The 213,164-nt window shown below is 69.8% G+C and carries 202 protein-coding genes, 1 tRNA gene and 3 pseudogenes (1 of these 206 cut by a window edge); 140 read left to right on the top strand and 66 right to left on the bottom strand.

From position 1 onward, the window contains the following. Positions 1 to 245 precede the first annotated feature (245 nt). From dapE to ASH02_RS25400, 4 genes are read left to right on the top strand one after another with little or no spacing between them, the layout of a single operon-like run. Entirely contained in the window at positions 246 to 1,310 is a 1,065-nt protein-coding gene (gene dapE / locus ASH02_RS25415; RefSeq protein WP_156409877.1) for a succinyl-diaminopimelate desuccinylase, read from the top strand. Continuing rightward, positions 1,307 to 2,080, top strand: a complete 774-nt coding sequence (locus ASH02_RS25410) for a TIGR00730 family Rossman fold protein (RefSeq protein WP_057295733.1) — start codon at positions 1,307 to 1,309, stop codon at positions 2,078 to 2,080. The genes dapE and ASH02_RS25410 overlap by 4 nt, the downstream gene beginning before the upstream one ends. Before the next feature lie 7 nt (positions 2,081 to 2,087). Next, positions 2,088 to 2,378 (top strand): DivIVA domain-containing protein, encoded by a 291-nt coding sequence (locus ASH02_RS25405; protein ID WP_056681345.1) that lies wholly within the window; start codon positions 2,088 to 2,090, stop codon positions 2,376 to 2,378. A 14-nt stretch (positions 2,379 to 2,392) separates the two neighbouring features. After that, a complete protein-coding gene (locus ASH02_RS25400; protein WP_056681343.1) occupies positions 2,393 to 2,818 on the top strand; it encodes a hypothetical protein in 426 nt (141 codons plus the stop codon). 100 nt (positions 2,819 to 2,918) lie between these two features. Here the strand turns inward: ASH02_RS25400 and ASH02_RS25395 are convergent, their stop codons facing one another. Continuing rightward, positions 2,919 to 3,713, bottom strand: coding sequence for an enoyl-CoA hydratase-related protein (locus tag ASH02_RS25395; RefSeq protein WP_056681341.1), 795 nt, complete (start codon positions 3,711 to 3,713; stop codon positions 2,919 to 2,921). A gap of 25 nt (positions 3,714 to 3,738) precedes the next feature. Further along, positions 3,739 to 4,515, bottom strand: coding sequence for a PaaX family transcriptional regulator (locus ASH02_RS25390; protein WP_056681339.1), 777 nt, complete (start codon positions 4,513 to 4,515; stop codon positions 3,739 to 3,741). Positions 4,516 to 4,635: 120 nt separating this feature from the next. Here ASH02_RS25390 and ASH02_RS25840 point away from each other — a divergent pair, with 120 nt between their 5' ends. From ASH02_RS25840 to ASH02_RS25380, 3 genes are read left to right on the top strand one after another with little or no spacing between them, the layout of a single operon-like run. Next, complete coding sequence (locus ASH02_RS25840) at positions 4,636 to 4,803, top strand: DUF3117 domain-containing protein (protein ID WP_082748240.1); 168 nt, start codon at positions 4,636 to 4,638, stop codon at positions 4,801 to 4,803. A gap of 3 nt (positions 4,804 to 4,806) precedes the next feature. Next, the gene (locus ASH02_RS25385) at positions 4,807 to 6,363 is read left to right on the top strand and encodes a leucyl aminopeptidase family protein (protein ID WP_057295732.1); all 1,557 of its coding nucleotides are present in this window, start codon (positions 4,807 to 4,809) and stop codon (positions 6,361 to 6,363) included. After that, entirely contained in the window at positions 6,360 to 6,695 is a 336-nt protein-coding gene (locus ASH02_RS25380) for a hypothetical protein (protein ID WP_057295731.1), read from the top strand. Before ASH02_RS25385 ends, ASH02_RS25380 begins: the two co-directional genes overlap by 4 nt. Positions 6,696 to 6,729: 34 nt before the next feature. Here the strand turns inward: ASH02_RS25380 and ASH02_RS25375 are convergent, their stop codons facing one another. Next, a complete protein-coding gene (locus ASH02_RS25375; protein ID WP_414858565.1) occupies positions 6,730 to 7,365 on the bottom strand; it encodes an O-methyltransferase in 636 nt (211 codons plus the stop codon). A gap of 233 nt (positions 7,366 to 7,598) precedes the next feature. On the opposite strand from ASH02_RS25375, the gene sigE reads away from it, so the two are divergent. Genes sigE through ASH02_RS25360 form a run of 3 tightly spaced genes read left to right on the top strand, consistent with a single transcriptional unit; the run spans position 7,599 to position 10,206 of the window. Further along, entirely contained in the window at positions 7,599 to 8,180 is a 582-nt protein-coding gene (sigE, locus tag ASH02_RS25370; protein WP_056681333.1) for an RNA polymerase sigma factor SigE, read from the top strand. After that, positions 8,177 to 8,689 (top strand): hypothetical protein, encoded by a 513-nt coding sequence (locus tag ASH02_RS25365; RefSeq protein ID WP_056681331.1) that lies wholly within the window; start codon positions 8,177 to 8,179, stop codon positions 8,687 to 8,689. Before sigE ends, ASH02_RS25365 begins: the two co-directional genes overlap by 4 nt. Continuing rightward, complete coding sequence (locus tag ASH02_RS25360) at positions 8,686 to 10,206, top strand: trypsin-like peptidase domain-containing protein (protein ID WP_056681329.1); 1,521 nt, start codon at positions 8,686 to 8,688, stop codon at positions 10,204 to 10,206. Before ASH02_RS25365 ends, ASH02_RS25360 begins: the two co-directional genes overlap by 4 nt. 94 nt (positions 10,207 to 10,300) lie before the next feature. Here the strand turns inward: ASH02_RS25360 and ASH02_RS25355 are convergent, their stop codons facing one another. Beyond that, positions 10,301 to 10,762, bottom strand: a complete 462-nt coding sequence (locus ASH02_RS25355; protein WP_056681327.1) for a metallopeptidase family protein — start codon at positions 10,760 to 10,762, stop codon at positions 10,301 to 10,303. Between the two features lie 49 nt (positions 10,763 to 10,811). Here ASH02_RS25355 and ASH02_RS25350 point away from each other — a divergent pair, with 49 nt between their 5' ends. The 19 genes from ASH02_RS25350 to secA all read left to right on the top strand — a co-directional run bounded on the left by ASH02_RS25350 (position 10,812) and on the right by secA (position 31,019). Then, positions 10,812 to 11,177 (top strand): DUF3499 domain-containing protein, encoded by a 366-nt coding sequence (locus ASH02_RS25350; RefSeq protein ID WP_056681325.1) that lies wholly within the window; start codon positions 10,812 to 10,814, stop codon positions 11,175 to 11,177. 27 nt (positions 11,178 to 11,204) lie between these two features. Then, entirely contained in the window at positions 11,205 to 12,590 is a 1,386-nt protein-coding gene (locus ASH02_RS25345; RefSeq protein ID WP_056681323.1) for a phosphomannomutase/phosphoglucomutase, read from the top strand. Next, the gene (locus ASH02_RS25835) at positions 12,587 to 12,751 is read left to right on the top strand and encodes a Trm112 family protein (protein WP_082563761.1); all 165 of its coding nucleotides are present in this window, start codon (positions 12,587 to 12,589) and stop codon (positions 12,749 to 12,751) included. The genes ASH02_RS25345 and ASH02_RS25835 overlap by 4 nt, the downstream gene beginning before the upstream one ends. 5 nt (positions 12,752 to 12,756) lie before the next feature. Next, positions 12,757 to 13,779 carry an SIS domain-containing protein gene (locus tag ASH02_RS25340; RefSeq protein ID WP_056681321.1) on the top strand — a complete coding sequence of 341 codons (1,023 nt, stop codon included), beginning with the start codon at positions 12,757 to 12,759 and terminating at the stop codon, positions 13,777 to 13,779. A gap of 215 nt (positions 13,780 to 13,994) precedes the next feature. Next, complete coding sequence (locus ASH02_RS25335; protein ID WP_056681320.1) at positions 13,995 to 14,945, top strand: DUF808 domain-containing protein; 951 nt, start codon at positions 13,995 to 13,997, stop codon at positions 14,943 to 14,945. A gap of 142 nt (positions 14,946 to 15,087) precedes the next feature. Continuing rightward, positions 15,088 to 16,527, top strand: a complete 1,440-nt coding sequence (gene ahcY / locus ASH02_RS25330) for an adenosylhomocysteinase (RefSeq protein WP_056681318.1) — start codon at positions 15,088 to 15,090, stop codon at positions 16,525 to 16,527. A 16-nt stretch (positions 16,528 to 16,543) separates the two neighbouring features. Next, complete coding sequence (gene mtrA, locus ASH02_RS25325) at positions 16,544 to 17,245, top strand: MtrAB system response regulator MtrA (RefSeq protein WP_056681316.1); 702 nt, start codon at positions 16,544 to 16,546, stop codon at positions 17,243 to 17,245. A gap of 6 nt (positions 17,246 to 17,251) precedes the next feature. Continuing rightward, positions 17,252 to 18,850 (top strand): MtrAB system histidine kinase MtrB, encoded by a 1,599-nt coding sequence (gene mtrB / locus ASH02_RS25320; protein WP_056681314.1) that lies wholly within the window; start codon positions 17,252 to 17,254, stop codon positions 18,848 to 18,850. Next, complete coding sequence (locus tag ASH02_RS25315; protein ID WP_057295730.1) at positions 18,850 to 20,589, top strand: LpqB family beta-propeller domain-containing protein; 1,740 nt, start codon at positions 18,850 to 18,852, stop codon at positions 20,587 to 20,589. Before mtrB ends, ASH02_RS25315 begins: the two co-directional genes overlap by 1 nt. A gap of 79 nt (positions 20,590 to 20,668) precedes the next feature. Continuing rightward, entirely contained in the window at positions 20,669 to 21,382 is a 714-nt protein-coding gene (locus ASH02_RS25310; protein ID WP_082621030.1) for a ComF family protein, read from the top strand. Positions 21,383 to 21,806: 424 nt separating this feature from the next. Further along, complete coding sequence (gene hpf / locus ASH02_RS25305; protein ID WP_056681308.1) at positions 21,807 to 22,430, top strand: ribosome hibernation-promoting factor, HPF/YfiA family; 624 nt, start codon at positions 21,807 to 21,809, stop codon at positions 22,428 to 22,430. A 79-nt stretch (positions 22,431 to 22,509) separates the two neighbouring features. After that, entirely contained in the window at positions 22,510 to 23,184 is a 675-nt protein-coding gene (locus tag ASH02_RS25300; RefSeq protein ID WP_056681306.1) for a response regulator, read from the top strand. Positions 23,185 to 23,186: 2 nt separating this feature from the next. Next, complete coding sequence (locus tag ASH02_RS25295; protein WP_057295728.1) at positions 23,187 to 24,443, top strand: winged helix-turn-helix domain-containing protein; 1,257 nt, start codon at positions 23,187 to 23,189, stop codon at positions 24,441 to 24,443. Positions 24,444 to 24,462: 19 nt separating this feature from the next. After that, complete coding sequence (locus tag ASH02_RS25290) at positions 24,463 to 25,065, top strand: DUF4178 domain-containing protein (RefSeq protein ID WP_056889818.1); 603 nt, start codon at positions 24,463 to 24,465, stop codon at positions 25,063 to 25,065. Between the two features lies 1 nt (position 25,066). After that, positions 25,067 to 25,591, top strand: coding sequence for a DUF2617 family protein (locus ASH02_RS25285; RefSeq protein ID WP_057295727.1), 525 nt, complete (start codon positions 25,067 to 25,069; stop codon positions 25,589 to 25,591). Continuing rightward, positions 25,578 to 26,057, top strand: a complete 480-nt coding sequence (locus ASH02_RS25280; protein ID WP_056681296.1) for a DUF4247 domain-containing protein — start codon at positions 25,578 to 25,580, stop codon at positions 26,055 to 26,057. Before ASH02_RS25285 ends, ASH02_RS25280 begins: the two co-directional genes overlap by 14 nt. A 9-nt stretch (positions 26,058 to 26,066) precedes the next feature. After that, positions 26,067 to 26,489, top strand: coding sequence for a DUF350 domain-containing protein (locus tag ASH02_RS25275; RefSeq protein WP_056681293.1), 423 nt, complete (start codon positions 26,067 to 26,069; stop codon positions 26,487 to 26,489). A 2-nt stretch (positions 26,490 to 26,491) separates the two neighbouring features. Further along, the gene (locus ASH02_RS25270; protein WP_235539120.1) at positions 26,492 to 28,081 is read left to right on the top strand and encodes a polyamine aminopropyltransferase; all 1,590 of its coding nucleotides are present in this window, start codon (positions 26,492 to 26,494) and stop codon (positions 28,079 to 28,081) included. Positions 28,082 to 28,202: 121 nt separating this feature from the next. Then, complete coding sequence (secA, locus tag ASH02_RS25265) at positions 28,203 to 31,019, top strand: preprotein translocase subunit SecA (RefSeq protein ID WP_056681288.1); 2,817 nt, start codon at positions 28,203 to 28,205, stop codon at positions 31,017 to 31,019. Between the two features lie 267 nt (positions 31,020 to 31,286). Here secA and ASH02_RS26310 read toward each other — a convergent pair whose 3' ends face one another. Together ASH02_RS26310 and ASH02_RS25255 are read right to left on the bottom strand one after the other, a co-directional pair. Further along, complete coding sequence (locus tag ASH02_RS26310; protein WP_056681285.1) at positions 31,287 to 31,817, bottom strand: Rv3235 family protein; 531 nt, start codon at positions 31,815 to 31,817, stop codon at positions 31,287 to 31,289. Next, positions 31,817 to 32,557: a LysM peptidoglycan-binding domain-containing protein gene (locus ASH02_RS25255; protein WP_057295726.1), complete on the bottom strand. Its 741-nt coding sequence runs from the start codon at positions 32,555 to 32,557 to the stop codon at positions 31,817 to 31,819. The genes ASH02_RS26310 and ASH02_RS25255 overlap by 1 nt, the downstream gene beginning before the upstream one ends. A 121-nt stretch (positions 32,558 to 32,678) precedes the next feature. Between ASH02_RS25255 and ASH02_RS25250 the strand changes: the two genes are divergently transcribed. Then, entirely contained in the window at positions 32,679 to 33,215 is a 537-nt protein-coding gene (locus ASH02_RS25250) for a hypothetical protein (protein WP_057295725.1), read from the top strand. Positions 33,216 to 33,226: 11 nt separating this feature from the next. Here ASH02_RS25250 and ASH02_RS25245 read toward each other — a convergent pair whose 3' ends face one another. Genes ASH02_RS25245 through ASH02_RS25225 form a run of 5 tightly spaced genes read right to left on the bottom strand, consistent with a single transcriptional unit; the run spans position 33,227 to position 38,432 of the window. Then, positions 33,227 to 33,553 carry a sec-independent translocase gene (locus ASH02_RS25245; RefSeq protein ID WP_056681275.1) on the bottom strand — a complete coding sequence of 109 codons (327 nt, stop codon included), beginning with the start codon at positions 33,551 to 33,553 and terminating at the stop codon, positions 33,227 to 33,229. A gap of 3 nt (positions 33,554 to 33,556) precedes the next feature. Next, positions 33,557 to 34,723 (bottom strand): Mrp/NBP35 family ATP-binding protein, encoded by a 1,167-nt coding sequence (locus ASH02_RS25240; RefSeq protein WP_056684791.1) that lies wholly within the window; start codon positions 34,721 to 34,723, stop codon positions 33,557 to 33,559. A gap of 11 nt (positions 34,724 to 34,734) precedes the next feature. Then, the gene (locus tag ASH02_RS25235) at positions 34,735 to 35,277 is read right to left on the bottom strand and encodes a DUF1003 domain-containing protein (RefSeq protein WP_056889814.1); all 543 of its coding nucleotides are present in this window, start codon (positions 35,275 to 35,277) and stop codon (positions 34,735 to 34,737) included. Continuing rightward, positions 35,270 to 36,529: a magnesium transporter MgtE N-terminal domain-containing protein gene (locus tag ASH02_RS25230; RefSeq protein WP_056681269.1), complete on the bottom strand. Its 1,260-nt coding sequence runs from the start codon at positions 36,527 to 36,529 to the stop codon at positions 35,270 to 35,272. Before ASH02_RS25230 ends, ASH02_RS25235 begins: the two co-directional genes overlap by 8 nt. A gap of 37 nt (positions 36,530 to 36,566) precedes the next feature. Next, a complete protein-coding gene (locus tag ASH02_RS25225; protein WP_057295724.1) occupies positions 36,567 to 38,432 on the bottom strand; it encodes an alkaline phosphatase family protein in 1,866 nt (621 codons plus the stop codon). A gap of 269 nt (positions 38,433 to 38,701) precedes the next feature. On the opposite strand from ASH02_RS25225, the gene ASH02_RS25220 reads away from it, so the two are divergent. The 6 genes from ASH02_RS25220 (at position 38,702) to ASH02_RS25195 (ending at position 45,346) form a co-directional block, all read left to right on the top strand. Next, a complete protein-coding gene (locus ASH02_RS25220; protein WP_156393620.1) occupies positions 38,702 to 39,790 on the top strand; it encodes a hypothetical protein in 1,089 nt (362 codons plus the stop codon). A gap of 45 nt (positions 39,791 to 39,835) precedes the next feature. Beyond that, positions 39,836 to 41,416, top strand: a complete 1,581-nt coding sequence (locus ASH02_RS25215; protein ID WP_056681258.1) for a class I SAM-dependent methyltransferase — start codon at positions 39,836 to 39,838, stop codon at positions 41,414 to 41,416. Further along, the gene (locus tag ASH02_RS25210) at positions 41,404 to 41,634 is read left to right on the top strand and encodes a DUF6752 domain-containing protein (protein ID WP_056681254.1); all 231 of its coding nucleotides are present in this window, start codon (positions 41,404 to 41,406) and stop codon (positions 41,632 to 41,634) included. The genes ASH02_RS25215 and ASH02_RS25210 overlap by 13 nt, the downstream gene beginning before the upstream one ends. Further along, positions 41,631 to 42,740 carry a hypothetical protein gene (locus tag ASH02_RS25205; protein WP_056681252.1) on the top strand — a complete coding sequence of 370 codons (1,110 nt, stop codon included), beginning with the start codon at positions 41,631 to 41,633 and terminating at the stop codon, positions 42,738 to 42,740. The genes ASH02_RS25210 and ASH02_RS25205 overlap by 4 nt, the downstream gene beginning before the upstream one ends. 182 nt (positions 42,741 to 42,922) lie before the next feature. Further along, on the top strand, positions 42,923 to 44,062 hold the full coding sequence (locus tag ASH02_RS25200) for a phospholipase D-like domain-containing protein (protein ID WP_057295723.1): 1,140 nt from the start codon (positions 42,923 to 42,925) through the stop codon (positions 44,060 to 44,062). 84 nt (positions 44,063 to 44,146) lie between these two features. Then, positions 44,147 to 45,346 carry an acyl-CoA dehydrogenase family protein gene (locus tag ASH02_RS25195; RefSeq protein ID WP_056681245.1) on the top strand — a complete coding sequence of 400 codons (1,200 nt, stop codon included), beginning with the start codon at positions 44,147 to 44,149 and terminating at the stop codon, positions 45,344 to 45,346. A 68-nt stretch (positions 45,347 to 45,414) separates the two neighbouring features. Here the strand turns inward: ASH02_RS25195 and ASH02_RS25190 are convergent, their stop codons facing one another. Next, a complete protein-coding gene (locus ASH02_RS25190; protein ID WP_057295722.1) occupies positions 45,415 to 46,071 on the bottom strand; it encodes a hypothetical protein in 657 nt (218 codons plus the stop codon). Between the two features lie 24 nt (positions 46,072 to 46,095). After that, positions 46,096 to 46,761 carry a hypothetical protein gene (locus ASH02_RS25185; protein WP_057295721.1) on the bottom strand — a complete coding sequence of 222 codons (666 nt, stop codon included), beginning with the start codon at positions 46,759 to 46,761 and terminating at the stop codon, positions 46,096 to 46,098. A 95-nt stretch (positions 46,762 to 46,856) separates the two neighbouring features. On the opposite strand from ASH02_RS25185, the gene ASH02_RS25180 reads away from it, so the two are divergent. Further along, complete coding sequence (locus ASH02_RS25180; protein ID WP_056681237.1) at positions 46,857 to 47,048, top strand: DUF5302 domain-containing protein; 192 nt, start codon at positions 46,857 to 46,859, stop codon at positions 47,046 to 47,048. Between the two features lie 83 nt (positions 47,049 to 47,131). Continuing rightward, positions 47,132 to 48,166, top strand: a complete 1,035-nt coding sequence (locus tag ASH02_RS25175) for a MaoC family dehydratase (RefSeq protein WP_056681234.1) — start codon at positions 47,132 to 47,134, stop codon at positions 48,164 to 48,166. Between the two features lie 42 nt (positions 48,167 to 48,208). Here ASH02_RS25175 and ASH02_RS25170 read toward each other — a convergent pair whose 3' ends face one another. Then, the gene (locus ASH02_RS25170) at positions 48,209 to 49,342 is read right to left on the bottom strand and encodes an MFS transporter (RefSeq protein ID WP_057295751.1); all 1,134 of its coding nucleotides are present in this window, start codon (positions 49,340 to 49,342) and stop codon (positions 48,209 to 48,211) included. A gap of 79 nt (positions 49,343 to 49,421) precedes the next feature. Here ASH02_RS25170 and ASH02_RS25165 point away from each other — a divergent pair, with 79 nt between their 5' ends. The 4 genes from ASH02_RS25165 to ASH02_RS25150 all read left to right on the top strand — a co-directional run bounded on the left by ASH02_RS25165 (position 49,422) and on the right by ASH02_RS25150 (position 52,297). Next, positions 49,422 to 50,006 (top strand): histidine phosphatase family protein, encoded by a 585-nt coding sequence (locus ASH02_RS25165; protein ID WP_057295720.1) that lies wholly within the window; start codon positions 49,422 to 49,424, stop codon positions 50,004 to 50,006. 45 nt (positions 50,007 to 50,051) lie between these two features. Then, positions 50,052 to 50,684: a DUF6758 family protein gene (locus ASH02_RS25160; protein WP_057295719.1), complete on the top strand. Its 633-nt coding sequence runs from the start codon at positions 50,052 to 50,054 to the stop codon at positions 50,682 to 50,684. Positions 50,685 to 50,882: 198 nt separating this feature from the next. Then, positions 50,883 to 51,761, top strand: a complete 879-nt coding sequence (locus ASH02_RS25155) for a PHP domain-containing protein (protein WP_056681227.1) — start codon at positions 50,883 to 50,885, stop codon at positions 51,759 to 51,761. Then, positions 51,758 to 52,297, top strand: a complete 540-nt coding sequence (locus ASH02_RS25150; RefSeq protein ID WP_082563755.1) for a MarC family protein — start codon at positions 51,758 to 51,760, stop codon at positions 52,295 to 52,297. Before ASH02_RS25155 ends, ASH02_RS25150 begins: the two co-directional genes overlap by 4 nt. Here the strand turns inward: ASH02_RS25150 and ASH02_RS25145 are convergent, their stop codons facing one another. From ASH02_RS25145 to ASH02_RS27630, 6 genes are all read right to left on the bottom strand, one after another. Continuing rightward, positions 52,298 to 53,287: a tyrosine-type recombinase/integrase gene (locus ASH02_RS25145; protein WP_056681223.1), complete on the bottom strand. Its 990-nt coding sequence runs from the start codon at positions 53,285 to 53,287 to the stop codon at positions 52,298 to 52,300. Beyond that, positions 53,284 to 54,291 (bottom strand): tyrosine-type recombinase/integrase, encoded by a 1,008-nt coding sequence (locus ASH02_RS25140; protein WP_162250947.1) that lies wholly within the window; start codon positions 54,289 to 54,291, stop codon positions 53,284 to 53,286. Before ASH02_RS25140 ends, ASH02_RS25145 begins: the two co-directional genes overlap by 4 nt. Next, positions 54,288 to 55,526 (bottom strand): tyrosine-type recombinase/integrase, encoded by a 1,239-nt coding sequence (locus tag ASH02_RS25135; protein ID WP_056681217.1) that lies wholly within the window; start codon positions 55,524 to 55,526, stop codon positions 54,288 to 54,290. Before ASH02_RS25135 ends, ASH02_RS25140 begins: the two co-directional genes overlap by 4 nt. Before the next feature lie 180 nt (positions 55,527 to 55,706). Beyond that, positions 55,707 to 56,045, bottom strand: a complete 339-nt coding sequence (locus ASH02_RS25130; protein ID WP_056681214.1) for an STAS domain-containing protein — start codon at positions 56,043 to 56,045, stop codon at positions 55,707 to 55,709. A gap of 4 nt (positions 56,046 to 56,049) precedes the next feature. Then, entirely contained in the window at positions 56,050 to 56,388 is a 339-nt protein-coding gene (locus ASH02_RS25125; RefSeq protein ID WP_235529922.1) for a MerR family transcriptional regulator, read from the bottom strand. Next, positions 56,378 to 56,815, bottom strand: a complete 438-nt coding sequence (locus ASH02_RS27630; RefSeq protein ID WP_082563753.1) for a J domain-containing protein — start codon at positions 56,813 to 56,815, stop codon at positions 56,378 to 56,380. Before ASH02_RS27630 ends, ASH02_RS25125 begins: the two co-directional genes overlap by 11 nt. 159 nt (positions 56,816 to 56,974) lie before the next feature. Here ASH02_RS27630 and ASH02_RS25120 point away from each other — a divergent pair, with 159 nt between their 5' ends. From ASH02_RS25120 to ASH02_RS25105, 4 genes are all read left to right on the top strand, one after another. Further along, positions 56,975 to 57,394, top strand: a complete 420-nt coding sequence (locus ASH02_RS25120) for an Hsp20/alpha crystallin family protein (RefSeq protein WP_056681207.1) — start codon at positions 56,975 to 56,977, stop codon at positions 57,392 to 57,394. A gap of 877 nt (positions 57,395 to 58,271) precedes the next feature. Beyond that, entirely contained in the window at positions 58,272 to 58,415 is a 144-nt protein-coding gene (locus tag ASH02_RS25825) for a MarC family protein (protein WP_082563752.1), read from the top strand. Between the two features lie 136 nt (positions 58,416 to 58,551). Further along, on the top strand, positions 58,552 to 59,331 hold the full coding sequence (locus tag ASH02_RS25110; RefSeq protein WP_056681201.1) for a ParA family protein: 780 nt from the start codon (positions 58,552 to 58,554) through the stop codon (positions 59,329 to 59,331). 7 nt (positions 59,332 to 59,338) lie between these two features. Then, positions 59,339 to 60,061 carry a L,D-transpeptidase gene (locus ASH02_RS25105; RefSeq protein WP_056681196.1) on the top strand — a complete coding sequence of 241 codons (723 nt, stop codon included), beginning with the start codon at positions 59,339 to 59,341 and terminating at the stop codon, positions 60,059 to 60,061. 169 nt (positions 60,062 to 60,230) lie between these two features. On the opposite strand, the gene ASH02_RS25100 is transcribed toward ASH02_RS25105, so the two are convergent. Next, complete coding sequence (locus tag ASH02_RS25100; protein WP_056681194.1) at positions 60,231 to 61,631, bottom strand: DEAD/DEAH box helicase; 1,401 nt, start codon at positions 61,629 to 61,631, stop codon at positions 60,231 to 60,233. Positions 61,632 to 61,820: 189 nt separating this feature from the next. Between ASH02_RS25100 and ASH02_RS25095 the strand changes: the two genes are divergently transcribed. The 3 genes from ASH02_RS25095 (at position 61,821) to ASH02_RS25085 (ending at position 64,736) form a co-directional block, all read left to right on the top strand. Next, on the top strand, positions 61,821 to 62,522 hold the full coding sequence (locus tag ASH02_RS25095) for a ferritin-like fold-containing protein (RefSeq protein WP_056681191.1): 702 nt from the start codon (positions 61,821 to 61,823) through the stop codon (positions 62,520 to 62,522). Positions 62,523 to 62,637: 115 nt separating this feature from the next. Continuing rightward, positions 62,638 to 63,174 carry a MarR family winged helix-turn-helix transcriptional regulator gene (locus tag ASH02_RS25090; protein ID WP_056681189.1) on the top strand — a complete coding sequence of 179 codons (537 nt, stop codon included), beginning with the start codon at positions 62,638 to 62,640 and terminating at the stop codon, positions 63,172 to 63,174. Further along, on the top strand, positions 63,171 to 64,736 hold the full coding sequence (locus ASH02_RS25085; RefSeq protein ID WP_082563750.1) for an MDR family MFS transporter: 1,566 nt from the start codon (positions 63,171 to 63,173) through the stop codon (positions 64,734 to 64,736). Before ASH02_RS25090 ends, ASH02_RS25085 begins: the two co-directional genes overlap by 4 nt. 98 nt (positions 64,737 to 64,834) lie before the next feature. On the opposite strand, the gene ASH02_RS25080 is transcribed toward ASH02_RS25085, so the two are convergent. The 4 genes from ASH02_RS25080 to ASH02_RS25065 all read right to left on the bottom strand — a co-directional run bounded on the left by ASH02_RS25080 (position 64,835) and on the right by ASH02_RS25065 (position 68,445). Beyond that, positions 64,835 to 65,104, bottom strand: coding sequence for a GlsB/YeaQ/YmgE family stress response membrane protein (locus ASH02_RS25080; RefSeq protein ID WP_056681186.1), 270 nt, complete (start codon positions 65,102 to 65,104; stop codon positions 64,835 to 64,837). A 28-nt stretch (positions 65,105 to 65,132) separates the two neighbouring features. Beyond that, positions 65,133 to 65,354, bottom strand: a complete 222-nt coding sequence (locus ASH02_RS25075; protein WP_056681182.1) for a DUF3107 domain-containing protein — start codon at positions 65,352 to 65,354, stop codon at positions 65,133 to 65,135. A 63-nt stretch (positions 65,355 to 65,417) separates the two neighbouring features. After that, positions 65,418 to 65,999, bottom strand: coding sequence for a TetR/AcrR family transcriptional regulator (locus tag ASH02_RS25070; protein ID WP_056681179.1), 582 nt, complete (start codon positions 65,997 to 65,999; stop codon positions 65,418 to 65,420). A gap of 181 nt (positions 66,000 to 66,180) precedes the next feature. Further along, positions 66,181 to 68,445: an immune inhibitor A domain-containing protein gene (locus ASH02_RS25065; protein WP_200951138.1), complete on the bottom strand. Its 2,265-nt coding sequence runs from the start codon at positions 68,443 to 68,445 to the stop codon at positions 66,181 to 66,183. Positions 68,446 to 68,689: 244 nt separating this feature from the next. Here ASH02_RS25065 and moeZ point away from each other — a divergent pair, with 244 nt between their 5' ends. The 4 genes from moeZ to ASH02_RS25045 all read left to right on the top strand — a co-directional run bounded on the left by moeZ (position 68,690) and on the right by ASH02_RS25045 (position 72,757). Further along, positions 68,690 to 69,907 (top strand): adenylyltransferase/sulfurtransferase MoeZ, encoded by a 1,218-nt coding sequence (gene moeZ / locus ASH02_RS25060; RefSeq protein WP_056681172.1) that lies wholly within the window; start codon positions 68,690 to 68,692, stop codon positions 69,905 to 69,907. Positions 69,908 to 70,018: 111 nt separating this feature from the next. Continuing rightward, on the top strand, positions 70,019 to 70,915 hold the full coding sequence (locus ASH02_RS25055; protein WP_235532564.1) for a hypothetical protein: 897 nt from the start codon (positions 70,019 to 70,021) through the stop codon (positions 70,913 to 70,915). A gap of 101 nt (positions 70,916 to 71,016) precedes the next feature. After that, the gene (locus ASH02_RS25050; RefSeq protein ID WP_156409871.1) at positions 71,017 to 72,423 is read left to right on the top strand and encodes a hypothetical protein; all 1,407 of its coding nucleotides are present in this window, start codon (positions 71,017 to 71,019) and stop codon (positions 72,421 to 72,423) included. 28 nt (positions 72,424 to 72,451) lie between these two features. Beyond that, positions 72,452 to 72,757 carry an MGMT family protein gene (locus ASH02_RS25045; RefSeq protein WP_056687381.1) on the top strand — a complete coding sequence of 102 codons (306 nt, stop codon included), beginning with the start codon at positions 72,452 to 72,454 and terminating at the stop codon, positions 72,755 to 72,757. Between the two features lie 64 nt (positions 72,758 to 72,821). Here the strand turns inward: ASH02_RS25045 and ASH02_RS25040 are convergent, their stop codons facing one another. Genes ASH02_RS25040 through ASH02_RS25820 form a run of 3 tightly spaced genes read right to left on the bottom strand, consistent with a single transcriptional unit; the run spans position 72,822 to position 76,518 of the window. Beyond that, complete coding sequence (locus ASH02_RS25040) at positions 72,822 to 74,219, bottom strand: DUF1116 domain-containing protein (protein ID WP_056687380.1); 1,398 nt, start codon at positions 74,217 to 74,219, stop codon at positions 72,822 to 72,824. Beyond that, the gene (locus ASH02_RS25035; protein WP_056687378.1) at positions 74,216 to 75,685 is read right to left on the bottom strand and encodes an FdrA family protein; all 1,470 of its coding nucleotides are present in this window, start codon (positions 75,683 to 75,685) and stop codon (positions 74,216 to 74,218) included. The genes ASH02_RS25040 and ASH02_RS25035 overlap by 4 nt, the downstream gene beginning before the upstream one ends. After that, the gene (locus ASH02_RS25820; RefSeq protein WP_200951221.1) at positions 75,682 to 76,518 is read right to left on the bottom strand and encodes an oxamate carbamoyltransferase subunit AllH family protein; all 837 of its coding nucleotides are present in this window, start codon (positions 76,516 to 76,518) and stop codon (positions 75,682 to 75,684) included. Before ASH02_RS25820 ends, ASH02_RS25035 begins: the two co-directional genes overlap by 4 nt. A gap of 85 nt (positions 76,519 to 76,603) precedes the next feature. Here ASH02_RS25820 and ASH02_RS25025 point away from each other — a divergent pair, with 85 nt between their 5' ends. The 11 genes from ASH02_RS25025 (at position 76,604) to ASH02_RS24975 (ending at position 92,090) form a co-directional block, all read left to right on the top strand. Next, positions 76,604 to 77,881, top strand: coding sequence for a PucR family transcriptional regulator (locus tag ASH02_RS25025; RefSeq protein WP_056687374.1), 1,278 nt, complete (start codon positions 76,604 to 76,606; stop codon positions 77,879 to 77,881). A 175-nt stretch (positions 77,882 to 78,056) separates the two neighbouring features. After that, positions 78,057 to 79,526, top strand: coding sequence for a uracil-xanthine permease family protein (locus tag ASH02_RS25020; RefSeq protein ID WP_057295717.1), 1,470 nt, complete (start codon positions 78,057 to 78,059; stop codon positions 79,524 to 79,526). Between the two features lie 164 nt (positions 79,527 to 79,690). Continuing rightward, complete coding sequence (locus ASH02_RS25015; protein ID WP_057295716.1) at positions 79,691 to 80,569, top strand: FAD binding domain-containing protein; 879 nt, start codon at positions 79,691 to 79,693, stop codon at positions 80,567 to 80,569. After that, entirely contained in the window at positions 80,566 to 81,063 is a 498-nt protein-coding gene (locus tag ASH02_RS25010; RefSeq protein WP_057295715.1) for a (2Fe-2S)-binding protein, read from the top strand. Before ASH02_RS25015 ends, ASH02_RS25010 begins: the two co-directional genes overlap by 4 nt. Beyond that, positions 81,060 to 83,522 carry an aerobic carbon-monoxide dehydrogenase large subunit gene (gene cutA / locus ASH02_RS25005; protein WP_057295714.1) on the top strand — a complete coding sequence of 821 codons (2,463 nt, stop codon included), beginning with the start codon at positions 81,060 to 81,062 and terminating at the stop codon, positions 83,520 to 83,522. Before ASH02_RS25010 ends, cutA begins: the two co-directional genes overlap by 4 nt. Continuing rightward, positions 83,519 to 84,187, top strand: a complete 669-nt coding sequence (locus tag ASH02_RS25000) for an SRPBCC family protein (protein WP_057295713.1) — start codon at positions 83,519 to 83,521, stop codon at positions 84,185 to 84,187. The genes cutA and ASH02_RS25000 overlap by 4 nt, the downstream gene beginning before the upstream one ends. Then, positions 84,184 to 85,578, top strand: coding sequence for an amidase (locus ASH02_RS24995; protein ID WP_057295712.1), 1,395 nt, complete (start codon positions 84,184 to 84,186; stop codon positions 85,576 to 85,578). The genes ASH02_RS25000 and ASH02_RS24995 overlap by 4 nt, the downstream gene beginning before the upstream one ends. Positions 85,579 to 85,850: 272 nt before the next feature. After that, on the top strand, positions 85,851 to 88,067 hold the full coding sequence (locus ASH02_RS24990; RefSeq protein ID WP_057295711.1) for a hydantoinase/oxoprolinase family protein: 2,217 nt from the start codon (positions 85,851 to 85,853) through the stop codon (positions 88,065 to 88,067). Next, complete coding sequence (locus ASH02_RS24985; RefSeq protein ID WP_057295710.1) at positions 88,067 to 90,010, top strand: hydantoinase B/oxoprolinase family protein; 1,944 nt, start codon at positions 88,067 to 88,069, stop codon at positions 90,008 to 90,010. Before ASH02_RS24990 ends, ASH02_RS24985 begins: the two co-directional genes overlap by 1 nt. Then, positions 90,007 to 90,960, top strand: coding sequence for a carbamate kinase (locus ASH02_RS24980; protein ID WP_057295709.1), 954 nt, complete (start codon positions 90,007 to 90,009; stop codon positions 90,958 to 90,960). Before ASH02_RS24985 ends, ASH02_RS24980 begins: the two co-directional genes overlap by 4 nt. Positions 90,961 to 90,989: 29 nt before the next feature. Then, positions 90,990 to 92,090, top strand: coding sequence for a ring-opening amidohydrolase (locus ASH02_RS24975; protein ID WP_057295708.1), 1,101 nt, complete (start codon positions 90,990 to 90,992; stop codon positions 92,088 to 92,090). A gap of 12 nt (positions 92,091 to 92,102) precedes the next feature. Here the strand turns inward: ASH02_RS24975 and ASH02_RS24970 are convergent, their stop codons facing one another. From ASH02_RS24970 to ASH02_RS24960, 3 genes are read right to left on the bottom strand one after another with little or no spacing between them, the layout of a single operon-like run. Then, positions 92,103 to 92,417, bottom strand: coding sequence for an AtuA-related protein (locus ASH02_RS24970; RefSeq protein ID WP_056889789.1), 315 nt, complete (start codon positions 92,415 to 92,417; stop codon positions 92,103 to 92,105). Beyond that, a complete protein-coding gene (locus ASH02_RS24965) occupies positions 92,417 to 93,739 on the bottom strand; it encodes an acyclic terpene utilization AtuA family protein (protein WP_057295707.1) in 1,323 nt (440 codons plus the stop codon). The genes ASH02_RS24970 and ASH02_RS24965 overlap by 1 nt, the downstream gene beginning before the upstream one ends. Then, on the bottom strand, positions 93,736 to 95,109 hold the full coding sequence (locus tag ASH02_RS24960; protein ID WP_056890527.1) for a CitMHS family transporter: 1,374 nt from the start codon (positions 95,107 to 95,109) through the stop codon (positions 93,736 to 93,738). The genes ASH02_RS24965 and ASH02_RS24960 overlap by 4 nt, the downstream gene beginning before the upstream one ends. A gap of 99 nt (positions 95,110 to 95,208) precedes the next feature. Between ASH02_RS24960 and ASH02_RS24955 the strand changes: the two genes are divergently transcribed. From ASH02_RS24955 to ASH02_RS24930, 6 genes are all read left to right on the top strand, one after another. Beyond that, a complete protein-coding gene (locus ASH02_RS24955) occupies positions 95,209 to 96,153 on the top strand; it encodes a LysR family transcriptional regulator (RefSeq protein WP_082621025.1) in 945 nt (314 codons plus the stop codon). Positions 96,154 to 96,226: 73 nt separating this feature from the next. Further along, on the top strand, positions 96,227 to 99,511 hold the full coding sequence (locus ASH02_RS24950; protein WP_082621024.1) for an ATP-dependent helicase: 3,285 nt from the start codon (positions 96,227 to 96,229) through the stop codon (positions 99,509 to 99,511). Then, positions 99,508 to 102,690 carry an ATP-dependent helicase gene (locus ASH02_RS24945; RefSeq protein WP_057295705.1) on the top strand — a complete coding sequence of 1,061 codons (3,183 nt, stop codon included), beginning with the start codon at positions 99,508 to 99,510 and terminating at the stop codon, positions 102,688 to 102,690. Before ASH02_RS24950 ends, ASH02_RS24945 begins: the two co-directional genes overlap by 4 nt. Before the next feature lie 9 nt (positions 102,691 to 102,699). After that, positions 102,700 to 103,641, top strand: a complete 942-nt coding sequence (locus ASH02_RS24940; protein WP_057295704.1) for a helix-turn-helix domain-containing protein — start codon at positions 102,700 to 102,702, stop codon at positions 103,639 to 103,641. A 166-nt stretch (positions 103,642 to 103,807) separates the two neighbouring features. Continuing rightward, entirely contained in the window at positions 103,808 to 104,176 is a 369-nt protein-coding gene (locus ASH02_RS24935; protein WP_057295703.1) for a hypothetical protein, read from the top strand. 4 nt (positions 104,177 to 104,180) lie between these two features. After that, the gene (locus ASH02_RS24930) at positions 104,181 to 105,428 is read left to right on the top strand and encodes an APC family permease (protein WP_057295702.1); all 1,248 of its coding nucleotides are present in this window, start codon (positions 104,181 to 104,183) and stop codon (positions 105,426 to 105,428) included. Between the two features lie 53 nt (positions 105,429 to 105,481). Here ASH02_RS24930 and deoD read toward each other — a convergent pair whose 3' ends face one another. Then, the gene (gene deoD / locus ASH02_RS24925; protein WP_056687337.1) at positions 105,482 to 106,189 is read right to left on the bottom strand and encodes a purine-nucleoside phosphorylase; all 708 of its coding nucleotides are present in this window, start codon (positions 106,187 to 106,189) and stop codon (positions 105,482 to 105,484) included. Positions 106,190 to 106,233: 44 nt separating this feature from the next. On the opposite strand from deoD, the gene ASH02_RS24920 reads away from it, so the two are divergent. After that, complete coding sequence (locus ASH02_RS24920; RefSeq protein WP_056889783.1) at positions 106,234 to 108,165, top strand: M3 family metallopeptidase; 1,932 nt, start codon at positions 106,234 to 106,236, stop codon at positions 108,163 to 108,165. Further along, entirely contained in the window at positions 108,162 to 109,073 is a 912-nt protein-coding gene (nudC, locus tag ASH02_RS24915; protein ID WP_057295701.1) for an NAD(+) diphosphatase, read from the top strand. Before ASH02_RS24920 ends, nudC begins: the two co-directional genes overlap by 4 nt. Before the next feature lie 145 nt (positions 109,074 to 109,218). Here nudC and ASH02_RS24910 read toward each other — a convergent pair whose 3' ends face one another. Next, the gene (locus tag ASH02_RS24910) at positions 109,219 to 109,464 is read right to left on the bottom strand and encodes a mycoredoxin (protein WP_321163484.1); all 246 of its coding nucleotides are present in this window, start codon (positions 109,462 to 109,464) and stop codon (positions 109,219 to 109,221) included. A gap of 75 nt (positions 109,465 to 109,539) precedes the next feature. Between ASH02_RS24910 and ASH02_RS24905 the strand changes: the two genes are divergently transcribed. The 4 genes from ASH02_RS24905 (at position 109,540) to ASH02_RS24895 (ending at position 112,881) form a co-directional block, all read left to right on the top strand. Continuing rightward, a complete protein-coding gene (locus ASH02_RS24905; RefSeq protein ID WP_056889781.1) occupies positions 109,540 to 111,576 on the top strand; it encodes an ATP-dependent DNA helicase UvrD2 in 2,037 nt (678 codons plus the stop codon). Positions 111,577 to 112,039: 463 nt separating this feature from the next. Next, complete coding sequence (locus ASH02_RS24900) at positions 112,040 to 112,351, top strand: WhiB family transcriptional regulator (protein WP_056687327.1); 312 nt, start codon at positions 112,040 to 112,042, stop codon at positions 112,349 to 112,351. A gap of 71 nt (positions 112,352 to 112,422) precedes the next feature. After that, entirely contained in the window at positions 112,423 to 112,575 is a 153-nt protein-coding gene (locus ASH02_RS25815; RefSeq protein WP_235532657.1) for a hypothetical protein, read from the top strand. A 144-nt stretch (positions 112,576 to 112,719) separates the two neighbouring features. After that, positions 112,720 to 112,881, top strand: coding sequence for a hypothetical protein (locus ASH02_RS24895; RefSeq protein WP_200959247.1), 162 nt, complete (start codon positions 112,720 to 112,722; stop codon positions 112,879 to 112,881). A 10-nt stretch (positions 112,882 to 112,891) separates the two neighbouring features. On the opposite strand, the gene ASH02_RS24890 is transcribed toward ASH02_RS24895, so the two are convergent. Continuing rightward, positions 112,892 to 113,824, bottom strand: a complete 933-nt coding sequence (locus tag ASH02_RS24890) for a hypothetical protein (RefSeq protein ID WP_056889780.1) — start codon at positions 113,822 to 113,824, stop codon at positions 112,892 to 112,894. A gap of 156 nt (positions 113,825 to 113,980) precedes the next feature. Continuing rightward, positions 113,981 to 114,139, bottom strand: coding sequence for a DUF5679 domain-containing protein (locus ASH02_RS26765; protein WP_168618186.1), 159 nt, complete (start codon positions 114,137 to 114,139; stop codon positions 113,981 to 113,983). A 190-nt stretch (positions 114,140 to 114,329) separates the two neighbouring features. Between ASH02_RS26765 and ASH02_RS24885 the strand changes: the two genes are divergently transcribed. The 3 genes from ASH02_RS24885 (at position 114,330) to ASH02_RS24875 (ending at position 117,055) form a co-directional block, all read left to right on the top strand. Then, positions 114,330 to 115,133 carry an enoyl-CoA hydratase/isomerase family protein gene (locus ASH02_RS24885; RefSeq protein ID WP_057295699.1) on the top strand — a complete coding sequence of 268 codons (804 nt, stop codon included), beginning with the start codon at positions 114,330 to 114,332 and terminating at the stop codon, positions 115,131 to 115,133. A gap of 343 nt (positions 115,134 to 115,476) precedes the next feature. Next, positions 115,477 to 116,511 carry a PHP domain-containing protein gene (locus ASH02_RS24880; RefSeq protein ID WP_082621022.1) on the top strand — a complete coding sequence of 345 codons (1,035 nt, stop codon included), beginning with the start codon at positions 115,477 to 115,479 and terminating at the stop codon, positions 116,509 to 116,511. Positions 116,512 to 116,521: 10 nt separating this feature from the next. Continuing rightward, complete coding sequence (locus ASH02_RS24875; protein WP_057295748.1) at positions 116,522 to 117,055, top strand: M48 metallopeptidase family protein; 534 nt, start codon at positions 116,522 to 116,524, stop codon at positions 117,053 to 117,055. An 18-nt stretch (positions 117,056 to 117,073) separates the two neighbouring features. Here ASH02_RS24875 and ASH02_RS24870 read toward each other — a convergent pair whose 3' ends face one another. After that, positions 117,074 to 117,625: an NUDIX hydrolase gene (locus tag ASH02_RS24870; protein ID WP_057295697.1), complete on the bottom strand. Its 552-nt coding sequence runs from the start codon at positions 117,623 to 117,625 to the stop codon at positions 117,074 to 117,076. Next, entirely contained in the window at positions 117,622 to 118,941 is a 1,320-nt protein-coding gene (locus ASH02_RS24865; protein ID WP_056687310.1) for a zinc-dependent metalloprotease, read from the bottom strand. The genes ASH02_RS24870 and ASH02_RS24865 overlap by 4 nt, the downstream gene beginning before the upstream one ends. A 55-nt stretch (positions 118,942 to 118,996) precedes the next feature. On the opposite strand from ASH02_RS24865, the gene ASH02_RS24860 reads away from it, so the two are divergent. The 6 genes from ASH02_RS24860 to ASH02_RS24835 all read left to right on the top strand — a co-directional run bounded on the left by ASH02_RS24860 (position 118,997) and on the right by ASH02_RS24835 (position 124,662). Further along, complete coding sequence (locus ASH02_RS24860) at positions 118,997 to 119,434, top strand: molybdenum cofactor biosynthesis protein MoaE (RefSeq protein ID WP_056687308.1); 438 nt, start codon at positions 118,997 to 118,999, stop codon at positions 119,432 to 119,434. 61 nt (positions 119,435 to 119,495) lie between these two features. Then, on the top strand, positions 119,496 to 119,747 hold the full coding sequence (locus ASH02_RS24855; RefSeq protein ID WP_056687305.1) for a hypothetical protein: 252 nt from the start codon (positions 119,496 to 119,498) through the stop codon (positions 119,745 to 119,747). 233 nt (positions 119,748 to 119,980) lie between these two features. After that, positions 119,981 to 121,033 carry a YlbL family protein gene (locus ASH02_RS24850; RefSeq protein WP_057295696.1) on the top strand — a complete coding sequence of 351 codons (1,053 nt, stop codon included), beginning with the start codon at positions 119,981 to 119,983 and terminating at the stop codon, positions 121,031 to 121,033. After that, positions 121,030 to 121,593 (top strand): PPA1309 family protein, encoded by a 564-nt coding sequence (locus tag ASH02_RS24845; RefSeq protein ID WP_235539118.1) that lies wholly within the window; start codon positions 121,030 to 121,032, stop codon positions 121,591 to 121,593. The genes ASH02_RS24850 and ASH02_RS24845 overlap by 4 nt, the downstream gene beginning before the upstream one ends. Continuing rightward, positions 121,590 to 124,541, top strand: coding sequence for a UPF0182 family membrane protein (locus ASH02_RS24840; RefSeq protein ID WP_057295695.1), 2,952 nt, complete (start codon positions 121,590 to 121,592; stop codon positions 124,539 to 124,541). Before ASH02_RS24845 ends, ASH02_RS24840 begins: the two co-directional genes overlap by 4 nt. Before the next feature lie 47 nt (positions 124,542 to 124,588). Next, positions 124,589 to 124,662, top strand: a tRNA-Met gene (locus ASH02_RS24835). Positions 124,663 to 124,739: 77 nt separating this feature from the next. On the opposite strand, the gene ASH02_RS24830 is transcribed toward ASH02_RS24835, so the two are convergent. From ASH02_RS24830 to ASH02_RS24815, 4 genes are all read right to left on the bottom strand, one after another. After that, positions 124,740 to 125,117: a site-specific integrase gene (locus ASH02_RS24830; RefSeq protein ID WP_056687296.1), complete on the bottom strand. Its 378-nt coding sequence runs from the start codon at positions 125,115 to 125,117 to the stop codon at positions 124,740 to 124,742. Positions 125,118 to 125,150: 33 nt separating this feature from the next. Next, complete coding sequence (locus ASH02_RS24825) at positions 125,151 to 125,888, bottom strand: hypothetical protein (protein ID WP_056687293.1); 738 nt, start codon at positions 125,886 to 125,888, stop codon at positions 125,151 to 125,153. A gap of 552 nt (positions 125,889 to 126,440) precedes the next feature. Beyond that, positions 126,441 to 126,602 (bottom strand): hypothetical protein, encoded by a 162-nt coding sequence (locus tag ASH02_RS26760; protein ID WP_200951218.1) that lies wholly within the window; start codon positions 126,600 to 126,602, stop codon positions 126,441 to 126,443. A gap of 17 nt (positions 126,603 to 126,619) precedes the next feature. Next, positions 126,620 to 127,285, bottom strand: a complete 666-nt coding sequence (locus tag ASH02_RS24815; protein ID WP_056687290.1) for a TetR/AcrR family transcriptional regulator — start codon at positions 127,283 to 127,285, stop codon at positions 126,620 to 126,622. 119 nt (positions 127,286 to 127,404) lie between these two features. On the opposite strand from ASH02_RS24815, the gene ASH02_RS24810 reads away from it, so the two are divergent. After that, positions 127,405 to 128,844, top strand: a complete 1,440-nt coding sequence (locus ASH02_RS24810) for an MFS transporter (protein WP_082564087.1) — start codon at positions 127,405 to 127,407, stop codon at positions 128,842 to 128,844. 48 nt (positions 128,845 to 128,892) lie between these two features. Here the strand turns inward: ASH02_RS24810 and ASH02_RS24805 are convergent, their stop codons facing one another. Together ASH02_RS24805 and ASH02_RS24800 are read right to left on the bottom strand one after the other, a co-directional pair. Then, a complete protein-coding gene (locus tag ASH02_RS24805; protein ID WP_056687284.1) occupies positions 128,893 to 129,669 on the bottom strand; it encodes an SDR family NAD(P)-dependent oxidoreductase in 777 nt (258 codons plus the stop codon). 68 nt (positions 129,670 to 129,737) lie between these two features. Continuing rightward, entirely contained in the window at positions 129,738 to 130,805 is a 1,068-nt protein-coding gene (locus ASH02_RS24800; protein WP_056687281.1) for a DUF1214 domain-containing protein, read from the bottom strand. Positions 130,806 to 130,990: 185 nt separating this feature from the next. Between ASH02_RS24800 and ASH02_RS24795 the strand changes: the two genes are divergently transcribed. The 5 genes from ASH02_RS24795 to ASH02_RS24775 are packed head-to-tail and all read left to right on the top strand — an operon-like array spanning position 130,991 to position 139,534. Then, positions 130,991 to 132,664, top strand: coding sequence for a flavin-containing monooxygenase (locus ASH02_RS24795; protein WP_056687279.1), 1,674 nt, complete (start codon positions 130,991 to 130,993; stop codon positions 132,662 to 132,664). Beyond that, complete coding sequence (locus tag ASH02_RS24790; RefSeq protein ID WP_056687276.1) at positions 132,661 to 133,431, top strand: SDR family NAD(P)-dependent oxidoreductase; 771 nt, start codon at positions 132,661 to 132,663, stop codon at positions 133,429 to 133,431. Before ASH02_RS24795 ends, ASH02_RS24790 begins: the two co-directional genes overlap by 4 nt. Beyond that, positions 133,428 to 135,632 (top strand): arylsulfatase, encoded by a 2,205-nt coding sequence (locus ASH02_RS24785; protein WP_057295694.1) that lies wholly within the window; start codon positions 133,428 to 133,430, stop codon positions 135,630 to 135,632. The genes ASH02_RS24790 and ASH02_RS24785 overlap by 4 nt, the downstream gene beginning before the upstream one ends. After that, positions 135,629 to 137,341 (top strand): thiamine pyrophosphate-requiring protein, encoded by a 1,713-nt coding sequence (locus ASH02_RS24780; protein WP_082621021.1) that lies wholly within the window; start codon positions 135,629 to 135,631, stop codon positions 137,339 to 137,341. The genes ASH02_RS24785 and ASH02_RS24780 overlap by 4 nt, the downstream gene beginning before the upstream one ends. A gap of 15 nt (positions 137,342 to 137,356) precedes the next feature. Beyond that, the gene (locus tag ASH02_RS24775; RefSeq protein WP_057295692.1) at positions 137,357 to 139,534 is read left to right on the top strand and encodes an arylsulfatase; all 2,178 of its coding nucleotides are present in this window, start codon (positions 137,357 to 137,359) and stop codon (positions 139,532 to 139,534) included. 41 nt (positions 139,535 to 139,575) lie between these two features. Here the strand turns inward: ASH02_RS24775 and ASH02_RS24770 are convergent, their stop codons facing one another. The 3 genes from ASH02_RS24770 to ASH02_RS24760 are packed head-to-tail and all read right to left on the bottom strand — an operon-like array spanning position 139,576 to position 143,104. Beyond that, positions 139,576 to 140,202, bottom strand: coding sequence for a TetR/AcrR family transcriptional regulator (locus ASH02_RS24770; RefSeq protein ID WP_082621020.1), 627 nt, complete (start codon positions 140,200 to 140,202; stop codon positions 139,576 to 139,578). Positions 140,203 to 140,235: 33 nt separating this feature from the next. Continuing rightward, entirely contained in the window at positions 140,236 to 141,321 is a 1,086-nt protein-coding gene (locus ASH02_RS24765; RefSeq protein WP_057295690.1) for a TauD/TfdA family dioxygenase, read from the bottom strand. Positions 141,322 to 141,364: 43 nt separating this feature from the next. Beyond that, positions 141,365 to 143,104: an N-acyl-D-amino-acid deacylase family protein gene (locus ASH02_RS24760; RefSeq protein WP_057295689.1), complete on the bottom strand. Its 1,740-nt coding sequence runs from the start codon at positions 143,102 to 143,104 to the stop codon at positions 141,365 to 141,367. 220 nt (positions 143,105 to 143,324) lie between these two features. Here ASH02_RS24760 and ASH02_RS24755 point away from each other — a divergent pair, with 220 nt between their 5' ends. Next, positions 143,325 to 144,914 carry an ABC transporter substrate-binding protein gene (locus ASH02_RS24755; RefSeq protein ID WP_056889758.1) on the top strand — a complete coding sequence of 530 codons (1,590 nt, stop codon included), beginning with the start codon at positions 143,325 to 143,327 and terminating at the stop codon, positions 144,912 to 144,914. Here ASH02_RS24755 and ASH02_RS26505 read toward each other — a convergent pair. Next, entirely contained in the window at positions 144,904 to 145,560 is a 657-nt protein-coding gene (locus tag ASH02_RS26505; protein ID WP_056889757.1) for a TetR/AcrR family transcriptional regulator, read from the bottom strand. The two genes, ASH02_RS24755 and ASH02_RS26505, sit on opposite strands and share 11 nt — an antisense overlap. 52 nt (positions 145,561 to 145,612) lie before the next feature. Here ASH02_RS26505 and ASH02_RS24745 point away from each other — a divergent pair, with 52 nt between their 5' ends. Continuing rightward, a complete protein-coding gene (locus ASH02_RS24745) occupies positions 145,613 to 146,428 on the top strand; it encodes a TauD/TfdA dioxygenase family protein (protein WP_200949818.1) in 816 nt (271 codons plus the stop codon). 51 nt (positions 146,429 to 146,479) lie between these two features. On the opposite strand, the gene ASH02_RS24740 is transcribed toward ASH02_RS24745, so the two are convergent. Both ASH02_RS24740 and ASH02_RS24735 read right to left on the bottom strand, forming a co-directional pair. Beyond that, entirely contained in the window at positions 146,480 to 147,346 is an 867-nt protein-coding gene (locus tag ASH02_RS24740) for an SDR family NAD(P)-dependent oxidoreductase (RefSeq protein ID WP_156388484.1), read from the bottom strand. Then, positions 147,339 to 147,785 (bottom strand): nuclear transport factor 2 family protein, encoded by a 447-nt coding sequence (locus ASH02_RS24735; protein WP_057295688.1) that lies wholly within the window; start codon positions 147,783 to 147,785, stop codon positions 147,339 to 147,341. The genes ASH02_RS24740 and ASH02_RS24735 overlap by 8 nt, the downstream gene beginning before the upstream one ends. Before the next feature lie 141 nt (positions 147,786 to 147,926). On the opposite strand from ASH02_RS24735, the gene ASH02_RS24730 reads away from it, so the two are divergent. From ASH02_RS24730 to ASH02_RS24720, 3 genes are all read left to right on the top strand, one after another. Further along, positions 147,927 to 148,796, top strand: a complete 870-nt coding sequence (locus ASH02_RS24730) for an alpha/beta fold hydrolase (protein WP_057295687.1) — start codon at positions 147,927 to 147,929, stop codon at positions 148,794 to 148,796. Between the two features lie 116 nt (positions 148,797 to 148,912). After that, a complete protein-coding gene (locus ASH02_RS24725) occupies positions 148,913 to 150,466 on the top strand; it encodes an ABC transporter substrate-binding protein (RefSeq protein ID WP_235539117.1) in 1,554 nt (517 codons plus the stop codon). A gap of 199 nt (positions 150,467 to 150,665) precedes the next feature. After that, a complete protein-coding gene (locus ASH02_RS24720) occupies positions 150,666 to 152,189 on the top strand; it encodes an ABC transporter substrate-binding protein (protein WP_156409869.1) in 1,524 nt (507 codons plus the stop codon). A gap of 78 nt (positions 152,190 to 152,267) precedes the next feature. On the opposite strand, the gene ASH02_RS24715 is transcribed toward ASH02_RS24720, so the two are convergent. The 4 genes from ASH02_RS24715 to ASH02_RS24700 form a co-directional block, all read right to left on the bottom strand. Beyond that, a complete protein-coding gene (locus ASH02_RS24715; protein WP_057295684.1) occupies positions 152,268 to 152,693 on the bottom strand; it encodes a universal stress protein in 426 nt (141 codons plus the stop codon). A 104-nt stretch (positions 152,694 to 152,797) separates the two neighbouring features. After that, on the bottom strand, positions 152,798 to 153,178 hold the full coding sequence (locus tag ASH02_RS24710) for an EthD domain-containing protein (RefSeq protein WP_057295683.1): 381 nt from the start codon (positions 153,176 to 153,178) through the stop codon (positions 152,798 to 152,800). 2 nt (positions 153,179 to 153,180) lie between these two features. Then, the gene (locus tag ASH02_RS24705) at positions 153,181 to 154,488 is read right to left on the bottom strand and encodes an alkyl sulfatase dimerization domain-containing protein (protein WP_162262625.1); all 1,308 of its coding nucleotides are present in this window, start codon (positions 154,486 to 154,488) and stop codon (positions 153,181 to 153,183) included. 5 nt (positions 154,489 to 154,493) lie between these two features. After that, complete coding sequence (locus ASH02_RS24700; protein WP_057295681.1) at positions 154,494 to 155,228, bottom strand: SDR family NAD(P)-dependent oxidoreductase; 735 nt, start codon at positions 155,226 to 155,228, stop codon at positions 154,494 to 154,496. Between the two features lie 103 nt (positions 155,229 to 155,331). Here ASH02_RS24700 and ASH02_RS24695 point away from each other — a divergent pair, with 103 nt between their 5' ends. The 4 genes from ASH02_RS24695 to ASH02_RS24680 are packed head-to-tail and all read left to right on the top strand — an operon-like array spanning position 155,332 to position 158,126. Beyond that, complete coding sequence (locus tag ASH02_RS24695; RefSeq protein ID WP_162262624.1) at positions 155,332 to 155,940, top strand: TetR/AcrR family transcriptional regulator; 609 nt, start codon at positions 155,332 to 155,334, stop codon at positions 155,938 to 155,940. Position 155,941: 1 nt separating this feature from the next. Next, positions 155,942 to 156,370: a nuclear transport factor 2 family protein gene (locus tag ASH02_RS24690; RefSeq protein WP_057295679.1), complete on the top strand. Its 429-nt coding sequence runs from the start codon at positions 155,942 to 155,944 to the stop codon at positions 156,368 to 156,370. Further along, positions 156,367 to 157,617: a sulfotransferase family protein gene (locus ASH02_RS24685; protein ID WP_057295678.1), complete on the top strand. Its 1,251-nt coding sequence runs from the start codon at positions 156,367 to 156,369 to the stop codon at positions 157,615 to 157,617. The genes ASH02_RS24690 and ASH02_RS24685 overlap by 4 nt, the downstream gene beginning before the upstream one ends. Before the next feature lie 44 nt (positions 157,618 to 157,661). Beyond that, complete coding sequence (locus ASH02_RS24680; RefSeq protein WP_057295677.1) at positions 157,662 to 158,126, top strand: nuclear transport factor 2 family protein; 465 nt, start codon at positions 157,662 to 157,664, stop codon at positions 158,124 to 158,126. 19 nt (positions 158,127 to 158,145) lie between these two features. On the opposite strand, the gene ASH02_RS24675 is transcribed toward ASH02_RS24680, so the two are convergent. The 3 genes from ASH02_RS24675 to ASH02_RS24665 form a co-directional block, all read right to left on the bottom strand. Then, positions 158,146 to 158,895: an SDR family NAD(P)-dependent oxidoreductase gene (locus ASH02_RS24675; protein WP_057295676.1), complete on the bottom strand. Its 750-nt coding sequence runs from the start codon at positions 158,893 to 158,895 to the stop codon at positions 158,146 to 158,148. After that, positions 158,892 to 159,932 carry an LLM class flavin-dependent oxidoreductase gene (locus tag ASH02_RS24670; protein ID WP_057295675.1) on the bottom strand — a complete coding sequence of 347 codons (1,041 nt, stop codon included), beginning with the start codon at positions 159,930 to 159,932 and terminating at the stop codon, positions 158,892 to 158,894. The genes ASH02_RS24675 and ASH02_RS24670 overlap by 4 nt, the downstream gene beginning before the upstream one ends. A gap of 89 nt (positions 159,933 to 160,021) precedes the next feature. Then, on the bottom strand, positions 160,022 to 160,996 hold the full coding sequence (locus ASH02_RS24665) for an alpha/beta fold hydrolase (RefSeq protein ID WP_057295674.1): 975 nt from the start codon (positions 160,994 to 160,996) through the stop codon (positions 160,022 to 160,024). A gap of 176 nt (positions 160,997 to 161,172) precedes the next feature. Here ASH02_RS24665 and ASH02_RS24660 point away from each other — a divergent pair, with 176 nt between their 5' ends. The 9 genes from ASH02_RS24660 to ASH02_RS24620 all read left to right on the top strand — a co-directional run bounded on the left by ASH02_RS24660 (position 161,173) and on the right by ASH02_RS24620 (position 172,747). Next, entirely contained in the window at positions 161,173 to 161,544 is a 372-nt protein-coding gene (locus ASH02_RS24660) for a nuclear transport factor 2 family protein (RefSeq protein ID WP_162262623.1), read from the top strand. Continuing rightward, the gene (locus tag ASH02_RS24655) at positions 161,544 to 162,467 is read left to right on the top strand and encodes a carboxymuconolactone decarboxylase family protein (RefSeq protein WP_057295672.1); all 924 of its coding nucleotides are present in this window, start codon (positions 161,544 to 161,546) and stop codon (positions 162,465 to 162,467) included. The genes ASH02_RS24660 and ASH02_RS24655 overlap by 1 nt, the downstream gene beginning before the upstream one ends. Next, on the top strand, positions 162,464 to 164,821 hold the full coding sequence (locus tag ASH02_RS24650) for an arylsulfatase (protein WP_057295671.1): 2,358 nt from the start codon (positions 162,464 to 162,466) through the stop codon (positions 164,819 to 164,821). Before ASH02_RS24655 ends, ASH02_RS24650 begins: the two co-directional genes overlap by 4 nt. 5 nt (positions 164,822 to 164,826) lie before the next feature. Next, positions 164,827 to 166,383, top strand: a complete 1,557-nt coding sequence (locus ASH02_RS24645) for an FAD-binding protein (protein WP_200959240.1) — start codon at positions 164,827 to 164,829, stop codon at positions 166,381 to 166,383. Then, on the top strand, positions 166,380 to 168,755 hold the full coding sequence (locus ASH02_RS24640; protein WP_200959239.1) for an arylsulfatase: 2,376 nt from the start codon (positions 166,380 to 166,382) through the stop codon (positions 168,753 to 168,755). The genes ASH02_RS24645 and ASH02_RS24640 overlap by 4 nt, the downstream gene beginning before the upstream one ends. A 121-nt stretch (positions 168,756 to 168,876) precedes the next feature. Beyond that, the gene (locus ASH02_RS24635; protein ID WP_057295669.1) at positions 168,877 to 170,133 is read left to right on the top strand and encodes a sulfotransferase family protein; all 1,257 of its coding nucleotides are present in this window, start codon (positions 168,877 to 168,879) and stop codon (positions 170,131 to 170,133) included. Then, positions 170,130 to 170,945, top strand: a complete 816-nt coding sequence (locus ASH02_RS24630) for an SDR family oxidoreductase (RefSeq protein WP_057295668.1) — start codon at positions 170,130 to 170,132, stop codon at positions 170,943 to 170,945. The genes ASH02_RS24635 and ASH02_RS24630 overlap by 4 nt, the downstream gene beginning before the upstream one ends. Before the next feature lie 46 nt (positions 170,946 to 170,991). Continuing rightward, positions 170,992 to 172,158 carry a sulfotransferase family protein gene (locus tag ASH02_RS24625; RefSeq protein ID WP_235539116.1) on the top strand — a complete coding sequence of 389 codons (1,167 nt, stop codon included), beginning with the start codon at positions 170,992 to 170,994 and terminating at the stop codon, positions 172,156 to 172,158. 67 nt (positions 172,159 to 172,225) lie between these two features. Next, on the top strand, positions 172,226 to 172,747 hold the full coding sequence (locus ASH02_RS24620; RefSeq protein ID WP_057295666.1) for a nuclear transport factor 2 family protein: 522 nt from the start codon (positions 172,226 to 172,228) through the stop codon (positions 172,745 to 172,747). A 55-nt stretch (positions 172,748 to 172,802) separates the two neighbouring features. Here the strand turns inward: ASH02_RS24620 and ASH02_RS24615 are convergent, their stop codons facing one another. Together ASH02_RS24615 and ASH02_RS24610 are read right to left on the bottom strand one after the other, a co-directional pair. Next, entirely contained in the window at positions 172,803 to 173,507 is a 705-nt protein-coding gene (locus tag ASH02_RS24615; RefSeq protein ID WP_056889751.1) for an EthD domain-containing protein, read from the bottom strand. 32 nt (positions 173,508 to 173,539) lie between these two features. Next, a complete protein-coding gene (locus ASH02_RS24610; RefSeq protein WP_056889750.1) occupies positions 173,540 to 174,310 on the bottom strand; it encodes an SDR family NAD(P)-dependent oxidoreductase in 771 nt (256 codons plus the stop codon). Positions 174,311 to 174,496: 186 nt separating this feature from the next. On the opposite strand from ASH02_RS24610, the gene ASH02_RS24605 reads away from it, so the two are divergent. The 3 genes and pseudogenes from ASH02_RS24605 to ASH02_RS27210 form a co-directional block, all read left to right on the top strand. After that, entirely contained in the window at positions 174,497 to 175,243 is a 747-nt protein-coding gene (locus tag ASH02_RS24605; protein ID WP_057295665.1) for an SDR family oxidoreductase, read from the top strand. A gap of 418 nt (positions 175,244 to 175,661) precedes the next feature. Beyond that, positions 175,662 to 176,243 (top strand): annotated as a pseudogene (locus ASH02_RS27215) (3-ketosteroid-9-alpha-hydroxylase); the annotation flags it as partial. 1 nt (position 176,244) lies between these two features. Next, positions 176,245 to 176,445, top strand: a pseudogene (locus ASH02_RS27210) (3-ketosteroid-9-alpha-hydroxylase); the annotation flags it as partial. A 21-nt stretch (positions 176,446 to 176,466) separates the two neighbouring features. Here the strand turns inward: ASH02_RS27210 and ASH02_RS27410 are convergent. Continuing rightward, positions 176,467 to 177,318: an IclR family transcriptional regulator gene (locus ASH02_RS27410; RefSeq protein ID WP_082599266.1), complete on the bottom strand. Its 852-nt coding sequence runs from the start codon at positions 177,316 to 177,318 to the stop codon at positions 176,467 to 176,469. A 39-nt stretch (positions 177,319 to 177,357) separates the two neighbouring features. After that, positions 177,358 to 178,530, bottom strand: a complete 1,173-nt coding sequence (locus tag ASH02_RS24590) for a hypothetical protein (RefSeq protein ID WP_057295664.1) — start codon at positions 178,528 to 178,530, stop codon at positions 177,358 to 177,360. A 149-nt stretch (positions 178,531 to 178,679) separates the two neighbouring features. On the opposite strand from ASH02_RS24590, the gene ASH02_RS24585 reads away from it, so the two are divergent. The 7 genes from ASH02_RS24585 (at position 178,680) to ASH02_RS24555 (ending at position 186,951) form a co-directional block, all read left to right on the top strand. Beyond that, on the top strand, positions 178,680 to 180,356 hold the full coding sequence (locus tag ASH02_RS24585) for an FAD-binding protein (RefSeq protein WP_057295663.1): 1,677 nt from the start codon (positions 178,680 to 178,682) through the stop codon (positions 180,354 to 180,356). Between the two features lie 10 nt (positions 180,357 to 180,366). Then, positions 180,367 to 181,401: a ferredoxin--NADP reductase gene (locus tag ASH02_RS24580; RefSeq protein WP_057295662.1), complete on the top strand. Its 1,035-nt coding sequence runs from the start codon at positions 180,367 to 180,369 to the stop codon at positions 181,399 to 181,401. Continuing rightward, positions 181,398 to 181,973: a nuclear transport factor 2 family protein gene (locus tag ASH02_RS24575; RefSeq protein ID WP_057295661.1), complete on the top strand. Its 576-nt coding sequence runs from the start codon at positions 181,398 to 181,400 to the stop codon at positions 181,971 to 181,973. Before ASH02_RS24580 ends, ASH02_RS24575 begins: the two co-directional genes overlap by 4 nt. A 76-nt stretch (positions 181,974 to 182,049) precedes the next feature. Then, positions 182,050 to 183,231 (top strand): acyl-CoA dehydrogenase family protein, encoded by a 1,182-nt coding sequence (locus tag ASH02_RS24570; RefSeq protein WP_057295660.1) that lies wholly within the window; start codon positions 182,050 to 182,052, stop codon positions 183,229 to 183,231. 33 nt (positions 183,232 to 183,264) lie between these two features. Beyond that, a complete protein-coding gene (locus tag ASH02_RS24565) occupies positions 183,265 to 184,188 on the top strand; it encodes a VOC family protein (RefSeq protein ID WP_057295659.1) in 924 nt (307 codons plus the stop codon). A 48-nt stretch (positions 184,189 to 184,236) separates the two neighbouring features. Further along, entirely contained in the window at positions 184,237 to 186,432 is a 2,196-nt protein-coding gene (locus ASH02_RS24560) for an arylsulfatase (RefSeq protein WP_057295658.1), read from the top strand. Positions 186,433 to 186,444: 12 nt separating this feature from the next. Continuing rightward, a complete protein-coding gene (locus ASH02_RS24555) occupies positions 186,445 to 186,951 on the top strand; it encodes a VOC family protein (protein WP_057295657.1) in 507 nt (168 codons plus the stop codon). Positions 186,952 to 187,017: 66 nt separating this feature from the next. Here the strand turns inward: ASH02_RS24555 and ASH02_RS24550 are convergent, their stop codons facing one another. Together ASH02_RS24550 and ASH02_RS24545 are read right to left on the bottom strand one after the other, a co-directional pair. After that, complete coding sequence (locus ASH02_RS24550) at positions 187,018 to 187,836, bottom strand: TIGR03619 family F420-dependent LLM class oxidoreductase (protein WP_057295656.1); 819 nt, start codon at positions 187,834 to 187,836, stop codon at positions 187,018 to 187,020. Between the two features lie 59 nt (positions 187,837 to 187,895). Continuing rightward, positions 187,896 to 188,960: a DUF1214 domain-containing protein gene (locus ASH02_RS24545; protein WP_057295655.1), complete on the bottom strand. Its 1,065-nt coding sequence runs from the start codon at positions 188,958 to 188,960 to the stop codon at positions 187,896 to 187,898. 169 nt (positions 188,961 to 189,129) lie between these two features. Here ASH02_RS24545 and ASH02_RS24540 point away from each other — a divergent pair, with 169 nt between their 5' ends. Genes ASH02_RS24540 through ASH02_RS24520 form a run of 5 tightly spaced genes read left to right on the top strand, consistent with a single transcriptional unit; the run spans position 189,130 to position 194,430 of the window. Next, a complete protein-coding gene (locus ASH02_RS24540) occupies positions 189,130 to 189,906 on the top strand; it encodes an SDR family oxidoreductase (RefSeq protein WP_057295654.1) in 777 nt (258 codons plus the stop codon). Further along, the gene (locus tag ASH02_RS24535; protein WP_056687128.1) at positions 189,906 to 190,778 is read left to right on the top strand and encodes a TIGR03619 family F420-dependent LLM class oxidoreductase; all 873 of its coding nucleotides are present in this window, start codon (positions 189,906 to 189,908) and stop codon (positions 190,776 to 190,778) included. Before ASH02_RS24540 ends, ASH02_RS24535 begins: the two co-directional genes overlap by 1 nt. A 35-nt stretch (positions 190,779 to 190,813) precedes the next feature. Then, positions 190,814 to 192,001 carry an MFS transporter gene (locus tag ASH02_RS24530; protein ID WP_057295653.1) on the top strand — a complete coding sequence of 396 codons (1,188 nt, stop codon included), beginning with the start codon at positions 190,814 to 190,816 and terminating at the stop codon, positions 191,999 to 192,001. 9 nt (positions 192,002 to 192,010) lie between these two features. After that, a complete protein-coding gene (locus ASH02_RS24525) occupies positions 192,011 to 193,528 on the top strand; it encodes an FAD-dependent oxidoreductase (RefSeq protein WP_056687122.1) in 1,518 nt (505 codons plus the stop codon). Between the two features lie 8 nt (positions 193,529 to 193,536). Next, positions 193,537 to 194,430, top strand: a complete 894-nt coding sequence (locus tag ASH02_RS24520) for an LLM class F420-dependent oxidoreductase (RefSeq protein WP_057295652.1) — start codon at positions 193,537 to 193,539, stop codon at positions 194,428 to 194,430. 147 nt (positions 194,431 to 194,577) lie between these two features. On the opposite strand, the pseudogene ASH02_RS27195 reads toward ASH02_RS24520, so the two are convergent. Continuing rightward, positions 194,578 to 195,147 (bottom strand): annotated as a pseudogene (locus ASH02_RS27195) (3-ketosteroid-9-alpha-hydroxylase); the annotation flags it as partial. 53 nt (positions 195,148 to 195,200) lie between these two features. Beyond that, the coding region (locus ASH02_RS27190; RefSeq protein WP_235539115.1) for a Rieske 2Fe-2S domain-containing protein at positions 195,201 to 195,435 on the bottom strand (235 nt) is incomplete at its 3' end. Positions 195,436 to 195,596: 161 nt separating this feature from the next. On the opposite strand from ASH02_RS27190, the gene hsaA reads away from it, so the two are divergent. The 8 genes from hsaA (at position 195,597) to ASH02_RS24475 (ending at position 203,953) form a co-directional block, all read left to right on the top strand. Then, positions 195,597 to 196,763: a 3-hydroxy-9,10-secoandrosta-1,3,5(10)-triene-9,17-dione monooxygenase oxygenase subunit gene (gene hsaA, locus ASH02_RS24510; protein ID WP_056687116.1), complete on the top strand. Its 1,167-nt coding sequence runs from the start codon at positions 195,597 to 195,599 to the stop codon at positions 196,761 to 196,763. Positions 196,764 to 196,881: 118 nt separating this feature from the next. Next, positions 196,882 to 197,622 (top strand): SDR family NAD(P)-dependent oxidoreductase, encoded by a 741-nt coding sequence (locus ASH02_RS24505; protein ID WP_082621032.1) that lies wholly within the window; start codon positions 196,882 to 196,884, stop codon positions 197,620 to 197,622. 41 nt (positions 197,623 to 197,663) lie between these two features. After that, positions 197,664 to 199,169 carry an FAD-dependent oxidoreductase gene (locus ASH02_RS24500; protein ID WP_057295650.1) on the top strand — a complete coding sequence of 502 codons (1,506 nt, stop codon included), beginning with the start codon at positions 197,664 to 197,666 and terminating at the stop codon, positions 199,167 to 199,169. Further along, positions 199,166 to 200,050: an IclR family transcriptional regulator gene (locus tag ASH02_RS24495; protein WP_057295649.1), complete on the top strand. Its 885-nt coding sequence runs from the start codon at positions 199,166 to 199,168 to the stop codon at positions 200,048 to 200,050. The genes ASH02_RS24500 and ASH02_RS24495 overlap by 4 nt, the downstream gene beginning before the upstream one ends. Before the next feature lie 156 nt (positions 200,051 to 200,206). Next, a complete protein-coding gene (locus ASH02_RS24490; protein WP_156393745.1) occupies positions 200,207 to 201,151 on the top strand; it encodes an ABC transporter permease in 945 nt (314 codons plus the stop codon). Next, on the top strand, positions 201,148 to 202,050 hold the full coding sequence (locus tag ASH02_RS24485; protein WP_156388482.1) for an ABC transporter permease: 903 nt from the start codon (positions 201,148 to 201,150) through the stop codon (positions 202,048 to 202,050). The genes ASH02_RS24490 and ASH02_RS24485 overlap by 4 nt, the downstream gene beginning before the upstream one ends. A gap of 2 nt (positions 202,051 to 202,052) precedes the next feature. Continuing rightward, the gene (locus tag ASH02_RS24480; protein ID WP_057295648.1) at positions 202,053 to 203,078 is read left to right on the top strand and encodes an ABC transporter ATP-binding protein; all 1,026 of its coding nucleotides are present in this window, start codon (positions 202,053 to 202,055) and stop codon (positions 203,076 to 203,078) included. Then, the gene (locus ASH02_RS24475) at positions 203,075 to 203,953 is read left to right on the top strand and encodes an ATP-binding cassette domain-containing protein (protein ID WP_056687093.1); all 879 of its coding nucleotides are present in this window, start codon (positions 203,075 to 203,077) and stop codon (positions 203,951 to 203,953) included. The genes ASH02_RS24480 and ASH02_RS24475 overlap by 4 nt, the downstream gene beginning before the upstream one ends. A gap of 109 nt (positions 203,954 to 204,062) precedes the next feature. Here the strand turns inward: ASH02_RS24475 and ASH02_RS24470 are convergent, their stop codons facing one another. Continuing rightward, on the bottom strand, positions 204,063 to 205,100 hold the full coding sequence (locus tag ASH02_RS24470) for a phosphotransferase family protein (RefSeq protein ID WP_057295647.1): 1,038 nt from the start codon (positions 205,098 to 205,100) through the stop codon (positions 204,063 to 204,065). Positions 205,101 to 205,193: 93 nt separating this feature from the next. Here ASH02_RS24470 and ASH02_RS24465 point away from each other — a divergent pair, with 93 nt between their 5' ends. The 6 genes from ASH02_RS24465 to ASH02_RS24440 are packed head-to-tail and all read left to right on the top strand — an operon-like array spanning position 205,194 to position 211,100. Further along, the gene (locus ASH02_RS24465) at positions 205,194 to 206,066 is read left to right on the top strand and encodes a CoA transferase subunit A (protein ID WP_321163483.1); all 873 of its coding nucleotides are present in this window, start codon (positions 205,194 to 205,196) and stop codon (positions 206,064 to 206,066) included. After that, positions 206,063 to 206,821 carry a CoA-transferase subunit beta gene (locus ASH02_RS24460; RefSeq protein WP_057295646.1) on the top strand — a complete coding sequence of 253 codons (759 nt, stop codon included), beginning with the start codon at positions 206,063 to 206,065 and terminating at the stop codon, positions 206,819 to 206,821. Before ASH02_RS24465 ends, ASH02_RS24460 begins: the two co-directional genes overlap by 4 nt. Next, positions 206,818 to 207,891 carry an NAD(P)H-dependent flavin oxidoreductase gene (locus ASH02_RS24455; RefSeq protein ID WP_057295645.1) on the top strand — a complete coding sequence of 358 codons (1,074 nt, stop codon included), beginning with the start codon at positions 206,818 to 206,820 and terminating at the stop codon, positions 207,889 to 207,891. The genes ASH02_RS24460 and ASH02_RS24455 overlap by 4 nt, the downstream gene beginning before the upstream one ends. 30 nt (positions 207,892 to 207,921) lie before the next feature. Then, entirely contained in the window at positions 207,922 to 208,833 is a 912-nt protein-coding gene (locus ASH02_RS24450; protein ID WP_056687083.1) for an SDR family oxidoreductase, read from the top strand. A gap of 13 nt (positions 208,834 to 208,846) precedes the next feature. Continuing rightward, on the top strand, positions 208,847 to 209,821 hold the full coding sequence (locus ASH02_RS24445) for an NADPH:quinone oxidoreductase family protein (RefSeq protein WP_056687080.1): 975 nt from the start codon (positions 208,847 to 208,849) through the stop codon (positions 209,819 to 209,821). Between the two features lie 28 nt (positions 209,822 to 209,849). Beyond that, entirely contained in the window at positions 209,850 to 211,100 is a 1,251-nt protein-coding gene (locus tag ASH02_RS24440) for an acyl-CoA dehydrogenase family protein (RefSeq protein WP_442938429.1), read from the top strand. Between the two features lie 12 nt (positions 211,101 to 211,112). Here the strand turns inward: ASH02_RS24440 and ASH02_RS24435 are convergent, their stop codons facing one another. Beyond that, positions 211,113 to 211,913: a sugar phosphate isomerase/epimerase family protein gene (locus ASH02_RS24435; protein WP_082621011.1), complete on the bottom strand. Its 801-nt coding sequence runs from the start codon at positions 211,911 to 211,913 to the stop codon at positions 211,113 to 211,115. 69 nt (positions 211,914 to 211,982) lie between these two features. Between ASH02_RS24435 and ASH02_RS24430 the strand changes: the two genes are divergently transcribed. Both ASH02_RS24430 and ASH02_RS24425 read left to right on the top strand, forming a co-directional pair. After that, entirely contained in the window at positions 211,983 to 212,768 is a 786-nt protein-coding gene (locus ASH02_RS24430) for an SDR family oxidoreductase (RefSeq protein WP_056687075.1), read from the top strand. Positions 212,769 to 212,794: 26 nt separating this feature from the next. Then, positions 212,795 to 213,164 carry the 5' portion of an FAS1-like dehydratase domain-containing protein gene (locus tag ASH02_RS24425; protein ID WP_056889733.1) on the top strand. The gene runs 80 nt beyond the window's last position, so only the first 370 of its 450 coding nucleotides appear in the window; the start codon lies at positions 212,795 to 212,797; its stop codon lies off the right edge, out of view.

Below are 213,164 nucleotides of genomic sequence, written 5' to 3'. Positions count from 1 at the left end.
ACCTCGACGTCTATCTGCGGACCGACGCGCCCGGCCGACCTACACCCTCATCTGGGAAGAGCCCGATTCCGTGGCGCATGGTGACAATCTAGAACACGTTCCAGTTCCGTGGCGAGGTCGGCCGACCGCGCCCGGCGTACGACTTGTGCGGTGGTGTCGACGGTTCCACCGTGTCAGGGCACGTGTTGAGCGACCATAACCCCGCGTTACTCCGGGGGTGTGGGGGCGGCTCTACGATGGCGGGCATGCCCGAACTCGACCTCGCCGCCGATGCCGTCACCCTCACCGAGCAACTCGTCAACATCGAGTCGGTGAGCCACCACGAGCAGGTGATCGCGGACGCCGTCGAGGCGGCGCTGACACCGATGGCACACCTCGAGGTGACCCGCCACGGACACACGATCGTGGCCCGCACGAACCTCGGCCGCGACGACCGGGTGGTGATCGCCGGCCACATCGACACCGTGCCGCTCAACGACAACCTGCCGGCCCGTCGCGACGAGGAGCTCCTGCACGGACTCGGCTCCTGCGACATGAAGGGCGGCGTCGCCGTCGCCCTCAAGCTGGCCGCCGACCTGACCCAGCCGAACCGCGACATCACCTTCATCTTCTACGACGCCGAAGAGGTCGAGGCCGAGCACAATGGGCTGTTCAAGCTGAGCCGCAGCGCCCCCGAGCTCATGCAGGCCGACTTCGCGATCCTGATGGAGCCCTCGAACGCGGTCGTCGAGGCCGGCTGCCAGGGCACCATGCGGGTCGACGTGCGCACGACGGGAGAGCGCGCGCACAGCGCCCGCAGCTGGATGGGCGTCAACGCGATCCATGCCGCGGCGCCGATCCTGGCCAAGCTGGCGGAGTTCGAGCCGCGCAGGCCGGTGATCGACGGACTGGAGTACCACGAGGGCCTCAATGCCGTCTTCATCGACGGTGGCGTCGCCGGCAACGTGCTGCCCGACGAGTGCGTGGTTCAGGTCAACTACCGCTTCGCCCCCGACCGGAGTGGCGAGGAGGCCGAGAAGTTCCTTCGCGACTTCTTCGACGGCTATGACATCACGGTCACCGACCTCGCCCCCGGCGCGCTCCCGGGTCTCTCCGTACCGGCCGCGGCGGCGTTCCTCGAGGCCGTCGGCGGCGAGGCGAACCCGAAGTTCGGCTGGACCGACGTGTCCCGGTTCAGCGAGCTCGGGGTGCCGGCAGTCAACTTCGGGCCGGGTGATCCACTGTTGGCGCACAAGCAGGAAGAGCACGTCCCGTTCGCACACATCGAGCGGTGCGAAGAGCAGCTTCGGATCTGGTTGGGGGAGTCATGACGGAGAACAAGGGGCACGACAAGTACCGCGGGCCGGTGGTGATGCGCCGCTCGCAGGTCGACAGCGGTACGACGGACCAGCGGCTGCTCGAGTCACGCGGCCCGACGGACTGGGTGCACACCGACCCGTGGCGGGTCATGCGGATCCAGTCGGAGTTCGTCGAGGGCTTCGGCGCCCTGGCCGAGCTGGGTCCCGCGATCGGCGTGTTCGGGTCGGCGCGCACGAAGACCGACGAGCCGTCGTACGCCCAGGCCGAGAAGCTGGGCCGCAAGCTGGTCGAGGCCGGCTTCGCGGTGATCACGGGTGGCGGACCGGGCGCGATGGAGGCGGCCAACAAGGGCGCCTCCGAGTCCGGTGGCGTCAGTGTCGGCCTCGGCATCGAGCTGCCCTTCGAGACCGGGCTGAACCAGTGGGTCGACAAGGGCGTCAACTTCCGTTACTTCTTCGCCCGCAAGACGATGTTCGTCAAGTACGCCCAGGGATTCGTCGTGCTGCCCGGCGGAGTGGGCACCCTCGACGAGCTCTTCGAGGCGGTCACCCTGGTGCAGACCCAGAAGGTCACCTCGTTCCCGGTCGTGTTGGTCGGCGTCGACTACTGGTCCGGGCTGATCGACTGGCTGCGCCAGACCGTGCTCGCCGAGGGCAAGATCTCCGAGAAGGACCTCGACCTGATCACGCTCACCGACGACCTCGACCTCGCCGTACGCCTCATGGTGGAGGCCCGAGCGGGCCACGGGCCCACGGCGCCGGTCGCCAAGCAGCCGGAGTGACGCGGCCGTGACGTGGTTCTTCGCGATCCTGATCGTGCTGGCCCTCGGCGGGGTGGCGCTGGTGGCCTCCGGCTACGGCCAGGGCCTGGCCCGGGTGCACCCCGACCGGCGCGACGTGACACTCCCGGCAGGCCGCGACCTGGTCGGCGGCGACCTGCGCCGGGTGCGGTTCACCGCCGCCGTCCGGGGCTACCGGATGAGCGAGGTCGACGCCCTCCTGGCGCGTCTGGCCGCCCAGCTCGAGGAGAACGCCGACGCTCGTGACGGCGCGGAAGATGGCAAAGCGACCGGCACGTAGGGCACACTCGGCCCGTGCCTCTTCAGTGGATCATCTACATCCTCACCGTGCTGGCGGCCGTCGTGGTGGTGCTCACGAGGGTCCGGCTGGGCGGTGACAAGGCTGGTGCAGGTCGGTTCCAGACCTCCTCGATGCTGCTCAACGTGCACACGATCGCCGGCCTCGCTGCGGTGATGACCTGGGCGGTCTTCCTGGTCACCGGGCTCGGCGAGGGCAACGGCAACTCCATGATCGGGATCGCGGCGCTGGCCTTGTTCTGGCTCACCGCCGTGGTCGGAATCATGATCCTGGTCCGCTGGCTGCCCTCCCGCGGCAAGCACTCCTCGGACGCGGTGCACGACACCTGGAGCCAGGGGCCCGGACTCTCCGTGCTGGCCCACGTCGGCATGGTGGTCGGCGTCTCCGTCTTCACCTGGGCCTACCTGCTCTCCAGGGTCTGACCCACCCGCCGTACGCCCGGCACACGAACAACGTCCTGCGCGCCGGTCGCCAGAGCAACCGCCACGCAGGACGTCCCGAACCAGCCTGACGTACGACGCCTCAGCGCCCCTCGAAGACCGGCTTCTGCTTGGCCACGAACGCGGCGACCGCGGACTTGTGGTCGGCGGTGGCGCCGGTCAGCGACATCATCTCGCTCTCGAAGGCGACGGCGTCCTCGAACGACGCGCCGGCCGAGTTCGCCACGGATCGCCGGATGGCGCCGAACGACACCGTCGGGCCGTCGGCCAGCTTGCGGGCCAGCGCGCCGACCTCGGCCGCGAAGTCGTCACCGGAGACCACCTTGGTGGCCAGTCCTAGCTCGGCGGACTTCTCGGCGGAGAGGGTGCTCGGGAAGTAGAGCAGCTCGAGCGCCCTGGCCTGACCGACCAGCCGGGGCAGGGTCCACGAGGCGCCTGTGTCGCAGGAGAGCGCGACACCGGTGAAGGCCAGGTTGAAGCCGGCCGTGTCGGCCAGGATCCGGAAGTCGCAGGCGAACGCGAGACTCGCGCCGGCCCCGGCGGCCACGCCCTGAACGGCGGCGATGACCGGCTTGTTCATCGTGGCCAGCAGGGTGACGGTCGGGTTGTAGTGCTTGTCGACGGTGGTGAACAGCGCGTCGGAGTCGCCCTTCTCGAGCAGCTGGATGTGCTCCTTGAGGTCCTGGCCCACGCAGAACGCGCGGCCGGTGCCGGTCAGCACCACACAGCGCACGGCGTCGTCGTCCGCGGCCCGGCGTACGGCGTCGAGCAGCGCCTCCTTGGTGGCGATGTCGAGGCTGTTCATCGCCTCGGGACGGTTGAGCGTGATGGTGGCGACGCCGTCGGTGACCTCGAGGAGGACGGACTCGGTGGACATGGGTGGATCCCTTCGTGGGTGCGGGTCAGGCGGACAGGCAGCGGTCGACGAAACGGTCGGCGCCGGGTTTGAGGCGGCCGGCCTCGGCCGTGAAGAACGCGGCGGCCTCGCGACCTGGCCAGTCGGCGGGCAGCAGGTCGTCGGGCAGGCCGGGGTCGCGGAAGAGGAAGATGCGCCATTCGTGCACCAGGTGGAAGCGGTGCGCGAAGTCGGCGCGGTCGGCGTCGTCGGTCTCGACCCGCCACGGCGCGGTGCGGGCATGGGCCAGCCAGGTGGCGTACTCCTCCGCGAGGTCGTCGAGGTGCCAGCAGGTCGCCGGTCGTGACGGCGGGTCGAAGCAGGTCGCCTCGGCGCGGGAGGCGGTGACGCCTTCGCGGGCCAGAAGCTCCTCGAGGTCGGGCTGCGGCCACGGGCTGAGCCAGACGCCGTCGACCAGCTCGGCGTACCCGATCCACTGCAGCGCCGAACGGACCCGGGTGCGCACCGTGCGTGAGCCGATCGGGTCGAGCACGACCATGTGCCAGTGGCCGTCCCACACCCGGTCGAGGGTGCGGTAGATGCGGGCCCGTGCCTCGTCGAGGCGTCGACCGGCGCGCGCCGTGGCGGCGTACCCACGCCCCGCGTCGAGCGGCACCGGGTCCAACCAACCCTGCAGCACCATGCGCGAGATGGCGGTGCGTACGGCGGGTGCGGCGATGCCGACAGGTTCGAGCAGCCGCACCAGTGCGGCCACGGGTGCCCGGTCGCCGCGCGTGCTCAGGTGGTCTCCGTAGACGTCGAAGAGCGCGGATCGGGCGTGCATGGGGATGAGTGTGCCAGCAGCCGAGCGACCGTCGTTTCGGGACTCGTGGGGCAATAGGGGATACTGGTCCCTGCGTACAGCGCCACGGGGCGCGGCATGAGCACAGGAAGAGGTGCGCGGATGGCGGCGATGAAGCCGCGGACTGGGGACGGTCCGCTGGAGGTCACCAAGGAAGGACGCGGCATAGTCATGCGCGTTCCGCTCGAAGGCGGTGGCCGTCTCGTTGTCGAACTCAACGCTGAGGAAGCCACGGCTCTCGGCGATGCACTCAAGGGTGTTGTTGGCTGACTTGTGAGCGATCCCTCCCGACACCCCCGCCTTCCCGACCAGGTCCAGCCGCCGACGTTCACACTCAGTGACACGACGCTCGACCAGGACCAGCCGTCGATCATCGCCCTCCCGGTCCTTGCCGGCAGCGACGACGACGGTCCCACTCTGGGGCCGGGTGCGGCGGAGTTCCTCGACACGCACGACGTCGACCTGTTCGGCGTCCTCGACCACCACCGGGCAACCGGTCGGGCGGGCGAGGTCGTGCTGCACCCGCTGCTCGGCGACTCCCGCCACACGGCGGTGGCGCTGGTCGGTGTGGGGGCCGGGGGATCGGCCGACCTGCGTGCCGCGGGCGCGGCCCTGGCTCGTCAGGTCAAGGATCGCGAACTCGTCGCCACCACCATCACCACGGTCGCCGACGACGAGGGCCTGCGCGCCTTTGTCGTCGGGCTGACCCTCGGTTCCTTCGAGTTCCACTGGCGCAAGGACGGCGCCAAGGCCCAACCGGTACGCCGGGTGGTGCTGGCCGGCTCCGTGGAGCGGCAGCCCGTGCTCGACAAGGCGGTTGCCGTCGCGTCCGCCGGGTGGCGGGCCCGCTTCCTGGCCAGCGTCCCCTCGAACGCCAAGAACCCGGCGTGGCTGGCCGACCAGGCCCGGGAGATCGCCGACGAGGCCGGACTCAAGATCACCGTCTGGGACGAGAAGCAGCTGGCCGACGACGAGTTCGGCGGCATCCTCGCCGTCGGCGCCGCCTCGGCCACGCCGCCGCGCCTGATCCGCCTTGACTACACGCCCACCCGGTCGGCCCGCAGGGGCGCGAAGACCGGCCACGTGGCCCTGATCGGCAAGGGCATCACGTTCGACACCGGCGGCCTGTCCATCAAGCCCGGTGAGGCGATGGTCAACATGAAGCGCGACATGACCGGCGGTGCCGTCGTGCTCGCCACCATGGCCGCACTGTCCGCACTCGAGTGCCCGGTCAAGGTCACCGCGCTGGTGCCCGCCGCCGAGAACGCCATCGGCGGTGCGGCGTACCGCCCCGGCGACGTGATCCGCCACTACGGCGGGCGCACCACCGAGGTGACCAACACCGACGCCGAGGGGCGTCTCGTGATGGCCGACGCGCTGGCGTACGCCGCCGCGAAGGTCAAGCCCGACGTGCTCGTCGACATCGCCACCCTGACCGGTGCCATGAAGGTGGCGCTGGGCCTGCGCACCGGCGGCTACTTCGCCAACGACGAGGCGCTGGCCGACCTGGTCGCCGAAGCCGGCGCGGACGCCGGCGAGCGGCTCTGGCGCCTGCCCCTCGCAGAGGAGTACGAAGAGAAGATCTCCTCGAAGGTGGCCGACGGCGACAACGGCGCCGGCAACCCGGGCGCGATCACCGCAGCCCTGTTCCTCCAGCACTTCACCGGTGGCCTGCCGTGGGTGCACCTCGACGTGGCCTCGGTGGGCGACGCGCCCACCGACGACAACGAGTGGACGGTCGGCCCGACCGGCTTCGGGGCTCGCACCCTCCTGACCTGGCTCGAGCAGGACAACCCTCTCGAGGGCATCACCCGCAAGGCGTCCTCGTGAACGGCCTCACCGTGCGCTGGTCACTGACCGACGCCCCCGACGACGTCGACGTACGGCTCCGGGACTACGTGCACGGCACCTCGCACGCCCGCTTCACCGGCATGGACGGGCTCGCCTACAAGACCTGGCGCAGCGTGCCGGGTCAGTGGTTCGAGGGCTGCTACGTGTTCGGCTCCGACGAGGAGCGCGTGTCGTTCCAGGAGACGTTCACCGCCACGGCCGCGGAGTCGCCGGGCTCGCAGATCATCGGCAGCGCGCCGATCCTGATCGAGGCGTGCGAGGTCGTCGCGATCGCCGAAGGCGCCCACGGGTTCACACCTCTTCCGAGCTGACGGCCGGCTGCGTATGCACCCGACCGCCGTCACATCACTCGGGGATCCATTCCTTCTTGGCAGCAAGCAGGCCGTCGCCGACCGGCAACAGCACGGGCACCAGGCCCTCGGCCTCCTGGATCGTGCGACCCAGCTCGCGGATCGAGACGGTCTCCTCGTCGCGCTGCGCCGGGTCCGCCACGCGGTCGTGCCACAGGGCGTTGTCGAAGGCCACCACGCCACCGGGACGAAGCAGGCGCATGGCCTCCTTCAGGTAGTCGGCGTACTCGCGCTTGTCGCCGTCGCAGAACACCAGGTCGTAGTGGCCGTCGGTCAGGCGGGGGAGGACGTCGAGTGCGGCACCGGGAATGGTGCGTGCGCGCTGGGCGGGGACACCGGCGTCGCCGAAGGTCTGCTTGGCGAGGCGCTGGTGCTCGGTCTCGACATCGACCGTGGTCAGCACGCCGTCGGGGCGCATGCCGCGCAGCAGCCAGAGGCCGGAGACCCCGGTGCCGGTGCCGATCTCGACGACGGCGCGCGCATCGAGGACGGCGGCCAGGAAGCGCAGGGTTGCGCCCACGCCGGAACCGATCGGCACGACGCCGACCTCCTCGGCGCGTGCCCGGGCGGCCGCGAGGATCTCGTCCTCGGCGACGAACTCCTCGGCGTAGGTCCAGCTCGTGGGCTTGATGGGCGTGGTGATGACAGCCTCCTGAGGTCGTGACGACTCACCGATGTGGACGACCCTATAACGACTCTCGGGCGTGGACCGCGTGCCGGAGCGGGAACACGGCGGGGTCCGGGATCGTTGAAGCACTGAGGAACCTCCCAGCAACTCCCTTGCTGCTGCTCAGGTTCCTCTCAGTCGGGTTCCCTAGCGTTGGTGAGGTCAGGTTGTTGCGCAGACGAGGGCAGGAGAGCACCATGCAGGACAGTCAGGTGGTCCCCAGCTGGGACGAGATCGTCGCCCAGCACTCCGAGCGCGTCTACCGGCTGGCCTACCGCCTCACCGGCAACCAGGCCGACGCGGAAGACCTCACCCAGGACGTCTTCGTCCGCGTCTTCCGGTCGCTGTCGACGTACAGCCCCGGCACCTTTGAGGGCTGGCTGCACCGCATCACCACCAACCTCTTCCTCGACGGCGCCCGCCGCAAGCAGCGGATCCGCTTCGACGCGCTGTCCGACGAGCGCGCCGCGCGGTTGCGCAGCGACGGCGGCATCCCGCACGACGAGTACGCCGACCAGCGGTTCGAGGACGACGTCGAGCAGGCGCTGGCCCAGCTTCCGCCGGACTTCCGTGCCGCCGTCGTGCTCTGCGACATCGAGGGGCTCTCCTACGAGGAGATCGCCGAGATCCTCGACGCCAAGCTCGGCACCGTCCGCTCCCGCATCCACCGCGGCCGGGCCATGCTCCGCGAGGCGCTGGCACACCGCGCCCCCACCGCCGGCCGCGAGCGCTACTCCGGGCCCGTGCCGCGCCAGGTCCAACAGGGCGTCGTCCGGTGATCGGCCACGTCGGCACCAAGGTCAGCGCACTGATCGACGGGCAGCTGCCGCAGGCCGAGAGCGACCGTCTCTGGGTGCACGTGCACGGTTGCGCGATGTGCCGCAGCCACGTCGAGCGCGAGGGCTGGGTGAAGACCCGCCTCGCCGGACTCAACGCGACCAGCCAGCCGGCCGCCCCCAACTACCTGGCCAGCGTGCTGTGCCGGGCCACCCATCTCCCCGAGGAGCCGGCGCCGGCTCTCTCCCCGCTGGGAAGTCGTCGTCGCACGATGGCCGTCGCAGTGGTCGGCGCCGGTTCGGTGGGCGCGGCCATGGTCGGCGTGTTCGCCCTGGCCGTGCCGGCCCAGGCCCCGGCGGTCGACCGCCGCGGTCCGGTCACCTCCCTGACCGGCGGTGTCTCGGGCCCCTCCCGATCGGCCACGCCGGTCGGAACGACCGTGTCGTCGACGTCCACGCGCGGCTCTGCGCCTGACGCTTCCCTCCCAAGATGGGTGACAATCTCCCAGTGAACGATCAGCAGACCCCCACACCCGACGGCGAGCAGCCCGACGCCGGCCGCGCCGACCTCGAGCGGTCGGACCCCGAGCAGCCCGTTGCCGCGACCTCCGACGCCGACGACGTGGAGCACACCCTGAGGCTGCCGGCGGAGTCCGCGGCCCCCGATGCCGAGACCTCGCAGTTCGCGCCGCCCGACGAGCGCACGCAGGCCCCGGCTGCCGGCTCTCACGCAGCCAGCGGTCACCAGGCGCCGCAGCACGGCCAGCAGGGGCCCGGCTCCTATGCGCCGCCCTCGGGGCCCCCGTCGTACGCGCCCCCGACCGGCGGACCCGGCCCCTACCGGGGCGCTCCCTACGGTGCCCCGCAGCAGCCGTACGCCGCCTACCCGCAGGCGCAGGCCGTGGGCGCGGCCCCGGAGCGTCGGGCCAGGTCGCCACGTGGCATCTGGCCGGCCGTGGCCGTCCTCTCGCTGCTCCTCGGCCTGGTCGGCGGTGCCGTCGGCGGGGCCGTGGTGACCAAGTGGCAGGACAGCTCCGACGAACCCGGGCGCACCGACAACGGCCTGGCCGACGTCGACACGGTCAACACCGCGCCGCTCCCTGCCGACAACGGCAGCATCGCCGCCGTCGCCGAACAGCTGCTGCCCAGCACCGTGCAGATCATCGCCGACTTCAAGGGTGAGGAGGGCGGCGCCACCGGTTCCGGCTTCTTCCTCGACAAGCAGGGGCACGTCGTCACCAACAACCACGTCGTCGCGGATGCCGCCGACGGTGGCGAGATCAAGATCGTCGACCACGAGGGCGTCCAGCACGAGGCCACGGTCGTCGGCCGCAGCCCCGTCTACGACCTCGCCGTGCTCTACGTGAAGGGCCTCAAGAACGTGAAGCCCGCCGCACTCGGCACCTCGAAGGCCCTGCGTGTCGGCGAGAACGTCGTGGCCATCGGCTCCCCGCTCGGCCTGAGCAGCACCGTGACCGCCGGAATCGTCAGCGCCCTCGACCGGCCGGTCACCACCGGCGGCGAGGAGGACTCACAGTCCTACATCAACGCCGTCCAGACCGACGCGGCGATCAACCCCGGCAACTCGGGCGGCCCGCTGGTCAACCTGGCCGGGCAGGTCGTCGGCGTGAACTCGGCGATCGCCACGACCGGCGGCTCCAGCGTGGGCCAGGAGTCCGGCAACATCGGCGTCGGCTTCGCGATCCCGATCGAGCAGGTGAAGGTCACCGCAGACCAGATCCTCAAGGACGGCGAGGCGCGCTACCCGGTGATCGGGGCGACCGTGAACAGCGACGGCTCCGGCGACGGTGCACACATCCAGGAAATCGTGAAGGGCAGCCCGGCCGAGGACGCCGGCCTCAAGGAGGGCGACGTCGTCAGTGCCCTCGACGACCGGATGATCACCGACAGCCCGACCCTGATCGTGGCCATCCGCTCCCACCTGCCGGGCGACACGGTCGAGCTGACCGTCAAGCGCAACGGCGACGAGAAGACCCTCAAGATCAAGCTCGACTCCAAGGTCGGCTGAGCTCGAGGCCGAGACGCGCGGGCGGCCGTGCCCGGGCCCAGGCCCGAGCCGGCCGTCCGCGACCAACCGGCGTGACCGGTCTTCCCTGACCGGCTCAGTCGTCGGCGCGGTAGCGCGGGTCCACGTCGGTGGCGTCCATGCCGAGCAGTTCGGCGACCTGTTCGACCACCACGGTCAGCACCATGGCGTCGAGCTCCTCGCGGCTGTCACATCGATGCTCGATCGGCCGGCGGAACAGCACCAGCCTGGTCGGCGTACTCCCGCTGCCGCGGATCAACGACGACAGCGGCACCCCGGTCTGCTCCCAGTCGTCGGGGACCAACGGAGTGTCCTCGACCGCGAACTCGACCAGGCCGAGGCGGTCGTGCCAGCGCTCCTCGATCGCCGAGACCACGCCGAGCACGAGGGAGTCGAACCGCTCGCGACGCGTGGGTCGGTCAGGCGCTCGCAGGCCACCGGGGGCCGACGGCGGCAGGACCTCCGGTCCACGCATGCCTCGGTCACGCCGGTCCCTTCGTCGCCCAGCCGGTCGCCCGGTCAGTCCATGCTCAGTCACGCCGCGAGCCTAATCGGGACCCGGGCACCCGCGGGGTAGCGTCTGCTCCGTGAAGCCAGCCCGTCGTTGTTCGCGTACCGCGTGTGGCCGTCCCGCGGTCAACACGCTGACCTACGTCTACGCAGACTCGACCGCGGTGCTGGGACCGCTGGCGACGTACGCCGAACCGCACGCCTACGACCTGTGCGAGGCGCACAGCGAGCGACTGAGTGCGCCGCGCGGCTGGGAGGTGCTCCGGCTGGCCCCGGACCCGGCCACGCTCGAGCCCAGTGGCGACGACCTGCTGGCCCTGGCCGACGCGGTCCGCGAGGCCGCGCGACCGGCGCCCCGCATCCCCGCACCCGCAGGGCTCGAGGCCGAGACCGGTCGTGAGACCACGCGTCGCGGCCACCTGCGGGTCCTCTCCAACGACTGACCCTGCGACGGGCGATAGGCTCGCGCCATGCCTCCAGCCTCCGCGCCAGAATCCACACTGGCCACCGAGAACCTGCACGCGATCTTCAAGGCGTACGACGTACGCGGCACGGTCGGTGACCAGATCGACGAAGTTCTCGCACGACGCATCGGCGGGGCCTTCGTGGCCGTCACCGGGGTGTCCACCGTCGTCGTCGGCTACGACATGCGGCCCTCGTCGCCCGGCCTGGCCGGGGCGTTCGCCGACGGCGCATCCGCTGCGGGCGCCGACGTCGTGGTGATCGGCCTGGCCTCGACCGACCAGCTCTACTTCGCCTCCGGCCACCTCGACCTGGCCGGCGTCATGTTCACCGCCAGCCACAACCCCGCGGCGTACAACGGCATCAAGATGTGCCTGCCGGGTGCCCGGCCGATCGGCGCGGAGACCGGACTGCTCGACATCCGCGACGCGGTCGCGACCGAGGTCACCGGCGGCCGGGTCGGCTCGATCACCAACCGCGACGTGCTCGCCGAGTACGCCCACCACCTGCTGTCGCTGGCGCCGGTGACCGGGCGTCGGCTCAAGGTCGTCGTCGACGCAGGCAACGGCATGGCCGGCCACACGGCGCCGGCCGTCTTCGACCGGCTGGCCGACCAGGTCGAGGTCGTGCCGATGTACTTCGAGCTCGACGGCACCTTCCCCAACCACGAGGCCAACCCCATCGAACCGGCCAACCTGGTCGACCTGCAGAAGCGGGTGCGGGCCGAGAACGCCGACATCGGGCTGGCCTTCGACGGCGACGCCGACCGGTGCTTCCTCGTCGACGAGCGCGGCGAGCTGGTCTCGCCCTCGACGCTGACCGGGCTGATCGCGGCCCGCGAGCTGGCCCGCGAGCCCGGCGCCACGATCATCCACAACCTGATCACGTCGCGCTCGGTGCCCGAGATCGTCGCCGAGCTGGGCGGCACCCCGGTGCGCACCCGCGTCGGCCACTCCTTCATCAAGGCCACGATGGCCGAGACCGACGCCATCTTCGGTGGCGAGCACAGCGGCCACTTCTACTTCCGCGACTTCTGGCGGGCCGACTCCGGCATGCTCGCCGCGCTGCACGCGCTGGCCGCCCTGGCGGAGACCGAGCAGCCCCTGTCGCAACTGCTGGGGGAGTACGTCCGGTTCGTCGCGTCGGGCGAGATCAACTCGACCGTCGCCGACCAGGCCGCGATCCTGCATGAGCTCGAGGCGTCGTACGCAGGGACCCCGGGAGTGGCGCTGGACCACCTCGACGGGCTCACGGTGGCCCACGACGACTGGTGGTTCAATGTGCGGGCCTCCAACACCGAACCCCTGCTGCGGCTCAACGCCGAGGGCAAGGACGAAGCGACGATGGTGACCATGCGTGACGCCGTACTCAGTGTGATCAGGAGAGACCAATGAACATCGACCCCGCCCTGCTCGAGATCATCGTGTGCCCCGACTGCCACGGCACGTTGGCACCCGTCGCCGAGGAGCTGGTCTGCTCCGGGTGCGGGCTGGCCTACCCGGTCCGGGACGACATCCCGGTGCTGTTGGTCGACGAGGCCCGTACGACGGCCTGACGCCCATGTGGTTCGACGAGTCTCGCCTGGATGACGAAGCCGCCCTGGCCGGGGTGGACCTCCTGCTGCGCTCCCTGGCCGAGTCCGGATCGCGGGTCCGACGGGCCGCGAGCGACGCTGCCGACGCGATCGTCGAGGCGGTCCAGGCCAGCCAGGACTCGCGTCCGCGGGCGGTGATCGCCGCGGGTCCCGACTCACGGCTGCTGCGTGCGGTGCTCGAGCCGTGGTGCCCGGTGCCGTTCGTGGCGTGGCCCGGTGCCGCCCTCCCCGGGTGGGCCGGCAGCCTCGACCTCGTGGTGATCCTGGCCCCCGAGCGCTCCGACCCGGCCGCGGCGTCGGCGATCGCAGAGGCCGTGCGCCGTGGCTGCCAGGTGGTCGTCGCCTGCCAGGCCGACTCGATGGTGGCCGAGCACGCCGCCGGCCGGTGGGCCACGGTGCTGCCGATCCAGTCGGGCGACCAGCTCGCCACCGCAGTCGTGATGCTCGACTACCTCCACCGCATCGGGCTGGGCCCGGCCTCCGACGCCGACGAGGTGGCTGCCGCCCTCGACGCCGTGGCCATCGCGGACTCCCCGCACCGCGACCTGGCGGTCAACCCCGCCAAGGTGCTGGCGATCGCCCTGGCCGACGCCAACCCGCTCGTGTGGGGCGGTTCGGTGCTGGCCGCACGTGCCGCGCGACGCGTCGCCGAGTCGATCCGGCGTGCCTCCGGTCGCAGCGCCCTGGCCGGTGACGCCGAGCACCTGCTCCCGGTGCTGGAGGCGACCCGCGCCCGCGACGTGTTCGACGACCCCTTCGCCGACGACGGCGGTGACCTGCGCACCGTGCTGCTGGTCCTCGACGACGGCGCCGAGGACCCGGTCGGCAACGAGCAGCTGGGCCGGCTCAGGGCGGCTGCCGACAGCCGCGGCATCCGCGTCGAGACCGTCACCACCGAGACCGGCAGCGAGGTGGCCCGCTACGCCTCCCTGATCCTCTCCGGGCGCTATGCCGCCGCCTACCTCCAGCTCGGCCTCGTCCCCGACTGACGCGATACTCCCTGACGTTTCGGTCCCTCCGTGGGGATACTCCCTGACGTTTCGGCCCCCTGAAGGGCCGAAACGTCAGGGAGTATCCCTGGGTGAGGGCCGGAACGTCAGGGAGTATCGAAGAGTTGGCGAGCGGGGACGGCCCCCTAGACTGACCGCGTGATGACACACGTGTGTGCCGATGACGCAGCCGATGATGCAGTGGTGACCCGCCCATGAGCGCCGGTCTGTTCGCCCTCCTCGACGACGTCGCGGCCCTGGCCAAGGTCGCCGCCGCGTCGATCGACGACGTCGGTGCGGCCGCCGGCCGGGCCAGCGCGAAGGCGGCCGGCGTGGTCGTCGACGACACCGCGGTCACCCCGCAGTACGTCTCGGGAGTGGCCGCCAAGCGCGAGCTCCCGATCATCAAGAAGATCGCCGTCGGGTCGGTGCGCAACAAGCTGCTGATCATCCTGCCGGCGGCCCTGATCCTCAGCCAGTTCCTGCCATGGCTGCTCACCCCGATCCTGATGCTCGGCGGCACGTTCCTCTGCTACGAGGGCGCCGAGAAGATCTGGGAGAAGCTCAGCGGCCACGACGCCCACGCCGAGGAGGAGGTCACCGCCGAGATCAGTCCCGAGCAGGAGAAGACGATGATCGCCGGCGCGATCCGCACCGACCTCATCCTCTCCGCCGAGATCATGGTCATCTCGCTCAACGAGGTCGCCGACCAGCCGTTCCTGGCCCGGGCCGCGATCCTGGTCGTGGTCGCGCTCGGCATCACCGCCCTGGTGTACGGCGTGGTCGCGATCATCGTGAAGATGGACGACATCGGTGTGGCGATGACGAGGTTCCGCTCCGGCCTCTCGCAGAAGGTCGGCCACGCCATGGTCAAGGGCATGCCCGCCCTGCTGGGCGTCATCTCCGTGGTCGGCACCGCAGCCATGCTCTGGGTCGGCGGCCACATCCTCCTCGTCGGACTCGACGACCTCGGCTGGCACCCGCCGTACGAGTTCGTCCACCACCTCGAGGAAGAGGTGCACCACGCGGTCGCCGGCATCGGTGCCGCTCTCGGCTGGGTGGTCAACACGATCGCCTCCGCGATCATGGGCCTGCTCGTGGGCGCAGTGGTGGTCGTGATCATGCACTTCCTGCCGTTCGGCCACGGCTCCGAGAAGTCCCACTGATCCCGGACGCCCCGACGCGCACGCCCGGCGACAATTCAGTGGGCGGCGGCACACGCTTGTAGGCTGGACGGGTCCGCGCGGGAGATCCCGAATAGATGCAGATGCACCGCGGAACCCAGTCGAACACGTTGAGGACTATTCGATGGACTACAAGGTTGCTGACCTGAGCCTGGCCGAGTTCGGCCGCAAGGAGCTCACTCTCGCCGAGCACGAGATGCCCGGTCTCGTGTCGCTGCGCACGACGTACGGCGACGCACAGCCGCTCAAGGGTGCCCGGATCGCCGGCTCGCTCCACATGACCATCCAGACCGGTGTGCTCATCGAGACCCTGGTCGCGCTCGGCGCCGACGTGCGCTGGGCCACCTGCAACATCTTCTCCACCCAGGACCACGCCGCTGCCGCGGTGGTCGTCGGCAAGGGGACCGTCGAGGACCCGCAGGGCACTCCGGTCTTCGCCTGGAAGGGCGAGTCGCTGGCCGAGTACTGGGACGAGGCCGAGAAGGTCTTCGACTTCAAGGACGAGGCCGGCAACACGATCGGCCCGAACATGCTCCTCGACGACGGCGGCGACATCACCATGCTCGTCCACCTCGGCGTCGAGTTCGAGAAGGCCGGCAAGGTGCCCGGCCAGGACTCCACCGACAACGAGGAGTTCAAGGAGGTGCTGCGTGTCCTGGCCCGTTCGCTCGAGAACAGCTCGGACCGCTGGACCACCATCGCCAACGGCATCCAGGGCGTCTCCGAGGAGACCACCACCGGCGTGCTGCGCCTCTACGACCGCTTCAAGGAGGGCTCGCTCCTCTTCCCTGCGATCAACGTCAACGACTCGGTCACCAAGTCGAAGTTCGACAACAAGTACGGCTGCCGCCACTCCCTGATCGACGGCATCAACCGCGGTACCGACGTCATGATCGGCGGCAAGGTCGCGGTCGTCTGCGGGTACGGCGACGTCGGCAAGGGCTCGGCGGAGTCCCTCCGCGGCCAGGGCGCGCGCGTCATCATCACCGAGATCGACCCGATCTGCGCGCTGCAGGCGGCGATGGACGGCTACGAGGTCAAGCGCCTCGAGTCGGTCGTCGAGACCGCGGACATCTTCATCACCACGACCGGGAACTTCGACATCATCCGGGTCGAGCACTTCGAGAAGATGAAGCACCAGGCGATCGTCGGCAACATCGGCCACTTCGACAACGAGATCAACATGGCCGGCCTGGCCAAGATCGAGGGCATCGTCAAGGACGAGATCAAGCCCCAGGTCCACCAGTGGATCTTCCCCGACGGCAAGAAGATCATCGTGCTCTCCGAGGGCCGCCTGCTCAACCTCGGCAACGCGACCGGTCACCCGTCGTTCGTGATGTCCAACTCCTTCACCAACCAGGTGCTGGCCCAGATCGAGCTCTTCACCAAGGTCGAGGACTACCCGGTCGGCGTCTACGTGCTGCCCAAGCACCTCGACGAGGAGGTCGCCCGACTGCACCTCGACGCCCTCGGTGTCGAGCTCACCGAGCTCACGCAGGCGCAGGCCGACTACCTCGGCGTTCCCGTCGAGGGCCCCTACAAGTCGGAGCAGTACCGCTACTGAGCGGGCACTGACACCCATGAGCGCAGCAAGCGAGTACGGCACCAAGGGGCGAGTCCTCGTCGTCGACGACGACGCGTCCCTCGCCGAGATGCTCTCCATCGTGCTCCGGCAGGAGGGGTTCGACGCCCAGGTCTGTCCCCGGGGCGACCTGGCACTGGCCGCGTTCCGCGACTACCGCCCCGATGTGCTGCTGCTCGACCTGATGCTGCCCGGCAAGGACGGCATCGACGTCTGCAAGGAGATCCGCGCCGAGTCCGGCGTACCGATCGTCATGCTGACCGCAAAGGGCGACACCGTCGACGTGGTCGTCGGCCTCGAGTCCGGGGCCGACGACTACGTCGTCAAGCCGTTCAAGCCGAAGGAGCTCGTGGCCCGCATCCGGGCCCGCGTCCGGCGTACCGAGAACCCCGCCCAGGAGAACCTCACCATCGGTGACCTCTCCATCGACGTGGCTGGCCACTCGGTCACCCGCGGCGGTACGCCGATCAACCTCACGCCCCTCGAGTTCGACCTGCTGGTGTGCCTGGCCCGCAAGCCCTGGCAGGTCTTCACCCGCGAGGTCCTGCTCGAGCAGGTCTGGGGCTACCGCCACGCGGCGGACACGCGCCTGGTCAACGTGCACGTCCAGCGGCTCCGGTCGAAGGTCGAGCACGACCCGGAGAACCCGGAGATCGTCGTCACCGTGCGTGGCGTGGGGTACAAGGCCGGAACCCAGTAGGGCCTGATGCCTTCCCGGAGCCTGCCCGAGGCGATCCGACGGGGACTGACGTTCTGGCGACGCTCCATCCAGGCCCGCGTCGTGGTCAGCACGATGCTGCTCTCGGCGCTGGTGGTCAGCGTGGTGGGGTGGTTCCTGCTGCAGCAGACCCGTGACGGGCTGGTCGACTCCCGGGTGGAGCGCGTGGTCGCCGAGGCTCGCAACGAGACCGCCGACGCCCGCGCCCGGCTGGCCACGGTCCCCGGCACGGACGACGAGGCCAGTCTCCAGCTGCAGCAGCTCGTCGACCCGATCATCACGCGCGGACAGTCGCGCGGCTTCTCGGTCGTGCTCAACGGTCCGATCGGCTCGGCGCCGACCGACCTGGCCGGGAGCGGCCCCCGCTACTCCGCGGGGCTCGACCTGCGCAGTGTCCCGGAGGACCTGGTCAGGCAGCTGGACACCGGCGACTCGATGGCCTGGGTCTTCTCGAAGATCCGCTACCTGCCCGACAGCGGCCGCGCCGACACTCCCGGCATCGTGGTCGGCTCCCGCATCCAGCTGCCTGCCGACGGCGAGTTCTACACGATCTACTACCTCTACCCGATGCAGCAGGAGGCCGAGACGCTCGGGCTGGTCACCCGCGCCCTGCTCACCGCGGGCGCCCTGCTGCTGGTCCTGGTCGCCGGTCTGGCCTGGCTCGTGACCCGTCAGGTGGTCACCCCCATCCGGATGGCGCGCCGGGTCGCCGAGCGACTCGCCGCAGGGGAGCTCGAGGACCGCATGCGGGTGCGCGGGGACGACGACATCGCCCGCCTGGCCACGTCGTTCAACCAGATGGCCTCCAGCCTGCAGCGGCAGATCCGGCAGCTCGAGGAGCTCTCCAGGGTCCAGCGTCGCTTCACCTCCGACGTCTCGCACGAGCTGCGTACGCCGCTCACCACGGTGCGGATGGCCGGCGACGTGCTGCACGACGCGCGTGAGGACTTCGACCCGGCGACCGCGCGTGCCGCCGAGCTGCTGCAGACCGAGCTCGACCGGTTCGAGGGGCTGCTCACCGACCTGCTCGAGATCAGCAGGTTCGACGCCGGTGCGGCTGCCCTCGACGCCGACGACGTCAACCTGATCGACATCGCGCACCGGATCGTCGACATGACCCGTCCGCTGGCCGAGCAACGCAACACCACGGTGACCGTGCGCGCGCTCTCCGAACCGGTGCTGGCCGAGGCCGACACCCGCCGGGTCGAGCGCATCCTGCGCAACCTGGTCAGCAACGCCATCGACCACGCGGAGAGCCGCGGCATCGTGATCCTGGTCAACGGTGACGACCACGCGGCCGCGGTCGCCGTACGCGACCACGGTGTCGGACTGGCCGCGGGCGAGGCAGCCCTGGTCTTCAACCGCTTCTGGCGCGCAGATCCGGCCCGGGCCCGCACCAGTGGCGGCACCGGCCTGGGCCTGGCCATCTCCCTGGAGGACACACACCTGCACGGCGGCTGGTTGCAGGCATGGGGCCAGCCCGGGAGGGGCTCGCAGTTCCGGCTCACCCTGCCCCGCCGGGCCGGGGGCATCCTGCGGCACAGCCCGCTGCCGCTCGTCCCCGAGGATGCCGAGGAGCTGGCCTGATGACGCCGTACGCCCGAGCCCTCGTGGCAGTCGCCCTGCTCGTCTCGCTCTGCTCCGCCTGTGTCGGCCTGCCCGACAGCGGCGAGGTGCAGGTCGGCGACGACCGTCCGGCGTCGGCCCAGGACTCCGGCTTCCCCTATGACCCGAGGCCGCCGCAGAAGGGCGAGGAGCCGGACGAGATCGTCGGTCACTTCCTCGACGCGATGCTCGCCAACCCGACCACCACCGCGGTGGCCAAGCAGTTCCTCTCCTCGAGTGCCCGCGACTCCTGGCACCCGGACCGTCAGCTGATCACCTACGACGACATCCTCACCCCGAGCGGCAACGACGAGGTGTCGGTGACCCTTCTCGGCGCGCACCACCTCGACGCCCGTGGCGTGTGGCGTGGCGAGCTGCCCGAGCGGCAGCGCACCCTCGACTTCGGGATGACCATCGAGGACGGCGAGTGGCGCATCGACGACCCGCCGGACGCGATGGTGGTCTCCGACGCGTTCTTCGACGCCCGCTACCGCCAGGTGTTCCTCTACTTCCTCGACCCGACGGCGAAGGTGGTCGTCCCGGAGCCGGTCTTCGTGCCCACCGGCGGACAGCTCTCCGCGGTGCTGATGCGCGCCCTGCTCCGTGGGCCGGGTCCGGACCTGCGCGGGGTGACCCGCTCCTACATTCCCGATGACCTCACCCTTGACCTCACCGCACCGGTCTCCGCCAACGGCCTGGCCGAGGTGTCCCTGCGCGGCGACGCCGCACCCCTCGACCCCGAGAGCGTTCAGCTGATGGCGGTGCAGGTGGTCTGGACCCTGCGCCAGGACCCGTCCGTACGTCGGGTCCGGCTCACCATCAACGACACCCCGATCAGCGTCTCCGGCACGTCCTCCGACCTCGACGTGGCGATGGGGGAGCAGTACAACCCGGTCGGTCCCGGTGCCGGGCGTGACCTGTTCGCCCTGCGCGACGGACGTCTGGTGTCCCAGACCGGCAGCGGAGTGGTCAACCAGACGGGGCCCTTCGGCACCGAGGCCGCCGGGTTGGAGGCGATCGCGGTCGACCTGTCGGGCACCCGGGTCGCCGGCGTCACCTCCGACGGCGGTTCGATCCGCTTGGCCCCCGTCTCGGGGGAGCGGGAGCGGGCCACGACCGTGTTCAGCGGCGGCACCGACCTGCTCAAGCCGTCGTGGGACGTGTCGGGCCGGCTGTGGGTGGTCGACCGGAACTCCGGCAACGCCGAGGTCTCCTACGTGGCCCGGGGGCGTCGCCACCCGGTCCGGGTCCCGGGCGTGACCGGCGAGAACATCACCCGCGCCATCGTCTCCCGCGACGGCACCCGACTGGTCGCCGTGCTGCGCGAGCCACGTCAGGACCGGGTGGTGCTCAGCCGGCTGGCGGTCGACGGCTCCCGTGCCCGCGGCACCAGGGCCCGGGTGATCCACGGTGACGCCGAGGAGCGCACCCGGATCAACGACATCGGGTGGTACTCCCCGACCGAGGTGGTGCTGGTCAGGTCGCTCTCCGACGACCTGTCCCAGGTGACCACCTTCTCGGTCGACGGATCGCGCGCGGTGTCGTCGGCCAACGTGCCCGTCGAGCTGGTCCGCGACGACATCGTGTCGTTGGTCAGCTCGCCGGTCCCGGAGACCCCGACGTGGGCGATCGCGGCCTCCGGCGAGGTCCACGAGCTCAATGCCGAGCTCGACGGCACGTTCCCCGCCGAGGGCCTGGTCTCGCTGACCTACGCCGGCTGAGCCGGACTCTTCGCACCGCTGGTCCACAGGCCGGCGTACCGCCCTTGCCCCGTTGCCGTCGACGCGTTCGGATGGTGGCGTGCTCACCACCCTCAACGACCTGGTCACCGGCTCTGCCTGTCCCGGATGTGGTCAGGCCGGCGAGCTCGTGTGCCGGGAGTGCTTCGCCGGCCTCGACGGGATCGCCCGACCGGCGATGCCGACCCCGCCCCCGCCGGGGCTGCTGCGTCCCTGGGCGGCGGGGGAGTACGACGGCCTGCTGCGCACGCTGCTCCTGGGCCACAAGGAGCACCACCAGTTCGGGCTACGTCGACCGTTGGGCGTCCTGCTCGCCGGTGCCGTCGAACGCCTCGTCGCGGCCGCGGGTGCCGCGGACGGCGTGCCCCTGCTGTTGGTGCCGGTGCCGTCCCAGCCGGCGTCGGTGCGCTCGCGCGGCCACGACCCGACGTACCTCCTCACCCGGGCCGCCGCCGTCGAGCTGCGGCGGCGAGGCGGCAGCGTGACGTGTGCGCGACTGCTCCGGGTCGGCCGGGTGCTCGACCAGGGCGGACTCGACTTCGCCGGCCGCCAGACCAACCTCGCCGGATCGATGTCGGTGCCCTCGCGGGCGCTGCGCCGCCTGGCATCGCGCCAGTCCGAGGGTTGGGCGGTGGTCTGCGACGACGTGCTCACCACGGGTGCCACCGCCCGTGAGGCACAGCGAGCGCTGCAGGCCAGCGGGATCGGCGTGCTGGGGGTGGCCACGGTCGCGGCGACCCGCAAGAGGCTCCCAGCGGTGCGCCGGTCGGGGTGAGCGCGCGCACAGCGAACATTCAGGCGGATCGCTGGCCTTGTCAGCGGGAACCGACTAGCGTCTGTGCATGGAGTCCGTTCGGGTCCGTGGTTGCGTCGACAGGTTGCTCACCGAGCCCTGTGGGCAAGCCGAAGCCAGTCGCAGGCGAAACGGTCCACGTAAGTCCACGGTCAGGAGCTCGCTCCCGGTCGGCGGACGATCACGGTGCGGCTTAGAAGTAAGTCCTGCCCCGGCCTCGTCGTCAGATACGACGATTCGTCGGGAGACGGTGGGTAGTGGCATCAAGCCGCGAGAGCTGCAGCAGGCGATTGTGGGGTCGAAGACCAGGTCGGCCGAACGGACTCCACCCCCTCGCGTCCGGAGACCGCCCGTCGGGCGGTGCTCCGGCATGTTCAAGTAACCAACTGATGCACGGGAGGTCTACATGGATGTTGTGGTGAACGCTCGACACTGTGAGGTGTCTGATCGGTTCCGCAGTCATGTCGAGGAGAAACTGGCCCGACTCGAGAAGCACGACCACCGCATCATGCGCGTGCTCGTCGAGGTCGAACAGGAGCGCAACCCCCGTCAACACGATCGTGCCGTGCGCGTGGAGCTGACCGCCCTCTCCAAGGGTCCGGTGATCCGTGCAGAAGCGGCCGCCGAGGACAAGATGGGAGCGCTCGACCTCGCCCTCGACAAGATGGCCGCCCAGATGCGTCGCGCGGCCGACCGCCGTCGCGTGCACCGTGGGCGTCACACGCCCGTCTCCGTCGGCGAGGCACTCGCCGCCGCGGAGCCGAGCCAGCCCACCGTGCCCGCCGACGACGGCGTGGTCACCACCGAACGCCAGGTCGGCCCGATCACGGTCACCGGCGACGGTCCGCTGGTGGTCCGCGAGAAGTCGCACCCCGCCGAGCCGATGACCCTCGACCAGGCGCTCTACGAGATGGAACTCGTCGGGCACGACTTCTACCTGTACGTCGACAAGGACAGCGAGCGTCCCGCAGTGGTGTACCGCCGCCGTGGGTACGACTACGGAGTGATCTCCCTGGAGGTCGGGAACTGACCCGTTCGGGTGATGGACGCATGACACGACTGGGTGGCAGAGCAAGCACGCTGACGCCCAGTCGTGTCATGATGCTCGGGTGAGCGACATCAATGACTCCGAGCCGATCCGGGTGCTGGTCGTTGACGACCAGGAACTCTTCCGACGCGGCCTGACGATGCTTCTGGGCGTCGAGCCCGGCATCGAGGTCGTGGGCGAGGCCGGCGACGGCATCGAGGGAACCGAGCTGGCCGCGAGCGTGGCACCCGACGTGGTGCTGCTCGACGTGCGCATGCCGAAGCGGTCGGGCATCGAGGCCTGTGTGGCGATCAAGGAGATCGTGCCGTCGGCGAAGATCATCATGCTCACCGTCTCCGACGAGGAGGCCGATCTCTACGAAGCGGTCAAGAGTGGCGCCTCCGGCTACCTGCTCAAGGACTCCTCCATCGACGAGGTGGCCCAGGCCGTGCGGGTGGTGGCCGACGGACAGTCCCTGATCAGCCCTTCGATGGCGGTCAAGCTGATCGACGAGTTCAAGCAGATGTCGCGCCCCGAGCGCGAGCAGCCGACCGGGCTCCGGCTCACCGAGCGTGAGCTCGAGGTGCTCCGCCTGGTCGCCAAGGGCATGAACAACCGCGAGATCGCCCGCCAGCTGTTCATCAGCGAGAACACCGTGAAGAACCACGTCCGCAACATCCTGGAGAAGCTTCAGTTGCACTCGCGCATGGAGGCCGTCATGTACGCCGTCCGCGAGAAGCTGCTCGACATTCCCTGACCGTGGAGTCGTTGTCACTGGGCCAGGCCCGCCGGGTGGCCCTGGCCGCCCAGGGCTTCCTCGATGCGCCGCATGCCACGCCCACGCTGCGCACGCTCCGCCGTACCGTCGCCCGCACCGGCGTGCTGCAGGTCGACTCGGTCAACGTGCTGCAACGCGCCCACTACATGCCGCTCTACTCGCGGATGGGCCCCTACGACACCGAGCTCCTGCGCAAGGCCAGTGAGCACCGGGCCCGGCAGCCCCGTCAGCTCATCGAGTACTGGGCGCACGTGCAGGCGCTGATGCCGGTCGACCTGTGGCCGTTCATGCAGCACCGCATGGCGTCCTACCGGGCCCGGCGCGGCAAGTGGTGGCCGATCACCGACACCCAGCCGGGCCTCGAGCACGAGGTGCTGGCGGCTGTCCGCGACCGCGGTCCGGTGACCGCACGCCAGCTCGACGCGGAGTTCAGCTCCGAGCCCCGGGACCGCAAGCACTGGGGCTGGAACTGGTCGGAGTCCCGCAAGGTGCTCGACTACCTCTACATGGTGGGCGACGTGGCCGTCGCCGGGCGCAACTCCCAGTTCGAGGTGGTCTACGACGTGCCCGAGCGCGTGCTGCCCGCCGAGGTCCTCAACGCCCCGACCCCGACGCCGCAGGACGCGGCCGTCGAGCTGGTCCGGCGCGCGGCCGTCTCACACGGTGTCGCCACCGGCCGCTGCCTGGCCGACTACTACCGCATGCCGATGGGCGCCAGCACCCGTGACAACGCAGGAATGGCCGCCGGTCCGGCGATCGAGCGCCTCGTCGAGGACGGCGAGCTGCTGCCGGTGCGGGTCGACGGCTGGACGCGCCCGGCGTACCTCCACCGCGACGCGCGCCTGCCCCGGCGGGTCCGGGCCCGTACCCTGCTCAGCCCGTTCGACCCGGTGGTGTGGGAGCGCGAGCGCACCGAGAAGCTCTTCGACTTCCACTACCGCATCGAGATCTACGTGCCCGCCGCCAAGCGGCTGCACGGCTACTACGTGCTGCCGTTCCTCAGCGGTGACCGGCTGGCCGGTCGGGTCGACCTCAAGGCCGACCGGGCCACCGGTCGGCTACTGGTCAAGGCGGCGTACGCCGAGGAGACCGCGGCGCCCGACACCGACGCCGAGCTGGCCGCCGAGCTCCATCGGCTGGCCGGCTGGCTCGGCCTCGACGAGATCGTGGTGGAGCCACGCGGCGACCTTGCCGCCGGTGTGGCCGCGGCACTCGCTACTGTTTCCCGAGAACACTGACTGGGAAACGGGGATCGTCGTGGGCTGGTTGATCGGAATCATCGTGGTGGCCGCCATCGTGGGCGTCACCATCTGGCTGCTGCAACGGCGCAAGAAGCCCGGCGAGTCCCCGTGGCAGCCCGACGACGTGGTCGGCACCGCCGACGTGGCCTCGACCCAGGCCCTGCGCGACCTGCGCAACGGCGACGTCATCGAATACCTCGGCCACAAGTGGTTCGTCCGCGGGCGCCTCGACTTCAACGAGGAGGGCTACCTCTGGACCGAGCACCTCCTCGACGACGCCGACGAGAAGCGCTGGGTCTGCGTCGAGGACGACGAGGGCTTCGAGGTCTCCCTGTGGCACTCACTCGCGCTCGGTGACATCGACCAGGGCTCGGCCGGCGACCGCGACGTGATCGTCGCCGGGGTGGCCTACCGCCTGCAGGAGCAGGGCACCGCCCGCTTCTCGGCCCTCGGCAGCACCGGTACGGCGCCCAGCGGCAACGTGGACTACGCCGACTACAAGAGCAAGGACGGCAAGCTGCTCGGCTTCGAGAGGTTCGGCTCCTCGTGGGAGGCGTCGGTCGGCGAGGTCCTGCAACCGTTCGAGCTGACGGTCTTCCCCGGCTCAGACCGCGACTGACATGACGGTCCAGGAAATCTCGGTGGCGTTCGCAGACGTGCGCGCCGCCACCCTGCGCTGGGCGGTCGGACTCCCCGAGCGCGTGGCCCTGGTGACGCGCACCCTCGAGGTCGGCCACAGTGTCGTCGTCGACCTGCGGGTCCTCGGCGCCTCCCACCAGGTGCTGGTCCGCGACGCCGCCGGCGACGTGCTGCTCTCCGAGACCGTGGCCTGCGACCTCCCCGGGGCCGCGGCCATGCCCGAGCAGATCGGCGCCCCCGGCTACGACTTCACCTCCGGCGTCGAGCGACTCGAGACGGGCGACCTGGTCGCCCGGGTCGACCTGCTCGCCTCGTCCCTGGCCGATGACCCCGACGCCCTGGTGGTGTCCTTCCCCGGGGTGCCCCACGCAGTGACCGCGCTGGCGCTCCGTCGCACACCCGACGCGATCTCCTGGGAGTCCTGGCATGCCTATCCGCAGACCGGCGAGCTGGTCCACACGACCACGCGTGCGACGACAGGGGTGAGCACCGATGTCCGGAACTGAGGAACCCGAGTTCCGCCACGCCAGCCGCCGGCCGGGCAACCCGCGCGGACTCATCATCGTGGCCGTGCTCGTGGTCGTCGCGCTGATCGCCGTCCCCCTCATCTGGAACGCGCTGAGGAGCAGCCCCGAGGGCTGGCTCGACGACCACTACACGTACGTCGACGGCGACGTCGACAACGACGGTCGGCACTACACGTCCGACGACACCGTCGACCAGACGGTGGCCGCGATCGACCAGGGCACCGACCCCAGCGAGAAGCGCCAGGAGGACTCGACGTACTTCCTGCGCTACAAGAACGACTGGCTGGTCGAGGTCGAGGCCGACGACGACGGGTCGGGCACCGACGTCACGCTCTTCGAGTTCGACGCCGGCTACCGGCACCACGGCACGTTGCTCTTCTTCTGGAGCAGTCACTACCAGCGCGGCGGGTTCTTCCGCGGCGGCGGCAGCGGAAGCGGAAAGTAAGGGAACCCCATGAACGAACTCGTTGAAGGTGTGCTGGCGTCGCTGGCCTTCGGTGCCGTCGGACTGGTCCTGTTGGCGGTGGGCTTCTACATGGTCGACCTGCTGACCCCGGGCCGGCTGGGCCACCTGATCTTCGTCGACCGCAACCGCGACGCGTCGCTGGTCCTGGCGTCCTCGCTGCTGGCCATCGGCGGCATCGTGGCCAGCGCGATCTTCACCGCCGACGGCGACACCCTGGAGAACCTCGTCGAGACCGTGGCCTACGGCGCGATCGGCGTGGCGATGCAGGGCGCCGCCTTCGTGGTGCTCGACCTGCTGACCCCCGGCAAGCTGGGGGAGACCCTCACCGACGAGGACGACGATCCGGCCGTCTGGGTCGCGGTGGCCATGAACCTGGCCGTCGGCGTGATCGTCATGGCCTCCCTCTCCTGACCTTGCCGACCCTGACCGCGGACACCACGGCCCGACCCGAGGCGCCGGTCGGACGCGCCATGACCGTGGTCGTGCTGGTGGCCGTCTTCATCTGCGCCGCCTGCGGACTGGTCTACGAGCTGGCACTGGTCACCCTCGGCAGCTACCTCCTGGGCAGCTCGATCACCCAGACCGCGATCGTCATCTCGGTGACCATGTTCGCGATGGGTCTCGGTGCCCTCTTCGCCAAGCAGTGGCTGGGCCGCCCACTCGCCGCGTTCCTGGGCGTCGAGCTCGGGCTGGCCCTGATCGGCGGGTTCAGCGTCCCGCTGCTGTACGTCGCGTTCGCCTGGCTGGAGTTCTACACGCCGGCCATGGTGATCTGCGCCCTGCTGATCGGCATGCTCATCGGGGCCGAGATCCCTTTGTTGATGGAGCTGTTGCAGCGGTTCCGGGCCCAGGACCCGGCCCGCGCGGTGGCCAACATCAACGCCGTCGACTACATCGGCGCCCTCGTCGGGGGACTGGCCTTCCCGTTCGTGCTGCTGCCGATGCTCGACCTGCTGATCGGCACGTTGGTGGTGGCCGCGTTCAACGTGGCCGCCGCGTGGCTGGTGGCCCTGGTCCTGCTCCGCGGCGCCGGTGAACGTCGTCGGCTCGTGTCGGCGTCGCTGGCCTGCGGTCTGGTCGCCCTGCTCCTCGGGGGCATGGCGTGGAAGGCGTCGGAGTTCGAGGCGACCGCCCGCCAGCTGCTCTACCGCGACCCGATCATCCACGCAGAGCGCTCGGCGTACCAGGACATCGTGGTCACCCGCGGCGCGGTCACCGGGCCCGAGCACACCGACGTGCGCCTCTTCCTCGACGGCGACCTCCAGTTCTCCTCGGTCGACGAGTACCGCTACCACGAGATGCTGGTCCACCCGGCGATGTCCGGGCCGCACGCACGGGTGCTGGTCCTCGGCGGCGGCGACGGCCTCGCCCTCCGCGAGATCCTGAAGTACGACGACGTCGACGAGGTCACGCTGGTCGACCTGGACCCGGCAGTCGTCGACCTGGCCCGGACCTTCGAGCCGATCAGCTCGCTCAACGAGCACTCGTTCGAGGACCCCCGGGTCACCCGCATCGCGGCCGACGCGTTCTCCTGGGTGCGCGAGCAGACCGGGGGAGACCGACGGTTCGACACGATCGTCGTCGACTTCCCCGACCCGGACTCCACGGCCATCGCCAAGCTCTACTCGGAGGAGTTCTACGGGATGCTCCGGCCGTTGATGGCGCCCGGGGGCCGCACCGTGGTGCAGTCGGGGAGCCCGTTCTTCGCCCCCGACGCATTCTGGTGCGTTCGTCGTACCGTCGCGGCCAGCGGCCTCTCGACCGTGCCCTACCACGCCGAGGTGCCCTCGTTCGGCGACTGGGGCTTCGTCCTCGCCACCGAGGAGCCCACCACGCTGTCACTGGACGACGACGTCCCCGACGGGCTGCGGTTCGTCAACGACGCGACGCTCGGCGCGGCGACCGTGTTCCCGCCCGATCGGGCCGAGCGCGACGTGCAGGTCTCGACGCTGCTCGACCCGGTGATCCTGGAGTACACCCGCAGCGGGTGGGTCGGCTACTGACCCCGGCCGTGCCCGAGCGGCATCGGTAGCGGAAATTCTTTGGCCCGTGGGTAGCATTGCCTGCGGCGCGGGCGGCTTGGCCTGGCGCCGGCTCGACCATCTACCCAGGGAGTTCCTCCTCGTGCCTGCCATCCTCGACAAGATCCTCCGTATCGGTGAGGGCAAGATCCTTCGCGAGCTCGAGGCGGTGGCCAAGGCGGTCAACGCGATCGAGGACGACTTCGTCAAGATGAGCGACGCCGAGCTGCGAGCCATGACCGACGAGTTCAAGGAGCGCCTCGGCAAGGGCGAGACCCTCGACGACATCATGCCGGAGGCCTTCGCCACCGTGCGCGAGGCGGCCCACCGCGTGATCGGCCAGCGTCACTACGACGTCCAGATCATGGGTGGCGCGGCGCTCCACATGGGCAACATCGCCGAGATGAAGACCGGTGAGGGCAAGACCCTGGTCGCCACCCTCCCGGCGTACCTCAACGCACTGGCCGGCCAGGGCGTCCACATCGTCACGGTCAACGACTACCTGGCCAAGTTCCAGTCCGAGATGATGGGCCGCATCCACCACTTCCTCGGCCTGAGCACCGGCGTGATCCTCCCGTCGATGCGTCCCGCCGAGCGTCGCGAGGCCTACAACTGCGACATCACCTACGGCACCAACAACGAGCTCGGGTTCGACTACCTGCGCGACAACATGGCCTCCGACATCAAGGACTGCGTGCAGCGCGGCCACGGCTACGCGATCGTCGACGAGGTCGACTCGATCCTCATCGACGAGGCGCGCACCCCGCTGATCATCTCCGGCCCCACCCAGGACGAGGTCCGCTGGTACGCCGAGTTCGCCAAGATCGCGCGCACGATGAAGATCGACGTCGACTACGAGGTCGACGAGAAGAAGCGCACCATCTCCGTGCTCGAGGGCGGCATCACCAAGGTCGAGGACCACCTCGGCATCGTCAACCTCTACGACTCGGTCAACACACCGTTGATCTCCTTCATGAACAACTCCATCAAGGCCAAGGAGCTGTTTCGCAAGGACAAGGAGTACGTCGTCATGGACGGCGAGGTCCTCATCGTCGACGAGCACACCGGCCGCATGCTGGCCGGTCGCCGCTACAACGACGGCCTGCACCAGGCGATCGAGGCCAAGGAGGGCGTGACCGTCCGCGAGGAGTACCAGACCCTCGCCACGGTCACCCTGCAGAACTACTTCCGCCTCTACAAGAAGCTCTCCGGCATGACCGGTACGGCGATGACCGAGGCCAGCGAGTTCGACAAGATCTACAACCTCGGCGTGGTGCCGATCCCGACCAACAAGCCGATGCTCCGCAACGACCAGGCCGACCTCGTCTACCGCACCGAGGAGGCCAAGTACCTCGCCGTGTGCGACGACATCGTCGAGCGCCACAAGAACGGTCAGCCGGTGCTGGTCGGCACCGTCTCGGTCGAGAAGTCCGAGCTGCTCTCCGGCCTGCTGAAGAAGAAGAACATCCCGCACAGCGTCCTCAACGCCAAGGTGCATGCCGACGAGGCGCGCATCGTCGCGATGGCCGGCCACAAGGGCGCGGTCACGGTCGCGACCAACATGGCCGGTCGAGGCACCGACATCATGCTCGGCGGTTCGGTCGAGTTCCTGGCCGACGAGGAGCTGCGCAAGAAGGGTCTCGAGCCGACGGGCGAGACCGCCGACCAGTACGAAGCCGAGTGGGAGCCGACCCTGGTCCGCATCCGCGAGCAGGTCAAGGCCGAGCACGACGAGGTCAAGGACACCGGCGGCCTCTACGTCGTCGGCACCGAGCGCCACGAGTCCCGTCGCATCGACAACCAGCTGCGTGGTCGTTCCGGCCGCCAGGGTGACCCGGGGGAGTCCCGGTTCTACCTGTCGCTCCAGGACGAGCTGATGCGCCTGTTCAAGTCCGACTGGGTCGACCGGGTGCTCACCATGCTGAAGGTGCCCGACGACGTACCGATCGAGAACAAGCGGGTCACCGGCGCGATCGCCAACGCCCAGGGCCAGATCGAGTCGCAGAACTTCGAGTCCCGCAAGAACGTCCTCAAGTACGACGACGTGATGGACCGCCAGCGCCACGTGATCTACGGCGAGCGCCGCGAGGTGCTCGAGGGTGCCGACCTCGAGCAGCAGATGCGCGGCTTCGTCGACGACGTCATCGAGGCCTACGTCACCGGTGCCACCGAGGGCTTCGCCGAGGAGTGGGACCTCGATGCACTCTGGACCGCGCTCAAGCAGCTCTACCCGATCAGCCTCAGCCTGGCCCAGGTCGAGGAGGACGCCGGCGCCCGCGCGGCCATGTCGCGGGTCGACCTGACCGCCACCTTGCAGAAGGACGCCCAGAAGGCGTACGACGAGCGCGAGGCGCTGGTCGGCGAGGAGAACATGCGAGAGCTCGAGCGTCGCGTCGTGCTCTCGGTGCTCGACCGCAAGTGGCGTGACCACCTCTACGAGATGGACTACCTGCGCGAGGGCATCTACCTTCGCGCGTACTCCCAGCGAGACCCGCTCGTGGAGTACCAGCGCGAGGGCTTCGACATGTTCCAGGCCATGATGGACGGCATCAAGGAGGAGTCGGTCGGCTTCCTGTTCAACCTCGAGGTCGAGGTCGAGGAGGACGAGGCGCCCGCCGAGGTCGTCGAGGCCGACGAGGTCACCGCCGTCGACGCGGAGCCGACCCACGTGCACGAGGGACCGCGGATCAGCGCCAAGGGCCTGCAGGCCCCGGCGCCCCCGGCGAACCTGTCCTACACCGGTCCTTCCGAGGACGGCGAGGCCGAGGTCACCGGCGGCACGACGGTCACCGACGCGGACGACCCGTTCGCCAACGTGGGCCGCAACGCCGACTGCCCCTGTGGTTCGGGCAAGAAGTACAAGAAGTGCCACGGCGCACCCGGCGGGCCCACCGGCCTGACCACCCGCGTCAACGGCTGAGGCGAGCCCCGGGTTCTTGTTGCGCGAACCGTGGATTCTTGCGGTTCGAGCCGGGGGTTCTTGCGGTTCAGGCCGGGGTTCTTGCGGTTGAGGCCAACCCCCTGGGGTTGACGAGGCAGCGAGCTCCCGGCCCTGCTCACCTCGTCGAACCGTGGGTTCTCGTCAACTCCGCTGGCGCTCCGTGACAACAACCCATGGTTCGACTCCTGCCGCTGGGACCCGCACTGTGTTGGAGTTCGGGTAGCGGCATTCGCAGAGCGAATTCTGCTACCCGAACTCCAACGCAGTGCACTGCCAGCGCGAGCTGACGATCTCGAGGCGGCCGGCGAGGCAGCGGTTGCGCTCGCCGTACTTCACCCGCACGCAGAACTCGACCGTGTCGTCGTCGAGGAAGCAGGTGTGCACGGTCTGCACCTGGGGACGCACCACGGGACGGCGGCCACGGCCGTGGCCGGCAGCGTGTACGCCGGCGCGCGCGACCACGCCGGCCCTGTAGGCGACCTCTGCGTGGATCCGGGGTGAGGTCCACCGGACCAGCTGGGAGGCGGGGCGGTCGCCGCCGATCACCTCGACACACGCCTGGCTGAAGGTCACGATCCAGCGGTGCAGGTCGGCGCGGACCGGGGGAGCGACGGCAACCACGTCGGCGCCGCGCTGAGGGGACTGCTCTGGCGCCCAGGGCGGACCCAGGTCGGGCTCCAGCTCGAGGGCGAGGGTGCCCTGGAAGCTGTTCGCAGCGGGTTCCACGGGCTGGCGGGGGCTGATCAGCGCCCTGACGTTGTTGCGGGTCGACGACATCACTTCTCCTCGGCGGACTGCTCGCGGGCGGACTGGTCGGTGCTGGAACGGACGGTGGAGGCTCGGACCGCGGAGGCTCGCGACCGGGGTAGGCGGAGGCGGGTGCCGGGATGGATGAGATCGGGGTCGGCCCCGACCACTTCGCGGTTGGCCTGCCAGATCTGCCGCCATCGCGCGTCGATCGATGCGTCGTCGGCGTCGTGCCTCAGGCTGCCTTCGGCGATCGACCACAGCGAGTCGCCGGCCCGCACGCGCACGGCGCCGGGCGCGGACGTCGCACCGGCCGTGGCGGGCCGGGTGACCACACCCGGTGAGCGATCGGGGAGCTGGAGGCCGGCCAGCACGGAGTGCCCCGGGTCGGCAGGTCGAGGCGGCAGGCCCGCAGACTGGTCGGCGACCGCAGGGGACAGCCCGGAGGCCAGGGTGACTCCGCAGGCCAGGAGCACCACCCGGCGCATCGCCGGCGGGCAGCCCCGGACCCGGACGGCCGTGGCGGCCTCGAGCACGGCCAACGAGGTGACCGCCCACCACCACACCGCACACCCGGTCAGTGCCACGACGGCCAGCAGTGCCAGGGCCCGGTCGAAGGGCGCGTCGGCCAGCGCCCCGGCGTCGAGCAGCACGCCGCAGCGCCGGAGGTCGGGAAGGAGCGCGACGAGGGCGGCCAGGCAGACCAGGGAGACGCCCGCCCAGACCAGGAGGCAGCGGCTGAGCGGTGCGGTGTGAGGGACCCGAGACATGGCCAATGCTTTCGTTTGCGTGCGTTTGCATCAGTGAACGTCTCGTGGCGTCGTTTGTCAACGGTTTCTCCACAGGTGTGGGTCGTTGACAGGGCGGCGTGAGCCGTGGAGGCTCCTCCCCATGACCTGGGAGGCCGACCTGTTCGCCTATCTCGACGACCTCGAGGGCGAGGCCGGCGCCGTCTTCGACGCCGAGCGCCAGATGGAGGTGGCCGACCGTGCGCGGGCGGAGTACTCCTCGGTCGACGCGGCCGGCCGGCTGATGGCGAGTGTCGGCTCCGACGTGGCCCTGCGGGTCACCGGTCTGGGCGCCCTGCGCGGACAGCTGGTGCGGGTGGCCACCGGCTGGTGCCTGGTCGAGTCCGGGCAGCAGGAGTGGATCGTGCGGTTGGCCGCGATCAGCACCATGCAGGGCGTCTCGCCACGGTCGGTCCCGCACGACGCCTGGCCGGTCACGGCGAAGCTCGGTCTCGGGTCGGCGCTGCGGCGGATCAGCGAGTCACAGGAGCGTTGCGGGCTGCGAATGCTGGACGGCGCCCAGTACGACGTCGTACCGGTCCGCGTCGGCGCTGACTTCGTGGAAGCGGTGATGGGGGAGCAGCGCGAGCTCCACCTCTTCACCTTCGAGGCGCTGGCGGCGGTGCACACCAGGCGCTGAGGGCGCTTGCCTCAGGTCGCCTCGGCGTCGTACGGCGGCAGCTCGCCGGCGTCCAACGGGCGGCGGCCCCGGGGCTTCTCGGGCTGGGGATCGTCGGCCATCGCCTCGGCGATGTGCTTGCGCACGATCGTGCGGGGGTCGAGGTCGCGGAGCTCGAGGTCGGAGAACTCCGGGCCCAGCTCGTTGCGCAGGTCGTCACGCGCCGCGTTGGCGTAGGACTTCATCTGCTTGAGGAACCGCCCGGCCTGACGGGCCAGGTCGGGCAGCTTGTCCGGTCCGAACACCAGTACCGCGACCAGGGCGATGACCGCCATCTCGGCCAGGCCGATGTCGAACACGGATCAGAACCGGCTGGAGGGCGTGAGTCCGAGTTGCATGCCGGCCAGTCCGCGGCCCCGTCCGGAGAGGCCCTCCGCGATGCGGTTGAGCTCCTGGGCGGCAGGCGCGGTCGGGTCGGCCTCGACGATCGGCTTGCCCGAGTCACCACCCTCGCGGAGGGACACGTCGAGGGGGATCCGGCCGAGCACGCGGACGTCGTAGCCGAAGCGCTCGGAGAGCGTCGCGGCCACCCGGTCACCACCGCCGGATCCGAAGATCTCCAGGCGGTGCTCGGGCTTGCCCTCCTCGGCGCAGTGCGGGCAGAGCAGGAAGCTCATGTTCTCGACGACGCCGACGACCCGCTGGTGCATCATCGAGGCCATCGTGCCGGCGCGCTCGGCGACCTCGGCGGCGGCCTCCTGCGGGGTGGTCACCACGATCACCTCGGCGTTCGGGAGGTGCTGGCCCAGCGAGATCGCGACGTCGCCGGTGCCGGGCGGCAGGTCGAGGAGGAGCGCGTCGAGGTCGCCCCAGTAGACGTCGGAGAGCATCTGGACGAGCGCCCGGTCGAGCATCGGCCCGCGCCAGGCGACGACCTGCTCGCGCTTGGGCTTGAGCATGCCGATCGAGATCACGGACACGCCGGAGGGTGTGGGAACCGGCATGATCAGGTCGTCGACCTGGGTCGGGCGGGCGTCGCCCACACCGAGCATGGCCGGCACCGAGTGGCCGTAGATGTCGGCATCGAGGACGCCGACCTTCAAGCCCTGCTTGGCCAGCGCGAGGGCGAGGTTCACGGTCACCGAGGACTTGCCGACACCACCCTTGCCGGAGGCGATCGCGTAGACCTTGGTGAGGGAGCCGGGCTGGGCGAACGGGATCTCACGCTGCGCCTGGCCGCCGCGGAGGATCTCCTGCAGGCCGGCGCGCTGCTCGGCGGTCATCACGCCCAGCTCGAGGTCGACGCCGGTGACGCCCGCCACCCGGCTGACCGCGGCGGTGACGTCACGCGTGATGGTGTCCTTGAGGGGACACCCGGCAACGGTGAGGAGCACGGTCACGGAGACCACGCCGTCGTCGCCGATCTCGATCCGGTCGACCATGTTGATCTCGGTGATGGGGCGCTTGATCTCCGGGTCGTTGACTGTCGCCAGTGCGGCGGTGACCTGCTCGATCGTGGGGGTGCTCATGATCCCCAAGCCTACGTGGTGCTCCGAGGTTCAACGATTTCGGTCTCGTCCCCGGATTCCTCCTCAGGCCCGCTGGCCGCGAGCTCCTCGAGATCGGTCAGCAGGACCTTCAGCTCGGAGCGGAGGAAGTCGCGGGTGGCCACCTCGCCGACCGCCATCCGCAGTGAGGCCACCTCGCGGGCCAGGAACTCCATGTCGGCGTGGGCCCGGGCATTGGCCTGTCGGTCCTGCTCGGCGATCACCTTGTCGCGGGTCTCCTGCCGGTTCTGCGCGAGCAGGATCAGCGGTGCGGCGTATGACGCCTGGAGGCTGAGCATCAGCGTCAGGAAGATGTAGGGGTAGTCGTCCCAGCGCACCGACGAGGGCGCGAGCGCGTTCCAGCCGATCCAGACCACCACGAACAGGGTCATGTAGATCAGGAACTTCGCGGTGCCCATGAAGCGGGCGAACTGCTCGGCGAAGACGCCGAACATCTCCGAGTCGTACGTCGGCCGGCGGACCAGCGGTCGGCGTACCTCGCGGGGTGTGTCGAGACGGCTTCGGCGCTCAGCCATGGGTCACCCCCGTGCGCGGGACCTGCTCGCGCCAGTTCTCCGGGAGCATGTGGTCGAGGAGGTCGTCGACGGTGACCGCGCCCAGCAGCCGGCCGTCGTCGTCGACGACAGGGGCGGCCACCAGGTTGTACGTCGCGAGGTGTGCGGCGACCGCGTCGATGCTCATCCCGGGACGCAGTGGGTCGAGCGTCTGGTCGAGTGCGGCGGCCACCAGCGTCGACGGTGGCTCACGCAGCAGGCGCTGGATGTGCGCGACGCCGAGCAGGCGCCCGGTCGGTGGTTCGAGGGGCGACCGGCACACGTAGACCAGGGCGGCCAGGGACGTGGTGAGGTCGGGGTTGCGGACGTGGGCCAGGGCCTCGGCGATGGTCGCGTCGGGCGGCAGGATCACCGGCTCGACGGTCATCATGGCGCCGGCGGTGTGCTCGGCGTACGACATCAGTCGCTTGACGTCCTCGGCGTCCGAGGGCTCCATCAGCTCGAGCAGCTGGGCCGCGGTCTCGGGCGGCAGGTCGGCGATGAGGTCGGCGGCGTCGTCGGGTGACATCTCCTCGAGCACGTCGGCGGCCCGCTCGGAGTCGAGGTGCTCCAGGATCTCGACCTGGTCCTCCTCGGGCAGCTCCTCGAGGACGTCGGCCAGGCGCTCGTCGTCGAGACCGGCGATGACCGCGCCGAGGCGCTCCTTCGGCAGGTCGTGGATCACGCTCGCCGCGTCGGCCGGCCGCATCTCGTGCAGGGAGGCGAGCAGCTGGGTGGCGCCCTGGCTCTCCTCCGGCCGGGTCACACCGGTGACCTCGCCCCACTCGAGGACGTGGGTCTGACCCTTGCGGCGGAACCCCCGTCCCGGCTCCTGGAGCGCGACCCGGCTGAGCACCCAGTCGCGGTTGCGGGCCTGCTCCATGGCGACGTCGTAGACGACGCCGGTCACCTCCGAGCCGATCACCCGCACGTTGCGGTCGAGCATCTGCCCGATCACCAGGGTCTCGGTGGGCCGCTGCTGGAACCGACGCATGTTCAGCAGGCCCGTGGTGTAGACCTGCCCGGAGTCGATGTTGGTGACCCGGGTCATCGGCACGAAGATGCGGCGCCGGCCGAAGACCTCGGCGACCAGCCCCAGCACACGCGGCTGGCTGGACTCGGTGCGGAGCGCCACCACGAGGTCTCGCACCTTGCCGACCTGGTCACCCTGGGGGTCGAAGATCGGCAGCCCGACCAGTCGGGCCACGAAGACGCGGGAAGGGGCAGTGCTCACGAGACCCCACCGTATCGGCCGGGACGCGAAATCGTGCTCACGGACCGCCGAAGACGTTCAACGTCTGTCCGCGGTTCATGTTGCTGCCGGGGACGGAGGGCAGGCGCAGCGCGGTCATGACCAGGTTGGCGACGTCGGTGTTGCGCACCGGCTGTGCCTCGTTGTAGCCGGGCCTCGTGCGACCGGGACGCCGCAGCTGCGGGTTGATCGCATAGAGGTCCGTGCCCGCGCGCACGGTGGGGCCCCACACCACGAACGGGATCTGGTGGTTGCGCAGCAGCGACGGATCGGAGTTCGTACGCCGGTAGCCCGCATGCTCGGTGGTCAGCACGACGAGGGTGTGGCCACGCAGGGTCGCGGAGTTGTTGATCGTGACCCGGATCCGGCGGACCAGCTCGTCGACGCGTCGGGCGCTCTTCCTGTACGCCGCAGACATGTAGCCCGACTCGTGACCGACGGTGTCGAGGTCGTTGAGCTGCAGGAAGGAGAACCGTCGCGGGGACGCGGCCAGCTGGCGGGTGAAGTCGCGGACGAGGACCGCGCTGCTCCTGTTCTGGGCGTACGTCGTGATCTTGTTGCGGCCGTAGTCCCTGGTCTGGGGGTCGAGCGCGCCGTGTCGGGCGTCGTACGACCTGCGGATCATGGCCATGGCCGGATCCTGGGCGTAGAGCGCGGTCGAGTAGCCGACGTCGTGGGCCATCGCGAAGGCGCTGTTGACGTAGTGGCCCGCAGCCTGGGCGATGGTGCCACCGGTGTCCCTGTCGACGCCGACCCCGTGGCCGCCGTACTTCGCCGTCACCGAGCGTCCGGTCACCATCGAGGTGGCGTTGGGAAGCTGCGTGGTGCGGGTGTACTCGGTGCGGGCGTCGAGCGTCGAGGCGCCCTTCTCCATGAAGTAGGCCATGCCCGGAGCGTTGGCGGCGGCGAGCTGGGCCAGCATGTCGGGGCGCAGTCCCTCGACCGAGATGACCACGACCCGGGTCACTCCGCTGGTCTGGGCGCGCGCCGGCGGGATGCTCGCGTTGGCGATCACCAGCGGGTGGTCGGTGCTCTTGCGGACCAGGGCGCTGCGGAGTGCGACGTACCCGGTGAAGCGGGTCGGCGCCGTGCCGAAGATCCAGTCGACCGGCATCGGCTTCGGCGGGTGGCAGGTGGACCCGGTGAAGTAGCCGCCGTTGGCGGACCGGAGCTCGGTGCGTCGGTGGACCGGGCAGAAGTAGAGCTCGCGCTCGTTCATGTCACCGGTGAAGTGGACGGGCTGTCCGGGGTAGTTCTCGCGCAGCCGGTTGGCCAGGGCGATCTCGATGTTGGTCGCCTTGATCCGCCACTTGCGGGCGTCGCCGCGGGCGTTGGCGGGGTTGTGGAAGTTCGCGAACCACGCGAGCTGGCCGGTCCTCACATGGCGCAGCTGTACGTAGGGCATGCGGATCAGGTCGCCGCCGAAGTAGGGGATGTGCACCCACTTCTTCTGCACGACCTCCCAGGTGTCGCGACGCCAGGCGATGCTGTTGTGCATCGCGGCCGGGCCCAGCTCGGAACCGGGGTAGATGCCGTACTGGGTGCCGGTGAGCGCCTTGAACTTCTTGAACTGGGGGTCCTGCATCTCCTGGAAGCCGACCAGGTCGATGTTCTGCTGGCGGAGCAGCTGCACGGACCAGACCATGCGCTGCTCGCCGGAGGCCCAGCCGGGTCGGTCGCCACCGGGCCTGGTGTGACCGGCGCCGAGGAGGTTGAACGACGCCATCCGGAACTGGGTGGCCCCGGTGGGTGCGGGTGCGCGGGGGTTCTCCGCACTCAGGCTGGCCTGACCGTCGTCGCTGCCGTCGCCGTCGGAGTCGAAGGGGGACGCGAAGTGCAGCACCGTCGCCATCAGGACCAGGGCGAGGCCGGCCCCGATGAGCACGCGAGGATGGGAACGCCGCCACGTTGTGAACCGGGCCAGCCTCATGCGTGCCCTCCTAACCGATCGACTTCTCTGGGCACGTAGGCGCCAGCATGACAGTCGTAGGACGCGTTTCCCGGGCACTCCGACGCAGCCGCCTGTCGGCGTGTCGCACCGGATGTCGTCGGGGGAGCCCCCGGTGATACCTTGCGCGCGATGCCGACGACGGGTTCGGAGCGAGGGGAGAAAGGGCGACGATGGCTGGCCGGATTGTGTTGCACATCGGTGCGATGAAGACCGGGACGAGCTTCGTCCAGTCCGTGCTCGGGAACAACCAGGAGCTGCTCGCCGAGCGTGACGCCGTGTTCCTCGGTGGGGCCTTCGGGGTCCAGTCCCGCGCCGTGCGCGACGTGCTCAACCTGCCGAAGCAGCCGGGGAAGAACAAGCGGAAGTGGCGCGCGCTCGTGCAGCCCGTGGGCGCCATGGACCCCGACACCACGGCCGTGGTGTCGATGGAGTTCCTCAGCTTCGCCTCGGACCGGCACATGGGTCCGTTCCTCAACCCCTTGAGGAACTCCCACGCCACCATCGAGGTCATCCTCACCGTGCGCGACCAGTCCCGGGTGATCCCAGCGCAGTGGCAGACCTACACCCGCAACTTCGGTGACGAGTCGTGGCCCGACTACCTGCGCCGCATCGAGCCCTCGCGCAGTCGCCGGGTGACCCGCTCCCGGGCGCACCGCACCTTCCACCGTGCCCAGGACATCACGCCGATGCTCGAGCGATGGAGTCGTGCCCACGGCATCGCCAAGACCCACGTCGTCACCGTCCCGCCCCCGGACGCGCCCCGCTCGGAGCTGTGGGACCGGTTCTGTGCCGCTGCCGGGTTCGACGGCAGTGGGGTCGACCTCGACGACGTGCACGACAACACCTCACTGGGGTTCGGGTCCTGCGAGTTCCTCCGGCGGGTCAACGCACACCTGGCCGACGTACCCCCGCGTCGCTACCGCGTGGGCATGCGGGCGTTGGCCCGCGACGTGCTCGCCCCGCTGCGCGCCTCCGAGAGCAGGCCCGTGCTCGACCGTCGCGCCGCCGAGTACGCCGCGACGCTCAACCAGGAGCTGCGCGAGGCGATGTCCGACTCGCGGTTCGAGCTCTACGGCAGCCTCGACGACCTCCCCGTGTCGAGCGGCTTCCCCGACCTCCCGCGCAAGGCCGCCAGCGCACCCGAGGCAGAGGTGCGGGCGGCCACCCTCGCCGTCCTCGACCACCTCGAGGCCACCACCGACGTGGCCGTCGGAGCCCGCCCGTCGAAGGTGGACGACCTCATCGCAACCGCGGGTCAGGCACTGCGCCGGGCCAACGGGTGGAATGCGTAGCATGGTGCCGAACGCAGCGACGACCCTGACGAGGGAGGACTGCCCATGAAGGCGACCGCTCCCGTGATCCGGGACATCAGCATCTCCGACGAGGGCATTCGCATGCGCGGCCGCCGGGACCGTGCCATCGATGTCAAGTTCGACGACCGGCGGGTCTGGTCCTTCTGGTCGCGCCGCGACACGGTCGCCGACGGTCGTGAGCTCCTCGCCCGCTGGCCCGAGGCGCTGCGCAGGTTCCTCGACGGTACGACGACCCTCGCGCTGGTCGACCACGTGAGCGGCGACGAGCTCTTCTGCGCCGAGGTCAGCCTCGGCAGCGGCAACGGTGCGATCACGGTCGAGGACTCCGACGGCCATCCCCTGGGACTCGACAAGAGCAACCGGCTCTCCCGCCTGTTCGAGAGCCGCAGCGCCGAGCACACCGGGCCGCTCCTCGACTCGATGCGGGCCGTGGTCGACGCGCTTGCCACGTGTGGCGTCGAGGCGTTCATGGCCTACGGCACGCTCCTCGGCGCGGTCCGCCAGGGCGGCCTGATCGGGCACGACTCGGACGCCGATCTCGGCTACGTGAGCCGTCACGACCAGCCGGTCGACGCGATGCTCGAGTCGTTCCGGCTGCAGCGCGCACTGATCGACATGGGCTACCCGGTGACGCGTTACAGCGGGCTCGCCTTCAAGGTGCTGGTCACCGAGTCCGACGGCGCGGTACGTGGGCTCGACGTGTTCGGCGGCTTCCTGCGCGAGGGGCACCTCTACCTCATGGGCGAGGTCGGGCACCCGTTCCGTCCCGAGTGGATCTTCCCGACCCACGAGATCGAGTTCGAGGGCCGCCCGTTCCCGGCGCCGGCGCACCCGGAGCACCTGCTCGAGGCGATGTACGGGCCCAGCTGGAAGGTGCCGGACCCGGCGTACAAGTTCGAGACGCCGCACGCGACCGTCCGTCGGCTCAACGGCTGGTTCCGGGGAACCAGGGTCGGTCGCGAGAAGGTCTGGGACCGCTACTACGGCCGGCCCGCCAAGGTCGACGAGGAGCACCCGCGCGAGTCGTCGTTCGTGCACTGGGTGCGCGAGCGCGAGCCCGAGGTGCAGACCGCGGTCGACATCGGCTGCGGGGCGGGCCGCGATGCCGCCTGGCTGGCGAGGCAGGGTGTCACCACCTGGGGTCTCGACTACGTGGCCCGCGGCTTCCGTCGCGAGGCCCGGCGCTCGACCGACGCCGGACTCCCGGTGACGTTCCAGTTCGTCAACCTGACCGAGCTCCGGTCCGTGCTGGCTGCGGGTGCACAGCTCTCCCGCGAACCCGGCCCCCGCATCGCGCTGGCCCGGCACGTGGCTGACACCACCGACGACTTCGGCCGCCTCAGCCTGCTCCGCCTGGCCCGCATGGTGGTCGGAACCACCGGACGGCTGCACCTGCAGGTGCAGACCGCACCGGCGACCGGCCGTCACCCGTTCGGGGTTTCACCGTTGGACCTCGAGGACCTGCTGGAGCAGGTCGAGTCGACCGGCGGCCGCGTGGTCGAGCGGGCCGACCTGGTCGAGCTCGACGACGGCAGCACCGCGGCGCCAGGTCCCTCTGTCGCCGGAACCCCCATCAGCAGATTGGTGATCACGTGGACAAGCTGAAGGACGTGGCCCGCCGCGCGCGCGACCGCACCGGCACCGCCCGGCGCCTGGCCGCCCTCGAGGCCGAGGTGCAGGAGTGCCGGCAGGTCAACCTGCGCCTGGCCGAGCTCACCGACGTCGTCATGGAGCTGCTGGTGCCATTGTCGGAGCGTGACGAGTCCCGCGTGGCGGAGGCGCTGAAGCGCTACCACGACAGTGTGAGTGACCCTGAGAAATGACCCGACGGGTCTTCCTGCACATCGGTCTCCCGAAGACGGGCACGACCTACCTCCAGGACGTCGTCTGGGCGAACAAGGACCTGCTCGCTGAGCGCGGCCTGCTGATTCCGGGCCGCCACCGACGCCGCCACCTGCTGGCCTCCCTCGACCTCCGGGACGACCCGAAGCTGGCTCGCCGCTCGGGTGACATCACCGCCCCGTGGCAGGACCTGGTCGACGAGGCCGTGGGGTGGGACGGCGACGTCGTCATCAGCCACGAGTTCTTCGGCGCCGCGGCCCCCGAGCACGTCCGCCGGGCGTGCGACTCGTTCCCCGACGCCGAGCTGCACGTGATCCTGACGGCGCGCGACCTGGTCACCCTCGGTACGTCGTACTGGCAGGAGTGGGTGAAGAACGGCGGCGACCTGTCGATCGACGACTGGCCCGAGCGCGCCGACTACGACCCCACCGACGAGTGGGGCTGGGGCGCCTTCGACCTGGCCGAGATACTCGAGCGCTGGGGGAGCGTGGTCGAGCCGTCCCGCATCCACGTCCTCCCCGTCGCCGTCGGGCGGGCCGAACCCGGTGAGCTGTGGCGGCGGTTCGCGTCGGTCGTCGGCGTCGATCCCGACGGCCTCGAGATCCCCGAAGAGCCGTCGAACCGCTCCCTCGGGCTCGTCGAGGCCGAGCTGCTGCGCCGGGTGAACGCTCGGCTCGAGGACTTCTCCTCCGCCGGCAACCGTGGTCGCTGGATCCGGGGCTACCTCGCCATGGGGCGGGTCATCCCGGCGAGTGGCGAGAAATTCCGGCCCGGCACCCGTATGCTCGAGGAGCTCCAGCGACGTGCCCGACGCTCGATCGAGATGCTGCAGGAGCGGCAGTTCGATCTCGTCGGTGACCTCAGTCTGCTGGAGCCGGTCGAGCTCGGCGACCTTCGCCACCCCGGGGAGGTGCCGGACGGGGAGATTCTCGACCTGGCGGCCCAGGCGATCGCCAACCTCATGACTGAGGTGAGATCGCTCACCCGGGCTCGTGAGGCACTCGAGATGAAACCACCGGAGCCCGAACCGCGTGTTAGCGTTCCGAAGTTCTTTCGCAGATCAACATGGAGAAGGGGAAGACGTTGAGAGCAGTCATCAGTGCTCTCTCGATTCTGGTCGTGATGCTGGGTGGCGGCGCTGTCGTCAGCCCGGCTGAGTCATCACCGGCAGCGGGGGCAGCCACAACCACACCAGCCAATCAGCAAGCCGCGGGATGGAGGCCGATCCCTGGGGGCACCTTCAACCACGCCCGCTCGAGTCCGGCCGACATGTGGCGCATCGAGAACCAGATCCTCGAGGGCATCAACCACGCCCACAAAGGATCCTACATCCGCATCTCGCTCTTCTCCTTCGACCGCATGCCGTTGACCGACGCGCTGATCCGCGCCAAGAAGCGCGGCGTCCGGGTGCAGGTGATCCTGAACAACCACCAGATCAACGGTGCAATGCGCAAGCTCAAGGGTGCCTTGGGCACCAATCGGAGCAGGCCGTCCTGGTACCACATCTGCGTCGGCAGCTGCCGTGCCGGATACGAGAACCTGCACACCAAGATGGTGCTGTTCGGCTACACCGGTTCGGTCCGGAACGTCATCATGACCGGGTCGTTCAACTTCACCGGCAACGCCGCGGTGAACCAGCACAACGACCTCTACACGACGTGGAACAAGCCGAACATGTACCGCGACTTCCTCGGCCTCTACCGTCAGCTGAAGGCTGACCGGAAGCTGTCGGCCGCGAGGCAGCACTACATCAAGCGGGCCGGCATCTGGCAGCTCGAGGTGCTCCCGCTGCCGGGCTGGACCGTCAAGAACGACCCGCAGATGCGTGAGATGCGCAAGATCACGTGCACCGGGGCCAACGGCGGGACGGGCATCAACGGCCGCACGGTCGTCCGCGTCGGCATGCACACGATCTCCGGCAAGCGCGGCACGTGGCTGGCCAAGAAGGTGCGCCAGCTGTTCGCCCAGGGCTGCAACGTCCGGGTCTGGTACAGCTGGGCCGACCGTGGCGCCCGCAACGTCTTCGCCACCCGTACGTCGCGCGGCTACGTGCCGGTGCACGTGGCCGGCTACGACACCAACTACGACGGCGAGATCGACCTCTACGGCCACCACAAGGTGCTGCTGGTCTCGGGGAACTACGCGGGTGACCGCTCCTCGGCCCACATCTGGACCGGCTCCAGCAACTGGGGCAACGCCGGCCTGCGTGGTGACGAGATCATCCTGCGGCTCAAGGGCGTGTCCCTGTTCCGGGACTGGAACCGCAACTTCGACTCGATCTGGTACAGCCACTCCTACCTGGCCAAGTACATCCCGTACCGCACGTCGACGAGGCTCCGTACCTCGTCCGCCTGGGATGCCGCCAAGCCGGAGCCCGAGCTGACGCCGCCGGACGACTGGGAGTACTGACCCCCAGACGCACGAACTCAGAAATGACCCGGTCAGGGCCACGACGATGTGGCCCTGACCGGAGTCGCGTTGAAAGGAAGCAAGATGGGACGACTCTGCGAGACCGAGGGTCTCACTGACATCCAGGACGAGATCCTGAAGACGGTTCGGCAGTTCGTCGAGGCCAAGATCATTCCGGTGGCCCAGGAGCTCGAGCACGCGGACGAGTACCCCACCGAGATCATCGAGGGTCTCAAGGAGCTGGGCATCTTCGGGTTGATGATTCCCGAGGAGTACGGCGGCCTCGGTGAGTCGTTGCTGACCTATGCGCTGGTGGTCGAGGAGATCGCCCGGGGCTGGATGAGCGTCTCGGGTGTGATCAACACCCACTTCATCGTGTCCTACCTGCTGATGGCTCACGGCACGGAGGAGCAGAAGCAGAAGTACCTCCCGAAGATGGCCACCGGTGAGGTGCGGGGTGCGTTCTCGATGTCGGAGCCCGGTCTGGGGTCGGACGTCTCTGCGGTCTCGACGAAGGCGACCAGGCAGGAGGACGGCTCCTACTCGATCACCGGCCAGAAGATGTGGCTGACCAACGGTGGCACGTCGACGCTGGTGGCGTTGCTGACCAAGACCGACGAGGGTGCCGAGTCGGTCTACAAGAACATGACCACGTTCCTGGTCGAGAAGGAGCCGGGCTTCGGTGAGACCGCGCAGGGCGTCACCGTGCCGGGCAAGCTCGAGAAGATGGGCTACAAGGGTGTCGAGACCACGGAGATGATCCTTGAGGGTCACCAGATCTCGGCCGACCAGATCCTGGGTGGTGAGCCCGGCAAGGGCTTCTTCCAGATGATGGACGGTGTCGAGGTGGGTCGGGTCAACGTGGCCGCTCGTGCGTGTGGGTTGGCGTGGCGTGGTTTCGAGCTGGGGATCGCCTACGCCCAGCAGCGCAAGACGTTCGGCAAGGTCATCGCCGACCACCAGGCGGTGCTTTTCCGCCTGGCCGACATGGCGACGAAGGTCGAGACGGCGCACACGATGATGGTGCGCGCGGCCCGGTTGAAGGACACCGGTCGGCGGATGGACGTGGAGGCCGGGATGGCGAAGATGGTTGCCTCGGAGTTCGCCAACGAGGTCGTCGAGGACTCCTTCCGGATCCACGGTGGCTACGGCTACTCCAAGGAGTACGAGATCGAGCGGCTGATGCGTGAGGTGAAGTTCATGCTGATCGGCGAGGGCACCTCCGACATCCAGAAGATGATCATCGGCCGGTCCCTGCTCAAGGACTACAAGCTCAAGGGCTGATCACCCGTACGACGAACGGCCCGGCTCCCCATCACCTGGGGAGCCGGGCCGTCCGCATGTCCGTGCTGTCAGGCGCTCCACTTCCAGGACGCCAGGACGCTGTTCACGAGCTTCTGCTGCGCCGGCTTGGCGAGCCCGGGGGAGAACGAGAACGAGATCACGGTGATCTTGCCGGCCTCGTCGATGGCGACGTACTGGTCGAGGACGTACGCCGAGGTGCCGGCGGCCTTGCCGACGGTGCCGCGGTAGTGGATCGCGGCTACCTCGTCGATCGTGACGGCGGGCAGGATCTCCAGCTTCTTCACGATCTTCTTGACCTGGTCGGGAACCGACGCCTCCAGCTCGTCGAGACCGGTGCCCGCCTCGGCCTTGTCGAAGGACACGATGACCGTGTCCTGGAATCCGTCGGGGAACTGCTTCTCACCCGCGGCCGAGTCGATGGTCCTGTCGACCTGCGCGGCCTTCTTGGTGATCCCGGTCCAGGACGCGGGAACGCGGTAGGTGTATCCCGCGCCCTTGACCCGGTCGCCCTTCGCCGGTGCGCCGAAGTCGGTCGTGGTCGGCTCCTCGGAGGGCTCGTCGGTCGGGTCCTCGGACGCCGGCGCGCTCGAGCTGGAGTCGTCGGACGCCTTGTCCTTGCCGTCGTCGCCACCGCAGCCGGTCAGGGCGACGGCAGCCAGCAGGACGGCGGCGAGGGCGGCCGCGGGTCGCTTGATGGTGTGCATGCCGACGATTCTCTCAGCCCGTCGTCAGGCAGGCCACTTCCAGGAGGCGAGCACGGAGTCGATCAGCTCCCGGCGGCCGGCCTCGGGCGTCGCCAGGTCGACGGCGAAGGAGATGGCGTACATGGTGCCGTCCTTCTCCGCGATGTACTGCTCGAAGAAGAAGGAGGCGTTGCCGACCTCGGCGACCCCGCCGACGTGGACTGCCTCCCGTCCGTCGATGACGGTGCGGTCGTAGACGTCGAGGTCCTTCACCATGAACTTCAGGGTGTCGGCCGCGATCGCCTCGTAGGCCTCCATCGATCCGCCGGGCGCCGGCGTGAGGACGACGTTCAGGTTCTCGCGCACCGTGGTGGCGCCGGACATGGCCTCGCCGACCGCGGTGTCGATGTCCTGGCCGCTCTCGCGCATCTGCTTGGTGATCTCGACCCAGCCCTGGGGCGCGGAGTATTCGTAGCCCTGCTTGGTGATGCGGATTCCCGTCGCCGGGTCCGCGGAGGACGGCGCAGGAGCGTCCGGAGTGGCCAACGGGTCCGGAGGCGCCTGGGTCTCCTCCTGGGCGGCGTCGGGTGCCTCCGCGGTGCCCGCGGCCTCGCCCATCACCATCTCGTTGCCGGAGGGATCGGCTGCGCATCCGGTCAGGACGACCGGGGCCAGGACCAGGAGGGTGCCGACCACCCACGTACGGATCATGCGCAGAAACTACCCCGTGGACCGGCGGGATAACCCCTTGGCCCCGGACGTGTTGAGTGTCAAGGTGGAACCTCTGACCGACGCGAGGAGACACCATGACGGACGCCAGCGACGCCAACGCCGACCTCAAGGCCAAGATGCGGGAGGCTCTCGACCGCAAGAACAACGCGCACCACCCCACCGATGCCGACGGCCAGCCCACTGCTCGCGAGAAGGTCCACGGTTCCGAGGTCGAGGGTGGCGGCCCGAAGATGCACCGTCGCAAGGCCGGTGGGGGAGGCGCCTGAGCCTGCGGGAGGCGTGGGGGACTGTGGCCAATTCCACGTGAGACGAGGGCCCGCGAGCGGTCAGGGTGCGGCACCATGACGCCATGACCAAGACGAACCCGGGCAACTTCTTCGAGGACTTCACCGTCGGGCAGGTGCTGCGCCATGCCACGCCCCGCACCGTGACCGAGGGTGACCGTGCCCTTTACGGCGCGCTCTACCCGACTCGCTTCGCGGTGCCCTCGTCCGCGGAGTTCGCCAAGGCCTCCGGGCTCGACCCCGCGCCGGTGGAGGAGCTGGTCGCCTTCCACATCGCGTTCGGCAAGACCGTGCCCGACATCTCGCTGAACGCCGTGGCGAACCTCGGGTACGCCGAGTGCCGGTTCCACCAGCCGGTCGTGCCCGGCGACACCTTGAGCACCTCCTCGGAGGTGATCGGGCTCAAGCAGAACTCCAACGGCAGGAGCGGCGTGGTCTACGTCCGGTCCACGGCCACCAACCAGCGCGGCGAGGTGGCGCTCGACTGGGCACGTTGGGTGATGGTGCACAAGCGCGACCACGACGCGCCGGCGCCGGAGACCGTCGTACCCGACCTGGCCGCCTCGGTGGCTGCCAAGGACCTCGTGCTGCCCGCGGGCCTCGACTTCACGGCGTACGACTTCGCGGCGGCCGGTGAGCCGCACAGCTTCGGCGACTACGAGGTCGGCGAGAAGATCGACCACGTCGACGGCGTCACGCTGACGGACCCCGAGCACATGCTGGCCACCCGCCTCTGGCAGAACACCGCCAAGGTGCACTTCAACACCGAGGCCCGGCCCGACGGCACCCGCCTGATCTACGGAGGGCACGTGATCTCGATGGCCCGCGCGCTGTCGTTCAACGGCCTGGCCAACGCCCAGCTGATCGCCGCGATCAACGCCGGAGCCCACACCGCGCCGGCGTTCGCCGGCGACACCGTCTACGCGTGGTCGGAGGTGCTCGACAAGGCCACGACCTCGGCCCCCGGCGTCGGCGCGCTCCGGTTGCGACTGGTCGCCACCAAGGGCCGCGACGAGTCGATGACGCTGCGCAACGACGAGGGCAAGTACGCCGCCGGCGTGCTGCTCGACCTCGACTATTGGGCGCTCGTCCCGCGCTGAGCCCGCCTCCGCCCGGATCCGGGCTCGGCCCGGACCCAGGGCTCAGCGGAAGGCGCGGGCCAGCGGCACGATGGCCAGCACCAGGACCATGGGTACGGCGAAGCCGATCCGCAGGTTGTCCGCGCCGACCAGGCCGGTGAGCACCGAGCCCAGGAGCGCGCCGACGTAGTTGAACTGGTTGAACCGGCCGATCACGGCGTCGACCCGCGCCTGGCGCAGGTGCGCCGGCACGTCGTCACCGCCGGCGATGCGGGCCGCGGCCGAGAAGCTCAGCGGTGCGATCACCGCGACCCCGAACCCGACGAGGGTGAAGCCGAGCACGGCGACCGGCCAGGTCGGTGCGGAGACCACGACCGCGAGCGCTGCCGCGGCCAGCACTCCGCCGACGCGCAGCAGCACGACCGGTCCGAAGCGGGCCACCAGGCGGTCTCCGGCGAGCCGCATGATCAGCGTGGCCAGCAGGTAGGGGAACGTGGCCAGGGCGACCAGTCTCTCGGGCGTCGCGAAGGTGTTGTCGAGGTAGGTCGGTCCCCAGGTCATCGAGGCGGTGTCGACCATGTAGAAGAGCACCATGCCCAGCCCCACCAGCACGATCGGGCGCCACGGCACGTCGATGTCGGTGGGCATCGGGTCGCCGACGCGGGGGAGCAGGGGCCCGAAGGCGACCAGCAAGGGCACCACGGCGACCACGCTCACCGGCCAGGTGCCGGCCACGGCCAGGGTGACGCCGGCGCCGACCAGTCCGCCCAGGGTCCACGCGCCGTGGAACGACGGCAGGATCGGCCGCCCGTAGGCGTGCTCGACCGCCACCGCCTGCATGTTGCTGGCGGCGTCGACGACGCCCAGCCCGACGCCGTACGCCGCGAGGCCGAGCACGAACAACGGGAACGACGGGGCCACCGCGACCGTGGGTGCGGACACCGCGACCAGGACCAGCCCGGCGCGGAGCACTGCTGCGCTGGTGTGCCGCTTGGCGGCCACCTCGGCGATCACGGAACCGGCGCCGGCCAGGAGCACCATCATCAGCAGCAGGCCGCTGAGCGCCGCCTCACCGAGCTCCCAGCGGTCCTGCAGGGTCGGCAGCCGGGTGGTCAGGCTGATGAACACCAGCCCCTGGGCCAGGAAGGCGGCCGCGACCGCGAGGCGAGCCCGGGTCGGCTCAGCGGCTGTGGTCATGGCGGTGAGCATCGCACGTGAAGCCCCGTCGCGGCGGGACAACGGTCATCGAGCACGTCGGCCGTGGCACAGTTGCCCCATGACCGGGGAGACGACGGGCCCGCCCGCTCGCGAGCTGTGGGTGGTGCGCCACGGCGAGACCGAGTGGAGCCGCGACGGCCGGCACACCTCGGTCACGGACCTCGACCTGACCGAGAAGGGCGTCGAGGTCGCGCGCGGGCTGGCGCAGCGGCTGGCCGGCGAGGAGTTCGACCTCGTGCTGACCAGCCCCCGCAAGCGGGCCCGGGTCACCGCCGAGCTGGCCGGCTTCCCGGACGCCGTCATCGACGACGACCTGAGCGAGTGGGCGTACGGCGACTACGAGGGGGTGACCACCCCCGAGATCCGCAGGACCGTGCCGGGTTGGACCGTCTGGACCCACTCCGTGCCCGGTGGCGAGACCGCCGAGCAGGTGGGTGCCCGGCTGGACCGCGTGGTGGTCAGGGCCGAGGCCGTCGCAGGCCGCACGCTGGTCTTCGCACACGGCCACTCGCTGCGCGTCCTTGCGGCTCGGTGGCTGGGCCTGCCGGCGACCGACGGACGCCTGCTGCGCCTGGACACCTCGACGGTGTCGGTGCTGGGCCACGAACGGGAGTCCCGGGTGGTCCTGAGGTGGAACGCGTGACCGCGGCCCCTTGACGGAGCCGTCGCCGCGCCGCACCGTTGACTCGTGTCGTTGAACGCCGGCTGCCCTCGGTGTCCGTCCCCGCTCATGCAGGCGGACGACGGTTGGCGCTGTGGCCAGCACGGCACGGTGCCACCGTTGTGGAGCCCCGACGAGGCGTCGTACGACGACTTCGGGGAGCACCTGAACCGGGCCGACGACTTTCCGACGTACCTGCCCTGGCCGCTGGCCAGTGGCTGGCGGGTCACCGACTTCGGTGTCGTGCGGGGTGAGGGACGGGCGCGGGCGACCATGGTGGCGCTGGCCGGGAACAGCGACCTCGACGGGCCCGTCGAGGTCCTGGTGGTCAGCGAGGAACCCGGCACCGGGCTGGGCGCGCGCTGCGCCGGGACCGTCCACTCGGACCCCGGCGCACAGATCGGTGCATCGCGTCCCACGACCAGGGTCCGCCTGGATGCGCAACCGGTCTCGCTGTGGCCGGTCTCGACCGCGGAGAACGACCTCACCCTCGACCGCAGCGTCGTGGCGGGGGAGGCATGGGGGAGATGGCTGTGGCTGGTGCTGCGCCCTGCCTCCGCGGTGTTCCTGCTGGCCGACGACCTGCCCCTCGCCGACGTCTCGGGCATCGGGGCCTCGTTGCTGGAGGTTCCGTTCGGTGGTCCACCGCCTCGTTGGTGAGGCCCCTCGGCCAACTGCCACTAGGTGGGCACCACCGGAAGTTCGTCGTGTGTCCCGAACCCTGTGCACGCACCTCGCGGCGTTGTCGGAGACTCGACGGGGCTCCGCCCCGCCTTCGCTCCTCCTCCTTGCGATGCACGCACCCAGAGCACGGGCCACCCCCGACGAACCTCCGGCGGTACCCACTAGGCTGCCGAGGTGCGCATCGACCTCCACACGCATTCACGGGCCAGCGACGGGACGCAGACTCCCGAGGAGCTGATCCGCGCGGCGGCCGCGGCCGGGCTCGACGTCGTGGCCCTCACCGACCACGACACGAGTGAGGGATGGGCGGAGGCGGCAGGGACGGCACGGGAGCTCGGCATCACCCTCGTCCGCGGCATGGAGATCAGCACCCGGCACAACCACCAGGGCGTGCACCTGCTGGGCTACCTGCCCGACCCGACCTACCCGCCATTGGTCGAGGGGCTGCAGCGCATCCTCGACGGGCGGAACTCGCGGGTGCCGGCGGTCATCGAGCGACTGCGTGGCTGCGGCATCGACATCAGCAAGGCCGACGTCGACCGGGTGGCCGGCGACCCGGCCGCCACCGGCCGGCCGCACATCGCCGATGCGCTGGTCGACCTCGGCGTCGTGCGTGACCGCGACGAGGCCTTCGCGCGCTACCTCAGCCCCGGCCGCCCGGCGTACGTCGACCGCTACGCCGCACCACTCGTCGACATGATCCGCGTGGTCGGCGAGGCCGGCGGCGTGACCGTCATCGCCCACGCGTGGGGTCGTCACGCCCCGACCGGCATGACCGCGGACGACATCGCGGCTCTGGCGCAGGCCGGCCTGTCCGGGCTCGAGGTCGACCACCAGGACCACGACACCAGGTCCCGCAAGGAGCTCGCCGGCATCGCCGACGACCTCGGCCTGGTGAAGACCGGCTCCAGCGACTACCACGGCACCGGCAAGAAGAACCACGAGCTCGGCTGCAACACGACCGCGCCCGACCAGTTCGAGCGGCTGGTCGACCTCGCCGATGCCGCGGCCGTTGCCTCGGGGCGCCCCGTCACCGACGTGCTGCGGCCGTGAGCGAGGTCCTCAACGCGGTCCTCCTGACCGAGGTCTTCGTGACCCTGTTCGTGATCATGGACCCGCCGGGCACGATCCCGGTGTTCCTCTCGCTGACGGCGGGCCGGTCGGCTGCGACCATGCGACGGGCCGCCTGGCAGGCGGTGGCCGTGTCGTTCCTCGTGATCACGATCTTCGCCTTCTTCGGCCACCAGATCCTGCGCTACATGCACATTTCCATCCCGGCGCTGCAGTGCGCCGGCGGGCTGCTCCTGCTCCTGATCGCCCTCGAGCTGCTGACCGGCAACGAGAAGGATCCGGTGGCCAGCCAGGACGCCAACATCGCGATGGTGCCGCTCGGCACGCCGCTGCTGGCCGGGCCGGGCGCGATCGTGGCGACGATGCTGTTCGTCGAGCAGATCGACTCGGTCGCCGACGTCACCGCGGTCTCGATCGGCGTGATCCTGGTGCACCTCTGCATCTGTTATGCCGACACGGTGGTTATGCCGAACCAGGGTGGCCGCAGGTCGGTGGGCGTAGCCCTTTGGTCGGCATAGTCAGAGGTTGGCGAGGAAAGCGAGCACAGGGTCGGACGGCTGGTAGCGGCCGGCTGTGACGCTCTGCGGAGTGATCTTGGCAATCGCGTTCTCCTTGATGGTCATGTCGGCGTGCAGGTAGATGTTGGTGGTGGTGATCTGCTCGTGGCCGAGCCAGAGCGCAATCACGGTGGTGTCCACACCGGCGTGAAGCAGTCGCATCGCCGCGCTATGCCGCAGGGTATGGGCGGTGACTCGTTTGCCCGCGAGCGACGGACAGACGGCTTGGGCTCGTGTCGCAGCCAGCCTGATGCGTCGTTCGATCGCGTCGCGACTCAGCGGACGACCGGCCGTAGTGGTGAACAGCGGATCGTCGGGGTGACCGTTGCGCTCGGTGAGCCAGGGCCTCATCACAGCAACTGTCCCGGCCAGGATCGGAGTGCGGCGTTCCTTGCGGCCTTTGCCTACGCAGTGGACGTGAGGTCCCGTCCCGAGGTGGATGTCTGCCACTGTCAGGCCGATCAGCTCGCTGATCCGCAGTCCGGTCTGGATTGCCAGGGCGAACATGGCGTGGTCTCGGCGTCCGGTCCTGGTCGTCTGGTCGCAGGCCTGCAGGAGGGCGTCGGCCTCGGCGTGATCGAGGTAGTTGACCAGGTTGCGTTCGATTCGTGCCGATGGGATGGCCAGAACACGCTGGATGACGGCGGCGTGTTCGGGATGGCGCAGCGCGGCATAGCCGAACAAGGAGTGGATCGCCGCGAGGCGGGCGTTGCGGGTCCGCACGGTGTTGCCGCGAACCTGCTGAAGGTGGGTTAGGAATCCGCTGATGCATGGTGCGTCCAGGTCGCTGATCTGCAATGCCGAAGGTGCTGTCCCGGTCTGCGCGGTGGTGTACTCGAGCAGCAGGCGGAACGTGTCGCGGTAGGCGGCGATGGTGTGTGGGCTGGCGCGTCGTTGAGTCATCAGCCGGTCGGTGAAGAACGCCTGGAGCAGCGGAGCGAGACTGGTCATCGTTCACCTGCTTCGCTTATCGCAAGGCGTCCCGCGGCCATGGTCAGCAGTTCGGGTGTCGCTGTCAGGTACCAGTAGGTGATGGCTGGCTTGGTGTGACCCAGGTAGGTCGACAGCACCGGCATCATCGCGGCGACGTCGCGGCCGTCGCGATACCAATCCAGCAGCGTGTTGACCGCGAAGGTGTGCCGCAGGTCGTGAATGCGCGGTCGAACGGTCTCGGTGCGCACCCCGATCCGGGTGGTGACCTCGCGGAAGGCATGGTGCACGTTGCATGGCGGCAGCGGCCCACCCCCAGGGAGGGTGAAGAACCTGACCCGACCGCCCGCGCGTTCGCTTCGGGCGTTTCCGCTCCGACGGGTGGGGGCGACGCTTTGGGCATAGTCACGCAGTGCGGCGGTGGTGGTCGGATGGAGGGGCACCAGCCTGGGGTCACGGGACTTGCCGCGGGTGATCGTCAGGATCCCTTGATCGAGGTCGACCTCATCGAGCCCGATCCCGAGCGCCTCGCCGAGTCGCAGCCCGGTGGCCGCAATCAACCCGAACAGCACCGGATAGAGATCACTGCGACCGTAGCGGATCATGCTCGCGCAGGCACCCAACAGTGCCTGGACCTGTTCCTCGGTGTAGATGTAGGGCGTCGGACGGGTCTTGCACCATCGAAACACGTCCTTTGGCGGGATCTCGTGTGCCGGGTTCAAGGAGTGCAGGTAGGTGGCGAATCCGCGAATGGCGGTCAACCTGACTGAGGCGCGTGTAAGGGGTCTATGTGCCTGCCCGGCCGGTAGCGAGGCCGACCACGCGACCGCGTCGGCCACCGTCACCACACAGATCTCCCGGCTGGCCAGGAAGGCAGTGAACCGGTTGAGCAGGTGCTCGTCCCAAGTCAGCTTGAACCCGAGCGAGCGCCGCAACCTCAGGTAGTCCGCGACCTGCGTAGCCCACCACGCGGAAGCCGTGTCCGCGCTTGCGCCCGGCACAGTCATCACCATCGGCGCGCTCATCGGACAGCCCCTGCCATGTTGGCCAGCGTTCTCGCGGGCCATGGACGGGCGAGATCGCGGAGTCGGTGGACGTCGACTCGGGCGTAGTTGGCCGTGGTCAGCGGGTCGTGGTGGCGCAGCACCTGGCCGATCGACGATAAGGGGACCTCGGCACGGATCATCGCCTCTCCCAAGGTGTGCCGCAGCAAGTGCGCTCCGATGGGTTCGAGCCCGGCTCGTTCACAGACCCGACCGATCATGGAGGAGACGGTCACGCGATCCATCGGCCGACGCGGGGCTCGAACCGCCAGGAACACCGTGCGAAGCTCGGGGGCGTCGCTCGGACGTGCCCGCATCAGGTAGTCGGCCAATGCTTCGCCGACTTCGGACGGCAGCGGCATGCGTTCGTCCCGGCGGCCCTTGCCCCGCACGGTGATCTCGCCGTGGTGCCAGTCGAGGTCGTCCAGATGGAGTCGGGCGACCTCGGTGGCACGCAGCCCGAGCCGGACCAGCAGCAGGATCACCGCGTAGTCGCGACGTCCCACCACGGTGTGGCGGTCACATGCGGCGAGCAGGGCCGTGGTCTGCTGGCGACTTATCCCGATCGGCAGCAAGGACGGCTGGTGCGCTCGGATCGGAATCGATGCTCCCGACAGATCGCGATCGATCAGTCCGGTCAGGAACGCATAGCCCAGGAACGATCGCAGGGTGTAACCCAACCGCTTGACCGACGACACCGCATGGTCAGTGCCTTCGGCTAGCAACGCGGCGGTGACCTCGGCCGTGGACAGATCCTCAATTCCGCCCGGCGGACAGTATTGATCAAGAAACCGCTGCACGCGCGACGCCTGCGCGGCAGCCGTCCGCTGCAACAGGCCACGCTCGCGGACCTGGTAGCCCTCGAAGCCGGCGACCACCACCTCGATGGGCGTGGGCGCGACAGGCGCCTCCTCTGGCAGGACGCCGAGCTCGTTGAGGAAGCCGAGCAGGGTGCGCAGTGACCTGTGCGAATAGCGATTGGTGTGCGTCGCGCGCCGCTCCAACAGGAACTCATCGACTCGACCCGTCGTGAGTTGGGCGACCTCAACGCACTGGGCCTGCATCCAGCGACTCAAGTGAGCGGCGAGCCGCACCTGGTGCTCCGCCGACAACGGCGCAAAGCCCTGTCTGTGCAGTTCGGCGGCGAACCCGGGTCCGTGAACAGCGAGCGGTCCGGTCAGTACGACTTTCTTCGGCGACATCGCAGAGTGCTCCATGTCGCGCCTCCTTCTCCAGAACAGTGAGAAGAACAGGCGATCAGCGCTGCCGCGTTATGCCAACAGCGATCGTCCCCCAACTGTGGAGGTCGCGACAGTCCCGGCTCGTGGGCTGTCCCGTCTTCTGCCCGCTCCGGTCGGCCTTCACCGGCAATGCGAAGTGCCCGGGTGTCGGCCAAGTCAATTTTCGTCGCTGGTCGAGTCGTCGAGGAGGTGGTCGAAGTTGTGCTGCCGTATCTGGCGGGCGATGAGGGCCGGGGTACGGGTCAGGCGAAGGTCTCCGCTGCGCAGTCGTGCAGCGTGCTGGGCCACGGCCAGGGCGAGGAGACCGTCCACGTCGATGCCGGTGCAGCAGGACATGTCGAGCAGGATGCAGGGCGCTCCGGTCGTGGTGTCTATGAGTCGCCGGAGGTGGTCACGCAGGGCCGGCGTGGTGCCATGGGTCAGGGGCCCGGCGATCCCCAGCCCTGTTGACCCGTCTCCCGGAGGGTTGCGCAGCACGATAGCGAGTTCACCCATACGATCACCCGCCGGAGTGGGGTCTGCCTGCCTCGGTGGTCTCCGCGGCCGTATGCCCCTGGCGGAGCCGGTCGACCTCACCTTGCAGGCGATGGTTCTCGGCCCGGAGCCGGAACACGTGCTCCACTCCGGCCAGATTCAGTCCGGCTGCGAGCAGGGTGGTGATCTCGCTGACCCGATCTAGCTCTTGATTGCTGTAGCGACGAGTCCCGCCCTCGGTGCGGTGAGGCTCAAGCAATCCCTTCTGCTCGTAAACGCGCAGCATCTGTGGGTTGACGCCGGTAACCTCTGCGGCCACCGAGATCGAGAACAGTGCACGGTTGGCACCCAGATCAACCACCACGAACCTCCCCATTGCCCGGGCGGCGGGCTGGACTAATGAAAACCGGCCCTGCGACGATCGGGACACCTGGACGCGGGCGTCCGCTTCGATTCGGCCACAACGCTATCGGCCACTGCGGAACCGAGCCCCACCCGCGCGCCCAGTCGGAAGTCGGGTCACCGTAGCCGGGCTCGCGTCCGTAAGCGGAGCCCGGGTATCGCATCCCCGGCCTGCGGGCGGATGCGGAGCCTTCAGTCACGGCATCAACCTGGGACGCCAGCCTGTACGCGGCAGCAAGAGCAGCGAACCGGGCCGCGGCCTCAGGCTCCGCCGAGACGTCGGGATGGGTAACGCGCGCGAGCCGGCGGTAGGCATGGGCCACCGCGTCCGCGTCGCTGTCCACCGGGATGCCCAGCACCTCGAACGCCTCTGTCCGTCTCCTGTCCATGCCCTACCTCCCGTCGCTGATAGCACCTTTAGAGAAGGTTGGAATTCCCTCTTGACATCTTCGCACAATGAGAGAAAATCTGAAATAGCAACAGTAGATTATCTGACGCCAACCCGGCCTCAGATCCCATGTCAGAACTGCTAGTGAGGAGGAGAACTCATGCTGATGCGAACCGATCCGTTCCGTGACTTCGACCGTCTCACCGAGGCGATGCTGGGGACTCGTGCCCGCCCGGCCGTGATGCCGATGACGGCCTACCGAGACGACGGAGCCTTCGTGGTCCACCTCGACCTCCCCGGCGCCTCGGCTGACTCCATCGATCTGACCGTGGAGCAGAACGTGCTCACCGTCCACGCCGAACGCAAGCCCCCGGCAGGTGACGCCGAGCGCGTCGTCGACGAGCGCAACTACGGCGTGTTCAGCCGCCAGCTGTTCCTGGGCGAGACCCTCGACGCCGACCAGCTCAGCGCCAACTACGACGCCGGTGTGCTGACCCTGCGGCTCCCCATCGCGGAGAAGGCCAAGCCCCGCAAGGTCGAAATCACCGCCGGGGAGTCCGCCAAGGAGATCAACGCCTAAGCATCGTCAAGTCTCGGATCGCCCGTGGCGACCTGAGCAGAGGCCAGCCGCAGCCGGCCTCCCGGTGTGTGGTCATCCTGAGATCACGAGAGGGGGTGGTCATGCCAGCACTGCCCAACACAAGCGAAACACTGCGAGGACTTGCAAGCAAGATCGTGCAGAGCGTCGCAAACGCCAGCGCAGCCCTCCGCAAAGCCCTGGCACGGCTCGTCAACAACGGAGGCGGCCAACAGGGACCCGAGCCGCGCACACGCTGACGCCCTCGGCGTCCCATCCGGGAGGACCCGCCCTCCGGTCGGGTCCTCCCGGCAACCGACGAACACTTCGGCGCACGATCCAAAGCTGGCCCATGCCCCCGGGCTCTTGAGCCTCATCCACTCGGTCCGAGCTCGAACGGAGAAATGATGTACCCAGCAAAGGACGCGCGCGAACTAGCGATCCTGCTACGGATCAGCCGCGAACTCGACGTCGTCGGAGACGTCACCGCCACCGTGGATAATCCCTCAGAACTCCTCGCCTGGGCACTGATCCTCTCCCGCCCCCAGATCCTCGCCTGGCGCGCGACCGATTCCGGACACCGCTACCTACAAGTGTCTGCCCACCGCAAGCGTGCACCCATCAGGGGCGACATCACCGCCGTTCTCGACTGTGAACGACACGCTGACTACTGGGCCGCCCTCCAACTTGACGAACTCACCCCCGGAGGCCGCCGCGAGCTCGGCACCGACGCTCTGTCCTCCGCTTGGGCCACCATGCCCCTCACCCCAGAAAGTGCCGGCCAACCCGCGCCACCCCAACCACCGAGCGCCGACTCGGCATAACCATCGAGTCGGCATAACAGCCGCTATGCCGACTTCGGCATAGCGCCTGGGCGGCGATGCGGTTCTCGGTGCGGATCCTCAAGGTGATTCGCGAGAGCGGCGTGCTGTTGGTCACCCGGATCGCGGGTCTGCTGCTGTCCGCGATCGCCGTACAGATGGTGGCCGACGCGGTCCGCGCCTTCATCGCCGGTGACGGCTAGTGGGCACCACCGGAGGTTCGCCACCCCCGACGAACCTCCGGCGACACCCACTGTGCCGGGGCGGGGGCGACTCGCCAGTCGTGGGGTCGGCATGCCTGTGCGGTACGCCGTGGCCGGTCAGGCATGATGTAGCACGATGACCACCACAACGCTCGCGATCGCCAACCAGAAGGGCGGCGTCGCCAAGACCACCACCGTCGCCTCCCTCGGCGCCGCCCTGGCCGAGCTCGGCCACCGCGTCCTGCTCGTCGACCTCGACCCGCAGGCCTGCCTGACGTTCTCCCTCGGCATCGACCCGGAGGACCTCGAGCTCTCCGTGCACCACGTGCTCACCAAGGGGCTCGACCCCACCGAGGTGATCATCGCGACCGAGGACGGCGTCGACCTGCTGCCGGCCACGATCGAGCTGGCCCGGGCCGAGGCCGACCTGCTGACCCGCACCGGCCGCGAGCACGTCATCAAGGGCGCCCTCGACGACCTCTCCGAGTCCGGCGTCGACTACGACTGGGTGCTGCTCGACTGCCCGCCGTCCCTGGGCGTGCTGACGGTCGCCGCACTGACCGCCGCGCAGGGTGTGTTGATCCCGCTCCAGTGCGAGACGCTCTCGCACCGTGGTGTCGGCCAGCTGCTCGACACCGTGCACGACGTTCGCAAGTTCACCAACCGCAAGCTCAAGGTCTGGGGCGTGCTGCCGACGCTGTTCGACGGCCGCACCAACCACTCCCGCACGGTGCTGGAGACGATCTCCGACACCTACGACCTGGCCGTCATCGAGCCGCCGATCCCGAAGACGATCAAGTTCGCCGAGGCCCCGGCCGCCGGACGCTCGATCCTCTCCACCAACCGCAGCAACAAGGGTGCGATGGCCTACCGCGAGGTGGCCGCCAACCTGGTGAAGCTGCGCAAGGACAAATGACGCTGTCGTGAGCCGTCATCGCCTCGAACCGATCCGGCCGAGGTACGGCCGCATCCTCGCGGTGCTGGCTGCAGTGGGGGTCACCCTCGTCGCCGTACTCGGCGGCACGGGTGTGCTGCCCACCCGAGGCAGCGGTGCCGCGGCGCTGAGCAGTGCGATCCAGTCACCGTCGGCGGACCCGAGGCCCGAGCAGTCCGGGTCCGGGCAGTCGGGGTCCGGCCAGGCCGGGCTCCGTGAGGCCGACCCGGGTCGGGCCGAGCAGTCCCGGAACACCGACGTGGCCGGGCCCAAGGAGGTCTCGGACCCCCTCGTGCTCGCGGCCGACCCGACGCTGGTCCCGGCCGACTCCGGCGAGGGCAAGCGCGTGGTCTTCAGCCAGACCGACCAGCGGGTCTGGCTGATCGACGAGGACGACACCGTCGAGCGGACCTACCTGGTCTCCGGCAGCGTCTACGACAACCTCCAGCCCGGTTCCTACGCCGTGTTCTCGCGCTCCGAGGAGGCCTGGGGCATCGACGACTCCGGCACCATGAAGTGGTTCGTGCGCTTCGCGCACGGCCCCAACGCCGCGATCGGCTTCCACGACATCCCGTACGCCGGGGGCGAGCCGCTGCAGAGCGAGAAGGAGCTCGGCACGCCGCAGTCACACGGATGCATCCGCCAACGCACCGACGACGCGCTGGCCCTGTGGGACTTCGCCCCGATCGGCACCGACGTCGTCGTCATCTGACCGGCGCCTCCCGCACCACCACGTCCTGCGCAACGTCCTGCGCACCGGCTGCCCGGGCGACCGTGACGCAGGACGTCCCGCACAACGTCCTGCGCACCGGTCACCGAAATGGCACCAGCCCGCCACGAGCGAACTCGTGACGGGCCGGAGAAGAGCGGCGACGTGTGTGTCAGTCGGCCTGGGTGGTGTTCGCCGCGACCGTCTCGCCGCTGCGGGTGCGACGACGGTTGCGGTTGCGCTTGCGCGGAGCAGCGGTCTTCTCGCCGCCCTCGGCCGGGGCAGCGCCCTGGCTGCCGCGACCACCGGAGCGACGGTTGCGGTCACCGTCACGGGTCGACGGCTTCTTCTCGACCGGCTCCGGGTCCTTGATGCGACCCTTGGTGCCGGCCGGGATGCCCTGGTCGTGGTAGAGGTGCTCGGAGGTCGAGTAGGTCTCCTGCGGCTCCTCGAACGGGAGGCCGAGGGTCTTGTTGATGACCTTCCAGCGGGTCAGGTCGGCCCAGTCCACGAAGGTGATCGCGGTGCCGGTGGCACCCGCGCGGCCGGTGCGGCCGATGCGGTGCACGTAGGTCTTGTCGTCCTCGGGGCAGGTGTAGTTGATGACGTGCGAGACGCCGGCCACGTCGATGCCGCGGGCTGCGACGTCGGTCGCGACCAGCACCTTGATCTTGTCCTCGCGGAACTTCGTCATCGCGCGCTCACGGGAGGTCTGCTGCATGTCGCCGTGGAGCGGGCTGGCGTTGAAGCCACGCTCGGTCAGGTCGTCGGCGATGCGCTGCGACTGACGCTTGGTGCGGGTGAAGACGATGACCTTGTCGGCGTCGTCGGCCTGGAGGACGCGACCGATGATCTCGGGCTTGTCGAGGTCGTGGGCTTGGTAGATGAACTGCGCGGTGGCCGGCACCATCTGGTTGTCGGCCGCGGACTCGGCGCGGATGTTCATCGGGTGGCGCATGTGGGTGCGGGCCAGGGCGATGATCGCGGCCGGCATGGTCGCCGAGAACAGCATGGTCTGGCGGGTCTCGGGAGTCTTCGACAGCAGTCGCTCGACGTCGGGCAGGAAGCCCAGGTCGAGCATCTCGTCGGCCTCGTCGAGCACGACCGACTTCACGTGGGACAGGTCGAGTGCCTTGCGGTTGGACAGGTCGAGGAGGCGGCCCGGCGTACCGACGACCACGTCGACACCGGACTTGAGGGCGTCGAGCTGCGGGTCGTAGCCCACGCCGCCGTACACGGTGAGGACGCGGATGCCGCGGTCGCTGCCGGCCAGGTGGAGGTCGTTGGAGACCTGCAGCGCGAGCTCGCGCGTGGGGGCCACGATGAGCGCCTGGGGCTTGCCCTGGGCCATCTCGGCGTAGTCGGCGTCGTGCGCGGCGACGGTGCGCTGCAGGATCGGGATGCCGAAGGCGAGGGTCTTGCCGGTGCCGGTGCGGGCCTGGCCGATCAGGTCGGTGCCGAGCAGGGCGACGGAGAGGGTCATCTCCTGGATGGGGAACGGCTCGACGATGCCGGCGCGTTCGAGGGCGTCTGCGATCTCGGGCAGGACGCCAAGTTCTCTGAAGGTGGTCAAGAGCGTGTGTTCACTTCCGTGAGTAGGTCTGTGCGGCCGACTCCGAAGTGCGGATCTGCCGCGCACATGCGCCGGCACCTGCGTTCATCTGGACGATCCCTGGGGACCGGTCCCGGTGCGGTGCCGAGAGGGGGGCGCGAACTCGGTCGCGCCACGCAATGACCACAAGTCTATCGGTACGCTGCGGACATGACTGAATCCCCGAGCGAGGGCGAGGGCGTTGCCTTCGCCGACCCGTCGTACCGTGCCGCCGTCGTCGACCTCCTCGGAGTGATCGCGTACGGCGAGATCTCGGCCTTCGAGCGCCTCGCCGAGGACGCCAAGCTGGCGCCCACCCTCGAGGACAAGGTGGCCCTGGCGACGATGGCCAGTGCCGAGTTCGACAACGTGCTGCGCCTCCGGGACCGCCTCGAGTCCCTGGGCGCCGACCCGTTCGAGGCGATGGCCCCGTTCCGCGCGGCGGTCGACTCGTTCCACGCGCACACGGCCCCGTCGAACTGGCTGGAGGGCCTGGTCAAGGCGTACGTCGGCGACGGGCTGGCCCGCGACTTCTACGCCGAGATCGCGGCCTTCGTCGACGTGGACACCCGCGACCTGATCCTGGGCGCCCTCGAGCGCACCACCCACAGTGAGTTCGTCGTCGACCGGGTGCGGGCCGGCATCGCCGCCGACCACCGCGTGGGCGGCCCACTGGCCCTGTGGGGCCGGCGCCTGATGGGGGAGGCGCTCTCGCAGGCGCAGCGCGTGGCCGCCGAGCGCGACGCCCTCTCGGCCCTGCTGGCCGGGGGAGTGGACCGACCCGGCCTCGACCTGGCCGCGATCGGACGGATGTTCACCCGGCTCACCGAGCGGCACGCCGAGCGGATGGCCGAGCTCGGGCTCGCACACTGACCGTTCGCGGTCCTCCGCGCGGGCCCTTCCCGCGCGTTCCTGCCCGGCGCCGGGTGGCGGACGTCACCCGGCAATTAGTTGCTTGATGAAAGCAACCGGGTGCACAATAGTTGACATGGTCAAGCATCCGGAGCCCGTCGACGCGTTCGACGTGTTCAGCCACAGCCTCTTCCGGCTGCCTCGCGCGCTGCGCACCACCGGCCACCTGTGGGTGCAGCTCCCGGGCAACCTCAAGCGCGCCGACGTCACGCTGCTCAAGGTGCTGGCAGACCACGGCGACTGCCGCCCCGGCTTCATCGCCGAACAGATCAACGTCGGCCCGTCGGTGATCAGCCGCCAGCTGGCGTCCCTCGACGCCGACGGGCTCGTCGTACGCCGTCCCGACCCCGACGACGGCCGGGCCGAGCTGATCAGCCTGACCGCCGCGGGTGCCGAGCGGCTCACTGCCCTCCGCGCGGCCTACGTCAGCACGTTGCGCGCGCAGTTCACCGACTGGGACGAGGTCAAGGTGCTCCGGGCAGCCCGGCTGCTCGACGAGATCTCCGACCGCATCGCGCCGATCGCCGCCCAGCGTGCGGCGACCTCCGCGCACTCCACCGAGGCCGGCGCCACGCACGCCGCCACCACGAACGTCACAGAAGGACTCGCATGACCGACCGCACTGCCCGCACCGAGCCGAACCTGAGCCACAAGGAGATCCTCGAGGTCCTCACCGGCCTCATGTCGATGCTCTTCGTGGCCATGGTCAGCTCCACGATCGTCAGCACCGCGCTGCCGACGATCATCGGCGACCTGCACGGCAACCAGACGCAGTACACCTGGGTCGTCACCACCACCCTGTTGGCGATGACGGTGTCGAGCCCGATCTGGTCCAAGCTCTCCGACCTGTTCGACAAGAAGCTGCTCGTCCAGGTCTCCGGAGTCGTGTTCCTGCTCGGTTCCCTGGCCGCCGGGTTCGCCCAGAACGTGCCGCAGCTGCTCGGCGCCCGTGCCCTCCAGGGCCTCGGCGTCGGCGGGCTGATGGCGCTGGCCCAGGCCATCATGGGCTCCATCATCCCGCCCCGCGAACGGGGTCGCTACAGCGGTTACATGGCCGCCGTGATGGCCGTCGCCACCGTCTCGGGCCCGCTCATCGGCGGACTCCTGGTCGACACCGTCGGCTGGCGATGGTGCTTCTGGGCCGCCGTACCCATCTCGATCCTCGGCCTGGGCATGCTGCAGAAGTTCCTCCACCTGCAGCAGGTCCGCCGCTCGGTGCAGATCGACTGGTGGGGTGCCGGCCTGATCTCGGTGGCCGCCAGCCTGCCGCTGGTCTGGGTGTCGTTCGCCGGCAAGAACTTCGACTGGGTCTCGCGTGAGAGCCTCTACTTCCTGGTGCCCGCGGCCGTCGCCGTACTCGCCCTGATCCGGGTCGAGTCGCGCCACCCCGAGCCGCTGATCCCGCCGAAGATCCTGCTCGAGAGGACCACCACGCTCGCGGTCTTCGCCAGCATCGCGGTCGGCATCGCCCAGTTCGGCACGTCGGTGTTCCTGAGCCAGTTCTTCCAGGTGGCACAGGGCTTCACGCCCACCGAGGCCGGACTGCTGATGCTGCCGCTGATCCTGGGCAGCATGGTCGGCGCCACGGTCTCCGGCCAGCTGATCACCCGCACCGGCATCTGGAAGCCCTACCTGCTGACCGGCACGGTCATGCTGATCGCGGGCCTGATGCTGATGGGCCTGACCGACCACACCACCCCGATCTGGCACCTGTCGATCTACATGATCCTGATGGGCCTCGGCCAGGGTTCGCTGATGCAGAACCTCGTGCTCGTCGTCCAGAACACGGTCGACGTACGCGACATCGGCGCGGCCAGCGGCGTGGTCAGCTTCTTCCGCTCGCTCGGCGGGACGATCGGCATCGCCGTGCTCGGCGCGATCCTCTCGACCCGGGTCAGCGACCACATCGCCACCGGGCTCCGGGGCGAGGGCCTGCCGGTCCCCGACGACACCACCGGCGGCGGCACGCTCGACCTCGACGCGCTGCCGGAGCCGATCCTGACCATCGTGCGGCACGCGTACGGCGACAGCACCGGCTACATCTTCGTGGTCGCCGGGTTCGTCACCTTGGTCACGCTGGTCGCCGTCTGGCGGATGCCGCACACCGAGCTGCGCACCACGGTCGCCAAGCAGGACAAGGACGACCCGCTCTCGCTCGAGAACGCGATCGACTGACCGACCCACGCGAGTAACGCGGTGTTCATGACACTGTGCACCCCACCGGCGGGGTGCACAGTGTCAAGGACACCGCGTTACTGCTGGTGGGGTGGGGGTCAGGGGCGGCGGCGGCCGGTGAACCCGGCGGCGATGATGACCAGGATCGCCGCGACGGCGACCTGCCAGCCGTGTCGCCACCAGTCGACGCCGGGGGTGGCCTGCGGGAAGAACTGCCCGTAGGCCCACGACCCGATCACGGCACCGGCGATGCCGCAGATGATGGTGAGCCAGAGCGGGATGTTGTCGCGGTCGCCGGGGGCGACCGCCTTGCCGAACAGCCCGATCACGGTGCCGCCGATCAGGGCCCAGAGTGTCTCGGTGACCATGGCTGCCTCTCGTGCCAGGAAGCTCCGGTCAGGAGCGGAACCCGACCTGGCCGGCGACGCCGGTGCCGATCTCGACGTACGCGAGGCGAGCGGCCGGCACGATCACGCGGCGGCCCTTGGTGTCGGTGAGCGCGACCACGCCATCGGCGGCGACGGCGTCCGAGATGGTCTTCTCGACGGTGTCGATGTCTGAATCGACCTCGAAGACGAGTTCGCGTGGGGCGTGCTGGATGCCGATCTTGACCTCCATGGCGGGGCCTTCCTCTCTGTGGCGTGCTTGCGGGGGTGCTGGCTCAGTCAATCAGTCAGGCGGTCAGTCCTGGAGCGGGTAACCGCGGATGCCGCGCCACGCCAGGCCGGCGATCAGGCTGGCGGCGTCCTCGCGGTCGATGCTCGAGGAGTCGGTGAGCCAGTAGCGGGCGCTCACCTGCGCCATGCCGACCAGGGACACGGCGAGCAGGTGCGAAGCCTCGTCGGGGAGTGCGGTGTCCTCGTGGATCACGCCGGCGATCATCTCGGCGCACTCGCGGGTGACCCGCTCGACCTGGTCGCGGACGGCGGGCTCGTTGGTCAGGTCGGACTCGAAGACCAGGCGGAACGCGCCGGTCTCGGAGGAGACGTACTCGAAGAAGGCGGCCATGGTCGCGCCGACGCGCAGCTTGTTGTCGTCGGTGGACTCCAGTGCGGCGCGACAGTTGGCGATGATCGTCTCGCACGACGTGTCGAGCAGGGCGAGGTAGAGGTCGAGCTTGCCGGGAAAGTGCTGGTAGAGCACGGGCTTGGACACACCGGCGCGATCGGCGATCTCGTCCATGGCCGCCGCGTGGTAGCCCTGGGCCACGAACACCTCGAGCGCCGCACCGAGAAGCTGCGCGCGACGCGCCTTGCGCGGCATGCGTCCGCCGCGGGGTCGAACCTCGCCCAGTTCGTCGTGCCCACTGCTCAATGCATGCTCCTCGTTCCGGTGCGGTGGCGGTACCTGCCCGCCGACGGAAGCCTACCCGTACTCATGAGTTCGGCCCCGCCCGCCCGGTGGATTCCGGGCAGACGGGGCCGACACCATGGATCGGCTCAGGTCACGGGTTGTCGACCTGCACCGTCAGTACGTCGCCCTGCTGTGCGGTCACCGTCGCAGTGACCCCGACCCCGGCCACCTTCACGGAGTTCTGCGGGTTCGCAGCGCTCCAGTAGGCCTCGGGGTTGCTGTCGTCGAACGTGGCGATGCCCGGCGAGGACGGCGCACACGCTTCGTACGTCGTACCGTCGGCTCCCTGCTTGTGCAGGCACACGTCGTCGGTGGCCTGCAGCCCGAACGTCGCGTCGAACGGCTGGCGACGGTTGCTCGGCATGGTGCCGTCACCGAAGGTCATCGGCGTCGGACGTGCGTCCACCGGCAAGGCATAGCCCGCGCCCGGGTGGGCGGAGACGTTGTTGTCGGTGTACCGGTTGTCGACCAGCCACACGAGCATGCCGTCCTGGAACGGGAAGTGCTCGACCCAGTTCGGGCGCGTGACGCCCTCGGAGAACTGGTAGGGACCGACCTGCAGTGTGGCGTCGTAGCCGACGTACGCACGGTTCTCGAGCAGGTAGTAACGGGTGGAGCTCTTGGTCTCCGTGCCGGTGGAGACCGACCAGCCCTTCACGGTCCAACCGTTGTCGCCGGCCTCGGCGCCGTCGTCGAACGAGTAGGCCTTCCCGGCCTTGATCGAGACCTGGTCGATGAACGCGCCGGCCTCGTTGACGCCGCCGTCGGTCTGGTAGCGGAACCGGAACAACGAAGCCTGTCCGTTGGCCGAGTAGGCGAACTTCAGGCTGGCCCAGTCCTTCGAGTTGCCGGTGAGGGGCCTCCCGAGCTGCGTCCACGTCGCGCCGTTGTCGAGCGAGTACTCCGCGTAGAGGTAGTCGTAGCCGGACTCGATCTGGTACCACGAGCTGGCGGAGACGGAGACGCGTGACGCGGCCGGCACCTCGCGGGTCAACGTGTTGTTCAGCTGGTCGGCGCGTCCGGAGTACCAGGCGTGGGCACCCTCGGGAGGCGTCGTGTAGGCGTTGGTCACCGAGGCGTCGGGCAGGTTCACCTTGATCGCCTGGTCCTGGCCGTCGTAGGTGTGCTGCGACGGGCCGAGGCCGATCGAGGCCGACTCCCCGGGACTGACCTCGGAGTAGTCGAGCCAACCCAGGTAGAGCTTCTCCTCCGGACCCATCAGGCCGGGGGTGTTGCCGATGCCGTCCGCGTCGCCGCCGTGCCCGAGCCAGGAGCCCGAGGACATCAGCGTCCAGAACGCGGTGCCGTTCTCGCCGCCGGCGGTGTCGTAGTAGTCGGGCAGGCCGAGGTCGTGGCCGAACTCGTGCGCGAAGACGCCGAGGCCGCCGTTCTCCGGCTCGACGGTGTAGTCGCCGACGAAGTACTTCGAGTCGCCGATCCGGGCGCCGCCGTACAGGTTGGGCGTGCTGCCCACGGTCGGGCCGGTCACGCCGTAGTCGGTGGCGTTGACGAACCAGCGGTGCGACCAGATGGCGTCGGGGTCGGCCCCGGCCTCCTCGCCCTCGCCGGCGTGCACGGCCTGGAAGTGGTCGAGGTAGCCGTCGGCCTCGTTGAAGTCGCCGTCACCGTCGAAGTCGTAGCGGTCCCACTCGTCGAACTGCGCGAGGTAGGCGTCGATCTCCGCGGTGGTCCTGCCTGCGGCCACTTGGTCGGCGTACCACGCGTTGAGGCTGTCCTGGATGAAGGCCCACGAGCCGCCGTCGTCCTCGATCGCGTTGTCGCCGTACGACGACGCGTTGCCGGGCACCGTGACCCAGTTGCTGACCGTGTTGGTCGCGGTGTAGCGGCCGCTGGAGAGTTGGGAGTAGTAGTTCTTGAACGACTCGCCGTCGCCGTTGAACATCTCCTCGTAGTGGGCCTGGTTGAAGTCCGGTGCCCAGACAGTGGAGTTGTCCAGGGCGCGGTCCGGCTCGGGAATCGCGTTGTGGAGTGGGCCGGGGGTGCGGCCGAAGCGGCCGGACCCCTCGGTGCCGAACTCGGCGAGGACCGTGAAGACCTTGTCCTCCTTCTCGACCGGGAACTCGACGAACTCGCCGTTGCCGAGGTCGACCGTGGCGCCGCCGCCGGGCTGTTTCCGGAGGGTGGCGGTGCCGTTGCTGAGCATGGCCAGCGCCTTCTGGCGCTGCTTCGTCTGCTCGCGGGTCTTGGGCCCCGGGCGGTTGTCGTGCTTGGTCTTCGCGCTCGAGTCAGATGCCTGTGGGCTGGGACTCGGTGCGGCTGTGCCGGTGGGGAGCATGGTCATGCTCAACGCCAGCGCGGCGGTTCCGGCCAGGAGGCCGGGTGCCAATTTCTTCACGTGTCTGCCTTTCGATGGGAGCATCCGTTCCTGCCGACGGCAGGAGTGCGGACGGGACCAACGATCCAAAGAGGACATTCGTCCTTTTCTTGTCGTCTACGCAAGAGGCTGGCGCAAAATTTGTTGTTTCGTCCCCGTCCGGATGACGGGACGTGACCGGGCTCGGACCCGGCCGCAGGGAACATGGACGTCGTACGTTGCGTTGCACCGGTGTCAGCACAATTGCCGTCCGAGGAGAGTCCCCGTGTCCTATCCCGCGCTCGTGGAGCCAGCCCCCGAGCTGACCATCGACGAGGTCCGCCGCTACAGCCGGCACCTGATCATTCCCGACGTCGGCATGTCCGGGCAGAAGCGCCTCAAGAACGCCAAGGTGCTCGTCATCGGCGCCGGCGGCCTCGGCTCGCCGGCGATGCTCTACCTCGCCGCCGCCGGTGTCGGCACGATCGGCATCGCGGAGTTCGACGAGGTCGACGAGTCGAACCTCCAGCGCCAGGTCATCCACGGCCAGTCCGACATCGGTCGTCCGAAGTCCGAGTCGGCGCGTGACTCCATCAAGGAGATCAACCCGCACGTCAACGTGGTCATCCACGAGGGCCGCCTCGACAACGACAACGTGCTCGGCGTCTTCGAGGGCTACGACCTGATCCTCGACGGCACCGACAACTTCGCCACGCGCTACATGGTCAACGACGCGGCGTACTTCCTGAAGATTCCCTACGTGTGGGGGTCGATCTACCGCTTCGACGGCCAGGCGTCCGTCTTCTGGCCGCACGCGGTCAAGGAGGACGGCACGTCGGCCGAGGCGCCCTGCTACCGCTGCCTCTACCCCGAGCCCCCGCCGCCGGGCATGGTCCCGTCGTGCGCCGAGGGCGGCGTCCTCGGCGTGCTCTGCGCCGCGATCGGCTCGATCCAGGTCAACGAGGGCATCAAGCTGCTCACCGGCATCGGCGACCCGCTGGTCGGCAAGCTGATGATCTACGACGCACTCGAGATGGAGTACCGCAAGCTGAAGGTCCGCAAGGACCCCAACTGTGCGCTCTGCGGCGAGAACGCCACCGTGACCGAGCTGATCGACTACGACGCGTTCTGCGGCGCGATCTCCGAGGAGGCGGCCGACGCTGCCGTCGGCTCGACGATCTCGGTGACCCAGCTCGAGCACATGATCAAGGAGAAGGAGAGCGGCGGCGCCGACTTCCTGCTGGTCGACGTCCGCGAGCCCAACGAGGCCGAGATCAACAACATCCCCGGCGCGGTGCTGATCCCGAAGGGCGAGTTCCTCAACGGCAACGCGCTCGAGCAGCTGCCCTCCGACAAGCAGATCGTGCTGCACTGCAAGTCCGGCGTCCGGTCGGCCGAGTGCCTGGCGATCGTCAAGGGTGCCGGCTACGAGAACGCCGTGCACGTCGGTGGTGGCGTGGTGGCCTGGGTCAACCAGATCGACCCCAGCCAGCCGACCTACTGACCGGTCGACCCCAGCGACCCCATGGCCCGATCGGGCCATGGGGTCGTAACCATTTCGGGCCGGGGGTCGTTGGTGCAGTGACTCCCACACACCGACTGGAGGACGCATCTCATGCGTTTCACCCCGAAGTTCACCCCGACTCGCCTGATGGTCGGCGCAGTCGCAGCAGCCAGCACCGTCGCCCTGGCGGTCACCGTGATGCCTGCCCAGGCGGCCACCTCTGCGGCCACCGCCCAGGCCTGGGCCCCGGCGGAGACCGCCGCGATCCACCCCGGCGTCCAGACCTACACGTCGGGCGGCCAGTGCACCGCCAACTTCGTCTTCACCGACGACGCCGGCAACGTCTATCTCGGCCAGGCCGCCCACTGCTCGGGCACCGGCGAGGCCACCGACACCAACGGCTGCGACGCCGGGACCCTTCCACTGGGCACCAAGGTCACCTTCAACGAGGGGGGCAGCCTGATCTCCGAGGGCACCCAGGTGGGCACCGGAACGATCGCCTACAGCAGTTGGAACACGATGCACGCCGTGGGGGAGACAAACGCCAACACGTGTGCCTACAACGACCTGGCACTGGTCAAGGTGAGCGCCCCCGACGTGGCCAAGGTGAACCCGTCGGTGCCGTTCTGGGGCGGCCCGGTCGGCATCAACACCACCGGCACCGCAACCGGTGACAAGGTCTATTCCTACGGCAACTCCAGCCTGCGAGGCGGCATCACCCTGCTCTCGCCCAAGACCGGGATCAGCCTCGGCGACGATGCTGCCGACGGTGGCTGGTCGCACCCGCTCTACACGCTGACCCCCGGTGTCCCCGGTGACTCGGGCAGCGCGTTCCTCGACGCGCAGGGCAAGGCGGTCGGCACGCTCTCCACGCTCGGTCTGGCGCCGCTGCCGTTGTCGAACAACATCGGCGACCTGTCCCGCGAGCTTGCGTATGCGCAGCAGCACTCGGGGATCCCGGGCCTGCGGCTGGTCCCCGGCACCGAGCCGTTCGAGCCCGTGCTCTGACCCGCTGACCCACGTCACGGCCCCCGCCCGGCGAGCACCGGGTGGGGGCCGTGTCGTGTCCGGCCACGGAACCGCCCCTGCTCGTCGTACGTCGTACCCCCATGAATTCTCTGACGCTTCTCGGGACCCGACTGACGGTGGTGGGGGCGCTGCTCGGCGTCGTCGCGTGCACGGGTGACGAGCCCGCCTGCGCGTGCGGCGACCCCGGCCGTCCGGTCGTGACGGCCGGACAGGGAGTCGGCGCCGGCCACACGACGTACGCCGTGGTGCACGGCGGCCGGACGGCGTACGTCGTCGACCGGGAGAGCACGGTCGTCGACGAGGTGACGCTGCCCGAGCACGCGGTGATCCGGCAGGCGGTGCCGGGGACGGTCAGCTTCTTCGGGGACGACACGATCTGGAACCTCGATCTCTCCGAGGGCTCCGTCGACACGATCCACGGACTGGACGGAGACCCGTCACGGCTGGAGGACGGCCAGCGCCTGGCCGTGCGCACCGAGACGCAGGGTGATGCGTCCGACGGGTCCGCGGCGTCCGACGAGCCCGGGCCGGAGGAGCTCGTCTCGGTGCAGGACGTGCTCACGGGCGACACGGAGACGGTCGACACCCCGGTCGGTGGGCCCGCCGAGGTGGTCGCGCGCACCGGTGACCTGATGGTGCTCGAACGGCACGAGGACGGGGCGTTGGTCGCCCTCCGCCTCGACAAGCCGATCGCGACGCCGGTCGAGCTGCCGACCGACGACCTCGAGGAGATCAGCTTCTCGGCGGACGGTCACACGGCCGCGACCTCCGTGGAGGGGAGCCTCCGGCTCGGCGACACCTCGGCTGAGCTGGACGGCGTCGGCCGGGAACAGGGCACGGTACTCGGTGTCGTGGGCCGCTCCGCGCTCGTCGACCGGGGGACCGGCCTGGTGCTCGTGGGCAGGGACGGTCGCGAGAGCCCGGTGCGTGGCGCGGTCGACGGACTCGAGCTCCAGGACCCGTCGGGCCTCCTGCGTCGCGGGGACGACGAGGCGCCGGTCTGGTACCGGCTGTCCGGGACGCGCCTGACCGAGATGCGCGCGGTCCGTGGCATGCAGCTCGAACTGGCCGACTCTGCCGGGTGGTGGTTCTCCACGGCCGGTCGCACGGCACCGTTGAGCCGCTTCCCCTTGGTCGCGGTCGCGCCCGGCACCGGCGTGGCCCGTCCGGTCGGCGGTGACCTGGCCCAGCTCGCCGCCCTCGCGGACGGTGTCGAGCACCTGGACGGGCGCTACCGGGCGGCGCCGTTCCGCAACGACAACGGCTTCACCGATCTTGCCCTGGCCGACGCCCGGACCGGCGTCGTGGTGTCCGTTGACGACGAGCAGAACCCGATCACGATCGCCCCCGAGGGCAGCCTGATCGCCTCCACCACGGTGCAGGGACCGACGATCACCACCTTCACGGGTGGGAGCCAGCGCGTGGTCCCGGTGTTCGACATCGACGAGGACTCCGAAACGTGGGACTACCACTGGGTGCGCGGCTAGAGCATGTCCTCGCTCTAGGCTTGGTCGCGTGAACGAGGAGTACGTCGAAGCGGTGCTGCAGTACGTCGAACGCGTGCCGAGGGGACGCGTGACGACGTACGGCGCGGTGGCCGACGTCGTGGGTGAGGCCCTGGGCATCGGTGGTCCGCGCCTGGTCGGCAACGTGATGGCGATGCACGGCGGGCCGGTGCCGTGGTGGCGGGTGGTGCGCGCCGACGGGTCGTTGCCGCCGAGCCACCAGGACGAGGCACGGCAGTGCTACCTGGAGGAGAACACTCCGATGCGCCCCTCCGGGAAGGTCGACCTGAAGGCCGCCTTCTGGCAGCCCGCCTGACTCGTCGGACGGCGTGCACCCAGGAACTGGCGACGGGTCGACAAAAACTGGCGACGGGTCGGCTTCAGGTGGTGCTGCGAGCCCGGGCGCGGGCGGCGAGCTGGGCCAGTGCCTGCGGGAAGATCTCGGCCGGTGGGGTCACCAACCCGGCGCCCACCTGCCCGACGCCCGCCACCTTGCCGGCCATGCCGGTGTTGATCTGCGGCAGGATGCCGGTGCGACAGACCAGGCTCACGTCGATGCCGCTCGGCACACCCTGGAACTCGAGCACCGGGATTGACCAGCGCGGGTTCTCCCCGAGGGTGATCTCGTGCATCCGGCGCGTGGTGGCGAGGGCGTCGGGCACGCTGCCGCCGACCAGCCGCACGATGGCCGGTGCGGTCGCCATCGCGAAGCCGCCGATGCCGGCGGTCTCGGTGATCGCGGAGTCGCCGATGTCGGGGTTGGCGTCGTCGGGGCCGTAGTCACCCAGGAAGAGCCCGTCGGCGACCTGGGCCGGTCCGGTGAACCACTGGTCGCCGGTGCCCGAGGTCTGGATGCCGAACTCGGTGCCGTTGCGGGCCATCGCCACGACCATCGTGGAGCCGTCGATGCCGCGTGCCGCGTCGAGGGCGAGCTTGCAGGTCGGCATCGCCACGTTGAGGAAGAAGTGGTCGTTGCCACCGATGAAGCGCAGGGCTGCCGCGACGTCGGCGGACGGGAATCCGGAGTCGACCATCGCGGGGGACAGGTCGCGCAGCAGCATCAACGTGCCGGCCCGGTTGCGGTTGTGCGCCTCGTCGCCCATCTGGAGCATCTGGGTGAGGATGCCGGTGGCGTCGACCGGCCCACTGGTGCGCACCGCCTTCTGCAGCACCGGCCCCAGCACCGCCGACATCCAGCGCAGCCGGTCGAGGACCTCGGGGGAGTAGGCGCCGTAGCGCAACACCTTGCCGAGACCCTCGTTGAGCGAGCAGTGCGCGCGCCTGCCAGTGGCGGGGTCCTCGAGCACGAACATCCACATCGACGGCGTGACCACACCCGCCATCGGCCCGACCGTGTCGCGGTGGTGGCACGGCTCGAGGGAGATCCCGTCACCCGACTCGAACAGCGCCACGGCCATCTCCGGATCGTCGACCAGGCCCTCGAGCGCGGCGCCGGCCATCAGGCCACCGCGCAACGGACCGGACGCCGTCTCCCACCCGATCGGCGGACCGGCGTGCAGGAACTCGCCCCGGTGCAGGCCCAGCACCTCCGACGCCGGAGCGACGTCGACCAGCAGGGCCTGCACTCCCAGCATCGCGGCCAGTGCCTGCTCGTTGGCGGGCCTGCGCAGGGGGTCGGCGGCCACCGTGGCGAGGTCGGCCTCGGTGCCGGGCATCGGCGGCCGCCAGTCGACGCGGCTGACGGGCACGGCCTGGGCCTCGATCGCGTCGGCGAACAGCCCGGCACCGGCGCTGACGATGCGGGTGGGTGTGGTCATCGCGCGCCACCGATCAGCTCGAGGGCGCGGCAACAGGCCGCCGCGTTGGACAGGTGGACCTCGGCCCCCGCGGCCGAGAGCGCCTCCGCCTGCCGGGACAGGCCCTGGGGGTCGGAGGTGGTGCCGACCAACGCGACCACGACCGGGCACGCCGCCCGCGCGATGGCCGGCGCGAGAGACGCCGCCGGATCGTCCTCCGCACCGTGGCCGAGCACGACGTCCAGGAGCAGTACGCCGGTCCGCGGGTCGGCGGCGACCTCTGCGAGGTGCTCGAGCCTCAACGTCGGGTCGATCATCGGGTGCGCCCGCCCGGAGGTGAGGGTGTCGTCGCCGAAGTCGATCATCAGGTGGGCGTCGGCGTCGAGGTCGGGGCCGAGGGCCAGCTCGGGCGAGAAGGGAATGTTGCTCCTGATCGGGCCGATCACCTGCGTCGCCACGAGCATGGCCTCGTCGCACAGGGTCCCGCCCACGAACAGCCCGCGCAGCAGCCCACCGCCGTCCGCACGGGCCGTCGCCTCGCCCCACACGGGCCAGTCCGGGACCTCGCGTCCGAGCCTGGCCAGCACGGTCTCCGCCGCGGCAGTCAGGTCGGGTTGACCTGCGCCGAGCAGGGCGAACTCGACCGGGGTGCCCAGCGTGGCGGCGTACTCACGGATGGTGGCGGCCACCTCGGCCGCCGGCGGCTTGGAGACGACCACGATCAGCTCGATCGCCGGGTCGTCGTCGAGACGGCGCAGCGACTCCCTCGTGGAGAGCCCTCCGACGTCGGCGGACAGGTCGCGTCCGCCGACGCCGAGGGCCGATCCAACCCCCAGGTCTGCATGGTCGAGCAGGGCCATCAGCTGTTGGCATCCGGTGCCGGAGGCGGCCACGATGCCGACAGGTCCCGGCACCACCGCGTTGGCGAATCCGAGGCCCAGTCCGCCGACGACGGCGGTTCCGCAGTCGGGGCCCATCACCAGGAGCCCGCGCTCGGTCGCCGTGCGCTTGAGCGCGACCTCCTGATCCAGGGGCACGTTGTCGCTGAAGACCATCACGTCGTGACCGGCGTCGAGTGCGTCCATCGCCTCGACGAACGCACTCGGACCGGGCACCGAGACCAGCGCCAGCACGTCACCGCCGTTCGCGTCGCGGCTCAGGGCCGAACCTGTGGTGCGCGGCGGTGCCAGCTCGACCGTGCCAGCGGCGACGCGGCTCGACGCGGCCAGTGCCGCGTCGACCGCGACGAGGGCGGGTGCCAGAGCCGCCTCATCGTCGAGCCGGAGGGCCACCACCATGTCGTTGGCGGTGACGTCCGGAGGCGGCGCGAAGCCCATGCCGGCCAACACGTCGAGGTTGAGGTCGGTGGCCATCGCGACCTGCGCGGCCTCGACACCGGCCCCAGCGGCGACGGTGCGGCTGACCTGCAGCAGGGTCACGGAGTCGGCGTACGCGCCGCGTCTGAGCTCGACATGGGTGTGGCTCATGCGCAGCGGCTCCGTTGCGTGTCGGGGGAGGTCGCGTCGGTGTTGGCTGCCGGGGGCCCGGCCGATGACAGCGACGCGAGCGCGAGACCCACGCCCAGCAGGAGGGCGCTTCCCGACGTGTGCCCGATGCCGACCAGGTCGTCGACGGCGTTGGCGCGATCCGCCGCCGAAGCGGCCGCGGGTTCGGCGAGCACCCGCAGGAGGCGACCGAACTCGGGGAGCACCTCGCCGTGCCGGGCGCAGTCGAGGAGGGTCGCGGAGAGCGTCGTGGTGCGGTGCCGGGTCTGGGCGAGCGCGCGCGCGAACCCGGGTACGTCGACTCCAGCCGCCCAGTGCGTGGCCAGCCAGCCGCAGAGCACGTCGTCCCCGGACGGGGTGAGCCCGCTGCCGCGTCCGACCAGGTGCGCGACGGCGGCCGGCTCCGCTCGTGCCAGGGCGTCGAGGGCGTGGGTGGGCAGTTCCTGTGCGAGCAGGTCTCGAGCCGCGCCCACGTCGACCGTCACCGGTGCATCGAGGGTGAGCCGCGGTGCCGACACGTCGACCAAGCGGCCGACCCTGACCTCGGTGTCGTCGAGGAACAGCGCACCGTCGGCGACCCGCGCGGTGCGCGCCGTGGCGAGCTCCCCGATGCCGGGGGTGGCCAACCGCAGCGCGCAGGGGACGGCGGCCGCGGACGTGCCGACCACGCCGACGCACCAGCCCTCGACCTCGAGGTAGAGCGCCAGCGGACCGCGATGGAGGAACCCCACCGGGCCCCTCGCCGCGGCCAACCGCTCCCGGACCCGGGTCGGTGCCGCTGCGGGTGTGCCTGTGGAGGGCGCTGTCGCGATCACCCTCCCGACGCTAGTGGGACGCAGTACGGTTTGCCGATGTGAGGTTGTGCCAACGGAACGCCGGAACGAGGTGCAAGAGTTGATAGTGCCGGACCAGACCAGCAGCCAGACCAGCAGCCAGGACGCGATCAAGGCCCTGGCCAGGGTCGACGCGCTGCACACGGCCCTGACCCAGATCGTCCTCGAGGGTGGCAACCTGAGCCAGATCGCCGCCGAGGTGGCGCGCGTCCTCGACGTCGGCGTACTCCTCACCTCCACGGACGGGCGCGAACGAGCGGCGGAGCTGTCCGACGCACTGCGTGGCCTGATGGACGACGCCGAGCTGTTCGACCCGACCGGACGCTTCCGGGTCGAGCGGGCCGGGGCCGACGGCGTGGGGGTCGGCCGGGGACAGGTCCGGATGCTGCGCATCGTCGCCGGTGGCGCGGACCTGGCCCGGCTGGTCTGCTTCCGCGAGGGCTCGGAGATCTCCTCCGGAGACGTCCACGCAATGGAGCGAGCCGCGGCCGTCGCCGCACTGCTGATCACCCGCGAGGAGGCGGTCGGCGCGGTCGAGAACAAGTACCAGGGCGACTTCCTGCGCGACGTGCTCCTGCGACGGGCCGGGGCCGAGGAGTACGTCGTCGAGCACGTCGAGGCGTTCGGCTGGAACCTGTCGCGGCCGATGGTGGTGGTCGCCGCCGAGATCGATCCCGCGCCCGCCGACGAGCCGGCCACCTCGAACCGGATCCGTCGGCGGTGGCAGGAGCGCTTCTCCGCTGCCTGGCGCCAGGTCAGCCACGCCTTCGACCCGGGTGTGCCGAGCGTCGACTTCTCCTCGGAGGTGGTGACCCTGGTGCCGGTGCCGGAGGACGCCGTCGACGGTGGCGCCTCGGTGGTGCGGCAGCTGGTCTCCGACGTGGCCGGCGACAAGGGCGGAGGGCGACGTCCCTTCTCCGTGGGCGTGAGCCGGGTGGCCGCCGACATCGAGGGCCTCCCCGAGGCCTACGCGCAGGCCCGTCGAGCGGTGGAGGTCGGACGACGGGTGCACGGCGGTGGCTCGACGACGTACTTCGACCAGCTCGGCGTGCACCGCCTGATCGCGCTGGTGCCCGACCACGACGAGCTGCACTCCTTCGCCCGCGACGTCCTCGGCGAGCTCGCCGGCACGTCCGCGGAGGTGACCGACCTGCGCGAGACCCTGCAGGTGCTGCTCGACACGAACTTCAACGTGGCCGAGGCCGCGCGGCTCCAGTTCTTCCACTACAACACGATGCGCTACCGGGTCGGGAAGCTCGAGCGGCTGCTCGGGCCGGTGGGCTCCGACCCGCACCTGCGCCTCGACGTCGCGGTCGCCCTGCGGGTCCTCGAGATCGCCGACTGACGGGTCCGTACGGCGCGCCGCACCGACGCGCCGTACCAAAGGGCTCGCGAACAAGATCTGCCACTGGAAGGATGTGCCGTTCAGCACAAGTCGCCGGTGTTCGGCAGGATCGGGCCCACTAGGTTCGGCAACCTGCGGAGGAAATCCGGGCTGCGGCCCGCGTCGAGGAGGCAGCATGTCGATGTTCAGGTGGGACGTGGTCGATCCGGCGCCGGGTCAGGCGGTGGCACCACACCAGCGGCTCGGCTGGGGCAAGACGGCCGGCCTCGGCGCACAACACGTGGTCGCCATGTTCGGCGCGACCTTCGTGTTCCCGATCGTCATGGGCCTCAACGCCAACCTGGCGATCATGATGAGCGGCATCGCCACGATCTGCTTCCTGCTGATCGTGAAGAACAAGGTGCCCAGCTACCTCGGCACCTCGGCGTCCTTCGTCGGCGGGGCGGGCGCGGTCTACGCACAGGGCGGCGGGCCCGAAGACGTCACCGGCGCGATCCTGGTCGCCGGCGTCGTCCTCGCCCTGGTCGGCCTGGTGATCCACTTCTTCGGGGCGCGGGTCGTCAACGCCGTGCTGCCCCCGGTCGTGACCGGTGCCGTGGTCATGCTGATCGGCTTCAACCTGGCCCCGGTGGCCACCCAGACCTACATGCCGGCCGACCCGTGGGTCGCGATCATCACCATGACCGCGGTGATCCTGATGGCCGTGGGCCTGCGCGGGTTCTTCGGGCGGATCGCGATCTTCCTCGGCCTGATCTTCGGCTATGTCCTCTCGGTCGTGGTCGACAAGATCTTCGGCAAGACCTCGCTGCCCGTGCCGGGCAACCCGGAGCCGGGCGCCCACTGGCGGGTCGACTGGAGTGCGGTGAAGGAGGCCGACTGGTTCGGCTTCCCCCAGCACACCGCCGAGGGCCTGGTCGGCAACCAGACCGAGCTGAACAACCTCGGCGCGGTCGGCTGGCACCTCCCGGACTTCTCGTTGACCTTCGCGCTCCTCGTGCTGCCGGCGGTGATCGCACTGGTCGCCGAGAACGTCGGACACGTCAAGGCCGTGGCCGAGATGACCGAGACCGACCTCGACCCGGTGATGGGCCGGGCAGTCGCGGCCGACGGCGTCGGCACCGTCATCGCGTCCGCGGTCGGCGGCTCACCCACCACGACGTACGCCGAGAACATTGGCGTCATGGCGGCGACGAGGGTCTACTCCACGGCCGCCTACTACGTGGCCGCGGTGGTGGCGATCCTGCTCGGCCTGGTGCCGAAGTTCGGCGAGATCGTGAACCACACGCCACCGGCCGTGCTCGGCGGGATCACCCTGGTGCTCTACGGGATGATCGGCCTGCTGGGCGCCAAGATCTGGAAGGAGAACGACGTCAACTTCGCCGATCCGGTGAACCTCGTGCCCCTTGCGGCCGGCATCATCCTGGCCATCGGCGATGCCAGCCTGAAGATCACCGACGACTTCTCCCTCAACGGCATCGCGCTGGGCACGCTGGTCACCGTGATCGGCTACCACCTGGCCCGCCTCGTGGCGCCCCGCGTCAACGACGACGGCACGATCATCGCGGTCGGCGGCACCGGCACCCATGCGAGTCCCGAGGGCGACGAGACGGACTCTGGCGCAGCCCCGGGAAGGCACCGGGACTAGGTGGCCACCGCCGGAGGTCCGTCGTGTGCCCGACACCCCGGGCACGCGCTGGCCCGCGTTCTCGAAGACTCGACGGGCCTCCGGCCCGCCATCGCTTCTCCGCCTGGCCCAGCACGCACCCGGAGCGCCGGTCACCCCCGACGCACCTCAGGCGGTGGCCACCGGTGAAGCCCGCGCCGTTCGCGTACGCCCGGCCCACCGACCTGGCGGCTGCCGTCGAGGCCCTCGCCGGGAGCACGAACGCGAAGGTGCTGGCCGGCGGACAGAGCCTGGTGCCGCTGCTCTCCATGCGGCTCGCGGCACCGGCCCTGCTGGTGGACATCAACCGGCTGCCCGGCCTCGACCACGTCACCAGTGACGCATCGGGGGTGCGGGTCGGGGCGTTGGCCCGGCATGCGGCGGTGCTCGCCGACCAAGAGGTCCGACGGGTCCAGCCCCTGCTGGCGATGGCCCTGGCCAACGTCGCCCACGCCACGATCCGCAACCGGGGCACGACGGTGGGTTCCCTGGTGCATGCCGATGCGGCCGCCGAGATGCCGGTGGTCCTTGCGCTGCTGGGTGGCTCCGTCGACGTGGTGGGGCCGGGCGGTCGGCGTACGGTCGCTGGCGACGCGTTGTTCCTCGGCCCGCTCGAGTCGTCACTGGCCCACGACGAGATCGCCGTGGAGGCGTTCTTCCCGGCCCTCGCCGAGGGCTCCGGCGTGGCCTTCCGTGAAGTGGCCCGAAGGCACGGCGACTACGCCCTGTGTGGCGTGGCCGTCCTCGTGCGACTCGAAGGCCGCCAGATCGTCGAGGCGCGGGCCGGCTACCTCTCGGTCAGCGACCTGCCCACGGTCGTCGACCTGGCGCCGGCGCTGGCCGGCGGCGAAGCCCCTTCGGACGAAGCGCTCACCGCCGCCGGTGAGCTGGCACTGGCCGCGCTCGACCCGCAGGGCGACATCCACGCCACCGCCGCCTACCGCTCACAACTGGTGCGGGTGCTGACCGGCCGCACGCTGCGGGCGGCGTACGACGATGCACGCCGGCGTACGGAGCAGCCATGAGCGAGGAGCTCCACGACGTACGCCTCGTGGTCAACGGGGTGCCGCACGACGTCGAGGTGCCCGCGCGCCGGCTGCTCAGCGATGCCCTGCGCCACGACCTCGGGCTGACCGGCACCCACGTCGGCTGCGAGCACGGCGTGTGCGGCTCCTGCACGGTGCTGCTCGACGGCACCCCGGTGCGCTCCTGCCTGCTGCTCGCGGTGACCGTCTCCGGTTCCGAGGTGACCACCGTCGAGGGACTCACCAACGCCGACGGGTCACTCGGCCCGGTGCAGCAGGCGTTCAAGGACTGCCACGGGCTGCAGTGCGGCTTCTGCACCCCCGGCTTCCTGACCACCATCACCGCCGGGCTCCGCGACAACCCGTGCCCCACGCACGACGAGGCGAAGGAGATGATCGCCGGCAACCTGTGCCGGTGCACCGGCTACCAGAACATCGTCTCCGCGGTCGAGCGCGCCGCCGAGCTGATCGCCGGGGAGGGGGAGTCGCCGTGACGACACGCATGTTCGGCGAACGGGTCGCCCGCGTGGAGGACGACCGGTTCCTCCGCGGTGCCGGGCGGTACGTCGACGACCTCGGTGCCGACGCGTTGCACGCGGCGGTGCTGCGCAGCCCGCACGCCCACGCCCGCATCGTCGACATCGACGTGTCCGCGGTGCTCGACGTCGACGGAGTGCACGCCGTCTTCACCTACGACGACCTGCAGGGCCCGATGGCCGAACCGCTGCCGTTGCTCATCCCGCACCCGGCGCTCACCCACGGACGCACGCAGTACGCCCTGGCCAAGGACGAGGTGAACCACGTCGGAGAGGCGATCGCGTTCGTCGTGGCCGATGACCGCTACGTCGCCGAGGACGCCGTCGACAAGATCGTGGTGACCTACGAGTTCCTGCCGCCCGTGGTGGGCCTGGCCGCCGCACGCGCGGCCGAGCGGCTCGTGCACGACGACGTGCCCGGCAACGTCGCCGCGCGCCTGGAGCAGCACGTCGGTGACGCCCCGGCCGCCATCGCCGCGGCACCGCACCGGCTCAGCCTCGACCTCGACATCGAGCGCAGCGCGTCGACCCCGATGGAGGGGCGCGGCACCCTGGCCCGCTGGGACACGGACTCGGGCCGGATGCAGGTCTGGACCTCCACCCAGACGTCGACCGGCGTCCGCGCAGCCGTCGCCGCCAAGCTCGGTCTCGACCTCGGCCACGTCGACGTGATCACTCCCGACGTGGGCGGCGGCTTCGGCGTGAAGATCGTGCACCCGTGGCCGGAGGAGCTCCTGGTGCCGCTGGCCTCCAAGGCGCTCGGACAGCCGGTGAAGTTCATCGAGGACCGCCGCGAGCACTTCATCTCCTCGGCCCACGAACGCGCCCAGGTGCAGCACGTCGAGGTCGGCTTCGACGACGACGGCAGGCTGCTCGGCCTCGACGTCGCGTTCTGGCACGACAACGGCGCCTACACGCCGTACGGCCTGATCGTCCCGATCATCACCTCGACCCAGCTGCTCGGGCCCTACAAGCCGCACAACTACCGGGTCACCTTCGAGAGCCTCTACACGAACACCGTGATCGTGACGCCGTACCGCGGGGCCGGTCGTCCGCAGGGCGTCTACGCGATGGAGCGCACCATGGACGCGATCGCGGCGTACCTCGGCAAGGACCGCGCCGACGTGCGCGCGGTCAACTTCATCCAGCCCGACGAGTTCCCCTTCGACCACCACCTGACCTTCCAGGACGGTCGGCCGCTGGTCTACGACTCGGGCGACTACCCGCAGCTGCTCGACAAGCTCAAGGCCCTCATCGGCTGGGACGACTTCGAGACCGTCCGCGCCGAGGCCGCCGCGCAGGGACGACGACTCGGCCTCGGCCTGGCCTGCTACGTCGAGGGCACCGGGGTGGGGCCCTACGAGGGCGCGCACATCCACGTCGAGACCAGCGGCAAGGTCAAGGTCGCCACCGGCCTGACCACCCAGGGCCAGGGGCACCAGACCGCGTTCGCGCAGATCGTCGCCGACGAGCTCGGCGTCCCCTTCGAGAGCGTCGAGGTGGTCACCGGCGACACCCGGCGGATGCCGTACGCCGTGGGCACGTTCGCCTCGCGGGCGGCCGTGATGAGCGGGTCGGCGATCCACCTGGCCGCCCGGAAGGTGAAGGAGAAGGCGCTCCGGATCGCGGCCGACGCGCTCGAGGCCTCGGTCGACGACCTCGAGATCGTCGACGGGTCGGTGCGGGTGAAGGGCGCCCCCGACAGCTCGATCGCACTCGGCACGGTCGCCGTCCTGTCCAACCCGTTGCGCTACGCCTTCGACGAGGCGTCGGGCGCCGCCACGCAGTTCAGCGTCGGCGACCCGGGCAAGCCGCCGGTCGCCGAGGGGGAGGAGCCCGGACTCGAGGGCAAGGACTTCTACTCGCCGGAGCGCTCGACCTTCGCCGCCGGCATGCATGCGGTGATCGTGGAGATCGACCCCGACACCGCCGAGATCGAGATCCTCCGGTACGCCGTGGTGCACGACTGCGGCAACCTGATCAACCCGATGATCGTGCAGGGGCAGATCCACGGCGGGGTGGCGCAGGGTGTCGGCGGCGCGCTCTACGAGCGGATGGAGTACGACGAGAACGGGCAGCTGCTCAACGCATCGTTCATGGACTTCCTGATGCCCTACGTGACCGAGGTGCCGGACGGCATCGAGATCGACCACCTCGAGACGCCGAGCCCGCTGAACCCGTTGGGCCTCAAGGGCGCGGGTGAGGCGGGCGTGATCCCGTCGGCGGCGGTCTTCGCCTCGGCCATCGAGGACGCCGAGCGACTCGACCCGGGGAACCTGGCCGTCACGGCGATGCCGATCTCGCCGTCGCAGCTCTTCGACCTGCGCGAGCACCACCGAAGGGGACACCCGGTGGTTGAGGAGGCGCGCCAGCGCCGTCTCGAAACCTCCGCCCAGCACCGAAAGGACCCGTCATGAGGATCGCCGGCGAAGCCACCTTGGTCGCACCGATCGAGAAGGTCTGGAACGCGGTCCTGGACCCACACGTGCTGGTCGTCGCGATCCCTGGTTGCGAGCGGCTCGAGGAGACCGGTGAGCACGCCTACGACATGACCGTGACCGCCGGAGTCGCGGCGATCCGCGGCACCTACACGGGCACCTGCACGCTGAGCGACCTGGTCGAGCACCAGTCGCTGGTCCTGGTCGTGCAGGGCGCCGGCGCACCGGGCACGATCGGTGCCACGGTCGACGTCCGCTTCGAGTGCAACGACGACGGCACCACCACGTTGCTCTACGACGCGGACGCCGTGGTCGGGGGCATGGTCGGTGGTGTGGGCCAGCGGATGCTGACCTCGGTGAGCAGGCGGATGGCCACCGAGTTCTTCACCAACATCGAGCGGACGATCGCCCAGGGAGTGCCGGGGGTGCCGCCGCCACTCGCCGGCTCGACACCCGCTACCGAACAGTCAGCAGGAAATCTGGCCGCGGAACCTGCTGACCGTTCGGTAGCGCCGAAGAACGTGTTCACCGCTCCGACGCGAGGGTCCGGCGACCTGTCCGACTTCGTGAAGGGCGTCGCGGTCGGTGCCGGGCTGGTCGCCCTCGGGGTGGTCCTCGGCTCGAGGTTCGGACGCCGACGATGACCTCGCTGACCGTCGACTCGACGGCCCGCGAGCAGGCCGCCGCCGTACGCTCTCGTGACATCTCGGCGCGCGAGCTGCTCGAGCTCCACCTCGACCGCATCCGCGCCCGCAACCCGCAGCTCAACGCGATCGTGTCGCTCGACGAGGAGCGGGCTCGGGCCGGTGCCGCGGCCGCCGACGAGGCGCTCGCCGCCGGTGCCGCACCCGGTCCGTTGCACGGGTTGCCGTTCGCGGTGAAGGACACCCACCGAGTCGCTGGATGGCGTACGACGTACGGGTCGCCGCTCTTCGCCGACCACGTGCCCGACGGTGACGACCTGATCGTCGAACGCATCCGCGGAGCAGGTGCGGTGCTGATCGGCAAGACCAACGTGCCGGAGTTCGCGGCCGGATCGCACACGTTCAACACGGTCTTCGGCACCACCCTCAACCCGCACGACCCGACGAGGTCTGCGGGCGGCTCGAGCGGTGGTGCCGCCTGCGCGCTGGCCTCCGGCATGGTGCCGCTGGCCGAGGGGTCCGACATGGGCGGGTCCCTGCGCAACCCCGCGTCGTTCTGCGGTGTCGTCGGCCTCCGCCCCTCCCTCGGGCGGGTGCCGGAGTGGCCGAGCGCGAACCAGTGGGAGTCGACGTCCGTCGGTGGACCGTTGGCGCGCAACGTCGGCGACCTCGCGCTCCTGCTGTCCGTGCTTGCCGGCCCCGACCCGCGGGCGCCGCTGGCCCTGCGCGATCCGGGCTCCGCCTTCGCGCCGCCGCTCTCGGCCTCGTTGGCCGGCCTCCGCGTCGCGTTGTCCGTCGACCTCGGCGGCGCCTTCGAGGTGGACGCCGAGGTGGCCGCGATCGTCGAGTCCGCGGCAGCCACGTTCGCGGGAGCGGGGGCGCGCGTCGACTCGACGTACCCCACCCTGGTCGAGGCCGACGACACGTTCCGCACCCTGCGGGCCTGGCACTTCCAGGCGAAGTTCGGACCGCTGCTCGCCGAGCACCCCGACGCGTTCAAGCAGTCGCTGGCCGACAACATCCGGGCGGGGGAGTCGCTGACCGGTGGCGACGTGGCCCGTGCCTACGCACAGCGCACCACACTGGCCGAGCGCATGCGGCTCTTCTTCGAGGACCACGACGTGCTGGTGCTCCCGGTGTCCCAGGTGCCGCCGTTCCCGGCCGACCAGGAGTTCCCGACGCAGATCAACGGCAGGCCCATGGAGGGCTACCTCGACTGGATGCGCTCGGCGTACTTCATCACCGTCACCGGTTGTCCGGCGATCTCCGTCCCGGCCGGCCTCACCGCCGACGGCCTGCCGGTCGGCATCCAGGTCGTGGCTCCCCACGGAGCCGACCGCCGCCTCCTCGAGGTCGCCGCCGCGTTCGAGTCCGCCCGGGCGCACAGCTGAGCTCGCCTCGCGGCAGAGACCGACCGCGGCTCCGAGCGGATCCGGTTGGGAACTGCGGCAGTTCGCCCCTCGTGCTCGTCCGCCGAGCGGGCCGGCGCCCGCCGTACGAGCGAACTGCCGCAGTTCCCGACAGGTCTGCTGTCGTACGTCGCTCGCAGGCAGCAGCGCCGATGCCGCCGTACGACGGGCTGGCACGAAGTGCCAACGAACCCGGCCCCCGTTGGCGGATTGTGCCGTCGCCCCGGTGGCCGCACACCGGTTGAATCAAGGTCATGGCCGATCAGAGCGCGCGTCGGATCCGGGTCGGCATCGACACCGGCGGCACCTTCACCGACGTGGTGGCGCTCGACGAGGAGACCGGTGAGCTGGTCACCACCAAGACGCCCTCCACGCCGGGCAACCCGGCCGACGGCTTCATGGCCGGCATCGAGAAGGTGCTCGGACTGCTGGGCCTGCCGCAGGGGCGCGGGGACGCGCTGACCTCGGTCAGCCACGGCACGACGGTGGCCACCAACCAGCTCCTCGAGGGCAAGGTCGAGGCGCTCGGCTTCATCACCACCGAGGGCTACGAGGCGCTGCTCGAGATCGCCCGGCAGTCGGTGCCCGACGGCTACGGCAACTCCTACTTCTGGGTGAAGCCCGACCGCATCGTGCCCCGGCACCTCGTCAAGGGGGTCGGCGGTCGGCTCGACCACACGGGCACCGAGGTGAGGCCGTTCGACGCGGACGGCGCCCGCCGTGTCGCGCGATGGTTCCGGGACCGGGACATCAACACCCTGGCCGTCTGCTTCCTGCACTCCTACGCCGACTCCGCCCACGAGGAGGCCATGCTCGCGGTGCTCCGCGAGGAGCACCCGGACGCAGTCGTCTCCCTCAGCAGCGAGGTGCTGCGCGAGTACCGCGAGTACGAACGCGCGATGACCACGCTCGTCGACGCCGCAGTAAAACCGCGGTTGGGCAGCTACGTCACCAACATCAAGGACCGGCTCGACGCCTACGCGTCGGCTGACGGCGCCCGGCACGTGCCGTTCTACGTGATGAAGTCCAACGGTGGCGTCCTGAGCGCGGACGAGGTCGTCCACCAACCGATCACCACCGTCCTGTCCGGCCCGGCCGCCGGTGCCCTGGGCGCGGCGCTGATCGCGAAGGTCGCCGGCTTCGACCGGGTGCTGACCAGCGACGGCGGGGGTACGTCGACCGACGTCAGCGTGGTGATCGACGGCGAGCCGACCCTGACCACGGAAGGCAGCGTCGGCGCCTTCCCCTCGAAGATCCCGATGATCGACGTGGTCACGGTGGGGGCCGGAGGCGGCTCGATCGCATGGCTCTCCCCGGAGGGCGCGCTCAAGGTCGGGCCCCAGTCGGCAGGCGCCGACCCCGGCCCGCTGTGCTACGCCAAGGGCGGCGACGCGGTCACGATCACCGACGCCCACGTCTTCCTGGGCCGGGTGCCTCCGCACCTGCTGGGCGGCGAGATCCCGCTCGACGTCGCAGCGGCTGACGCAGGCATCCGCAAGCTCGCCGGCGACCTCGACCTCACCCCGGAGGCCTGTGCCGCCGGCGTACTCGAGATCTCGGCATGGAACCAGGCCAACGCGCTTCGGGCGGTGACCGTCAAGCGAGGCCTCGACGTACGCGACTTCACGCTGACCACGTTCGGCGGGTCCGGATCCCTGCTGCTGTGCCGCTTGGCCGACATCCTTGGGCTCCGGTCGGTGCTGGTGCCGCCGAACCCCGGCAACGTGTCGGCGTTCGGCCTGCTCACCGTCGACGTCAAGAACGACTACGTCCAAACCCATGTCCGGATGCACGACGACCTCGATCCCGCGGACCTGCAGACGGTCTACGACGAACTCTGCGATCGGGCCCGCACGGCGCTGACCAAGGAGGGCTTCGGTCCGGAACAGCACCGGTTCTTCAGGACCGCCGACCTGCGCTACTTCGGACAGGCCTTCGAGGTCAGGGTGCCGTTGCCCGAGGGCGAGGTCGACGCCGCACTCCTCGACGAGGTCGCGACCCGCTTCCACGACGAGCACCGGGTGCTCTACGGCTATGACTTCGCCGGCGACCCGCGGCAACGGGTCGAGTGGGTCAACCTTCGGGTCTCCGGGGTGGGCCCGATCCAGCGCCCGGAGATCCGTGAGCACCCACTCGCCCTGCCGCTGGATGAGGAGGGCCGGGGCACGCCGTTGGTTGAGGAGGGCCGCCAAGGCCCGTCTCGAAACCACCGGCAACCTGGTTTTGAGACGCTTGCAGAGCAACCGCCTCAACCAGCGGAGGCTCGTCCGGCGAGCAGGCGGGCGGTCTGCTTCGAGGTGTCCGACGGGTACGTCGACACGCCGGTCTTCTGGCGACCGGACCTCGCGCCGGGACAGACCCTGACCGGGCCGGCGATCATCGAGGAGTTCGGCTCGACGGTGCCGCTGCACCCCGGGTTCCGGGCCACCGTCGACCGGTTCCTCAACATCATCGTGACGAGGGAGGACTGATGGCCTCGACCGGGTCTGGGGGGAGCCGGCGGGCGCCGACGGACTTCCCGTTCGGCACCCTGACCGACGACGCCGGGGCCAGCGCGGAGCAGGTGGTGGTGGAGATCGTTCAGGGCAGCCTGGCCGCCGTCGAGATGGAGGTCGAGACCGCGATCGGCCGCACCAGTCGCAGCCCGATTATCCGCGACGCCCACGACTTCCGCGCCGGCATCCACGACCGGTTGCTCCGCAAGCTGACCGGCCGCTCCTACTCCGCACTGGTGCACCCGGTCGCGCGCGACTTCCCGATCACGGAGATGCGCCAGGGCGACGTGTTCTTCCACAACGACGTCTATCGGTCCGAAGGGGGCATTGGCCACCTGCCCGACCTCTGCGTCACGGTGCCGGTCTTCCACGACGGGCAGGTCGTCGCGTTCGTCCAGGCCTTCGGGCACCACGACGACATCGGCGGCTGCGTGCCCGGCTCCATGCCCAGTGGCGCCACCTCGGTCTACGAAGAGGGCCTGATGGTGCCGCCCATCAAGCTCTGGGACGCCGGCGTACCCAACAGGTCGGCGCTGGCGATCATGACCCGCAACTCACGCATGCCCGACAGCCTCGCCGCCGACCTCGACGCCGAGTGCTCGGCCTGCCTGATGGGCGCACGCAGACTGGGCGAGCTGTTCGCGAGGTACGGCAAGGAGACCGTCGAGTCCTGCTTCGACGCGATCATCGACCGGACCACGCAGACCTACCGGCGCGAGATCCTCTCGCAGATCCCGGTCGGCCAGTGGGTCTGGGAGGACTACGCCGAGCACGACGGCGTCGACGAGCCGCGGCTCTTCGCCCAGCGGATCACGATGACTCGCACCGGCGCTGACGATCCGGACGGCGAGCGCCTGGTGCTCGACTTCGACGGCACCTCGCCGCAGGCCAAGGGACCGATCAACCACTGCGGCGACTACAGCGACGGCAACTTCCTCAAGAAGTGGCTGGCCCCGATCCTGCGCAACCTCGCCGAGTCGCCCGAACGGATGGCCGAGCTCGACGTCAACGAGGGCGTCGTACCCCTGATCGAGATGCGCTTCCCGCCACCGGGCACGTTGCTGACCCCGGTCTTCCCGGCCCCGACCAACGCCCGCACCTTCGTGATCCTCAGGCTGCTGGGCGTGCTGGCCGGCGTACTCGCCAAGGCGGTCGACGGCCGGATGCCCGCCGACCAGGAGACGATCCGCTACACCGGGGTGTACGGCGAGGACCGGCAGGGCGCGCCGTACCTCATGCGCGAGGTTCTCGGCGGCGGGTCCGGGGGCCGCTACTACGCCGACGGAGAGGACACCATCCACGTCGTGCCCGACTCGCGGAACCTGCCCTCGGAGTTCACCGAGAGCCGTTTTCCCTTCCTGGTCGAGCGATTGGGCCTCGCCAAGGACTCCGGAGGGGCCGGCCAGTTCCGCGGTGGACTCGGCTACGAGAAGCACATCCGCATGCTCAAGGACGCCCACTTCATGTCGATCGCCGACCGCTCGATCCTCGCCTGTTGGGGAGTCAAGGGCGGTCTGGCCGGCAGGCCGTTCGAGGTGGTCGTCGACCCGGGCGGGCCCGCCGAGCGGGTGGTCGACGCCCTGGCCGACGCCGAGCCGGTCAAGGCCGGCGAGGTGATCTGCATCCGCACGACGGGAGGCGGTGGCTGGGGCAACCCGCTCGACCGGGACCCCGAGCTGGTCGTGCGCGACGTGGTCTGGGAGAAGGTCTCGCCAGAAGCCGCGCTGGCCGACTACGGGGTGGTGCTCACCGGCAGTGTCGACGACGACACCCTCGCCCACGACCCGGCCGCCACCGCCACCGAGCGCGCCGCACGCCCGGCCCCGAGCGACGCGTTCTTCGACCGCGGGCCTGGCTACGCACGGCTTTCCGGTGGCGCCGACTCCGCCGACGTCGACTTCGTCGGGTCACAGCCATGAGGGTCCTGCTCGCATTGGGCGGCAACGCGATGACCGCCGCCGACGGCAGCGCCCGCCCGGGTGACCAGATCGCCGCCGCCCGGGTGGCGATGACAGCCGTGGCCGATCTCGTCACCCGGGCGGCGGACCCGGTGGACGTGGTGATCACCCACGGCAACGGGCCACAGGTCGGCAACCTCCTCGTCAAGAACGAGCTGGCCGCGGCCGTCGTACCCCCGGTGCCGCTGGACTGGTGCGGCGCCCAGACCCAGGCCACGCTCGGCTTCGTGCTGATGGACGCGCTCGACGACGAGCTCGCCCGCCGGGGCGCAGACCGGCGCAGCGCCACGGTCGTGACCCGCACCCGCGTCGACGTCGACGATCCCGGGCTGACGCATCCCAGCAAGCCGATCGGTCGTTTCCTCGACCGTGACGCGGCGGCGTTGCTGGTCGAGCACGGGGAGACTTGGGAGGACCGCGGCGAGAAGGGCTGGCGCCGCATCGTCGCCTCGCCCGAGCCGCGCGAGATCCTCGACGCCGCCGCCGTACGCGCCCTGGTAGATGCGGGATTCATCGTGATCGCCAACGGTGGTGGGGGTGTACCGGTGATCCGCTCGGAAGCCGGCCTGGTCGGTGTCGAGGCGGTCATCGACAAGGACCTCGGCGCGGCGCTGTTGGCCGCGACTGTCGAGGCCGACGTGCTGGTCATCGCCACTGACGTCACCCACGCCGTGCTCCGGTTCGGGACGCCGCAGGCCGAGCCCATCGGCCGGGTCACGGTCTCCGACCTGCGCGCGATGGCCGGCGAGGGCCACTTCGCGAGCGGGTCGATGGGCCCCAAGGTCGACGCGGCCTGCCGGTTCGTCGAGAACGGCGGCCACTACTCCGTGATCAGCGATCTCGCGCACATCCTCGACGCCGTCGCCGGAACGGCCGGCACGGTCGTCGTACCCGACGAATCCCAGAGCTGACCGAAAGCCCTCACCCTGAAAGGACGGCCATGCCCGCCATCGAAGTACGCAAGGTCCCGATCCACTCCGTCGCCGACGCCAGCGAGCTGGCCAGGCTGATCGACGACGGCGTCATGCACGCCGACCGGGTGATCGCGATCATCGGCAAGACCGAGGGCAACGGGGGAGTCAACGACTACACCCGCATCATCTCCGACCGGGCCTTCCGCGAGGTGCTCGTCGAGAAGGGTGCCCCCGCCGACCAGGTCAAGCAGATCCCGATCGTGTGGTCCGGCGGCACCGACGGCGTGATCAGTCCCCACGCCACGGTCTTCGCGACGGTGCCCGACGAGGACGCCGTACAGACCGACGAGCCACGCCTCACCGTCGGGTTCGCGATGAGCGAGCCGTTGCTGCCCGAGGAGATCGGGCGTACGCCGATGGTCAGCAAGGTCGCCGCGGCCGTGAAGGTCGCGATGGAGAAGGCCGGCATCACCGATCCGTCCGACGTCCACTACGTGCAGACCAAGACGCCCCTGCTCACCATCCACACGATCCGCGACGCGAAGTCGCGCGGCAAGACGGTCTGGACCGAGCACACCCACGAGTCGATGGACCTCTCCAACGGCTGTACGGCGCTGGGCGTCGCCCTCGCGTTGGGCGAGATCGAGATGCCCACCGACGCCGACGTGATGCACAACCGCGAGCTGTTCTCGGCGGTCGCCTCGTGCTCGTCGGGGGTGGAGCTCGACGTGGCGCAGGTGGTCGTGGTCGGCAACGCGCCCGGGGTCGGTGGCCGCTACCGCATCGGCCACTCGGTGATGAAGGACGCCCTCGACCAGGACGGTCTCTGGGAGGCGATCAAGGACGCCGGCCTCGAGCTGCCGGAGCGCCCGCACCACACAGACCTCGACGGACGCCTGGTCAACCTGTTCCTCAAGTGCGAGGCCTCGCAGGACGGCATGGTCCGCGGGCGGCGCAACGCGATGCTCGACGACTCCGACGTGCACTGGCACCGCCAGATCAAGGCCGCCGTCGGTGGCGTGACGGCCGCCGTGACCGGTGACCCGGCGGTGTTCGTGTCGGTGTCGGCCGCACATCAGGGCCCGGAGGGCGGCGGCCCGGTCGCCGCGATCGTCGACCTCGGATAGGGGTCGGGCAGGTCAGCGCGCGATCCGAAGGGACAGCAGCCGGCTGCTCAGCGACTTGCCGTGCGTGTCGATCGCCAGGGACGTCGTGACGCCACCGGCGAGGGCCTGGCGGCAGACGAACTGGAGGCCGTGCACGTTCGGCAGCTCGAAGCGCTGCACCCGCCCGCCGAACTCCCCGGCGAAGTGGGCTTCGACCCGCTCGGCGGTGACCTCCCGGACCAGCCACTCGTAGTCGGCGTCGTCGAGGGGGAAGAGCGACAGGATCGACGTGTCGCCCTTGTCGCCGGCCCGGGCGTGGGCGACGTCGTGCAGGAGTACGTCGTTCATCAGGCCTCCAGGATCGTGGTGGTGGGCGTGACCCGGTCGCGGTCGACCATCGTCGAGACGATGCCGATGACCTCGGAGGCACTGGTGCGTACGCCGCCGCCACCGGCCGGCCCGTTGGTGTAGAGCGACTCCACCTCGTGGCAGATGTGTTGGGCCTGGTCCAGCGAGCTGGCCATGCCGGCGACCCGCAACCGGGCATGCTCGATCTCGCCGTGGTGCCCGTCGCCCTCGCTGAGGCTGCCGGTCAGCTCGACCCTGATCGGGGTGCCGGAGGCCGCGAGCCGTTCCCGCACGACCGACGCGGCCAGGCGCGCGCGGTCGACGCATCCCGGGCCGGCGTAGGAGATGCCTGCCTCGGCGCGGTGACCGGCGCGGTAGCCGACGCTGGTCTTGAGCTGCTCCGGTCGGGTGGCGCCACGGGCTCCGTGCACCCGCACCCGATCGGCGCCGGTCTCCTCGATGCGGACGTCGTACAGGCCCAGGGAGACGTCGGGCGTCAGGTAGGCGCCGGGATCGCTGATCTCGTAGAGCAGCTGCTCGCGCACGGTGCGCCGGTCGAGCACGCCGCCGGTGCCCGCCAGCTTGCCGAGCTCGACGCTGCCGTCGGCGGCGACGTCGGCGAACGGGTAGCCGAGGTCGGCCAGCCCGGGCACGTCCTTGCGACCGGGGTCGGCGAAGTAGCCGCCGGTCACCTGGGTGCCGCACTCGAGCAGGTGACCCACCAGCGTGCCTGCGGCGATGACGTCCGTGTCGTCGAGGTCCCAGCCGTGCCGGTCGGCCAGCGCGGCGACGAACAGCGACGGGTCCGCGACCCGTCCGGTGATCACGACGTCGGCACCGGCCCGCAACCCCGGCATCAGGGTCTCGGCGCCGATGTAGGCGTTGGCGGAGACGATCTCGCCGCGCTCGTGGAGGGGGCGGCCGTCCTCGAGGCACGGCTGGTCGAGGTCGAGCTGGGCCAGGACGTCGTCCCCGGTCACGACGGCCACGGTGCACGCGAGCCCGAGGCCGCGGGCCACCTCGAGGACGACCTCACCGGCGCCCAGCGGGTTTGCCGCACCGAGGTTGCTGATCAGCCGGGTGCCGCGGGCCAGGGCGTGGGGGAGCAGTGCGGCGAACCGCTCGCGGGTGCGTTCGTCGTACCCGCTGGTGGGGTCGAGGCGGCGGCGCTGCTGGCCCAGGGCGATGGTGCGCTCGGCGAGGCACTCGAGCACGAGGTCGTCGAGCCCACCGTCGCGCAGCAGGTCGACCGCGGGCCCGATGCGGTCGCCGGCGAACCCGGCGCCCGACCCGATCCGGACGGTGTTCGGTGACGCGCTCATACGCTCAGCGCTCCCGTGACCAGGGCGGTCGCCGTCATCACCAGGGTGGTCGCGAACGCCCACCCGAAGATGTGGCGCTGGTGCGCGCCCAGGTCGACCTTGCTCATCCCCACGAGGATGAACGTGGCGGCGGTGAGCGGGCTGAGCGGGAAGCCGGTCGTCATCTGGCCGAGGATCGCGGCCCGGCCGATCTCGGCCGGGTCACCCCCGAAGGAGGCGGTCGTCTCGGCCAGCACCGGTACGACGCCGAAGTAGTAGGCGTCCGGGGTGAAGACCAGGCTCAACGGCATGCCGGTGATCGCGGTGAGCACCGGCAGCCAGTTGCCGCCACCGGAGGGAATGATCGAGACCAGGCCCTCGGCCATGGCGGTGATCATGCCGGTCCCGCCGAGCACTCCGGTGAGGACTCCGGCGGCGAAGATCATCGCGACGACCATCACGACGTTGCCGCCGTGGCGCTGGAACAGCTCCTGCTGGTCCTCCCACCGCGGCAGGTTGACGGCCAGGGCGCAGGCGAACGCGACGACGAACGCGACCTCGAGCGGCATCAGCTGGAAGAGCAGCACGACCACGAGGGCGAGCGTCAGCGCGACGTTGAACACCTGCACCCAGCGGCCCTCACGGCCGACCCGTTCGCGGGTCGGCAGGTCGCCCGGATCGGACGAGGGAGCCAGGCCGCCGTCGTCGGTGTGTCCGTGCCCGGTGTCCGTGCCTCCCGACGAAGCAGCCGCCACGCCGACCAGCTCGGGGTCGAGCACCGCGATGCGGGCGCGCTCGCGCCGGCCGATGACGTAGGAGGCGAACAGCACCCACACGATCCCGACGACCATGGCCGGCACGACGGGCAGGAAGATGTCGGAGCTCTTCAGGTCGAGCGCGGCCATCGCCCGGACGGTGGGACCGCCCCACGGGATCATGTTCATCACGCCGGCGGCCAGCGCCACGACCCCGGTGAGTACGACGGGCCGCATGCCCAGCCGCTTGTAGATCGGCAGGAAGGCCGACACGGCGATCAGGAACGTGGAGGCGCCGTCGCCGTCGAGGGCCACCATCAGCGTGACCACGGCGGTGCCGACGGTGATCTTCATCGGGTCGCCGCCCGCCCAGCGCACCACGGTGCGGATCATCGGGTCGAAGAGGCCCTGGTCGACCATCAGGCTGAAGTAGAGGATCGCGAAGGCGATCATCACCGCCACCGGTGCGACGGTGAGGATGCCGTCGCCGATGAAGGTGCCGAGGTCCTCTCCGTAGCCGCCGATGAGGGCGAAGCCGATCGGCACCAGCACGAGGCACAGCAGCACCGAGACGCGGCGGGTCAGGGTCAGCACCAGGAACAGTCCGACGGTGGCGAAGCCGAGTGCAGCAACCACGAGGTCCTCCAAGATCGATGGGCAAGTCCTCGACGAGTCTGGGGTCGAACATCTGTCGACGTCCAACATCAATAACCGATATATTGATCGGCTGTGAGCATGAATCCCACATTGGCGCAGCTCCGGGTGGTCGTCGTGGTGGCCGAGGAGCGCAACTTCAGCCGGGCCGCCAAGAGGCTTCTCGTGGCCCAGTCGTCGTTGAGCCGAACCGTCGCGGAGGTCGAGCGCTCGGTCGGTGCCGCGCTCTTCGAACGCACCACCCGCCACGTGGAGGTGACTCCGGACGGCGTCGCGTTCGTGGCGATCGCCGAGCGGGTGCTCGCGGCGTACGACGAGGGGATGACCCACTTCTCCGGATACCTGGAGGGAACGGTGGGCGTGCTGCGCATCGCGGCCCTGCCCTCGCTGGCGGCCACCCTGTTGCCCGGCACCGTGATCCGCCTGCGCAGGCAGCGCCCCCAGGTGCGCGTCGAGGTGGAGGACGTGCTGGCCGGCGACGTCGTCGAGAAGGTGCGGGGCGGCGAGGTCGACCTGGCCCTGACCGCGGCGCCGGTGCTGGGAGTGGCACCGCCCGCGACCGTGGACGGGCTGCCCTTCACCGCGCTCGCGACGGACACGTTCCGGTGCCTGATGGCGCCCGACCATCATCTGGCGGGCCGCACCTTGGTGGCCTGGGAGGAGCTGAGCCGCGAGGCGTTCGTCTCCTTCGACGGCGCCAGCTCGGTGCGCGCGATCGTGGAGGCGATCTTCGCCTCGCGCGACGTCGAGCCGGTACGTCGCGTCAGCGCGCGCAATGTCGCGACCGTTGCGGGACTGTGCGCGGCCGGCCTGGGCGTATCCGCCGTACCGGCCTTCGTGCTGCCCCTGATGGGCTTCGCCGGCCTGGCCAGCGTCCCCCTGGTCGATCCGGTGGTGAGTCGGCACATCGGGGTCCTGACCGACCCGCGACGTGAGCGCAGCCGGGCCGCGACCACCTTGCTCCAGGTGCTCCGTGAGCAGGCCGACGAGGACGACCCGCTCCCACCCGGCGCCACGTGGAACTGAGCCCGGGCCCGGATCCCGTGGCCCGGCCCGATCTGCCCGCCGGCCTGTCGGTGCCGGGTGATTGGCTGTCGTCATGAGCTCGACCGCACCCACGACGCCGCGCACGCCGACGTACCACCTCGCCGCCCCGCAGACGGGTGGCGCGGTGCCGACGCTCGACGAGTTCCAGCAGCGCGTCGTCGACCACGCGAGCGGGCCGCTGCTGGTGCTGGCCGGGCCGGGCACCGGCAAGACCACCACGCTGGTCGAGGCGATCGTCGAGCGCATCGAGGGCCGGGGCGTGAGCCCGGAGTCGGTGCTGGCCCTGACGTTCTCGCGCAAGGCGGCCGAGCAGCTCCGTGACCGGGTGACCGCTCGGCTGGGCCGCACGACGTCCTCCACGATGTCGGCCACGTTCCACTCGTTCGCCTACGGGCTGATCCGCAGATACGCACCCGCCGAGCTCTACGAGGCGCCGCTGCGCCTGCTCTCGGCGCCGGAGCAGGACGTCGTCCTGCAGGAGCTGTTGACCGACGCGCCCGAGTCGGTCGCCTGGCCCGAGGGCCTGCGTCGGGCGGTGGCCACCCGCGGGTTCGCCCGGGAGGTGCACGCCGTGCTGGCCCGCGCCCGCGAGAAGGGCCTCGACGGAGACGACCTCAGGCAACTCGGCCTGGCCGAGGGGCTGCCGGAGTTCGTGGCCGCCGGGCTCTTCCTCGACCAGTACCTCGAGGTCCTCGACTTCCAGGGCGCCATCGACTATCCCGACCTGATCCGGCGCGCCGTCGAGGAGGCCGAGAGGCACCGCGACGAGCTGCGGGCCCGCTTCACCCACGTATTCGTCGACGAGTACCAGGACACCGATCCCGGCCAGGTCGCCCTGCTCCGCGCCCTGATCGGCGACGGCGGAAACCTCACCGTGGTCGGCGACCCGCACCAGTCCATCTACGGCTTCCGGGGCGCCGAGGTGCGCGGCATCCTCGAGTTCCCGACCGAGTTCCCGCACCGCGGCGGTGCGCCCGCCGACGTGGTGGCGCTGCGCACCACCCGACGGTTCGGGCCACACCTCCTGCTCGCCTCCCAGCGCGTCGCCCGCCGGCTCTCGCTGGCCGGCACGATCCCCGCGGAGGCGCGTGAGTCGTTCCTCGCGCCCGTCTCCGAGGCCGGCGACCTCGGCAACGGCCGGGTCGACGTGCTCACCTTCGACACCGCCCGCGCCGAGACCGAGCACCTCGCCGACATCCTGCGTCGCGCCCACCTGACCGACGGTGTGGCCTGGTCGCGCATGGCGGTGCTGGTCCGTTCCGGCCGTACGTCGATCCCGGCATTGCGTCGGTCCCTGGGGGCCGCGGGTGTGCCGGTCGAGGTGTCCAGCGACGACACGCCCCTGGTGCGCGAGCCGGCCGTGGCCCCCCTGCTCGCGGCGCTGCGGGCCGTGGTCAACCTCGACAACGACGACCCGGAGTCGGCGGGGCACATCGACCCCGAGCGCGCCCACGACCTGCTGGTCTCCCCGTTGGCCGGGCTCGACGCCACCGACGTACGCAGTCTCGCGCGGGCGTTGCGCGTGCGCGACAAGGAGGTGGTGGCCCGCGACGGCGGCACCCCGCGCCCGTCGCCCGAGCTGCTGCGTGAGGCGGTCGTGCGCCCAGCCACACTCGAGGGGCTCGAGGGAAGCGCACCCCGACGAGCCGCAGCGCTGGCCGGGCTGCTCCGTTCCTCGCGGGCGCTGCTCGAAGCGGGTGCCACCGCCGAAGAGGTGCTGTGGAACCTGTGGTCGTCCACCGACTGGCCACGACGACTGCGGGCCCAGGTCGACCTCGGCGGAGCATCGGCCCGTCGCGCCCACCGCGACCTCGACGCCATCTGCGCCCTGTTCGAGTCCGCGGCCCGCGCCGAGGAGCAGCGCGGCCACACCGGCGTCGCGGCGTTCCTGGCCACCCTCGAGGCCCAGGACCTGCCCGGCGACACGCTGGCCGACCGCGGCATCCGTGGCGAGGCGGTCCGGCTGCTGACCGCCCACCGTTCCAAGGGCCTCGAGTGGGACCTCGTCGTGGTGGCCCACGTGCAGGAAGAGGGCTGGCCCGACCTGCGCCGCCGCGCCACCCTGCTGCAGGCAGATCGCATCGGCACCGACGGGCTGCAGCCGCCGGTCTCCTCACGGGAGCTCCTGATGGAGGAGCGCCGGCTCTTCTACGTCGCCTGCACCCGGGCCCGGTCGCGGCTCGTGGTCACCGCGGTCCGGTCGCCCGACGACGACGGCGAGCAGCCCTCGCGCTTCATCACCGAGTTGTTGCCACCCGGGCCCGACGGCGTCCCCGACCGCACGCCGCCCCATGTCCAGGGCCGGCCGAAGCGTCCGCTCTCGCTCGCCGGGCTCGTCGCCGAGCTGCGCCGCACGCTGGTCGACCCGGAGTCCGACGAGCAGCTCCGCGCTGCCGCTGCCCGGCGCCTGGTGCGTCTCTCCCGCGAGCGGGTCGGTGACCGTGCGTTGGTGCCGGCCGCCGACCCTGCCAACTGGTGGGGCACCCGCTCCTCGACCCTGTCCGACGTACCCGTCCGGCCGGAGGAGAAGCCGATCTCGCTGTCCGCCTCGGCCCTGACCTCGATCGAGGAGTGCCCGGCCCGGTGGTTCCTCGAACGCGAGGCCGGCGGCTCGTCGGCGGCGACGTCCGCCCAGGGCTTCGGCCTGCTCGTGCACGCCCTCGCCGAGCGCGTCGCCAAGGGAGAGCTCTCCGCCGACCCCGAGCGCCTCGACGAGCTGATGGCCCACGTCGACACGGTCTGGGAGCGGCTGTCGTTCCGCACGCCGTGGTCGGCGACCCGTGAGCGCGAGGAGATGCGCCTTGCCCTCCAGCGCTTCCTGGTCTGGCACGGCGACCCCAAGCGGGGGCGCACGCTGCTGGCCACCGAGAAGGAGCTGCGCGCGAAGGTCACGTTGCCCGACGGTCAGCAGGTGACCCTGCACGGCTTCGCCGACCGGCTCGAGCTCGACGCCGACGGCCAGGTCTGGGTGATCGACCTCAAGACCGGGAAGTACAAGCCGACCGGCGACGAGGTCAAGGTGCACCCCCAGCTCGGGCTCTACCAGCTCGCCGTGGAGCACGGCGCTGTCGACGACCTGGTCGACGACGCACCCGCGCGCCCCGGCGGGGCCGAGCTGGTGCAGCTGCGCCACGGCGCCCACGGCAAGGTCAGCCTGCAGCCGCAGGAACCACAGTCCGCAGACGACGAGGGACACCGTCCCGTGGAGGTCCAGTTGATGTCGGCCGTGGCCCGGATCCGGGCCGAGGAGTTCCCCGCGATCGCCGGGAAGCAGTGCGAGCGCTGTGCGTTCGTCGCGATCTGCCCGATCCAGGGTGCCGGGACGGTGCTGTCATGAGCGACCCGGTCAGCATCACCTCACCCGACGACCTGCGCCGGGTCATGGGCACCGACTTCACGGTCAGCCCACAGCAGTGGGACGCGATCTCCGCCGACCTCGAGCCCGCGGTCGTCATCGCCGGTGCCGGGTCCGGCAAGACCGCCCTGATGGCGGCCCGCGTGGTCTACCTCGTCGCGACCGGGCAGGTCAGACCCGACGAGATCCTCGGCCTCACCTTCACCACGAAGGCGGCCCGCGAGCTGGCCACCCGCATCCGCGACTCCCTGGTCCGCGCCGGTCACGGTGTCGAGACCGCACCTGACACGGCCGCCGACGAACCCGAGAACCTCGAGCCGACCGTGGCGACCTACAACGCCTACGCCAGCTCGCTGCTCACCGAGCACGGCCTGCGGATCGGGCACGAGCCCGACACCCGGGTGATGGCCGACGCCTCGCGCTACCAGCTGGCGGCGCGGGCGATCAGTCGTCACGGCCGAGGCATCGAACTGCTCAGCGACCACCCCGAGACGGTGGTCAACTACATCCTCGGGCTCGAGGGCGCGATGAGCGAGCACCTCGTCACGGTGGCCGACGTACGCGCCTTCCAGGCCCGGGAGCTGCCGCGGTTCCAGGACGCCGCGATCAACGCGAAGGCCAAGACCGAGCCCAAGAAGGTGGTCAACGCGATGCAGCGGCGCGAGGAGATCCTCGGCCTCGTCGAGACCTACCGGCGGCTCAAGGCCGAGCTGGGTCTGATGGACTTCAGCGACCAGATCGCCCTGGCCGCCCAGCTGGCCGACGCGCACCCCGAGGTCGGGGAGGCCGAGCGCGCCAAGTTCCGCATCGTGCTGCTCGACGAATACCAGGACACGTCGGTGGCCCAGGCCCTGATGCTGAAGAAGCTCTTCACCGGCGGCCACCCGGTGACCGCGGTGGGTGACCCCAACCAGGCGATCTACGGCTGGCGTGGGGCCTCGGTGTCCAACATCCTCGGCTTCGGCCGCGACTTCCCGCGTGCCGACGGCCATGAGGTGCGCACCTTCCCGCTGACCGTCAACCGTCGCTCCGACCAGCGCATCCTCGAGGTCGCCAACCGGCTGGCCGGGCCGCTGCTCGACGAGTTCCCCCAGGTCAAGGCGCTCGAGCCCGACGACTCCGCCGGCCCCGGTGCGGTGCGCACCTCCGTGCACGAGACGTACGCCGCCGAACTGGCCTGGCTGGCCAGCCAGGTCACCGGCGTGCACGACGCGATGGCCGAGCCGAGGTGGAACGAGATCGGCGTGCTGACCCGCGACAACAAGCACGCCGCCGACGTGTTCGACGTGCTGTCAGCCCACGACATCCCGGTCGAGATCGTCGGACTCCAGGGGCTGCTCCGGCTGCCCGAGGTGGCCGAGGTGGTGGCCACCCTGACGTTGCTGCACGACCTGACCGCCAACGCCGCCCTGCTCACCCTGCTCACCGGCCCACGCTGGTCGATCGGGCCGCGTGACCTGGCCCTGCTCGGCAAGCGGGCCCGCGAGCTGGCCGGCGACCAGGGGCAGGCGTCCACGCAGTCGCTCGACGAGCAGTTGACCGGCGCCGTCGAGGGCGCCGACCCCACCGAGATCACGTCGTTGTGCGACGCGCTCGACGACCCGGGCGACGCGGCGTACTCCGCGGCGGCCCTCGACCGCTTCGCCCTGCTGCGCTCCGAGCTGCGTTCGCTGCGCTCACACGCCGGCGAGCCGTTGCTCGACCTGGTCCGGCGCATCATCGACACCACCGGCATCGACATCGAGCTGGCCTCGTCGGTCAGTCCCGCGGCGGCTGCGCGTCGCGACAACCTCGACCTCTTCGTCAAGGCGGTCGCCGAGTTCCAGGCCATCGACGGCGCGGTGAGCCTGACCGCACTGCTGGCCTACCTCGCCACCGAGGACGAGATGGGCACCGGGCTCGACGTGGCGACGCCGTCCGAGGCCGACTCGGTCAAGCTGCTGACCGTGCACCGCGCCAAGGGCCTCGAGTGGGACGCCGTGTTCGTGGTCGGAGTCTGTGAGGAGAAGTTCCCGACCACGCGGTCCCGCACCCAGTGGGTCTACGGACCAGCGGTGCTGCCCAACGAGCTCCGCGGTGACCGGCACGACCTGGCCGCGCTCGGTGGCTACGAGAAGCCCGAGCTCACCGCGTTCGTGCAGGCGGCCAAGGCGAAGGAGCAGCAGGAGGAGCTCCGACTCGGCTACGTCGCCTTCACCCGGGCCCGACACCTGCTGTCGGTGTCGTCGTACCTCTGGAACGAGTCGCGCAAGACCCCGGTCGGGCCCTCGCCCTACCAGCTGGTGGTGCTCGAGGCGGTCCGCGAGTGGGGCGAGGATGCCGAGGCCTGGCTCGACAAACCCGACAAGGACACCCAGAATCCCCTGCGCATCGGCTCGACCACGGCGCCGTGGCCGGTCACCGAGCACACCGCCGAGACGCTGCGCCGGCTCGAGGCGGCCGAGTTCGTCCGCGGCGTCGACCCCGACGCCGATGACGAGATCGACACGCTCAGCGGCGCCGTGATCGCCACCTGGGACGAGGAGATCGAGCGCCTCCTCGCCGAGGCCCGGCGCGACCGTGCCGACGAGATCGAGGTGCCGTTGCCGGCCGCGTTGTCGGCGACGGCGGTGGCCAGGCTGCGCGACGACGCCGACGGGTTCGCCCGTGACCTGGCGCGGCCGATGCCCCGACAGCCGTCGCCGGCGGCCCGGTTCGGCACCCGGTTCCACGCCTGGGTCGAGGCCCGCTTCGGGCAGCAGAACCTCTTCGACCCCGACGAGCTGCCCGGCCGCGCCGACCTCGGCATCGACGACGAGTCCGACCTCAAGACGCTCACCGAGTCGTTCGCGGCCGGTCCGTTCGGGCACCGCGAGCCGCACGCCGTAGAGCCGCCGTTCGCTCTCGTGCTTGCCGGGCAGGTGGTCCGCGGGCGCATCGACGCGGTCTACACGACCGACGACGGCGGCTTCCTGGTGATCGACTGGAAGACCAACCAGCGGGCCACCGCAGACCCTCTGCAGCTGGCGATCTACCGACTGGCCTGGGCCGAGCTCGCCGGCGTGCCGGTCGAGAAGGTGCGCGCCGCTTTCCACTACGTGCGCACCGGCGAGACCGTCGACCACACCGACGACCTGCCGGGGCGCGCCGAGCTCGAGCAGCTGCTCCATCCCTCCGGCTAGGGCTGCCCGGTGTCCGCGCCGCACGACCACTTCATCGCCTTCGTCGAACGCCTCGGCGTCGACCTCGACGCGCTGCCCGACCGCGTCGAGCAGGTGGCTGCCGACGCGGGCCTGTCCCGCTGCCACTTCGAGCGGGTGGTCAAGGCGGTGGCGGGGGAGTCGCCTGCCCGGCTCCGGGTGCGGGTGCTGCTCGAGCGTGCGGCCCACCGTCTGCTCACCGGCGACGAGACGGTCCGCGACGTCGCCGGCACCTCGGGCTTCTCGTCGTACGCCGCGTTCAAGCACGCCTTCCGCCGCGAGTACGGCGAGAACCCGTCGGTGTGGCGCGCCAACCCGACCGGGTTCCGCATCGACTCCTCGAACGACGTGCACTTCCACCCGCCGGCCGGACTCCGTCTGCCGGCCCGACACAGGAGGGACAGCGTGGACCTGGTCCAGGAGATGGTCGCCCACCACGTGTGGCTCACCGGCGAGCTCGTCCGCCGCGCGGCGCTGCTCGGCGACGCCGAGCTCGACGAACCGCATGACCGCACCGTCGACGGCATCGACGGCGAGACCCTGAGGTGGTCGCTGTCCCGGCTGATCGGGCAGATGGAGATGTGGAACGCCGCGGTCCACGAGACCGACTACGACTTCTCGGTCGAGGAGCACGAGTCGGTGCTCTCGATGCAACGCCGGATGGCCCGGGTCGGCCCCGAGTTCGTCGACAACGTCGCGCTCCTCTCCGCACAGGGCCGCTTCGACGAGACGTTCGTCGAGGCGTTCTCGCCCACACCGCAGGTGCTGTCGTTCGGCGCGATGGTGGCGCACGTGCTGACCTTCGCCGCCCACCACCGGCTCCTCGCGCTGTCGCGACTACGTGAGTGCGGCATCACCGACCTCGGCTTCGGTGACCCGAAGACCTGGTTCGCTGCGGCGCAATCTCGATCAAGCGGGGTCGGTTCCTCGTGACGAAAGTAGGTCTCGACCAGCCGTCCTGAGGAGACCTGATGAAACCGCCCTGGCTCGAACCCCTCACACCCGTGATCCCACGCCCGCCGTCGTACCCGAACCACCGCGTCGTGGGGAGGAAGGCGGCGCGCCGTGCAGCGTCTGCGCCGGCACCACCCCGGACGCGGTGTGGTCCGACGACCACTTCGCGGTCTACCCACCGCGCACCTGCAGCCTGCCCGGCACGGTCTGGATCGCCAGTCGCGAGCACGTCGACTCCTTCGTCGACCTGTCGCCCGCAGCCTCAGCCGCTTTCGGGCCGTTCGTCGCGCAGGTCGAGGGCGCGATCCTGGCCCGCGGTGACGTGGGCCGGGTGCACCTCTACCGCTGGGGCGACGGCGGCGCGCACTTCCATGTCTGGCTGATGCCGCGGCCCCTCGGGATGCTCGACGCCCAGGGCATGATGCTGCCGCTGTGGGAGGACGTCCTCCCCAACGCCACCGACGAGGAATGCTTGGCCGCTGCGCAGGAGATCGGGTCCAGGCTGGAAGGATGACCGCATGACCTCCGACCGGTTGGCCCGGCGCCTCGGCACCGGCGACGCCGTCGTGGTCGGGCTCTCGGCGATGATCGGCGCCGGAGTCTTCGCCGCGTTCGCCCCGGCCGCCGCCGCGGCAGGGTCCGCGTTGTTCGTCGGCCTCGGCATCGCCGCGGTGATCGCGTTCTGCAACGCGGTCGCGTCGGCGCAGCTCGCTGCCTGCCATCCGTCGTCCGGCGGCACCTACCTCTTCGGTCGTGAGGTGCTCGGCCCGTGGTGGGGGTTCGTCGCAGGCTGGGGTTTCGTGATCGGCAAGACCGCCTCGTGCGCGGCCATGGCGATGACCTTCGCGGCGTACGCCGTCCCGGGCGGCGGGTGGCCGCAGAAGGCTGCGGCGGCGGTCGCCGTCGTGCTGCTGACCGTGGCCACCATGCGCGGGATCACCCGCACCGCCCGATTGGCCCGGCTCCTTCTCGCCGCGACCTTCTGTGTGCTGCTGCTCGCGCTCGTCGTGACCTCCGTCGGTGAACCGTCGGCCCCTGATCCGCTGGGCGCACCCGACAGCGCGCGCGACGTGTTGCAGGCGGCCGGGCTGCTGTTCTTCGCCTTCGCCGGCTACGCGCGCATCGCGACGCTCGCCGAGGAGGTACGCCGACCCGAGATGCTGGGCCGCGCCATCCTGATTTCGCTCGGTGTGGCCGTGGTCCTCTACGTGGCGGTCGGCCTGGCGCTCGTGCGCGCCCTCGGCGCCGACCTGGCCACCAGCACGGCGCCGCTCTCGGACGCCGTCACGGCAGCCGGTGCCGCGTGGGCCGAGCCGGTGGTGCGCATCGGTGCAGCCGCCGCATGCCTGGGTGCCCTGCTCGCCCTTCTCGCCGGGGTCACCCGCACGGGCCTTGCCATGGCACGCGAGCGTGACCTGCCCACGCCGCTGGCCCACGTCGACCCCGTGCACCAGGTGCCCGACCGAGCGCAGGTCGCGCTCGGTCTCGCCGTGGTCGTGCTCGTTCTCACCGTCGACCTGCGCGGCGCCATCGGCTTCTCCAGCTTCGGGGTGCTGGTCTACTACGCGGTCGCGAACCTCTCCGCTCTCCGCCAGCCGGCCGAGCAGCGACGCTGGCCGCGGGCGCTCCAGGTGCTGGGCCTGGCCGGGTGCCTGGTGCTGGCGGCGATGCTGCCCCTGGCGTCGGTGCTCACCGGGCTCGGTGTGCTCGCCGTGGGCGTGCTCGGACGGTTGGTCGTGCGCAGGCCGAGCGTGCTCGATGGATGAAGGAAATCGTGCGGATTCCGCCGAATTTCCTGCAGTGACGCGACACCCCGGGACTACGCCAGCACGGCCTCGAGGGCGATCTCGACCATCGCGCCGAAGGTCTGCTCGCGCTCCTGCGCCGTGGTCTCGGCGCCGGTGACGATGTGGTCGGAGACGGTGCAGATCGCCAGTGCCCGGCGGTCGTGCTTCGCGGCCAGCGTGTAGAGCGCACTCGCCTCCATCTCGATGGCCAGCACGCCGTGCTCCACCATCGCAGTCATGATCTCGGGCCGGGGCGCGTAGAACTGGTCGCCGCTGAAGATCAGGCCGGTCCACGTCTTCACGTCCTCACGTGCGGTCGCCGCGTCGTACGCCGCACGCAGCAGGCCGAAGTCGGCGACCGGCGCGTAGTCGAGACCCTCGAACCGGACCCGGTTCATGCCCGAGTCGGTGCAGGCGCCACTGGCCAGGATGACGTCGCGGATCCCGACCTTCTCGACCAGGGCACCGCACGACCCGACCCGCACGATCGAGGCGACGTCGTACTCGGTGAACAGCTCGGTGGCGTAGATCGCCAGTGAGGGCTGGCCCATGCCGGAGCCCTGCACGCTGATCCGCTCGCCGCGCCACGTGCCGGTGAAGCCGAGCATGCCGCGCACCTCGTTGTAGCAGGTGACGTCGTCGAGGAAGCTCTCTGCGATCCACTTGGCCCGCAGCGGGTCACCGGGCATCAGGACGTGCGGTGCGATCGCGCCGGGCTGGGCGCCGATGTGGGTGCTCATGGGCCGATCGTAGGGCCTGTGCCCGGGTGGGTAGCCTGCAAGGCGTGACCGGACCAGAGCAGCTCCAACCACTGTCCCTGCCCGCCGCCGACGCGGACTGGGCCCCTTGGCTCGACGACCACTGCCGCGGGGCGCTGGCCCGTGCCGAGGAGTTGCGCACCACGCTGGCCGCGAGCGACCCCGGCTCCGTGGCAGGCGTGTGGAACAGGCTGCACATCGAGCTGGCCAACGCGTTCGCCGTGGCCGGCCTGGTCGCCCAGGTGCACCCCGACAAGGCGATCCGCGAGCAGGCCGAGGAGATCGAGGTCGAGGCGAACCGCTTCCACACCGGCCTGATGCTCGACGTGGCGGCGTTCACCGCCCTCGACTCGGTGCCGAAGGACGGCCTCGACGAGGCGGCCACCCGGATGCTCGAGCACAGCCTGCGCGACTTCCGCCGGGCCGGAGTCGACCGCGACGAGGCCACCCGCCAGCGGCTCCGCGAGATCAGCGAGCGCGAGGTCGAGCTGGGCCAGGCGTTCTCCCGCGGGATCAGGGACGGTCGGCGTACGACCAAGCTGCCCGCCGAGGCCGCGGCCGGTCTTCCGCAGGACTGGGTCGAGGCGCACCCGGTCGGCGACGACGGCACCTTCGAGGTGACCACCGAATACCCCGACACGGTGCCCTTCATGACGTTCGCGACCGACGGCGACGCACGCCGCCGCGTGGTGACCACGCAGTACGACATCGCCTGGCCCGACAACGACCGGGTGCTCGCCGACCTCCTGGCAGTGCGGCACGAGCACGCCACGATGCTCGGCTACGCCGACTGGCCGTCGTACGACGCCGAGGTCAAGATGATCGGCACCGGCCCGGCGATCCCGGCGTTCATCACCGAGATCGCCAACGACACCGAGGCCGCCGGGCGGGCCGAGATCGAGGTCCTCCTCGAACGGGCACGACAGGACGATCCGTCGGTGGAGGCGGTCGACGCCTCCAACTGGCGGCACTACGCCGAGGTCGTCCGTCGCGAGCAGTACGACGTCGACGCCCAGGAGGTGCGTCGCTACTTCGACTTCACGAAGGTGCGCCAGGGCCTGCTCGAGGTGACCGGCCGCCTGTTCGGCCTGGAGTACGCCGAGGTGCCCGACGCCACGTCGTGGCACGAGGACGTCACGACGTACGACGTCGCCCTCGACGGTGAGCCGCTGGGCCGGATCCGACTCGACCTGCACCCGCGCGACGGCAAGTACAACCACGCCGCGCAGTTCGACCTGAAGCCCGGTGTGCGCGGGGTACAGCTCCCCGAGGGTGTGCTGGTCTGCAACTTCCCGCGCGGGCTGATGGAGCACGGCGACGTCGTCACGCTCTTCCACGAGTTCGGCCACCTGGTGCACCACGTGCTCGCCGGACGCCACGACTGGGTGCGGTTCTCGGGCGTCGCCACCGAGTGGGACTTCGTCGAGGCACCCAGCCAGATGCTCGAGGAGTGGGCCTGGGACGCGGAGGTGCTGGCCGGCTTCGCGACCGACGAGTCGGGAACTCCGATCCCGGCCGACCTGGTGGCCCGGATGCGCGCCGGTGAGGAGTTCGGCAAGGGCTTCATGGCCCGCACCCAGATGTTCTACGCCGCTGTCTCCTACTACCTGCACCTCGAGCGACCCGAGGACATCACGTCGCGGGTGGCCGAGTTGGCCCGCGAGTACAACCTCGTCGCGCAGCTTCCCGGCACCCACTTCCACGCCGGGTTCGGCCACCTCGGCGGGTACACCTCGGCGTACTACACCTACATGTGGAGCCAGGTCATCGCGAAGGACCTGTTCTCCGCCTTCGACCCCGACGACCTGCTCGCCCCCGGACCGGCCCGTGCCTACAGGGACAAGGTGCTGGCCGCAGGCGGCAGCGGTGACGCGGCCGACCTGGTGGCCGACTTCCTCGGTCGCCCCTACAACGCCGAGGCGTTCCGCGCCTGGATGAACGGAAGCCCGAAGGCATGACCTACCCACACGCCGAGCTGGCCGCCGGTGCGCACGCGCGACTGGCCGAACGACGCGACGACGACGCCTGGCTGGCCGAGAAGTGGGCCGACCCCAAGACGCGGGTGCTCCTCGTGGCCGGGACCCGGTTGCGCAGTGCGGGCGCGGGCCCGGCCTGGGTGAGCCCCGAGGAGGCTCCCGACGGCACCCGCATCCTGCTCGGCGAGCACGCCGGTCGCGCGCACTTCGCGATGCTGATCGATCCCGAGCACGCGCCCGGTGAACGCGAGGAGTGGGTGGGCCTGCGGGCGCTGGCCCCGCACTTCATGGACCACGACTCCTCCGAGGCGCCGCTGGCCTTCCACGCCATCGGCCTGGCCGAGTGGCACTGGCGCACCCGGCGCTGTCCCGTGTGCGGTGGCCGGCTCGAGTCCCGCCAGAGCGGCCACCTGCTGGTCTGCACCGAGTGCGAGCGCGAGCAGTTCCCGCGCACCGACCCGGCGGTGATCATGGTGGTCGCGATCGGCGAGCCCGGCTCCGACGACGAGCGCTGCCTGCTCGGTCGCGGCGCCGGCTGGGGCGAGGGCCGCTTCTCGACGCTCGCCGGTTTCGTGGAGCCGGGGGAGTCGCTCGAGGACGCCGTACGCCGCGAGGTGTTCGAGGAGGTCGGGGTCGAGGTCGGACAGGTCGACTACTTCGGCAACCAGCCGTGGCCGTTGCCGACCAGCCTGATGCTCGGCTTCGTCGGACGCGCCACGACCACCGACATCGTGCTCGACGGCGACGAGATGGCCGAGGCGCGGTGGTTCACGCGCGCCGAGATGAGGGCCGAGGCCGAGGCGGGCACCATCGTGCTCCCCGGCGGCATCTCGATCTCACGCTCGCTCGTCGAGCACTGGTACGGCGGCCCGCTCCCCGGCCGCTGGTGACCGGTGGCTCGTGGCTGTAGGAGTCCCCGGTGCACCGGGGAAACCTGCACATCCCACGTCAGATGTGCCGTGGGATGTGCACGTATTCCGTGGGAAGTGCGCCGTACGCCGTGCGCCGTACGCCGGGCGTCGCCAGCGTGACGCGTCAGGCCAAGGCGGCGATCTTGGCCTTGACCTGGGCCAGGCTGGGGTTGGTCTGCGCCGAACCGTCGGAGTAGACCAGCGTCGGCACGGTCTGGTTCCCACCGTTGGCCTTCTCGACCAGCTGGGCCGCTTCCGGCTGCTGCTCGATGTCGACGATGTCGTAGCTGATGCCCTCCCGGTCGAGCTGGCTCTTCAGTCGGTGGCAGTAGCCGCACCACGGCGTGGTGTACATCGTGAACTCGCTCAACGGATTGTCCCCTCGGGCATCTAGGCTGCTTGGTGTTCGACCGACTCAACTGCACTCCGAGGTGAATTGTTCCCGATGGCCCGCCCTGACAGCCTGCTCGACTCACTCGACCCCGAGCAGCGACAGGTCGCCGAGGCACTTCGCGGCCCGGTGCGCGTGCTGGCCGGGGCCGGCACCGGCAAGACCCGGGCGATCACCCACCGCATCGCCCACGGAGTGGCCACCGGTGTCTACCAGTCGACCGAGGTCCTGGCGGTCACGTTCACCACGCGCGCAGCGGGCGAGATGCGCACCCGCCTGCGGGAGCTGGGGGCACCAGGCGTCCAGGCCCGCACCTTCCACGCCGCGGCCCTGCGGCAGCTGCGCTACTTCTGGCCGGCCACCCACGGCACCGAGCTGCCGACCCTGACCGAGTCGAAGCTGCCGTTGATGGCACTCGCGGCCCGCCGGCAACGGCTCGGCGTCGACCAGGGCACCCTGCGCGACCTCGCCTCCGAGGTCGAGTGGTCCAAGGTCAGCAACGTCCGCCCCGAGGAGTACGCCGCGCTCGCCCCCACCCGCGGACGCGAGGTCAACGGCGTCGACCCCGAGACGGTCGGCCGGGTGTTCGGCACCTACGAAGACGTCAAGCGCGGCCAGGGCCGCATGGACATGGAAGACGTCCTCCTGCTCACCGCCGCCCTTCTCGCCGAGGACGAACGCGTCGCGGCGCAGGTCCGGCGTCAATACAAGTTCTTCGTGGTCGACGAGTTCCAGGACGTCTCGCCCCTCCAGTCGGCGCTGCTCGACCTGTGGCTGGGCGGGCGCGACGAGATCTGCGTGGTCGGCGACCCGGCGCAGACCATCTACAGCTTCGCCGGCGCCAACGCCGACTACCTGCGCGATTTCCCGGGCAAGCACCCGGGCACCACCGCGATCGACCTGGTCCGCAACTACCGCTCGACGCCCGAGGTGATCGGCTCGGCCAACCAGCTGCTCGCCGGCAGCAGCTCGCGCGGCGTCAAGCTGGTCGCACAGCGTCCCTCCGGCCCGGCGGTGAACTACCGGGAGTACGACGACGAGGTGGCCGAGGCCGAAGCGGTCGCCGCCGAGGTGCTGCGCCTGCGTGACTCGGGCGTGCCGCTCGGTTCGATGGCGGTCCTGTTCCGCATCAACGCCCAGTCCGAGGCCTTCGAAGACGCGCTCTCGGCCCGCAACCTCGCCTACGTGGTCCGCGGTGCCGCGCGCTTCTTCGACCGGCAGGAGGTGCGCCAGGCGATCACCCTGCTGCGCGGCACTGCCCGCTCCGGCGGTGGCGGCGACGACCTCGCCGCCGACGTGCGCGGCACGCTGGGCGGCATGGGCTGGACCGCCGAGCCGCCCTCGGGCCGGGGCACGGCCCGCGACCGGTGGGAGTCGCTCCAGGCGTTGGTCTCCCAGGCCGAGTCGTACGCCGCCCAGGCGGGCACTGACCTCGGGTCCTTCGTCGACGACCTCGACCGACGGGCCTCCGAGCAGCACGCGCCCGTGGCCGACGGGGTCACCCTGGCCACCCTGCACACCGCGAAGGGCCTCGAGTGGGACGCCGTGTTCGTGTGCGGCGCCCAGGAGGGCTCGATCCCGATCTCGTTCGCCCAGACCCCGGCCGAGGTCGAGGAGGAGCGCCGTCTGCTCTACGTCGGCATGACCCGGGCCCGGCTGCACCTGTCCGTCTCGTGGAGCCTGTCGCGCAACCCCGGCGGTCGACGTACCCGCAAGGCCTCCCGCTTTCTGACCGGCCTGCGCCCCGACACCGGCAACGCACCCGAGCCCCGCCGTGCCAAGAAGGCAGCCAGGGCGGCGATGTGCGGCACCTGCGGGCGCCCGCTCTCGACCGCGGGGGAGCGCAAGGTCGGCCGGTGCGTCGACTGTCCGGCGACCTACGACGAGGACCTGTTCGCCCGGCTCAAGGAGTGGCGGCGCCAGCGGGCCAGCGACGACGGGGTGCCGGCGTACGTCGTCTTCACCGACAAGACGCTCGAGGCGATCGCCGAGGTGAAGCCGACCGCAGACGCCCAACTGCTGAAGATCAGCGGGGTCGGGGCGACCAAGATCGAGAGGTACGGCGAGGAGCTGCTGGCCCTCATCGAGTGATCCCGAAGTGATCTCGAAAATAATCAGGAAATACCCATTAAATCGTTTGCCCATTACAGGCAGGCCGCGATAGTTTTCTCATCAGCACATTCAACCCGCGCATACGGTCCTGGCAAGATCAGCGCCCAACGGCACCGAAGGAGGTGGCTCCAGTGAACAGCATCAAGACTCGAATCCCGGCTGAGAACCAGTCGCGCATTGTCATGCCCACCTACGCCGCCTTTGGCGTGTCCGCATGCGTTGATGCCGATGTTCCGGCCCGCAAGCACATCGCTCTCTTCACGGGAGCCACCCCGGGAACCCTTGTCTGGAGTCCACCGCCCTGTTGAGTTGACACTCAACTTGGCAGCCTCCAGGCCGCGGAACCCGACAACCGGGATCCGCGGCCCTTTTGTTTCTCCACCACTTTCGGTGGAGGGCCCGGATCAACACACACGATCAGGTCTCAGAGGAGGTGACACACATGACCATCAGCGAACTCAAGCCGCCCGCCGAGCCGACCCTCGGTGAGCTGCATGCCGCGGCCGACACCGTCGACGACGAACTGCTGCCCTGCCGGGCCAACAGCCCGGAGCTGTTCTTCGCCGAGTCACCCACCGACGTGGAGTACGCCAAGGCCCTGTGCACGGACTGCCCGGTCCAGGCACTTTGTCTCGCCGGCGCCCTCGAGCGGCGCGAGCCCTGGGGCGTTTGGGGCGGTGAGCTCTTCCTCCAAGGAGTAGTGATCCCCCGCAAGCGGCCGCGCGGCCGTCCCCGCAAGACCGACGCCGCGTGACGCGGCCCGCACCAGAAAGTCGACACCCAGCCATGACCACACACACGAACTGGAGCAACACCATGAATCTCATGCATGAAGAACTGGCACGCGAACAAATGTCCGCGCGCCTGGGAGAGGCGCACCGCACCCATCAGGGCCGGCAGGCTGCTCTCGCCCGCCGCCTGAGCCGTCGGGCCGAGCGCGCTGCCGCAGAGGCGCGTCTCGCACTCGGACGCCTCTGATCAAGCAGTCGAGCCGGCGTTCGTTGACCACCATGGTCAGCGGACGCCGGCTCGGCGCATTTGGGATACTCCCTGACGTTTCCGCCCTCGCGCGGGGCCGAAACGTCAGGGAGTATCGCGGATGGCGGCGTAGGGTCGGTGGACGTGACGACCTGTGACTTCTGCGGTCGAGTGGCCGAGACCGACCCGATGCCGTTGACCTGGACCACCGCCGTCGAGAACGGCCGGCGGCGTACGTTCTGCGACACCTGCTCGCGCGAGCACCTGCGTGCCATGGAGGGCAAGCTCGACAGCGAGTGGTGGTGACGAGCAAGGATCACCCGGCCGCGATGCTCCGGCCCCACCCGCACCCGCAGGCCGGGTGCTGGCGCCACGGAGTGCGTGGCAGCTCGAGGTGCGGGTCGAAGGTGACGGTGGTTCCCCAGCTGAGCGGGCGTCGGCCGTCGACCCAGTTCAGCAGGTCGCGGGCCGCCCACAGGATCGCCATCTCGAAGAGATCGTGGTGGATCGGCTCGGGGAGGGCGTCGGTGCCGACGGCCGGGTCGGCGTACTGCGCGAGGATCAGCGGCCTCCGCGGGTCGTGATCGGCGTGGTGTGCGTCGATGCAGCGCAGGCACGCGGTCTGGCCCGGTACGACGAACGGGCCCACGCGCACCACGCCCTCGCTGGTGCTGACCACCAGGTGCGGCACATCGCCGCGGATCCACTCGTCGACACCGGAGCGGAGCGGCTCCCCGCGGGCCACGAGCACCGCGGCGTCGACCGGGCCCGGGGCCGGGTGCGTGGTGGTCTGTACCCCGCCGGTGCGTAGCAGCTCGACCAGCCGGCGGCCGGCGCGACGGCTGCCCTGGTCGGCCACCTGGACCACGGTCGCCCGTCGACGATCGAGCAGGTCGGGGCCCTCGGGTCCCGTGTCGCTGAGGTACGCCGAGAGCGACTCCCTGTCCTCGGGGGCCTCCGCCGAGCCGAGGGCGTGGAGGAACGGGTCGGCGTCGAGCACCAGCGACTTGGCCAGCAGGTCGGTGCAGAAGCGCATCACCGCGGGGGAGAGGCCGGCGACCGGTCCGGGCGGGACGCCGTTGCGCAGGTCGGCCAGCACGCCCCGGATCTCCTCGGTGTCGGGTGCAGTCACCGCCAGGTGAGCGACCAGACCGACCTGGAGGCGGCCGTCCTCGCGCCGGCAGACGCGCACCCCCGGTCGCAGCAGGGGCCGGGCCGGGAAGCCGGGGTGACGATGCGCGCGAGACATGGCAGGCACTCTCACACAGGTGGGCGACGCCCCGCCGACGTCATCCACAGGTCGATGGGATCCACGGGCCGAGAAGCACCACGGACCCCGAAAATGCAGGCAGCGGCGACGCCCCGTGAGGGACGACGCCGCTGCGACTGCTCGTGGGGCGGGTTCTTACGCCTTGCCGAGGATTCGGTTGAGGTTGGTGCCACATTCGGGGCAAACGGCCTTCGCCATCCGCGTGCCCTTGTCGTTGACCTTGACCTCACCCGAGGCCTCACGCTTGGCCTTGCACTTCACGCAGTAGAACTCGCCGCTCCAGGTCTCCGCCATGACGGCCTCCTTGCCTAATTGATTCTCGGTCGTCGCGACGGGGGGATCGGGGAAGCCCGCCGGGGTTCCCACGCAGGGCATGTGAACCGTCCAAAACCCTACTTCACGCCTGAAGTCCCGCGCGGGAGGCGCCCCGTAGCGCTCAACAGCGGGTTTTTTGGACGTTTCCCGCGACGGCTAGTCTGCGGCCATGTCCGAGAACGCAGACCTGACCTTCCTCCGCCTCACACGGCCCAGCCCCGGCGTCGCCCTGATCACCCTCGACGACCCGGCCCGCCGCAACGTGATGTCGGACGAGATGACCGCATCGTGGGTGCACGCGATCGATGGCCTCGCCGCCGACCCCGACCTGCGGGCCGTGGTGGTGACCGGTGCCGGTACGTCGTTCTGCTCCGGCGGCGACATCGGCTGGATCGCCAGCGAGCCGGACGCCACCGTCGACCACCTGCGCCATCGGATGATTGCGTTCTACCGGGCGTGGTTGTCGATCCGGAGGCTGGAGGTGCCCACCATCGCGGCGATCAACGGGCACGCCATCGGCGCCGGGCTCTGCATGCCGCTGGCCTGCGACATCCGGTACGCCGCGGCCGGCGCCAAGGTCGGTGCCCCGTTCGTCAAGCTGGGCATGCACCCCGGCATGGCGGCGACGTACCTCTTCCCGGACGTCGTCGGAGCCGCGGCCGCGCGGGACCTGTTGCTGACCGGCCGGATCGTCGGCGCCGAGGAGGCGCTCGGTCTGGGCCTGGTCTCGCGGGTGATTCCCGACGACGGCTTCCTCGACGAGGTGCTGCGTACGGCGGCCCAGGTCGCGGCCACCGCACCCGTGGCGAGTCGCTACACGAAACTGGCACTGGCCGGCGCAGGACATCCCGACATCGAGGCGGCCCTCCAGTGGGAGGCACTGGCCCAGCCGGTCACGCTGGCCACCGCCGACCTGCAGGAGGGAATCGCCGCGGCCAAGGAGAAGCGCGACCCGACGTTCACCGGCCGCTGACCTCGGACGGGCAGCACCCGAAATGGGAGAAGAGGCCCCTGGCCGGCAGTCCCACACGTGCCTTCCCCTTGCGAGTGTGGAGTTGCCCCGCCGAAACGGTGGACCGGGGGCCTCATCTGGCGTTGACGCTAGGGGCACGCGGGTGTGCGGTCAATGCCTGGCGCGGCACGGGTTCCGACAGCCTGTGGAGAACCCTGTGGACAAGATGTGGATTCCGGCCCTGCCGCTGTGGAACGGTGGGGGACGGGGCTGTGGACGACGCACGTCGGGAACCCCGGCACACCGCCGCTGAGCAGGGACGATGCTTCTCCACCACCTGTGGAGAGAAGAAATGAGGACGAGAATGACCGGCGAGCAGCTCACCCCCGTCGCCGCACTGCGCCGCATCGCCTTCCTGCTGGAGCGAGCCCGCGAGGACACCTACAAGGTCAAGGCCTTCCGCAGCGCCGCAGCCACGATCCTGCCGCTCTCCGACGACGAGCTGGCCGGACATGTCACCGCCGGGACCCTCACCGACCTTCCCGGCATCGGCGCCAGCTCGGCGCGGGTGATCACCGATGCGTGGCACGGTGAGGTGCCCGTGCGCCTCGCCGTCCTCGAGGAGGAGCACGCCGGACCCCTGGCTCCCGGAGGTCGTGAGCTCCGGGCGGCGCTGCGCGGCGACCTGCACACCCACTCCGACTGGTCGGACGGCGGATCACCGATCGAGGAGATGGCGTTCACCGCGATCGAGCTCGGCCACGACTACCTGGTGCTGACCGACCACTCGCCGCGGCTCAAGGTGGCCCGCGGGCTCAGCGCCGAGCGGCTGGCCCGGCAGCTCGGTGTGGTCGACGCGGTCAACGAGCACCTGGGCGGATCGGGCTTCCGGCTGTTGAAGGGCATCGAGGTCGACATCCTCGACGACGGGTCGCTCGACCAGACCGACGAGATGCTGGCCAGGCTCGACCTGCGGGTGGCCAGCGTGCACTCCAAGCTGGCCATGGACGCCGACGCGATGACCCGGCGCATGGTGGCCGCCGTCGCCCAGCCGTTCACCAACGTGCTCGGGCACTGCACCGGGCGGCTGGTCACCGGCAACCGCGGCGTCCGCCCCGGCTCGAAGTTCGACGCCCGCAAGGTCTTCGAGGCCTGTGTGGAGAACGACGTGGCCGTCGAGATCAACTCGCGACCCGAGCGACGCGACCCGCCGACCAAGCTGCTCGAACTGGCCCGCGACATCGGGTGCCTCTTCTCCATCGACAGCGACGCCCACGCCCCGGGCCAGCTGGACATGCTCGACTACGGCTGCGAGCGCGCGGAACAGGCCGGCATCGATCCGGAGCGCATCGTCAACACGTGGCCCGCGGAGCGCCTCCTGAGCTGGGCGAGCCGATAACGTGATCGTCATGGGGGATCCAGAGATCGAGGTCCGGCGCTCCAAGCGTCGGCGTCGCACCGTGTCGGCCTACCGCGACGGCGAGAAGGTCGTCGTACTCATCCCTGCCTCCATGACCCGGGCCCAGGAGGCCGAGTGGGTCGAGACGATGGTGGCCCGCCTCGACCGCCAGGAGAAGCGCAAGCGCCCCTCCGACGCCCAGCTGTCCAAGCGGGCCGAGGACCTCTCGGCGCGCTACCTAGGGGGTCTCGCCCGGCCCGACTCGGTGCGCTGGGTGGAGAACCAGAACGCGCGCTGGGGCTCCTGCACGCCGGGGGACCGGTCGATCCGGTTGTCGACCCGGCTCCAGGGCATGCCCGCGTGGGTGGTCGACTACGTGTTGATCCACGAGCTGGCGCACCTCATCGAGCACGGCCACGACGAGAAGTTCTGGGGCTGGGTCGCCCACTACCCGAAGGCGGAGCGGGCGCAGGGCTTCCTGCTCGGCTACTCCGCCGCCGCACAGATGGAGCCGCCGCCCAGCTCCGGCGACGTCGTCGAGTGACCTGCCGGGAATGGACGCTCAGCCCAGCACCCGCGCCCGGGCCAGGGCGACCAGGCGGTGCATGTCGTCCTCGAGCCCGTCGGGGAGTGCGTCGACCGGCCACCACCGCACGTCGAGGGACTCCTCACTCGCGGCGTGACCGACCCCCGCCGGCGCGACCGCGACGTACCGCACGTCGAGGTGGGCAACCGTGCCGCGCGGGTCGCAGAACGGCACTGCGTGCTCGTCGAGCATCACCGGCACCGGGTCGAAGTCGAGCCGGGGAAGGCCCGACTCCTCGAGGGCCTCGCGGTGCGCGACCCCGGCCAGGGTCTGGTCGATGGCCTCACAGTGGCCACCGAAGGCGAACCAGCGCTTCGCCTTGCCGTGCAGGTTGAGCAGCACCTCGGTGCCGTCAGCGGAGAGGACGAGTGCGCCGGCGGTGAGGTGGTCGGGGAAGCACTCCCGTGCCATGCCGTCGGGGTGCTGCGCCAAGTGGTGCAGGAACCTGCGGCGGTGGCGCTCCTGGTGATCGTCGAGCGCCGTCCAGCCGCCGAGCACGCGCTCGGCGTCGGCGTGCAGCCGGCTCACTCCTTGGGGTCGTCGGCACCGGGCTCGCCGCTGGCGTCGCCCTCCGTGCCCTCGTCGAGCAGCTTGGCCAGCTCGGCGTCGAAGTCGTCGCCGGACGGCGTCAGCGGCTCGGCCACCTCTTCGCGGAAGCCCAGCGGGTCATCGAGGTCGGCGGCCGTGGGCAGCAGGTCGGGGTGCAGCCACACCGAGTCACGGCCGTCGGTGCCGTGTCGGGAACGCAGCGAACCCCACAGGGTGGACGCATCGCGGAGGCGACGCGGACGCAGCTCCAGGCCCACGAGGGCGGCGAAGGTGTCCTCGGCCGGACCACCCGCGGCGCGGCGGCGGCGTACGGCCTCCTGCATCTTCGACGCGGTCGGCATGCGCTCGGCGGTGGCCTGGCCCACGACCTCGTCGACCCAGCCTTCGACCAGGGCGAGCGTGGTCTCGAGGCGCAGCAGGGCGGCCTCCTGGGCGGGCGTCTTCCTGGGCTCGAACAGGCCGCCCTCGAGGGCTTCCTGGATGCCGGTCGGGTCGGTGGGGTTGAGGTTGCGCATCTGCTCCTCGATGCCCTCGGTGTCGATCGCGATGCCGCGCCCGTAGTCGGCCACGGCCGAGATCAGGTGCTCACGCAGCCACGGCACGTGGGCGAAGAGCCGCTGGTGGGCGGCCTCGCGCAACGCGAGATAGAGGCGTACGTCGTCGGCCGGCACGTTCAGCCCTTCGGCGAAGGCCTCGATGTTGAGTGGCACGAGGGCAGCGCGTCCCGGAGGCCCGAGGGGGAGCCCGATGTCGGAGGCGGTCAGCACCTCGCTGGCCAGGCCACCGAGGGCGGCACCGACCTGGCTGCCGAACATGGCGCCGCCGAACTTGCCGAGCATGCCCATCAGCGGGCCGGCCATCTCGCGGGCCTCCGTCGGGAGGGCGTTGCCCATGGCGGCCACGACGTGCTCGGCGACCGGGTCGACCAGCACCTTCCACACCTCGCGGGTCGACTCGACCCACTCGGCGCGGCTCCACGCGGCGGTCGACTGCACGCCCGAGGGGAACTCGCACGCCTCGTCGAGCCAGTGGTCGGCCAGCCGGACGGCGTCGGCGACCGCGTCGCTCTCGCGCTGGGAGGGCGTCGGATCGGGGTTCTCGGCCACGGCCCGCCGGGCGATGTCGCCGGCGAGGGTCCAGTTCACCGAGCCCTCGTGGGGCGCCATCATCGCCTGCATCTGGTTCATCAGTCCGGCCAGGTCAGGCATGCCGGACATGCCGCCCGCGCCGAAGAATTGCTCGAACGGCGTGCCCTTGAAGGGGTTCTCGGGCTGGTCGCCGGGGTCGTCAGTCATGCCTCCAAACTACTCGGTCGCTGGTGGCTGCCAAGGGCCCACTAGTGTTTGGACCATGGCTTCTGCTGAGGGCGAACGCGTGCGCCTCGTTGCACTGCGCGAAGAAGCGCTCGACGTCGACGAGGTGCTGGCCAGCATCGAGGACGACGCGGCGGGTGGGCTCAACCTCTTCGTCGGTCGGGTCCGTGACCACGACGGGGGCCGGGGCGTGACCCGCCTGGAGTACGCCGCACACCCGAGCGCCCTCGACCGGCTGCGCGAGGTCTGTGCCGCCGTGGCCGCCGAGCACGACGTGATCGCGGTCTCCGCGGTGCACCGCATCGGGTCCCTGGCGATCGGTGATGCCGCAGTCATCGTGGCTGCGGCCTCCGCTCACCGCGACTCGGCGTACGTCGCCTCGCGGGCGCTGATCGACCAGCTCAAGGCCGAGGTGCCGATCTGGAAGCACCAGGTCTTCACCGACGGCGACCAGGAGTGGGTCGGTTCCCCGTAGAAAGGTCCGCGGTCGCTCGTGCCTTCTGGGATCATCCGCATGCGCGTGCGAGAGTTGGGGTGTGGAGATCTTGTGGTGGCTGGCACCCCCGGCAGTGGTGACGGTGCTCGCGATGCTCTGGGTGAACTGGCTCGGTCGCGAGGGTCGCGGTGAGGTCGACCGCGACGTCGCGGTGGAGCGTCTCGCCCGCGCCCTGCACAAGGACCACCCCGCGCTGACCCGGCCCGGACCGGCCTCGACCCGGCCTCGCGATCGCAGCACCGGGATCGCGGTTCGCCCCTCGGGCAGCCGGGACGACCGCCGTTCGGCCTAGGAGTGGCCAGCATCCTTCGGGCGTCACGCCCTGGGAGACTGCTGAACAATCATGGCCTACTGCGCGCCGCCCGGCGCGCACACTGGCTGCGTTCTCGTCGGTCAACGCGGCGCTGCCGCGCCTTCCCTCCTCCGCCTTGCCATCGCACGCACCAGACGACGCTCGCGACGGCCGAATCGTTCAGCACCCTCCTCGCGGCGAGCGCATTTCGCGCGGATGAGAAGGTTGGCGGCATGACCCGGCGCACGCTCGCGATCGCGATCTCCGTCCCCCTGATGGTGGCGTTGTGGCTGACCGCGGCCATCGTGCCCGTGCCCTACGTGACCTTCACCCCGGGCGTGAGCGTCGACATGCTCTCCGAGGCCGGTGGCCAGGAGCGCATCCAGGTCAACGGGCACAAGGCGTTCTACGACGACGGCGAGCTGCGGATGACCACCGTGTCGGTGACCCGCGCGGGCGACTCGGTCAGCGTGTTCACCGCGATCCAGGCCTGGCTCAGTGGCGACAACGCGGTGCAGCCCTACTCCGCCGTCTACGACGAGGACGAGACCAGCGAGTCGAACCAGCAGGAGTCGGCGTACATGATGACGACCTCGCAGGACGACGCGATCGCCGCGTCCCTGCGGGAGATGGGCTACACGATCAAGCCGGCCGTCGAGGTCTACACCGTCGAGAAGGGCCTCCCGGCCGAGGGCAAGCTTCAGGTGCGCGACCGGATCCTGTCCGTCGACGGCACCAGGATCAGCGACCCGGCCAAGGTGGGGGAGCTGATCAACCAGCACAAGGCCGATGAGCCGGTGAAGTTCGTGGTGCTCCGCGACCGCAAGAAGGTCAGCGTCGACATCACCCCGGTGAAGGACGACGGCCGGCTGCGGATCGGGATCCTGCCCAACGCCGGCTACACGTTCCCGTTCGACGTGTCGATCAACATCGACCCCAAGATCGGCGGACCGAGCGCCGGGCTGATGTTCTCCCTGGCGATCTACGACACCCTGACTCCCGGCTCGTTGACCGGTGGGCACCACATCGCCGGCACCGGCACGATCACGGCCGACGGCGAGGTCGGTCCGATCGGCGGCATCCAGCAGAAGATCCCGGCCGTGCGTGACGCGGGGGCGCAGGTGTTCCTGGTGCCGTCCGACAACTGTGAAGAGGCGTTGGGCGCCGAGCGCGGCGACGTACAGCTGATTCGCGTGAAGACCCTCAAGGACGCGATCGCGTCGATCAAGACGTGGGTCGCAGACCCCGATGCCGACCTGCCCTCGTGCGAGAAGGAGTCCAAGTGAGCGAGATCGACGGCGAGCTTCCCGACCCGGCCCTGGCCGCGGCCGTGCTCGAGATCGAGTCGCATGCCGCCGTCGACGGGTGGGACCAGAAGTCCCGCCTCTACGCGCTCGTCGAGACCGCCGTGCTGGTCGAGAAGGAGCCGGCCCTCGCGGCGGCGATGGGGCTCGACGAGTCGAGCGCCGAAGGATCCTTCACCCCGATCGAGCAGGAGGTCGACGCGGGCACGCCGTTCGAGACCGTGCTCTCCTCGATCGTGTGGCCCGACACCGTGCACGGCTGCGCCGCCGTCGTGGAGCGGCTGGTCCTCCCACCGAGCGCGGACGGCCAGATCCCCGACGACGCGGCCGAGGCCCAGGCCTTCGCGGCCGAGCACCCCGATCGCCAGGAGGTGCGCATCGTCGCCGGCGTCACCCGGGCCGGCGCGACGTACTGCGCCCTGCGACTGCGCGCACACGACGACGACCAGTCGGTCGTCGGCGGCAATGAACTTGTCCCTGAGCTGGTGGAGTTGTTGCGGGCGACCCTCGAGGTCGACCCCGACGAGGAGATGCGGTCATGAGCGACATGTACGACGACGGCGACGAAGAGACCCGCACCGAGGAGCCGCGCCGGCCCTCGCGGGCACGGGCGCTGTGGATCACCCTGGCAGTGGTGATCGCGCTGTTCCTGGCGTTCACCGGCTTCACCGCGTTCTGGACCGAGCGCCTCTGGTTCAGCTCCACCGGTTACAGCTCGGTCTTCACCACGCTCGTGCGCACCCGCATCGGGCTCTTCCTGGTCTTCGGACTGGTGATGGCTCTCGCCGTCGGGATCAACCTCGGTGCCGCGTTCAGGTACCGCCCCATCTTCCGCCCCGCCTCGCCCGAGCAGGTCAGCCTCGACCGCTACCGCGAGGCGATCAGCCCGATCCGCACGTTGCTGCTGGTCGGCGTCTCCCTGGCCATCGGGGCCTTCGCCGGCGCCACCGCCTCCGGCAAGTGGCGCGAGTACATGCTCTGGCGCAACGGCGGCTCCTTCGGCAAGGAGGACCCCTACTTCCACAAGGACATCGGGTTCTACATCTTCGACCTGCCGTGGCTGCACTTCGTCGTCGACTTCACCATGGCCGTCCTCGTGGTGACGCTGCTCGGTGCCGCGGTGGTGCACTACCTCTACGGCGGCATCCGGCTGCAGTCCGCGCAGGACCGTTTCTCCGGGCCGGCCGCTGCCCAGCTCTCGCTGTTGCTCGGCCTGTTCGTCCTGGTCAAGGGCCTTGACTACTACCTCGACCGCTTTGACCTGCTCAACGAGTCCGGGTCGCTGATGACCGGCATCGGGTACGCCGACGACCATGCGGTGCTGCCGGCGAAGAACATCCTGATGTTCATCGCCCTGATCTGCGCGGTGCTGTTCTTCGCCAACGTCGTACGACGCACGTGGTTGCTGCCGACGGTGGGCATCAGCCTCCTGGCGCTCTCCGCGATCCTGCTCGGCCTGATCTGGCCCGGCATCGTGCAGCAGTTCCAGGTCTCGCCCTCGCAGGCGCAGAAGGAAGAGCCCTACATCCAGAAGAACATCGACGCCACGCGAGCGGCGTACGACCTGGAGGACGTGGCGGTCGAGGACTTCAAGGGCGAGACCGACCTGAGCCCGGCCCAGCAGGCGGCCGAGCTGGCCAACACCAAGGAGATCCGCCTCCTCGACCCGGCTCTGGTGCGTGCCACGTTCGAGCAGCTGCAGCAGGAGAAGGGCTACTACACGGTGGCCGATGTCCTCGACGTCGACCGCTACAAGATCGGCGGGCAGACGCGCGACGTCGTCATCGGTGTGCGCGAGCTCAACCAGGACGGCCTGCCCGACGACGCCAAGAACTGGTCCAACCTGCACACGGTCTACACCCACGGGTACGGCGTGATCGCGGCGTTCGGCAACCAGCGTGGCATCGACAACGACACGCAGTCCACCGGTGACAAGCCGGAGTGGGTGGAGCAGTCACTGCCGCCGACGGGTGAGCTGTCGAAGATGGCACCCGGCGGTTATCGCGGCGCGATCTACTACGGCGAGAAGAGCCCCGAGTACTCCATCGTCGGCAAGGCCGGCGACGACTCCGAGGACGTCGAGCTCAACCTGCCCGACGACTCCGAGACCGGTGGCGCGCGCAACACCTACGACGGAAAGGGTGGTGTGAAGGTCAACAACACGTTCCGCAAGGTGATGTACGCGTGGAAGTTCGGTGAGCCCAACATCGTGCTCTCCGGCCGGGTCAACAAGAACTCCAAGATCCTCTACGACCGTGACCCGCGAAAGATGGTCGAGAAGGTCGCGCCCTGGCTGACCGTGGACGCCGACCCGTTCCCGGCCGTGGTGGACGGCAAGGTCGTGTGGCTGCTCGACGGCTACACGACGACCGACCAGTACCCCCAGTCCGAGCGCGGTTCCTTCGAGGACATGACCAGTGACTCCCTCGACGACGGCAATGAGTTCCGCACGTTGCCGACCGACGAGATCAACTACATGCGCAACGCGGTCAAGGCGGTCGTCGACGCCTACGACGGCACCGTGACGCTCTACGCCTGGGACGAGGAGGACCCGCTGCTGGAGGCGTGGCGCAAGGCGTTCCCCGGCACGGTCAAGGACCGCGACGAGATCCCGGCCGACCTGCTCGAGCACATGCGCTACCCCGAGGACCTCTTCAAGGTCCAGCGCTACCAGCTCGGCGCCTACCACGTCGAGGATGCCGACACCTTCTACGAGGGCAAGGCCCGCTGGGTGGTTCCGGAGGACCCGAACTCGCAGGGCAACCTGCAGCCGCCGTACCGCCTCTCGGTGCGTACGCCGGGCCGCGGCGAGGACCCGACGTTCTCGTTGACGTCGGCCTACGTGCCCAACGGCCGGCAGAACCTGGCCGCGTTCGTGTCCGTCGGCAGCGACGCGTCGCTCGATTCCTACGGCAAGATCCAGGTCCTCGAACTGCCGAGCGGCAAGGCTGTCGACGGACCCGGCCTGGCCGCCAACCGCTTCGGCTCCAACGACGAGATCCAGCGCCAGCTCGAGGCGCTGACCCGCAACTCGAACGTGCGGATCCTCAATGGCAACCTGCTCACATTGCCCGTCGGCGAGAGTCTGCTCTACGTGCAACCGGTCTACGCCGTGCGCCAGGGAACCAGCACCGCCAACTACCCGGTGCTGCGCCAGGTGCTGGTGTCCTTCGGGGAGAAGACCGCGATCGGGCAGACCGTCGCCGAGGCGGTGGCGAAGGTGCTCGACGTCGAGCTCGACGCGGATCCGACCCCGGGAACAGGAGACCCGGGGCAACCCACTGGCACCGTCGACGAACAGATCCGTGAGCTGCTCACCGACGCCGACCAGGAGTTCAAGGACGCCAACGCGGCCCTGGCCGACGGCAACCTGCAGAAGTACGCCGCGGCGACGAAGCGGGCCGAGGAACTGGTGGCAGAAGCGCTGGAACTCTCCGACCAGAGCGCGTCGGAGCAGGAGCAGAAGACCGAGAAGAAGGCCGACGAGTAGCCGATTTTGAATCTGCTCATGCCCTCGCGTAAGGTTCTGTTCACCGGCGCGGGGTGGAGCAGCTCGGTAGCTCGCTGGGCTCATAACCCAGAGGTCGCAGGTTCAAATCCTGCCCCCGCTACAAGAAACAGGGCCTGACCTGCGGAAACGCAGATCAGGCCCTGTTGCTATTTCGAGTGGTTCCCCATTTATTCCCCACTAAACGGCGCAAAGTGTGGCCTTGACCGTCGGCAGCACCATGACTGCAGCCGCTCGAGTCGGCTGCGTCTTCCGGCCCAGATAGCCAGCGGTGACGTTGGTATCCGCGTGGCCCAACTGGTTGGCAATCTCGGCAAGCGCACAACCGTGCGCGTCCATCCATGAGGCCACGGTGCGCCGGAAGGTGTGCGTTCCTGCCCACTGGACACCTGCAGCCGCGAACACGCGGCGCAGTGCCTTTGAGACATTGTTCCGGTCCCTCGGCTGTCCGGCCTTGGTGGCGAAGTAGGTCACACCGAACACGAGACCAGTCGCGCCGTGCGCCTCGGCGCGCAGGCGCAGGCGCTCCGTGAGGTCAGTAGGCCCTTCCTTTCCCATCAGGTCAAAGGCGTCTATGGCGGGGTGCGGCGTCTACCTGCGCGCGATTCCCCGTTTGATTGTGCGGACCTGCATGAGTCTGCGGTTCTTCCATGCCTGAGCCTTCGGAAACCGCTGCCGCTTCGGCTTGGCGCTTGGTTTGGGTGGCTTGGTGTCGGTCCTGGTCCACCGCTGGCCTGCTGAGTCAGTGAAACTTACGGTGACGAATTTGTGTCGGCCCACATCACGGAGGGCCACGGGTGCCACGACCCGAAACACGCGCGTCTCACCGGGCTTGATCGCTCGCGCAATCTCCCAGTTTGGGCGCCCGGTCCACTGCCGCGGCTCAGCGGGTTCGGTCGCTTCGTCACTGGCCGGGCGAAGGGGTTTCATGCCGTGAAGTTCGATACGCACGTGCCCAATCGGCTCGGCGCTGTTGTTGATGACCTCCACTCGATGGATGGTCAACTCTCGCGTGGTCACAGACACTCGCTGACCGTCGATCTCTTGCCCTTCAAAGTCTGCAGCAGAGTCGCCGACAATCTTCGCCTTGGTGCCCAGCCACTTGGCTCCCATGTCACCGGCGATCGCGCCCTTCTGCTTGCCCACATGCTTCCCAACTTCGGCCCACACGAGTCGAGCCTGGGCGATCTTTCGGTCATCGGTGGATTCGAAGTAGGCGCGGCGGACCGTGTGCACGTTGAGAACGGTGTAGCCACCCGCGACCAGTGCAATGCACGCGGTGACCCATGCGGGGTCCAGCCAGCGGAGGAAGTCACCCAACCAATGCATGACTCAGAGGCTAGGTCGCCAGGGGCGGCGATGTGTGCACGACGCGGCGCATCCTCATGTCCGGCCGCTGATGAGGGTTGCTCATCGTGTTCAAGCGCCGTGGGCTGGGCGCCGAGGCATTCCCCACTTACTCCCCACCAACGTGGGGAATGACGGTGATCGCGGATGATCGGGTCAGGCGTTGCGCGGGCTGAAAACGTGCCTTGACCTGCGCAGACATGACCAAGGCAGACTGAGGGTGATGTGGACACGTCGTTCCCCAGAGATCGCAGGTTCAAATCCTGCCCCCGCTACAAAATGTTCAGGCCCGGAATCCTCGGATTCCGGGCCTGAACGCATTTCACATCCACTTGACGCCGTCGTGCTCGTACTCCCGGACCCGGTGCCGGATCATGCGGACGAGAAGCTCGTGAGGAACGCCGCCGCTGTAGGGGAGCTTGACCGAGCCCTTGCCGGTCTAGAACCCGGTCAGCTCGGCGCTGAAGTGCTCGCGCGTGCTTGGTGTGAAGACGACGTTCGCATGCGACGTGTGCGCCGACAGGACGAACATGATCACGCCGTCAGGATGCAGGTACGCCGGGGACCCCACTTCAGTGCCTCCGAGAGCTCTGGAGCAGTTGAGCGCGCCAGGGTGCGCAGGCCGATCATGCGCTCGCGTGCCCGGGGTGGGAGCCCGTCGACGTACTCGTCCAGGGTCGTTGGCTTCTCGGACATCGCTCCCGTCCTTCGCGCTATTCGGTCGCGTCTCGCGATTCGAGTGTGGCAGTGAGATGGGTGAGCTCGTCCAGCGAGTAGGCCGGCCCGTCGAGCCGCGTACGAGGCCCGTCGCTCCGCGCGTCGGCGCGCAGGCCCCGAATGAAGAGCTCGAGGTGTCGTCGGGCCAGGTCGTGCTTCGTCTCGGCCGGGATCGGTCCGGGCAGCGGGCGGGCCACGCGGACCAGCATCATGCCGATGTCGGCGAACGTGAGGTCGCCAGCGAGGTCGCCGTTGTCCTGGGCGGCCCGCACCAAGCGGTCGGTGGCGGCGGCGGAGGACTCGCGGGCGGCGGCCAGCTCCCGTTCGTTGAGGTCGAGGGCATCGAGGACCTGGGGGATCACGGCCGACACCTTCAGCTCCAGTGCGGTGCGCAGGTAGGCAGCGAGGGCCTCGAAGGGCTCGTCGGCGTACTCCTCGGCGGCGGACTCGGCCGCGATTCGCGTCTTCTCGAGAGCGTCGAGCACCACGGCCTTCAGCAGGGCAGGTCGATCGGGAAAGCGTCGGTAGAGGGTGGCGATACCGACTCCGGCTCGCTGGGCGACCTCCTCCAGTGGGGCGCCCGCCCCCTTCTCGGCGACCGTCTCGCGGGCCGCCGACAACAGGAGCTGGAGGTTGCGGCTGGCGTCGGCTCTCATCGGCATGGCCGCAGGTTAGCACTGAAACGGAGAAAAATCCTCCGGAACCGTTGACAGGGCTCCAGTGGCGTGCCAAGAATGTAACGGAGGAAATTCCTCCACTTGATTCTGAGGACGGTACGACCATGACTGCCACCGGAAGGACGTCGCAGACCAGCGCTCCGGGCGCTGGAACATCGCCGGCCACGAGCCGCCGCTGGCAGGCGCTGGTGGTCGTGGCATCGGCCCAGCTGATGGTCGCGCTCGACGCGACCATCGTGAACGTCGCGCTGCCGACCGCGCAGGGCGACCTCGGTTTCGACGACGCGCACCGCGCCTACGTCGTCACCGCCTACACCCTCTCGTTCGCGGGCCTTCTGCTCCTCGGCGGCAAGGCGGCCGACCGGTTCGGTCGCCGCCGAACCCTGATGTCGGGGCTGGTCGGATTCGCGATCAGCTCCGGGCTCGCCGGTGCGGCGCCGACCTTCGGTGTGCTCGTGGCCGGACGCGCCCTGCAGGGAGCCAGTGCCGCCTTCATGGCACCCGCCATCCTGGCCCTGATCGCCTCGACGTTCACCGATCCGCAGGAGCGCGGCAAGGCGTTCGGCGTCTTCGGTGCCGTGGCCAGCAGCGGCGCCGTCGTCGGCCTGATGCTGGGTGGTGCCCTCACCGAGTACGCCGGCTGGCGCTGGTGCCTCTACGTCAACGTCGTGGTCGCGGCGGTGGTGATCGTAGTGGGGCGCCGTGTGCTTCCTGCCGATCGCGGCAACCCGACCCCGCTCGATGTCGTCTCCGGCCTGCTGGCCACCGCCGGTCTTGCGGCGCTGGTGCTCGGGTGCGGCGAGGCCGCCACCCACGGCTGGTCATCGGCGCGGGTGCTGGTCCCCGGCCTGGTCGGTGTCGGCCTGTTGACCTACTTCATCCTGCGCCAGCGTGTGCTGACCGTCCCCCTGCTTCCGCTCTCGATCCTGGCCGACCGTGGCCGCGCCACGGCGTACGTCGCCACGGGGATCAGCGTGGTCGGCACGTTCGGGATGTTCCTGATGCTGACCTACCACTTCCAGGTGGTGCTCCACTGGAGCCCGGTGCGCACGGGCCTGGCCTTCCTGCCGATGAGCCTGGCCGTGGCGACCAGCTCCTACGGCATCGCCACCCGCCTGATGCACCGGGTGTCGCCGCGCACTCTGGTCGCACCGGGCCTGCTGGTCGCGGCGTCCGGACTGGGCCTGCTGACCACGCTCGAGCCCGGCAGCGCCTACCTGACCACCATCCTGCCGGCAGAGATCCTCGTCGGCGCCGGGATCGGCTGCGTCTTCACCCCTGCCATCGCGTTCGCCACCAGCGGGGTCGACCCACGGCTGGCGGGCGTCGCCGGGGCCACCGCCAACACCGCCATGCAGATCGGCAGCAGCCTCGGCACCGCCGTGCTCAACACCATCGCGGTCACCGCCGCCGGCAACTACATCGGTACGCCGACCGAGGCATTGGTCCACGGCTTCGCGGCCGCCACGGCGGCCGCGACCGGAGTGCTTGTCGTCGGTGCGCTGCTGGTGGTGGTCGGCCTGCGACCGCGCCGTACGCCCTGACCGCAGAATCGCCGGGCTTGTAGGCTTCGCCATCGACCGGCGACCGGATCAGACGCGGGGGACCGCCAGCAGTCCGACGATGCCGCCGTCGACCGGCACCGTGATGCCGTTGACGTACGCCGAGTAGTCGCTGGCCAGGAAGCAGGCGACCCTGGCGATGTCCTCGGCCGCACCGAGTCGTCCCGACGGGATCTGCTCGAAGTAGTCCTGGTCCGAGCCCGGTAGCGAGTCGAGCCAGCCGCGGAACCCCGCGGTGTCCATGGAGCCGGGGGAGATGACGTTGGCGCGGATGCCCTGGCCGCCGTACTCGGCCGCGATGCTCTTGGTCAGCGCGATCATCCCCGCCTTGGCAGCGCCGTAGACCGAGAGGCCGCGCACGGCGCCCAGGCCGGCGCCGGACGTGGTGGAGACGATGGTGCCGCCGCCCTGCTCGACCATGATCGGCAGCGCGGCCCGCACACCGAAGAACATCGATCCGAGGTTGAGGTCGACGATGTGGTGGAAGCCCTCGACGGTCACCTCGTGCAGCGGGGCCTGGGGAGACCCGCCGGCATGGTTGAAGAGGACGTCGAGCCGGCCGAAGGTGTCCTTGGCGGTGTGGACCAGCGCCTCGACCTGCTCGTGGGAGGTCACGTCGCACTGCATGGCGATCGCCCGGCCGCCGGCGGCCTCGACCTCGGCGGCCACGGCAGTGACCTTGTCACCGTTCAGGTCGCCGAGGACGACGGTGGCCCCGGCAGCGGCGAACTCGAGGGCGCTGGCGCGCCCGATTCCGTGGCCCGCCGCGGTGATCACGGCGATCTTGTCTGCAAGGGTGATCGTCATGACTGGACTCTAGGGTCGGGCCCCCGGGGCCCGGTGCGTGTCCTGATCACCGGGACCCGGGGCGCGGGTCAGAGGTTGACCACCTTGCAGGTCGGGATCGGGTTGTTGCCGCCCGACTTGACCCAGCGCAGCAGGGCCGTGCCCTCGGAGTGCCCGGCGGTGTTGACCCAGTTGCCGTAGCCGGGGTCCTTCGCCGCCACCACGATGGTCAGGGTGCCGTCGTCGTTGAGCTTCGCGGTGTGGTTGTTCAGGTGGGTGTTGGTGCGGTCGTAGTCGAGGGACTCCATCCACCAGTTCTGCAGCACGAAGTTCCAGTACTCACAGTCGGGGACCTCGGTCTCGATCACCCAGGCCTCGTCCTCGGCGAGGTTCCAGTAGCCGTGGAGGTAGAAGATCGTCGGATCGCCGCCGGCGTTGAGGAACCGGTCCTGGCCCCAGTCGGGGAGCTCGTGGGGACGGGTCATGAACAACCGGGTCCACTCGGCGAAGATCTTCGAGATGCCGGACACCTGGAGGGTGGCGGCGCGGAGCTGGTCGGCGAACTCGTCGACGTCGAGGGGTGCGTAGGGGACCTCCTCGTCGAGGAGCTCGATGGTGATCCGGGCGGGGTCGTTGTTGGGGTGGTCGACGAAGCTCTGCCGCCCGGTGAGCTTGTCGGTGCCGTCCGGCAACGGGAGCCAGGGGCCCGAGGCGGGCTTCTCCTTGCTGGCCACGAAGCTGAACCGGCCCTGGTCGTCGAGGGGGAGGGAGTGCACGTCGATCTCGCCGTGGGAGACCTGGGTCTCCTCGCTCCAGTCGCGCTTGCTCTTCGACCCGATGCTGAACACAGTGGAGTTTCCGGGGGTGCCGCTGATGCGATAGCGGTGCTCGGGGGAGACGCGCGCACTCATGTAGATGTTGTCGGGGTTGTCCGCGCCGATCTTGCAGCGCAGGTTCGGGTCGAGGATGTTGGTGAAGACCGGGTAACGCGGGTCGTTGTGCTCGATGCTGGTGAGCGTCCCGTTGCGGAGCAGCCGGATCAGGTAGCGGACCCCCTCGGCCTGGTCCAACGGGGTCAAAGGTGCGGACTCGGACTGCAGGGTGTTCCCGGCCGCGCGAAGGTTGTCGCAGAACTCGTCCCACATGGGGTTGGTCATGTCATCTCCCTGGTCGTTTCCTGCTGTCTAACCGCCGGGACTGCGCCGGTCGGAGGTCGTCCCGTTGATCGGGAGCGGTGGGCCGGCTCCCGCTGATCGGGATTCTTCGGGGGGCGACGAGCCCGCTCCCTAATGTCGGAGTCGACCACCACACACGCCCTGGGCGTCGTCCGAAAGAGGTTGGCATGCCCGACTCCTCCCGCTCCTCCACCGTCGCCGGCAACGCCGCCGGAACGCTCGACATCCTCGTGATCGGTGCCGGTTTCGCCGGCCTGTACGCCGTCCACGCAGCCCGTCAGGCCGGTCATGACGTGCTGTGCCTCGAGGCCGGATCGGGTGTGGGCGGGACCTGGTTCTTCAACCGCTATCCGGGCGCCCGCTGCGACGTGGAGAGCATCGACTACTCCTACTCCTTCGACGAGGACCTCCAGAACGACTGGAAGTGGAGCGAGCGCTACGCCACGCAGCCGGAGATCCTGTCCTACATCAACCACGTCGCCGAGCGGTTCGACCTGCTGCGCAGCATCCGCCTGGAGACACGGGTGGTCGCCGCCGACTGGGACGAGTCGGCCGCCGTGTGGCGGGTGGCCACCGACGCAGGCGAGGTGCACGTCGCCCGCCACGTGCTGTGCGCCGCGGGGTCTCTCTCGGTGCCCAACAAGCCGCCGATCCCCGGGGTCGACGACTTCGCCGGCGAGGTGCTGTTCACCTCGCAGTGGCCCGAGCCCGCACCCGACCTCGCCGGCAAGCGGGTCGGCATCGTCGGCACCGGCTCGTCGGGCATCCAGTCGATCCCGGTCATCGCGCAGGAGGCCGAGGAGCTCACCGTCTTCCAGCGCACTCCGAACTTCAGCGTGCCGGCACTGAACCGGCCGCTGACCGAGGAGGACCAGCGTCGGATCCGCGAGGAGTACCCGGAGCGACGCCGCAAGTCCCGGGTCAGCGGCGGCGGGTCGCCGTACGTCGCCCACCCGAAGAGCGCGGAGGAGTGCGACCCGGACGAGCGGACCGCAGCCCTGGAGAAGGGCTGGACCACGGGCGGCGTGCTGTTCGGCAAGACCTTCCCCGACCAGTACACCAACATCGTCTCCAACGACTACGCCCGTGACTTCGCGGTCGCCAAGATCCGCGCGATCGTCGAGGACCCCGAGGTCGCCGACGACCTGATCCCGAGCGACCACCCGATCGGCACCAAGCGGATCTGCACGGACTCGGGGTACTACGCCACGTTCAACCGCGACAACGTCGCGCTGGTCAACCTCCGCAAGGACCCGATCGAGCACATCGCCGACTGGGGCGTGAAGACCTCGGAGTCGTCCTACGAGCTCGACGTGCTGGTCTTCGCCACCGGGTTCGACGCGATGACCGGAGCCCTGACCCGCATGGACATCCGCGGTGAGGGCGGCGTGCTGCTGCGCGACGCGTGGGCCGACGGGCCGGTGACCTACCTGGGCTACCAGGTGCCGGCGTTCCCGAACTTCTTCATCCTGAACGGCCCCGGTTCGCCGGCGGTGCTGGCCAACATGGTCCTGGGCTCGGAGATGCAGGTCGACTGGCTGCTCGCCCTGATCCGCGCCGCCGACGAGCAGGGCGCCGATCGGGTCGCCGTGTCGCCCGACGTGGCGCAGGAGTGGACCACGCAGCTGCAGGAGGCGGCGGAGCAGACCCTCTTCCCGCGGGCGAACTCGTGGTACATGGGCGCCAACATCGAGGGCAAGCCACGCAAGTTCATGCTCTACCTCGGCGGCCTCGGCACGTACGCCGCCTTCTGTGACGAGATCGCCGCCGACGACTACCGAGGCTTCGAGCTGACGGCTGCGTCCGCCGCCGCCGAGCGGACTGAGCAGGTCGTCCGATGACCACGACGTCACCGGTGCTGGTCACGGGCGCGGCCTCGGGGATCGGTGAGGCGTGCGCCCGCGCGCTGGCCGAGGCCGGCCGTCCCGTCGTCCTCTGGGACCTCGACCGGACGGCGGTCACCGCGGCAGCCGACGCGCTGGCCGAGAAGTACGGCGTCGCGACGTGCGGCCAGGCGGTCGACGTACGCCGGCTCGACGACTTCGCCCACGCGTTGCACACCGCCCGCGCGGCAGTCGGCCCCCTCGGTGGGCTGGTGCACAGTGCGGGCGTGGTCGACTCGACGCCGATGACGCAGCTCACCCCCGAGGCGTGGCGACGTGTCATCGACGTCAACCTGACGTCGTACGGCTTCCTGGTCGCGGCGCTCGCGGACGACCTGCGGTCCCAGCCGGGCTCCGCCGTCGTCGGCATCGCCTCGATCAACGCCGTGGTCGGCCAGGGCACGATCCCGTCGTACACCGCCTCCAAGGGCGGCGTGCTCAGCCTGACCCGGTCGCTCGCCGCCGAGCTCGGACGTGACGGGGTGCGGGTCAACTCGGTCTGCCCGGGCTACATCGCCACGCCGATGCTCGAGCGGGTGCTGGCCGACGAACGCACCGCGGCGGCCATGTCCGGGCTCTCCATGCTCGGGCGCGTCGGCGAGTCCGCCGAGGTGGCCGCCGTCGTGCGGTTCCTGCTGAGTGAGGAGGCCGGCTTCGTCACCGGGGCGACGATCAACGTCGATGGCGGCGTGCTGGCCAACGACCACACGGCGGCCATGAGGTGACCCGACCCAACGTCGTGACGATCGTGCTCGACGACACGGGCTTCGCGCAGCTGGGGTGCTTCGGCTCCGACATCAGCACCCCCAACATCGACGCCCTGGCCGCGGACGGCCTGCGCTACAACAGGTTCCACGTCACGGCGCTGTGCTCGCCGACCCGGGCGTCGCTGCTCACCGGCCGCAACCACCACCGGGTCGGCATGGGCTTCCTGACCGACATACCGTCGCCGGACCCCGGCTACACCTGCGCCGTCCCGCCGTCGGCCGGGACCCTTCCCTCGGTCCTCAAGCAGGCCGGCTACAGCACGTTCGCCGTCGGCAAGTGGCATCTCACCCCGCGGTGGGAGGTCAACCCCGCAGGTCCCTACGACCGGTGGCCCCTGGGCCTCGGCTTCGAGCGCTTCTACGGCTTCCTCAGCGCCGAGACCAGTCAACGAACCCCGACCCTGGTGCGTGACAACTCCTACGTGCCGCAGCCGCGCACGCCCGACGAGGGCTACCACCTGATGGAGGACCTCACCGACGAGGCCATCGGGTTCATCCGGGACCAGCAACAGAACACGCCCGACAGGCCGTTCTTCCTCTACTACGCGACCAGTGCCATGCACGCCCCGATCCAGGCGCCCGAGGAGTGGGTACGCCGCTACGAGGGCGCCTTCGACCAGGGCTGGGACGTCTGGCGCGACGCGATCGTCGCCCGTCAGAAGGAGATCGGAGTCGTTCCCGAGGACGCCGAGCCGACGCCGCGCCCACCGTGGGTGCGGCCGTGGGACGAGCTGAGCGAGGAGGAGCGACGGGTCACCGCGCGCAGCATGGAGATCTTCGCCGCCTACCTGAGCTACACCGACGCCCAGATCGGACGGCTGCTCGACCACCTCCGCGAGACCGGCACCCTCGACAACACGATCGTGATGCTGATCTCCGACAACGGCACGAGTGCCGAGGGCGGCCCGAACGGCTCGTTCAACTACCACGGCCTGCACCGCGACCGGGAGGCCAACCGCGAGCTCACGTTCGCCAACGTCGAGGACCTGGGCGGTGACCGCTCCTACATGCAGTACGCCTGGCCCTGGGCCTGGGCGGGCAACACCCCGTTCTGGCTCTGGAAGAGGTTCACCGCACTGGGCGGCGTCCGCACCCCGCTGGTCGTGCACTGGCCAGACGGGTTCGGCACGCCGGGCGAGCTGCGCGACCAGTTCTGCCACGTGGCAGACCTCATGCCGACGCTGCTGGAGGCGGCCGGCGTGCCCCTCCCCGAGCAGCTCAACGGCGTCGAGCAGATATCGCTGGACGGCGCCAGCATCCTCGACTCGTTCCTGGCGCCGGAGGTGGCCGCGCCCCGCGAGACGCAGTACTTCGAGTGCGCCGGCTCGCGTTCGCTCTACCACCGTGGGTGGAAGATCCGCACCGACCATGTCGGGCCGACGCCCCTGCTGGAGCGTGAGCTGATCCCGGGCAGCCACGAGTACGACGAGGACCACTGGGCACTGTTCCACCTCGACGACGACTTTGCGGAGACGACCGACCTGTCGGCCGAGCACCCCGAGCTGGTCCGCGAGATGGTCCAGATGTGGTGGACCGAGGCGGGCCGCAACCAGGTGCTGCCGCTCAACGACGGCTACACCGGACGTCCCCAGGCGGAGCGACCGGCCACCCACCGGCAACCGGCCCGGATGACCTACCGCCCCGGGCCGGGCTCCGTCTCGGAGTTCATGTACCCCGTCCTCCATGAGGGCTTCGCGATGGCGGCGCACCTGGACGGTGGCGACGATCCCCGCAGCGGCATCATCGTCGCCGTCGGTGACTGGACCCAAGGGCTGGCCTGGTACCTGCACGACGGCCACCAGGTCGTCTCGGTCAACTACGCCGGATTCAGCCAACGTGCCGAGTCCTCGACTCCGCTGTCTCCCGGCGAGCAGGAGGTCCGGCTCAGCTACCGGCTGCGTGAAGGCGGCGGAACGTTCGAGCTCCACCAGTCAGGAACGGTGGTCGCCGAGCTCCCGGTCGACGGCCCCCTGCCCGTGCGGTGGCAGATCGGCGGCCCGGGGCTGCGGATCGGCTTCGACGCAGGCTTCCCGGTGGACGAGACCTATGCGCCGCCGTACGCCATGGAGTCAGGGGTGCTGAAGCACGTCGAGGTGGCCAGTGCGTTCGCGGACGCACGGGAGCCCGACGACGCCGACCTGGCGCGCACCCACGAATGACGCGGTCACCTGCCGCACCCGAAACGAGAGAAGGAACCATGAAGCTTGGCGCGGCGATCGCCGAGATCCTCAAGGCCGAGGGCATCGAGCTGGTCTGCGGCTATCCGCTGAACTATGTCTTCGAGTACGCAGCCGACGCCGACATCCGACCCGTGATCGCCCGAGCCGAGCGCACCGGCGGGCACATGGCCGATGCCGTCTCGCGGGTCACCAGTGGCAAGCAGATCGGGGTCTACGCGACCCAGCACGGACCCGGCATCGAGAACGGGATGGGCGCCGTCGCGCAGGCGTTCGGCGAGTCGGTGCCGATCCTGGTGCTGCCGATGGGCTACCGGCGCGACGAGGCGCACATCGCGCCGAACTTCAACTCGACGATCAGCCTGCGCTCGATCGCCAAGTCAGTCGAGCCGCTCAACGACGCCAACCAGGTCGCCGCGGTGTTCCGGCGGGCGTTCAGCCGACTGCGCAACGGGCGCGGCGGCCCGGTGGTCGTCGAGATCCCGCGCGACATGTGGTTCGAGGACGTCACCGTCCCACTCGACTACCGGCCGGTGATCACCACGCGCTCCGGCCCCGACCCCGTCGCCGTACGCCGTGCTGCGGAGCTGCTGGTCGCGGCAGAGCGGCCGGTGCTCTACGCCGGCCAGGGCGTGCACTACGCCGAGGCGTGGCCCCAGCTGAGGCAGCTCGCGGAGAAGCTGGCGATCCCGGTGACCACCAGCCTCCAGGGCAAGAGCGCCTTCCCCGAGGACCACCCGCTCGCCCTCGGCTCGTGCGGCCGGGCGGTGCCCAGGACGGTGCACCACTTCCTGCAGGAGTCCGACCTGATCCTCGGCATGGGGTGCAGCTTCACGCCGTCGGACTTCGCCACCGCGATGCCCACCGGGAGGACGGTCATCCACGCGACCCTCGACCCCGCCCACCTCGACACGGTCGTGCAGGCCGACGTGGGCCTGATCGGTGACGCAGCCCTCACCCTGGACGCCCTGCTGGCCGCGGTCGACGACCTCGTCGACGGCGACCGCGACCGGGCACCCGTCGAGGCGGAGATCAAGCGGGTGCACGACGAGTGGCTCGCCGAGTGGCTGCCGATCCTGACCTCGGACGAGAACCCGATGACGGCGTACCGGGTGATCTGGGAGCTGATCGCGGCCACCGATCCCGACAACACGATCATCACCCACGACGCCGGCTCGCCGCGCGACCAGCTCTCCCCGTTCTGGAAGAGCACGACGCCGCTGAGCTACCTGGGCTGGGGCAAGACCACCCAGCTCGGCTACGGCCTCGGCCTGGTGATGGGCGCGAAGCTGGTGCACCCCGAGAAGCTCTGCGTCAACCTGTGGGGCGACGCCGCGATCGGCTTCACCGGGCTGGAGCTCGAGACCTGCGTGCGGGAGCGACTTCCGGTGCTGTCGATCCTGTTCAACAACTCCTACATGGCGATGGAGACCAACGCCATGGGTCTTTCCCAGTCGAAGTACCAGACGATGGAGATCTCCGGCGACTACACGGCGATGGCCCAGTCGCTCGGCCTCTACGCCGAGAAGGTCACCGACCCGGCCGACATCGCTGACGCCCTCAAGCGCGGCATCGAGCAGACCGAGGCGGGTCGTCCCGTGCTGCTGGAGTTCATCACCTCCCGCGAGCTGCGTGTGTCGACCCATGGCGGCGACTCCTACATGTCGCCTGTGCCCGACAACTTCCGCTGACTGAGGAGACGGAGCATGACGTCCACGAACACCACCTCGCCCAACGTCGTCATCGTGCTCCTCGACGACGTCGGGTTCGGTGCCTCGTCGACCTTCGGCGGTCTCGTCGAGACCCCCGCCGTGGAGGAGATCGCGCGGCAGGGTCTGCGCTACAACAGGTTCCACACGACGGCGATCTGCTCGCCCACACGCGCCTCCCTGTTGACCGGACGCGACGCGCACGTCACCGGTGTGGGCACGGTGCTGAACCTCGCGAACAGCCACAACGGGTACGACGGCGTGCTCCGCGACAGCACTGCGCTGCTGCCCCGGATCCTCAAGGAGCACGGCTACAGCACGGCGTGCATCGGCAAGTGGCACCTCACCCCGCCGTGGGAGTGCTCGCCGGTGGGGCCGTTCGACCGCTGGCCCACGGGTCGTGGGTTCGACACGTTCTACGGGTTCCTGGGCGGTGAGACGCACCAGTACGAGCCCACCCTGTTCGAGGGCACCCGGTCCGTTCCGCGACCCGAGGGCGACGACTACCACCTCACCGAGGACCTGGTGGACCGCTCGATCGACTGGATCCGGATGCAGCAGTCCGTGACGGGTGACAAGCCGTTCTTCCTCTACCTCGCTCCGGGGGCGACGCATGCGCCGTTGCACGTGCCGGGGGAGTGGAGCGAGAGGTACCGCGGAAGTTTCGCCCAGGGCTGGGACGTCGTCCGCGAGGAGATCCTCGAACGCCAGAAGGCGCTCGGCGTCGTGCCCCAGGACGCGGTGCTGACTCCGCGGCCGGACTCGCTCCCGGCGTGGGACTCGCTCAGCACGGACGAGCGGGCCGTGGCCGAGCGGCTGATGGAGGTGTACGCCGGGTTCCTGGAGCACACCGACACCCAGATCGCGCGGCTGGTCGACGCCCTCAAGGAGGACGGCCAGTTCGAGAACACGATGTTCGTCTACGTCGTCGGTGACAACGGCAGCAGTGCCGAAGCGGGAGTGGCCGGCAGCATCAGCTACTCCGCGGCCCTCCAGGGGCTGGCCGAGACGCTGGAGCAGCAGGTGGCCGGCCTCGACGAGATCGGTGGGAAGAGGTCGTACCCGCAGTACCCGGCAGGGTGGGCGTGGGCGATGACCTCGCCGTTCCAGTGGGTCAAGCAGGTGGCCTCGCACTTCGGGGGGACCCGCAACCCGATGGTGGTGTCCTGGCCTGCGGGCATCAAGGATGCCGGTGGTCTGCGCACCCAGTTCTCGCACGTGAACGACGTGGTGCCGACGATCCTGGAGGCGGCCGGCATCGAGGCGCCGAAGGTGGTCAACGGGGTCGAGCAGTCGCCGATGGACGGCACCAGCCTGGTCTACACCTTCGCGGATGCCGACGCTCCCGAACGCCACACGACGCAGTACTTCGAGGTCTTCGGGCACCGCTCGATCTACCACGAGGGCTGGATCGCCTCGGCCTTCCACGGGCAGGCGCCGTGGACCCCGCGCTTCAAGGACGGCGAACCGCGCCGCGACTACGACTTCGCGACCGACTCCTGGGAGCTCTACGACACGACTCGCGACTTCAGCCAGGCCACGGATCTCGCGGCGACCGAGCCGGAGAAGCTGGCCGCGCTCCAGGAGCTCTTCGTGGCCGAGGCCGAGCGGGTCAGCATCCTGCCGTTGCGCGACGCGCGGTCCACCCGAACCCCGATGCCGAACCTCGCGGCCGGCAGGAACGAGTTCGTCTATCGCGGGCCGGTTGGCCTGCCGGAGACCGATGCACCTCCGTTCGGTGGCCGGTCCTGGCAGTTGCTGGCCCGCTTCGGTGTGGGCAGCACGGCGTGCCGCGGCGTCCTGGCGTCGATCGGAGGTCACTCCGGCGGTTGGAGTCTGCGCCTCGATGAGGACGGTCGCGTGGTCTTCCACGTCCGGATCTTCGAGCGTGACGCGTTCATCCTGACGAGTCCCGCACCTCTGGCGCCCGGGCAGCACGAGGTGCTGCTGGAGTTCCGATACGACGGCGGTGGGCGCGGCAAGGGTGGAGAGTTCAGCCTGGTCGTCGACGGCTCGACCGTGGGTGTCGACAGGATCTCCGCCACCCCACCCGGCTACTACTCGATCGACGAGCTCTTCACGATCGGGTTCACCTCCGGCTCTCCCGTTGCCGACCACCCCGAGCGGTATCCCTTCACCGGGGAGCTGGAAGAGATCCGGATACGGGTCGAGTAACCCACCTGAGAACGGTACGTCGTACGCACCTCGGTGACCCGTCAGCTCGGGTCGGCCTCGTCGGTGGTCGGGAAGACGCCCCGACGGACGAGCGCGTAGACGGCCAGGGTGAGGTCTTCGTCGGACTGGTCCTCGAGGCCGGTGATGTCCCTGACGAACGAACCGAAGAGCCCCCAGCCGAGGGCCGCGCTGGTCAGTGCGGCGACCTGCACGCGGGACGCGACGTCGTCGCCTCCCGCGTTCTCGGCGATCCGTCGGGCCAGCTCGTCCATCGCGGGGGAGCGCCCCAGGATGGCCGCGGGGTCGCGACCCTCGAGGATGCTCCGGGCCACCATCCGGACGTACTCCGAGCTCTTCGGCCGCATCAGGATGGCGATCGCGTCCTCGGTGCTCGCAGCCGCGCTGAACTGCTGGGCGTAGTCGTCGGACGACCTCTGGAAGACCAGTTTCAGCAGGTCGTCCTTGGTGCCGACGTACTGATGGATCAGCCCGTAGTTGACCCCAGCGGCCCGGGCCACCTCGCGCAGTGACACTGCGGCGGGGCCGCGACTCGCGAAGAGGGGCCGGGCCGCCTCGACGAGGAGCTGGACCACCCGGGCGCGCGCCTGCGACTCCTCGCCGGGCCGGGATGCGCCCGAGAGGCCTGTGCTGGTGGGGGTTTCAGCCATCCACGAAGCCTAGATGAGCCCGGCTCATGTCTCTCACACGGCAGCCGCCTGCTTCGCGGTGACCTCGGCCATGTACGTCTCCGGCAGCTCCATGAACGGGGTGCGGAACCGCGCCCACAGCGGCAGGTCGTCCATCGAGTAGATGTCCTGCTGGTTGGCGGGCCGACGCGGCCAGGAGGGGATGTTCACCCAGAGCCGCATCAGGTGCCGGCGTCGGTTGACGTCGTCGTGGTCGACGTACGGCGTACGTCCGTGGACGATCAGCCGGTTGTTGAGGAACTGGATGTCGCCCGGCGCGATGCTCATGTCGAGGTAGAACTCGGGGGAGGCCGAGAGCTCGCAGAAGAGGTCGAGTGCGGCCTCCTGCTCCGGAGTGATGCCGAAGTGCCCGGCCCGGGCGGCGTCGCGGGTCTGGGCGACGTGGACACACGAGCTGAACTCGCCGTCGGCGCGGGCGAACAGCGCCACGTTGTCGGACGTGACGATCTTGCCGTCGCCGCGCTCGGCGTCCATCTGGCCACGCATCACCGGCATGCCGGCGTACAGCACCCTGGCCAGCTCGGGGTTCGTCTCGACCATGCGGTCGTGCACGGCCGCGGCGCTGGCGATGCGGCTGGCGCCGCCCTCCTTCGCCGCACGCAGGCAGAGCAGCGAGACGACGTCGTGGCCGTCGCAGTGCATGTTCATCGACTGCGCCGACCGGTAGCCGCGCACCTTCTCGTCGACCAGGTCGGCCACGTTCAGCACGTGGCCCAGGACCTCGCCGTTGCCCGACTGGGGGATGACGTCGCCGAGGTGGGCGCCCAGGCCGCAGTAGATGCGGGCCAGGTCGTCGTCGCCGTACTGCTCGCGGGAGAGCCCACGGATCAGCACGAAGCCGCGGCCCGTCCGGAGCTCGTCACGCAACCGGGCAAGGAGGTCCCCGACGCCGGGCAGCGGGAACGTGGCTGCGGTGATCTCGGTGAGGTCGAGCTCGCCATGGCCCTTGAGGGCCGTGAGCGCCGCGTCGATCTCGGTGAGCTCGTCGTCGGACAGCTGCCACAGGCCGTCCTGGCGGTAGTCCAGGGTGCTGCCGAGCCAGGCGGAACGGCCGCCGACGGGGGTGAGGGTGTCAGTCATGGTTCTCTCCAGAGGGTGGGCTTGCGGGAAGGGTGAACAGCGGTCAGGCGGGAGCGGACGTCAGTGCGGATTGCGGGCCCCGGACCAGGCGACCCGGCAGGGCGCCGGTGGGCTGGCCGTCGCGGGTGACGACGGTGCCGCCCACGACCGTGGCGGTGTAGCCGCGCGCGTCCTGCATCAGGCGCCGGCCACCGGCGGGCAGGTCGCGTACGACGCGGGGCAGGTCCAGGCCGAGCGCGTCGAGGTCGATGACGTTCAGGTCGGCGCGATGCCCCGGAGTGACCAGGCCGCGATCGTGCAGGCCCACCATCTCGGCGGACCGCCTGGTCATCAGGTGGATCAGATGGGGCAGCGAGAGGCGCTCGCCCTGGTGGCGGTCCCGACCCCAGTGCGTGAGCAGGTGCGTGTAGATGCTGCCGTCGCAGATGACTCCCAGATGGGCGCCGCCGTCACCCAGACCGGGAACGACGTGCTCGTTGAGCAGCATCTCGCGGCACGGCTCGAGCGAGAAGTCGGCGTAGTTCGAGAACGCCAGGTAGAGGATGTTGCGGCCGTCGCGCTCGAGAAGCCTGTCGTAGACCAGGCTCTCGGGGGAGACGCCCAGCCGGCGGGCCTGTGCGCCGATGCTGGACTCCTTGGCGGGCTCGTAGTCGAAGTCCTCGCCCATCTCGAAGAGCTGGTCGAAGTCGCGCACCCGCATCCCCATCGCCATGTCGGGGTCCGGGTCGTTGGTCTCGCCGAGGATGCGCTCCTTCACCTCGGGCCGGCGCAGCTCGCGGACCCGGTCGGCCAGTGGCAGGTCGGCCATCGCGAGGTAGGTCGGCGTCGAGTAGAACGGACTGAGGGTCAGCTCGAGACCCAGCAGCACGCCCAACGGCCGCGGCAGGATCTGCAGGGTGCCGGTGCCGCCGGAGGCGTTGAACGCGTCGAACTTGTCGAGGATCGTGCGCCAGATCCGGGGATTGCCGTGGCTCTGCACCAACGCCATGCTGAACGGCCGGTTCGACTCCTTCGCGCGACGCAGGCCCATGTCGAGCACCTGCTCCCAGTCGTCGTTGTACTCGATGACGAACTGGATCAGCCCGGCCCCGGCGCGATCGAGGGCAGCGGCCAGTCCGGCGTACTCCTCCTCGGTCGCGGCCAGGGTCGGTGTGAGCTGGCCGTCGCTGGAGCGGTGGAACATGGTCTGTGAGGTGCCGAACCCGAAGGCGCCTGCGCGCACCGACTCCTCGAGGATCTCGCCCATCTGCCGGATCTCGTCGGGAGTGGCCGGCTCGCGGGAGTAGGCCCGCTCGCCCATGACGTAGGTGCGCAGGGCGGCGTGCGGGACGTAGCTGCAGATGTCGGCGTCGAACTCGCGACTGCTCAGGAAGTCGAGGAACTCGGGGTAGCTGGTCCACTGCCAGTCGACGCCCTCCTTGAGCACGACGTTGGGGATGTCCTCGACGCCCTCCATGAGCCTGATCAGCAGGTCGCGGTCCTCGGGCTTGCAGGGCGCGAAGCCCACACCGCAGTTGCCCATCACGACCGTGGTCACTCCGTGGTTGGTCGAGGGCACGAGGCGGTTCTCCCAGGTGGCCTGGCCGTCGTAGTGCGTGTGTACGTCGACGAAGCCCGGCGTGACGAGCTGGCCGCGTGCGTCGATCTCCTCGCGGCCCGAAGCGGTGACCTCACCGACCTCGACGATGACGCCGTCACGGATCGCGACGTCGGCCTGTCGCGGGGGTTCGCCGGAGCCGTCGATGACGGTGCCGTTGCGGATGACGAGATCAAGTTCGGACATCTCTGCCTCTCTGTTTCGCACGGTCGCGCAGAAGTCTCACTGGGTGGGTCGAGAACTGAGATTAGCCGCATGGCTAGAACTTTGGCAAGCGTTTGCAACTTTCGCGGATCTCGCCTGTTGACAGGGGGTTCGGCGCCAAGGATATTGACGACCAAGCAAACGCTACCTTCGCCGAACGGCCGTAACGGCCGAGCGATCCCCCCATCAAGGAGTCGAAAGAATGCCGGACCAGAAGACCCTCTCGCTGCGGCGCCGACCGGGGCTCGTCCTGGGCGTGGCCCTCGGGCTGCTCGCCCTGCTGCTCACCTCCTGCGGCTCGAGCGCGAACACGTCAGGAGACGGGGAGATCGACAGCTCGGCGACGCTGCGGCTGACCTACACCGGCGTGCAGACCCTCGACCCGGCGACGACGCCGGGCTCGACCGCCGTGCTCTCCAACACCTGGCCCGTCTACGACCGGCTCCTCCAGATCTCCGAGGACGGCGAGTACCTCCCGATGCTGGCCACCAAGTGGACGTTCTCGAAGGACGGGCTGACCCTCCGCCTGGACCTGCGTGACGGGGTCACCTTCTCCGACGGAACCCCGTTCACCGCCGACACGGTCAAGGCCAACATCGCGCGCTACCGGGGCGAAGACGTCAGCAAGAGCGCCACCGCGATCATCAAGGACGTCGAGGTCGTGGACGAGCATGCCGTCGACCTGCACCTCGCCTCGCCGAGCCGGGCCGTGCTGGGCTCCCTGGCCGCGGCAGCGCCGGGCATCATGATCAGCGAGAAGGCGCTCGACAACCCGGACCTCGGCACCAACCCGGTCGGCAGTGGTGCCTGGGTGATCGACAGCTTCCGCCCGGCGGAGCGGGTCACCTACAAGCTGCGCAGCGACAAGGACGGCATCTGGGACAAGGAGACCGGCAAGGTCGCCAAGGTCGAGATCGCGGTGCGCACGACGTCGACGGCCTTCGCGGCCATCCGCAGCGGTCAGGTCGACGTCGTCCTGTCGGGCGGTGACGTCAGTGAGCTGAAGTCCGGGATCGACCAGGGCACGTTGAAGATCCGCCCGCTGAAGAACGCCTCCACCACCGCTGCGCTTCACCTGAACCAGACGGTCAAGCCGTTCGACGACGTCCGGGTCCGGCAGGCGGTCAACTACGCCATCAACCGCAAGCCGCTGGTCGATGCCCTGGTGCCGACCACCACCGCGCGCGTCCAGCCGATGGCCTCGGTGGTCAACGGCTTCGACGAGTCCCTCGAGTCGACGTACTCCTATGACCCGGACCGGGCGCGGGAGCTGCTGAAGGAGGCTGGCCACGAGAACGGTGTCGACGGCGGCACCTTCTACGTCGCCAACTACGAGCCGTTCCCCGACGCCGCGCAGGTCGTGCAGGCAGACCTGGCCAGCGTGGGCATCAAGGTCGACCTCGAGCTCTACGACATCCGCCAGCTCTCGAGCGGGACGTACGGCGACAGCGATCGTCCCGGCGCGTTCATGTTCATGTCCTACCCGAGCCTGGAGCCGGGGGTCGCGCTCAGCCAGTTCCTCGAGAACCCGCTGGTGTTCCCCGGTGGCGTGCCTGCCGAGGTGGGCACGCAGATCGCCGCCATCGATGACTCGACCGCCACGCAGGAGGAGCGGGCCGGGCGTGCCGGTGCCGTGGTCAAGTGGGCCACCGACCAGGCGCTCTACGCACCGTTGTGGCAGGGCGTTCCCGGGTGGGTGATGACCAACAAGGTGCACGGTGTCGAGGACGGCAAGGCGTTCCTCGCGCCGCTGGGTGGCCAGGACTTCCGCTACGCCTGGATCAGCAAGTAGCTGACCCGCCCAACACGTCGACGACGGCGCGGAGCAGCACCTCGACGGTGAGGTGCGCTTCCGCCGCGTCGGCGTTGCCGTCCTCGAGACGCTGCTCGAGATCGGCGAGTGAGCGGGTCACCATCACCTGGACGAGGCGCAGCCGCTCCTCGCGCACGTCGTCCGGCACCCCCGACAGGTGTGACGCCATCAGGCGCCGTACCTCCTGGGAGCTGTGGCTGTGGCGGTCGTCGAACGGCTCGAAGTCGCGTCCGCGACCGAGGTAGCGGTCGATGAACCGCGCGTAGGCGCTGTCGCCGCGTGAGTCGATCACGAGGTCGGCCAGGGGCGTGACATAGGCATCGGCGAGGTCGGGCAACGACGGGCTCTCGTGGGTGGCGAGCAGGCGGCTGCGTTCCTCCTGGAGCGGCACCAGTCGCAGGTCGTAGAGCGCCCGGATCAGCCCCTCCTTGGTGCCGAAGTGGTACTGCACGGCGGAGTTGTTGCGCTGCCCGGCGCGCTCGCCGATCTGTCGCAGGGACACGAACTCGACCCCACGCTCGGCGAAGAGGCGTTCGGCCGCGAGCAGGATCGTCGTGCGGGCGTCGGTGGTCACCGGCGTGTGCTCCTTGTCAGTGGGACGGCCGTGCTCGGCCGCATCGGTCACGCCTACGTTGCGTTTAAGACACTACGTCTTACTTGCCCTCCAGGAGGAAATCGTGAGCCACCCGTCCCTGACCGTCACTCGCCTGACCCACTCCATCGGTGCCGAGATCTCCGGCGTCGACCTGGCCGCGGGCGTCGAGCCCGCCGTCGCCAAGGAGCTCGTCGACCTGTTCCACGAGCACCAGGTGCTGTTCTTCCGCGACCAGCAGCTCGACGACGTCTCGCACCGCGACTTCGCCAGGAACTTCGGCCCGCTGCAGCACTTCGCGTTCCTGCCGCCGGTCTCCGCGGACGTGCCCGAGGTGCACGCAATCGACATCGACGGCGCCAAGCCGAAGACCGCCAACGCCGATATCTGGCACTCGGACGCGACCTTCCTGGAGGAGCCGCCGCTCGGTTCGATGCTGCGCGCGGTGATCCTCCCCGACGTCGGCGGCGACACCCTCTGGGCCTCGATGTACGCCGCCTACGACGCCCTGTCGTCGCACGTGCAGCGCCTGATCGAGGGGATGACCGCCGTGCACGACTCGTCCAACTCGACCAGCCACGCACGCAAGAGCGTGAATGCCGACTACCAGCCCGTCCACCACCCGGTGGTGCGCACGCACCCGGTGACCGGTCGCAAGGCGCTGTTCGTCAACAAGACGTTCACGACGCGGCTCGACGGAGTGACCGACCGCGAGAACGAGTCGCTGCTGCCGATGCTGACCGACCACGTGCGGTCTCCTGACTTCCAGGTGCGCTTCCACTGGACCCCCGGTTCGGTCGTGTTGTGGGACAACCGCTGCACGCAGCACTACGCCGTGGCCGACTACGCGGGCCGCCGTCGCATGCACCGCGTGGTCATCGACGGTGACGCGCCGGCGTGAGGTGGATGGGCCTCCGCGACCGGGGCCGGGAACGGTCCCGGTCGCGCGGGCTCAGATGACCGCCGTGCGACGCGCGATCTCCTCCGCCACGTTGGCGCTCGGCGGTGTGCGGTCGGTCAGCATCGCGGCCCGCCGGGCGGCGATCTCGGCGAACCGCTGGGGGTGGGTCGCCACCCAGAACTGCCGATCGGCCACACCCAGCAGGATCCGCCGGGCGGCGACCTCCGGGGTGATGCCGTCGTCGCGGAGGTGCCCGCGCATCGTGTCGAGCATCTCCTCGGTGGCCGCCCGGTCGACGGTGTCGGTCAGCGCATCCTCGAAGATGCGGGTCCGCACGGCGGCCGGGCAGGCCACAGAGACACTCATCCGCGGGAACTGCTCGGCGGCCTCCAGGTACAAGCACTCGGTCATCGCAAGCACAGCGTGCTTCGAGGCGTGGTAGGCCGCATTCATCGGGCTGCTGCTGACCGCGGCGACCGACGCCACGTTCGCGACGTACGTCGACCGCGGGCTGGCGCCCATCCGCGGCACGAAGGAACGGATCCCGTGGAAGACGCCGTCCGCGTTCACCCGCTGCATGCGCTGCCAGGTCTCGGGGGAGGTCTCCCAGATGCGACCCACGGACTCGATGCCGGCGTTGTTGACCAGCAGCTCAACCGAGCCGTAGGTGTCGAAGGCGGCCTCGGCCAGCGCATCCACCGCCGCGGCATCGCGGACGTCGGTGGGCACGGCCAGCACGTCGGCCCCGAGGGCGGCGAGCTCACCGGCCACCTCGTCGAGCCTCGCGGCGTCCAGGTCTGCGACGACCACCTTCATGCCGAGGTCTGCGGCGAGGTGGGCGAGTCCGGCGCCGATGCCGCCACCGGCTCCGGTGATCACGGCGGTCCCGCCGCCGAAGGTCTCGCGCAGGTCAGTCATCACTGCCTCGCAGCACCGCGAAGTCACCGAGCGTGATCTGCATGTCGAACGTCCGCAACGCGAGCCGCCAGCCGTCCGTGGTGCTCACCCAGCGGTCGTCGTACTCGCCCATGCACTCGAAGAAGGAGCCGGCCATCGGGCCGGCGCCGACGTGGTGCACCCGGGCATAGGCGAGGGTGCGCGCACCCCCCTCGGTGAACTCCACGCGCAGGTTGCCGATCAGGTGCTGGGTCGGGCCGACGCCGTCGAGGTGGGCCCGCATCTTGACGATCGTGTCGTCGCGACCGGTCGCGCCGTACCCTGATCCGTCGTCGGCGAACGTGGCCCGCACGGTGTCCCAGTCGCGGGTGTCGATGGCCTTCTGCAGGCCGAACAGGGCCTCCGCGAGCTCGTCCTTCGCAGAGTGGAGGTCGGCTCCAGATCGCTGGACTGCTGTCATGGGTGTGCTCCTCGGGTGGGTCCGGTCGGATGCTCCGGTTCTATGCGAGCGTGGAGCCGCGGACGCGATCAGTCCCGTTGAGTGGTTCCGGTGGTCGGGACCCTGCGCCGGTCCGGATCGCCTCGTCGCTAGGTTCGCGACATGACCGAGCTGACTCACGAATCGACCCTGCGCGAACTGTCCACGGACCAGGGCGTGCTGCGCTACCACGAGGCCGGAGAGGGACCGCCGCTGCTGATGCTGCACGGCTCCGGGCCCGGTGTGACCGGCTGGCGCAACTACCGCGGCAACCTCGCCCGGTTCGCCGAGCACTTCCGCTGCCTGGTGCTGGAGTTCCCCGGCTTCGGAGTCAGTGACGGTGCCGACGTCCACCCGATGGCGGCCGCCGTACCCGCCGTGGGGGCGTTCCTCGACGGGCTCGGCCTTGACCAGGTCGACCTCATCGGCAACTCGATGGGCGGCATCGTCGGCACGCAGTTCGCCATGGCCCAACCCGACCGGGTCCGCCGACTGGTCACCATCGGCGGCATGGGCCGCAACATCTTCAGCCCCGGCCCCGGTGAGGGCATCAAGCTCCTGATGGAGTTCACCGACGAGCCCACCCGCGAGCGCCTCGTGAAGTGGTTGCACTCGATGGTCTACGACCCGGCCATGGTCACCGAGGAGCTCATCGAGGAGCGGTGGGAGCAGGCCACCGACCCGGCGACCCTCGCCAGCGCGCGAAAGATGTACTCCACGGCGGCGATGACCGCGAACTTCAAGGCGGCCGCTGCGTCGGACGAGGCGCCGTACTGGGCGAAGCTGCACAAGATCAAGGCGGAGACCCTGATCACCTGGGGGCGTGACGATCGGGTCAGCCCCGTGGACATGGCTCTGCTGCCGATGCGCACCATCCCGCACGTGGAGCTGCACGTGTTCCCCAACTGCGGGCACTGGGTGATGATCGAGCAGAAGGTGGCCTGGGAGAGCGCCGTTCTCGCCTTCCTGACGCGCGACGCTGCCGGTCGATGATCCCCTCGCTCCCGGTCACCGGGACGCGGCGTTGTGGCTCGTGGTAGCGGCTTAGGTTCCTCCTACCCACATTCAGTGGCCGGGGAATGCGAGAGAGGACAGTGATGAGAGTCACTTTGGCTACACACAAGATCAAGGGGGCGGTGGTGGCAGTCGCGGCGGGGGCGATGCTGCTCGCCGGCTGCGGCGGGGGCACGAATGCCGCTGGCAGTGGGGAGAACGACCCGGACGCGACACTCCGCATCATGTACGGCATGGCCGCGTCCCTCGACCCGGTCGATGCTCCGGAACCGGCGCAGCTGACCTTCTCGACCTGGCCGGTCTACGACACGTTGCTCACGATCGGCGACGACTCCACCTACCAGCCGATGCTGGCCACGGAGTGGAAGTTCTCCGCCGACGGCAAGACGCTGTCCCTCACCCTCCGCGACGGGGTCACCTTCAGTGACGGCACGCCTTTCGACGCCGCGGCCGTGAAGGCGAACCTCGAGCGCTACCTGGCCGCCGACAAGTCGGCCGTGCAGATCGCACTCGGCTCGGTGGCGAGCGTCGAGACCACCGGAAAGCTCACGGTGGACGTGAAGCTGAAGGCGCCCAACACGGCGATCCTGTCGGCCCTGGCCAGCAACCTGGGCGGCATCATGATCTCGCCCAAGGCGCTGAAGTCGGGCGACCTGAAGAGCAAGCCCGTCGGCACCGGCGCCTACACGATCGAGTCGTTCAAGCCCGGCGAGGAAGCCGTCTACGTCCGTCGTACCGACGCCGGCGCGAAGTGGGACCCCAAGACCGGCAACGTGGCGAAGGTCGTGATCAAGAAGATCGCCAGCGACGACGCGAAGTACAACGCGCTCAAGAGCGGCCAGATCGACGTGACCACCTGGACGGGTGACCCGACCGTCTTCACCAAGGGTCAGGTGCAGACCGTCGCCCTCGACACCGCGCTCAACCTGGTCGGGATGTACTTCAACCCGAAGGTCAAGCCGCTCGACGACGTCAAGGTGCGCCAGGCGATCAACATGGCGATCGACCGCAAGGGCATCACCGAGGCGTTCGGCCCCGAGAACGAGGCCCGCGTGCAGCCGTGGCCCAAGGGCCTGGGTGGCTTCGAGGACTCTCGTGAGGAGCAGTACACCTTCGACCCGAAGGCCGCCAAGGACCTGCTGGCCGAGGCCGGCTACCCGGACGGGTTCACCATTCCCGGTGAGTTCCTGACCAACAACGCCTCCAACATCGACAAGATCAGCGAAGTGGTGCAGGCGAACCTGGCCGACATCGGGATCAAGTTCGAGCTGCGCCCGATGGACATCCTGTCCCAGATCACCGGGTACGCCGAGGGCGACTACTCGGGTCAGTTCATGTACATGTCGCTGCCGTCGATCGACAGCTCGGCCTGGCTGCAGCGCCTCTTCGCGAACCCGGTCTGGTCTCCGGCGGGCCCGTCTCCCGAGATGACCGCCCTGATGGCGGGCGTCGAGGACCCGACCCTCAGCGACGACGAGCGTGCCGCCAAGGTCAGCAAGGCCGTGCAGTACGCAACCGACAACGCGCTCTACGCCCCGATCTTCCAGGGTGTCGGCGGACTGGCGGCCTCGAACAAGGTCACCGGTCTCGACGTGCTCCCGTCGCAGAGCGGCGTGGCCAACCTGCGTTACCTGGGCATGACCAAGTAGCTCACGCACCACGCCACGGGCCGGTCGATCCTCGGATCGACCGGCCCTTGGTGTGTGCATGTGTTCCCGGTCACCGGGATGTGTCGTGGGGCACTTCCTGGGCGGCCTAATTTCCAGGTACCACATCCGGTGGCGGGGAACGGCAGAGAGGTCAGTGATGAGAGTCACTCTGGGAACACGGAAGATCAAGGCGGCGGTGGTGGCAGTCGCGGCGGGGGCGATGCTGCTCGCCGGCTGTGGCGGCGGCACGAACGCGGCCGGAGGCGGTGAGAACGATCCGGACGCCACTCTGCGGATCATGTACGGCATGACGGCGTCGCTCGACCCGGTGGATGCTCCGGAGGCTGCGCAGCTGACCTTCGCGATCTGGCCGGTCTACGACACGTTGATCACGATCGGTGCGGACTCCACCTACCAGCCGATGCTGGCCACGGAGTGGAAGTTCTCCGCTGACGGCAAGACGCTGTCGCTCACCCTGCGTGACGGGGTCACCTTCAGTGACGGCACGCCTTTCGACGCTGCGGCGGTGAAGGCGAACCTCGAGCGCTACCTGGCCGCCGACAAGTCGGCCGTGCAGGCCGCACTCAGCTCCGTGGTGAGCGTCGAGACCACCGGCGACCTCACCGTCGACGTGAAGCTGAACCATCCGACCACGTTGATCCTCTCGGCGCTGGCCAGCAACCTGGGCGGGATCATGATCTCGCCGAAGGCGCTGAAGTCGGGCGACCTGAAGAGCAAGCCGGTCGGCACCGGTGCCTACACGATCGAGTCGTTCAAGCCGGGCGAGGAGGCCGTCTATGTGCGTCGTACCGACGAGGGTGCGAAGTGGGACCCGAAGACCGGCAACGTCGCCAAGGTCGTGATCAAGAAGATCGCCAGTGACGACGCGAAGCACAACGCGCTGAAGAGCGGCCAGATCGACCTCACGACGTGGACCGGTGATCCGACCCTGTTCCCCGAGGGACAGTTCCAGACCGTCGACCTGGACACCTCGCTGGGCATGGTGGGCATGTACTTCAACCCGAAGGTCAAGCCGCTCGATGACGTGAAGGTGCGCCAAGCGATCAACCTGGCGATCGACCGCAAGGGCATCGTGGAGGCGTTCGCTCCGGTGAACGAGGTTCGCGTGCAGCCGTGGCCCAAGGGCCTGGGTGGTTTCGAGGACTCGCTTGAGGAGCAGTACGCCTACGACCCGAAGGCCGCCAAGGAGCTGCTGGCCGAGGCCGGCTACCCGGACGGGTTCACCATTCCGGGGGAGTTCCTGACCAACAACACCTCCAACATCGACAAGATCAGCGAAGTGGTCCAGGCGAACCTGGCCGAGGTAGGGATCAAGTTCGACCTGCGCCCGATGGACGTCCTTTCCCAGATCACCGGCTACGCCGAGGGTGACTATTCGGGGCAGTTCATGTACATGTCGCTCGCGTCCGTCGACAACTCGGCCTGGCTGGACCGGCTGTTCGTGAACCCGGTGTGGAGCCCGGCCGGTGCCTCGCCGGAGCTGGTCGCCCTGATGGAGGGTGTCGACGACCCCACGCTGACTGATGAAGAGCGTGCCGCCAAGGTCAGCAAGGCGGTTCAGTATGCGACCGACAACGCGGTGTACGCCCCGCTGTTCCAGGGTGTCGGCGGACTGGCCGCCTCGAACAAGGTCAAGGGGCTGGACAATCTCGCCGCCCAGATCGGGGTGGTGAACCTGCGCTACGTGAGCATGACCAAGTAGTCCTTCACAAGCCTGTGGCCGGTCGATCCGAGGATCGACCGGCCACAGTTGTCTTCGCCCGTGTGGGGGCTGGGGCATTCAGACAGTCTTCGCAATGTAGACGTCGCAAGGTGCGTGCTGCGCGACGGTGGTCGCGATGCTGCCGAGCACGCGGGTGATGCCCTGGACCCTCTTGTTGCCGACCACGATCAACGTCGCTTTGTGGCGCTCGGCCTCGCCAACCAAGGCCTCGCCGGGCTTGCCGGTGGCGGCCGCGCTGGTCACCTCGACACCGTCGACGTCCAGGGACCGGACGACCTCCCGTGCGGTGGCTGCGGCCTCGTCGGCCGTGGAGAGCATCCAGCGGTCGGTCCCGGTGCCGACGACCTCGGCCACCCGGTCCCGGTCGTAGGCGCAGATCACGTGTAGGCGGGCGCCGATGCCTGCGGCCAGGGTGGCCGCTGTCTGTGCCGCCTTCTGGGCGGTGGGGCTGCCGTCCACCCCGACGACGATGAGTCCTGACATGTGATGCTCCTCGATGTGGTCGGGCCTGGAGCTTGCACGCTAGCCGTGCACCAGCACCCGGTCGGATCGATGTCCCGGCGTCCGGGACCGCGGGTTCGGGTCGATCAGTACTCAGCCGGCCCTGGCCCTGCGGAGGACTCGTGGTCCGTGACCAGCAGGATGCGATTGGCCTCGCGGTTCATGAAGGCCGCCTCGTCAGCGGCGATTGCCCCACGCAGCGACGGATCCTGCTCGGCCATCGCGAACATCTCGTGCATCGCGCTCTCGTCGTGGAAGACGATCTCGGTGACCACGTCGACCCCGTCGTGGTGCGAGGGCGCACCGTCGTCGGCGTACGGCGCATCGACGTAGTTGCGGGTGTAGCTCGCGAACAGGTGGGCGAAGTGCGACATGGCGAACGGTGCGTGGTGGTTCTCGTAGTAGTCCCGGAACTCGGCGGCGGACAGGCCGTCCTTGCGATGGAACAGTCCGATCAACTTGGGCATGCTCAGACCTCCCTCTGCCCGCCCGTGGTGGCGCCCTCGAGCTTGTCGATGCGGTGCTCGAGCCAGCCCGAGAGCCAGAAGTTCGCTTCGTGGGCCGGGTCCTCGAGCAGCTTGCGTTGCGCGTCGAGCAGCTGCCGGCTCGCCTGCGGATGGTCCGGGGTGTGCGCGAGCACGGCCTCCGAGAGAGCGGTGGCCTCGGCATGCCTTCCCTCAGCGGCTCGGGTCAGGGCGAGCTGGAGAACACTCTCGACCCCGCCTGCCTCGACGAGGTCTGCGAGCACCTGGTTCGGCCCGATCGCGAGGAGCTCGGACGTTCGCTCGTGACGGAACCAGCCCAGGTAGGTCTCCCAGATGGTTCGGACACCCCAGGCGACCCGGCCATAGCCCTGGCCGACCCGCAGCTCGGGCGGCAGGGTGATCTCGCGGACCAGAGTGTCGAGGTCGACGCCGTCATTGATGCCGCGGAGGGTCTCGTCGCGGACGTACGACACCGCGTCGTGCATGCGTTGCAGGCAGGCGTCGATGAGGTCGGCGCCCACGATCGGGTCGCCCCGCCCGGTGACCAGCATTTCTGGACGCAGGTCCCGGAGTCGGCGGATCGTGGCGAGGTAGGGCTCCACCTGGCGGTACTCGTGGCCCCTGATCGTGTTCAGGTTCGGGAAGTGGCAGAACAGCGGCCCCAGCAGGTTGCTGATCAGGGCGATCCGGTGCTGGGGGAGCCAGACCATCGCGCCGTCCGTGGTCTCGCCGGTGCCGTGCCACAGCTCGACGTCCAGGCCGCCGAGCGTGAAGGCCATCCGGTCCTCGAAGGTCAGGTCGGGGACGGGCGAGTCCTGCTGGAGCGAGAGATCGGGCCGCTCGGCGGCGAACCTCTCGATCTCCGCGGTCGGTGCGAGGTCGAACCAGGCCGCGTTCCACTGGCGCATCCGTCCGCGGATCCGGGCGTCCTGCCCCTGGGCGAACTGGTTGCGTTCCTGGGCGACGTAGACGGTGCCGTCGTCGCGGAAGTTCGCCACCCCGCCGACGTGGTCGGTGTGGCCCTGCGTGGTGATGACGTACGGCGTGGGGCCCGGGCCAACCTTGTCGAAGAGGTGACGGTGGTGCGCCGACTCGTAGCCGAGGCCGGTGTTCACGATGATCCGGCCGGCATCCGTGACCAGCATGTAGGCGTAGGACGATCCGCTGGATCGGTAGAGGAAATCGGTCAGGGGCACGGCTTCGTCGTCGTACACGAAGTCGAGCAGCACCTTGCCGGGTCGCTCGTCGATGAGTCGGTCGACCTCGGTGGTCAGGTCGTGGGGAGAGGTCATGGTGGTCATCCCTTGATCAGGTAGCCGCCGTCGACGGCGATGGTCTGTCCGGTGAGGAACTTGGCGGCGTTGCTGGCCAGGAAGAGGACGACGGGGGAGATGTCGTCCGGCTGGCCGACCCGGCCCATCGGCGTGCGCGCGATGGTCGGCGCGACGGCGGCGTCGTTGCCGACCAGGCCGGAGGTCATGTTGGTCTCGACGAGGCCGGGGGCCACCGCATTGACCCTGATGGAGTCCTTCGCCCAGGCCAGGGCGAGTGACTTGGTCATCTGCACCACGCCGGCCTTGGCGGCGCCGTACCCCGGGACCACCTCCACGGCCTGGAAGCTGGTCATGGACGCCAGGTTGACGATCGCAGCGCCACCCGCGGAGGACAACAGGTCGTGGCAGGCATTGGAGAGCCTGAAGGCCGAGGAGAGATTGATCCGCAGCGCGTCCTCGAAGACGTCGGGGTCCCACTCGTCGCGACGCACGAGGTTCTGACCCGCGTTGTTGACCAGCACGTCGAGCTGGCCCAACCCGGCGGCCAGTGCCTCGACCTGGGCGGGTTCGGACATCTCGCACTGGACGTAGCTGATGCCGTCGAGGTCCGCGTCGTACTCTTCGGCGGAGTCGCGGCGGCCGGTGACGGTGACCTTGGCGCCGGCCGATCGGAAGTCGTGGGCCATGGCCAGGCCGAGGCCGCTGGAGCCGCCGGTGACCAGGACGTGACGGTCACTGAAGTCGAAGGAAACGTTCATCGGGAGTCTCGTTTTCTGTTCGGGTCCGGCGACCGTAGCCAAATCTTGAACAATGTTCAAGACCTTCTTGAACATTGTTCAAGTCCTCGCTAGTCTCCACGTCGTGACCAGTCAGAAGGAACCCTCTGCCGCGGACGACAAGCGTCGGCTCATCCTCGACGCGGCGGCCGAGCTCGTCTCCGAGGGCGGCTACTCGGCGCTCTCGATCCGCGCGCTCGCCTCTCGGGCGGGGATGAGCCTCGGCCTTCTCTACTACTACTTCGCCGACAAGCACGCAGTCTTCGCAGCCCTCATGCGCGACCAGCAGGCCACCATGGTGGAGCTGCTCGACAGCCAGCCACGCGACCTGGGGCTGAGGTCCCTGCTCCTCGCCATGGTGGAGCCGACCCGGCGCCAGTGGCTCCAGGTCGGGCGCCTGGTCGGGGTGTGGCGAGCGGAGCGTCCCGACGTGACCGTGGAGGCGAGGGAGCAACAGCTAGACAGCGCCCGCACGCAGTTCGAGGCGCTGGAGCGCGCACTGCGGGAGTGCGCCGCGGCCGAGGGGCGAGTCATGCGCGCCGAGCCCGAGATCGTGCCGTTCGTCTGGGCCTCGCTGATGGGCATCGCCGACCTGCACGCCCAGGGCTGGGTGACCCCCATCGACGAGGACCGACTCACCGACATCACCGTCAGCGCCATCGAGGAACACGTCCTCGAGCCGACCAAGGAGTGACATGCCAACCCGTGAAGAGATCTGCCGCCTGTGCGATGGCTACATCGCCGCGCTCAACCGCCGCGACCCTGAGTCCGTGATCGCGTTCTTCGCCGAGGACGCCGTGCAGGAAGAGCCGGTCGGGTCGGCCCCCAACGTCGGCCGGGAGGCGATCCTGGCCTTCTTCGAGGGCCACCGCGACGCACCGATCACGGTGACCAGGTTCGGCCCGGTCAACGTGGTCGGCAACCGTGCGGTGTTCCAGGCGCACGTCGCCATCGACACACCGGACGGCTCGGTCGCGATCACCACGACCGACGTGATCGCGGTGGATGACGACTGCCTGATCAGTGAGCTCCTTGCCTTCCCCGACCGTGAGGGAGACCCCGACGACGCACCGGGAGCACGGCTGCTCGCCGAATCGTGGGCGAAGACGAGCAGCGTGACATGAGGCTGCGCATCGACGACCTGACCGAGCCGGTGCTGTCCGACGTACAGCGCATGGCTCTGGCGGACGCGGAGCAGCACCCGGTCGACCTGACGGTCGAAGCAGTGCTGGCCGGGGCCTGTGAGGCGACCGGGCTCGCCGACTTCGGCGCCGACGACTTCCGCGAGCGGATGCGGGTCTGGCTCGACGAGATCCGGACCGACCCCAACCGCACCGCCCTGGCTCGCCGGGTGATGTTCGGCCTCTGCGTCAAGCATGCCTCGAACCGACTGCGCATCGAGGCCCTGCTTGCCCGGCACCCGGAGATCCATGAGCAGGAGATCGTGGCACCCGTGTTCGTCACCGGTCTGCCGCGGTCCGGCACCACCCACCTCGTCAACCTGCTCGCGGCCGACAGCCGTTTCAGGTCCCTGCCGTTGTGGGAGGCCGACCAGCCGGTCCCCGACAGGGGTGAGTCGCCGGGTCGTGACGGCGTCGACCCGCGGTTCGTCCGGTGTGACCAGGCGTGGGACCGCATGCGGTCGGGCAATCCCTATCTGGCGGCGTGGCACACGATGGCTCCCGACTCGATCCACGAGGACATCGAGCTGTGGGCGAACGACTTCGCCGGCTACAACCCCGAGTGGATCTTCCAGATGATGCCGGCGTGGCAGGCGCACTACCTGGCCCACGACCAGACGCCGCACTACGAATACCTCCGCACCGTGCTGAAGATCCTCCAGTGGTACCGCCCCGGCGAGCGCTGGCTGCTGAAGTGCCCCCAGCACCTGGAGAACCTCGGCCCCCTCACGAAGGTGTTCCCCGATGCGACACTGGTGATGACCCAACGCGACCCCGTGGGTGTGGTGCAGTCGGCGGCGACCCTGCGTGCCTACGGTGCCCGCACGATGTACCACCGCTTCGACGTGAACGAGATCCTCGACTACTGGGCGGCCCTGGTGGAGCGACTGCTCCGGTCGGCCGCGCGCGACCGCCACCTGCTTCGCGAGGGCGCGATCCTCGACGTGCCCTTCCACGAGTACATGGCCGACACGATGGGCACGGTCGAGCAGGTCTACGCCCATGCCGGCCTGGAGCTCACCGACCACGCCCGCTCCGAGATCACGGCGTACGTCGACGCGCACCCACGCGACAAGCACGGGTCGATGACCTACGACCTGAGAGCAGACTTCGGTGTCGCGCCGGAGACGCTTCGGGAGCGCTACCGCTTCCACCTCGAGCAGCACCCGGTCCCCGTCGAGGTGCACTGAACACGTCACCTCACGCGCGAGCCGAACCCACAGGAGGAGAGGCCATGGACAGTGCCCGCGAGATCGAGAACCTGCTGTACCTCTACGCCGAACGCATCGACGACGGCGACCTGGACGGCGTCGCCGCGCTCTTCGCACACGGTCGCGTGGTGCGTGGTGACGAGCCACCGGCCGAGGGGAGTGACGCCGTCCGCCGGATCTACCAGACCAGGCTCTACGCCGACGGCACACCGCGGACCAAGCACGTGACGACGAACGCGATCATCGAGGTCGACGAGGGCGCAGGGACGGCAACGTGTCGCAGCTACTACACCGTGTTCCAACAGACAGCGGCGTTGCCGCTTCAGGCGATCATCACCGGTCGCTACCACGACACCTTCCGGGTCCACGACGGTCGCTGGTGGTTCGACACTCGCACCTTCCAGGTCGACCAGGTCGGCGACGTGAGCCAGCACCTCGACGAAGCACGATCCTTGGGCCTCACGCGATGCATGGTCGAGAAGGGTTGACTGATCCTTGACTCGGTCGTCACATGGCGCTTCGTGCGCCGCCGTCGACCCGCACCTCGGCGCCGTTCAGGTAGGCGCCGTCGGCCGACGCGGCGAACGCGATCACGGCCGCGAGATCGTTCGGCTCACCCGGTTGGTGCCAGAGCGTGGCGAGACGTGGGTACCAGGTCGGGTCCAGGGCACCGACGGCTCCGTTCATCATCGGGGTCCGTACGCCGCCGGGAGAGATCGGCACCACCCGGATGCGGCGCTCGCCCAGCTCGACGGCAAGGCTCAGTGAGTAGGACAGGAGCGCCGCCTTCGAGGCGGCGTACCCGGACATGCCTGGGTGAGCCTGCGTCGCCGCGGTGGAGCAGACGTTCACGATCACCCCGGTTCCGTCCGGCAGGTGGGGGATCACCTCTCGGCACAGCAGCATCGGCCCGAAGGTGTTGACCATGAAGACGTGGGCCAGCTGTTCGGCGGTGACGGCGTCGGCCGGAGTCAGATCGGTCATGCCGGCGACGTTGGCCAGCACGTCGATCGAGCCCATCGTGGCGCGTGCCGCCTCGACCGCGGAGACCAGTGAGTCCTCGTCGGTGAGATCCGCGACGAACGGCGTGAAGCGCTCGGGCTCCGCGACCTGGCGAAGCGTCTCCCGCAGGCCGGCGTCGTCCCGGCCGACGCCGAACACACGGGCGCCTTCGGCGACCAGCCGCACCGCGGTCGCCCGGCCGATGCCGGACGAGGCCCCGGTCACCAGGACCGACCGGTCGTCGAAGCGCCTCATGGTGTGCTGGCCGAACGCTCGGCACGGTCGGTGCCGGGGAGATGCTGCGCCTGCAGCCGGGGGATGACTTCGTCGGTGAGCAGGTGCACGCTCTTCCAGGCCTCGTCGATCGGCATCCCGCCGACCAGGGGGTGCAGCGTCACCGATGCCTCCGGACCCTGCTCGGCCAACTCCTCGAGCAGCTCCTCCGGAGTGAGCACGCGGTAGCGACCGGAGGCGCGGACGTCCTCGACCGACGTGACTCCGCGCACGTGCATCACCGACTTCATGTCGTCGGCGGCCCAGGCGCCGTACTCGACCGCTTCCCACATCAGGTGCTTGCCCAGCTGCGACCAGGCGCGCTCGGGATCCTCGTGCAGGATCACCATTCCGGGACGGTGCGCGGCGACCATGTTGGCCACCGGCTCGATGCCCTCGGCACGGCACAGCTCCTCGTAGTGGGCCAACAGGTCCGGGAGGTGGTCGGGGATCTGGAGCGGCAGCCGGAAGCGGACGGCGCGACGGGCGGTCGCCCTCGCCGAGCCGCCGACCATGATGAACGGATGCGGCTGGGTCAGGGGCCGCGGTGTGATCGCGACGGTGGTGCCGTTGCGGTCGAACGGCTCGCCGGTCCAGGCCTTCAGCAACGTCTCCAACAACTGGTCCATCAGCTTGCCGCGTTGGCCGAAGTCCTTGCCCATCGCCGCGTACTCGACCGGTCGGTAGCCGAGGCCGAGGGTGACGCTCATCCGGCCGCCGCTCACCTGGTCCACGACCGCGAGGTCCTCCGCGAGCCGGATCGGGTCCCACAGCGGCCCGAGCGCCGCGGCCACGCTGACACGGATGCGCTTGGTGCTGGCCAGGATCATGCCGCCGGTGAGGATGGGGTTGCTGCTCCAACCGAAGCCGCTCGAGTGGTGCTCGTCGAGGCTGATCAGGTCGACGCCCTTCGTGTCCGCGAACTGCGCCATCTCCAGTGCTGCGCGGAAGACGTCTGACTGCTGCACGGGATCCGGGTCGGGCAGGGCGAACGTGAAGCGCAGGGCAGTGCGGGGCATGGGACCTCCAAGGACCGGTGGCCCAAGACTGGACAGCGCCGGTGCAGCCGTTGTCGGTGATCCTGTTGGGTGGGACCTCGGTCGCCCGGTCACCGGGTCAGGAAGTCGACGAGGAGATCGTTCACCTGAGTCGGTGCTTCCATCTGGACGAAGTGGCCGGCGCCGGGGATCACGTGCACCCCGAGCAGGCCGGGCACCGAAGCACGCATGGCGTCCATCGATCCGGCGCCGGTGATCTGCCGGACCGGGTCACGGTCGCCGGTGACGAAGAGGACGGGCAGCGTGATCGGCTGGTCTGGCCGCTCCTGCTTCTCGGCCCAGACGTGGTCCGCGGCGCGGTACCAGTTCAGCCCACCGGTGAAGCCTGTGCGGGTGAACTCCTGCACGTAGTGGCCGAACTCCTCCTCGGAGAGCCAGGGCCAGGGCAGGCGAGGTGCCACGGGGAGCACGTCGAGATAGCCGTTGCCCTCACTGACGTGCTTGAAGATGTCGACGTAGCGGTATCCGCCACTGAGCGCCCAGAACACCCGGCTGAGGAATCCGGCGGGGTCGGCGTCCAGCTCTGCCTCGGCCACTCCGGGCTGCTGGAAGTAGTGCATGTGGAAGAAGTGCTGCGTCGCGACCCGGGCGTACGCCGAGCTCGGCAGCACCGGTGACGTCTCGGCCCGAGGGACACTCAGCTGGAAGAGGCCACGCACTCGCCCCGGCGCCCACTGGGGCAGGTCCCAGACCAGTCCCGCCCCGAAGTCGTGACCGATGAACACCGCGTCGTCGATGGCGAGGGCGTCGAGCAGGCCGACCAGGTCGGCGACGGTGTGGGTCCGGGAGTAGGCAGCGGGGTCCGTGGGCCGGTCCGTGCCGCCGTACCCGCGCATGTCGACCGCAACCGCACGATGACCCGCCGCTGCGATCACCGGGAGCTGGTGGCGCCAGCTGTGGGCGAGGCCCGGGAAACCATGACACATCACCACCGCTGGCCCGGTGCCCTGCTCGAGGACCCGCATCCTGATCTCGCCGACGTCCACCAGGCGCTCGCGCAATTGCATCGGATCGGGTGCTGTCATCGGTCCATGTCCCCTCCTCGGCCGTGTCCCGGCGACAGCCTGCCGACACCGTCCGGAGGGAGCGGCCGGTGATCCCAGTGGGTAGGACCATGGCTGCCGATCGAAACCGGTTTCCCTACGTTCATGCGGGAGGGCAGCCTGCCTGGCTGTCTCGCACCCCGCCGAGGAGTCCTCCCATGAGCACAAGCAGAGACACCGTTGTCGCGGTGTGCGACGCCTACATCGCCGCCATGACCGTCGGTGACCCGGAGAGGACGGCGAGCCTGTTCTCAACGACAGCCACCCACGAGGAGCCGATCGACACTCCCGTGCGCAAGGGGCGCGACGAGATCTTCGCCTTCCTCGACCAGTACAAGGACCTGGGCTTCAGGCTCACCCGGCTCGGGCCCGTGACGGTGGTCGGCAACCGGGGCGCCTTCCAGGTCCGCGTCGACATCCCCACGCCCGACGGCACCAGGTCGATGACCGCCACCGACCTCGTCACCGTCGACGACGAGGGGTTGATCTCCGGAATCGTCGTCCTTCCCGACGCGGAGGCGACGCCGTGATGACGCTGCTGCGTCCCTCGGCGCGGGCATCCCAGCTCGCCGGCCGGGCGGAAGACGCGCTGCACGCGATCGCCACCATGGTGGAGAGCGCTAAGCGTGAGGCGAGCCGGTCGCTGCCCTCCGGCACCTACGCCCTCGTCCGCCTGCGCACGGCGCACCTGCTCGGAGTCGACGACGCGTGGCGTCCGGTGATCGGCGACGTACGACTCGAGCAGCTGGCCGACTGGCCGACCTCGACGGCGTTCTCGGCGACAGACCGGACGATCCTGTCCGTCGCGGAGCAGTTCCAGCTGGACGTGTCGGGGACCACCGGCGTGCAGCGGGCAGACTTGCACGACGCGCTCGGTGACGACGCCGACGTGCTGCTCGACGTGCTGTACGCCGTCGACGCCGAAGTCCGGCTGTGTGCGGCGACCCGGCAGCTGTTCGGCACCGACCCGCTGACGGACGTCGTGCCCGACCTCGGTGTCGGACTGGCCGAAGCACTGAACCGGGTGACCACGGAGATCAGCAGGCTCGACACCCTCGACCCGCTCACCACCGAGCTGGTCCGGCTGCGCGGCGCCCGGCTGCACCACTGCCGTCTCTGCGAGTCGTTGCGGCACGCCGACGCGCTCGCGGCCGGCGGCACGGAGGGCTTCTTCGCGCAGATCGACGACTACGAGGCTGCCGACTTCTCCGACCGTCACACGGTCGCGCTGCGCCTGACCGACGCCGTCCTGGCCCGACCCGGCGACTTCCCGGACGGCCTTGCCGACCAGGTGCATCACGAGCTCGCACCGGCCGAGGTGCTCGAGATCGTGCTGGACGTCGTACGCAACGCCCGCAACAAGGTCGCGGTCGCGCGCGGTACTGACGGCGACGGCGTGGGCGAGGAGGTGCGCGTGTTCGCGACACCTGGCGGCCGGTTCGAGCTGCGATGACCACGGACCCCAGGGGAATCCCGGACGACCTGCCCGAGGCCTCGCGCGCGTACGCCGGCTTCGACGGCTCCGTCGGTCGCACCATCGCCGGATCCGAGCCGTGGTGGCCGCCGAGGCCACGGGCCGGGGAGAAGGCGCCCAACGTCGTCGTGGTGCTCTGCGACGACATGGGCTACTCCGACATCGGGTGCTTCGGCTCCGAGATCGCGACGCCGAACCTCGACCGCCTCGCCGACGAAGGTGTGCGCTACACGAACTTCCACGTCACGCCGATGTGCTCGCCCACCCGCGCCGCCATGCTGACCGGGCGCAACTCGCATGCCGCCGGGATCGGCTACGTCGCCCACGCCGACCCGGGCTTCCCCGGCCAGGCGATGGAGCTGGCCGACGACGTCAGCACGATCGCCGAGGTGCTGCGCGACAACGGCTACTCGACCCTGATGGTCGGCAAGTGGCACCTGTGCAAGGACGCGGACGTCACCGACACCGGCTCCCGGAAGTCGTGGCCGCTCCAGCGTGGCTTCGACCGGTTCTACGGGATCATGGACGGGATGACGGACATGTTCCATCCGCATGCCCTCTACCGCGACAACAGCCGGATCACGCCCGCCGAGCACCCCGACGACTACTACTTCACCGACGACCTCACCGACGAGGCGATCGCGATGATGCGCGCGGTCAAGGCCTCCGACCCGACGAAGCCGGCGTTCCTCTACTTCGCCCACGGCGCCGTGCACGCGCCTCTCAACGCCCCGGCCGCCGACATCGAGCGGCACCGCGGGGCCTACGAGGCCGGCTGGGACCGGATCCGCGCCGAGCGGTTCGCCCGGCAGCAGGAGCTGGGTGTCGTCACGCCGGGCACGACCCTCGCTCCGCGCAACAGCGAGGAGGGCGACGACGTGCCCGCCTGGGACGACCTTCCCGCGGAGCGCAAGCAGGTGTTCGCCCGCTACATGGAGGTGTACGCCGCGATGGTGCAGTCCGTCGACACCTCGCTGGGCCGGCTCCGCGCGGCGCTCGAGGAGATCGGCGAGTGGGACAACACCTTCCTGCTCTTCACCTCCGACAACGGGGCCTCCCGCGACGGTGAGACGCAGGGGAGCAGCCAGTACTTCGACGTGCTCCGGCACTACCACGGCGGCGGTGCCGGGCTGGACGCCGAGTTCGACCGTGACCTCGCCCGCATCGACGAGATCGGCGGACCACGGTCGTTGCCGCACTACCCACGCGGCTGGGCGATGGCCTCGAACACGCCGTTCCGGCTCTACAAGACCAACACCCATGCCGGCGGGCACTCCGTGCCGACGATCGTCAGCTGGCCGGCCGGGCTCTCCGCCGACGGCGGCGGTCTGCGGCGGCAGTACGTCCACGTGACCGACCTGTTCCCCACCATCCTCGAGGTCACCGGGGCGACGGCGAGCGACCAGCGGTACGGCGTACCCCTCAAGCCCCTGGCGGGCAGCAGCTTCCTGGCCACGTTCTCCGACGAGACCGCGCCCGAGACCCATCGTGAGCAGTACTACGAGATGCAGGGGCACCGCGGCTACTACCGCGACGGCTGGGAGATCGTGACCAGGCACCGGCCGCTGACCCCGTTCGGGGACCACGAGTGGCAGCTGTACGACGTACGCACCGACCCGACCGAGACCCGTGACCTGGCGCAGGAGCACCCGGAGCTCGTCGCCGAGCTCGCCGCCCGTTGGGACCGCGCCGCCTGGGAGAACCAGGTGTTCCCGCTCAACGAGGGCTCGGGCCTGATGCGCAACCTGCGACCCGAGCGGGAGGACGTCTACGCACTGCCGGTGCGACTCGTTCCCGGCACGCCGACGCTGGAACGCTACCGGTCGTTGATGCTGGTCTACCGGCGCTCCTTCACCGTCACGGTCGATCTCGACTTCAGCCCCGGCGACCGTGGCGTGCTCTTCGCGCACGGCTGCCAGAGCGGCGGCTACTCACTGTCGGTCGACGGCGACCGGCTCAGCTACTTCCACAACCACTCGGGCACCGTCGACGTGCTCGACCTCGGGCTCCTCACCGCCGGCCGGCAGCAGATCGTGCTCGACGTCGAGGCGCAGACCGGCGGTCTGCTGGTCGACGTGCGGGCTCGAGTGGCGGGCGAGGACCGCGGCAGCGCCGAGGGCCTGGTCATGCCGATGGGACAGGCGATGTTCCAGGGCATCGACATCGGCATCGACCGCGGCTCACCCGTGAGCTGGGAACGCTTCGACGGCGAGGGCACCTTCGCCTGGAGCGGAGACCTGCACGCAGTCACCTGGACGCCGGGGGCACACGCTCCCGGCACCGGACCGGAAACCCTGGCAAGACAACGAGAGATCGGGATGGCCTTCGAATGAGCGACGTGACAACGACGACGGAGTGGGACGACGAGTGCGACGTGCTCGTGGTGGGCTCGGGTGGCGGTGGACTCACCGGCGCCTACACCGCGGCACGTGAGGGACTCAGCGTGATCCTGGCCGAGGCGAGTGACCACTTCGGCGGCACCACCGCCTACTCGGGCGGCGGCATGTGGTTCCCCTGCAACGCCGTGCTGGAGCGGGCGGGAAGCACCGACACCTTCCGGGACGCCGCGACGTACTACCGATCGATCGTCGGTGACCGGACCCCTCGGGAGCTCCAGGACGCCTACCTGGAGAACGGCGCCCGCCTCGTCGACTACCTCGAGCAGGACGACGACTTCGAGTTCATGGTCTTCCCGTGGCCGGACTACTACGGCTCGGCGCCGAAGGCCAGCGCCACCGGTCGACACATCATGACGAAGTCGCTGCGACCCGACGAGCTCGGGTCCCTGCGCGACTCGTTGCGCCCCACCCTCCCGGTCGAGCGCGCCGGCGCGCCGCTGCCCGAGAGCATCGACGGCGGACAGGCACTCATCGGCCGGTTGCTGCTCGCGCTGTCCCGTCGCGACGCGGTCGACCTACGCCTGGACACCACCTGCGACGAGCTGGTCCGTGAGGGCGAGGCAGTCGTCGGCGCGGTCGTCACCCAGGCCGGAGTCCGTCGCCGGATCCGCGCCCGGCGTGGTGTCCTGGTCGCGGCCGGTGGCTTCGAGCACAACGAGCAGATGCGGACGACGTACGGCGTGCCCGGCGCGACCCGTGACGCCATGGGCCCGGCGACGAACCTGGGCCTGGGCATCCAGGCCGGCATCGCCGTCGGTGCCGACACCGACCTGATGGAGGAGGCCTGGTGGTCACCGGGGCTGACCCACCCTGACGGCTCCTCGACGTTCTCCCTCTGGTTCACGGGCGGGATCTTCGTCGACGACAACGGTGAGCGGTTCGTCAACGAGTCGTGGGCCTACGACCGGATCGGTCGCGAGGTCATCGACCGGATCGCCGCCGGTGACGTGACGCTGCCGTTCTGGATGGTCTACGACGACCGCGACGGCGAGCGTCCCCCGGTGCGGGCGACCAGCGTGCCGGCGGGGGAGACCCGCGACTACCAGGAGGCCGGGCTGTGGTTCAGCGCCGACACGCTGGACGAGCTGGCGGTGAAGATCGGCGTGCCGGCCGACCGGCTGGCCGAGACCGTCGCCCGCTTCAACGGCTTCGTCGAGGCCGGCCACGACGACGACTTCAACCGGGGCGACGAGCCCTACGACCGGTCCTTCTCCGGCGGTGAGTCTCCGCTCGTGGCGATCGAGAAGGGCCCGTTCCACGCGGCGGCCTTCGGCCTCTCCGACCTGGGCACCAAGGGCGGGCTGCGCACCGACGCCTCCGCGCGCGTGCTGGACGCGGAGGGCGCGGTGATCCGTGGCCTGTACGCCGCCGGCAACTCGATGGCGGCCCCGAGCGGCACCGTCTACCCCGGAGGTGGCAACCCGGTGGGCACCAGCATGGTCTTCAGCCACCTCGCGGCACTCGACATGGCGGCCAGCCGCACCACCGACGCATGACCGACCACACCGACGCACCAGGAGACACCGTGAACCGCAAGATCCTGCCGATTCCCCAACCACGGCAGACGATTGCGCCTTCCGTCGACCGCGTCCACCAGGATCCGGCGTACCCGGTGAGGGAACGGGTCACCCCGCCGGAGGGTGCGCCCAACGTGCTCGTCGTCCTCGTCGACGACATGGGCTTCGGGGCCTCGTCGGCGTACGGCGGACCCTGCCGGATGCCGACCGCCGACCGACTGGCAGCGGGCGGGCTGAGCTACACCAGGTTCCACACCACCGCGATCTGCGCGCCGACCCGGGTCTCGCTGCTCAGCGGTCGCAACCACCACAGCGCCGGCATGGGCACCGTGCCGGAGATGGCCACCTCGTCGCCCGGCTACGACTGCATCCGACCCGACACGATGGCCACGCTGCCGCAGATCCTGTCCGGCAACGGCTACCTGACCGGTGCCTTCGGCAAGATGCACCAGACGCCCATGTGGGAGGTCGGCGAGACCGGACCCTTCGACCGGTGGCCGCTGAACGAGGGCTTCGATCGGTTCTATGGCTTCATCGGCGCGGAGACCAACCAGTTCACGCCGGCGCTCATCGACGGCTTCACCCCGATCGAGCCGCCGCGCACCCCCGAGGAGGGGTACCACCTCTCCGAGGACCTGGTCGACCAGGCCACCACCTGGATCGAGAACGTCAGCTCGCTGGAGCCCGACCGGCCGTGGTTCACCTACCTGAGCTTCGGTGCCTGCCACGACCCGCTGCACGTGCCCGAGTCCTGGCGGGGTCGCTACCGTGGGGAGTTCTCCCGCGGGTGGACCGCTCAGCGCGAGGAGACCCTGGCCCGGCAGAAGGAGCTCGGCCTGGTGCCGCAGGACGCCACCCTGCCGGAGTTCGACCCGGACATTCCCGACTGGGAGGGCATGAGCGACGACGAGCGCGTCGTGTGCGCGCGGCTGATGGAGCTGTACGCCGAGTTCGCCGAGCACATGGACGCCCAGATCGGCCGCCTCATCGACACCCTCGAAGGTCTGGGCCAGCTCGACAACACGTTGGTCGTCTACATGCTCGGCGACAACGGCGCAGCGGCCGAGGGCGGCATCCACGGCTCGGCCAACCTCGTGTGCAACCTCAACCGGGTGCCCTACAAGGTGGAGGACATCGTCGCGCAGCTCGACGAGCTGGGCGGCCCGATGACCTACCCGCACTATCCGGCGGGCTGGGCGCTGGCGATGAACACCCCCTACCAGCAGTCGAAGAAGTACGCCTCGCACTACGGCGGCACCCGCAACGGGATGATCGTGCACTGGCCGGAGAGGATCACCGAGGCCGGCGTGCGGCACCAGTGGCAGCACTGCGTCGACCTGACGCCGACCGTGCTCGAGGCCGCCGGCATCCCGGTGCCCGACGTCGTCGACGGCGTGCCCCAGGCGCCCATGGAGGGCACGTCGTTCGCCGACACCTTCACCGACCCCGACGCCGAGGAACGCCACACCACGCAGTACTTCGAGATCCATGGCAGCCGAGGCATCTACGACCACGGCTGGACGGCGGTCACCCGCCACATGTCGATGCCGTGGAGCCGGCCCTACCGCCCGGCTCCGCCCTTCGCCGAGGACGTCTGGGAGCTCTACGACACGACCTCCGACTGGACCCAGGCCGAGAACGTCGCCGAGAAGTTCCCCGAGAAGCTCGAGGAGCTCAAGGCGAAGTTCCTGGTCGAGGCCGGCCGCTACCAGGTGCTGCCGCTGGACGACCGCATGCAGGAGCGCTTCGACCCGGCTGCGGCGCCACGACCCGACCTGCTCGGTGACCGGCGCTCGGTCACCCTGCGGCCGTCCATGCACGGACTGCGAGAGGGCATCGCGCCCGACGTGAAGAACACGTCGTTCACGATCACCGCCGACCTCACGGTTCCGGACGGCGGCGCCGACGGTGTGTTGATCGCCCAGGGCGGACGGTTCTCCGGCTGGTCGCTCTACGTCAAGGACGGCCGTCCGGTCTACTGCTTCAACCGCGCCGGCGAACGCACCTGGATCCGTGGCGACTCCGCCGTACCGGCGGGGGACCACGTGGTGGGGCTCGAGGTCACCTACGACGGGGGAGGCGTGGGCAAGGGTGCCGACGTCGTCCTGACCGTCGACGGGGCAGCGTGCGGGTCGGGCCGCCTCGAGCGCACGATCGGCTTCCAGTTCTCGATGGACGAGACCATGGACGTCGGGCGTGACCGGGGCACCCCCGTCACCGAGGAGTACGCCGCACTCCCGCGTGACAACGCCTATCGAGGTGGGCTCAAGCAGGTCCGCATCGACCTCGCCGAGCGGGTCGACGGCCCCAGCGTGGAGGAGCGGCGACGCGTGGTGATGACCACGCACTGACGTGGCGCTGCCGGGCGGCCGGGCGGTGAAAGGTGATCCCGATCACTGGGACCACCCGGCCGCCCGGCCTCCTCCGCCGCGAAGGTTGCCCCAGAGGACGTTTTCGACTGAGGAGCACGCCATGGCCGCCACGGAACTGAGATTCGACGACCTGCTGGACCCGGTCCTGACACCTGCCCAACAGCAGATGGTCGACTACGCGAACGCAAACCCCGTCGACTACAGCGTCGACGCGGTGCTGGCCGCGGCCCGGGCGACGACCGGCATCGACTCGGTCGGGCCGGACGACGGCTGGGACGAACGGCTCCAGGTCTGGATCGACGTCGCCCACGAGCCCAACCGGACCAACATGGCGCGGATGGCGATGCTCGGGCTGTCCACGAAGTTCCTCTCCAACCGGATGCGCATCCACGACTTCGCGGCCCGCCACCCCGAGGTGCGCGACATCGAGATCGCCGCACCCGTGATGGTGAGCGGACTCTTCCGCAGCGGGACCTCCCACCTGGTCAACCTCCTCGCGGCCGACACGAGGTTCCGCGGGGCCCCGTTGTGGGAGCTCAACCAGATGGTGCCCGGACGCGGCGACGGAGCCGGCCCCGACGGCGTCGACCCCCGGTTCACCCGCGCGGCCGCGAACTACGAGATGGCGCAGGCGGCCAACCCCTACATCAAGTCGTGGCACCCGATGGACCCGTGGCGGATCGAGGAGGACATCGAGATCCTGGCGTCGAACTTCTCCGGCACCTATCCCGAGCACCTCTTCCAGCACGCCGAGCAGTGGCGTGACTACCACCTCGCGCACGACCAGACCCAGCACTACGAGTTCCAGAAGCTGTGCATGCAGGTGATGAGCTGGCACCGGCCCGGCGAACGCTGGCTGACGAAGTACCCCGCCCACATCGAGTGCCTGCAGGCGCTGGTGAACGTGTTCCCCGACGTGATCGTGGTGGAGACCCATCGTGACCCTGTCGGTGCGGTCGTCTCCGCCGCCACCATGCACTCCTACATGGCCCGCACCTGGCAGCACGAGATCGACTACGCGCATCACCTGGACTACTGGCGCGACCTCAGCCAACGCCTGCTGGAGGCGGGAGTGCGTGATCGTCATCTGGTCGAGGACCAGGTCGTGGACGTCTACTACGACGAGATGGTGGCCGACAACTGGTCGGCGGTGAACGCGGTGTACGACAAGGCCGGCATCGAGATGACCGACCAGTCGCGGGCCCAGATCCAGGCGTTCATCGACAACAACGCCCAGGGTCGCGACGGACGCATCGTCTACGACCTGCGTGGCCACTTCGGGGTCGAGCCCGAGGACGTCCGCAAGCCGTTCGAGGCCTACCTCGAGCGCCACCCGGTCCGGATCGAGGTCAAATGAGCGAGAGCGTGGAGAACCCGCGCGCCGCGGCAGCCCCGCTGCTCACGGACAAGGTCGTGCTGGTCGCCGGTATCGGCCCCGGCCTGGGCCGGGCCCTGGCCGTGCGCTCCGCCCAGGCCGGCGCCCACGTGGTGCTGGCAGCGCGGACGCCGGAGCGACTGGCCGAGGTCGCCGACGAGGTGACCGCCCTCGGGCGGCGTGCCCTCGCGGTGCCGACGGACATCACGTCCCCGGAGTCGCGTGAGCAGCTCGTGCAGCGGGCGCTCGACGAGTTCGGCCGGGTCGACGCGCTGCTCAACAGCGCGTTCGTGCAACCGCCGCAGGAACGGCTCCTCGACACCGACGTCGAGGCGATCCGCGGCTGGACGGACCTCAACGTGCTGGCATCGGTCGGACTGGTGCAGCAGCTCCAGAAGACGCTGATCGCCAACAGTGGTGCGGTCGTCCTGATCAACTCGATGGTGCTGCGCAACCGGCTGCCCGGCTTCGGCGCCTACCGCATGGACAAGGCCGCCCTACTTGCCGCGGCTCGGAGCCTGTCCGTGGAGCTGGGACCCCACGGCGTGCGGGTGAACTCGGTGGCACCGGGCTACATCTGGGCCGACAAGGTGCGACGCTCGTTCGAGCGACGGGCCGAGGCCGGGGGCGTCACCTTCGACGAGGTGTACGACGAGGTGGCCGCCGGTACGGACCTGCGCCGGCTGCCGACCCCGGACGAGATCGCCGACGCGGCGGTCTTCCTCGCCTCCGACATGGCCAGCGGCATCACCGGCCAGTGCGTCGACGTGACCTGCGGCCACACCCACCACTGACGACACTGCGGCGACGAAACGGCCGCGGAGAGGGACCAGGATCACCGTGACCACTCTTGGCACCATCGAGGAACTCCACGAGGCGGCGTCGGCCCGCGCCGGGCTCGACGACTTCGGCGACCCCGGCTACCAGGAGCCGATGCAGGTGCTGATGGACAGTTACGTCCGTGACGCCGGGCTCACCGAGGCAGGCGTGGTGCGCACCAGGGCCATGCTGGGCACGGTCCTGGAGACCAGGCTCCGCCTGCAGCAGGCCTACGCCCGCTGGCCGCAGGCTGCCCAGGTGGAGATCCGGCGGCCCATCTTCGTGACCGGCCTGCCGCGCACCGGCACCACTGCGCTGCACCGGCTGCTCTGCCTCGACCCGCAGAGCCAAGGCATGGAGCACTGGCTGACAGAGGCGCCGCAGCCGCGGCCGCCGCGCTCTGCCTGGGCCGAGAATCCCGACCACCAGCACATGCAGCAGTTCCTCGATGCGCACCACGCGGCCAACCCGGATATGAAGGGCATCCACTTCATGTCACCGGACACGGTCGAGGAGTGCTGGCGCGCCGAGCGCTTGTCGATGCGCTCGATCGCGTTCCAGAACACCGCGCACCTTCCGGGCTACTCGGAATGGCTGGCCGGGCAGGACCTGACGCCGGCGTACGACGCCCATCGCGAGATGTTGCGGATGATCGGGCTCAACGACCCGGACAGGCGCTGGGTGCTGAAGAGCCCGAGCCACCTCTTCGGCCTGGACGCATTGATGGCGACCTACCCGGACGCCCTGATCATCCAGACCCATCGTCATCCGCGCACGATCGTGGCGTCGGTCAGCAGCCTGAACCAGCATGCCAGCGCCGGCACCTCGACGACCTACACCGCCAAGATGGTCGGGCAGAACTGCCTCGAGCTGTGGGCGCACGGCGTGGAGCGCTTTGCCGAGGCCCGCCTGAAGTATCCCGAGGAGCAGTTCGTCGACGTCCACTACGAGGACTTCGTCGCCGACGCGCCGGGGGTGGTGGCCAGGATCCACGACACCTTCGGGTTGCCACTCGGGGACGACGTGAAGGAGGCGGTCGCCGCGAGCCACGAGGAGAGCAAGGCCAGCGAACGACGGCCGGATCACCGCTACTCGCTGTCCGACTTCGGGTTGACCGAGGCCGAGGTGGACGCGAGGTTCGCGGGCTACATGGACGAGCACTTCTCGGCCGGGACCCGGGTCTCGTGAGCACGGCACGACTCAACAAGGCGGCCGGCCGGGCCGGCGGCGACGGCTCCACGACGCAGGAACCATGATGGACACGACCGAGCTCGAGCAGCTGCGCGACGACGTCCGGGTCCTGAAGGACATCGAGGCGATCAAGCGGGTGAAGTACGCGTACTTCCGGTGCCTGGACACGGCGAACTGGTGCGAGCTCCGGGAGTTGCTGCACCCGAAGATGCGCGCGAACATCGTGGGTGGGCGCTACCGCCTCGAGTTCGACAACCGGGATGACTACCTCGAGACGCTCGCCAACTCCTTCCACGCGGAGTTCGTCGGCCAGCACAACGGCCACCACCCCGAGATCGACGTCCACAGCCCCACCGAGGCGACCGGCAAGTGGTACCTCTCCGACGTCGCGATCAACCTGGCCCGGGCGTGCACCACGGTCGGAACCGCGATCTACACAGACCAGTACCTCAAGACCGACGGTGCCTGGCAGATCATCGAGACCGGCTACTTCCGGATCTACGAGACCGTCACCCAGGACCCCGAGCCGCCGGCGTTGAGCGCGCACTACCTGGCCGACCACGGTCGCAGACTCCCCACGAAGTAGGAGACCTGCGTCCGGCAGGGCAGCCGGATGCGCCTGCCCTGCCGGCACCAGCCACTCAGGCGAACGGCGAGCTCAGCACGAACCGGCTGGAGGGCACGACGCCGACGTCAGGGCCGAGGAACTTCGCACAGCTCTCGAACATCAGGCCCATGCGGCGATCGAGCTCGCGCTGGTCGCCGCCGCTGCCGTACCAGACGTGCTGGTCGGACTGTGCCTCGATGGGAAACAGCTCCTCCACGATCGCGTCGACCGGGAAGGCATCGGCCGTGAGACTGCGCACCACGGTGTTCTGGACGTATCCGATGCTGGCCTGGGTCTCGATCGCGACGTCCGTGTGGTGGTTGTGCCAGTAGTCGAGCCAGTCCGGATGCGACATCGCCTCCCGCCGTCGGATGAAGGCGATGTTCGACAGGCCGGGTGTCCGTTCGCCCGGTGAGGGGTCCGACGGCTCGATCGGGACGCTCTCGGTGACCACCCAACCGGCGATCGTGTCAGCCACCGAGAGCAGGGAACGCTCCAACGGCCCACGGACGGCGTCGCGCCAGCTGTCCACCCACAGGCTGACCACGGCGTCCACCCGGTGTCCGGACGGAGGGCGTCGCAGGGTCGCCGACGCGACGGCTGAGTCGGAGACGTTGACCTGGAGACCACGCGCGCCGGAGGCTCGGAGCTCGTCGGCCACGGGTCCTCGCAGACGGGTGGACAGCTCTTCGGTGTCAGCGTCGGCCGGCCAGGTCACGGCATAGATCAGTTTCTCCACAGGGGTACTCCTCGTTCGAAGGGTCGGACGGTTCAGAACGACGCGCGGGCGCCGCCGTCGAGCCGCAGCTCCGAGGCGTTCCAGTAGCGCGCCTCGTCCGATGCGGCGAAGGCGATCACGGCGGCCATGTCGTCGGCCGTGGCGGACTCCTCCTGGCCCCACGGGTGGATCAGGCGGCTGAGCCACTCGCCCTGGTAGTCCTTCATCTGCTCCCAGATCTCCCACATCATCTTCGTCTGCACGCCGGAGGGGGAGATCGGCACGACCCTGATCCGCTGCGGGGCCAGCTCGATCGCCAAGGTGAGCGAGGCCGAGACGATCGCGGCCTTCGACCCGGCGTACGACGCCATCGTCGGCACGGCCTGCGTGGCCGACGTCGAGGCGATGTTGATGATGCTGCTCGTGCCGCCCGCAGGGATGAACGGCAGTGCCTGGTTGATCAGGAAGAGGGGGCCGATGAAGTTGATCTGGGCGATCCTGCGCGCGAGGTCGCTGTCGAAGGTGTCGATGGGGGTGCGCAGCGAGACGCCGGCGACGTTGCACACGACGTCGATGCGGCCGTCGAGCTGTTCACCTGCGGCCCGCACGGCATCGACGATGCTGTCGTCGTCGGTCATGTCGACGAAGTGGGAGCGGAAGCGCGCCGGGTCCTCGACCAGGCCCTCGGTCTCCTTCAGGCCCTCGGCACTCCTGCCGAGGCCGAACACGGTGGCACCTTCGGCGATGAAGCGGACAGCGGACGCCTGGCCGATGCCCGAGGAGGCTCCGGTGATGAGGATGTTCTTGCCTTCGAACCGGTGCATGGTTCTCCTTCGTGGTGGCCGGACCACGGTCCGGTGGAGGTGACTTGTTCCTGACGCTAAGTGGCCCGGATCACGTCCCTGGCGACGATCCCGGTGTCCGGGATCGTGTGTCAGTGGTCCTCTGGATCGCGCCTAGCGTCCAGTTGCCGAAGCACCCGGGCACCCCACTCGAGAGGACACCGACACATGGGCAAGCTGGACGGAAGAGTCGCGATCGTCACCGGAGGTGCCCGCGGCATGGGCGCTTCGCACGTGCGCGGGCTGTTGCGCGAGGGCGCACGGGTCGTCTTCGGCGACGTGCTGGAGGACGAGGGGCGGCTGCTCGAGAAGGAGCTGGGGGAGGATTGTCGCTTCCTGCCGCACGATGCCACGTCGGAGGAAGGGTGGGCGGCGATCGTCGACCTCGCCATGACGACCTTCGGCAGGGTCGACGTCCTCGTCAACAACGCCGGGATCCTGGGCTTCGGGTCGTTGGACTCGACCTCCCTGGAGGACTTTCGTCGGGTCATCGACGTCAACCTGGTCTCGCAGTGGCTCGGGCTGAAGTACGCAAGCGCGGTGATGGGCGAAGGCGGGTCGATCGTGAACATCTCCTCGCTCAACGGGCTCGTCGGCGGGATGAACCTGACCGCCTACGCAGCCAGCAAGTTCGGGGTGAGGGGCCTGACCAAGTCGGCGGCGATCGAGCTCGGCCCCAAGGGCATCCGGGTCAACTCGGTCCATCCAGCAGGTGTGGCTACACCGATGCTGGGCAGGGCCGAGGACGACGTGGACAGCTCGAACGGACCGATGGCCAACATCCCGATCCCTCGGATGGCCTACGCCCACGAGGTCACCGAGATGGTGCTCTTCCTGGCGAGCGACAGCTCGAGCTACTCCACCGGCTCGGAGTTCGTCATCGACGGTGGCATGTCGGCGGGCGCCGGCTTCTGACCCTCGGGTCGCGACACGTTCCACCGACCGGGACTGCCGCCGGGCCGCCGCAAGGCTGGTTCCGGCGGCAGTCCCGATCATCAGGATCGCCCCCGGAGTGCCCCTTCGCCGTCGTTACGTTTCCCGAACCAGTGGAAGCAGGTCGACACCAGTCGGCCTGCAGGCGGAAGGGAACGTGCTGAGCATGTCAGTAGCCGAGATCAACGAGAACGAGGTCCGCACCATCGAGGCGGCCGAGGTCGAGACGCGGTTCGCGCGTGGCTGGCACTGCCTGGGCCTGGCCCGGGACTTCCGTGACGGGCAGCCGCACTCGATCACCGCGTTCGGCACCAAGCTCGTGGTCTTCGTCGGCGAGGACGACACGGNAGTCCCGCTGCGGGCCCGCACCGCGGCCTGGCCGACCCTCGAGCAGGACGGCATGCTCTTCGTCTGGAACGACCCCGAGGGCAACCCGCCGCCTGCGGAGGTCACCATTCCGGTCATCGAGAAGTTCAACGACGGTGAGTGGACCGACTGGGTCTGGAACCAGATGGTCGTCGACACCAACTGTCGCGAGGTGATCGACAACGTGGTCGACATGGCGCACTTCTTCTACGTGCACAAGTCGTTCCCGACGTACTTCAAGAACGTCTTCGAGGGACACGTCGCCACGCAGTACTTCGACGGTGTCCAACGCGAGGACGTCGTGCACCAGCAGGATGCGGTCGCTGCTGCGGATGCCCCCAAGTTCATCGGCTCCGAGTCGGAGGCCGCCTACTGGGGACCGTCGTTCATGATCGACCACCTCGACCACAAGTTCGAGGACGGGTCGAACCCGTCGGTGCTGATCAACGCCCACTATCCCATCGACAACAACAGCTTCATGCTGATCTTCGGGCTCAGGGTCAAGCGACGCGAGGGCATGACGGCCGAGGCCGCGGAGGCCGGTGCCCAGCGAACCGGGCAGGGGATCCTCACCGGCTTCATGCAGGACGTCGAGATCTGGAAGAACAAGACCCGCNCCGCTGCTCTGCGAGGAGGACGGCCCGGTCTACCAGCTGCGCCGTTGGTACCAGCAGTTCTACGTCGACGTCGCCGACGTGACCCCCGAGATGACCGATCGCTTCGAGTTCGAGATCGACACCACCGCCGCAGTGAAGGCCTGGACCGCCGAGGTCGAGCAGAACATCGCGCTCAAGGAGACGGCCGGGGCACCCGCCTGACACGGACCCGCACGTCGGGACTCACATGATGGCATCGTCGTCGAGCCGGGCGAGGATGTTCTCCATCATGCCGTCCGACCAGACGGTGGACGGCCGGTCCTCGGGGGAGCTGTCGGGGAACAGTCGCTGGGAGATCCGTCGGGTGGCGTCGAGCACCAGCGGCACATAGCGCTCAAGGGGCTTGGCCGAGGAGCCACACAGCGCGACGGCGGCCACGGGTCCCTCGGGACCGCGGATCGCCGAGGCCACTCCGGAGACGCCCTGCACGTACTCGTCCTTCTCGAACGTCAGGCCGTGCCGGCCGCGAATCCGGCGAAGCTCCTGATGCATCACGAACAGATCGGTGATGGTGGCGGGGGTGCGGGGTCGCAGACCGCCCTCGAACAGCGCATCGACCTCCTCGGGCGTCACCCAGGCGAGCTGCGCCTTTCCCAACGCCACGGCGTACGCCGGTGCCCGGCCGCCCACGCGGCTCGGCAGCCCGGGCAGGGAGCCGGCACCGAACTGGTCGAGGTAGACCACGTCGGAGAAGTCGAGGATCCCCAGCTGCACCACGCGACCGGTCTTGTCGTGCAGCTCCTGGAGCAGCGGCACGGCGACCGACCTCAGCTGGTCGTGGTGCCCGACGTCGCCGCCCAGCTGGATGGCCCGTTGGCCGAGGCCGTAGCCGCCCTCGCTGTGCCGCAGCCAGCGCAGGCGCACCAGCTGCTCGAGGATCCGGTGGCTGGTCGACCGCGGCAGACCCGTGCCGCTGGAGACCTCGTCGAGACGCAGCCGCACGGCGCGGTCGTCGAACATCTCCAGGATCAGGGTCATGCGCTCGACCATGGAGGGAGGGGCCGAGGACGCACCGTCGGCGTCGGTCGAAGTCATCGGATGGAACCCTTCTTCATGGTGCTCGTGCAGGAGTGCTCAGGACAGGATCAGGGCGTCGTCGACCCCGTATCCCGACGCCCAACGCCCGTAGGGGACCAGGCTCTGCTCGACGTTGTTCACCAGGTGTGCCGCGCCCGTGTGCACGTCACGCCAGCATCGCTGGATCACGGTGCTGTTGCGCACGCCGTGCCCGCCCGAGACCTTGAGCAGCAGGTCGATGGCCTCGACTGCCCGTTCCGTGCTGCGCACCTGGTCGCGTCGAGCGCGCAACCGGGTCTCCACGGGGATCGCCGCGTTGCGGGTTGCCAGGTCGTACAGCTCGTCGAGGTTGCGATCGACCTGGAGCACCGTCGCATCAAGCTCCGTCAACCCGCGGGCGAGGGCGGCATGGAGGAAGTTGTCGTCATTGCCCTTGCTGCCGCCGTGACTGAACTGGGCGCGGTCGCGCATCCGGTCGAGGTGGTAGTCGTAGGCTCCCTCGGCGGTGCCGACCAGCGGGACGCTGATGGAGGTGCTGTAGACCGCGATCAGCGGGATGCGGTAGAGCGCGGGAGTCCCGGGCTCGCTCCGACGCTCCTCCACCCGCGTGCGGCCAATCGACGCGTAGACCCGATGGGCGGGGACGACCACACCGCTGACCACCACGCCCTTGCTGCCGCTGCCGCGCAGTCCCACCACGTTCCAGTCATCGGTCAGCGTCAGGTCCGAGCGCGGCACCAGCGCCACGGAGTAGTCGACGACGTCGTGGGCCGGTCCGACCAGGAGCGCGCCGAGCAGGAACCAGTCCGCGTGCTCGGCTCCGGCCGCGGCGTTCCACTCGCCACTGAGTCGATAGCCGTCGGACTCCGGCGTCATCCGCCCCACGGGACCGTACGACGCGGTGACCCGGGCGTCCGGGTTCTTGCCCCAGACGTCTTCGGCTGCCTGGGGCTCCATGAGTGCCACGTGACAATGGGTGGCGCCGATGATCGAGGCCACCCAGCCCGTCGAACCGCAGGCGGCGGCCACCGCCCGGATCGCGGTGAAGAACGTCTTCGGGTCGCTCTCGAGGCCACCGTGGGTGCGCGGCTGGAGCATCCGGAACAGCCCGGTCGCGGTCAGCGCCGACATGGTCTGCGTCGAGACCTTGCGGTCCAGCTCGGTGCGCTCGGCTCGTTTCCGGATGTCGGGCAGCAGTGTCCTCACGGATTCGAGAACGTCGGCGGTCACGCTGGGTCCTCCGGATCGCAGAAGGCTGGGGTCGTGTGTCGTCCCCAGCCCCAAGGCTACCGCCGCCGGCGTTCCGGCGAGGGCGATCGGGTCCCGGTGATCGGGATCCGCGACGGCGCTTCGGAGCGGTTTGACTAGCGTCCTCGACCATGGAAGAGACATGGAGCCACGAGGTTGATTTCGTCGTTGTCGGCAGCGGTGGCGGCGGCATGGCGGCAGCCCTGACTGCGGCCGATTCAGGCCTCGACACGTTGGTCGTGGAGAAGGCCGCGGTGTTCGGCGGCACCACCGGCATCTCCGGTGGCGGAATCTGGATCCCGAACAACCCGGCCCTGCGCCGAGCCGGTCACGACGACAGCCGTGAGTCGATCCGCACCTACCTCAACACCCTCACCGAGGGCAAGGTCTCCCAGGCCCGGATCGATGCCTTCATCGACAACGGCCCGGCCGCGATGGAGCTGCTCGAGAAGAGCAAGTGGGTCGACTTCTTCTGGGTCAAGGGCTACGCCGACTACCACCCCGAGCTCGAGGGTGGGCGGCCGCTGGGTCGCTCCGTAGAGGCCAAGCCGTTCGACACCCGCAAGCTGGGGGAGGACGAGCAGCGCCTGCACCCCAACGGCATGGCGGGACCCCTCGGCCTCTGGGTCACCGCGAAGGACTACCACGACCTCGCCATGGTCAAGCGCACCTGGCGCGGCCGGTGGATGTCCGTGGTCGCCGCCTGGCGGGTCTCCTCCAACGTGATCCGCCGCCGCCACATGGCCACCACGGGCCGGGCCCTGGTCTCCCGGCTGCGGCTGGCGCTCAAGGACGCCGGCGTTCCGGTCTGGCTCGAGACGCCGATGTCCGACCTGGTCGTCGAGGACGGCGTCGTGACCGGCGTCGTCGTCGAACGCGACGGCGTGCCGACCCGGATCCGCGCCCGCAAGGGAGTCCTGCTGGCCACCGGCGGGTTCGACCACAACGACGAGATGCGCAAGCAGCACCTGCCCGAGGGCGGCAAGGACGACATCAGCGGCGGCGCCCGGAGCAACACCGGCGACGGCATCCTGGCCGGCGAGCGTCTCGGCGCTGACACCGACTTCATGGACGACGCCTGGTGGATGCCGTCGGTCAAGCACCCCGCCGGCGCGATCGTGCCCCTGGTCTCCGAGCGGTCCATCCCGCCCTCGGTGATCGTCTCGGCGCGCACCGGCGAGCGGTTCACCAACGAGGCCGCGCCGTACGTCAACTTCGTGCACGACCAGCTGGACGGCGGCCACATCCCCGTCTGGTTCGTCATGGACGCCAAGGCCCGGTCCCGCTACCCGTTTGCCCGGGTGCTGCCCGGGGTCGACTTCCCGGCACCGTGGTACGACGCGGGCACCGTGGTGAAGGACGACACGATCGCCGGACTGGCCGGCAAGATCGGCGTGCCCGCCGACAGCCTGACCGCGACCGTCGAGCGGTTCAACGGCTTCGCCCGGTCCGGCAAGGACGCCGACTTCGGTCGCGGGGACAGCGCCTACGACCGCTACTACGGCGACCCCACCCTGCCGAACCCGGCGATCGACACCCTCGACAGGGGGCCCTACTACGCGGTCAAGGTCGAGGCCGGTGACCTCGGCACCAAGGGAGGCCTGGTCTCCGACGAGCACGCCCGCGTCCTTCGGGCCGACGGCTCCGTGATCGAGGGCCTCTACGCGACCGGCAACACGTCCGCCTCGGTGATGGCCAACGAGTACCCCGGAGCCGGCGGCACCATCGGGCCCTCGATCGTCTTCGGCTACGTGGCAGCCCGGCACGCCGTGCGCACCGCTGCCCCCGTGGCAGACCCGCAGCGGTAGGGACCGGACCATGTCGCAGCAGCGCGCCTTCAAGGTCCGTGTGGTCGAGGTGATCGCCGAGACCCCGGACGCCCGTTCGATCGTGGTCGAGCCGGAGGTCGCGGACGCCTCCCACTTCGGCTACCGGCCGGGCCAGTTCCTCACCCTGAACATCCCCACCGATCGTGAGGGCGGCGCCGCGCGCTGCTACTCCCTGTCCAGCTCACCGTCCCTGGACGAGCGGCTGAAGATCACGGTCAAGCGAACCGAGGGCGGCTACGGCTCGAACTGGGTGTGCGACCACCTCGGGGTCGACGACGTGATCGAGGTGCTCGCGCCGTCCGGCACGTTCACCCCGCGCTCCCTCGACGTCGACTTCCTGCTCTTCGCCGCGGGCAGCGGGATCACCCCGGTCATGTCGATCCTCAAGACCGCACTCCACGAGGGCTCGGGCAAGGTCGCACTGGTCTACGCCAACCGCGACGAGCAGTCGGTGATCTTCCGTGACGAGCTGGTCGCTCTCGAGAAGGCGTACGACGACCGCCTGCAGGTGATCCACCTGCTCGAGTCGGTGCAGGGACTGCCCCGGGCGCGGACCCTGGAGCAGCTCGCCGGGATGTGGGCGGACCGGCACGTGTTCATGTGCGGCCCGGAGCCGTTCATGGACGCGGTGACGGCCGCGGTCTCCGAGGCCGGGGTCACCCCGGATCGTGTGCACCACGAGAAGTTCCTCTCGCTGGGAAGCGACCCGTTCGCCGACTCGGTCGTCGAGCTCGACGACGCCGGCCCGACCAGCACGGTCGAGGTCACCCTCGACGGAGCGACGACGACCTTGGCGTGGCCGCGCAGCAACAAGCTGCTCGACGTGCTGCTGGCCGCCGGCCTCGAGGCGCCGTACTCGTGTCGTGAGGGCAACTGCAGCGCGTGCGCCTGCATCGTCCTCGAGGGGGACCTGGAGATGGAGCGCAACGAGGTCCTCGAGGCCGAGGACATCGCCGAGGGCATCGTGCTCGGGTGCCAGGCAGTCCCGCTCAGCGACCGGCTCCGGATCACCTACGACCAGTGAACGACATCGCGGAGCACCACGCACACAGCGCGATCCGCGCCGTGCTGGCGCGCTACGTGCGGGGTGTGGACCGTCTCGACGCCGACCTGATCCGGAGCTGCTACCACCCGGATGCCTACGAGGTCCACGGCGTCTTCAACGGGAACGCGCACGAGTTCGCCACGTGGCGGGTCCGCCAGACCTTCCGGTCGCACCACGTGCTCTCCGAGAGTGCGATCAGGCTGGACGGAGACCGCGCCTTCGTGGAGACTCCCCATGCCGCCGTCGTCCACGTCGACCTTGACACTCCCGAGCACAGCGGAATCATCGAGGCCCGATCGAGCGGGTGGTACCTCGACGTCTTCACCCGTGAGGACGACCGCTGGCTGATCAAGCATCGGGTGGTCAACACGTTCGCCCGCTCCGAGCGGCTCATCGTCGCAGCGACCCAGCCCGACGCCACGGAGGGGGCCCGGCTCTCGGCCCTGGAGTTCGACCTGCCCTCTGCAGCCCCTGCTCCCTCGTCGGTTCCCGATGTCGCGGAGGCGATGCGTCGCCGGTTCCTGAGTGCTCGCGCCGGCGACTCTCACTGAGCGAGAAGGCCCGCCCACGGCACCGGTTCCCGCGCGACCGTGATCCCAGACCTGAAAGCCCGAGAATCGAGGAAGCATGACGAACCAAGTGCTCGACAACGTGATGGAGTCGGCGGAGCAGATCGCCGCTCTCGGGCCGGCGAACGAAGAACTCGGCAGGCTCGACGACGCGGCGGCCAAGCTCGTGCGCGAGTCGGGCGTGATCCGGATGCTGCAGCCGAAGACGCACGGCGGCCTCGAGTCGCACCCGCGCGAGTTCGCCGAGACGGTCATGAAGATCGCCAGCCTCGACGGGTCCTCGGGGTGGGTCGCCGGCATCGTCGGCGTACACCCGTGGGAGCTGGCCATGATGGACTCCCGCGTCCAGGAGGAGGTGTGGGGCCAGGACCAGGACACCTGGTTGGCCTCGCCCTACGCACCGATGGGCGTGCTGCGCCCGGTCGACGGCGGCTACGTGTTCAACGGGCACTGGCAGTTCTCCTCCGGCACCGACCACTGCGACTGGATCTTCCTCGGCGCCTGGCTCGGCGACGAGGCCGGCGAGGCGCTGACGCCGCCGCAGATGTACCACGTGGTGCTGCCTCGCTCGGACTACGAGATCGTCGAGGGCTCGTGGGACGTAGTCGGGCTCAAGGGCACCGGCAGCAAGGACATCATCGTCAAGGACGCCTTCATCCCCGACTACCGGGTGCTCGCCTACGACAAGCTCGCCGACGGCTCGGCAGCGATCGAGGCCGGCCTCGGCACGCTCTACCGCGTGCCGTTCTCGCAGGCCTTCCCGCTCGGCATCACCTCGGCCGTGATCGGCATCGCCGAGGGAGCCCTGGCCCACCACCTGGCCTACCAGAAGGGCCGCACCTCGGTCACCGGCACGAAGATCAAGGACGACCCCTACTCGTTGTACGCCGTCAGCGAGGCGGCCGCCGAGATCTCCGCCTCCCGCACGGCCCTGATCGAGAACATCAGCCGGTTCCACGACCAGGCCGAGGCAGGCATCACCGCGACCTTCGAGGAGCGCGCCGTCGGGCGCCGGATCCAGGTGCAGGCGGCCTGGCGCGCCGTACGCGCCGTCGACGAGATCGTCAGTCGCTCCGGCGGCAACGGGATGCGCATGAGCAACCCGATCCAGCGCTTCTGGCGCGACGCCCACATGGGCATGGCACACGCGATCCACGTGCCGGGCTCGGTCTTCCACGCCTCGGCCCTGACCAACCTCGACGTCGACCCGCCGGCCGGGCCGATGCGCTCGATGATCTGACCGGCCCAACCCAACGACTGACAAGGACATCCCATGACGGAACTACGCGGCCTCGGCTACCTCAAGGTCCAGACCACCGACGTCCCCCGCTGGCGTGAGCTGATGATCGACTCGCTCGGTTTCGCCGAGGGGACCGGCCCCGAACCCGACGGCCTCTACCTGCGCATGGACGAGCGGTCCTCGCGGGTGATCATCCTGCCGGGGGAGACCGACGAGGTGCTCGCCGTCGGGTGGGAGGTCCGCGACCAGTTCGCGCTCGCTGCCGTCGGCCGCGCCGTCGAGGCCGCCGGCACCCCCGTGAAGATGTTGTCGACGGGGGAGGCGGCGCACCGTGGCGTTGAGGCGGCCATGACGTTCACCGACCCGGCCGGCATCCCGGTCGAGGTGTTCTTCGGCCCGGTGCTCGACCACTCGCCCGTCCTGACCGGCGCCGGCCAGAAGTTCGTGACCGGCAAGTGCGGGCTGGGCCACGTGGTGCTCCCGACGACGGAGATGGAGGAGACCGTCGCGTTCTACACCGAGGTCCTCGGCTTCCTCCCGCGCGGCGCGATGAAGGTGGGTCCTGCGGCGGAGGACGGCAGCCAGGCCCGGATCCGGTTCATGGGCATCAACCAGCGGCACCACAGCCTCGCCGTCTGCCCCGCCCCGCACGGCGGTGCGCCGGGCATGATCCACCTGATGGTGGAGGTCGACACCCTCGACGCCGTCGGTCGCTCGCTCGACAACGTGCAGAAGGCCGGCTTCACGATCTCCTCGACCTTGGGCCGGCACACCAACGACAAGATGGTCTCCTTCTACGTCCGGGCACCCGGCGGCTGGGACATCGAGTACGGCTGTGAGGGCATGCTGGTCGACGAGACCTGGTACACCTCCGAGGAGATATCCGCGGACTCCTACTGGGGCCACGACTGGTCGGGTGCGGAGCCCCTGGCCGCGTTCACGCCGCCGGCCTCCTGAGCGCCTGAGTTCGACACACTGCCCGGATCGACCTGAACGGATCGTCACATGACCGAACGGCCTGACCTCTCCCTGCCCGTCGCTCCCCAGGGAGCGCCCAACGTCGTGCTCGTGATGCTCGACGACGTCGGGTTCGGCGCGTCCGCGCCGTTCGGTGGGATCATCGAGACCCCCGCCATCTCGCAGCTGGCGGAGGAGGGGCTGCGCTACAACCGGTTCCACACGACCGCGATCTGCTCGCCGACCCGGGCCGCGTTGCTGACCGGCCGGGACGCGCACGTGGCCGGCGTCGGCACGGTGATGAACAGCGCGAACGACCAGCCGGGCTACCAGGGCATCCTGCGAGACAGCTCGGCCACGATCGCCACGGTGCTCAAGCAGAACGGCTACAGCACCGCCTGCTTCGGCAAGTGGCACCTGGCGCCGGCCTGGGAGACCTCGCAGGTCGGTCCGTTCGACCGCTGGCCGACGGGTCGCGGCTTCGACACGTTCTACGGGTTCCTCGGCGGGGAGACCCACCAGTACGAGCCCACCCTGTACGCCGGCACCACGCCTGTGCACCGACCTGACGGGGACGACTACCACCTCACCGAGGACCTGGTCGACCGCTCGATCGAGTGGATCCGGATGCAGGAGTCGGTCGCTCCCGACCAGCCGTTCATGCTCTACCTGGCCCCCGGCGCGACGCACGCGCCGCTGCACGTGCCGAGTGCGTGGAGCGAGAAGTACAGCGGACGGTTCGCCCAGGGCTGGGACGTCGTACGGGAGGAGACCCTGGCCCGCCAGAAGGCGCTCGGCGTGGTCCCCGAGGACACCGTGCTCACGCCGCGCCCCGAGGAGCTGCCCGCCTGGGACACCCTGAGCGACGGCCAGAAGCAGGTGGCCGAGAGGCTGATGGAGGTCTACGCGGGCTTCCTGGAGCACACGGACACCCAGATCGGTCGCCTGGTCGACGCGCTCAAGGAGAGCGGGCAGTTCGAGAACACGATGTTCGTCTACGTCGTCGGTGACAACGGCAGCAGCGCGGAGGCCGGACTCCTCGGCAGCATCAACTACTTCGGAGCCCTGCAGGGGATGCAGGAGCCGCTGGAGACCCAGCTCGAACGGCTCGACGAGATCGGTGGGAAGAAGTCCTACCCGCAGTACCCGGCTGGGTGGGCGTGGGCGATGACCTCGCCGTTCCAGTGGGTCAAGCAGGTGGCCTCGCACTTCGGCGGAACCCGCAACCCGATGGTGGTCTCGTGGCCCGCGGGCATCAAGGACGCCGGCGGCCTGCGCACCCAGTTCTCGCACGTGAACGACGTGGTGCCGACGATCCTGGAGGCGGCCGGCATCGAGGCGCCGAAGGTGGTCAACGGGGTCGATCAGTCCCCGATGGACGGCACCAGCCTGGTCTACAGCTTCGCGGACGGCGAGGTGCCCGAACGCCACACGACGCAGTACTTCGAGGTGTACGGGCACCGCTCGATCTACCACGAGGGGTGGATCGCCTCGGCCTTCCACCGGGCCGGGATGCCGTGGACCGTGGGCCTGCCGCCGACCGACGCGCCCTTCGACCAGGACGTGTGGGAGCTCTACGACACCACCCGTGACTTCAGCCAGGCCCACGACCTGGCGGCGTCCGAGCCCGCCAGGCTGGCCCAGCTCCAGGAGCTCTTCGAGCGCGAGGCCGCGCGCGTCGAGATCCTGCCGTTGCACGACGCGCGCACCCGCCGCGGAGGCACGCCGAACCTGGCCGGCAACCGGACCGAGTTCGTCTACCGTCGCGGTGCGTTCGGGATCCCCGAGTCCAACGGCCCGCGGCTCAACGGTCGCTCGTGGACGATGCGGGCACACGTCGACGTTCCCGAGGGTGGGTCCCGCGGCGTCCTGGCCACCATGGGTGGCAACACCGCCGGCTGGGCGCTCTGGCTCACCGAGGACGGCCGACCCGAGTTCCGGCTCAGGGCCTTCGAGGCCGGCACCGTGAGCCTGGCCGGCGACACCGCCGTCGCCGTCGGTGCGCACGTCCTCGAGGTCGACGTCGACTACGACGGTGGCGGCGTCGGCAAGGGCGCCACGATCACGCTCTCCCTGGACGGCGTGGCACTCGGCAGCGGACGCACCGAGCGCACCCCGCGGGGCTTCTACTCGATCGACGAGACCTTCGACATCGCGATGACGTCGGGCTCTCCCGTGGGGGACTACCCGCACGTCTTCCCGTTCGAGGGTGGGCTGGACCGCGTCGAGTTCAGCCTGCGCTGAGGGAGGCAGGTCATGGCCCTCGTCGCCGACGGCGCCATCATGCAGATCGGCTGCGTCGTCGAGGACCTCGCCGAGGCCGAACGGATCCACTCGGCGAGCTTCGGCGTGCCGATCTGGACGCGCATGCGCGACATTGCGTTCAGCCCCGAGCGCACGACCTACCGGGGTGAGCCGGCCGACTTCGTGATCCATGTGTCGCTCGGGTACGCCGGCTCGCAGCAGATCGAGCTGATCGAGCCGGTGCGAGGCGTGAACCTCTACACCGAGTTCCTCGAGCGATCCGGGCCCGGCATGCACCACCTCGGGTGGATCCCGGAGGACTACGACGAGTCGCTAGCCGAGGCGCGGCGTGCCGGCCTTGCCGTCGTACAGCAGGGGAGCACGAAGGAGATGGACTTCGTCTACCTGGAGGCGGCGGACATGGGCGTGCAGTACGTCGAGCTGATGCGACCGTCGGCGTCCTTGAGCAGTCGGTTCGAAGCCATGCGCCTCGCCTCCCAAGCCGTCGACCTGTCGTGAGTTCAGGTCGACCCGTCGTGAGTTCTGATCGACCCGTCGCCAGTTCTGATCGACCTGTCGCCAGTTTCAGCCCGCGACAGCGCTGAGCCGGTCGTACCACCGGGCCAGGTCGAGCTCGCCGGACCACGGGATGTCCACCAGCAGCTCGTCGACGCCGGCGTTCCGGAGCAGGGGAATCGCCGCGACCAGTCCGTCGACGTCGAACGACGGCCCCGTGTGCACCCGCACGAGCTGGGCGATCTCGTCGGGGTCCCGGCCGTGGTCCGTGGCGATCTGGCGGATCCGGCTGATCGGTTCGACCGCGCCGCGCTGGAGGTCCTTGAGGTTCGTGGTGCCCATCCAGCCCGAGCCGTAGCGGACCACCCGTTCGTAGGCGCGCTCCGACACACCGCCGATGATGACGGGCACGTCGTGCAGCGGGACGGGGTAGAAGAGCGATCCCTCCGGCAGCGAGTAGAAGTGGCCCTCGAAGCCGTCGGGCGCGCCTTCCCAGCAGCGTCGGATCATGGCGACGGCCTCGTCGAGGCGGCGTCCGCGATCCATCGCGTCGAGGCCGACGATGCCGAACTCCTCGGTGAGCCAACCTGCGCCGACGCCCAGCTCGAGCCGTCCGTCACTGAGCACGTCGATGGTGGCGAGCTGCTTGGCCAGGACGACGGGGTTGCGCAGGCCGGCCACCATCACTCCCGTGCCGACCCTGATCGTCGAGGTCGCCTCGGCCATCGACGCCATCGCCACGACGGAGTCGCACCACGGCTCCGTCGCGGGCCACGGCATCTCGCCGGTGGGGGAGAACGGATAGCGCGACGTGTGCGTCCGCGGCATGGCGACGTGGTCGCCCACCCAGGCCGACTCGAACCCGGCGGACTCGAGGTCCCTGGCCATGGCGCCGAATCCCCGCTCGAGGGCAGCGCGCCCCCGAGCAGGGATGGTTGCCCCGATCTTCAGAGCTTCACGACCTTGCAGGTCGGCAGGGGGTGGTTGTCAGCCTTCACCCAGCGCATGAGGGCGGTGCCCTCCTCGTGGAAGGCGGTGGAGATCCAGTTGCCGTAGCCCGGGTCCTTGGCCGAGACCACGATCGTCAGGGTGCCGTCGTCGTTGAGCTTGCCGGTGTGGTTGTTGATGTAGATGTTCATCCGGTCGTGGTCCAGCGACTCCATCCACCAGTTCTGCAGCACGAAGTTCCAGTACTCGCAGTCCGGGACCGCAGTCTCGATCACCCAGGCCTCGTCGGGCGCGAGCTTCCAGTAGCCGTGCAGGTAGAAGATGGTCGGGTCGCCGCCGGCCCCTTGGAACAGCTCCTGGCCCCAGTCGGGAAGCTCGTTGGGCCGTTCCATGAAGAGCTTCGTCCACCGGGCAAACGTGGCCGAGGTGCCCTTGACGAAGTCCGTGGTCAGCTTGAGCTGGCGGGCGAAGGCGTCGCTGTCGATCGGGGTCGGGCGGGGGATCTCGTCGATGAGCTCGATGCGGACCTGTGCCGCGACCTCGGTGCTGCGATCCTGGAAGGACTGCCGACCGACCAGGTTGGTGGTGTCCTCGGCGAGGGGGAGCCAGGCTCCTTCCGCGGGGCGATCCGCACTGGCGATGAAGCTGAAGTTGCCGTCGGCGTCGACGGGGATCTCGTCGTTGGAGATCTCGCCGGTCGAGGCCATCGTGCCGTCGATGTGGTAGCGGTTGGCCTTCGATCCGAACGTCATCAGGGGCACGGTGCCGCGGCTGCCGCTGATCCGGTAGCGGTGCTTGCCCGAGACGTTGGCGCGCATGTAGATGTTGTCCGGGTTGTCCGCGCCGATCTTGCACTTGAGGTTGGGATCGAGCGCATTGGTGATCGCGGGGAACATCGGGTCGGAGTTCTCGATCGCGTTGAGGGACGCGTAGCGCAGCAGCCGGATCAGGTAGCGGACGCCCTCGTCCTGGTTGAGCGCATCCTGCGGGGCGGCTTCGTCGATCAGCCCCTGCCCCGCCTCTCGCAGCTGGTCGCAGAACTCGTCCCACACCTTGTTGGCCATGTCGCTCCTCCGAGTAGTCAATTTCCTCGGACGGTACGACGTACGAAGCCTCGAGGCCGGGGGCGTCCCGCTGGCAAGGACTGGATCCCGTTGTCCGGGATGCGGCCGACGCCGGCAGGGTCGGCTCCCTAGGTTGAGCGGACCACCCACGACATCAGGGAGATCTCGCATGACTCGTCAGGTCGTCGTCACCGGCGCCGCATCCGGAATCGGAGCGGCCACCGCCGCCATGCTCACGGCACAGGGTGACCACGTGATCAGTGTCGACCTGCGCGACGCCGACGTCGTCGCGGACCTGGCCACCCGTCAGGGCCGCGAGCAGGCGGTCGCCGACGTGCTCGAGCAGACCGGTGGCGTCGTGGACGCCGTGGTCGCGTGCGCCGGCACGTCGTCGCTGAGCCCGCTGGACGTGAAGGTCAACTACTTCGGTGTCGTCGACTTCCTCGAGGGACTGCGACCGGCACTGGCCCGCGCGGAGGCACCGCGAGTGTCGATGACCTCGTCGATCTCGTCGACGCAGCCGACCGACCAAGAGGTGGTCGACGCCTGCCTCGACGGCGACGAGGAGCGCGCCGTCGCACTCGCGGAGAAGCTGCACGCCGACGGGAGGGGCTCCTTGCTCTACGCCTCGTCCAAGAACGCGCTGACCCGGTGGTTGCGTCGTACCGCCGTCACGGAGGACTGGGCCGGCGCCGGCATCCCGCTGAACGCCGTGGGTCCGGGAGTCGTGGTCACGCCGATGACCGAGGGCCTGCGCGCATCCGAGCAGGGTGTCGAGATGATGAAGAAGGCCGTGCCCTCGAAGCTGGGCGGCTGGATGGGCCCGGAGGTGATCGCCGACGCGCTCGTGTGGCTGATCCGCCCGGCGAACACGCACACCACCGCACAGATCCTCTTCATGGACGGCGGCGCCGAAGCAGTCGTCCGCGGCCCCGAGGCGTTCTGATGAAGTGGGCGCTGTCGGGCGCGATGATGGGCCCGAAGGAGCTGCTCGAGGTCGCCGTCGCCGCGGAGGAGCTCGGGTACGACGGTGTCGGCCTGTCCGACTCGGTCTTCTACCCGGAGAAGGTCTCCGCCGACTACCCCTACACCGCGGACGGCAAGCGGATGTGGAGCGGCGAGACCCCCATGCCCGACCCGTTCGTGATGATGTCGGCGCTGGCCGCGGTGACCGAACGCCTGATCATCTCGACCAACGTGCTCAAGCTGCCGTTGCGCGACCCGTTGCTGACCGCCAAGCAGGTCGCCACGATGGCGGTCCTGTCGGACAACCGGATCGCCCTCGGCGTGGGCCTCTCGTGGATCCCGGAGGAGTTCACCTTCACCGGCACCGACATGCGCACGCGTGGCGCCCGGACCGACGAGGCGATCGCGATCATCAAGTCGGTCTGCGCCGGCAACGGTCCCGAGTGGGTCGAGCACCACGGCAAGCACTACGACTTCGACCGGCTGATGATCAGCCCGGCCCCCGACAGGCCGGTCCCGGTCTACGTCGGCGGGCACAGCGAGGCCGGCCTCAAGCGCGCGGCGCGGATCGGCGACGGCTGGATCTCGGTCAACGTCCCCGCCGACGAGCTGAAGGTCGCCATCGCCCGACTCGGTGTCCTGCGCGAGGAGTACGGCCGAGCCGACCTGCCCTTCGAGATCGACGTGTCGCCGACCGACGTCCACGACGTGTCCGGCTACCGCGACCTCGAGGAGGCCGGGGTGACCATCTGCCGTGTCTCGCCCTGGCGGATGTTCGGCGAGGAGCAGACCACAGCTGGTCGGATCGAGTCCCTGCGCCGCTTCGCCGAGACGGTCATCGGGAAGTACTGACGTGACTTCCGCGTCGCCGTGACCCGAGACCTGACATGACCCTGCCCCGATCGGTGTGGGCGGCATTGTTCGCCCTGGTCGCGGCGACGATCGGCATGGGCCTCGTGGTTCCGATCCTGCGCCCGATGAGTGTCGATCTCTCCGCCTCGCCGTCGGAGACGCTGTTGCTGGTGTCGGTCTACCTGGTCGCGTGCGGTGGGGCGATGCCGTTCACGGGCATGGTCTCGAGCCGCCTGGGCATCCGCAGGTCGCTGATCGCGGCGCTGCTGGTCAACGTCGCCTGCGGCCTGGTGGCCACCACGGCTCAGGACATCGGTTGGGTCATCGTGTCGCGGGCCGGATGGGGCCTGGGCAGTGCGCTGTTCCTGGCCACCGTGCTGGTGGCCGTGCTCGAGGAGGCTGGAGGAAGCTCCGGCCGGGCGGTCAAGCTCTTCGAGGCCGCGGTCGGGGTCGGCATCGCGGCGGGGCCGTTGGCGGGCGGACTGCTGGGAGCGATCTCGTGGCGGATCGCCTTCCTCGGCTCCTCGTCGATGATGCTGGTGGCCGCCCTGTCCCTGGTCGTCCTGATGCCCCCGAACCGGGACGAACGATCGCCCACGAGGTTCTCGTCGACGTTTCGCGCCCTGCGGGACCCGGTCGTGCTGACCCTCTCGGTCGCGGCACTGCTCTACAACGCCGGCTTCCTGATGATGTTCACCTACACGCCGTTCCCGCTGGCCCAGAGCCCCGAGGTGGTCGGCCTCGTCTACTGCGGCTGGGGCGTGACCCTGGTGCTCTCCTCCACCGTGATCGGCCCGCCGCTGCAACGGCGCTTCGGCACCGTGGCGACCTTCGCGGGTGCCACGGTCGGCTTCGCCCTCCTGCTCGCGGCGATGTCGTTCCTCGCGGGCAGCGGGCCCGCCCTCGCTGCCGGGGTGGTGTGCTCGGGCCTCCTCCTGGGGATCTGCAACACGATGATGACCGAGGCAGTGATGTCGTCCTCGTCCAGCGACCACGCGACGACCTCCGCGGCGTACAACCTGATGCGCAACGCCGGGCCCGCGCTCGCCCCCTGGCTGGCCGGGCACCTGGGCGAGACGTACAACGCCCATGTCCCGTTCGCGGTCGCCGCCGCCGCAGCAGGGGCCGCTGGCCTCGCCGCGCTGTTCGTGCTCGGGCGCCGTTCGCCCGCCCCGATCCCGCTGATCGGGATCATGCCCGGGTCGGGCAGGTGCGCTGGCTAACTTCCGGCCATGAGCAGCAAACCGACCTTCGCGCCCGCCCACGCCTCCGACATCGAGGCCTTCGACCACGAGACCGACGTGCTGGTGGTCGGCTTCGGTTGCGCGGGAGGCGCCGCGGCCCTCGAGGCGGCGGGCTCGGGAGCCGACGTCCTGGTCATCGAACGTGCCGGCGGCCCGGGCGGCTCGTCGGCGATGTCCGGCGGGGAGCTCTACCTCGGCGGAGGAACCCCGTTGCAGCAGTCCTCCGGCTACCGGGACAGCCCCGACAACATGTTCGCCTACCTGAAGGCCGCCCTCGGGCCCGACGCCGACGAGGAGAAGATCCGCCTCTACTGCGACGGCAGCCGCGAGCACTTCGACTGGTTCTGCGGCCTCGGGCTGACCTTCAACCCCGGCCTGTACGACGGCCAGAGCTGGATGCCCCCGACCCAGGACGGCCTGATGTGGCTCGGCGAGAACGCCTGGCCCTACGACCGGCTGGCCGACGCCGTGCCGCGTGGCCACCGGCCCGCGACCGAGTCCTTCGGTGGCTGGCTGATCATGGAGAAGCTGGTGGCCGCGGTGAAGGCGGCCGGTGTGGAGACCCATGTCGACACCGTCGCGACCCGCCTCGTGCTCGACGACGACGGCCGGGTCGTGGGCGTGGTCGCCCGGCAGTACGGCACCACGGTCACCTACCGCGCCCGCAAGGCCGTCATCGTGACCACGGGCGGGTTCGTCGACAACGAGGAGATGCTCTTCGAGCACGCGCCGGTGCTGAGCGGTCACGCCAAGGTCAGTGACGGGCTGGACGACGGCAGCGGCATCTCGATGGGCCTCGCCATCGGAGCCGCCGTACGCCGCATGTCGGTGACGCAGATCGCCGCCCAGGTCCTGCCGGCGATGATCGCGCGGGGGATGCTGGTCAACGGCCTCGGTCAGAGATTCATCAACGAGGACGTCTATCCCGGCCTGGCCAGCGTTGCGGCGGTGCGTCACCAGCCCGGCCCCTACTGGGTGATCATCGACCAGGAGGGCTACGACGACATCCCCGAGCGCGACCTCTGGAACGTCCGGCCCTCGCACGTGTGTGAGCGCCTGGGCGAGCTGGAGGAGGAGCTCGGCCTGCCGGAGGGGTCCTTGGAGAGCACCGTCGCGGCGTACAACCACTGGGCCGAACGGGGCGAGGACCCGCAGTTCCACAAGAACAAGCGGTGGCTGCGCTCCCTGAAGGCGCCCTTCGCGGCGATCGATCCCAGGAAGGGCTTCGACTCGGGCAGCGAGGGTGGCGGCGGAACGACGGGCGTCGCGGGCTTCACGCTCGGGGGACTCCGCACCACGGTCGACGGTCGCGTCCTCGACGTGTCCGGCAACGAGATCCCGGGCCTCTACGCGGCCGGGCGGGCCAGCGCGGGCATGTTCGGCCAGGGCTACATCAGCGGCACGTCGCTGGGCGACGGCACGTTCTTCGGCCGCAGGGCCGGCCGCGCCGCTGCCGTCGGAATCGGCAACACGACCAGTGACAGTGGTGCGCAGGACGCCGGATGAGACTGGGCGTGTCCACGCCGGTGGTGGTCAAGGTCCCCGGCCTGACCGCGGAGTGGGAGGACACCGCGGGGATCGCCGAGATCACCCTCGTCGCCGAGCACGCCGACCGACTGGGCTTCCACTTCCTCACCTGCAGCGAACACGTCGCGATGCCCCGTGGCATCCACTCACCACAGCTGCCACAAGGCCGTGGCACGCGCTACTGGGACCCGCTGGCGACGCTGTCCTGGCTGGCTGCCCGCACCAAGAGCATCCGGCTGCTCACCAACGTCCTGGTGCTCGGCTACCACCACCCGCTGGCCATCGCGAAGAGATACGGCACGCTGGACCGGATGAGCTCAGGCCGGGTCAACCTCGGGCTGGGCGTCGGAACGGCGGAGGAGGAGTTCCGGACCCTGGGCGCCCCCTTCGAGGATCGCGGCCCGCGTGCGGACGACGCGATCCGGGCGCTGCGGGCGGCGCTCTCCCAGGTGGAGCCCGAGTACCACGGTGAGTTCTACGACTTCGCGGGGCTGGTGGTCGACCCGTGCGCGGTGCAGGAGCGAGTGCCGCTCTGGGTCGGTGGGCACTCCCGACGGGCACTTCGCCGCGCCGTCACACTGGCGGACGGTTGGCTCCCCGGCGCACCGGATCTCCAGACACTGCGCACCATGCTCGCCGAGCACCCCGAACGACCGGCCGGCTTCGAGGTCGTCTCGGGAGTCCAGGGGGCGCTCGACCCGCTCACTGATCCCGACCGGGTGGAGGAGGCACTCCACGCGGCCGCGGCGGCCGGCGTGACGATGGTTCCCTTCCGGCCGGTCCACCGGTCCCTGCAGCACTACCTCGAGCAGCTGGAGGCGGTCGCTGCCCTCGGTGTGTTCGAGGCGTTGGTCCCGCCGGAGGATCCGACGGGACCGTGAACGGCGAGCGGTCAGCCGGGCGAACCCGCGCCCTCCAGTGCGAGGTTCTCCTCGACCTCCCGACGCCACATCTCCACCGGCTTCGTGGTGTCGATCTCGAACTCGAACCGCTCGACCATCTCGGGGGCGATGTCGGCGACGTCGGTNCTGGTACCAACGGCGCAGCTGGTAGACCGGGCCGTCCTCCTCGCAGAGCAGCGGGTTGTCGATCCGGGTCTTGTTCTTCCAGATCTCCACGTCCTGCTCGAAACCGGCCTTGACGAAGCCGGCCTGCTCCCGCGCGATGGTGAGGGCAGCCTCGTTGTCCAGTCCCTCGGGCACCTGCACGATGATCCCGTACTGCAGCACGAACGAGTTCTCGTCGACCGGGTAGTGGCAGTTGATCAGCGTGGTCTTCAGGTCCATGTCGTCGAAGTGGTAGGTCAGCTCGTCGATCATGAAGGACGGGCCGTAGTAGGCGGCCACCGACGTGTTCCCCCGCATCTGGGGTGAGTCGTCCGCGGTGGGGACGCGCGCGTCCTCGCGGGCCAGGCCGTTCATGTGCTGTGCGGCGACGTGTCCCTCGAAGATGTTCTTGAAGTACGTCGGGAACGACTTGTGCACGTAGAAGAAGTGCGCCATGTCGACGTTGTTGTCGATCACCTCGCGCACGTTGGTGTGCACGGGCGTCTCGTACCAGACCCAGTCGGTCCAGCCGTCCTCGAGCGCTCCCTCGATCCGCGGCGGCGCCTGCTCCTCGATGGGTGGGTTGCCCTCGGGGTCGTTCCACNCCTTGACGGTGCCCTGGGACAGGTCGCCGCCCATGTGCCGGCAGTAGGCGTCGAGCACGTTGAGGGTGCCGTCCTCGCCGGCGAAGACCACGAGCTTGGTGCCGAACGCGGTGATCGAGTGCGGCTCACCGTCCCGGAAGTTGCGGGCCGGGCCCAGGCAGTGCCACCCCCGCGCGAACCTCGTCTCGACGTCGGCGGCCTCGATCGCCCGGACCTCGTCAGCTTCAACAGTCATCGTCTCGCGCCCTCTTTCGTCAGTCGGTGTCCTCCCGAGGCTCGGTCGCGGCCGTGCCCCTCGGCGCGGGGGTCCCACTGTCCGGGACACGGGCCATGTGGGGGTGAGCCGGGTCGCACGATCGCTGGGGTCGCCGCACGGCCGCAAGAAACGGAGAGACCATGCCCAACGAGGTTCTGGAGAAGGTGCGCCCGCTGCTCGCGAAGATCGCCGAGCGCGCCACCGCCACCGACACCGACGGTGCTGTGCCACCCGAGACGATCGCCGAGCTCAAGGCCGCGGGGGTCTTCCGGATGCTCCAGCCCGAGAAGTTCGGCGGGATGGAGGGCAACCCGGTCGACTTCTACGAGGTGGTCCGGGCCGTCTCCGGTGCCTGCGGCTCCACCGGATGGGTCACGTCCGTGCTCGGCGTCCACCCTTGGCAGCTCGCGCTGTTCGACGCCCGGGCACAGGAGGAGGTCTGGGGCGAGGACCCGGACACGCTGGTGTCGTCGGCGTACGCCCCGGTCGGGCGGCTCAGGCAGGTCGACGGTGGCTACGAGCTGAGCGGGCGCTGGAGCTTCTCCTCCGGGTGCGGGCACGCGTCGTGGGTGCTGGTCGGCGCCCTGCTGACCGGCAGCGCCGGCAAGCCGGTCGACGTGATCACCCTGCTGCTGCCGCGACCGGACTACCGGATCGAGGAGGTCTGGGACGTGATCGGGCTGCGGGGTACGGCGAGCAACGACATCCTCGTGGACAAGGTCTTCGTGCCCGCCCACCGCACGATCCGCAACTTCGACCAGGCCCGGCTGCGCGGCCCCGGACAGGCAGTCAACACCGGCCCGCTCTATCGCATGCCGTTCGCCTCGATCTTCACCTCGACCATCACCGCCCCCATCATCGGTGCGGTGGGCGGCTGCTACTCGGCCTACATCTCCGCGATGCGCAACCGGACCCGGCTCAGCCTGGGCGGCGGTCGCTACGCGGAGGACGAGTTCGCGCACGTGGCAGTGGCGCGGGCCGCCTCCGAGATCGACGCCGCGACCCTGCAGATGGACCGCAACATCGCCGAGCTCTACGACCATGTGGTGCAGGGCGAGGAGCTCCCGGACGAGCTGCGGCTGCGGACCCGTCGCGACCAGGTGCGTGGCACCGAGCGGGTGCTCGAGGCCATCGACATCCTGTTCAAGACCGCGGGCGGCAACTCCTTGAAGCGGGGCAACCCGATCGAGCGGTCCTGGCGCGACGCCCATGCCGGCAGCGTGCACGTGGCCAACGACGTGGAGCGGGCGCTGGCGATGTACGGCCGCAACGAGTTCGGCTTCGTCGTCGAGGACAGCCTGATGTGAAACCCGCGGCCGCGCCGGTTCGGGGAAAGCCCTGTCGGTGGGCCGAGTCGCTTGCTAGTCTACCTGCCAAGCGCTTGCTACATGTGATCCAGAACACTCATGAACGAGGAGGATGACCGTGGTGGAACCGCTGGTCGATCTGACGGACCGCGTCGTGCTCATCACCGGCGCCGCCGGCGGCCAGGGCGTCGAGCACGCCCGGGTGTGTGCCGAGCTGGGCGCCTCGGTGGTGCTCGCCGACCTCGACCTCGCAGCGACGCGTTCGGTGGCCGACGGCATCGAGGGCCCGACGCTCGCTGTCGCCCTCGACGTACGGAGCGAGGAGTCGTGGGACGCGGCGCTGGCCGCGACCGTCGATGCGTTCGGGCGGCTCGACGTGCTGGTCAACAACGCCGGCCTCTACCGCCTCGGTGCGCTCGAGGGCCTGGAGCGTGGCGAGGTCGAGGCCGCGATGGCGGTCAACGTGCTCGGGCCGATCCTCGGCATGCAGCGGGTCGTTCCCTTGATGGAACCCCGTGGCGGATCGATCGTGAACATCGCCTCCACCGCGGGGCTGGGCGGCTACCCGGGAGCGATCTCGTACGCCGCGTCGAAGTGGGCGTTGCGCGGGGCCACCAAGTCGGCCGCCATGGAGCTGGGGCCGAAGGGCATCCGGGTCAACTGCATCTGCCCCGGCGCGATCGACACCCCGATGATCACCGAGGCGACGCGCGCCGGCGGGGGAGCGGTGGCCACCCAGCCGATCGCCCGGGTCGGGCAACCGGCGGAGGTGGCGGCCCTGGTGGCCTTCCTCGCCAGCGAGGCCAGCAGCTACTGCACCGGACAGGACTTCATCGTCGACGGCGGTCAGTCGATCTGACGATCCCCGCATCGCGGGCACACGAATCAGGAGCGAATGTGATGAGTGAACGGACAAGAGACCAGGGCTCAGGCAGCTGGGACCTCGAGGTGGACGTCGTCGTGCTCGGCATGGGTGCTGCGGGATGCGCGGCTGCCATCGAGGCCCACGAGTCCGGTGCGAGCGTGGTCCTCCTCGAGAAGCTCTCGGGAGGGCTCGAGGGCGGCAACACCCGCGTCTCGGGAGGCGCCTGGTTCCGCACGCACGACGTGGAAGGGGCCGAGGCCTACCTCAACAGCTTGTCGGGCGGCTACCCATTGCCGCCGGCGGTGGTCAGCACCTGGGCCAGGGAGACCGCCCAGCTCACCGAGTGGGTCGAGAGCGCGCTGGGCGCCACGACCGCGCTGGTCGGTGAGGCCGTCAACGGCAAGGGTCGGGGGATCCCGTCGGAGTTCCCGGGCCTGGAGGGCAGCGACTCCTACGGCGGCATGGTCGCCGTGGACGGACAGCTCGGCCGCGCGCGTCTCCTCAACGCCCTGTTCGCCGGGCTCGAGACCCGGGCCATCGACGTACGACTCGCGACGCCCGCGCGTCGCCTGGTCCAGGACCCGGAGTCCCGGGCGGTCACGGGTGTGCTGGCCGAGACTCCCGACGGTGGAACGCTCCGGGTTCGTGCCCGGGGCGGCGTCGTGCTGGCCACCGGCGGGTTCGAGGGCAATGTCGAGATGGTGCGCGACTACCTGCGACTGCCGCAGAACCTGCCCTGGGGCTCGCCGTACAACACCGGCGACGGCCACAAGATGGCGCAGAAGGTCGGCGCGGACCTGTGGCACATGGACAACATGATGAGCATCGAGGGCTTCGCCGTCCCCGGCTACCAGAGCGGGTTCTACGGGCGCTTCTTCTTCAGCAACGGCTTCATCTTCGTCGACTCGCTCGGCAAGCGCTGCGACGACGAGCTGCCGAGCATCGGTCACGGGCACGCGCTGCGGCACGGCGCCTACGAGCACTCGCCGGTACGACGGGTGCACGCGATCTTCGACGAGGCGACGAGACTGGCCGGACCCGTCTCGCCGAACGGTGACGTCCTCGCCGTCGGGTGGAACGTGCTGGTCGAGGGCTATGAGTGGAGCGCCGACAACTCGGTCGAGGTCGACAAGGGCTGGCTCCACAAGGGCGAGACCCTCGACGAGCTGGCCGCGAGCCTCGAGGTCGATCCGGAGGCCCTGCACCGCACCGTCGCACGGTGGAACGCCTCGTGCGAGGCCGGTGAGGACGAGCAGTTCGGGCGAGACCCTGACACTCTCGTGGCGCTCGGCGACGGGCCCTACTACGCGTTCACCTCGGCGCCGATGCTTGCCTGGACCAATGGCGGCCCTCGTCGCGACGAGCACTGCCGTGTGCTCGACCCGTTCGGCGATGTCATCGATGGCCTCTACGCGGCGGGCAGCGTCAGCTCGACGTACAGCTGGGCCCGCGACAGCGGCATGCACATCGCCGACGCGCTGGCGTTCGGACGTGTCGCAGGAAGAACCGCATCGGCATCGACTCAAGGAGCCTCGTCATGACCACACTGTCCGTCGTACCCGAGGCCGAGGTTCCGGCGCGGTCGACACCGCCGTCGATGCTCGACCGGATGACGTTGATCATGGAGTGCTTCTCGGCGCGTGCCGCCAGTCGCACCCTGGAGGACGTGGCCGCGGCGACCCACCTGCCACGGTCGACCACGCACCGGATCCTGGTCGATCTCGTGCGGCTCGGCTGGCTCGCGCTGGGCACCGAGGGCTACTGCCTCGGTCACCGGCAGCTGATGTTCGGCGGCGGCGACGAGGGCCACGGGCGGCTCCGGGAGGCGACCGCCGAGACCTTGCACGACCTCGCGCTGCGCACCGGCATGGTCGTGCACCTGGCCGTGCTCTCCGACAGCGAGATCCACTACCTCGACAAGGTCGGCGGCCGCTTCGCCGCCCAGATCCCGTCGCGGGTCGGAGGGCGGGCGCCCGCACACTCCACGGCGCTCGGCAAGGCGATGCTGGCCTGGCTCTCGCCCGAACAGGTCGACCTGCAGCTGGAGGGTTCCCTGGGCAGGCTGACCAACCGCACCATCTCGCGGTTGCCCACCCTGCACCAGGAGCTCGGCCGTATCCGCAGCCGCCACGGGCTCGCCTTCGAACGCGGAGAGTGCTTCCCGGACATCGCCTGCGTGGCCGCCGCCATCCGTTCGCCGGAGGGCCCGGTGGCCAGCATCTCGCTGTGCGGCGAGGCCGGTGTGCCACTGGAGAAGGTCGCGCCGCTGGTTGCCCACGCTGCGCGTGCGACGGCCGAAGAGCTGTTCCCGCGCCGCAAGTCGAACCGCAATCGCCCGTCAGTGACGCCGCTGGAGGAGACCTGGTCGACCGAGGCCATGGACGCCCTGCTCTCGGTCGGCTCCGGCTCCGACTGGATCTGACCCGTCAGACACAGATCCGTACTCCCAGTCAGTGGGAAACCGGATGTGACGCACGTCGCTTGACCTAGGTTCACGAATGCCGGCGTGGCCGCCGCGCACAAGACCACCCCGACAGTCGGCATTGCCGGCTCCCGGACGACAACGATGGTGAGTTCTATGACCCGATTTATCGGAAAGCGCCTTCTGCTGGCGGTGCCGACGATCATCCTCGTGACGCTGCTCGTGTTCGTGTTGATGGAGCTCTCGCCCACCGACCCGGCGGCAGTCCTCGCGGGTGACAACCCCACCCCCGAGCGGCTCGCCGAGATCCGCGAGCTGCACGGCTTCGACCGGCCCTTCCTGACCCGCTACCTGGAGTGGGGCTGGAACGCCCTCCAGGGTGACTTCGGGGTCTCCCCGGTGACGCACCAGTCGGTGCTCGCCGACCTGATGTACCGCTTGCCGATCACCGCGTCCCTCGTGGTGCTGGCGCTCTTCTTCAGCCTGGTGATGGGTGTCGTCCTCGGCACCGTCGCCGCCCTCAACAAGGGTGGTGTCGTCGACTGGCTGATGAACTCGATCGCCAACTTGCTGATGGCGATCCCGCCCTTCGTCGCCGCCGTGCTCCTGGTCCTGTTCCTGGCCATCCTGTCGCCGGTCTTCCCGGCCACGGGCTACGCCGACCTGTCGACCGGCATCGGTCCGTGGCTGCAGTTCACCACGCTTCCCGCGCTCTCCCTGGCGATCATCCCCGGCGCCTTGCTGACCAGGCAGGTCCGCGGAGCCCTGGTCGACGCGCTCGAGGAGGACTACGTCCGCACCGCGAGGGCCAAGGGACTGCAGCGACGCCTGATCGTCGGCAAGCACGCCGCCAAGAACGCCGCCGTACCGGTGGTCACCGTCCTCGGGCTCGTGATCACCCAGATGTTCGGCGGAGCCGTCGTGGTCGAGCGGATCTTCGCGATCCCCGGCCTCGGCTCGGTCAGCGTCGAGTCGGTGCTCAACGGTGACCTGATCACGCTGCAGGGCCTCGTGCTCCTCGTCGCCGTGCTGGTGACCGTGGTCAACCTGTGCGTCGACGCCTCCTACGGCTACTTCAACCCGAGACTGAGGACCCGATGACCATGTCCCTCGCCGACTCGACGAACCTCAGCGCCACCCCGCCCAAGCGGCGTCGCCGGCTGAACAACCGGGTGCTGCGGCGCCTGATGCGCAACAAGGCCGCGGTCGCCTCCATGGTCGTCATCTTCCTGCTGGTCGTCGTCGCCGTCTTCGGTGACCTGCTGGCACCCCACGACCCGAACAAGGTCACGTTGTCCCTGCGGCTGATGGGCCCCTCCGGCGACCACCTGCTCGGCACCGACGAGCTCGGCCGCGACGTGCTGAGCCGGTTGATCGTGGCCACCCGCGTCGACCTGCTCGCCTCGGCCCAGGCGGTCGGCATCGCGCTCTCGGTCGGCGTACCGCTCGGCATCGTGGCCGGCTACCTCGGCGGGTTCACCGACGCAGTCCTGAGCCGGGTCATCGACGCTCTGATGACCCTCCCGCCGCTGATCCTGGCGGTGGTGGTGGTCGCCATTCTCGGCCCTGGCCTGCGCAACGCCATGTTCGCCATCGCCATCCTGATCGTGCCGAGCTTCTACCGCATCGTCCGGGCCTCCACGCAGGGCGCCCGCAACGAGCTCTACATCGAGAGCGCCCGCGCCAGCGGCTGCGGCACCTGGCGGATCCTGTGGCGGCACATCCTGCCCGCGGTCGCCCCGCCGCTGCTCGTGCAGGCGTCGTTCTCCGCGTCGGTCGTGATCGTGGCCGAGGCCAGCCTGTCGTTCCTGGGCCTCGGCGCCCGCGTGCCTCAGGCGACCTGGGGGCTGATGCTCAACGACGCCTCGTCGAACCTCACCACCAGCGCCTACCTGATCTACCCGCCGACCGTCATGGTCGCGATCACCATCCTGGCCTTCTCGCTGCTGGGCGACGGCCTCCGCGACGCCCTCGGGCGCCAGACCACGGACGGGAAATGAACATGTCTGCCCTCGAGATCACGGCCGAGCCCCACGTGGGCGAGGTGGTCATGCAGGCCACCGACCTGACCGTCGAGGTCAGCACGGAGAGGGGCTGGGTCACGATCGTCGACAGCGTCGACCTCACGGTGAACCGCAACGAGGTGGTCGGCCTGGTCGGTGAGTCGGGCTCCGGAAAGACCCTCACCTCGCTGTCGGTGATGGGTCTCCTGCCCAAGAACGCGAGGATCAGTCGCGGGTCCGTCGACCTGATGGGCCAACGCATCTCGGACATGGGGGAGCGCAAGCTCGCCGACGTCCGTGGCGCCAAGGCGGCGATGATCTTCCAGGAGCCGCGGCGCTGCCTCAACCCCGCGTTCACCGTCGGCGACCAGGTCGCCGAGTCCCTGCGCCGACACCGCGGCTGGTCCCGCAAGCGGGCGATGCAGCACACGATCGAGCTCTTCAAGCTGGTCGAGATCCCGCAGGCCGAGCACCGGGTCAAGCAGTATCCGCACGAGTTCAGCGGCGGCATGTGCCAGCGGGTGATGCTCGCCATGGCGATCGCCTGCGACCCGATGCTGCTGATCGCGGACGAGCCGACCACGGCGCTCGACGTGACGGTGCAGCGCCAGGTGCTCGAGCTGATCCGCAGGCTCCAGGCCGAGCTCGGCCTCGGCGTCCTGCTGATCACCCACGACCTCGGCGTGGTCGCCGAGATGTGCGACCGGGTGTCGGTGATGTACGCCGGCCAGGTGGTCGAGGAGGCCCCCGCCGACGAGCTGTTCCACAACCCGCAGAACCCCTACACCAGTGCGCTCCTGCAGTCGATGCTCGAGCCGTCCCGGCGAGGAGAGCCGCTCGGCTTCATCCCCGGGCTGGTGCCGGCACCGCACGAGTTCCCCTCGACGTGCCGTTTCCAGGACCGTTGCCGGCACGCGGTCGAGGAGACCTGCCGCCAGACCATTCCGCTGACCTCCGTAGCGCCCGGCCACCTGAGCCGATGCGCGCGGGCCGCCGAACTCGACCTCCCGGGAGTGCGCGCATGACCACCACGAACCCCACCCTGTCCGTGCGCGGCCTGACCAAGGTCTACGGACGCCGCGCCACGCTGCTGCGCCGGCACCCGCACCAGCTGAAGGCCGTCGACGGCGTCGACCTCGACATCGCTCCGGGCAAGACCCTGGGGCTGGTGGGGGAGAGCGGCGCCGGCAAGTCCACGGTCGGACGACTGGTGCTCCGGCTCATCGAGCCCGACGCCGGCACGATCAACCTGCTCGACACCGACATCTCCACCATGTCGCGCGGCGACCTGCGGCGGATGCGGTCGCACGCCACGATGATCTTCCAGGACCCGTACACGTCGCTCGACCCGCGCATGCTGATCAAGGACTCGGTCGCCGAGCCGTTGATCGTGCACACCGACGACAACCGGGCCACCCGGCACAAGAAGGCACTCGAGATGGTGCGCCGGGTCGGGCTCGACACCGCACACATGGAGCGCTTCCCCTATGAGATGTCGGGGGGCCAGCTCCAGCGCGTCGCCATCGCGCGGGCACTGATCACCGACCCGTCGTTCATCGTGTGTGACGAGCCGGTCGCCGCCCTCGACGTCTCCACGCAGGCCCAGGTGATCAACCTTCTCAACGACCTGCAGGCCGAGCGCGGCATCTCCTACCTGTTCATCTCCCACGACCTGCGCCTGGTGCGGCTGATCGCCGACGAGGTCGCGGTCATGCGCGCCGGCAAGCTCCTCGAGACCGGCTCGGCCGAGCGGGTCTTCGCCGCGCCGGAGACCGACTACACGCGTGAGCTCCTGGCCGCCATCCCGGGTCGCAGCCCGAGGCACCGCCGGTTCAACGGAGAGACCGCCGCATCCGTGGAGCTCGACGAGGCCGAGCGGGAAGAGGCCGTGGTCGTCTAGCCCCTGCAGGAGTCCCCGGTGCGCCGGGGAAACCTGCACCTACCACGGCATATTTGCCGTGGGGAGCAACTGTTTCCCCGGTGCGCCGGGGATCGCTGCAACCGGGAAGTCAGGCCAGCGCGTGGGTCTCCTGCCAGGCGCGGGCGGCCAGGCCCTGCGCCTGCACGCCGAACGACTCGGGCGTGCGGTCGCTGGCGCCCATGGCGCCGCGCAGCATGCGGGTGTGGACGTCCTCGACGATGCAGGCGGTCTTCCACCAGTTGAAGACGACGTAGTAGGCCACCTCGGCCGGGTCCGCCCCGCTCGCGGCGAGATACCGGTCGCGCAGCTCGTCACGGCTGGCGAATCCCGGCACGCGCGTCGGGGGGCTGTTCAGCGCGGTGAACTCGTCGTCGGGCTCTGCCCAGTAGACGAGGAGCTGGCCCAGGTCGGCGAGCGGGTCGCCGACCGTGCTGAGCTCCCAGTCGAGCAGGCCCAGAACAGCGCCGTCCGCGCCCAGGATGCAGTTGTCCACCCGGAAGTCGCCGTGCACGATGCTCGACCGGCTCTGCTCCGGGCAGTGCTCGACCAGCCAGGCATGGGTCCGCTCGAGGTCGGGCAGGTCGCGGGTGCGGGTGGACTCCCAGTTGCGGTGCCAGCGACGGAGCTGGCGCTCGGCGTAGTCCCTCCGCTTGGCGAGGTCGCCGAGGCCCAGGCGGTCGGGGTCGACCTCGTGGAGGGCCACGAGCGCATCGACCAGCGACGGCCCGACGGCGGCGCGCACCTGCGGGTCCAGTGACAGGGCACCCTCGGGATCGCGCACCACCGTGCCGTCCAGGTGCTCCATCACGAAGAAGGGCGCCCCGGTCACGGCGGGGTCGGGGCAGGTCGCCAGCACTGCGGGGACGGGCACCCGGCCGGCGACCGCCTCGAGCAGTCGCGCCTCACGGAGGACGTCGTGCGCGGTGGCCGGAAGGTCGCCCAGGGGAGGCCTGCGCAACACCGTCCGGCGACCCGTGTCGTCGGTGAGCAGGTAGGTGAGGTTCGAGCGGCCGCCGGCCAGCCGACTCACGTCGAGGGGCAGCCGCAGGTCGATCTGACCGGCCAGCCAGGGCGCGACGGTGTCGAGATCGAGGCCGGTGATGGTGGGGGATTCGCGTGCCGCCACGGGGGCTCCTGGGAAGTGGGATCGGAGGTTGACGTTCGTCGGAATTCGGCTAGTGTAGCCGTTCAACCAAGCGCTTGCTACATCGAAAGGCAGATGATGGCTGACAAACGGATGACCGGCCCCGAAGTGGTCGGGCGGTTGGAGTCGGGCATGACGATCGGGATCGGCGGTTGGGCCTCGCGCCGCAAGCCGATGTCCCTGGTCCGCGAGATCCTGCGCTCCGACCTCACCGACCTCACCGTCGTCTCGTACGGCGGCCCCGACGTCGGCCTGCTGTGCGCGGCCGGCAAGGTCAAGAAGCTGGTCTTCGGCTTCGTGACCCTCGACTCGATTCCCCTGGACCCGCACTTCCGCGCGGCTCGGCAGAGCGGCTCGATCGAGGTCGCCGAGTACGACGAGGGCATGCTCCAGTGGGGCCTGTACGCCGCATCGATCCGGCTGCCCTTCCTGCCCACGCGTGCCGGCCTGGCCACCTCGGTCACCGACACGAACCCGGACCTGCAGCTCATCACCGACCCCTACGGCAGTGGTGACGAGCTGATCGCGATGCCGGCGATCCACCTCGACGCCGCCCTGGTGCACATGAACCGCGCCGACGCTGCCGGCAACGCGCAGTACCTCGGGCCGGACCCCTACTTCGACGACCTCTTCTGCATGGCCGCCGACCAGGCGTTCGTGTCCTGCGAGAAGGTCGTGCCGACCGAGGAGCTGACCCGCGACCACCACGCCGCGACGATCGCGCTCCGACGCCTGTTCGTCGACGGCGTCGTCGAGGCCCCGAACGGCGCGCACCTCACCTCGTGCGCACCCGACTACGGCACCGACGAGGGCTTCCTGCGCGAGTACGCCGCCGCGGCGAAGTCGCCCGAGGCCTGGCAGGCGTTCTCCGCCACCTACCTCTCCGGCGACGAAGAGACCTACCAGCGAGCGATCGCTGCCCGAGACGACGAGGAGCTGTCCGCATGAGCGACATCAGCCGTGCCGAGGTGTGCGTGACCGCCTGCGCCGAGATCTACCGTGACAACGGCGAGATCCTGGCCAGCGCGTTCGGCACCATTCCGGCGATCGGGGTCCGGCTCGCCCGGCACACGTTCTCGCCCGACCTGCTCCTGACCGACGGTGAGTCCCACCTGGTGCAGGGCACCTGGGCGGTCGGCGGTCCGGCCGAGGGCGTCGTCGAAGGATGGTCGCCCTTCCGCGGCATCTTCGACCTCAACTGGACGGGCAAACGGCACATCGTGATGGTGCCGGTGCAGATCGACCGCTTCGGCAACGTGAACATCTCTGCCATCGGCGACCACGCGAAGCCGTCCGTCCAGCTCGTCGGCGTGCGGGGCGCGCCGGGCAACACGGTCTACCACGCGACCAGCTACTGGATCGCCAAGCACAGCACCCGGACGTTCGTCCCGGCCGTGGACATGGTCTCCGGCGCGGGCAACGACCGGGCCGCGGCCGCGGGAACCGGTGCGAGCCGCTACCACGATCTCCGCAAGGTGGTCACCGACCTCGCCGTGCTCGACTACGCCCCCGCCTCCGGCGCGATGCGACTGGTCTCGGTCCACCCGGGAGTGACCGTCGACGAGGTGCACGCCGCCACCGGGTTCGACCTCGTCGTCGACGGTGAGGTGCCACTGACCCGGCTGCCCACCGACGACGAGCTCGCCCTGATCCGCGACGTCATCGACCCGCGCAACCTGCGCGACAAGGAGGTGCCGGCATGACGGACACCCGCGTGGTCCACCCGGCGCTGAAGACCCGCGCCACCGAGCTGTTCGGCGTCGACCACCCCGTCGTACAGACCGGGATGGGCAACGTCTCCGACGCGAGGCTGACCGCGGCCACGGCCAACGCCGGTGGGCTCGGCATCCTCGCCGCCGGACTGCTGTCGTACGACGAGCTGGTGACCGCGATCGACGAGATCCAGGCCGCCACCGACAAGCCGTTCGGCGTCAACGTGCGCGCCAACCAGCCCGACGTGCACAAGCGGATCGACCTGATGATCAGCGCGGGGGTCAAGGTGGCGTCGTTCGCGCTCGCCCCCAAGCAGGAACTGATCGCCAAGTGCAAGGACGCCGGTCTGGTCGTGATGCCGTCGATCGGCGCCGTCCGCCACGCCGAGAAGGTGGCCTCGTGGGGCGCCGACGCGGTCATCGTGCAGGGCGGCGAGGGTGGCGGCCACACCGGCCAGGTCCCGACCAGCCTGCTGCTGCCCCAGGTGACCGACGCGGTCGACCTCGTGGTGATCGGTGCTGGTGGCTTCTTCGACGGCCGGGGCCTGGTCTCCGCGCTGGCCTACGGCGCCGACGGGATCGCGATGGGCACCCGCTTCATGCTCACCTCCGACTCACCGGTCGCCCAGGAGGTCAAGGACGTCTACCTCTCCAAATCGGTCAACGACACGGTCCTCACCACCCAGGTCGACGGCATTCCGCAACGCGTGCTCCGCGTCGGCCCGATCGCCCAGATCGAGAAGACCCGCCCGGCCGCACGCGTGCTGCGCGCGGCGAGCAACGCCCGCAAGTTCCAGAAGATCTCCGGGGCCCGCTGGCGCGACATGGTCGGCGAGGGCCTGGCCATGCGCAAGCACGAGGACCTCACCTGGAGCCAGGTCGTGATGGCCGCCAATGCTCCGATGCTCTACCGCACGGCCCTGATCGACGGCAACGCCGACGCCGGCGTCATGGCGACCGGTCAGGTGGTCGGCATGATCGACGACCTGCCCAGCTGCGACGAACTGGTCTCGCGCATCGTCCGCGAGGCCACCGACGTCCTCGAGCGCTTCGGCGCCTAGGCCACCAACCACTACACCAAGGAGTTCGAGATGTCCGCACTGAACGACCGCGTTGTCGTCATCACCGGAGCGGGCCGCGGCATCGGCCGCGCCCACGCCCTGTTCGCCGCCGAGGAGGGTGCCAAGGTGGTCGTCAACGACATCGGTGCCGGTTCCGACGGCCGGGGCAGCGACGGCTCCGTCGCGGCCGCCGTGGTCGACGAGATCACCGCAGCCGGTGGCACCGCCGTCGGCAGCACGGCCGACGTGCGTACCATGGCCGGCGCCCAGGAGCTGCTCGACCTCGCGCTGGCCACCTATGGCCGCGTCGACGGACTGGTCAACAACGCCGGCGTGCTGCGCGACAAGATGTTCGCCAACATGAGCGAGGACGACTGGGACGCGGTCATCGAGGGCCAGCTCAAGGCGACCTTCGCACCCAGCCGCATCTTCGCCGCGCACTGGCGCGACGAGTCCAAGGCCGGGCGCCAGCCGTCGGCCTCGCTGGTCAACGTGCCCTCCACCTCCGGGCTCATCGGCGCGGTCGGCCAGACCAACTACGGCGCGGCCAAGGCCGGCATCGCGGCCCTGACCGTGATCCTCGCCCAGGAGCTGGGTCGGTACGGCGTCCGCGTCAACGCGGTCACCCCGGTGGCTCGCACCCGGATGACCGAGGACCTGCCGAAGATCGGGGAGATGGTCGCCGCGCCGACCGACCCGAGCCTGTTCGACGTCTACCACCCCGGGAACGTCTCGCCGCTGGTCGGCTGGCTGCTCACCGAGGGCTGCCCGGAGAACGGGTCGGTCTGGTACGCCAAGGGCGGCGAGATCCGCCGCTTCGCCGGCTGGTCCTACGAGTGGACCGTGGACAAGGGCCAGCGCTGGACCATCGAGGAGCTCGACCACGAGATCCGCTCGCGGTCCGCGCAGGCTGCCGACGCCGCCGCCGACCCGCACAACTGAGCCGGGCCGACACATGCGTGCACTGATCTGCCGGCACCTCGGCGCTCCTGACGTGCTGGAGTACGGCGAGCTGCCCGATCCCACAGCGGGCTCGGGCGAGGTCGTCGTCGACGTCGAGGCCGCCGGGGTCAACTTCCCCGACGGGCTGATGGTGGCCGGCAAGTACCAGACCAAGCCGGAGCTCCCGTTCGTCCCCGGGTCGGAGGTGGCCGGCACGATCCGGTCACTCGGCCCGGAGGTGCCGGGGCTCGAGGTGGGGCAACGGGTCACCGCGTTCTGCGGCATCGGCGGGTACGCCGAGCAGGTCGCGGTCCGCGCCGACCAGGTGCACGCCCTCCCCGACGCGACCAGTGCCGTCGACGCGGCGGCCATGCCCGTCGCCTACGGCACGTCGTTCCACGGGCTCGTCGACCGGGCCGGGCTGGCGGCGGGGGAGACGCTGCTGGTGCTCGGCGCCGCCGGTGGGGTCGGCCTGACCGCGGTCGAGATCGGCCACGCCCTGGGGGCTCGGGTGATCGCGGTGGCCTCGACGCCCGAGAAGCTCAAGCTGGCCGCCGAGCACGGCGCCGACGACCTGGTGAACTACCGCGACAACGACCTCACCGAGGCCATCGTCGAGCTCACCGGCGGTGCGGGCGTCGACGTGGTCTACGACCCGGTCGGTGGTGCTGCCGCGGAGTCCGCCGTACGCAAGCTGGCGTGGGGCGGGCGCCACCTCACCGTGGGCTACGCCTCCGGCGACATCCCCCGCGTGGGGATGAACCGGCTGCTGCTCAACGAGGGCAACCTGCTCGGCGTCCTCTGGGGAGCCTGGGCCCGACGCCACCCCGACCGCAACGCCGCCAACGTCCAGCGCCTGCTGGCCTGGCACGGCGAAGGGATGATCCGCCCGCACATCGGCGGCACCTGGCAGCTCGAGGACGGCGTGGCCGCCCTCGAGACCGTGATGAACAGGTCCGCCCTCGGCAAGATCGTCCTGCTCACCTGAGAACCCCTGACCCGAACGGATGACCCTGATGAGCACCACCACCGAAGCACCTCCTGCAGTCGACCTGCCCGTGATGGACCTCGGCCCCTCGGCCCGGGTCCGCGAGGTGCTGGCCGATCTCCAGTCGTTCATGGACGAGGCCGTGTACCCGGCCGAGGCCGTCTACGCGCAGCAGCGCGCGGACGCCGGGCCGGAGGGCACCCACGTGCTGCCCCAGGTCGTCGAGGACCTCAAGAAGGAGGCGCGGTCGCGCGGGCTGTGGAACCTCTTCCTGCCCGACCTGTCCGGGCTCAGCAACCTCGAGTACGCGTACGTCGCCGAGCTGACCGGACGGTCGCCGTACATCGCCCCCGAGGCGCTGAACTGCGCGGCACCCGACACCGGCAACATGGAGCTGCTGCACATGTTCGGCACCGACGCCCAGAAGCGGCAGTGGCTCGAGCCGTTGCTCGACGGGCGGATCAGGTCCGGCTTCTCGATGACCGAGCCGGACGTCGCCTCGTCCGACGCGCGCAACATCGCCACGTCGATCACCCGTGACGGCGACGAGTACGTGATCAACGGCCGCAAGTGGTGGACCACCGGTGCCGCCGACCCGAACTGCAAGCTGCTGATCCTGATGGGCAAGACCGACCCGGAGGCCGAGACCTACCGCCAGCAGTCGATGATCCTGGTCCCGGTGGACACCCCCGGCGTCACGATCGTGCGCTCGCTGCCGATCTTCGGCTACGTCGACCAGCACGGGCACGCGGAGATCACCTTCGACGACGTCCGGGTCCCGATCGGCAACCTCCTCGGCGCCGAAGGATCTGGCTTCGCCATCGCCCAGGCCCGTCTCGGCCCCGGTCGGATCCACCACGCCATGCGGGCGATCGGCATGGCCGAGCGCGGTCTCGAGCTGATGGTGAAGCGGACCATGGGACGCGAGGCGTTCGGCGGTCCGATCTCCGACCAGGGCGTGGTCCGCACCTGGATCGCAGAGTCGCGCATGGAGATCGAGCAGGCCCGCCTGCTCGTCCTCAAGACCGCCTGGCTGATCGACCAGGTCGGCGTCAAGGGCGCCGCCACCGAGATCGCCGCGATCAAGGTCGTCGCCCCACGCGTCGCACGATCGGTGCTCGACCGGGCCATCCAGTGCCACGGTGGCGGCGGCGTGACCGACGACTTCCCGATCGCCCGGATGTGGGCCACCGGTCGCATCCTCGGCATCGCGGACGGACCCGACGAGGTGCACATCCGCAGCGTCGCGCGGGTCGAGCTCAAGAAGCACCGCGCGTGATCCGCGCGGGCTTCAGCCCTTGCTGAGCTGGCGATCCAGCCACTCGAGGGCGCGCACGTGCGCGCCCTCGGCGCCTTCAGCGTCGATGCGCGGTCCGAGGATCTCGATCTCGTGGACGCCGGTGTAACCGGCCGCCACGACGTCGCGGACCAGTCGGTCGAGTGGCAGGTCCCCGTCGCCGGGCACCCAGCGGTTCGGCTGCTCCAGCGTGCCGTGCACGAAGTCGCCGTACTGCACGATCCGGATCACGTCGAGGCCGTCGGCCAGCGTGGCGGCGAGCCTCGGCTCGGCCCAGCAGCAGTAGAGGTCGGCGCACACACCGACGCCCAGGTGGCGTGCCGCAGCCACCGCGTCGCGCAGCGTGTGCAGGAACGACACGTCGCTGCGCAGCGAGTGGGTGTTCTCCACGGTCAGGGTGATGTCGAGGTCGTCCGCTCGGGCGACCAGCGGCGCGAGGCGTACGGCGAACGAGGCCAGCGCTTCCTCCCAGCACAGGGGGCCAGCGGGTCCCGTGGTGAGGGTGACCACCGGGATTCCCAGCCGGGCCGCGAAGTCGATCGACTGCGCGGCAAGCTCCAGCTGCTCCCGGCCTGCGGGGGAGTCGACGGACGCCGGCGTGGTGAGCCCGCTGCCGATCGAGCCGACCACCAGCCCCGAGGCCTTGATCGCGGCCTCGGCCTCGCGCCACCCATGACCTTCGAGCTGTCTCGAACCGATCGCCACCCGGTCCACCCGGAGGCGGGACAGGCAGGCGAGCAGGTCGGGCAGCGCCCAGGCGTTCATGGCGATCGTGCTGATGCTGGACAAAACCATGGGACGAGGGTAGCAAGCGCTTGGTTGAGAGGCTAGGGTGAGCGCACCACATCGACAGGAGCCACACGGATGTCACAGGACAACGGATCAGGAAACGCGCCCGGGCGAGGCCTGCTCGCCGGCCGCTCGGTGCTCGTCACCGGCGCCGCGGGCACGGGCATCGGCTTCGCCACCGCCCTGCGCTGCGCCGAGGAAGGTGCCCGCGTCGCGATCAGCGCCCGCAGCGCCGAGAAGGTGGAGCTCGCTGCCGACCAGCTCGAGAAGCTCGTCGGGGTTCGCCCGGTGACCACGGTCTGCGACATCACCGTCGAGTCCGAGGTGCAGGCGATGATCGCCGCTGCCGACGAGCGGCTCGACGGCCTCGACGTGCTGGTCAACAACGCGGCCGTCGGTGGCATGGCCCCGGTCGCGGAGATGACCGACGAGCAGTGGGACGCCGTGCTCGACACCACCCTCAAGGGCACCTTCCGTTGCACCCGGGCCGCACTGCGCCTCATGCTGCCGCGCAAGAGCGGCGTGATCGTCAACAACGCCTCGGTCGTGGGCTGGAAGGCCTCGCCCGGGATGGCCCACTACGCCGCCGCCAAGGCTGGTGTGATGGCACTGACCCGTGCGTCGGCACTCGAGGCCGCGTCCGCCGGGATCCGCATCAACGCCGTGGCGCCGACCCTGGTCGCCCACGACGAGCTCGCGGCGAAGATGCCGCCCGGCGTGATGGACCAGCTCGGCGCCCAACAGCCCCTCGGTCGCGCCGGAGAGCCCTCCGAGATCGCCAACGTGATCGTGTTCCTCGCCAGCGACTACGCGTCGTACCTGACCGGCGAGGTCATCTCGGTCAGCGCCCAACACGCGTAGGCACCCGACACCCACAAGGAAGAGACATGGCCAACCCAGATGCAGTGGGGCGCTCCGGCTCCCCGTTCACCCTCGACGTCGAACGCGGCAAGATCCGTGAGTTCGCCCGGGCCACCGGATCCTCCGATCCGGCCTACCTCCAGGGCGACCACCCGGTGTCGCCGCCGACGTTCCTGACCACGCAGTTCTTCTGGCAGGACGGCGACGCCAACGCCTGGCAGCTCGTGGAGCTCAACCAGCAGCGCGGCCTGCACGCCGAGCAGGAGTACACATTCTTCGGGCCGCCACCGAAGGCCGGCACCCGGCTCACCGCGCAGTCGACGATCACCAACATGTTCGAGAAGCAGGGTCGGCGCGGCGGGCCGATGACGTTCGTGGAGATGGTGACCGAGTTCC

This window comes from Nocardioides sp. Soil796, from assembly GCF_001429525.1.
In the GTDB taxonomy this organism is placed as follows: Bacteria; Actinomycetota; Actinomycetes; order Propionibacteriales; family Nocardioidaceae; genus Nocardioides.
The sequence above is the reverse complement of the archived record's forward strand: the minus strand, read 5'-3'. Positions and strand labels throughout refer to the sequence as shown.

Excerpts from the sequence above, each read along its gene's own strand:
- dapE (WP_156409877.1), top strand. The coding sequence starts at position 246 with ATGCCCGAACTCGACCTCGCCGCCGATGCCGTCACCCTCACCGAGCAA.
- ASH02_RS25410 (WP_057295733.1), top strand. The coding sequence starts at position 1,307 with ATGACGGAGAACAAGGGGCACGACAAGTACCGCGGGCCGGTGGTGATG.
- ASH02_RS25395 (WP_056681341.1), bottom strand. The coding sequence starts at position 3,713 with ATGTCCACCGAGTCCGTCCTCCTCGAGGTCACCGACGGCGTCGCCACC.
- ASH02_RS25390 (WP_056681339.1), bottom strand. The coding sequence starts at position 4,515 with ATGCACGCCCGATCCGCGCTCTTCGACGTCTACGGAGACCACCTGAGC.
- ASH02_RS25840 (WP_082748240.1), top strand. The coding sequence starts at position 4,636 with ATGGCGGCGATGAAGCCGCGGACTGGGGACGGTCCGCTGGAGGTCACC.
- sigE (WP_056681333.1), top strand. The coding sequence starts at position 7,599 with ATGCAGGACAGTCAGGTGGTCCCCAGCTGGGACGAGATCGTCGCCCAG.
- ASH02_RS25345 (WP_056681323.1), top strand. The coding sequence starts at position 11,205 with ATGCCTCCAGCCTCCGCGCCAGAATCCACACTGGCCACCGAGAACCTG.
- ASH02_RS25835 (WP_082563761.1), top strand. The coding sequence starts at position 12,587 with ATGAACATCGACCCCGCCCTGCTCGAGATCATCGTGTGCCCCGACTGC.
- ASH02_RS25340 (WP_056681321.1), top strand. The coding sequence starts at position 12,757 with ATGTGGTTCGACGAGTCTCGCCTGGATGACGAAGCCGCCCTGGCCGGG.
- ASH02_RS25335 (WP_056681320.1), top strand. The coding sequence starts at position 13,995 with ATGAGCGCCGGTCTGTTCGCCCTCCTCGACGACGTCGCGGCCCTGGCC.
- ahcY (WP_056681318.1), top strand. The coding sequence starts at position 15,088 with ATGGACTACAAGGTTGCTGACCTGAGCCTGGCCGAGTTCGGCCGCAAG.
- mtrA (WP_056681316.1), top strand. The coding sequence starts at position 16,544 with ATGAGCGCAGCAAGCGAGTACGGCACCAAGGGGCGAGTCCTCGTCGTC.
- mtrB (WP_056681314.1), top strand. The coding sequence starts at position 17,252 with ATGCCTTCCCGGAGCCTGCCCGAGGCGATCCGACGGGGACTGACGTTC.
- ASH02_RS25315 (WP_057295730.1), top strand. The coding sequence starts at position 18,850 with ATGACGCCGTACGCCCGAGCCCTCGTGGCAGTCGCCCTGCTCGTCTCG.
- hpf (WP_056681308.1), top strand. The coding sequence starts at position 21,807 with ATGGATGTTGTGGTGAACGCTCGACACTGTGAGGTGTCTGATCGGTTC.
- ASH02_RS25285 (WP_057295727.1), top strand. The coding sequence starts at position 25,067 with ATGACGGTCCAGGAAATCTCGGTGGCGTTCGCAGACGTGCGCGCCGCC.
- ASH02_RS25280 (WP_056681296.1), top strand. The coding sequence starts at position 25,578 with ATGTCCGGAACTGAGGAACCCGAGTTCCGCCACGCCAGCCGCCGGCCG.
- ASH02_RS25275 (WP_056681293.1), top strand. The coding sequence starts at position 26,067 with ATGAACGAACTCGTTGAAGGTGTGCTGGCGTCGCTGGCCTTCGGTGCC.
- ASH02_RS26310 (WP_056681285.1), bottom strand. The coding sequence starts at position 31,817 with ATGTCGTCGACCCGCAACAACGTCAGGGCGCTGATCAGCCCCCGCCAG.
- ASH02_RS25255 (WP_057295726.1), bottom strand. The coding sequence starts at position 32,557 with ATGTCTCGGGTCCCTCACACCGCACCGCTCAGCCGCTGCCTCCTGGTC.
- ASH02_RS25250 (WP_057295725.1), top strand. The coding sequence starts at position 32,679 with ATGACCTGGGAGGCCGACCTGTTCGCCTATCTCGACGACCTCGAGGGC.
- ASH02_RS25240 (WP_056684791.1), bottom strand. The coding sequence starts at position 34,723 with ATGAGCACCCCCACGATCGAGCAGGTCACCGCCGCACTGGCGACAGTC.
- ASH02_RS25235 (WP_056889814.1), bottom strand. The coding sequence starts at position 35,277 with ATGGCTGAGCGCCGAAGCCGTCTCGACACACCCCGCGAGGTACGCCGA.
- ASH02_RS25220 (WP_156393620.1), top strand. The coding sequence starts at position 38,702 with ATGAAGACCGGGACGAGCTTCGTCCAGTCCGTGCTCGGGAACAACCAG.
- ASH02_RS25215 (WP_056681258.1), top strand. The coding sequence starts at position 39,836 with ATGAAGGCGACCGCTCCCGTGATCCGGGACATCAGCATCTCCGACGAG.
- ASH02_RS25205 (WP_056681252.1), top strand. The coding sequence starts at position 41,631 with ATGACCCGACGGGTCTTCCTGCACATCGGTCTCCCGAAGACGGGCACG.
- ASH02_RS25200 (WP_057295723.1), top strand. The coding sequence starts at position 42,923 with ATGTGGCGCATCGAGAACCAGATCCTCGAGGGCATCAACCACGCCCAC.
- ASH02_RS25195 (WP_056681245.1), top strand. The coding sequence starts at position 44,147 with ATGGGACGACTCTGCGAGACCGAGGGTCTCACTGACATCCAGGACGAG.
- ASH02_RS25190 (WP_057295722.1), bottom strand. The coding sequence starts at position 46,071 with ATGCACACCATCAAGCGACCCGCGGCCGCCCTCGCCGCCGTCCTGCTG.
- ASH02_RS25185 (WP_057295721.1), bottom strand. The coding sequence starts at position 46,761 with ATGATCCGTACGTGGGTGGTCGGCACCCTCCTGGTCCTGGCCCCGGTC.
- ASH02_RS25180 (WP_056681237.1), top strand. The coding sequence starts at position 46,857 with ATGACGGACGCCAGCGACGCCAACGCCGACCTCAAGGCCAAGATGCGG.
- ASH02_RS25175 (WP_056681234.1), top strand. The coding sequence starts at position 47,132 with ATGACCAAGACGAACCCGGGCAACTTCTTCGAGGACTTCACCGTCGGG.
- ASH02_RS25170 (WP_057295751.1), bottom strand. The coding sequence starts at position 49,342 with ATGACCACAGCCGCTGAGCCGACCCGGGCTCGCCTCGCGGTCGCGGCC.
- ASH02_RS25165 (WP_057295720.1), top strand. The coding sequence starts at position 49,422 with ATGACCGGGGAGACGACGGGCCCGCCCGCTCGCGAGCTGTGGGTGGTG.
- ASH02_RS25145 (WP_056681223.1), bottom strand. The coding sequence starts at position 53,287 with ATGACCAGTCTCGCTCCGCTGCTCCAGGCGTTCTTCACCGACCGGCTG.
- ASH02_RS25140 (WP_162250947.1), bottom strand. The coding sequence starts at position 54,291 with ATGAGCGCGCCGATGGTGATGACTGTGCCGGGCGCAAGCGCGGACACG.
- ASH02_RS25135 (WP_056681217.1), bottom strand. The coding sequence starts at position 55,526 with ATGGAGCACTCTGCGATGTCGCCGAAGAAAGTCGTACTGACCGGACCG.
- ASH02_RS25130 (WP_056681214.1), bottom strand. The coding sequence starts at position 56,045 with ATGGGTGAACTCGCTATCGTGCTGCGCAACCCTCCGGGAGACGGGTCA.
- ASH02_RS27630 (WP_082563753.1), bottom strand. The coding sequence starts at position 56,815 with ATGGACAGGAGACGGACAGAGGCGTTCGAGGTGCTGGGCATCCCGGTG.
- ASH02_RS25120 (WP_056681207.1), top strand. The coding sequence starts at position 56,975 with ATGCTGATGCGAACCGATCCGTTCCGTGACTTCGACCGTCTCACCGAG.
- ASH02_RS25825 (WP_082563752.1), top strand. The coding sequence starts at position 58,272 with ATGCGGTTCTCGGTGCGGATCCTCAAGGTGATTCGCGAGAGCGGCGTG.
- ASH02_RS25110 (WP_056681201.1), top strand. The coding sequence starts at position 58,552 with ATGACCACCACAACGCTCGCGATCGCCAACCAGAAGGGCGGCGTCGCC.
- ASH02_RS25095 (WP_056681191.1), top strand. The coding sequence starts at position 61,821 with ATGACTGAATCCCCGAGCGAGGGCGAGGGCGTTGCCTTCGCCGACCCG.
- ASH02_RS25090 (WP_056681189.1), top strand. The coding sequence starts at position 62,638 with ATGGTCAAGCATCCGGAGCCCGTCGACGCGTTCGACGTGTTCAGCCAC.
- ASH02_RS25085 (WP_082563750.1), top strand. The coding sequence starts at position 63,171 with ATGACCGACCGCACTGCCCGCACCGAGCCGAACCTGAGCCACAAGGAG.
- ASH02_RS25080 (WP_056681186.1), bottom strand. The coding sequence starts at position 65,104 with ATGGTCACCGAGACACTCTGGGCCCTGATCGGCGGCACCGTGATCGGG.
- ASH02_RS25075 (WP_056681182.1), bottom strand. The coding sequence starts at position 65,354 with ATGGAGGTCAAGATCGGCATCCAGCACGCCCCACGCGAACTCGTCTTC.
- ASH02_RS25070 (WP_056681179.1), bottom strand. The coding sequence starts at position 65,999 with ATGCCGCGCAAGGCGCGTCGCGCGCAGCTTCTCGGTGCGGCGCTCGAG.
- ASH02_RS25055 (WP_235532564.1), top strand. The coding sequence starts at position 70,019 with ATGCGTTTCACCCCGAAGTTCACCCCGACTCGCCTGATGGTCGGCGCA.
- ASH02_RS25050 (WP_156409871.1), top strand. The coding sequence starts at position 71,017 with ATGAATTCTCTGACGCTTCTCGGGACCCGACTGACGGTGGTGGGGGCG.
- ASH02_RS25040 (WP_056687380.1), bottom strand. The coding sequence starts at position 74,219 with ATGACCACACCCACCCGCATCGTCAGCGCCGGTGCCGGGCTGTTCGCC.
- ASH02_RS25035 (WP_056687378.1), bottom strand. The coding sequence starts at position 75,685 with ATGAGCCACACCCATGTCGAGCTCAGACGCGGCGCGTACGCCGACTCC.
- ASH02_RS25020 (WP_057295717.1), top strand. The coding sequence starts at position 78,057 with ATGTCGATGTTCAGGTGGGACGTGGTCGATCCGGCGCCGGGTCAGGCG.
- ASH02_RS25010 (WP_057295715.1), top strand. The coding sequence starts at position 80,566 with ATGAGCGAGGAGCTCCACGACGTACGCCTCGTGGTCAACGGGGTGCCG.
- ASH02_RS25000 (WP_057295713.1), top strand. The coding sequence starts at position 83,519 with ATGAGGATCGCCGGCGAAGCCACCTTGGTCGCACCGATCGAGAAGGTC.
- ASH02_RS24995 (WP_057295712.1), top strand. The coding sequence starts at position 84,184 with ATGACCTCGCTGACCGTCGACTCGACGGCCCGCGAGCAGGCCGCCGCC.
- ASH02_RS24990 (WP_057295711.1), top strand. The coding sequence starts at position 85,851 with ATGGCCGATCAGAGCGCGCGTCGGATCCGGGTCGGCATCGACACCGGC.
- ASH02_RS24985 (WP_057295710.1), top strand. The coding sequence starts at position 88,067 with ATGGCCTCGACCGGGTCTGGGGGGAGCCGGCGGGCGCCGACGGACTTC.
- ASH02_RS24980 (WP_057295709.1), top strand. The coding sequence starts at position 90,007 with ATGAGGGTCCTGCTCGCATTGGGCGGCAACGCGATGACCGCCGCCGAC.
- ASH02_RS24975 (WP_057295708.1), top strand. The coding sequence starts at position 90,990 with ATGCCCGCCATCGAAGTACGCAAGGTCCCGATCCACTCCGTCGCCGAC.
- ASH02_RS24970 (WP_056889789.1), bottom strand. The coding sequence starts at position 92,417 with ATGAACGACGTACTCCTGCACGACGTCGCCCACGCCCGGGCCGGCGAC.
- ASH02_RS24965 (WP_057295707.1), bottom strand. The coding sequence starts at position 93,739 with ATGAGCGCGTCACCGAACACCGTCCGGATCGGGTCGGGCGCCGGGTTC.
- ASH02_RS24955 (WP_082621025.1), top strand. The coding sequence starts at position 95,209 with ATGAATCCCACATTGGCGCAGCTCCGGGTGGTCGTCGTGGTGGCCGAG.
- ASH02_RS24950 (WP_082621024.1), top strand. The coding sequence starts at position 96,227 with ATGAGCTCGACCGCACCCACGACGCCGCGCACGCCGACGTACCACCTC.
- ASH02_RS24945 (WP_057295705.1), top strand. The coding sequence starts at position 99,508 with ATGAGCGACCCGGTCAGCATCACCTCACCCGACGACCTGCGCCGGGTC.
- ASH02_RS24930 (WP_057295702.1), top strand. The coding sequence starts at position 104,181 with ATGACCTCCGACCGGTTGGCCCGGCGCCTCGGCACCGGCGACGCCGTC.
- deoD (WP_056687337.1), bottom strand. The coding sequence starts at position 106,189 with ATGAGCACCCACATCGGCGCCCAGCCCGGCGCGATCGCACCGCACGTC.
- nudC (WP_057295701.1), top strand. The coding sequence starts at position 108,162 with ATGACCTACCCACACGCCGAGCTGGCCGCCGGTGCGCACGCGCGACTG.
- ASH02_RS24905 (WP_056889781.1), top strand. The coding sequence starts at position 109,540 with ATGGCCCGCCCTGACAGCCTGCTCGACTCACTCGACCCCGAGCAGCGA.
- ASH02_RS24900 (WP_056687327.1), top strand. The coding sequence starts at position 112,040 with ATGACCATCAGCGAACTCAAGCCGCCCGCCGAGCCGACCCTCGGTGAG.
- ASH02_RS25815 (WP_235532657.1), top strand. The coding sequence starts at position 112,423 with ATGCATGAAGAACTGGCACGCGAACAAATGTCCGCGCGCCTGGGAGAG.
- ASH02_RS24890 (WP_056889780.1), bottom strand. The coding sequence starts at position 113,824 with ATGTCTCGCGCGCATCGTCACCCCGGCTTCCCGGCCCGGCCCCTGCTG.
- ASH02_RS26765 (WP_168618186.1), bottom strand. The coding sequence starts at position 114,139 with ATGGCGGAGACCTGGAGCGGCGAGTTCTACTGCGTGAAGTGCAAGGCC.
- ASH02_RS24885 (WP_057295699.1), top strand. The coding sequence starts at position 114,330 with ATGTCCGAGAACGCAGACCTGACCTTCCTCCGCCTCACACGGCCCAGC.
- ASH02_RS24880 (WP_082621022.1), top strand. The coding sequence starts at position 115,477 with ATGACCGGCGAGCAGCTCACCCCCGTCGCCGCACTGCGCCGCATCGCC.
- ASH02_RS24875 (WP_057295748.1), top strand. The coding sequence starts at position 116,522 with ATGGGGGATCCAGAGATCGAGGTCCGGCGCTCCAAGCGTCGGCGTCGC.
- ASH02_RS24865 (WP_056687310.1), bottom strand. The coding sequence starts at position 118,941 with ATGACTGACGACCCCGGCGACCAGCCCGAGAACCCCTTCAAGGGCACG.
- ASH02_RS24860 (WP_056687308.1), top strand. The coding sequence starts at position 118,997 with ATGGCTTCTGCTGAGGGCGAACGCGTGCGCCTCGTTGCACTGCGCGAA.
- ASH02_RS24850 (WP_057295696.1), top strand. The coding sequence starts at position 119,981 with ATGACCCGGCGCACGCTCGCGATCGCGATCTCCGTCCCCCTGATGGTG.
- ASH02_RS24840 (WP_057295695.1), top strand. The coding sequence starts at position 121,590 with ATGAGCGACATGTACGACGACGGCGACGAAGAGACCCGCACCGAGGAG.
- ASH02_RS24830 (WP_056687296.1), bottom strand. The coding sequence starts at position 125,117 with ATGGGAAAGGAAGGGCCTACTGACCTCACGGAGCGCCTGCGCCTGCGC.
- ASH02_RS24825 (WP_056687293.1), bottom strand. The coding sequence starts at position 125,888 with ATGCATTGGTTGGGTGACTTCCTCCGCTGGCTGGACCCCGCATGGGTC.
- ASH02_RS26760 (WP_200951218.1), bottom strand. The coding sequence starts at position 126,602 with ATGTCCGAGAAGCCAACGACCCTGGACGAGTACGTCGACGGGCTCCCA.
- ASH02_RS24815 (WP_056687290.1), bottom strand. The coding sequence starts at position 127,285 with ATGCCGATGAGAGCCGACGCCAGCCGCAACCTCCAGCTCCTGTTGTCG.
- ASH02_RS24810 (WP_082564087.1), top strand. The coding sequence starts at position 127,405 with ATGACTGCCACCGGAAGGACGTCGCAGACCAGCGCTCCGGGCGCTGGA.
- ASH02_RS24805 (WP_056687284.1), bottom strand. The coding sequence starts at position 129,669 with ATGACGATCACCCTTGCAGACAAGATCGCCGTGATCACCGCGGCGGGC.
- ASH02_RS24800 (WP_056687281.1), bottom strand. The coding sequence starts at position 130,805 with ATGACCAACCCCATGTGGGACGAGTTCTGCGACAACCTTCGCGCGGCC.
- ASH02_RS24795 (WP_056687279.1), top strand. The coding sequence starts at position 130,991 with ATGCCCGACTCCTCCCGCTCCTCCACCGTCGCCGGCAACGCCGCCGGA.
- ASH02_RS24790 (WP_056687276.1), top strand. The coding sequence starts at position 132,661 with ATGACCACGACGTCACCGGTGCTGGTCACGGGCGCGGCCTCGGGGATC.
- ASH02_RS24780 (WP_082621021.1), top strand. The coding sequence starts at position 135,629 with ATGACGCGGTCACCTGCCGCACCCGAAACGAGAGAAGGAACCATGAAG.
- ASH02_RS24775 (WP_057295692.1), top strand. The coding sequence starts at position 137,357 with ATGACGTCCACGAACACCACCTCGCCCAACGTCGTCATCGTGCTCCTC.
- ASH02_RS24770 (WP_082621020.1), bottom strand. The coding sequence starts at position 140,202 with ATGGCTGAAACCCCCACCAGCACAGGCCTCTCGGGCGCATCCCGGCCC.
- ASH02_RS24765 (WP_057295690.1), bottom strand. The coding sequence starts at position 141,321 with ATGACTGACACCCTCACCCCCGTCGGCGGCCGTTCCGCCTGGCTCGGC.
- ASH02_RS24760 (WP_057295689.1), bottom strand. The coding sequence starts at position 143,104 with ATGTCCGAACTTGATCTCGTCATCCGCAACGGCACCGTCATCGACGGC.
- ASH02_RS24755 (WP_056889758.1), top strand. The coding sequence starts at position 143,325 with ATGCCGGACCAGAAGACCCTCTCGCTGCGGCGCCGACCGGGGCTCGTC.
- ASH02_RS24740 (WP_156388484.1), bottom strand. The coding sequence starts at position 147,346 with ATGACTGACCTGCGCGAGACCTTCGGCGGCGGGACCGCCGTGATCACC.
- ASH02_RS24735 (WP_057295688.1), bottom strand. The coding sequence starts at position 147,785 with ATGACAGCAGTCCAGCGATCTGGAGCCGACCTCCACTCTGCGAAGGAC.
- ASH02_RS24730 (WP_057295687.1), top strand. The coding sequence starts at position 147,927 with ATGACCGAGCTGACTCACGAATCGACCCTGCGCGAACTGTCCACGGAC.
- ASH02_RS24715 (WP_057295684.1), bottom strand. The coding sequence starts at position 152,693 with ATGTCAGGACTCATCGTCGTCGGGGTGGACGGCAGCCCCACCGCCCAG.
- ASH02_RS24710 (WP_057295683.1), bottom strand. The coding sequence starts at position 153,178 with ATGCCCAAGTTGATCGGACTGTTCCATCGCAAGGACGGCCTGTCCGCC.
- ASH02_RS24705 (WP_162262625.1), bottom strand. The coding sequence starts at position 154,488 with ATGACCTCTCCCCACGACCTGACCACCGAGGTCGACCGACTCATCGAC.
- ASH02_RS24700 (WP_057295681.1), bottom strand. The coding sequence starts at position 155,228 with ATGAACGTTTCCTTCGACTTCAGTGACCGTCACGTCCTGGTCACCGGC.
- ASH02_RS24690 (WP_057295679.1), top strand. The coding sequence starts at position 155,942 with ATGCCAACCCGTGAAGAGATCTGCCGCCTGTGCGATGGCTACATCGCC.
- ASH02_RS24685 (WP_057295678.1), top strand. The coding sequence starts at position 156,367 with ATGAGGCTGCGCATCGACGACCTGACCGAGCCGGTGCTGTCCGACGTA.
- ASH02_RS24680 (WP_057295677.1), top strand. The coding sequence starts at position 157,662 with ATGGACAGTGCCCGCGAGATCGAGAACCTGCTGTACCTCTACGCCGAA.
- ASH02_RS24675 (WP_057295676.1), bottom strand. The coding sequence starts at position 158,895 with ATGAGGCGCTTCGACGACCGGTCGGTCCTGGTGACCGGGGCCTCGTCC.
- ASH02_RS24670 (WP_057295675.1), bottom strand. The coding sequence starts at position 159,932 with ATGCCCCGCACTGCCCTGCGCTTCACGTTCGCCCTGCCCGACCCGGAT.
- ASH02_RS24665 (WP_057295674.1), bottom strand. The coding sequence starts at position 160,996 with ATGACAGCACCCGATCCGATGCAATTGCGCGAGCGCCTGGTGGACGTC.
- ASH02_RS24660 (WP_162262623.1), top strand. The coding sequence starts at position 161,173 with ATGAGCACAAGCAGAGACACCGTTGTCGCGGTGTGCGACGCCTACATC.
- ASH02_RS24655 (WP_057295672.1), top strand. The coding sequence starts at position 161,544 with ATGACGCTGCTGCGTCCCTCGGCGCGGGCATCCCAGCTCGCCGGCCGG.
- ASH02_RS24650 (WP_057295671.1), top strand. The coding sequence starts at position 162,464 with ATGACCACGGACCCCAGGGGAATCCCGGACGACCTGCCCGAGGCCTCG.
- ASH02_RS24640 (WP_200959239.1), top strand. The coding sequence starts at position 166,380 with ATGACCGACCACACCGACGCACCAGGAGACACCGTGAACCGCAAGATC.
- ASH02_RS24635 (WP_057295669.1), top strand. The coding sequence starts at position 168,877 with ATGGCCGCCACGGAACTGAGATTCGACGACCTGCTGGACCCGGTCCTG.
- ASH02_RS24630 (WP_057295668.1), top strand. The coding sequence starts at position 170,130 with ATGAGCGAGAGCGTGGAGAACCCGCGCGCCGCGGCAGCCCCGCTGCTC.
- ASH02_RS24620 (WP_057295666.1), top strand. The coding sequence starts at position 172,226 with ATGGACACGACCGAGCTCGAGCAGCTGCGCGACGACGTCCGGGTCCTG.
- ASH02_RS24610 (WP_056889750.1), bottom strand. The coding sequence starts at position 174,310 with ATGCACCGGTTCGAAGGCAAGAACATCCTCATCACCGGAGCCTCCTCG.
- ASH02_RS24605 (WP_057295665.1), top strand. The coding sequence starts at position 174,497 with ATGGGCAAGCTGGACGGAAGAGTCGCGATCGTCACCGGAGGTGCCCGC.
- ASH02_RS27410 (WP_082599266.1), bottom strand. The coding sequence starts at position 177,318 with ATGACTTCGACCGACGCCGACGGTGCGTCCTCGGCCCCTCCCTCCATG.
- ASH02_RS24585 (WP_057295663.1), top strand. The coding sequence starts at position 178,680 with ATGGAAGAGACATGGAGCCACGAGGTTGATTTCGTCGTTGTCGGCAGC.
- ASH02_RS24580 (WP_057295662.1), top strand. The coding sequence starts at position 180,367 with ATGTCGCAGCAGCGCGCCTTCAAGGTCCGTGTGGTCGAGGTGATCGCC.
- ASH02_RS24570 (WP_057295660.1), top strand. The coding sequence starts at position 182,050 with ATGACGAACCAAGTGCTCGACAACGTGATGGAGTCGGCGGAGCAGATC.
- ASH02_RS24565 (WP_057295659.1), top strand. The coding sequence starts at position 183,265 with ATGACGGAACTACGCGGCCTCGGCTACCTCAAGGTCCAGACCACCGAC.
- ASH02_RS24560 (WP_057295658.1), top strand. The coding sequence starts at position 184,237 with ATGACCGAACGGCCTGACCTCTCCCTGCCCGTCGCTCCCCAGGGAGCG.
- ASH02_RS24555 (WP_057295657.1), top strand. The coding sequence starts at position 186,445 with ATGGCCCTCGTCGCCGACGGCGCCATCATGCAGATCGGCTGCGTCGTC.
- ASH02_RS24550 (WP_057295656.1), bottom strand. The coding sequence starts at position 187,836 with ATGGCCAGGGACCTCGAGTCCGCCGGGTTCGAGTCGGCCTGGGTGGGC.
- ASH02_RS24545 (WP_057295655.1), bottom strand. The coding sequence starts at position 188,960 with ATGGCCAACAAGGTGTGGGACGAGTTCTGCGACCAGCTGCGAGAGGCG.
- ASH02_RS24540 (WP_057295654.1), top strand. The coding sequence starts at position 189,130 with ATGACTCGTCAGGTCGTCGTCACCGGCGCCGCATCCGGAATCGGAGCG.
- ASH02_RS24535 (WP_056687128.1), top strand. The coding sequence starts at position 189,906 with ATGAAGTGGGCGCTGTCGGGCGCGATGATGGGCCCGAAGGAGCTGCTC.
- ASH02_RS24530 (WP_057295653.1), top strand. The coding sequence starts at position 190,814 with ATGACCCTGCCCCGATCGGTGTGGGCGGCATTGTTCGCCCTGGTCGCG.
- ASH02_RS24525 (WP_056687122.1), top strand. The coding sequence starts at position 192,011 with ATGAGCAGCAAACCGACCTTCGCGCCCGCCCACGCCTCCGACATCGAG.
- hsaA (WP_056687116.1), top strand. The coding sequence starts at position 195,597 with ATGCCCAACGAGGTTCTGGAGAAGGTGCGCCCGCTGCTCGCGAAGATC.
- ASH02_RS24500 (WP_057295650.1), top strand. The coding sequence starts at position 197,664 with ATGAGTGAACGGACAAGAGACCAGGGCTCAGGCAGCTGGGACCTCGAG.
- ASH02_RS24495 (WP_057295649.1), top strand. The coding sequence starts at position 199,166 with ATGACCACACTGTCCGTCGTACCCGAGGCCGAGGTTCCGGCGCGGTCG.
- ASH02_RS24490 (WP_156393745.1), top strand. The coding sequence starts at position 200,207 with ATGACCCGATTTATCGGAAAGCGCCTTCTGCTGGCGGTGCCGACGATC.
- ASH02_RS24485 (WP_156388482.1), top strand. The coding sequence starts at position 201,148 with ATGACCATGTCCCTCGCCGACTCGACGAACCTCAGCGCCACCCCGCCC.
- ASH02_RS24480 (WP_057295648.1), top strand. The coding sequence starts at position 202,053 with ATGTCTGCCCTCGAGATCACGGCCGAGCCCCACGTGGGCGAGGTGGTC.
- ASH02_RS24475 (WP_056687093.1), top strand. The coding sequence starts at position 203,075 with ATGACCACCACGAACCCCACCCTGTCCGTGCGCGGCCTGACCAAGGTC.
- ASH02_RS24465 (WP_321163483.1), top strand. The coding sequence starts at position 205,194 with ATGATGGCTGACAAACGGATGACCGGCCCCGAAGTGGTCGGGCGGTTG.
- ASH02_RS24460 (WP_057295646.1), top strand. The coding sequence starts at position 206,063 with ATGAGCGACATCAGCCGTGCCGAGGTGTGCGTGACCGCCTGCGCCGAG.
- ASH02_RS24455 (WP_057295645.1), top strand. The coding sequence starts at position 206,818 with ATGACGGACACCCGCGTGGTCCACCCGGCGCTGAAGACCCGCGCCACC.
- ASH02_RS24450 (WP_056687083.1), top strand. The coding sequence starts at position 207,922 with ATGTCCGCACTGAACGACCGCGTTGTCGTCATCACCGGAGCGGGCCGC.
- ASH02_RS24445 (WP_056687080.1), top strand. The coding sequence starts at position 208,847 with ATGCGTGCACTGATCTGCCGGCACCTCGGCGCTCCTGACGTGCTGGAG.
- ASH02_RS24440 (WP_442938429.1), top strand. The coding sequence starts at position 209,850 with ATGAGCACCACCACCGAAGCACCTCCTGCAGTCGACCTGCCCGTGATG.
- ASH02_RS24435 (WP_082621011.1), bottom strand. The coding sequence starts at position 211,913 with ATGGTTTTGTCCAGCATCAGCACGATCGCCATGAACGCCTGGGCGCTG.
- ASH02_RS24430 (WP_056687075.1), top strand. The coding sequence starts at position 211,983 with ATGTCACAGGACAACGGATCAGGAAACGCGCCCGGGCGAGGCCTGCTC.